Source organism: Streptomyces sp. NPDC002730, assembly GCF_042888805.1.
Classification (GTDB): Bacteria; Actinomycetota; Actinomycetes; order Streptomycetales; family Streptomycetaceae; genus Streptomyces.
In genome coordinates, this window is the sequence record NZ_JBIAQG010000010.1 from 1 (window position 1) to 227,745 (window position 227,745).

The window sequence follows — 227,745 nt, forward strand, 5'->3', positions numbered from 1 at the left end:
CCGGCTTCCTGTTCGGCGGATCCACCGGCACGGTGGTCAGCGGCGCCATGGGCTGGCTGGCCCGGCACGACGCGCGCGAACTCACCGCCGTAGCCATCGCCCCGGACCTCGGCGAGCGCTACCTCGACACCATCTACCAGACCAACTGGCTGCAGGACCTGTACGGCGAGGACGTGCTCAACCCCGACAAGGTGGCCACCGGTCCCTGGGCAGCCTCCCCCACGCCACCGACGCGGTCGGGCGACCGGCCGGACCTCCAGAACGGCGACCACAGTGGCAAGCGGCGCCATCAGCTCCAGGATCGTAAGACCTAGAAGCTCTGTCCAAGGAGGTCGATGACGCAGGTCCCGCGTGAGGGATCTTGAAAGGGGTGAGGTCCTTCCGGCTACCGCCACCGCCGTCGGTCCAGCCGACCTCACCGCCGGGAAAGTCGGTTGCGCTCGGGTGGTGCGTGAGCAGAATCAGCGCGTGCAGATCCTGTCGTTCCCCGAAGAAGCCACTCCGTCCGAGCTCCGCGTGCAGGTGCGGGAGATCCAGGAGCAGGCGTGGCCGTCCACGCGTGTATCGGTCACCCCTGCCGATGCGCCAACCCACGATCCTCTACTGCGGCCGTGGTCGATGCTGCTGATGGACGAGGGCACGGTGCTGGGCGCGCTGGACATCCTGTCCAAGGAGATCGCCCATACGGGTCGGCGCTATGCCGCTGGTGGGCTGAGCACTGTGGTGACGCGCCGGGAGGCTCGTGGTCGCGGACATGGCCGCCGCCTGGTTGCAGCGGCCCGGGAGACGATGCTCACCCAGGGTCTGGACCTGGGGTTTTTCACCTGCGACCGCCCGCTCCAGGCGTTCTATGAGAGCGCGGGCTGGAACCTTCTTCCTGGGACGGTGCTCGTCGGGGGAACACCGCAGGTTCCCTTCCCGAGCGACCAGCCCGGCTTCGACAAGGTCACGATGGCCGACTTCTTCTCGGCCGGGGGCAGGCAGGCCCGGGCGTCGTTCCGCCACTGCCGCATCGAGCTGCATCCAGGAGAGATCGACAAGCTCTGGTGACGCCCCGGACAGGTCGACATGACTCTCATCGGTGCCGCACGCAGAATTTCGCAGCTCTGCCAGGGGCCCCTCCGGCATTGAGTTCGGCAGACGCATCGTGATCCATCGAAGGCAAATTGACATTTCCTGCTTTGCATGGTGAGCGCCTGTACGGGTGGTGCATCTCTGGGCACGGTCGTAGCGTCGATTCAGGAACAACCGTTGGAAGAAAGGGGCGCCATCACCACCGACGACTGCTCCTGACGGGCAGATCGCAGCGCGCGGGGGAGCCAGGTGTACACGGAAGGCCGCGTAGGCTCGAAAAGAGGCAGCTGGGAGCCGACATGCAGAGACACAAGCTCAAGACAACGGTCATGCTGTGTGCTGCTACAGCGCTCGCAGCAGCAGTAGTACCGGCATCCGCTTCCGCAGGGTCACCCTCGCCCGCTCAGGTTGTGGCCGTCGACTGTTTCTCGAATTCACAGATACGCCCCGGCGACTTCTTGCTCGCCTGCGGGGATGGCAACAACCGCCTCATCAAACTCCGATGGTCCCATTGGGGACCGACGTCCGCTGTGGGCAGCGGACTCGACGTGGTGAATGACTGTCAGCCCTACTGCGCGGCAGGCAAGTTCCACTCCTACCCTGTCACCGTGAGGTTCGACCGCCCAGAGACCTGGCAGAAGCATCCTGAGCTACAGCATTTCACCCGGCTGCGACTCATCTACACCGACAGCAAGCCACCGCCGGCGCAGCGGGAAATGACTTACAAACTCTGGGACTGACGATTCCCCAGTCCCTCGGTCACCTCTGCACAACAAGCGGTTCCGCGCCGGGTGAGGCCTGCGCCGGCTCACGTTCGTGCGGGGCAGCGCGCCGCCTCGTGCCGGGCGGCGGCAGCGAGGGGGCGCTCGTAGGGTGACGTGCGTGATGGTTCGCGAGGGCGCAGTGAACACAGACGGTGGTTGGCGACCGGGCTATCCGGCTGCGGCAGCGGTGTTCGCCATCGGGATGGCCGGGACCACCCTGCCGACACCGTTGTACGGGCTCTACCAGGAACAAATCGGCTTCTCCGAGCTGATGGTGACCGTTGTCTTCGCCGTGTATGCCGTCGCGGTCATCACCGTGCTGCTGGTGGCGGGAAACTACTCCGACGAGGTCGGCCGCAGACCTGTGATCCTGTGCGCCATGGCTTTGTCGGCCGCTAGTGCTGGATGCTTCCTCCTGCAGAGCGGTCTGCCTCTGCTCTTCGCGGGGCGGCTGCTGTCCGGCTGCGCGGCCGGCCTGCTGAGCGGCGCGGCGACAGCGGCCGTCATCGAGCTGGCCGGTCCTGGACAGAAGGCGCGGGCCGGGTTCGCCGCCACCGCGGCGAACATGGGTGGTCTGGGCTGCGGGCCACTGTTCTCCGGCCTCCTCGCTCAGTACACGCCCTGGCCGCTGATGTTGCCGTTCTGGGTCCACCTGGGGCTGGTGGCTGTGGCCAGTGGGATCACTTGGTTCCTGCCGGAGACCGTGGCGGAGCCGAAGCGATGGCCGCCGCTGAAGCCGCAGGGAGTCACCGTGCCGCCCGAGGTGAAGGGTGTCTTCGCGCCCGCCGCGCTGGCGGCCTTCGCCGGCTTCGCGCTTCTCGGGCTGTTCACGGCGGTCGCGCCGAGCTTTGTCTCGCAGACGCTGGGTGTGCACAACCTGGCTGTTTCGGGCGCGATGGTGTTCTCCGTGTTCCTCGGTTCGACCGTCGGGCAGTCCCTGACACAATGGATCGGCGCGCGCCTCGCGCTCCCCGTGGGGTGCGGCATCCTCGTTGTGGGCCTGCTGTTCGTGGCGTCATCACTGATCGCCGAATCCATGCTCCTGCTCGTTCTGGGCGCGCTGTGCGGCGGCACCGGCCAGGGACTGGCCTTTCGCGCGGCACTCACCCTGGTCAGCGGCGCGGCCCCGGCACAGCAACGCGGCGGCACCATTTCGGCGTTCTTCGTCGTCGCCTACACCGGGATCTCGGTGCCGGTGGTCGGTGTCGGCGCCATGGCCACATGGCTCGGGCTGCGCCAAGCCGGGCTGATTTTCACGGGCTGCGTGATGCTGCTGGCGGCGGGCGCGGGAACATACGCTGCGCGCAGGCCGCCGACGGGGGCGTAGCCGGGGCCCGTGAGGGCCGCGCTTCTTGCCGGTCTCGGAGCAGCACTGTGCATCGGTCCACGGGACCGATCGGCGACGGCCATCCCTGAGACGTGTTGCGGGAGAGAGGCCGTCGCCCACGGTTGCGGTTGGTCCTGAAGGCCTGTTCGACCGCCATCACCCCTGCCCACCCGACGAGTTCGGCGGATCGGCCGAGCCATCAGGTCGGCCGTCCCGGACTATTGACTCCGAGTGTGATAGTCGCGATTCTCGTCGCACCGCTTACGCGGGCCATGACAACCCACCCCAGGGACGGACGTGACCCCGGACGGCATCGGCTCCTCACCCCCCACCATCCGCTTACCGAAGGCATGAGTGATGCCCATGACTCGACACTCGCACCGCAAACGCAGGCCCATCGCGGTTCTGTCGCTGCTCCTCACCGTGGTGGCCATGGTCCTCGGCACAGCGCCCAGCTCCTCGGCCGAGTCCGGCTGGTGGACCCCGGCCGCGCGGCCCGCGCCCGACTCCCAGATCAATGTCACGGGCGAGCCCTTCAAAGGGACCGACTCCCAGGGACAGGTACGGGGCTTCGTCGACGCACACAACCACCTGATGTCCAACGAGGCCTTCGGCGGCCGGCTCATCTGCGGCAAACCGTTCTCCGAACTCGGGATCGCGGACGCGCTCAAGGACTGTCCCGAGCACTACCCCGACGGCTCGCTCGCGATCTTCGACTTCATCACCAAAGGTGGCGACGGCAAGCACGACCCCAACGGATGGCCGACGTTCAAGGACTGGCCGGCCCATGACTCGTTGACCCACCAGCAGAACTACTACGCCTGGATCGAGCGGGCCTGGCGCGGCGGTCAGCGAGTGCTCGTCAACGACCTCGTCACCAACGGCGTGATCTGCTCGGTCTACTTCTTCAAGGACCGCAGCTGCGACGAGATGACCTCCATCCGCCTGCAGGCACAGAAGACGTACGACATGCAGGCCTACATCGACAAGATGTACGGCGGCCCGGGCAAGGGCTGGTTCAGGATCGTCACCGACACCGCGCAGGCCCGCCAGGTCATCCAGCAGGGCAAGCTGGCCGTCGTTCTGGGGGTCGAGACCTCAGAGCCGTTCGGATGCAAGCAGATACTGGACATCGCGCAGTGCGGCAAGGACGACATCGACCGTGGTCTGGACGAGCTGCACAAGCTGGGCGTACGCAGCATGTTCCTGTGTCACAAATTCGACAACGCCCTGTGCGGGGTCCGTTTCGACGAGGGCACCCTCGGCACGGCGATCAACGTCGGCCAGTTCCTGTCGACCGGCACCTTCTGGAAGACGGAGAAGTGCAAAGGTCCGCAGCACGACAACCCCATCGGCATCGCGTCGGCGCCCCAGGCGGAGAAGGAACTCCCGCAGGGTGTGAAGGTCCCGTCGTACGCCGCGGACGCGCAGTGCAACACCCGTGGCCTCACCGAGCTCGGTGAGTATGCCGTGCGCGGCATGATGAAACGCAAGATGATGCTGGAGATCGACCATATGAGCGTCAAGGCCGCGGGCCGGGCCTTGGACATCTTCGAGTCCGAGTCGTACCCCGGTGTGATCTCCTCGCACAGCTGGATGGACCTCAACTGGACCGAGCGGGTCTACGGTCTCGGCGGATTCATCGCCCAGTACATGCACGGCGCCGAGGGGTTCAGCGCAGAGGCGAACCGGACGAAGGCGCTGCGCGACAAGTACCACGTCGGCTACGGCTACGGCACCGACATGAACGGCGTCGGCGGCTGGCCGGGGCCCCGCGGTGCGGACACCCCGAACCCAGTGCGGTACCCCTTCCGCAGCGCCGACGGAAGCGCCGTCATCGACAAGCAGACCACCGGCCAGCGCACCTGGGACATCAACACCGACGGCGCCGCGCACTACGGCCTGGTCCCGGACTGGCTGGAGGACATACGGATCGTCGGCGGCAAGGGTGTCGTGGACGACCTCTTCCGGGGCGCCGAGTCCTACCTCGACACCTGGAAGGCGTCCGAGAACCACAAGGCCGGGGTGAACCTTGCCGCAGGCTCGTCCGCCTCGGCCAGCTCGTCGGAGTGGAGCCTGTTCACGAGTTACGCCCCCGACAGGGCCGTGGACGGCAACGCGGACACCCGCTGGGCGAGCGACTGGAGCGACGACCAGTGGCTCCGGTTCGACCTCGGGGCACCGAGCCTGATCAAGCGCGTCACCCTCAACTGGGAGCGCGCCTACGGGAAGGCGTACCGCATCGAGGTCTCCACCGACGGCACGAACTGGCAGTCCGTATGGTCCACGACCGCCGGCGACGGCGGCCTGGACACGGCACAGTTCACCGGAACAACAGCCCGCTACGTACGCATCCACGGGCTGGAGCGCGGCACCAACTGGGGCTACTCCCTCCACGAAGTCGGCGTCTACAGCAGCTGACGACACCGATGGAGTACCCGGGGCCGGGGTCGGCCGGATCAGCTCTCCTGATCCGGCCGGCCCCGGCCGCGTGCCTCGCCGCGTCACAAGAACGAAGGGAACCACATGGCACGGATGCCGTCGGCCGAGCGGCGCCGACAGCTGATCGAGGCAGCGATCCGCGCGATGACGCGCGACGGTGTCTCCAGGACGACGACCCGGTCCATCGCCGCCGAGGCGGGCGTCTCGCTGAGCGTCTTCCACTACTGCTTCGACTCCAAGCAGGCCCTGCTCGAGTCAGTCATCGCGGCGATCACCGATCACTACGTCACAGTGGTGAAGGAGGCGATCCGGCCGAAGGCCACCCTTCGGGAGACCATCCGGGCGGGATTCCATGCCTACTGGGAGCATGTGTCCGCCAACCCCGAGGAGCACATGCTCACTTACGAACTCACGCAGTACGCCCTGCGTCAGCCGGGATTCGAACATCTGGCACGGCGGCAGTACGAGCTGTACTCCGACACCTACACCGAACTCATCGAACAGCTCCGCCACAGCATGAAGTTCGAACTCCGCGTACCCGTCCCCGTGTTGGCCCGCTATCTGGCCGTCATGACCGACGGACTCACCCTGAACTTCCTCGTTCTCGGCGATGACACAGCCGCGGCGGGCATCCTCGACATGATCGCCGATCAGGTCGTCGACCTCGTCCGCGAGGAAGTCCGACCGGCCGCCCCCGGGGCCGTTCCACCACCGCGCCCCACCTGAATCGACTCATACGTCTCGCGCTCTGAGCCCCACCACTCTGCCCAGGACCAGCTGTCCGTCAACTCGATCGCGCAGCGGGGCCGCTCGTGCCCACCTGGTCACGATGTGCCTTCGGCCGGAAGCTCCAGGCGGAGTTCGTAGCCGCCGTCGGCCGTCGGGCCGAAGGCGACAGTGCCACCGAGGAGCGCGGCGCGCTGCCCCAGGCCGACCAGGCCGTAGTGCGCACTGGGCAGAGGGAGAGCGGGCCTGGTCGGTGCGGTATTGGTGACCGTGACACGGACGGCGCCGCCCTCGTGGCCCATGCGAACACTCGCGGTGGCGCCGGGGGCGTGCTTACGTACGTTGGTCAGCGCTTCCTGGACGGTGCGGTAGATGGCGCGCTGGACGGTCGGCGGAAGGCCGTCGGGCAGATCCGTCTGCAGCTCGGCCTCGATGCCGCTGCTGTCGATCAGTTGCTGGAGGTCGGCCAGGGACGGCTGCGGGGTGAGCTCAGTGGGGCGGCCCCCGGAGGCGCGCAGGACGCTGACCATGTGCCGCAGTTCGTCCAGGGTCTGTACGCTCAGCCGCCGGATCGTGGCTGCGGCCTCTTTGACTTCGGCGTCCCGGGTGCCGACCTGGAGCGCTCCGGCCCGCACCGCAATCAGGCTGACCTGGTGAGAGACCACGTCATGCATCTCCCGGGCGAGCTGCGCGCGCTCCTTGGCCAGCGCGGTCTGGGCGGTCAGCAGCCGCTCGTGGTCACGCGCCTCGGAGATTTCGGCGAGCCGCAGCGACAGATCACGCCGGGTCTGGACGAGCTGGCCGAGGAAGACGGGAGCGGCCGCCGTCGCCGCGGTGTAGCCCAGCGTGATCCACGTCGAGGTGTTCGACAGGTCGAAGTTCGGTGACGGCCACGAGGAAATGTCGCCGATCGTGAACGCCATGGCACAGATGACCAGCAGCGTGCGGCTTCGGGTGAGCGAGGCGAGTGTGTACAGCGCGGCCAGCGCGGCGAAGGTCGCGTCGGAGAGCAGGACGGCGGGCAGGGTGAGCAGGAAGGTGAGCAGCGGCAGGCGATGGCGCAACAGAAGCGAGAAGGCGGCGGCCAGGGCGCAGGCCAGGCGTAGCGGCTCGTCGATGTGGACATTGACCCAGACATCGAGCAGCGCGGCCGCGACGAGGGCGGCGTCCAGCAGCGGGGCGGTCACGCGGCGGGGGATCATCCCCCCTCCTGCTCCCGCGGCGGCTTGAGAAGGCCGGCCCGTTCGGCGAGCAGGGCAGCCTGGACGCGGCCGCCCACCTCCAGCTTGGTGAGGATGGCGCTCACATGGTCCTTGACCGTGCCGGTGCTCAGGTGCATCCGCGTGGCGATGTCGGTGTTGGACAGTCCCTCGGCGATGAGGACGAGTACGGCGCGCTCGCGGTCGGTCAGCCGGTCAAGGCTGTGGGCGGCGGGTTCCTGGGAGCCGGCCTCGAGGTAGCCGTCCACGACCGTCCGGGTGACCTTGGACGACAGTACGGTGCCGCCGTCGGCCAGGGTCCGCACCAGGAACGGCAGTTCCTCGGGGTCGGTGTCCTTGAGCAGAAAGCCGGCGGCGCCCGAGCGAAGTGCCGTTGCCACGTACTCGTCCATGTCGAACGTCGTGAGCATGGCCACCACCGGAGGGCGCGGCAGCCGACGGAGGGCGGCCAGGACGGTGAGTCCGTCCACGTCCGGCATCCGGACGTCCAGCAGCACGAGGTCGGGACGTATCCGCTGCGCCGTCCGGACCGCCTGGCCGCCAGGAACCGTCGCCACGACCTCGATGCCGTCCGCCGCGTCGAGGATGTGCTGAAAGCCCGTACGGATCAGGGCCTCGTCGTCGACCACCATTACCCGGATCACGCGTGCTCCACTCGCCATCGGACCACTGTCCGATTCGTACCATGCCGAGGGACGCCCTGCGGGTGCTCGACACCGAATCCGGCCAGGAGGCAGGGGTGCGCCAGCCAGTCGGCGGGGGCGGTCCGGACACCTGCCGGATGGTTATGACTGGGAGCTTCTCCGACTCTTGGGCCTATGACGCACGATGTAGCGGCGTCCGAGACGGCACCCGCGGCCGAGGCAGGCCGCTCCCCCTTCCGTATGCCGTCAACAGGGCGGCTGATCGGCCTCGACCTGGCGCGCGGTCTGGCGATCCTCGGCATGTACGCGGCCCACGTCGGTCCCGAGCCGTCAGTGGGCGGCCCGCTGGGCTGGGTGATGGAGGTGGCCCGTGGCAGGTCCGCTGCCCTGTTCGCTCTGCTCGCCGGGTTCTCCCTGGTCCTTCTCACCGGCCGGCCGCAGCCGCGGACCGGGCGCGCGGGACGGCAGGCCGTGGGCAGGGTACTGATCCGCTCCGCCGTCCTGATCGTCCTGGGATACGCCTTGACCGCCCTGGACACCCCGGTCGACGTGATCCTTGCCTGCTACGGACTGCTCTTCGTCCTCGCCCTTCCGCTGTACCGGCTGCGGGCGGTCCCCCTGGCCGTCATCGCCGTGTCGACCGCGCTCGTCATGCCCCAGGTCCTGTACCCGCTTCGGGCTGCGGCCGAAGGCGGAAGCTGGACCGATACCGTCATCGCCCAGGATCCGCTGGCCCGCAGCACCGGCTCGGACGGGATCGTCGAGCTGTTCATCACCGGCGAGTACCCGGTATTGACCTGGCTGCCCTTCATCATCGCCGGAATGGCGGTGGCCCGGCTCGACCTCAACCGGCCCGACGTACGCGCCAATGTCGCCCTGTCCGGCGGCGCGCTGGCCGTGCTCGGCTACGGAGGCTCATGGCTGGCTCTGCACCTGGTCCCGGGCGCGCAGGCCGCCGTGAGCGCGACCACGGACGGCGGGTCGGCCGCATCGGCCTGGTGGTCCGACACCGTCGGCGACCCCACCACCAGCACTCCTGACTGGCTGCTCGTGGCCGCGCCGCACAGCCAGACGACATGGTCCATCCTGGGCAACACCGGCGTCGCCCTCGTGCTCCTGGCTGCCTGCCTCATCGCTACGGACCGGTCGACGCGCCTGTGGTGGACGGCCCCGCCCGTCATCGCGGTCGGCTCGATGTCCCTGACCGCTTACGTCGGCCACATCCTCGCCATCAAGGCCCTGGGCACCGACGACCTGCCGGACTCCGCTGCCCTACCAGTCCTCCTCGGCTTTGCCGCAGCCGCCATGCTGCTGGCCCTCATCTGGACCCGGTTCTTCCGGCGCGGACCGCTCGAATACATGCTGCACGCCGCGACCACACCCGCCCGCCTCATCAACAAACCGGCGGCCGACAACGAAACCTCCAAGAGCCTCTACTGGACACAACCTCCACCGACTCCCCTCGGTCCCTGGTTTTCGAAGGTCTCACACCCATCCGGCGTCATGCCGGGCCATGAAGGAGGTCAGCCGCATGACAGTCCGACTGACATTTCTGTGTGCAACAACCGGGGACACCGGCAGGGACGCACTCTTCGGTGACGGCCCCTTGAGTCAGCAGGGTCTGCGCGAGGCAGCCGCCGCCGGAGCAGCGCTCCCTCCGTACCCGCTGGCCATCCGTGCGCCTTCCTTCCGCTGCGCGCAGATCGCCGACGCCCTCGGACTGGAGTCAACACTCGAGCCCGCGCTGCGCGACTTCGACTACGGCACGTGGCGCGGCTGCACAGTCGACGAGGTCGCCACCACCGACCCCCACGGGTTTACCGCCTGGCTCACCGACCCGGATGCCGCGCCGCATGGCGGCGAGTCCGTACGCCACCTCTGCCACCGAATCGCGAACTGGCTGAGCAGTGTGCCGCCTGACACGGGCCGCGCATTGGCCATCGCCGAACCAGCCGTTGTCCGGGCCTTGCTCGTCCATGCTTTGTCCGCGCCGGCAAGAGCCTTCTGGCATCTCGATGTGCCGCCTCTGTCCGCGTTCTCCTTTACGTCGCGCGGTGGCCGCTGGAACGTCCGGTACATCGCGCGGTGGCCACTGGAACAGCGGGCTCGGCCTCGTCACTCTCTGAAAGAGCCGGCAGTAGTTTGCGCTGCTCCTGTGCCTTGAGACGAAGGAAGTCCGGTCAGCGACACCATCCCCCGCCGAGACCCCGCCGGCATCGCCGCCGCCTGCGCCCCCGCCGCCTCCAACGCCCCCTCCGGCCATATGTGAACCATCTGATGGCTGTTGCGCGCGGGGTCCCGGGTAAGTGTGCCCTTCCTGGAAGTCGGACTTGTCTGGTGAAACGATGTCCGTATGCAGGCGGCCGCCGGTGCGGCGTCTCTTCGTGCCCACCCGGCCAGGAGCAGGGAGGCGAGCCATGCAGGGTGACCCCGAGATCATGGAGTTCCTCAACGAGCAGCTGACCGCCGAGCTGACCGCGATCAATCAGTACTTCCTGCACGCCAAGATGCAGGAGAACTTCGGCTGGACCAAGCTTGCCGCACATACCCGGCGCGAGTCGTTCGAAGAGATGAACCACGCGGAGGTCCTGACCGACCGGATCCTCCTGTTGGACGGCCTGCCGAACTACCAGCGGCTCTTTCATGTGCGAGTGGGACAGACGGTCACCGAGATGTTCCAGGCGGACCGCGAAGTCGAGGTCGAAGCGATCGACCGCCTCAAGCGCGGCACCGAGGTCATGCGGGCCAAGGGCGACATCACCTCGGCGAACCTCTTCGAGTCGATTCTCGCCGACGAGGAACACCACATCGACTACCTCGACACTCAGCTGGAGCTGATCGAGAAGCTGGGTGAGCCGCTCTACCTCGCCCAGTTGATCGAGCAGCCGGAGAGCTGAGCCGCCGGGGTTCACACGCCGGCGGCGGTGACCACGGCGTCGGTGGCGAAGCCGAGCAGCAGGCCCAGCAGGATCATCCAGGTGGTCAGCTCCTTCATAGCGGCTCGACGAACCACGGCGAGCAGCTCGATGACCACGTAGAGGATGGATCCGGCGGCCAGGCCCATGAAGGCGATGCCGAGGGTTTCATTGACCACCTGCTGGCCGACCAGGGTGCCCACGAAGGTGGGACCGCCGCCAATCAGACCGAGCAGTGCAAGGGTGCCCCACGAGGGTCGCTCTCCCTCGGCGGCCAGCGGGGCGACAATGCCGAAGCCCTCGGTCGCGTTGTGCAGGCCGAAACCGATGACCAGCAGGACGGCCAGTGAGATCTCGCCCCGCGCGGCGGAGTTGCCGATGGCCAGGCCTTCCGCGAAGTTGTGCAGGCCGATGCCAGTGGCGATCATGAAGGCGAGGCTTGCGGCTCGCGAGCGGGCCGTGGGGACCAGTTCGGTTGCGGTTGCCGCCCCCGGGCTCTGGGACGAAGCCGCGGCCGAAGCCCGGCGGCGCGCACTCCAGCGGTCGTAGTACACAAGGCCGCACAGGCCGACGGCGAGGCCGACGGCGAGCACCAAGCCGCCGGTGGCCGCTGTTGCCCAGTGGTTGTCGCTCAGCGCGGCGTCGGTGGGCTCCCAGGCTGCGCTGAGGACGTCCCAGAGCAGGAAGAGCAGGATGCCGATGGCAACCGCGTTGAGCCCCGCCCTCAGTCGGGGTGCGGGACTGCGCAGGCGGCCGATGGGCAAGCCGAGATAAATGGTGAACCCGGCGATAGCACCGAGCAGAGCGATCTGCGAATCGGACATGGCCGTTCCAGGTAGGGCTGCGCAGGGACTGGCCGCGCGACTGTAGCGAGGTAAGCCTTACCTAAATAAGCTACGCGCTGCCGGGGATCCGTCGCATCTCGACCGGCCGTCCCTCAGCGGTATGGGCACGGCTGCCGGCCTGGAGCGCCGTCGGGCGTCGGGCCGGAGCTACGGCAGGACCGACCGTACCGACTCCGGTGTCCGTGCCATCACCGCCGTTCCATCATCGGCGGTGATGATCGGCCGTTGGATCAAGATCGGACGGGCCGCCAGTGCCTCGATCCACCGGGAGCGGTGCCCTGCCTCGCGGGGCCAGGAGGCCAGGCCCAAGTCGGTGGCTGCCGGTTCGCCGGTTCGGGCGATGTCCCATGGCTCCAAGCCCAACCGTTGCAGGACCTCCTCGAGCTCCGCCACGGTCGGCGGGTCCTCCAGGTAGTGCCGGACCGTATAGCGGGCATCTTCCGCGTCCAGCAACGACAGCGCCGACTGGCACTTGGAGCAGGCGGGGTTGATCCAGATTTCCATGAACTCGGTCTCTCGTGGTCGTTCCGACAAGCCGGCGGTCAGGTCGACGCCGTCGGTCTCGTGGGCCACCCGCAGCGCGGACGTCGCGCGTATCGATCTCTCCGGGTCGCCGGGGGGCTATGTGCAACATGGCGTGTGGATGCTGGGTCATGTCAGCTGCTACCGATACCGAGAGCGGTGAGCAGGACCAGGACGACGGTGACGACGGCGAACAGGCCGTGCCCGGCGACCACCGGCACGGGGAAGTACCGCTCAGCAGGCTCGGACTGCTCCCCCTCAGCGGCCGGGCGGCGGTACGGGCCCGGCGCACGGGGATCCAGCGGGCCAGCATCGTGAAGCCGAGCAGGGCGACGGGCACGAGCAGGCCGAAGGCGGTCCAGGCAAGCGCGTCCTTGTCGGCAATCACGTAGATGATCCACACGACCAGGCCGATGGCGGCCAGCGCGAAGTGGCCGAAGACGATCGGGACGGGCAGGCGGCTGGTGCCGCCTCGGACGCCACCGCGTGAGATCCAGGTGCCGAGCATGTAGAAGCCGCCGAGAGCGGTGATCACCCAGGTGATCAGTGCGGCGATGTCCATGGGGAACTCCTAGCCGTGGGTGGTGCGAGGGCCGGTGCGGATGCGCCGCGGCCGGTGATGGTTGTGGTCAGCCGGTGCGCCGGTTTGGCCGCCGGTGGGCGGGGACGAAACCCTCGGCCTGGGTCGCCTCGTCCGCGACCCGGACGCCGTAGTGGTAGGCGAGCTTGCCGCCCAGATATCCCGAAACGCCAAGCACGGCCAGGCTCACTGCGCCCAGCACGAGCTGTCCGGTGCCGACGCTGTCGGACGGTCCGTCTCCGGCGTGCCGCCACAGGAAGTTGCCCGCGTAGGCGGCCGTCACCAGCAGGTTCAGCGTCATGTGGATGAGACCGATGCGGAAAGCCCGTGTATCGGTGGGGATGGCGAGCAGGTCCAGGAAGCCGACCATCGCCGCCAGCAGGGCGCCGACTACCCCCACGGCGATCAGCCACATGGATCCCCGGGCGAGGAAGTCTGGGTCGCCCACGATGTGGGAGGCGATGTCGAAGACGAGGCTGCCCACCCACGCTCCGATCGGCACGGTGACCAGGATCGGATGGAACGGGTGCCCGTAGGGGCCGGCGAGTGTGGCACTGACCGGCCGCTTCGCCTGCTGCTGCAGTTCGCTGGGCATGGCGCCCCCTCTCCTTGATTTCACCAATCAGTATTGGACTTATTCGCGGGAGAGGTCAATAGCGTCCTCAAGCAAGGCGGGTCTGTCGAGTTAAACCTGACCGAGTTGGCGTTACTGTTGAGGCATGACCTCTGACCTGACTCCGGCTTCGCCTCAGCCCTCCGCCGCTGCGAGCGTCGAAGCGGTCTCGGTCCTCGCGGACGACCTGCGCCGGAGGATGTACGACTTCATCCGGCGTGCCCGTCGGCCTGTGACCCGGGAAGAGGCGGCCGGCGACGCCGGGATCTCGGTCAAACTGGCGGCCTTCCATCTGGACAAGCTCGTTGCGGCCGGGCTGCTGCGCTCCCGCTATGACAGCCCCGGCGGCATCCGCAGGGTCGGCCGTAAGCCCAAGGTCTACGAGCCGGCCGACATGGACATCCGCATCAACATCCCCGAGCGCCGCGCCGACGTACTCGCGGAGATCCTCATCGATGCTGTCCTTTCCGAAGAGCCGGGTGAGGACGCGCGGTCTGCCGCGCTCCGTACGGCCCGCCACCGGGGCGAGGAACTAGGAGCCGCCGAACGCGCCCGCAGCCGTCCGGGCCGGCTGGGACCCGAACGCTCCCTCACCCTCAGCGAGGCCATGCTGGAGCAGCACGGTTTCGAGCCCCACCGCGAAGCCCCCACCGAGCTGCGGCTGCTCAACTGCCCCTTCCACCCCCTCGCCGCCCGCTCCCCCGAGCTGGTGTGCGGGATCAACCACGCCTTCCTCGACGGCTTCCTCACCGGACTGGAAGCCACCGGGATCGACGCGGTTCTGGCCCCCCGCCCGGGCCGGTGCTGCGTGGAGCTGCGCGCCGCGTCCGGCGGCCACAACGCGCCGGATCCCGCCGCCGACGGCCCCGGCATCTGTGCGAAGGAGCACGACACTTCACCCGCGGACGACCTCGGCACCACGCCATAGGCGAGCCTTCGGTCTGCGGGCCAAGGCCGAAAGATGCGGGTCGTGATCGCTCTGCCACCGCGCGGGGCCTGCCGCATCGTCCAGCCGTCACTGTTTCAGGTTTTCTCATACATTGGGGGTTATGTCGGTTCGGCTCCAGACGGTGCACAACCTCATGAGACGTCGTGCTGTCGTCGCCGTGACAGCGGCGTGCACGCTCTCCGGTCTCGCCGCCTGCGGGGCGGCAGGCGAGGACGCGGGCGGGAGGACCTCTGGCAAGGGCGGCTTCACGGTCGGGCTGCTGCTCCCGGACACTCACACCGCTCGCTGGGCGACCGCCGACAAGCCCCTGATCGTGGAGAAGGTCAAGGCGCTGTGCCCCGACTGCAGGGTGACCCACGCCTACGCCTCGGCGGACGTGGCCACTCAGCAGCAGCAGATCGAATCCATGATCGCGGACGGTGCCAAGGTCCTGATCCTGGATCCCGTCGACGACAAGGCGCTCCGCTCCTCGATCACCAGGGCCCGCGACGCAAACGTCCCGGTGGTCTCCTACGACCGCCTCGCCGAGGGCCCCATCTCGGCCTACTCCGGCTACGACTCGGAGGAGATCGGCAGGATCCAGGCCGAGGAGCTCCTCAAAGCGATGGGTCCCAAGGCGCGCGGCGGCCAGATCGTGATGATGAACGGTGACCCCACCGACCCGAACACGAGAGACCTGATGAGGGGCGCGCTCTCCGCGCTCAAGGGCAAGGTGAAGATCGGCAGGTCGTACTACACCGCCGAGTGGATTCCGGAGAACGCGTTCAGGAACATGTCGGCCGCCATCGCCGAGCTGGGCGCGGACAGGATCGACGGCGTCCTGTCGGCCAACGACGGGCTCGCGGGTGGCGCGGTCACCGCGCTCAAGGCCGCCGGTATCAGGCCGCTGCCGCCCGTCACCGGTCAGGACGCCGACCTCTCGGCCGTGCGGCGGATCGTCAAGGGCGAGCAGTACGTCACCGTCTACAAGTCCTTCGAAGCGGAGGCCAACGCCGCCGCCGAGATGGCCGTCGCCCTGGGCCGTGGCGAGAAGCTCGACACCATCGCGACGGACCGTGTCAGCAATGACACGAGCAAGGAGATTCCGGCCTTCCTGGGCCCCCTCGTCCCCGTAACCGTCGGCACGATCAAGGACACGGTCGTCAAAAGCGGCCTTTACACGGTCAGACAGATCTGCACTCCGACGGTCGAAGCCGCCTGCCGGAAAGCCGGACTCACCGAATAGGCCGCCCGACGCCGCACCTCCCGCACGGCGTGCGGCATCAACCGGCAGTGAGAGACCGGACGGACAAAGGAGGTGGTTCACGTGCGGAGCACACCCCTGCTGGCGCTGCGCGGAGTCAGCAAACGGTTCGGCGCTGTCTGGGCACTCACGGACGTCGAGCTGGAGATCCATGCCGGAGAAGTCGTCGCCCTGGTGGGCGACAACGGCGCGGGCAAGTCCACCCTCATCAAGGTGATCACCGGCGTCGCCCCCGCCGACGAGGGTGTCATCGAGTGGAACGGCCGTCCCGTCCGGATCACTCGCCCCCGCGATGCCCAAAGCCTGGGCATCGCCGGCGTCTACCAGGACCTCGCGTTGTGCGAAACCCTCGATGTCGTCGGCAACCTCTTCCTCGGCCACGAGATCGGCAGGACCGGAATCCTCGACGAGGTGTCCATGGAGCGCCGGGCCGGGGAACTGGACCTGCTGGACACCCTCTCCATACGTATCCCCAGCGTCCGCGTCCCCGTCGCCTCCCTCTCCGCGGGCCAACGCCAGACGGTCGCGATCGCGCGCGCTCTTCTCAGCGAACCCAGGATGCTCATCCTCGATGAACCAACAGCTGCGCTGGGCGTCAGGCAGACCATCCATTTCCTCGACCTGATCGACCGGCTGCGGGAACGCGGGGTCGGCGTTCTCCTCGTCAGCCACAACCTGGGTGACGTCAAGGCCGTCGCGGACCGGGTCGCGGTGCTGCACCTCGGTCGCAACAATGGTTTCTTCAGCGTGCCGACCACGTCCCAGGAGCAGATCGTCTCCTCCATCACCGGCGCCACCGACAACGCCGTAACCCATCGCGACCGGGCGTGGGAGGGAGCCATGTGAACAGGACACGGGCATCCGAGAATCTCGGTCCCACCGGGGCGGGTGGCGATTCGGCCGGTACCGTGCCCACAGCCGTCGACGAGCGCCGGGCAGCGGGCGGCGAGGGCGGTTTCAGGAGCTACGTCGGCGATTTCACCCGCAAGCTGCGCAGCGGCGAACTCGGATCGCTGCCCGGCATCATCTGCGTCGTCGTGCTCTGGACCGTTTTCCAGAGCCTTCACCAGCAGTTCCTGTCGCCCCGCAACCTGTCCAACCTCAGCGTGGACATCGTCGGCACGGGCATGATCGCCCTCGGTATCGCCTTCGTGCTGCTGCTCGGCGAGGTGGACCTGTCGGTCGCCTCCGTCAGCGGGCTCACGGCGGCGGTGTTCGCCGTGCTGAACGTGCGCAACGGCCTGCCGGAGTGGCTGGCGATCGTCGCCGCCATGCTCGTCGGGGCGGCGATCGGAGCCGTTCAGGGGTTCTTCTCGGCCAGGATCGGCATACCGGCGTTCGTCGTCACCCTGGCGGGGCTGCTGGCCTGGAACGGCCTCATGCTCTATGTCCTGGGCGCGAGCGGCACCATCAACCTCCACGAGCAGGGCCTGATCCACGCGCTGACCAGTTACTACTTCCACGACGCGGCAGTCGCGTACGGGCTGGCGGCGCTCAGCGTGGCCGCGTTCTTCCTCGCCTCCTACCGGGACGCACGCCGCCGCAGGGCCGCCGGCGTGCGGTCCCGGCCGCTCAGTGTCATCGCCGTGCGCACGGGCGCGGTGGCACTGGTCGCGTTCGCCGCCGCCTACATCCTGAACCGCTTCCAGGGCCTGCCGCTCGCTCTTCTGATCTTCCTGGCCTTCGTCGTCGGCCTCGACTTCGCCCTTCGCCGCACGTTCTACGGGCGGAAGATCTTCTCCATCGGCGGGGGTGCCGAGGCGGCCCGCCGCGCCGGCATCAGCGTGGTGTGGTTGCGGATCTCGGCGTTCATGGTGTCCGGGACGCTGGCCGCTGTCGGCGGGCTCTTCCTGGCCTCACGCGTCGCCGCGGTGGGTCAGACCTCGGGCTCCAGCATCCTGCTGATCAACGCCGTCGCCGCAGCCATCATCGGCGGCGTCAGCCTGTTCGGCGGCCGCGGTACAACCTGGTCTGTCCTGCTCGGCATACTCGTCATCCAGTCCATCGCGTCGGGAATGGTTCTCCTGGGCATCCCGACGCCGATGCAATCCGTGATCACCGGTGGTGTGCTTCTCGCCGCCGTGGCCCTCGACTCGCTGTCGCACCTCTCGCAGAAGGCACACGGCAGGGCCTGACCACGTAGGCACCGGCACCAGCAGCGCTCCACGCGAGCCATCGGAGCGGGGTCGCTGCACGACTGAGCCTCGGTCACAATGCGTAATGCTTTGCGCATCAAGGGCGGCTCGACGGTTGGATCCACCCCAGCGATCGCTCGACGGCCCGCTGCCAGTTGTCGTATTCCGATTCGCGCCGCGCGGAGTCCATGTCGGGCAACCATTGGCCCGCCCGGTGCCAGTTGCGTCGCAGGACTTCCAGGTCCGACCAGTAGCCGACGGCCAGCCCGGCGGCGTAGGCGGCGCCCAGCGAGACGGTCTCGGCGACCATGGGCCGCACCACGGGCACGTCGAGGACGTCGGCCAGGATCTGCATGAGCAGGTTGTCGGATGTCATGCCGCCGTCGACCTTGAGCTCATTCAGGGTCAGCGAGGAGTCGGCGTTCATGGCGTCGACGACCTCACGCGTCTGCCAGCCGGTGGCTTCCAGCGCAGCTCGGGCCAGGTGCCCCTTGGTGATGTACGAGGTGAGGCCGACGATGACACCGCGTGCGTCGCTGCGCCAGTGGGGCGCGAAGAGACCGGAGAACGCCGGGACGATGTAGCAGCCGCCGTTGTCCTCGACGGTGCGCGCGAGGGTCTCGATCTCCGGCGCGCTGCTGATCAGTCCCAGACGGTCACGGAACCACTGGACCAGCGAGCCTGTGACGGCGATCGGGCCTTCCAGCGCATAGACCGCGGGCTGGTCGGCGATCTTGTACGCGACGGTGGTGAGGAGCCCGTTCCGGGACCGTACGACGTCAGTGCCGGTGTTCTGCAGCAGGAAGCTGCCGGTCCCGTACGTGCACTTCGCCTCGCCCGGGGAGAAGCACGTCTGCCCGAAGAGTGCAGCCTGCTGATCGCCGAGCGCGCTCGCGATGCGGATGCCCGGTAGGACCGAGCGGTCCTCACCGTAGCTTTCCGCCGAGGACCGGATCTCGGGCAGCATGGCGCGGGGGACCCCGAAGAACCCCAGCAGTTCCTCGTCCCAGGTGAGCGTGCGCATGTTCATGAGCATCGTGCGACTGGCGTTGGTGGCGTCGGTGATGTGCTGACCGCCGGCCGTCCCGCCGGTGAGGTTCCAGATCAGCCAGGTCTCCATCGTGCCGAACAGCACCTCGCCGTCCTGGGCTCGCTGTTCCAGCCCCGCGACGTGGTCGAACAGCCAGCGGATCCGTGGCGCGGAGAAATAGGTCGAGGGCGGCAGGCAGCAGCGGTCCAGGAAGAAGTCGTCGCCGGGGTGGTTTCTCAGGTCCTCGACGAGCGGGGCGGTGCGGGTGTCCTGCCAGACGATCGCTCTTCCCAGCGGGGTGCCTGTCCGCCGGTCCCAGAGCACCGTGGTCTCGCGCTGGTTCGCGATGCCCAGGGCGGCGACCTCTCCACCGGCGGCGCCGACGCCGGACAGGGCCTCGGGCACGACGCGCCGCAGATTGCGCCAGATCTCGACGGCGTCGTGCTCGACCCAGCCGGGCCTCGGGAAATACTGCTCGTGCTCGCGCTGGGCCACCGACACCAACCGCCCACGGTGGTCGAACAGGATGCAACGGGTGGAGGTGGTGCCCTGGTCAATGGACATCACATACCGTTCAACCATGATCCGGACCGCCTTCCGATGCGTCGAGGATTCGGTGGTGGGACCTACCAGCGGGCCGCCCCCAGGTCTCTGGAGATCGCCCGTGCTGCCTCACGGAGCAGGGTGATCAGGGCCAGCTGAGGCCGGCCCTTGGCATCACAGACCCGCTCGATCGGGCCGGACACACCGATGGAGCCCACCACGAGACCCCCGTGCCCCCGGATGGGCGCGGCGACGCCGGCCTCGCCCATGCTCATCTCCTGAACCTCGGCCGCCCATCCGATCTCCCGGATCTCGGCGAGTGCTCGGGTGAGCTCCTCCGGGACAACCAGGGTGTGCCGGGTGTACGCATCCAGCCCGGCGTCGAGCGCCGAATCCACGGTCGCGGTGCCGAAGGCCAGCAGGACCTTGCCGAGCGAGGAGGCGTGCAGCGGCAGCAGCGCGCCCACGTCCAGGGTCTGGAGCGTGTCGTCCGGCCGGAAGACGTGGTGGACGATGAGCACCCTGCCCTCCAGGGGGGTGCCCAGGCGGACTGCCTCCCCGCTGCGGGCGGCCAGGGCGTCGGCCCAGTTGATGGAGCGCGACCGCAGTTCGTTGACGTCGAGGTAACTGGTGCCGAGGTGGAGCAGCGCCGCCCCGAGCTGGTACTTTCCCGTGGCCGCGTCCTGCTCCACAAAATCTACGTGCTGCAAGGTGCGCAGAATGCCGTGGGCGGTGCCCTTCGCCAGCCCCAGCGACGCGGACACCTCGCCCAGTCCGAGCCGACGCGGGCCGCCCGCGAGCAGGCGCAGAATTGCCGCCGCCCGTTCGATGGACTGGACCGGACCGGCCATAAAGCGATTCTATGCCCGCCTTTGCCGGTCTCTCGTGGCGCATGATGGGGTGATTTTTCATGATTCAGGTAGACCGTTCGGTAATGCCGACCGCCGTTTATTGACCGGCCTCGCATCGCTCCCTAGCGTGCGTTGAGGTCGGCGTCCCGCCGGCAGCGCTACGCCGAGGAGGGCACATGGCGGCTCAGCTCAGCACAGTGGCCCGCGAGGCAGTCGATCATTTCTGTCCCGTGCCGCATTCCCCGGGGGCCGTCTCGGTCGTACGTGGACGTGTCCGCACGGTGCTCGCGGAGTGGGGCCTTTCCCCGGACGTCATCATGGATGCGCTCGTGGTGGTCTCGGAGTTGCTGACCAATGCGCTCGTCCACGCCCTGCCACCGGCGACGCTGCGGTTGTCGTGGGTCCGCGTCGACGAACGGAGAGCCGTGCGCGTCGAAGTCACCGACGCTGGACTCGCGCTCCCAGCCAGGGAGTGGGCTGTCCCCGACGAGCACGGCCGGGGAATCGCCATAGTCACCGCCCTGTCGGCCCGCCATGGCATACGCGCCCATACCGGCGGGGTCACCTACTGGGCGGATCTCCTCGCAGCGTAGGAGGACAGCCCGGACTTCCAGTAACCGGACGCCGGGAACGAGACCCGGAAACACCAGGCGGGTACGCAGACCCGCCGGCCGGCCGACGTCGCGGCGCCTCACCGCGTTGGCGGCCAAGAGGACCAGCCGGCATGTGATCTGACTCTTCGTCAGTTGCTGACGATCGCGTCAACGCACGCTGTCGCACAGCTCCGACACCAGCCCGGCGACCGTCTCCGGCTCGCGCAGCGTCGGCAGCTGCTCGACGCGCGGCCCACATATCAAGAACGGTCACGGAGCATGACCGGCGCGGGGCGATGACAATGGCCACGTCCTGCGGACAAGCCGAGCCGCGCCCCCCGGCGAGGCGTGCAGCACCCTGAACACGCTGACCTCGCCGCTCCGCCGGCAGCCCTAAATGATCACTGTCGCCACAGGCCGCGGGTGATCCGCTCCCAGGGGGAGCGGGTGGCGCCGAAGTGGGTCTCGTGTGTCCAGATGTGGGTGCACGACCGGCACTGCAGGTGGAGCAGGCTGCCGGTGTTGGAGAGCAGGTAGCGCCAGTGCTCGGAGCATGTACGCCCCTGCTCGCATGTGGCGCACCCGCGGCGGTCGTCGCAGTTCGGACAGGCCACCCAGGCGCGGCGCCCGATGTCGGCCTGCGGGTCAAGCGGCAGCATGACCGCCCCCTCTCCGCGGGAGCACACCGGCCGAGACCAGCTCGTCGTACAGTCGCTGCTGCTCCGCGCTGAGGCCGGAGTACAGCAGCTCATACGCCTCTTCCTCGCCGCGAAGTGCCGCGACGGGGTCCCAGTCGGGGCCGAGAGCGGCCAGGACATGAGTCCGCCGGAGCATTTCGTGTGAGCCCAGGTCGACGGCGAAGTCGACCGGCGCGGCGGTGCCAGGTCGGTCCGCCGCGGGCCTGCTCGCTGCGGCGGGTTCGTCCGGTTCGCCGGGAAGGGTGGGGCCATGGGAGGACATGCGACCGAACGTAGGTAAGCCATCCTCGCTCCGGCAAGAGCAGGTGGGAGAAGTCACAGCAGGTCGGCGACCGCGGCGGCACCCGAAGGTGGACCCAGGACGAGTGTCACCCAGGCGCTCGTCGTTGTGGTTGCGTGCACGCGACGCCTGGGCGGTCATCAGGGCGCTGGTGCGTCTCGTAGGACTGACACAGGGCCCCTTGTGTCGGTCAGCCGCACCTGCCGCTCGGCCGCTTCCGCGTCACCAGGTCTGATGCCGGTGGTCGCGTCGCGCCACACCACCTGGGTGCCGGGTGCCGCGGCGGCCGAGAGCTGCCCTGCTTCGGCGCTTATCCGGATCGCGTGCTGCTGGACGCCCCTTTCGCCCGCCACGGAAGCCGCCCCCCAGCGACCTGGCCCGCTGCGCTCTCCGACTCGCAGCGCGGATGCGCTGCACACGGTTGCAGGTCAGTGCCGGATTCCCACCTGCGTGCACCGCTTCTCACTGCCATGGTCTGCAGCGTGGAGCCTCTGAGACGAGGAGTTCGTCAGGTGTGCCGATGTAGGCACCCCCCCTGTCCGGGTGCCGGAGCGGGGTACATCGGTACCCCGCTCCGGCACCCGCCTTAAGTCAGGAAGCCTCGGTCCGAAGCTCAGCCCTGACCTCGTGAGCCGCCGCTACCAGGTGCTCGAGGGACGCCTTGGTCTCCGCCCAGCCGCGGGTCTTCAGGCCGCAGTCCGGGTTGACCCACAGACGTTCGGCCGGAATCGCTTCGAGTCCCTTGCGGAGCAGGGCTGCTGCTTCGTCAGTGCTGGGCACACGCGGCGAGTGGATGTCGTAGACGCCGGGGCCGGCCTCGCGCGGGTAGCCGTGAGCTGCCAGTTCGCGTGCGACCTGCATGTGGGAGCGGGCTGCCTCCAAGCTGATGACGTCGGCGTCGAGGTCGTCGATGGCCTGGACGATGTCGCCGAACTCGGCGTAGCACATATGGGTGTGGATCTGGGTGTCCGGGCGCACGCCACTTGTGGCGAGGCGGAACGCCTCCGTCGCCCAGGCCAGGTACACGCCGTGGTCGGCGGCCCGAAGCGGGAGGGTTTCGCGCAGCGCGGGCTCGTCGACCTGGATCACCGAACTGCCCGCTGCCTCCAGGTCGTTGACCTCGTCGCGCAGGGCGAGGGCGACCTGGCGTGCGGTGTCGCCGAGCGGCTGATCATCGCGGACGAAGGACCACGCGAGCATGGTGACCGGGCCGGTGAGCATGCCCTTGACGGGGCGGTCGGTGAGCGATTGGGCGTACGACGTCCAGCGGATCGACATCGGTTCGGGGCGTGAGATGTCGCCGGCCAGGATCGGCGGGCGGACGTAGCGGGTGCCGTACGACTGGACCCAGCCGTGCTCAGTGGCGAGATACCCCGTCAGCTGCTCGGCGAAATACTGCACCATGTCGTTGCGTTCGGGCTCGCCGTGCACCAGGACGTCGATACCGGTCTTCTCCTGGAAGGAGATGACCTCGCGGATCTCCGCCTCGATGCGCCCCTCGTAGCCGGCGGTGTCGATCCTTCCCGCACGCAGATCGGACCGGGCGGTGCGCAGTTCGGTCGTCTGGGGGAAGGAGCCGATGGTCGTCGTGGGCAGCAGCGGCAGGCCGAGGTGGGCACGCTGGGCGGCGGCCCGCTCGGCGTACGGCTGGGAGCGGCGGCCGTCCGCGTCAGTGACCGCGGCTGCCCGGGCGCGCACCGCCGGGTCACGTGTGATCGCGGAGCCCGCCCTGGAGGTGAGATCGGCGCGGTTGGCGGCGAGTTCGGCCGCGATGGTGTCGGTGCCCTGGGCGAGACCGCGGGCGAGGGCGACGATCTCGGCGGTCTTCTGCCGGGCGAAGGCGAGCCAGCGGGCGATCTGCGGGTCGATGTCCCGCTCGGCGGAGCTGTCGAGCGGGACATGCAGCAGCGAGCAGGAGGCGGCAACGTCGACCTGGCCGGCCAGGCCGAGCAGGGTGCCCAGCGTGGACAGGGACTTCTCGAAGTCGTTGATCCAGATGTTGCGGCCGTTGACGACTCCGGCGACCAGGCGCTTGCCGGGCAGCCCGCCGACCGCGGCCAGGTCGTCCAGATTGGCCGCGGCGGCTTCGGTGAAGTCGAGCGCGAGACCGTCGACGGGGGCCTTGGCGAGGACGGGCAGGGCCTCGCCGAGCCGGTCGAAGTAGGAGGCGACGAGCAGCTTGGGCCGGTCGTCGAGACCACCGAGGTCGCGGTAGGCGCGGGCCGCGGCGTTCAGGTCCGCGCGGGTGCGGTCCTGCACAAGGGCGGGCTCGTCCAACTGCACCCACTCGGCGCCGGCGGCCCGCAGGTCGGACAGCACCTCGGCGTACACCGGCAGCAGTCGGTCCAGCAGAGTGATCGGCTCGAAGTCGGCGGCAACGCCGGGGGCAGGCTTGGCCAGCAGCAGATAGGTGACCGGTCCGACGAGCACCGGGCGGGCGGTGTGGCCGAGCGCAATTGCTTCCTTGAGCTCGGCGACCTGCTTGCTGGAGTCGGCGGTGAAGACGGTGTCGGGGCCGAGTTCGGGGACCAGGTAGTGGTAGTTGGTGTCGAACCACTTGGTCATCTCCAGCGGCGCGACGTCCTGGGTGCCGCGTGCCATCGCGAAGTAGCCGTCCAGGGAGTCTGCCTCGACGGCGGCACGGTGGCGGGCGGGGATCGCGCCGACCATGACGCTGGTGTCCAGGACGTGGTCGTAGTACGAGAAGTCGCCGGTCGGGACCTCGTGGATGCCGGCTTCGGTGAGCTGCTGCCAGTTGGCACGGCGCAGCTCGGCGGCGGTCTCCCGGAGGGCTGCAGCGGTGACGCGGCCCTTCCAGTAGCCCTCGATAGCCTTCTTCAGTTCACGGTTCTGGCCCTGACGGGGGTAGCCGTACACGGTGGCCCGTGCTGCCGCGGCTGTGGACAAGCTGGTCACGGAAGTCTCCTTCGCGAGTATGTCTCCTGTGGAACCCGGCGACGGGCAGAGAACGCGAAGGGGTGACGAACCGGACGGCACGGTCTCGCGCCGTGCGCGCGGCCGTCCGTCTGGTACGTACGCCGACCCGCCCTCGAGGTCACCGGGATCTCCGCACGCGATCGAGTCGCGTACGGGCAACGGGCAGGTCTTCGGACTCGCGGGCACGTCTGCCGGTCTCCCGGCGGACTCCTACTGGCCGTCGCTTCCCAGACCCGGCCGGGCCCAGTGCGTATGACGGCGGTCGTTCCCGCTCACCGCTGCGGGGCAGTCCCGGATTTTCACCGGGTTCCCTCTTACGACGCTCCTGCCTGGCTGACAGGACGAACCAGCTGCGACGGCCAGCCTAGAGGGCAGCCCTTGAGCACGAATACAGCTGTTCACATTCCGGACGGTGATCTGAGCCATGTGGCTCAGGCACGAGCAACACAGCAGGGCGCGGGGCAGCTCAGTCAAACCGCTCCGCGCCCCGCTCCACAGCAGCCGCGGGGCCCCTCAGCCCCGGCGGCGAACCCGGGCTCCTCAGCCCCGGTCGTAGGTGTGGAACCCCCGGCCCGACTTGCGGCCGAGCAGCCCCGCCTCGACCATCCGCTGGAGCAGCGGTGGCGGGGCGTAGAGAGGTTCCTTGAACTCGTCGTACAGCGACTCCGCGATGGCCGCAACAGTGTCCAGGCCGATCAGGTCCGCCAGCTTGAGCGGCCCCATGGGATGGGCGCAGCCGAGCTCCATCCCCGCGTCGACGTCGGCGGCGGTGGCGAAGCCGGACTCGGCCATGCGGACCGCCGAGAGGAGATACGGGATGAGAAGGGCGTTGACGACGAAGCCGGCCCGGTCCTGGGAGCGGACCACCGTCTTGCCCAGCGTGCCGGTCGCGAACTCCTCGACTGCCGTCACCGCCTCGGGCGCGGTGTGCAGAGATGCCACGACCTCCACCAGCGGCAGGACAGGCACCGGGTTGAAGAAGTGCAGTCCCAGGACGCGGTCGGCGCGGTGCGTGGCCATGCCCAGGCGCATGACGGGGATGGACGAGGTATTGGTGGCCAGAATCGCCTCCGGATCCTCGACGACCTTGTCCAGGGCCGCGAAAATCTCGGTCTTCGCGTCGGCGTTCTCGACGACGGCCTCGACGACGAGCTGCCGGTCGGCCAGGTCGTCGAGGCTGCCGGTGAACACGAGGCGTGCCAGAGCGTCTTCGGCGGAGATACGGTCCAGCTTGCCGCGCTGGACGGCACGTTCGAGGGACATAGCCACACGTTCCCGGGCCCCGCGGGCCGCTGTGGCATCCGCCTCGCAGACCACCGTGTCGAGCCCGGCGCGAGCGCAGACCTCGGCTATGCCGGCCCCCATCTGTCCGCCGCCGACCACGCCGACCCTTGTGAGGGATCCGTTCATGACTGCACTTCCGATCGTCGAACGAGGTGGCGGGCGTATGCGTCGGCGGTGAAGAATGCCGGCAAGTCCTTGGCCAGGGCGGTGCGTTCGAAGATCGCGCGGACTTCGTCCACTCGGGCCCAGGGGTACTCCGCCCCGAGAGCGGCGATCTCGTCGTCCAGCAGCGCGACCACCGTGTCGCGTTCGACGAGGCCGTGGCGTATCCATTGCCAGATCTGGCAGCGGGCGATCTCTGCCGTGGCCGCGTCCTCCATCAGCCCGTACAGCGCGACGGCGCCGCTGCCGCGCAGCCAGGCGTCGAAGTAGCGCAGGGCGACGACGACATTGGCGCGTACGCCCTCGGGGGAAGGCGGGCCGGCGGTGCGCCGGACGGCAACGAGGTCCGCAGCCGTCACCTCGACGTCGTCGCGGGTGCGCTCGATCTGGTGCGGCCGGTCGCCCAGGACGCTGTCGAAGACGTCACGACAGACGGGCACGAGTCCGGGGTGGGCGACCCAGGAGCCGTCGAAGCCGTCCTCCGCCTCGCGTTCCTTGTCGAGCCGGACCTTGGCGAGCGCCGCCTCGTTGGCCTGGGCGTCGCGGCTGGGGACGTGGGCTGCCATGCCGCCGATGGCGTGGGCGCCGCGCTTGTGGCAGGTGCGTACGAGCAGTTCGGTGTAGGCGCGCATGAATGGCGCGGTCATGGTGACCTTGGCCCGGTCCGGGAGGACGAAGTCGGGGCGGTGGCCAAGGTTCTTGATCAGGCTGAAGAGGTAGTCCCAGCGGCCCGCGTTGAGCCCGGCGCTGTGTTCGCGCAGCTCGTGGAGGATCTCTTCCATCTCGAACGCGGCGGTGATTGTCTCGATGAGGACGGTGGCGCGGACGGTGCCGCGGGGGATGTCGAGCAGGTCCTGCGCGAGGACGAAGACGTCGTTCCACAGGCGGGCTTCGTAGTGGTTCTCCAGCTTGGGCAGGTAGAAGTACGGGCCGTGGCCGGCCCCGATCTGCCGCTGCGCGCAGTGGAAGAAATACAGCCCGAAGTCGACGAGCGACGCGCCGACGGGGCGGCCGTCGACCACGAGGTGCTTCTCCGTGAGGTGCCAGCCCCGTGGGCGGACCATGATCGTCGCCAGGTCGTCGCCGAGCCGGTACTCCTTGCCCTCCGGTGTGGTGAAGTCGATCCGGCGCTCGATGGCGTCGAGCAGGTTCAGCTGACCGCCGATGATGTTGTCCCAGGTGGGCGAGGTGGCGTCCTCGAAGTCCGCCATCCACACCTTCGCGCCGGAGTTGAGGGCGTTGACGGTCATTCGCCGCTCGGGCGGGCCGGTGATCTCCACCCGGCGATCGGTCAGGCCCGGCGCGGGCGGGGCGACCCGCCAGTCGGGGGCGGTGCGGATGGCCGGGGTGGCGCGCGAGAAGTCGAGCGGCGTACCGGAGGCGATCCGCTCGGTGCGGCGGCGGCGCTCGGCGAGCAGTTCGAAACGCCGGCCCGCAAAGGCAGCGTCGAGGCGGCCGATGAACTCGAGCGCGGCGGGAGTGAGGATCTCGTCGTGACGGTCACCCGGTGCACCGAGGACCTGGACTGTGCTGGTCAGAGCAGTTGTTGACATGCAGGTCTCCTCAGCGGAGCGGTGAGGGCCGGATGGAAGGGCCGTGCGGCGCTCACCTGGACACGGGCTGACTGGACGGGGAGGGCCGAGCCGGGAGCTGAGGTCCGGCTCGGCCCTCCCTGTGATGCTTAGTGGAACTGCTCTTCCTCGGTGGAGCCGCTCAGCGCCGTCGTCGAGGAGGCGGGGTTGACGGCGGTGGAGACCAGGTCGAAGTAGCCGGTGCCGACCTCGCGCTGGTGCTTGACCGCGGTGAAGCCCTGCTGCTGCGCGGCGAACTCGCGCTCCTGCAGGTCGACATAGGCGGTCATGCCGTGCTCGGCGTAGCCGCGGGCCAGGTCGAACATTCCGTGGTTGAGCGAGTGGAAGCCGGCCAGGGTGATGAACTGGAAGCGGTAGCCCATCGCGCCCAGCTCCCGCTGGAACTTGGCGATCTGGTCGTCGTCCAGAGCCGCCTTCCAGTTGAAGGACGGCGAGCAGTTGTACGCCAGCATCTGGTCCGGGTGCTCGGCGTGGATGGCCTCGGCGAACTCTCGCGCCTGCGCCAGGTCCGGGGTGCCGGTCTCCACCCAGATGAGGTCCGCGTACGGGGCGTAGGCAAGACCGCGGGCGATGACGGGGGCCATGCCGTTCTGCACCCGGTAGAAGCCCTCGGCGGTGCGCTCCCCCGTCACGAACTGCGCGTCGCGCTCGTCGACATCGCTGGTCAGCAGATTGGCGGCGAGCGCGTCCGTGCGAGCCACGATCAGCGTCGGCACATCGGCGATGTCCGCAGCCAGCCGGGCGGCGTTGAGCGTGCGGATGTGCTGGGCCGTCGGCACGAGGACCTTGCCGCCGAGGTGGCCGCACTTCTTCTCGGAGGCCAGCTGGTCCTCATAGTGGATGCCGGCCGCACCGGCGGCGATCATCGCTTTGGTCAGCTCGAAGGCATTGAGCGGGCCGCCGAAGCCGGCCTCGGCGTCGGCGACGATCGGCGCAAGCCAGTCCGTGGTGTCCGCGCCGCCCTCGGCGGTCGCGATCTGGTCGGCGCGCAGCAGCGCGTTGTTGATCCGGCGCACCACCTGGGGCACCGAGTTGACCGGGTACAGGCTCTGGTCGGGGTAGGTGTGACCGGCCTGGTTGGCGTCGGCCGCGACCTGCCAGCCCGACAGATAGATGGCCTGCAGACCGGCCTTCACCTGCTGCACCGCCTGGCCGCCGGTCAGGGCGCCGAGCGCGTGGATGTAGTCCTGCTCGTGCAGCTGCCGCCAGAGCCGCTCGGCGCCGCGCCGGGCCAGGGTGTGCTCCTCACGGACGCTGCCGCTGAGCCGGACGACCTCCTCCGCGGTGTAGGTGCGCTCGATGCCCTTCCACCGCGGGTCTGTCGCCCATCGCTGTGCCAGCTGCTCGGCCGTCGCCGTCGTCGTCCCTGCCTGCGCCATGACCGTCTCCCGGGGTCGCGTGAAATCAGATCGTTCTTGTGAAGCATGTAAGGCATGTCACTGAGTGACGTTCCCTTAGTGCGGCCCGCCGCCCCTTCCGGTGTGTGAAGCGGTGAGCAATGCGTCCGGGCGAGCGAGCCGGGAGCCGAGATGTACGACGTCAGGGCGTGAAATCGTGCTCGGAGTTCCGACTTGGTCGCGGGTTCGGCGGGCCGCACTCAGACTCTGGCAGTGGCACTCAGTGCCATCAAGCGTGGCCGTCTGCTAACTTCTGCGAATCTTTACTGGCCGTTTTGCCAAGGTTGCAAAGATCCGCTGGGTGCCTCATGCACTTACGCTGTGGGCGGCGGAAGGGGCCGGGATGAGCAAGACGTACGCGGGAGCGCGGCTGCGGCGGCTGCGCGAGGAGCGGCGCATGAGCCAGGCAGAACTGGCCCGTGTCCTGGCAATCTCGCCCAGCTATCTCAACCAGATGGAGCACGACTCCCGGCCCCTCACCGTGCCGGTGCTGCTGAGGCTGACCGAGGCGTTCGGCGTCGACCCGGGGTTCTTCTCGGAACGTGACACCAGCAGACTCGTGGCCGACCTGCGAGAAGTGCTCGCGAACGAGGTCACCGCTGCCCGGGTGTCGCCGTCCGACCTCGCCGAACTGGCATCCCGGATGCCGGCCGTGGCCTCGGTCCTGCTCGATCTCGGTCGGCGCAGCCACGCCCTGGCCGAGCGGCTGGCCGAGGCGGCCGACGGCCGCGGCAATGAGGACCCGGCCCTGCCGCGCTCCCCGCACGAGGAGATTCGTGAGTTCTTCTACCGGCGGCAGAACTACCTCCATGACACCGACCTCGCAGCCGAAGAACTGGCCCGTGGTGTCGGCGTCCGCCCCGGCGAGGTGGTGCAAGCGCTCTCGGCACGTCTCGTCGAGCGGCACGGAGTGCGTTTGGCCACGGACTCCGACCGGCTGCACCACTTCGACCCCGCCGCCCGGGTGCTACATCTGTCCAACCGACTGCGCCCCGGCCAGCAGGCGTTCCGCATGGCCACCCAGCTCGCCCTGCTGGAGTTCGGAGACCAGCTGTCCGCGCTCGCATCGGAGGACTACGCGGAGGGCTCCGCCACCTGGTCGCTCGCCCGGATCGGTGTCGCGAACTACTTCGCCGCCGCACTGATCCTGCCGTACAGCGCCTTCCACAGTGCCGCTGAGGAGGTCCGTTACGACGTCGAACGGCTCACCGACCGCTTCGGCCTCGGCTACGAGACCGTCTGCCATCGCCTCAGTACCCTTCAGCGGCCACGCCTGCGCGGTGTGCCGTTCTCCTTCGTCCGGGTCGACCGGGCAGGCAACATGTCCAAGCGCCAGTCCGCCACCGGCTTCCACTTCTCCCGTGCCGGCGGCACCTGCCCTCTGTGGAATGTGTACGAGGCGTTCGCCGCACCCGGCCGGATCCACGTCCAGATCGCTGCCATGCCGGACGGACAGCGCTACCTGTGGACCGCCCGCGCCGTCACCCGCCACCGCGGCGGATGGGGCGAGCCCGGCAAGACGTTCGCCATCGGTCTCGGCTGCGAGGTCCGCCATGCCTCCCGGCTCGTCTACTCCGACGGACTCGACCTCGACAACACCTCCGCGGCCACCCCCATCGGCATGGGCTGCCGGATCTGCGAACGCCTCGACTGCCCGCAACGCGCCGTGCCACCTCTTGGCCGACCGCTCACCATCGACGAGAACAGCAGCACCTTCGTGCCGTATCCCGTCGCAGACGGGCCGGACCGATAAGCCTGGTAGTCCGCCCCGTCATTCCCCGGAAGCACACAGTCGTCGGGCTTCCAACGGCGTCACGGGCTCTCCCGCCCGGACGGAGTGCAGGACATGGGCCAGGACTTCCGCACCGCGGACCACCCTGGGCCCCGGCCGGTTGAAGTACGCCGGGCCATCGAGGACCCACACCTCGCCGTTGCGTACGGCGGGCAGCTCGTCCCAGCCCGGCAACGCGGTGAGCAGATCGCGTTCCCGCAGGGTGCGCTCGGGCGCGAAGCCGCAGGGCAGGACGAGGACGACGTCCGGTCGTGCGGCGCGTACAGCGTCCCACTCCATCGGCTTGGTGTGCTCGCCCGGCGACGCCAGCAGCGGCTCCCCTCCGGCGCAGGCAATCTGCTCGGGAACCCAGTGCCCGGCAGGCCAGAGCGGATCGAGCCATTCGATGGCCACCACACGGGGCCGCGGCAGTTGGGCGGTCAGCCGTTCCACCGCAGCCAGCCGCTCGCGCAGCTCCGATCGCCGCCGCTCGGCACGCTCGCGTACGCCCAGCAACTCCCCCACCCGGACCAGACAGTCGAGCACATCGTCCAGGGTCCCGGGCTCCAGACTCAGCACCCTGGGCCCGCCGTCCAGCACCCGCACCGCCCGGGACACCCCGCTGTACGACACCGCGCACACGTCACACAGGTCCTGAGTGAGGACCACCTCGGGGGCGAGGGCGGCAAGTGCTTCGGTGTCCAGGGTGTAGAGCGAGGATCCCGAATGCGCCGCTCCGCCTACCGCGTCGGAGATTTCGCGGCTGCTGAGCGCATCAGCGGAGAACTCCGCGGCAGTGACAACCGGTACGGACTCCACCGCCGCGGGCGGCCAGTCGCACTCGTGCGTCCGGCCCACCAGGTCATCGATGAGGCCCAGCTCGGCCACGATGTCGGTGGCGGCGGGAAGCAGCGAGACAATGCGCATTCTCCGACCCTAGGGCTTCTCCTTCGGATCAGCGTGCCGACCACAGGAAGAACGGCGAGTACTGGTACTCGTACGTGCACGACGACCGCGACCTGCTGTGCACCGTCGAAGTTCCCGGTTGGTGACGCCCGGCGCCCGCCGGTGACGCCGACTCACTCCCTGTCCACCTCCGCCAGCGCAGCCCGCAACTCCTCCTGCAGCTCCGGGTGTTCCGCCGCTCGCTCCACGGCCAGTGCCGCCCGGAACTCCCGTCGGGCCCGTGCCCGCGCTCCTGCCGCCGCATACGACTGACCCAGGCGGCGCCGGATCTCCATCTCGAGTCGCGTGCGGTGCGGCTCCGAACGCCGCGAGATGCCTGCGTGCAGCGCCAATGCCTGGCGATGGCGGCGTTCCGCCTCCGCGAGGTCCTCCGCGACCGACCCCAGCCGTGTCAACGTCAACGCCAGCAGCAGCGGGTCGCCGGCCTCCCGCAGTAATACCTCACCGCGCAGCAGCACCGACCGCGCCTCTGCCCGTTCGCCGATTGCCGCATGCCCGTCCGCAAGGGAGACCAGGCGCTGGCTGACCGGTATCGGGCGGCCGTTGCGCTCTGCCGCGGCGAGCGCCTCACGCGCGTCGGCGAACGATGTGTCCACCTCACCCTGCATGAACCGGCTCATCGACCGCAGCGCCAACGCCAGCGACACGCCCCACTGGTCGTCGGCCCGTTCCAGGACCGGCAGCACCTCGTCCATGGTGGCCGCCACCGTGTCGTACCGCCCCTGCAAGTAGTCCTGGATGGCCAGACCGGTCAGAGGCAGCGCCGCCAATGTCTCGTCGCCGCTCTCGCGGGCGGACTTCAGCGCCTGCCGGAACCAGTCGCCACCCTGCGCGTTCCGGCCCTGCTGGTAGTCCAGCAGCCCGAGCGACCCCGCCACCAGGGCCCGCAGCGCAGGGTCCCCGATGCGCTCTGTGGCTTGCAGCGCCGTCGTCAGCGCCGTGCGGCCCTCGTCGTAGCGATCGTGGTGGAGGAAGTAGTCCCGCAGCGCCACACCCAGCCGCGTCGCCAGGACGTCCTCGCCGTGCGCCGCCGCATACCCTGCCACGTCCGCCAGGTCCGCCCCCGCCTCGTCCAGCCACCGCGCCGCGTCCCGCGCGGAGTCGAACCACTGCGGATCCCCGTCCGGTGCCCGGCCGTCGTCACCGGTGAGCCGGCCCGCCTGCACGTACAGCTCCAGTACCTGCCGGCGGGCCTGCACCGTCTCCTCGGGCCGGGCGTCGGCCAGCTTCCGGGCGTGGACCCGCACGAGGTCGTGGAGGCGATACCGCCCCGGGCCCGGCTGCAGCACCAGGCTTGCGTCGTACAGCTCCTCCAGCACGATCTCCGCCTCGTCGACGCCCACACCGAGCATCACCGCCGGCGTCCACACGTCGAACTCAGGCGTCGGCGCATGTCCGAGCAGCCGGAACGCCCGCTGCCGCTCCTCACTCAACTGCTCGTAGGACATGCGGAAGGCGGCCTCCACGCTGCGGTCCCCGGCGCTCAGCTCGCCCAGCCGCCGCTCCTCCCGCGCCATCCGCGCCGCCAGGTGGGCCGGCGACCACGACGGCCGGTGCTGCAGCCGCGCGCCCGCGATCCGCAGGGCCAGCGGCAGGCCCCCGCACAGCCGCGCCAGGTCGGTGACCGCCTCGGGGTCGGCGTCGGTGCGCGCCTCGCCGATCAGCCGACGCAGCAGACCGATCGAGTCGGTGGTCGGCAGTGGCTCCAGAGTCACGCACCGGTCCGCGTCCAGTCCGGTCAGCCTGCGCCGTCCCGCCACCAGCACGCGGCTGCCCGGACCGGCAGGCAGCAGTGGCCGCACCTGCGCGGCGCTTCCCACGTCGTCGAGCACGAGCAGCAGCCGCAGCCCGCTGGTGGCGTCGCGCCATGCGGCGATCAGGTCGTCGCGATCCTGGGGAACGTCCGCGTCGGCCATGCCGAGCGTGCGCAGCAGCCGCTGGAGCAGCCGCTTCGTCAAGGGCCGGTCGCCCTCCGGTGAGTGGTGCGTGAGCAGATCGAGGAAGAGGACGGCGTCCGGGTGCTGGGGGCGAAGCGTCCACGCCGCGTGCACCAGCAGCGATGTCTTCCCGACCCCGGCAGGCCCGTCCACCGTCGCGACGGTGACAGCATCGTGGGGGGCGCTCGCGGTCAGTGCGGCGACCTCCGCGACACGGCCGATCAACTTACCCGCGTTTCCGGGGAGTTCGTTCACCGTGCGAAGCGGCCGGGCCCACGCAGACACCGGCGGCAGCGATGCCCGGGGACGCCGCGAGGCAGCCGCCGCGGGGGCCTTCGAGGCGGGCGCTGCGTCCGGGACGACAGAGCCGCCGGCGGTGGCCGAGTCGCCGAGGACGGCCGTGTCGTCGTGACGGAGCACTGCCGCGTGCAGGTCCCGCAGGGCCGCGGACGGTGCCGCCCCCAACTCCTCTCGCAGCCGCCGCCGCAGCCCCTCGTATGCGGCGAGCGCCTCGCCCTGCCGGCCCGTGCCGTACAGCGCACGGATCCTCAGCGCCAGCACCGGCTCGTCCAGCGGATGGGCGGCGTCCGGGGAGGCCAGGTCCGCGAGGACCTCGCTGCCGCGGCCGAGCTGCAGCAGACACTCCAGCCGGTGGTGCTGCAAGGACCGGCGCTCGATCAGCAGCCGCTGCCGTTCTCCGAGGGCATACGGGCCGGGCAGTCCCGCCAGCGGTTCCCCGCGGAACAGGCGCAGGCCCTGCTCAGCGGCGGCCAGCGCCCCCGAGGGGTCACCGGAATCCAGCAGCCGGCTTGTCCCCACGGAGAGTTCGGTGAGGCGTGCTGTGTCGAGGCGGACCGGTGCGGCGAAGCGGTAGCCGCCCGACCCACCGCGGATCACCGATCTGTCCTTCCCCGCATCCGGCACGTCCAGGGCCCGACGCAGCGCGTACACGTAGCTGGGCAGGACGCGCCGGCCCGTCCGCGGCGGCCGGTCGCCCCACACTCCGTCGATCAACTGCTCGTGGCTGACCAGCCGGCCGCCGCGCAGCGCCAGCGCCGCCAGCACCGCCTGCCGGCGGGCCGGGCCGATGGCCGCCTCCCGGCCGCCGCGCCGTGCCTGCACCGGGCCGAGTAACGCGATGTGCAGCTCCTCCGGCAGCGCCCCCATTGCCATCCGGCCCCCCTGGGTCATCACGGATCATCAGAATTTCATCGCTATTGCAGCGGCGTGCACCACCGTTGGCAAGTCAGAGCAGGAACCGCGGGCGTCGCGGTGCCGTACGGGGGACGGCACCGGCGCCGCGGCCTGCAACCCTGCGCCGCGCGCCCGACCCACGGAGGCGTCGTGACCCCTGAGGTTGCACTGCTCCTGGGCCGCTGCGGCCTCGTTCTGTACGGCCTGGACGACGGCGGCTGCCGCATCTGCGTTGCCGGCGGCCCGGTTGTCGGCCGGGTTGAAGGCAGCGCGGGCGCCTGGAGCGCCTGGGCGCGGCGGCACGACGGCCGTCAAGTCCTGGTCGCCACCGACCTGCCCAGCCGGAACGCGGCGGTGTGCGCGGTCGCCGATCACGCCGAGTGGGAGGACCTGGCACGGGTCCGGCCCGCCGAGACGACACGGAGGTATCACATGACGAGCATCAAGCGGCGCCACCTGTGGAGCCTGGCCCGAGAGGCCCGCAGGGCGCGGGAAGCGGGGATGACGACGCACACGGTGCAGCTCTTCCTCAATCGGCCGGTGTACGGAAAACGGGCCGTCAAGCGGGTGGACCGCGGAGTCGATGAAGTGATCCGGGCCATTGAGGGCACAGGCTGGGAGTGCTGCGGGGTCGAGCCGTGGCTCGGCACCGGTGTGCTGCTCAGCTTCGTACGGGCCGACTGATGGCGTCGCGCCGGGCCGGCTCCGGCTGTCCGGCGCCGACGAGGGCCGCAGGGTGCGGTGTAGCGGTCCGCGGCCCGGCGGGACTCGGCGACGCAGGCCCATGAGCCGAACTGTTCGGGCAGGTCCATCGAGGGCGAGCCGGTGCGGCGTCAGTCAGAGGGTCAGGCTTCCGAGCGGTACGACTACATCCTCACCGTCAGTCAGCGACACACCTAGACCAACGATCAGATGATCCGAGAGAAACGGCCTAACTTGCTCCCCTATCGTTGGGCCGCTCCGCACGCAGCGCCCGGGATTGGTCGCCGAAGAACTTCCTGTGGGCTGCACTTGGCCATGCGGCGCGGGTCAGACCGGGCCCGGACATCCGACCGGCTCCCCAGAGCGCGATCGTGATGAAGACGATCTGCTCTGGGATCCTGAACCACAAAGGCGTGGCCGGGTCGCCCTTGAACGGCACATCAGCGACAGCGGCGTACACGTTGGCCGGGAACATCAGCACGAAGAGCGCGGCAAGGGCCGTCCCGGCCGCAGAGCGGGTCGCGGCCAGGACGAGTCCCAGGGCGCCGAGGAGTTCCAGCGCTCCGGTCGCGTAGACCATCAGACCAGGGAACGGCACGAACGGCGGGACCATGGCCACCATGTCGGCGTGACTGGGCATCACCGTGACACTCTCAGGGGCGAAGTGCGCGGCGCTGGTGAACACAAGCATGACCGCCAGCCCGTGTGCGGCACTATCCCGCCAGGTGGCGAATCGGCCGACTCCCAGAGCGCCCAGCAGGCGAAAACCCAGACAGGGGCCCGCGAGAAGCATGAGGGTTCCGAACATGATCGTCCTTTCGGGGTGGTGAAGGCGTTCGCACGGATGGTGAAGTGGTGCGTCGTGCCGCTTTCCCAGCCGATCGCCCTGCCCGACGAATCCGGTTCAGGAACGGCGTACCTGGCAACGAGGCCGGGCTGCGGGGGCCCGTCGGCAGCGGCGCATCGCGCCGCGCGGCCGCGATTGCGCGCATGAACGGCGGTTCTATGCAGTCGCATGCGCCGTGCGAGCTGCCGTCGGGGTGCTGTCCGGCACGCGAGCCCGCGGCAGGCGCAGGAAGCCGAGCACGCTGAGCCGATGGTTGACAGTCACCACGACGACTTCGCCATGCGCCGCGAACTCGACGCCGTCGTACCAGCCGAGGCCGCCCGCCCACTGGAGGAGCCGCCGCCGTGCAGGAACACCATGACCGGATGGCCCGCTCCTGCGGGTGCTCACCCGTTCAGTGACAGGCGATCCTGCGCCTGGGGTATCTGGAAGCCGCCCATCACGCGTTCCGGCGGGGAGACGGGCTGCGGCGATCGGGCCCGGTACGGCCGCGTCCCGCACGTTGGGTCACGGTTCGGCGGGGCGTGGCTCCCAGAACCTTGTCGGCGTGTGCGCAGGAGATGCCGCGGAAAACGGTGACCTTGCCGACGGCGGTGTCGCGGACCGTGCCCGCGGCGTCTCGATGATCATCGGGTGGTGAAGAACAGGCCGGCGCCGTAGGCATCGCGCGGGGACACGAAGAACCCATCACCGGTCGTCCGGGTCGCGGTGCCGCCCCGCTCGACGGTCGCGCGGGCGGTATCGATGTCGTCGACCAGCACGGTCATGGCGGCCAAATACGACTCGGAGGGCGCGGGTTCGCCGGGCAACACCTCCCCGGCGTCCGAGGCCCGGACGATCTCCAGCTGCCCGTTTCCCATGTCCAAAGCGGTGCGGGGGCCATCCCGCTCGGGCCGCGCCTGAAGGACGCGCGCGCACCGGTCGGCGATCGCGTCGAACCCGTCCTCCGCGGCCACTATGAACACAGGTTGGCCGTACAGCCCGGCACCGGCGCCGAGCCCGGCCGCTCGCTCAAAAGGTGCCGCGAACGGGGGCTGAGCGTGAAGCCGAACCCCGTGAACCTCTGCTCCAGCCCGTCGAGATCGCGGGTCAGGATGCCCATGTGGTGGAAACCGCGGATGCTGCGTGTCATGCGCCCGAGTCTGCCCGGACGCCCGCATCCCGGCCCGCCAACGCCGCCACGGCGCCGGTCTGCGACACGCAAGTACCCTGACGAGGTGGATACGGTCACTCTGGACTCGCTGGACCTGAGACTGCTGCACGCACTCCAGCTCGACGGACGCGCCCCGTTCAGCAGAATCGCCGAAGTCCTCAACGTCCGTGACCGCACGGTGGCCCGTCGTTACGAGCGGCTGCGCGCCGCGGGCGCGGCCCGGGTCGCGGCAGTGACCGACAGGCGCCGCACCGGCCATGCCGAATGGTTGATCCGCCTCCGCGTCCTGCCCGGCGGCGCCGCCGCCATCGCCCACGCGCTGGCCCGGCGGCCCGACACCGCATGGGTGACAGTCGCGTCGAGCGGCACCGAGATCGTGTGCATCTTCCGTACCACCGACCAAGGCCCGGCTCCCCTGGAGGCCCTGGCCCGCCATCCGCAGATCCTCAAAGTGGACGCGCACTGGCTGCTGCGCCACCTGATGGACAGCCGCTGGCTCGCGCGCACCTCGGCGCTCACAGCCGAAGAGATCTCCGCGCTGCGCTCACCAGGTCCCGGCGACGCCGCCCCAATTCGGCTCACCGACCTCGACCGCCGTCTGCTCCCCGCCCTCGCGACAGACGGCCGCGCCGCCTACCCGGCCCTCGCCAAGCAGACCGGCTGGTCGGAATCCGCCATCCGTCGCCGTCTGGAAGAACTGCGCCATTCCGGCTTGCTCCGGTTCGACGTCGAGACCGACCCGGAACTTTTCGGTTTCTCCGTGCAATGCCTGCTCTGGCTGACCATCACCCCGTCCCAGCTCGCCACCATCGCCCAGATCCTGGCCGCGGACCCCGAAGCGGCCTTCGTCGGCGCGACGACCGGCACGCACAACCTGCTGGCCATCGCCATCTGCCGGGACGCAGACGCCCTCTACGCCTACGTCACCGACCGCGTCGGCTCCCTGAACGGCGTCGAACGCGTCGAAACGACCCCGGTCACCTCCTACATCAAACGCGCCGCCCCAACGCTCTAACGAGCTCGTCCATGGTTGGCGGTCTTCTCGTATCGGGGGTGGCGATGCCGCGCCATCACCGATCTTCCTGATGAGCCGGATCACCGGCAGGGCGGCTCACATCGCCCAACAACTCGCGCCGGCCCGGCCCGGCGGATGAAAGTCAGCCCGGACCCACCGGGCTCGACCACCATGAATCACTCCTCTCCGACCGGCTCGACACCGGAAAGCAGGGTGACTTGCGGGACTCCGGTCAGGGGGTGCTCGGCCACCGCGGCATCGACGCGGTAGACCTCGGCCAGCAGCGCGGGCGTGAGGACGTGCGCGGGTGTACCGGTGGCGACAACACGGCCACCGTCCATCACGCAGATCCGGTCGCAGAAGGAGGCAGCGAGGTTGAGGTCGTGGAGGGCGACGACGGCGGTGACGCCGAGCCTGCGGACGAGGCGGAGAGCGTCGAGCTGGTGGCGCAGATCCAGATGGTTGGTCGGCTCGTCCAGCACCATCGTCCCCGTGCACTGCGCAAGTGCGCGGGCGATCAGCACGCGCTGTTTCTCCCCGCCCGAGAGCCGGTCGAACGGTGCCTTCGCCAGGGCGGCGACGTCGAGTTCCTCCAGCGCGCCCATGATGATGTCGCGGTCGTCGGCGTCGTCGTCGGCGAAAGCCCGCTTGTGCGGGGTGCGTCCCATGGCCACCACGTCGTACACGGTGAGTTCGAACTCCCCTGCGGTCTCCTGCAGTACGGCGGCCAGCCGCTGCGCCAGGCGCTTGCCGGGCATCCGCCAGACGTCCTCGCCGTCCAGCAATATCCGCCCCGACGTGGGTCGCAGCGCCCGGTAGAACGTGCGCAGCAGGGTGGACTTGCCGGCGCCGTTGGGGCCGGTGAGCCCCACGACCTCGCCGGGGGCCACCTGCAAGGACACATGGTCCACCAGAGGCCGGCCGTTCACGACGACCGATACGTCCTGTGCGTCCAGCGCTCCGGGTTTTGTCGTCGGCCTGTACGTCATTGGCCTGTACGTCATTGCGCCCTCCGCCGCATCAGCCAGAGGAAGAAGGGGCCGCCGACCAGGGCAGTGAGGATGCCGACGGGTATCTCCTCCGGACTCATGAACGTGCGCGCGGCCAGGTCGGCGGCGATCAGGAAGGCCGCGCCGAGGAGGGCGGCCGCCGGCAGCGCACGACGGTGATCAGCGCCCACCAGCAGCCGTACGACGTGCGGCAAGATCAGGCCGACGAAGCCGATCTGGCCGCTCACGGCAACGATGGTGCCGATCATCAATGCGACCAGCGTGAACAGTGCGGCACGGAAGCGGTGTACGTCGAGGCCGAGGGCCGCTGCAGCCTCCTCCCCGGCCAGCAGCAGGTTGAGGGGACGGCAGACGCCCAGCAGGATCGCCGTCCCGAGCAGGACCGCGCCGACCGGTATCCACACCACGGTCCAGGTGGTGCCGGCCAGCCCGCCGAGCATCCACCGCAGCGCCGCCTGTGTCTTGTGCGGGTCGTTGGAGGTGACGACCAGGAAACTGGCCACTGCCGAGAGGACTTCGGCCATGGCCACGCCCGCCAGCACCAGCCGCACGGTCGTCATCCTGCCGCCCGAACGGGCCAGGAAGTAGACCGCGACCAGGGCGACCAGGGCGCCCGCGAACGCTGCCACGGGCAGGGAGAACATGCCGAACAGCGTGAGGTGGAAAACCAGGACCAGCACCGCGCCGACCGTCGCGCCCGACGACACCCCGAGCAGCATCGGGTCGGCCAGCGGGTTTCGGACCAATGCCTGCAGTGCCATCCCGGATACCGACAGACCCGCGCCGACCACCGCGCACAGCAGCACGCGCGGCAGTCGGACATCGATGACGATCGTCTCGCGTACCGGCGTCCACGTCGGTTCGGCCAGCGCCGGATGCACTCGGTGCAGCAGAATGCCCCAGACCTGGCCTGCCGGGACGCTGATCGAACCGGCCGCGATCCCGGCTGTTGCAGCAACGGCCAGCAGGGCGCCGAGCAGTGCGAGCACCACTCCGTAGGGAATCACGGGGCGGCGGGCGGCGGCTGCCTCGGTCACCGTCCGCCTGCCGACCGCCTCCGTCACATCGGTCGTGCCGGTCACCGGAATCGTTCCGGGTGGAGCTGGCGGGCCAGCGACTCCACGCCGGACGGCACCCGGACGCCGAGGACCGTGGACGACAGCGGCAGTACGGCGAATCGCTTGTTCTTGATCGCGGGCACATCCTTCAGAGCCGGGTTCGCGAGCAGGAACTTCTTCTTGTCCTCGACGGGCTGGTCGCCGTAGTCGTAGATGACGATGGCTTCGGGGGCGCGCTCGGCCACTTGCTCGAACGAGACGTCGCCGAACGCCTTGTCCAGGTCCTCGAAGAGGTTCACTCCGCCGGCCTGCTTGATCATTTCGTTGCCTATGCCCGCCCCGCCTGCGGTGAACGCGGTCTTGTCGCCGCTGTCATAGACGAAGATCTTGGTCGGCTTGACGCCGGCGAGCTTGCCCTCGACCGTCTCCAGCGTCCCGTGCAGCTGCTTCACCTGCCGCTCGGCCCGGTCCGGTACGCCGAAGATCTTGGCCACGTTCCGGATTTCCTGGTCCATCACGGCCATCGTCACCGCACCGGACGGGCACTCCTCGATGTTCAGATAGGAGTTGACCCCGGCCTTGGAGAGCGCGGCGCGACTGCGCCCTTCCTTCTCGTCGAAGGTGCTGGCGAACCCGCCGTAGGCGAAGTCCGGTTCTGCTGCCAGCAGCGTCTCGAAGGAGGGGTACTCCTTCGCCAGTACCTTGATCCCGCCGTAGGTGTCCTGGTACTCCGGCAGGATCTTGTCGTCGAGATAGGCGGTGCCCACCATCGACTTCTCCAGCCCGAGGGCCAGCATGACCTCGGTCGCGTGCTGGTTCAGCGCTACCGCCCTCTGCGGCGGGCGCTGATAGGTGGTCTTCACGCCGCAGTTGGAGACCGTGACGGGAAAGCCCTTGGCGGCGGAGCGCGCCGATGCGGCATCGTCCCGGGCGCCGGTGTCGCCACAGCCGGGTATCAGCAGGGTTGCGGCCACGGCGAGCAGCAGGGACATCGGGCGTTTGCCCATCATGTGGTGGGTCCTCTCACCGCAGGTGGATCGGATGGTCATCGCGAGTCGCGGGACGGCCCGGACCGGGCGCGCCGTGGCGGGGTGAAGGCATACAGGTCGACGACGTCGGGCCGTACGGCGACGCCGGGGCCGCCCGCTCGGACCCAGGCAGCGATGTCCTCGGTCGCAGCTGGATCGTTGACCAGGCCGAGCCAGACGGGCCGGGCACCGGCGGCGCGCCCTGCCGCCGAGGGCTGAACCACGATCACGTTCGCCCGCTCGCACACGTCGAGGCACTCGGAGATCCGGACCGGCGCGTCTCTGCCAAGATGTGCCGTCTGCTCCGCGTGATCAACACCGACCACTTTGGGACTGCCGCAGCAGCAGTCCCGGCACACGACGACCCGACACGGAACCGGATCGACCGGCAATGGCCGCATGGGCATACAGACTCGTTCTCCCCTCTGGGGAGATCCGCCCCAGCTCGATCGAGGAGGCGACCGCGTGAGTCTCCTGGCTCTCGGGTCGTCGCTCGTCCCGGCCTTCCCACCCGCATCCGGGCAGTGGTCTGTTCGGGATCCGCTCGCCGATCACAGTGGCGGGACCGCGCCGGATTCACACCGGCTTCCTCGTTCCGCCGTCGCCTTTTCGCGTGACATCATCGCAGAAAGGAGCACCGGTTCATACGCCCAATGCACGGCCGACCATGGCGAACTGCCACCTACAGCAGGAACGGGCGTTCGGGCCGTGAGGTGGTCGCCGAGACCGCCACGGCCCGTTCGATGCACCACCAGCACCCCGGGTCCCATGGTCCGCTCGCCGGTCCACCAACTGGTGCAGCAGCATGTCTTCGAAGCACTGCTCGCGATGCGCACCACGGCCCACTTGTCCACGAAGCCGCAGTGGCCCCCGCACTCCCATCATGGTGGTCGCGCGCACACTGACGCTCCGAACTGTGGTGTCCCACCACATGTGCCCCTGACCTGCGTCTTCCTACGGTGTGGCGACACGGAAACGTCCCCGCCAACTGTCCGGAAGTGGTGTCCATGGCCGCCCCCGCAACCGCTCCACCAGCTCCCAGTTCACTCAAGCGCATCGTCGCCGCGAGCCTCATCGGCACCACCATCGAGTGGTACGACTTCTTCCTCTACGGATCGGCCGCCGCGCTGGTCTTCAACAAGCTGTTCTTTCCTGGCTCCGACCCGCTCGTCGGAACCCTGCTGTCGTTCCTGACGTACGCCGTCGGGTTCGCCGCCCGCCCGCTCGGTGCGCTCGTCTTCGGGCACTACGGCGACCGGCTCGGCCGCAAGAAGCTGCTGGTGCTGAGTCTGCTGCTGATGGGCGGGGCGACCTTCGCCATCGGGCTGCTGCCGACGCACGCAACTGTCGGTACCGCCGCGCCCGTACTGCTCACCGTGCTGCGACTGGTGCAGGGATTCGCACTGGGTGGTGAGTGGGGTGGGGCCGTGCTGCTGGTGTCGGAGCACGGTGACGCCAAGCGACGCGGGTTCTGGGCCTCGTGGCCGCAGACGGGCGCGCCTGCCGGGCAGTTGCTCGCCACTGGGGTGCTCTCCGCGCTCACCGCACTGCTGTCGGACGCCGCGTTCACCTCGTGGGGCTGGCGCATACCGTTCCTGCTCTCCGGTGTTCTGGTGGTCGTCGGTTTGTGGATTCGTCTCTCTGTCGATGAATCACCGGTCTTCAAGGCGGCGTTGGCGCAGGCCGAGGAGCGCAAGGCGGCAGCGGGCCAGGTCGAGCAGATGCCGATCATCTCTGTACTGCGGCATCACTGGCGCGATGTGCTGGTGGCCATGGGGGCGCGGATGGCGGAGAACATCAGTTACTACGTGATCACCGCGTTCATCCTGGTGTACGCGACGACCGCTGTGGAGCTGAGCAAGCAGACCGCACTGAATGCCGTACTCATCGCCTCTGCCGTGCACTTCGTGGTGATCCCGGCGTGGGGCGCTCTGTCGGACCGCATCGGGCGAAGGCCCGTGTATCTCATCGGTGCGATCGGGGTCGGTGCCTGGATGTTCCCCTTCTTCGCGCTCATCGACCGGGGCAGCTTCGGCAGTCTGCTGCTCGCCGTCACGGTGGGACTCGTCCTGCACGGGGCGATGTACGCGCCGCAGGCGGCCTTCTTCGCCGAGATGTTCGCGACGCGGATGCGCTACTCCGGGGCCTCCATCGGTGCGCAGTTCTCCTCCGTCGCGGCCGGTGCACCCGCGCCGTTGATCGCGACCGCGCTGCTCGCCGACTACGACTCGTCGACGCCCATCGCCTTGTACGTCATCGCCGCGGCACTGCTCACCGTGGTGGCCATCGGCTGCGCGCGGGAGACTCGGCACCGCGATCTGGCCGCTGTCGAGGCTGAGCCGGTGGATCTCACCCCGGCGAACCGGCCGGCGGATGCGCAGACTGCCTGACCGGCGAAGGCTGCACGGATCGAACACACCGCGCGGGCCCCGAGGAGGGTCCGCGCGGTGGCGCGTTCAGTGGGCGACGGCCGCGGACATCGCATGCAGGCGCAGCGCGAGCTGGATCTCCAGCGACCTGGCCGGAGACTGCCAGTCGGGGCCGAGCAGCCGGCCTATGCGTTCCAGGCGCTGAGCGACGGTGTTCACATGAACATGCAGATCGTCCTTGGTACGGGCCGGGCTCATACCGCTCGCGAAGTACGCGTCGAGCGTACGAACCAGGTCGGTGCCGCGCCGCCGGTCGTAGTCGACGACCTCGCCCATCGTGCGCCGTACGAAACCGTCGATATCGCCGGGGTCGGCCAGCAGCAGGCCGAGGAATCCCAGGTCCTGCGCGGCCGCGCCCTGCCCTGAGCGGCCGAGCAGCCGCAGGGCGTCGAGGCAGCGCCGCGCCTGTGCGTACGCCCCGGCTATCGGGCTCGGATCGCCGGCGGGCGCCGGAACGGGCGCGGACGCGCCGACGGTGACCGACTCCCGTACCGTTCCGCTCAGTTGTCTGGAGGTCTGGCGGGCGAGGTCGGCCGCGCTGTCGTCGGGGCCGAGCGGAAGCAGCAGTACGGTGCCGCCGTCACGGGCTGCGGCCAGGCCCGAGCGGGTCGCGGCCAGGTGAGAGGCGGCGGACCACAGTCGCTGCCGGTCCGCGCTCCGGCGGTCTGCGGTCTCCCGGTCGGAGGTGCCCGAGGTGCCCGAGTCGGGTCCGTCGATCCGGGCGGCCAGCACCACATGCGGTGCGTCGAGGTCGGCCTGCAGTCGCGCCGCCCGTTCCCGCAGCAGTCGGGGGTCCCGGTCCGGTGCGTCGAGGAGATCGTCGAGCAGTTCACCCCGTACTCGCTGCTCGGCGTCGTGGGCGGAGCGCCGGGCGAGCAGCAGCAGAGAGGTGACCATGGCCGCACGCTCCATGGTGCGCCGGTCGACGGGGTCGAGCTCGGGATGGTTGCGGAGCACCAGGGCACCCAGCAGCTCGCCGCCCGCCGATACCGCGGCCACCCAGTCCTGCCCGTGCCGCACTGCCCGGCCGTCGGTGCCGGTGGCTTCGAGGTCGGTGTCCGTGAACTCGACTGTTCCGTCCAGGACTTCGGAGAGCGCGGCGGCCACGTCATGGACGCCTCCGCCTCGCAGCACCACTTCGGTCAGCCGGTCGTGGACCTCCGAGGCACGCTCGATGACGCCGCTGTGGTCGCGGATGATCTCGTTGGCCCGCTCCAGCTCGGCGAGCGCCGAGCGGGTCTCCGCCAGCAGGTTCGCGGTGTCGATGGCGACGGCGGCATGAGCGGCGAAGGAGCCGAGCAGCGCGACCTGTTCCCGTTCGAAGACTCTGGCGCGGCGGTCGGCGGCGAAGAGCACGCCGATGACCTGGCTACCGAGCATCAGGGGCACTCCAAGGATGGCGACCAGGCCCTCGTCGCTCACGGCCGTGTCGATCGTCCTTGTGTGCTCGAACCGCGCGTCGTCGAAATAGCTGTCGGTGACATACGGACGGGCCGTCTGGGCGACGAGACCGCCGAGGCCCTCCCCCATGCCCAGCCGCAGCTGCTGGAAGCGCGCCGACACCGACCCCTCGGTGACCCGCATATAGGTGTCGCCCGCTGCCGGGTCATTGAGGCTCAGATAGGCGACTTCCGTGCCCAGCAGCGAGCGGGCGCGCTGCACGATTGCTCTCAGCACGGCGTCGAGGTCACGCAGACCTGCCAGGTCGTGCGCGGTCTCGAAGAGCGCGGAGAGCTCGGCCTCGCGGCGGCGCCGCCCCTCCAGCTCGGCACGCACCCGCAGCGCGAGCTGTTTGGCGTGCTCGAGGGAGGCGAGCGACTCGGCCCCGGCGCCGCTCGCGCGGGCGAGCAGCGCAGGCCGGTCGTATGCCTCCGCGTCGGCACCGCGTGCGAGGAGCTCCAGGTAGGAGGCTTGATCGTGGGACATGAACACAGGATTCCTGCCGTACGGGCGTTCGCACCAGCCCTGTGGACAACGAAGCCGTTGTGGACAAGTGGAGGGCCCCAGGGCGTGTTGCCCTAGTGGGCGGTCCAGCCGCCGTCGAGGGTGAGCGAAGTGCCGGTGATGAAGGATGCCTGCGGTGTGCACAGATACAGCACCGCTTCGGCGACCTCCTCCGGCTCGATCAGCCTCTTGATCGCGGAGTCCTTGAGCAGTACGTCGGTGAGGACCCGGTCCTCGGCCACCGAGTGGGCCGCCGCCTGGTCCGCTATCTGCTTCTCGACCAGTGGCGTACGCACATAGCCGGGATTGACGCAGACGGAGGTCACCCCGTGCGGTGCGCCCTCGAGGGCCGCGGTCTTTGAGAGTCCCTCGAGACCGTGTTTGGCGGCCACATACGCGGACTTGAAGGCAGAGGCGCGCAGCCCATGTACGGAGGAGATATTGACGATACGGCCCCAGCCCTGCGCGTACATATGCGGCAACGCGCCCCGTATCAGCCGGAACGGCGCTTCCAGCATCACCGTGAGCACGGTGTGGAAGACGTCCGGCGGGAATTCCTCGATGGGCCGGACCAATTGCAGCCCGGCGTTGTTGACGAGGATGTCCGCCCCGGCGGCCGCTGCCTCCGCCGCGTCCAGATCGGTGAGGTCCAGGAGCTCTGGTTCGACGACCCCGGCCAGCCCCGGCGAGTGTGCGGCGAGTGCGTCGAGGCCCTCGGCGTCGCGGTCGACGGCCCTGACCTTCGCGCCGGCGGCCGCGAGCCGCAGCGCACACGCACGGCCGAGGCCGCCCGCCGCGCCGGTGACGAGTGCGGTTCGGCCGCCGAGGTCGAGGGTGACGGGACGAGCGTCGGGGTGAGGTGCGGGACCTGGTGTGGTGGGCGCGGTCATGCTTCGCACCCTAGGCAGTGATCATCCCCCGACCGATGTGGTCAGCGCCCACACTTCACTGCTCGATGGTGGGTTGGAACCATGCCGGTCCCTCGGTGAGAGCCTGCTTGATCCGGAAGAGCGAGAACTCCTTGAGCTCCGGCAGCGCGTCCACGGAGAACCACCCCACCTCGAGCGACTCATCGTCATTGACGCGTGCCCGGCCGCCCACCGCGCGACAGCGGAAACTGATGTCCATGAACTGGCACTGGTCGCCGTTGGGGTAGGTGACCGGCTTCCGCAGCGCCTGGACCAACACGACCCGCTCCGCAACACAGCGCACCGCGGTCTCCTCGTACACCTCACGCACGGCCGTCACCGCAGGCTGCTCCCCCGGCTCCGGAATCCCACCGATGAGCGACCATTTGCCGGTGTCGGCACGCCTCCCCAGCAGCACCCGCCCCTGGTCGTCGAAGACGACCGCGCTGACGCCCGGCAGGAGGAGGAGCTGGTGGCCTGCGGTGGCCCGGAGCTCACGGATGAAGTCGGGGGTTGCCATGGCCTCGACCCTAACCGGCGTCGACCGTGCCCCGCTCGACGGCGCCCTGCACGGCCGTGGCCTGTACGGCCTTCCGCTGCCGCCCGGCCTGCACCGCCCGTGCCACGACCCAGCCCACACCGCCCGCCGCGACCAGCACCAGGATGCCTTCCGGCCAGGTCCCGAGCCGAGTCGCCGGCGTGAGCGAGGAGCGCAGCGGCACCTCGGCGACCAGCGCGCCCGCCGTGAACATCTTCGTCTTCTGGACGATCTTCCCGTCCGGCATGATCACGGCGCTGACACCGCTGGTCACAGGGACGACGACGGAGCGGCCGTGCTCGACGGCCCGCACCCGCGACATCGCCAGTTGCTGATACGTCATCTCGCTGCGGCCGAAGGTGGCGTTGTTGCTCGGCACGGAGATGAGCTGGGCCCCGCTGGTGACGGTGTCACGCACCGCGTCGTCGAACGCCGCCTCGAAGCAGGTGACCATGCCGACCTTGGTGCCCGCCAGGTCGAAGACACCCACCTTGTGCCCAGGTCCGAAGTCGCGCCGCACCCGGTCGACGTCGGAGCTGAAGAGGCGTACGAAGGACCGCATCGGGATGTACTCACCGAACGGCTGGACATGCCGCTTGTCGTAGGTGTCGACGGGGCCGCGCGTGGGGTCCCATTCGATCAGGGTGTTGCGCAGATTGCCCGTGTCGGGAGTGACGACCGCGCCGACGACGGTCGGCACGCCGATCGCCTTCACCGCTTCGTCGATGACCAGCTTGGCGTCGGCGTTGCGGTACGGGTCGAGGTCCGAGGAGTTCTCCGGCCACAGGACGAAGTCCGGCTTGGCCACCTTGCCCGCCTTCACATCGGCGGCGAGCTCCTCGGTGCGGCGGGCGTGGTTGTCGAGGACCGCGCGGCGCTGGGAGTTGAAGTCGAGCCCCAGCCGCGGCACATTGCCCTGGATCGCGGCAACGTTCGCGGTGCCGTCCTCGGCGGAGTCGTCGACGAGCGGCAGGGCGGCGAGGGCCGCCGTGACCGGGACGAGAACGGTGAGCAGCGCTGCGGCCGCGGCGCCGCGCGGCAGCTCGCCGGTACGCCGGTAGGCACGGACCCGGCGGACGGTCTCGTACAGCCCGAAGCCGCACAGTACGACCGCGAAACTCAGCACTGGTGTCCCGCCCAGCGCCGCGAGCGGCAGGAAGACGCCGTCCGCCTGTCCGAAGGCGATCTTGCCCCAGGGAAAGCCGCCGAACGGCACACGCGCGCGTGCAGCCTCGCTCACGATCCAGACGGCCGCCCCCCACACCGGCCACACCGGGAGCCGGGAGACCGCGGCGATCCCCATGCACGCGAGAGCGACGAACACCGCCTCCACCGCCGCCAGCGCCACCCACGGCACGGGGCCGACCTCCTCGCCCGTCCAGATGAGCAGCGGCAGCAGAAAGCCGAGGCCGGTGAGGTAGCCCAGGCCGAACGCGGGCCGCAGCCGGCGTCCGTACAGGGTCCAGCCGAGCAGCGCGAGGCCGGGTAGCGCCAGCCACCACAGGGGACGTGGCGGGAAGCTCGCGAAGAGCATCACTCCGGACAGCGCGGCGGCACCCGGCCGCAGAAGGCGCCGCAGCAGCGGTCGGCCCCCGGCGGCGGGGGCGGGCTGTCGGGTGTCGACGGTGGTGATGGTGGCGCTCACCCGGCGGAGTCTACGGCGCTGGGCTGTGCCCCGGCAGTCCGGTCCTCGTCGGCCGACGCACCGACACCGGTGTGCCGGCTCTCGCACCGACCGGCGGACCGACTGCCGCAGCGGCTCGCCACGGGCCCCCGGGCACCGGCTGCCGCACGGGCTCCCCGCAGGCCCCCGACACCGACTGCCGCAACGTTCCTGCGCAACCCATCCACAAACCCCTGCCTCTGCCGTTACCGTGTGCGCCAGCCCTGCCACCCGACGCGATTCGACTGCTGCGGCAGGGCCCGTCACAGGTCGGGGGGTCGACGGGATGGCTGCACCGGACGGCCGGTCCGCCACGCGGGAGCGCGGCAGCGCGACCGATATCGCCGGCGTCGTCGTCCTCAGCGGCTGCGCCGTGTGGTCGCTGATCAGCGCGGCCGGACGCGAGGCACGGCCCGAGGGCGTGCTGCTCGCCGTGTTCGCCGTCGCCGCCGGATATGCCTGCGGCCGTATCTGCGGCACGCTCCTGCCGGTCGCGGCCGCCTCGGCCGCCGCACTCGCCGCACTCGGCCTGGCGATCGCCTCACGCCAGGGTGTGCCCGGTGCGATCGCCGGGACGCCCATCCAGCCGGGGCACACAGGTGCGGCTGCGGCGCTGCTGGTCCTCGGTGCGGGTGCAGCCTGCTGCGCCGCCTCTGCGGCCCGTCCGGCCGCGTTGCGCCTCGCGCTGCGGATGCTCGCTCTCGCCGTCGCCTGCACCGCACTGGCGCTCGGTTCCGTCGCCGGGTGCGCGGCGGCCCTCGGCATACTGCTCTGCTCGCTCGCGGCGGTCCGGATGCGTCATCGGACGGTGGCGCTCGTCGGCCTCGCCGTCGCCACCGGTCTGGTGGTGGCCACGTCGTGGGGTGTGGCCGAGGACACCCTGCCGGACGGGCTGACGGTCTCGCTGCAGGGCCAGCTCACCCAGAACCGGGTGGCTCTGTGGCGGGATGCGATCACGCTCGCCAAGGACGATCCGGTACGGGGTGTGGGCCCCGACCGCTTCGGCAAGCTCAGCACCACCGCACAGCAGTCGCTGGGCTCCGACGGCAAGCCGCACTCGGCCTCGCTGCAGCAGGCGGCCGAGCAGGGTGTGGTGGGCGTGGCGCTGCTGGGTGCGGCGTTCGGCTGGATGCTGTACGGCTTGTGGCGCTCGCCGCGCTCCACCCCGGTCGTGCTGAGCGCGGGAGCCGCGCTCACGGCGCTGGCGGTCCTGGCGAGCGTCGGCAACGCGCTGAGCTTCACGCCGGTGACGGCAGGCGCCGGGCTGCTCGCGGGGCTGGCGACGGCGCACACGGCGGGCGAGGGCTCGGCGGAGCGCGGTACGCACACCGCCCGGTGGGCGGACTCGGTGGCGGACAGCCGGACGCTCTAGCCGTCCCGCGGAGGGAGCGCGGGGAGCGGTGGCTCAGATCTCGACGGTCTTGTTGGTCCCCGCAAGCAGGAGCCGGTCGCGGATGGCTCGTACGGCGGCCTCCGCGTCGTCGACGGTCACCGTGAAGGTCCTGCCGTCGCCCAGCGTGACGACGACGCCCTCACCACGGCGTACGACAACGGCGGTGCCCTGCTCCGGACGCCAGCGGTAGCCCCAGCCGCCCCACTGCCTCGGGGTCACCTTCGGAGCGAACTCCGCGCCCACCACATGGTCGAGCGGGATGCGCCGACGCGGCAGACCGATATGACCGCAGCGCACCTCGACCGCGTCGCTGTCGACCTTGACCGCCACATGGACAAAGGCGAGGGTCCCGAAGAGGATCAGCAGACCCGCTGCCACACAGCCGATCACGGACATCAGCAGCGGGGCGATGCCGGAGGTCCAGGCGGAGTCGACGGCGAGTTCGATGCCGAGCGCCATGCAGGCGGCGCCTACCGCGGCAAACAGCCACTGAGCACGGTTGGTCGCACGGCCGGTCCAGACCGTGGGAAGGGGCTCTGCGGCGTGCCCCTCGTCGCGGAAGTGGTCCCTCATGGCTAGCAGCGTACTCAGGTTCCGTCTGCCGGGCATGGTCTCGGCCACAAGGATCAACCGCACGGATCGGGCCTGCGGCCGGGCCTCTGCACCGGGCGTGCGCAGGGCCCGGGATCGTCGGAACGGCCGGGCCCGGGGATCGTCAGAGGACCACCCGGAGAGCGTCAGAGCGCCGGGCTGACGGCCTGGAGCAGGCGGCCCTCGGCATAGCTGAGGGCCTGGTCGGGCAGGGCGGAATCACGGCCGCTGAGCAGCACCGTGAGCCGGGAGCTCGGCTCGGCGTCGGGGGCGGGCAGCTCGCCGATACGGCGCAGCGCCTGGGCGGCGACCGCCCCGGCCGAGCCGTGCAGCACCACCGGTGGCAGACCGGGCGGCTGCACTGCGGCGCGGATACGTTCGGCGACCAGCTCGTAATGGGTGCAGCCCAGGACGACGGCCCTTACATCGCGTGGTGTGAGAGCGGCCGCGGCGGCCACGGCATGGTCGATGGCAGCCTCGTCAGCCTGCTGAACGGCGTCCGCGAGACCGGGGCAGGGCACCTCGGTGACGGCGACCGAGTCGGCGAAGTCCCGGATGAGGCCGCGCTGGTAGGGGCTGCCGGTGGTGGCGGGGGTGGCCCAGATGGCGACGGGGCCGCCGCCGGCCGAGGCCGGTTTGATCGCGGGGACCGTGCCGATGACGGCTATACCGGGCTCCAGCTCCGCGCGCAGCGTGGGCAGGGCGTGCACCGATGCGGTGTTGCAGGCGACGATCAGCGCGTCGGGGCGGTGTGCGGCGGCCGCGCGGGCGGCGGCGAGCGCGCGGGCGGCGACATCGTCCGGCGTACGCGGGCCCCACGGCATGCCGTCGGGGTCGGAGGAGAGAACGAGATCCGCGTCGGGTCGCAGCCGACGTACCGCGGCGGCGGCCGCCAGCAGGCCGATTCCGGAGTCCATGAGCGCGATCTTCACCCGGTCACCATAGTCGACTGCCCTTGCGGTACTGGCGCGGTGGGGCAGACTGCGACAAATGAGCGCCCTTGCCTGGATCGCCTTCGGATCGCTGGCCGCATGGGGATGGCTGCTGCTGGGCCAGGGCTTCTTCTGGCGTACGGACCAGCGGCTGCCCCGGCGCGCGGCCCCGTCACTCTGGCCGGATGTGGCCATTGTCGTGCCCGCCAGGGACGAGGCCGAGGTGCTGCCGGTCAGCCTGCCGTCGCTGCTTGCACAGGACTATCCCGGCCGGGCGGAGATCCTGCTCGTCGACGACGGCAGTACGGACGGCACGCCGGAACTGGCGCGTGCACTGGCCGAACGGCACGGCGGGCTGCCGCTGCGGGTCGTCTCCCCCGGCGAGCCGGAGCCCGGCTGGACCGGGAAGCTGTGGGCTCTGCGGCACGGCATCGCGGTCGCCCGGGCGCGCGAGCCCGAATATCTGCTGCTGACCGACGCCGACATCGCACACGAGCCGGACAGCCTGCGTGAGTTGGTGGCCGCGGCCCGTACCAACGAGCTGGACCTTGTCTCGCAGATGGCGCGGCTGCGGGTCGCCGGCGGCTGGGAGCGGCTGGTCGTGCCGGCGTTCGTCTACTTCTTCGCGCAGCTCTATCCCTTCCGGTGGGTCAACCGGCAGGCGGCACGCACGGCCGCCGCGGCGGGCGGCTGTGTACTGCTGCGCGCGGAGGCCGCCGAGCGGGCGGGCGTACCGGAGTCGATCCGGCAGGCGGTGATCGACGATGTGTCGCTGGCGCGGGCGGTGCAGCGGACCGGCGGCAGGATCTGGCTGGGGCTGGCGGAGCGGGTGGACAGTGTGCGTCCGTATCCGCGGCTGGCGGACCTGTGGCGGATGGTGTCGCGCAGCGCGTACGCACAGCTGCTGCACAGTCCGCTGCTGCTTGCCGGCACGGTGGTGGGGCTCGCGCTGGTGTATCTCGCGCCGCCCGCCGCGCTGTGCGCCGGTGTGTTGACCCATGACGCGGCCGCCGGCTGGGCCGGAGGTCTGGCATGGGCGGTGATGACCGGGACGTATCTGCCGATGCTGCGCTACTACCGGCAGCCGCTGCTCCTCGCTCCCCTGCTGCCGTTCACCGCTCTGCTCTATCTGCTGATGACGGTTGATTCGGCGGTGCAGCACTACCGCGGTCGCGGCGCGGCCTGGAAGGGGCGTACGTACGCCCGTCCGGAAGCCGCGCCGGACCGCTGACATAGATCACCGGGGACCTTCACCAGCGACCTCCACCGGGGACGTCCACCACGGGGTGCCGGCCAGGGATGTCGCCCGGAGACGTCACTTCCTGCCGGGTGTCCAGTTCATGCCCCAGCCGTAGGCGTAGTCGACGGTGCGCTGCGGGCTCACGCCGCGCTCGGGCACGAGGAAACGGGCCTCGCGCTGGACGACGAGATCGGAGCCGGTATTGGTGATCAGCGCCAGCGCGCAGACGGTCGACGGCACAGTGCACTCACCGAGCGAGAAGTCGATGGCGGCGCCGTTCTGCGGCTGGAGAGTGACGGTCGCGTCCAGGTCGGCGAAACTGCGCGCACCTTCATAGATGGTGACAAAGATGACGACGCGGCGAAGCCGGTCCTTGTGGTCCAGGTTGATGGTGAGGTTCTCGCCGGACGTGCCACCGGTGCGGTCGTCGCCGTCGAGGTGGATGTACGGGGGCTGCTGGAGCGCGCCGAAGGCGTTGCCGAGTGCCTGGACGACCCCCTTGCGGCCGTCGGTGAGTTCGTAGAGCGCGCACAGGTCCAGGTCGAGGTCTCCGTGCATGGCGACGGCGCGGCCCAGTTTGGCGCCCCAGCCCTGGAACTGTTTGCGCACCTGCCAACTGAGGTTGACCCGCATGGCACCGGAGGTGCCGCCCTGCTTGCTGAGGGAGACGGACGGGGTGTCCTTCGTCAGCGTCACCTTGGTGAGGCGTACGGGAGCGGACGGCGCGGCAGCGGGACGGGGCGGCAGCGAGGGCGCAGCGGGCGTCACGGGCGCGGCGGGTGCCGGAGCGGCAACGGGGGCCGGTGGGGCGGCCGGTACCGGGGCCGACTGCTGCGGTTCGTCGACCGTGATACCGAAGTCCGTCGCGAGGCCCTCGAGTCCGGTGCTGTAGCCCTGCCCCACCGCCCGGAACTTCCAGGCGCCCTGCCGCCGGTAGAGCTCGCCGAGCACGAAGGCCGTCTCGACCGTCGCATCCTCGCTCTCGTACCGGGCGATCTCCGCGCCGGACGCCGCGTCGAGCACCCTGACGTACAGCCCCGGCACCTGCCCGAAGCTGCCTCCGTCGGCCGACGCGGCCAGCACGATCCGCTCGATCGCGGGCTCCACGCGCGCGAGGTCGACCGACACCTCGTCCGTCACGCCGCCCGCCGCGGTCCGCTTCCCTTCATGGCGTACCGCGCCGGAGGCGTGCGCCGGCTGGTTGTAGAAGACGAAGTCCGCGTCGGAGCGGACCTTTCCCGATGCCAGGAGGAGCGCCGAGGCATCGACATCCGGCACCCCGGGGTCTGTACGCCATCCCAATTCGACGCGGACCTGCCGCGCCGGCACCGGAGTATTGGCTCCTTTAAGCATGGACATGCTCGCCCCCATCGCGAGTCGGGGTGCCCGAAGAGTTCACCGTGCGGCCAACTTAATCCTCCGGGAGCCTTCGGCGCCCCTGCCGACCCGTCGGTAACCCGCTCTCAGCTCGCCCTTTACCGGATCTGAACGTTTCCCGGCGACCGTTTTTCCCAGATTCGCTCGCATTGGGGAACCCTGGTCACTCGCATCTACCGAAACAACCCTCTTATCGGGCTCCCCAACCAGCACATCGTGGGCTTAACTTATGTGCCATGACCTCCCCCCGCGCCACCTACGGCGGCGGTTACTACTCCGCTCCGTCGTTCCCCGACACCCCCATCTACGACTCCCTGGTCGCGGAGCGGGGCACGCCTCAGATCGCCCCGATCCGAGTGCCTTCCGCGTATGACACCGGCAGCAGCTACACCGCCAACAGCTACCTGCCGGCGCTCCCCGCGGCGCTGCCCGCACTGCCGGCAGCTCCCTCGCAGTCCGGCCCTTCCTACGGCACTCCCTCCTACGGCTATCCGCAGCAGATGCAGCAGCCCGTACCGCTGCAGCACGCGCCCGCGCCGTACTTCCCTCAGCAGACCGCCGTGCCGCGCGGCTACCCGGGCCCTCAGCCCCAGGCCCAGCCGCAGCAGCGTCCGGTGGCCACCGGCTACGAAGCGATGCGCCCCGCGGCTGCACGTCCCGCGCCGGCACCCGCTGCGTACGAGGACCCGTACAACCGCCCGTACCAGGGCCGGGGCTACTGACCGGCCGGAGGTCAGTGGTGGCTGGCACTATGGCTTCATGCCGAACCCAGTTCTCCGTTCCATCCATGTCCACCCGGTCAAATCGGTGGCGGGGTATGCACCCGGCGAGGCGGCTGTGGAGCCGTGGGGGCTTGCCGGGGACCGTCGGTGGACACTGATCGACTCCTCGGCCAAGGTGGTCACGCAACGCCAGCAGCCACGGCTGGCGTTGGCCCACGCCGAGACACTGCCGGACCGCGGGATCCGGCTGACCGCGCCCGGGCGTGAACCGCTGAGTGTCGCCGTCCCGGAGCCGGTGGGCACCACGACGGTGGAGATCTTCCAGGACAAGGTCGAGATGGTGCCCGTCGACGGGCAGGTGGACGCCTGGTTCAGCGACTACCTCGGCACCGAGGTGCGGCTCGTCCATCTCGACGACCCGGCCCACCGGCGCCCCATCGACCCTGAGTACGCCCGCCCCGGAGAGACGGTCAATCTCGGCGACGGCTATCCGTTGCTCGTCACCACCCTCGCCTCGCTCGACGCGCTCAACTCCCTCATCGCACAGGGTGATCATGCCGACGAGGGCCCGCTGCCCATGAACCGGTTCCGGCCGAATGTCGTCGTGGACGGCGCGGCGCCCTGGGCCGAGGACGACTGGAAGCGGATCGCGATCGGCGACGCCACCTTCCGGGTGGCCAGGCCCTGCGGCCGGTGTGTCATCACCACCACCGACCAGCACACCGCCGAGCGAGGCAAGGAGCCGCTGCGCACTCTCGCCCGCCATCGCCGCTTCGGCGACCGGCTGGTGTTCGGACAGTGCCTCGTGCCGGAGCGGACCGGCTTCATCCGGGTCGGCGACGCCGTGACCGTCGTCGAGTAGCCCGGACCGGACTGGATCCGCCGGTTCGGCCCTCCCCGCGGGAACCCGGCGTGCCCGCGGGTGCGTTGGACGGACGACGGGGGTGAAGGGCGAGGCGAAGGGCGGGAGCGATGGCAGGGGTGAGGTTCCTCTCGCTTTGTGCCACCCGCGCTTATGCCGTGCCGTACAGGGCTATGACGGACGCGGAAGGGGGTGCGGGAAAGTGCGAGCAGCCAATGGAGTCTGGCGCTGGCGGCACAATCCCCTGCGCCGTGCCACCGATCTCTTCGAGGCCTGGGTGGCGCTGATCGCCGCGCTCCTCCTCTTCACCGCCGCGCCGGCCGCGGGCTGGGCCACCGGCAGCCTGACCGACGAGTCGTTGCGGCAGGCGGTGCGCAACCAGCGCCAGCAGCGTCATCCGGTGACCGCGACGGTGCTGAAACCGGCTCCGGCGCCGAAACCCGCCGCATACGATCCCGAGTCCTCGGCCGCCCATGAAAAACGGCGGCCGATCATCGCGAAATGGACGGCGGTGGACGGCAGTCGGCACACCGGCACGGTCTCCACCGTGCTGCGGACCGCGCGCGCCGGCGACACCTTCACCATCTGGACCGACCGTGCCGGCCGGGTCGTCAGCCGCCCCATGGACGCGGCGACCGCCCGGGTGCACGCCGTCCTCGCGGGCATCGGCGCCACACTCACCGCTGCGGGCCTCATCACGTGCGCCAGACGTCTGATCGTCCGGCGGCTCGTCCGATGCAGATACGCGCGTCTGGACCAGGCCTGGGCCGCGGCCGGTCCCGACTGGGGACGTACGGGCGCGGGCAGCTGACCGTTCTCGTCCCGTCAACTCCCGAGCCTCGCGCGCGCTACGGTGGTGCGACCCCCTCGGGGGGCAGGGGGCGCCCCCCTCAGAGGCGCGGCGGAGCAGGATCACGAGGTGGGGGCAGAGCAGCACGATGGCACAGGGCACGGTCCAGGTGACGCACACCGGCACATCGCGGTGGCGGCGCCGCACAGGCGAGTACCCCTCCCTCGCCGCAGCCCTGGAGGCCGCAGGCGACGGCGACATCCTCACGGTCGCTCCGGGGACGTACCGCGAGAACCTCATCGTCCAGCGGGCGGTCACCCTGCGCGGCACGGAGGGCGCGGTCGGCTCGGTGCGCATCGCGCCCGCCGACGGTGTGCCGCTCACCGTGCGCGCCTCCGCCACCGTCCAGGACCTCCATGTGGAGGGGCAGGACACGGCCGCCCCCGCTCTCCTGGTCGAGGACGGCACTCCTGAGCTGATCGATCTGCGGATCGTCACCCGCTCCGCGGCCGGTCTGGAGGTGCGCGGCGCGGCCCGTCCCACCGTCCGCCGCTGCACCGTCGACAATCCAGCGGGCGTCGGAATCGCCGTACTGGACGGCGCGGGCGGCGTGTTCGAGGAGTGTGAGGTGGTGGCGGCCGGCCAGTCGGGCGTTTCCGTGCGCGGCGGCGCCCATCCGCGGCTGGAGCGCTGCCGGGTGCACCACGCCTCGGGCGCGGGCCTGTCCGTCACCGGCGAGGGCAGTGGCCTCGAGGCCGTCGGCTGCGAGGTGTACGAGGTGAAGGGCACCGGCGTGCAGATCGCCTCGCGCGCCTCGGCGCATCTCACCGACTCCACCGTGCACCGCACCTCGGCCGACGGCATCACCCTCGACACCGACGCCGTGCTGACCCTTTCCGATTGCGACATCTACGAGATCCCCGAGAACGCGGTCGATCTGCGCTCGCGGTCCGTACTCACGCTCACCCGGTCCACGGTGCGCCGATTCGGGCGCAACGGCCTGTCCGTCTGGGACCCGGGCACGCGCGTGGACGCCAACCAGTGCGAGATCCACGACAGTACGGGCGACTATCCGGCCGTATGGGTCAGTGACGGAGCGACCGCCGTCCTCGACTCGTGCCGCGTCCACGACGTCCCGGACGCGCTCTTCGTCCTCGACCGCGGCTCGCGCGTCGATGTCGTCGACAGCGATCTCTCCCAGGTCCGCAACACCGCGGTGTCGGTGAGCGACGGCGCTACGGCGCAGCTCGACGACTGCCGGATCCGGGAAGCGTCCACCGGCGCCTGGTTCCGCGACCACGGCAGTGGCGGCACGTTGAACGGCTGCACGATCGACACCGCGCAGACCGGCGTGATCGTCACCAAGGGCGCCGATCCGGTGATCGAGCGCTGCACGGTCACATCGCCCGCCGAGGCCGGTTTCTATGTCTCGGCGGAGGGCCGGGGCACCTTCCGCGGCTGCCGGGTCACGGGCAGCGGAGGCTATGGCTTCCATGTGATGGACGGCTGCCGTACGACACTGAGCCGCTGCCGGACCGAGCGCTGTGCGCGTGGCGGTTACGAGTTGGGCGAGGACGACGGTCCGGTCGTCGAGGACTGCACCAGTGACGAGAGCGCAGTGCGGTCCAAGGGCGAGCAGACCACGGCCGTGCTGACGGCGACCCAGTCCCCCGGGCTGCTCTCCGCGGTCCCCGGACAGCGCCCCGACGAGGCCGAGCCGGTCTCGACCGCGGAGCCCGTACGCACCTCCGGCGCCGTCCTTGGTGAACTGGACGCGCTGGTCGGCCTGGACAGCGTCAAGCGCGAGGTCCGCACGCTCACCAACATGATCGAGGTCGGCAGACGCCGCCAGGAGGCGGGCCTGAAGGCCGCCTCCGTCCGCCGCCATCTGGTCTTCACCGGCTCACCCGGCACCGGGAAGACGACCGTGGCCCGGCTGTACGGCGAGATCCTGGCCTCGCTCGGAGTGCTGGAGCGTGGCCATCTCGTCGAAGTCTCCCGGGTGGACCTGGTCGGCGAGCACATCGGCTCCACCGCGATCCGAACCCAGGAGGCATTCGACCGGGCGCGCGGCGGGGTGCTCTTCATCGACGAGGCCTACGCCCTGTCCCCCGAGGACTCCGGTCGGGACTTCGGCAAGGAGGCCATCGACACGCTGGTGAAGCTGATGGAGGACCACCGGGAGGCGGTGGTGGTGATCGTCGCCGGCTACACCGCGGAGATGGAGCGGTTCCTGTCGGTCAACCCCGGTGTGGCGTCCCGTTTCTCACGGACCATCACCTTCAGCGACTATGTGCCCGAGGAGCTGCTGCGGATCGTGGAGCAGCAGGCCGACGACCACGAGTACCGGTTGGGCACGGGCACGGGTGAGGCGCTGCTGAAGTACTTCACCGCGCTGCCCAAGGGGCCCGCGTTCGGCAACGGCCGTACCGCGCGCCAGACCTTCGAGTCGATGGTCGAGCGGCACGCGGGCCGGGTCGCGGCGCTCACCGAGGCGAACACCGACGACCTGACCCTGCTCTACCCGGACGATCTGCCGGAACTGCCCTGAGCCGCACCGAACTGCTGGGTGCCACCCGAACTGCCCTGAGCCGCACCGAACTGCTGGGTGATGCCCTGCGCTACCCCGAACTGCCCCGCACCTGCCGGGGAACGCCCGGGCTGAGCCGGTCGAGGAGTTCCCTGCGTTCCGCGGCGAAGGCCGGGTCGGCCTGGTACTCGGAGTGTCCGAGGATCGGTTCCGGCAGCGGATGGCGCGCCGAACGTCCGTACACCACAGGGTCTTTGAGCGCATCCCGGTCCACCTCGGGATGGTCGCCCTCGGCAGGGATCATCACCGGCCCGCCGATCGGGTCGGTGCGCCGCCACAGATTGCGCCAGCAGTGCACCTCGCTGCGGAGCTCGCTGAGGGCGACGGATCCGAAGTACGCGGGGAACCAGCGCCCGTACAGCCGCTCCAGCGGGGATCCGTACGTCAGCAGCGCCACGCGGCGGCGGGTGGCCGCCGGCAGCTGCCAGACGGCGGCCGCGGCCAGCACACTGCCTTGTGAGTGACCTGAGATGACGAGGCGCCGTCCGCCGGTCTCCGCGGTCCAGGTGCACATCCGCCAGGTCAGATCGGGGACGGCACGCTCCGCGTAGCAGGGGGGCGCGAAGGGGTGTGCGGCGCGCGGCCAGAAGGTGCCGACGTCCCAGAGGATGCCGATGGTGCGCCGGGCCGAGGCGTCGCGGTAGGCGCGGCGGCCCCAGGTGACGAAGAGTATGAAGCCGAAGCCGATCAGCCAGGAGCCGATCGCCTGCGCCGCCTCCGCCGCGGATTCGACGAAGTCGTGGCTGTCGCCGAACGCCTTGCCCGGCACCTCGCCACTCACCCATGCGCCGGCCACCGCGCCCGCGCCGAGAAGCAGGGTGGCGCCGGAGACGATGCCGACGATCCAGGGGGCGACGTCGGTGAGAGCGGCGCGGGCCCGAGTGCCCGCTATCCGCCGCGTACGGACGGCGTCCGGGCGCCCTTCCGCGTAGTCCGCCTCGACCGGTTGCGCGAGTCGGCGGGCGGCCAGCCAGGTCCGTACGGCAAGGATGACGGCCGGGACCAAGAGGGCGATCAGCAGCACCGGGATGACGGAGGCCTGCCAGCTGAGCAGTACCGGGGGCCCTGGGATGGAGCCTTCGCCGCCCATGCCCGGGGTGCCGGGCCCGTCCAGCCAGTCCGCGACGCGCTGGGCCACACCGCCGGTCATCACCCCGCCCAGGGCGCAGGCGAGCATCGCGACGGCGGGCCCGCCGAGGCCTGCGAGGGCCGCACGCACATGGCGCGCACGGCGGTGGAGTAAGCAGGCGGCAACGGCGAGTGCGATGACCAGGGCGCCCTGGGCGAGTGCGATGACGCGGAAGGTGACATCGCCGGGGAGGGTGGCGGTGGAGACCCAGCCGGGGCGGGACCAGGAGGCGTACAGCACCGAGAGGCCGAGCAGCGCGAGTGCGGCGCCGGGCAGATAGCGGACGGCCGCACGGTCGAGGCGGGCGTCGAGCCGCTTCTCGCTGCGGCCCCTGCGGAAGACCACCCACACCACAGCCAATCCGCCCACGAGGAGAGTTGCCTCGAGGAGCCGGCCGCAGACCTCCAGCAGGGTGCTGGTGGCGCCGCGGTCGTGGCGGGCGGCGGCCCCGGCGACCGCGGCGGCCACGGTCAGAAAACCGGCAGCGGTGTGCGCGGCGCGGAGCCGGGCGACGAGCCGGCGGCCGTACCAGAAGCCCGGCCTGCCGAGGGCGGGCCGCACGGTCTCCTTCTTCGGCCCCTCGGCCTGCTCCTTCGGCCCCTCGGTCTCCTCCTCGTCCTCCTCAGTGGCCTCGTCGCCTTCCAGCGTGTCCTCGCCGGTCGGCGGCCGCTGGGACTCGTACGCGCTCCAGGTGCGGTTGGAGAGGTACCACAGCAGGCCGACGAGTGCGGCCGGCACCACCGCGGCGAGCGAGAGTCGTCGGCCGGGCTGCGACCACCAGCCGTGCTGAGCGGTCGACAGAAAGCCGAGCCAGGACCTGTCCCGGGTACATGCGGACGAGCCCGCGCACTGCCATGCCACCAGGTCGAGTGCGACCTCGCAGGCGGCGGCCGTCAGGAGCACGGTGAGGCTGAGTGCGACGAGCCGCACCAGCACTCCGTACAGCCGTGTGGTCCCTCGGCGGCCCTTGGCCCGGGGACGCATCCAGTGCGCGAGGTTGACGACCATGAAGGGGAGCAGCAGCAGCCACAGGGCCCGTGCGCCGTTGCCCGAGGTGAGGTTGGACCAGCAGTACGCCTCCGGGATGGGCCGGTCCTGGTAGCGCTCGGGGTGGCGTTCCGCCTCCGCGTCTTCGGTGCGCCGGAACACCGCGGCCTTCTCGTCACCGGTGATCCGGACCGTTCTGGGATCGCCGAGCATGTCCTGCGGGGTGGCTCCGCCGACGCCGTGGACGAGCAGCTCGAGCGCGGGTCCTTCGCTCTGCGGGACCGGTGTGCCAGGGGACACTTCTGTGACTCGCTCTCTCGATGGGAGGATCGGTCAGCGCGCGGTCGCGCGGCGGTTCGGTACCAGAGTCCCGGATCGCGGCCGCTCGCCGCACGGCTCTCACGGAATCTCCCCGAGCCCGTTCCGCCGAGCCCGTGCGAGGATGAGAAACCCTTGGCCAGAGGCGGTGTACGACGACGGTGGACGACGAGATGGAAGGACCGGCCCCGGCAGTGAGCGACAACCAGAACCTGCTCGCGGAGCAGCGGCGTGCCCTGATCCTCGACGAGGTGCGCAGGCGCGGCGGAGTGCGGGTCAACGAGCTCACCCGCAAGCTCAATGTCTCCGATATGACGGTGCGCCGGGATCTGGACGCCCTGGCCCGGCAGGGGGTCATCGAGAAGGTCCACGGCGGCGCGGTGCCGGTGGTCGAGGCGAGCACGCACGAGCCGGGGTTCGAGGCCAAGTCGGCGCTGGAGCTGAGCGCCAAGGAGGACATCGCGCGGGCGGCGGCGAAGATGGCGGTGCCCGGCAGCGCGATCGCGCTCTCCGGCGGGACCACGACCTATGCCCTGGCGCACCATCTGCTGGAGGTGCCGGATCTGACGGTGGTCACCAACTCGGTGCGGGTCGCGGATGTGTTCCACGCGGCGCAGCGGGCGGGAGCGGCGGGCGATCAGCGTCCGGGTGCGGCCACCGTGGTCCTCACCGGCGGGGTGCGTACGCCCTCCGACTCGCTGGTCGGGCCGGTGGCCGACCAGGCGATCCGCTCGCTCCACTTCGATGTGCTCTTCCTCGGCGTGCACGGAATCTCGGTGGAGGCCGGGCTCTCCACACCGAATCTGGCGGAGGCCGAGACGAACCGCCGGTTTGTGCAGGCCGCGCGCCGGGTGGTGGTGGTCGCCGACCACACCAAGTGGGGGACGGTGGGCCTCAGTTCCTTCGCGCGGCTGGCCGAGGTCGACACGCTGGTGACGGACGCGGGGCTGTCGGCCGAGGCACGCGAGCAGATCGCGGAGCATCTGCCGGGGCTGGTCGTGGCGGGCGGTCCGGAGAGTGCCGACGGGCAGGACGGCTGACGCCGGGTGACCGTCTTCCGGATCACGCGGGCCGTCCCGCGGCCCGCCGAGGAAGTCTGGGCGCGCGTCACCGACTGGCCCGCGCATACCGCTCAGGTGCCGCTGACGTCGATCACTGTCGTCTCGCCGTATCGCTCGGGCATGGGGACGGTGTTCGTCGCGCGGACCGGGCTGGGCCGCGTCGGCTTCGACGATCCGATGGAGGTGGTCCGCTGGGAGCCGCCCGGGGAGAGCGGGACCGGACGCCTTCGACTGGAGAAGCGCGGCCGGGTGATCACCGGCTGGGCCGAGATCGAGGTGCGCCCGGAGGGTTCGGGCGCCGTGGTGGTCTGGGTGGAGGAGCTGCGGATCCACCTGCTGCCACAGCTGTTCGATCCGCTTGTCCGCCGGGTGGGCCGGCTGGTGTTCGGCCGTGCGCTGGACGGACTTCTCGCGGGCCTCACGAGAAGCCGGTGAAACCGGCGACGGCTACGGACAACTGACGGCCCGCCAGCTATGGTGTGCGGGCCCCCGCTCCACCCCTCCCAGCTGGAGGTACGGTCCCATGGCACGCCGACTGAGCCCCGTGGAGCTCGACTTCGTCGAGTCCGCCCCGCTGCGTCTGGTCTTCTCGGCCGAGGTGAAGGCCTCGCCAGGAGCGGTGTACCGGGCGCTCGCCGAGGATGTGACGGGCTGGCCGTCCTGGTTCACCGCCGTCACCTCGGCCACGCCCACCGACGGGGGCGCGGGCCGCGAGATCAGGCTCAGGGGCGGCACCTTCTTCGCCGAGAAGATCATGGCGACCGAGCCGGACGAGCGCTTCGCGTACCGCGTCGAGGAGACCAACGCCCCAGGTCTGCGGGCTCTGTTGGAGGAGTGGCGGCTGACTCCCACCGCGACCGGCACCCGGGTGCAGTGGACCTTCGCGGCGGACGCCCCCGCACTCATGCGTATCCTGCTGCGGCTGGGCCGGGCAGGCCTGGGCGCCTCGTTCCGGGGCGCGGTGCGCCAACTGGACCGAAGGCTCGCCCGGTCCGCCGCGCAGTAGTCCGGGTGGTCAGCCGCGCAGTGGTCACGCTGGTCAGCCGCGCAGCGGTCACGCTGGTCAGCCGGGCCAGACGCCGGTGGCGAGGAACTCCTCGATCGTCGCGCTGTACGGGGCGATGTCGAGACCCTGTTCGTCCAGCCAGGCATCGGAGTAGTACTTGTCGAGGTAGCGGTCGCCCGGGTCGCATATCAGGGTGACCACGCTGCCCTTCTGCCCGTTGGCCACCATCTCGGCGATGATCTTCAGCGCGCTCCACAGGCCGGTTCCGGTGGAGCCGCCGGCCTTGCGGCCGATGGCCATGTCCAGGGCGCGTACGGCGGCGACGCTCGCCGCGTCGGGCACCTTCATCATCCGGTCGATGGCTCCGGGCACAAAGCTCGGTTCCATACGCGGCCGGCCGATGCCCTCGATACGGGAGCCGCAGTCGCTGCTGGCGAGCGGGTCGCCCTGGGTCCAGCCGTCGAAGAAGCAGGAGTTCTCCGGGTCGGGGACACAGACGCGGGTGTCGTGCTGCATGTAGTGGACGTAGCGGGCGATGGTCGCCGAGGTGCCGCCCGTGCCGGCCGTCGCAACGATCCAGGCGGGCTCCGGGTAGCGCTCCAACTGCAGCTGCTGGTACATCGATTCGGCGATGTTGTTGTTGCCGCGCCAGTCGGTGGCCCGCTCCGCGTAGGTGAACTGGTCCATGTAGTGGCCGCCGGTCCGTTCCGCGAGTGCGGCCGACTCCTGGTACATCTTCCGCGAGTCGTCCACGAAGTGGCACTGCCCACCGTGGAATTCGATCAGCCGGCACTTCTCGGCGCTCGTGGTGCGCGGCATCACGGCGATGAACGGGACGCCGATCAGCTTGGCGAAGTACGCCTCGGAGACTGCGGTCGAGCCGCTGGACGCCTCGATGACCGGTTTGCCCGGCCGGATCCAGCCATTGCACAGTCCGTAGAGGAACAGCGACCTGGCGAGCCGGTGCTTGAGGCTGCCTGTCGGATGGGTGGACTCGTCCTTGAGGTAGAGGTCGATGCCCCACTTCTCGGGCAGCGGGAATCGCAGCAGGTGGGTGTCGGCGGAGCGGTTGGCGTCGGCCTGGACCTTGCGCACTGCCTCCTTCAGCCATGCCCGGTAGTCCGGATCGCTGCGATCCACATCTATGGTGGCGATCGCCTCTCCCGCCACTGGCTTCTCACTCGTGCTCATGCGCGCCGTTCCTCGTCCTGTCGAAATGCGGCCCCCACTGGCAACAGTAAGCCCCCCACCTGCACAAACGTTCACTTTGGGGGTCCATAGGAGTCACTTGTGGGCCGGGACTTGTGCCGGTGCGACCGCACGTACTGGTGCATGCGCCCGTAGTTGTGCAGACTGCCAACAGGAAACGGTGCGAAGGGGGCGGAGGCACGATGGGGATGGCAGAGACCGAATTCAGCGCCACTGGCGTACGGATCGAGCGCTGGCCGCGCTCGCTCACGAGGGCCGGACAAGTGCTGATCAAGGACGGCACGCTGGCGCTCCTGACCAGCTACGGCCGGGTGATCGAGAGCGCTCCCGTCCGCGGGGTCAGGGCCGGTAAGCCCTGGTTCGCCGACGATGCGAGCACGGTGGCGACGCTCAATGGCAAGCGCTACCGGCTGACGATGGGGCAGCGCAGCCGCAGGCCGGAGGGCCGGGCACTGGCCGGGCGCTTCCTGGAAGCGGTGCGCGGGGCCGGCGGCCGTCGGAGCTGAGAGTACTCACCCGGGTGCTGCGAGTTGCGGAGCCGTGGTCAGTGGTTCACGCTTGTCTCACATCACTCAGGGTGCACCGGCGGTAACGCTGTGATCCAGCCCGCCGGACAAATCAGCAGCCAGCCAACTGCTGGATCCGATCCTCGTCTTCTTCCGGACCTCATTCGGGGAGTCGCAGCCGTGATCAGCCAGCCAAGCAGGCACTGCACGGTGGAGCTCCAGGCCCTGCCGTCGCGGATCGGTCAGGTCCGCAGAATTCTCTCGGCGCAATTGCGCTACTGGCATCTCGATCCCTTGATCGACCAGGCAGCGCTGGGCGTCACCGAGTTGCTGACCAATGTTCACCGGCACGCCGAGCCGGACAAGATGTGCACGGTGGAGATCGAGTTGCTGCTCGACCGGCTCACGGTCTCCGTCCATGACAACGATCCACGTCTCCCGACCGTAGGGGACACAGATCTCTTCGCCACTTCCGGGCGCGGGCTCGGGCTGATAGCGGCGGTGAGTGACAGCTGGGGCGTACGACCCGAGGGCGAGACGGGCAAAATCGTCTGGTTCACGCTCTCCACACCTCCGCCCGCAGTGGCTCTGCCGCCGTATCCGGTGGTGTACGGGGCGACGGCCGACGAGCCCTTCCCGAGTACGGCGAGTTCGGCGGGTACGCAGAACGGGACGCGTCAACGTGCCTCCGCCCGGTCGGCTGTTGCGGGCTGACCGGGGGGCGCTTCGGAACGACTACTCGGTGGCGACGGCGCGCAGTACGAACGCGTTGGCGGTGTCGCCCGCACCCTCGGACGCCTTGACGAGCACCCGGTCGAGCAGTCCGCCGAGCGCCAGGCCGACTGCCGTGCCGAACGCCGGCACCAGTACCGGCTCAGAGCGCACCATTGCGCACAGTTGGTTCCTGGCCCGTACGACGGCACACAACAGGGCCAGTTCGTTGGCGCGTTCGTGGATCGCGGCCGACCGGTAAGGCGACACTCACCCCTTCAAGGCCCTCTCCTCGGCGTCACCCCTGCCGTAGACCTCCACAGCGTCGACGACCCGGGCTGCGGTGCGGGTCATGGTCGCCGTGGTGGTGGTCATGCCGCACCGTCCTTGCCGATGCGGCCGAACTGCTCGTCCAGGACGGACAGCCTCCGCCAGTACTCTTCTTCGTCGATCTCGCCGGCGGCGAAGCGACGGCCGAGCATCGCGATCGGCGAGCTCTCGCCGTGCGTCGCGCGGGTCGGATGCCAGGGGCCGCGACGGCCGCGCCATACGGTGCGGCGCAGGACGGTGACGACGCCGATGACGACGGCCGCCCAGATCAGCGGGAAGAACAGAATCCACGGGCCGGGCCCGTCGTAGGCGAGTGTGTTCATCTCGGCTCAGCTCCTCAGTGGCGATGGTGGTGCGTGTTTCCTCGTCGCTTCCGAGGCTCCCGCCGACCGGGTCTCACGTCGTCGTACGGGCAGCGGCAGTGCACGTACCACCCGGGGAGTACGCGGGGCCTTCGCGGCTGCTCCGGGAACCTCTGGTTTCTGTACCTACTAGTATGTACAGTGGGCTCATGAGCACTCCTGAACGGCTGATCGAGGCCACCCGCGAGCTGCTGTGGGAGCGCGGCTATGTGGGCACCAGCCCCAAGGCGATCCAGCAGCAGGCGGGCGCCGGCCAGGGCAGCATGTACCACCACTTCGCGGGCAAGCCCGACCTGGCGCTGGCCGCGATCCGGCGTACCGCACAGGAGATGCGCGCGACCGCCGAAGTGACGCTCGGCGGCGACGGCACGGCGTACGAGCGGATCAGCGCGTATCTGCTGCGCGAGCGCGATGTACTGCGCGGCTGCCCGGTCGGCCGCCTCACGATGGACCCGGATGTCATCGCCAGCGACGAGCTGCGCGCCCCGGTCGAGGAGACGCTCGACTGGCTGCGCGGACGCCTCGCCGGGATCGTCCAGGAGGGCCTGGACGCGGGCGAGTTCACGACCCCGGTCGATCCGGCCGGGACGGCGGCGGCGATCGTCGCGACGGTGCAGGGCGGCTATGTGCTGGCGCGTGCGTCCGGCTCGCCTGCCGCCTTCGACGCAGCGGTCGGCGGACTGCTCGCGCTGCTCACCCCTCGTAACACCACTGACGCCTAAGGGCAGTCCGCGCCGACGAGCGCCCCGCCCGACCCCGCGTACCGAGGAGCCCTTCATGCATGCCATGCAGTACGAGATCACGCTGCCCGCCGACTATGACATGGAGATCATCCGCAAGCGGGTGGCGACGAAGGGCCATCTGCTCGACGACTTTCCCGGCCTCGGTCTGAAGGCCTATCTGATGCGCGAACGCGTCGACGGCTCGCCGGTCAACCAGTACGCACCGCTCTACCTGTGGACCGCGCCGGAAGGCATGAACTCCTTCCTCTGGGGGCCCGGATTCCAGGGCATCGTCAACGACTTCGGACGTCCCGTGGTCCAGCACTGGACAGGGCTGGCGTACGAGGAGGGCCCGGCGGCCGGGGCCGTGCCCCGGTCCGCCACGCGTCGTCGGGTGCGGATACGCGAGGACGAGCGGCCCGCCTTCGCCGTGGAGAAGGCGCTCGCGACGCATCAACAGCTGGCGCGCGCGGACGGCGTGGTCGCGGCCGCCGTCGCCATCGATCCGCGGCACTGGGAGCTGCTGCACTTCGCACTGTGGGCCGAGGACGCGCCCGAGGCGATCGGTGACGTCTTCCAGGTGCTGCATCTCTCCGCCCCGCACCGTACGGAGCTGCCGCGGGGGCAGCAGTGGTGAGCCTCGTCCGTACCGTGCTCGGCGACATCCCGGCCAGCGGGTTGGGGATCTGCGACGCCCACGACCATCTGTTCCTGCGCAGCCCGCGGCTGCCGGGACAGGAGCTGGACGATCCGGCGGACGCGGCCGTGCGACTGCGCGCCTTCCGCGAGCTCGGCGGCCGGTCGGTCGTGCAGTGGACTCCGTACGGCCTGGGGCGCAGGCCCGAGGAGCTGGCAGCGCTCTCCCGCGCGACCGGCGCCCATGTGGTGGCCGCCACCGGTCTCCATCAGGCCGTGCACTACGCCCCTGAGATGCTCGGCCGCCTCCCGGAGGACCTTGCCGAACTGTTCACGGCCGAAGTGACCGAGGGTATCGGTGGTACCGGGATCCGGGCCGGACTGATCAAGGTGGCGGGCGCCTTCCACGGCGTCGACGCGCATGCCCGGCTCACCATGACGGCCGCGGCCCTGGCCCATCACCGTACGGGCGCGCCCATCGCCGTCCATCTGGAACTGGGCACGGCAGCGCTGGACGTACTCGATCTGCTCTGCGGCGCGTTGGAGGTTCTGCCGCAGCACGTGATCCTCGGCCATCTCGGCCGCTCTCCGGATTTGGCCGGCCAGCGGGATGCGGCGGCGACGGGTGCCTATCTCGTCTTCGACGGCCCCTCGCGGGCCAATCACGCCACGGACTGGCGCCTGCCGGACGAGCTGGCGGCGCTCGCGGACGCGGGTTACGCCGGTCAGCTGATGCTGGGCGGCGACATGACGACTCCGGAAACCCCCGGCATGCCGTATCTGCTGCGCAGCCTGCGGCCGCGGCTCGAACCGGCCCTCGGCAAGGACGTCATGGACCGGATCCTCGTACGGAATCCGGCCCGCGCCTTCGCCCTCTACCGGTCCTAGGCCAGGTCTTCCAGCTCGTGTTCCAGCCGTCGGCGTACGCGCGCTTCGTGAATGAGGCGTCCCACGAGCGCGCCCCCGTAGACGACGAAGCCGACACCCACGAGCCAGGACTGGATGACGAGCACGGTCCCGAACGGGCCGTAGGTGACGGCGTTGGAGGCGATCAGCGGCGAGAAGACAAGCTGTGAGAAGACCCGCAGGCCGACCATGCCCACGGCCGTGGCCACCGCCCCGGGCAGCAGGGCGCGCCAGCGGACCCGGCCGCCGAGCAGCACGCGCTGGGACAGCCAGAAGAACAGAATGGTGCCGATCAGGTCTCCCAGGCCGCCGAACACCGTGGCCGGGGCGGAGTCGGCCGGCAGCGGCGCACTGACGAAGGCCAGGCTCGCGGCGACGAGCAGGGCCAGCCAGACGACATGCCGCCACATGGTGTGCCAGCGGGCCGTCGGCAGATCCCACACCTTCTCGTAGCCGGTCTGAACGGCCGACCCGAAGGTCAGACCGAAGACGGTGAGGGCGGCGAGACCGAACGCGGTCGTGCGCTGCAGCGCCTGCCCAGGCACGCCGAACAGCCGCTCGACCTCGTCCAGGGATGACTCCGAGACCCCCAGTGCCTGGCCCAGCCAGCGGGCGAAGCCCTGTCCGCTCGCCGGGTCCGCCGCCGCGACGACGACCAGAAGGGGGACGAGCGTCAGAAAGCCCAGTGCGGCGAAGCCCATGGCGCGGTGCATCAGCTCCAGCTCACGGCCGCGCTCCCAGGCCAGGCCGATGGGAGACGCGTAAAACCTGCGGCGCAGGTCCTGAAGCCGGTGCGCATGGTGATCCGCGCCGGAGGGCTTGTGGGTCATAGGTTGTCGATTACCCGAAATTGCACTGAGAGGTGTCCATTGTGCCCCCGGACGGGTGGTGCCGCCTGCGCCGTCGGCCGGTCGTTCAGCCGGCCCAGCCGACCGGCGAAGGCCGTCCGTGCCGACCGGTCGACGCCCGCCCCCGTCCCCGCCCGCCGTCGTGTGTGAGCCGGGTACGCCGACGCACAGTCCGCCGGGCCATACGCCGGCCGACGTCAGCCGAGTGCGCCCAGCGGGTCGTCGAGTACCGGCTGCCACGCCAACTCGGCCGCCCCCACCAGGCTGTTGTGGTCGAGCGTGCAGGCGAGGATCGGCACACCGCCGCTGCGCCCCCACAGGCTGCGGTCGGCGACCACGGCGCGCAGCCGTTCGGGATCGGCGTCGAGCAGCTCGCGGTGCAGTCCGCCGAGGATGATGCGGTCGGGGTTGAGGATATTGACGAGCCCGGCGAGCCCGAGGCCGAGCCGGTCGATGAGCTCCTCGGCCGCGCTCCGTACGGCCGGGTCGTCGTACTCCGTGCGCAGCAGATCCCGGGACTGCTGCAGCAGCGAGACCTCGGGGCCCGGCCGGCGGCTCGCGGCGGTGAGGAAGGCGAGCGGGTCGGCCTCGACGTCGAGGCAGCCGCGGCTGCCGCAGTGGCAGGGGCGGCCCTCGGGGTTGACCGTGAGGTGCCCGACCTCGAGGGCGAGGCCCGAACTGCCGGTGTGCAGACGGCCGTCGAGGACGAGCGCGCCGCCGACGCCGCGATGGCCGGTGGCGACGCAGAGCAGATGCTGGGCGCCGCGGCCCGCGCCGTGGCGGTGCTCGGCGAGCGCCGCGAGGTTGACATCGTTGCCGGTGAAGGCGGGGCCCTGGATGCCCGCCGCGCGGACACATTCGGCGAAGATGTCGCGGACGGGAGCCCCGGCCGGCCAGGCGAGGTGCAGCGGGTTGAGGGCGGTGCCTTCCGGTTCGGCGACGGCGGAGGGCACGGCGAGACCCGCGCCCACGCACCGCCGACCGCTCTCGCGCAACAGGGCCGCGCCTGCTTCGACGACCTCGCCGAGCACCTGCGCCGGGTCTTCGGAGACGGTGACGCAGCCGGGTGCGGTCGCGACCGTACGGCCGCCGAGCCCGACGAGCGCGGCCCGGAATCCGTCGGCGTGCACCTGCGCGGCGAGAACGACCGGGCCCGCGTCGTCGACAGCGAGGCGGTGCGAGGGCCGGCCCTGAGAGCCGGCGGCGGCGCCCGGGCGCGAGTCGACCCGGATCAGCCCGAGCGCTTCGAGTTCGGCGGCCACCGCGCCGGCGGTGGCGCGGGTGACTCCGAGCTCAGCGGTGAGCACGGCGCGGGTGGGCGCCCGGCCCGTATGAACCAGTTCCAGCGCGGGGCCGAGCGCGCTGCGGCCTCTCTCCAGCCTCGTCCTGGTGGTCATCGCCTTGCCGTTCATGCAGGCGAGTCTCCCATGATCCGGAGGCTGAGCAGCCGCCTTGTACGGATCGGGCCCGACCCCTATCCTGAGTTTGTGCCGCTTCTAAACAAACTACGGACGGCCGTACCGGGGGGACCTGGCGGAAACACCGCCCCACCCTCCCTGTCCCCCCTCCGTACCGCGCTGACCGTGTTCTTCGCCCTCGACGGCTTCATCTTCGCCGGCTGGGTGGTCCGTATCCCCGCCATCAAGCAGCAGACCGGCTCGTCCGCGAGCGATCTGGGCCTCGCCCTGCTCGGAGTGTCGGCGGGCGCGGTGGTGACGATGACGCTCACTGGGCGGCTCTGCCGCCGCTTCGGCAGCCATCCGGTGACAGTCGTCAGTGGCGCACTGCTGGCGCTGAGCATCGCGCTCCCGCCACTGACGCATTCGGCGCTCGCCCTCGGCCTTGTACTGCTGGTCTTCGGTGCGGCGTACGGCGGGATCAATGTCGCGATGAACAGCGCCGCGGTCGATCTGGTCGCGGCGATGCGGCGGCCCGTGATGCCCAGCTTCCATGCCGCGTTCAGTCTCGGCGGGATGATCGGCGCGGGCCTCGGCGGCCTGGTCGCCGGCGGCCTCTCCCCCACCGCGCATCTGCTTGGCCTCACCGGCATCGGCCTGCTGGTCACGGCAGCCGCCGGGCGTGTGCTGCTGCGCCGTCCCGCACCCGTCACCGAGCGCACCACGGCGGTGCCGGGCCCGCGCCGCCTCCAGGGCCGTACGCGCCAACTCGTCGTACTCTTCGGCGTGATCGCGCTCTGCACGGCGTACGGGGAAGGGGCGATGGCCGACTGGGGAGCGCTCCATCTCGAGCAGGATCTGCACGCCCACCCGGGCATCGCCGCCGCCGGATACTCCTTCTTCGCCCTGGCCATGACGGCCGGCCGGCTCTCCGGCACGGCCCTGCTGGAGCGGCTCGGCCAGACCCGCACGCTCGTCGCGGGCGGTACGACGGCGGCAGCCGGCATGGTGCTGGGCGCGCTCGCGCCGACGGTGTGGCTTGCATTGCTCGGTTTCGCCGTGACCGGTCTGGGGCTCGCGAACATCTTCCCGGTGGCGGTGGCCAGGGCGGGCGCTCTCGCCGGTCCCGGCGGGGTCGCGGCCGCGTCGACGCTCGGCTATGGCGGGATGCTGCTGGGGCCGCCGGCGATCGGGTTTCTCGCCGACTGGTTCTCGCTGCCGGTGGCACTGACGACGGTGGCGGCGCTGGCGGCTGGCGCGGCGCTCATCGGGTACTCGGCCCGGAACGCGTCCGTACCCCGAGCCGACTGAGTACTCCTGCTGCCTGCTCAGGCGGATCCGCCGCCCGGGAGCCGATCAGCAAGGCATGACCTCTCGCCGCCTGGGTGGCCTCGCGCGATCGGCCTTGGGCAACGCCGTCTCACTGGTCCACCTCGGCGTTGTCGCCGTGCTGGTCCTGACAGGCGTTCCTGCTGGGGTTCCTGTGGCATTGTGCGCCGCGCTATCCGTACGACGGTTCTGCCGCCGGTCGGGCCGCGCTGGCACAATCTCCCACATGGAGACCGCTGAGCTGATCAAGTCCCTTGTCCGGGAGGGCCAATTGCTGGCCGCGGCCGCTGCCGAGGCAGGCCCCGACGCGAGCGTGCCGACCTGCCCCGGCTGGCAGGTGCGGGATCTGCTCCGGCACATCAGCATGGTCCACCGCTGGGCGACCGCCTTCATCACCGAGGGCTACACAAGCTTCCACCCCGCCGACGACCAGCCCGAGCTCGACGGCGACGAGTTGCTGGAGTGGTTCCGGGAGGGGCACGGTCTCCTGGTGGCCGCGCTGAGCGAGGCGCCCGCGGATGTGGAGTGCTGGAGCTTTCTGCCCGCACCCTCACCGGTGGCGTTCTGGGCCAGGCGGCAGGCGCACGAGACGGCCGTCCACCGCACGGACGCCGAGTCGGCGCTCGGCGGGAAGCCGGGGCCGGTCGCCGCGGACTTCGCGTTGGACGGCATCGACGAGCTGCTCGGCGCCTTTCACGCCCGCTCCCGGAGCCGGGTGCGCACCGAGGAGCCGCGTGTCCTGCGCGTACATGCCAGCGACACGGACGACGTGTGGACGGTACGGCTGTCGACCGAGGCTCCGCGCACGGAACGCACCGCAGAGGGGCCCGCGGACTGCGAGTTGAGGGGGACGGCGGAGCAGCTCTATCTGACGCTGTGGAACCGGCTGCCGCTCACCACCGTGTCCGTCACCGGCGATGCGGAGCTCGCGCGGCTGTGGCGCGAGCTGTCCGCCATCACCTGGTCCTAGCCGGTCCCAGCCCCTCGTACGGAAGCCCACGGAGATTTACGTGGACGGGCCAGGCTTTACGTGGACGGGCCCGGCTTTACGTGGCAGGGCTCGGCCTTACGTGGAAGGGCCCGGCTATACGTGGCAGGGCTCGGCCTTACGTGGAAGGGCCCGGCTTTACGTGGCAGGGCCCGGCTTTACGTGGCAGGGCCCGGCTTTACGTGGCAGGGCCCGGCTTTACGTGGACGGGCCCGACAGCATCCTGGAGAGCACCGCGCGCTGCAGCGGCTGCACCTCGGCATGGCGGGCCCGGCCGGCCTCGGTGAGCGCGACCCGCACTCCCCGCCGGTCCTCGCTGCACATCCCGCGGGTGACAAGCCCGTCCTTCTCCAGCCGCGCCACCAGGCGCGACAGCGCGCTCTGGCTCAGGTGGACCCGGGATGCCAGCTCCTGGACGCGGAAGGAACAGTCGCCGCCGTCCGACGTCTCTTCGGCGAGTACGTCGAGGACCTCGAAGTCACTGGCGCCGAGCCCGTGCTGATGCAGCTCGCGGTCGAGCTCGCAGATCGTACGGGCGTGCAGCGCAAGGACGTCCCGCCACTCCTCGACGAGCACTCGCTCGGACTTCTTCGCCGCCATGACCGCACGTTAGCAGAGAGGACGCACTTTGTTGCATCGGAATTAAATGCGCTTGCACTCAATGCATGTGCATGTACTGTCCTCCTCATGACCTCTCCGCTCAACGTCCCCGTAGCGCAGGAGCGCTGGAGCCCGCGGCTGTGGGGCACTCTCCTCGTGCTCTGCGCCGCGATGTTCCTCGACGCCCTCGACGTCTCGATGGTCGGCGTCGCCCTGCCCTCCATCGCGACCGATCTCCATCTGACCACCTCGTCCCTGCAGTGGATCGTCAGCGGCTACATCCTTGGATACGGCGGCCTGCTGCTGCTCGGCGGCCGTGCGGCCGACCTCCTGGGCCGGCGCCGGGTCTTCCTGATCGCGCTCGCCGTCTTCGCGCTCGCCTCGCTGCTCGGCGGACTGGTCGACTCCGGTCCGCTGCTGATCGCCAGCCGCTTCATCAAGGGTCTGAGCGCCGCGTTCACCGCGCCCGCCGGGCTCTCCATCATCACCACGACCTTCAAGGAAGGCCCTCAGCGCAACCGCGCGCTGGCCATCTACACCACCTGCGCCGCCACCGGCTTCTCGATGGGCCTGGTCCTCTCCGGACTGCTCACCGAGGTGAGCTGGCGCCTGACCATGCTGCTGCCCGCGCCCATCGCCCTGATCGCGCTGCTGGCCGGCATCAAGCTGATCCCGCAGAGCAGCCGTGAGGACTCCGGGAAGGGTTACGACCTGCCGGGCGCCGTCACCGGCACGGCCTCGATGCTGCTGCTCGTCTTCACCGTCGTCCAGGCCCCCGAGGTGGGCTGGGCCTCGGCGCGCACCCTGCTGTCCTTCCTCGCCGTCGCCGTGCTGCTCACCGTGTTCGTCACCATCGAACGGCGCAGCTCGCACCCGCTGATCCGGCTGGGTGTGCTGCGCTCGGGCAGCCAGATCCGCGCCAACCTCGGCGCGGCTTTCTTCTTCGGCTCGTACGTCGGTTTCCAGTTCCTCGTCACGCAGTACATGCAGTCCCTGCTCGGCTGGTCGGCGCTGCAGACGGCGCTGGCCTTCCTTCCGGCGGGCGCTCTGGTGGCGCTCTCCTCGACGAAGATCGGCTCGGTCGTGGACCGCTTCGGCACACCGCGCGTGATAGCCGCCGGCTTCACGCTGCTGGTGATCGCGTACGCGCTCTTCCTCCAGATCGACCTCACACCGAGCTACGCCGCCGTGATCCTGCCGTCGATGCTGCTGCTCGGCGCGGCCTGCGCGCTGGTCTTCCCCTCGCTCAACATCCAGGCCACCAACGGGGTGGAGGACCATGAGCAGGGCATGGTCTCCGGCCTGCTGAACACCTCGATCCAGGTCGGCGGCGCGATCTTCCTGGCCGTCGTGACCGCGGTGATCACGGCGGGCGGTGACACGGGCCGCTCTCCGCAGGAGGTGCTCGACAGCTTCCGGCCCGGCCTGGTGGTGGTGACCGCGATCGCGGCAGCCGGACTGCTGATCACGCTGACCGGGCTGCGGACCCGCCGTGCCGTGCCGAGCGTCCTGGTCGCGAAGTCCTCCGGACAGCCGGTTCAGGAAGAGCCCGAGCGGGTGGCGGTCGGCGACTGACCCATACTCCGCTCTCCCAAGGGGGTGGCGGCGGCCGACGGACTCCTTGCCCGTCGGCCGCCGCCCTGTGACACTTCGAACATGGGGCGGCGTACACAGGCGGAGCGGGACGCCTTGACCATCGAGACCGGATACGCGCTCCTCAGCGCGGTCCTGGTCGCGGCGGTCGTCTTCGGAGTGATCGCGGGACCGAAGCTGATGTTCGCCATGCCGTACACCGCTGAGCGCGGGCTGCTCATCGCGGGCGGCGCGGCGGCCGCGGTCGCCTTCGTGGTGCGCGTCGTGACTGTGCTGTGGCGCTTTCCCCGTACGCCGCCTCAGCCGAGCCAGCCGGGCCGCACCAGCCCCGACTCATAGGCCAACACGACGAGTTGGGCCCGGTCGCGGGCGCCGAGCTTCACCATCGTGCGGCTCACATGAGTCTTGGCGGTGAGCGGGCTGACGACAAGCCGGCGGGCGATCTCCTCATTGGAGAGGCCGATGCCGACCAGGGCCATCACCTCCCGCTCCCGTTCGGTGAGTTCGGCGAGGCCCTCGGCGTCCGTGGGTGCTTTGGAGCGGGCAGCGAACTCCGCGATCAGACGCCGCGTCACTCCCGGCGACAGCAGCGCGTCCCCGTGCACCACCGCCCGTACCGCACGCAGCAGTTCCTCCGGCTCGGTGTCCTTGACCAGGAAGCCCGAAGCACCGGAGCGGATGGCCTCGAAGACGTACTCGTCGAGCTCGAAGGTGGTGAGCATGACCACCTTCACCCCGTTCAGCCGCTCGTCCTCGGTGATCCGGCGGGTGGCGGCGAGACCGTCGAGCAGCGGCATGCGGATGTCCATCAGCACCACGTCGGGGCGCAGTTCACGCACCAGCCGCACCGCTTCCTCGCCGTCACCGGCCTCGCCCGCCACCCCGATGTCCTGCTGGGCGTCGAGCAACGCCCGGAATCCTGCCCTGACCAGCAGCTGGTCGTCGGCGAGCAGTACGCGGATCACATCGTCTCCTTCGGCCGCACAGGGAGCTCGGCCCGTACCCGGAAGCCGCCGCCCGGGCGCGGACCCGCATCGATCGTGCCACCGAGGGTGGCGGCACGCTCCCGCATTCCGACAAGGCCGTTGCCGCTGCCGCCCGCGTCCGAGCCGGTGGCCGGTCCTTCGTCGTCGATCCGGAGGTCGAGGCGGCCGGACGCATAGCCGATCCGTACCCGCGCGGTGCGCGAGCCCGAGTGACGTACGACGTTGGTGAGCGCCTCCTGGACGATCCGGAAGGCAGCCAGATCCGTGCCGGGCGGGAGCGCGGTCCGGTCGCCGTCCGTCTCGACCTCGACGCTCAGTCCGGCGCCCGCGGCCTGTTCGACGAGTTCGGGCAGCCGGTCGAGGCCGGGCGCGGGTGCACGTGGGGCGTCTCCCGGCGTACGCAGTGTGTCGAGGACCTGCCGCACCTCGCCCAGCGCCTCCTTGCTGGCCGCCTTGATGGTGGTGAGCGCGGTGCGGGCCTGCTCGGGGTCGGTGTCGAGCAGCGCGAGGCCCACGCCCGCCTGGACGTTGATGACCGAGATGGAGTGCGCAAGGACGTCGTGCAACTCGCGGGCTATCCGCAGCCGCTCCTCGTCGGCGCGGCGTTTCTCGGCGGCGGCGCGCTCGATGCGCTCACGGGCCCAGACCTCGCGTCGGACACGTACGAGCTCCGAGGCCGCGAGGACGGCGACCACCCAGGCGGCGATGACCAGCTCCTGCGCCCAGGGCGCGGCCTTGTCACCGTGCGGCGGCAGATCGGCGTACAGCCAGTGGGCAATCAGCAGATGACCGACCCAGAGGCCGCCGACGGCCCACCAGGCGGCACGCCGGTGCCCGGAGGTGACGGCGGCGAAAGCGCCGACCGCGACGGTGAGGAAGACCGGGCCGTTCGGATAGCCCGCGGCGAAGTAGGCCAGCGCTGTCGCGGCCGCGCCGAAGACGGCGACAACGGGCCACCGATTGCGCAGCAGCAGGAACGCCGGTCCCGCGAGCAGCAACACCCGCGCGAAGGCGTCGAGCGCCTCACGGTGCTGGCCGGGGGCGGCGAAACTCGACCCCACCAGCACGAACACGGCCAGCACGAGGGTCGACGGCCAGGGCACCCTTGCGTTGCTCCGCCGTGCCTCCCAGTGACGCAACGGCGGTGGTCCGCCCCGCGCCCAGGGGGGACCACCGCAGTTCCGGGTGCGCTGCTCTTCCATACCGGCAACGCTAGACCGGGGCCGGGGCGGCGGGCGTCAGCCAGGCGTGGCGATCACACATACTCCCTGCGCAGTACGGCGACGGGGGCCGACGCCTCCTGGAGCCCGACGGGTCCAAGCCCTAGCGGTGCCGCAGGCCGACCTCGTGCGCGAGGCGGGCCGCGGCCTGGCCGAAGAAGACGTCCCGCTCCTCGACGACCCGGTTGAACTGGCCGAAGAGCTCGAAGGAGATGAGGCCGAAGAGCTGGGACCACGCGGCCACCAGGGCCACCACGACGGCGGGCGGCAGGTCGGGGGCGATATCGGCGGTGAGCCGGTGCGCTTCGGGTCGCAGTTCCTCGGCGAGCGGCGGTAGCGCGATGCCGCCCGAGCGGTAGGCGTCGCGGGCGACGGAGATCAGCGCGAGGCCGACGCGGGAGGCGGGTCCGACGGTGTCCTGGGGCGCGGTGTAGCCGGGGACCGGAGAGCCGTAGATCAGGGCGTACTCATGAGGGTGGGCGAGGGCCCAGACGCGTACGGCCGAGCAGATCGCGGTCCAGCGGGCGGGGTGGTCGTCCGGGGCCGGGGCAGCGGCGAGGGCGGTCTCGGCCGCGGCGCCGACCGCGTCGTAGGCGTCGACGATGAGGGCGGTCAGCAGATCGTCACGGCTCGGGAAGTAGCGGTAGAGAGCGGAGGACACCATGCCCAGCTCGCGGGCGACAGCGCGCAGGGAGAGCTTCGCCGCGCCCTCGGCCGCGAGCTGTTTGCGAGCCTCGTCCTTGATGGCTGCGGTGACTTCGATACGGGCCCGTTCCCTGGCCCCACGGATCGTGGTCATGGGATGCAGTCTTTCACGTTTCGGAGCACTGACCAACAACGAGAGCACCGCTCTTGCTTTGGATCACCGATCAGGTGCACACTGCTCTCAAGCGAGAGCAGTGCTCTCTCAATGATTCTCTCGACACCAGTGGAGATCACCATGTCGCAGGCGCACTACATCAAGCCCGGCCGCTTCGACACCATCGTCAACGGCACCATCGGCTGGCTGGCCCGACGTGGCGTCAGCCTGATGGGCACCGCGGAGCTCTCCGTGCGCGGCCGCACCAGCGGCGAGTGGCGACGCATCCCGGTCAACCCGCTCCCCTACGAGGGCGGCCCGTATCTGATCTCTGCCCGCGGCCACTCCCAGTGGGTCCGCAATCTGCGCGCCGCGGGCGGCGGGCAGCTCCAAGTCGGCCGCAAGACCCAGCAGTTCACCGCGGTGGAGCTGGCCGACGAGGAGAAGCCCGTGCTGCTGCGCACCTACCTCGAGCGCTGGGGCTGGGAGGTCGGCCGGTTCTTCGGCGACGTCAACGCCAAGTCCACGGACGAGGAGCTGCTCGCCGCGGCGCACAAGCACCCCGTCTTCCGGATCACCGTGACCAAGTGACACCGGGCCGGGGGACACCGTGACACAGGGCAACACCCTGTCACCGGGCGACAACGTGACGCAGGGCCGGGCGATACCCGGCCCCGGGCGGCCGGGGCGGAACGGCCCGGACGGCCCGGACGGCCCGGACGGCCCGGACGGCCCGAACGGTTCGGGCAGCCCGCTAGGCGCGCCGGTCCATCATTTCCAGTGCCCGCCGCGCCACACCATGCGTTCGCACCAGACCGGCCAGCGTCGTCGATCCCCGCGCGATGTCCGCGAACGCCTTCCACGCCGGGCGCAAACCGGTGATCGCCGCATGCAGCAGCCCCGGACGCCGCTCGAAGATCGCGAGCATCCGCCGCCCGACCCCCATCTCCACACCCAGCCCGGCCTTGATCGCGAACGCGTAGTTCAGCGCCTGCCGACGGGCGTCCACGGCATCGTGGGCCTCCGAGATCCGTACGGCCCACTCCCCCGCGAGCCGCCCCGACCGCAGCGCGAAGGAGATGCCCTCCCGGGTCCACGGCTCGAGCAGCCCGGCCGCGTCCCCGCACACCAGCACCCGCCCCCGTGACAGTGGCGAGTCGTCGCTGCGGCACCGGGTCAGATGCCCCGAGGAGATCGCCGGCTCGAATCCCGCGAGCCCCAGGCGAGCGATGAAGTCCTCCAGATAGCGCTTGGTCGCCGTGCCCTCGCCGCGGGCCGAGATCACTCCGACCGTCAGCGTCCGCCCCTTGGGGAACACCCAGCCGTAACTCCCGGGCATCGGCCCCCAGTCGATGAGCACCCGGCCCGCCCAGTCCTCGGCCACCGTCGCCGGTACCGGGATCTCCGCCTCCAGGCCGAGATCGACCTGGTCGAGCTTCACCCCGACATGCGCGCCTATCCGGCTGGCGCTGCCGTCCGCGCCCACGACCGCACGCGCCAGCACGGTCTCGCCGTCGGCGAGCACCACGGCGACCGTGCGCCGGTCCGGGACGGCAGGGCCGTGCTGCTCCACGCGGGAGACGGTCGCGCCGGTACGCAGTACGGCGCCGGCCTTCTGCGCCTGCTCCACAAGAGCGGCGTCGAACTCGGGTCGGTTGATGAGCCCGAAGAGCATCCGCTTGGAGCGGCGGGTACGGGCCAGCTTGCCGTTCAGCGAGAAGGTGACGGCGTGCACCCTGTCCTGCAGCGGCAGTTCGAAGCCGGGCGGGAGGCTGTCGCGCGAGGGGCCGATGATCCCTCCGCCACAGGTCTTGTAGCGGGGCAATTCCGACTTCTCCAACAGGAGCACCTGGCGGCCCGCGACCGCCGCCGCATAGGCCGCCGAAGCGCCCGCGGGCCCGCCGCCGACCACGACGACATCCCACACCGGCTCGCCGTACTCACCTACGGCATCTGCGTTCTCGCTGCTCACGATCTGCTTCTGCTCCCGATCCGACGCATGATCCACGCTCTCGACGGCATCCTACGGCGCGGTCGCTTCCCGCCCCTGTGCGAGGATCAACCACACATTCGCCGTACACACACCGCACAACGTCGCACCCACGAGGAGCGTGCCCATGACCGTCAATCCGATCGCCGAGACCATTGCCTCTTTGATGCCCCGCGCCCAGGCGGAGCTCACGGAGCTGGTGGCCTTCCAATCGGTGGCGGACGAGGCCGTGGCGCCGAAGAGCGAGTGCGAGGCCGCCGCGAACTGGGTGGCCGGTGCGCTGCGCGCCGAGGGATTCCAGGATGTCGCGCTCCTGGACACCCCTGACGGTTCGCAGTCGGTGTACGGGCTGCTGCCCGGCCCGGAGGGTGCGCCGACGGTGCTGCTGTACGCGCATTACGACGTGCAGCCGAAGCTGGACGAGTCCGCGTGGGTGACCCCGCCGTTCGAGCTGACCGAGCGGGACGGCCGCTGGTACGGGCGTGGCGCCGCCGACTGCAAGGGCGGCTTCATCATGCACCTGCTCGCCCTGCGCGGCCTCAAGGCGAACGGCGGCGTACCGGTGAACATCAAGGTGATCGTGGAGGGCTCTGAGGAGCAGGGCACGGGTGGTCTTGAGCAGTACGCCGAGGCGCACCCGGAGCTACTGACGGCCGACGCCGTCGTGATCGGCGACACCGGGAACTTCCGGGTGGGTCTGCCGACGGTGACGGCGACGCTGCGCGGTATGACGATGATCCGGGTCCAGGTCGACACTCTCGAAGGCAATCTGCACTCGGGCCAGTTCGGCGGCGCGGCGCCCGACGCGCTGGCCGCGCTCATCCGCGTACTGGATTCGCTGCGCGCCGAGGACGGTTCGACGGTGGTCGACGGGCTCACCGCGGACTCCACCTGGGAGGGGCTGCAGTACCCGGAGGGCGAGTTCCGCAAGGACGCCAAGATCCTCGACGGTGTCGGCCTGATCGGCAGCGGCACGGTCGCCGACCGTATCTGGGCGCGCCCCGCCGTCACCGTGATCGGCATCGACTGCCACCCGGTGGCCGGCGCGACCCCCTCCATCCCGGCGACTGCCCGGGCGCAGATCAGCCTGCGGGTGCCGCCCGGCCAGGACGCGGCCGAGGCGACCAAGCTGCTGTTCACGCACATCGAGAAGCACACTCCGTGGAACGCCCGCGTCACGCTCGAGCAGGTGGGCCAGGGCCAGCCGTTCCGGGCGGACGTCTCCAGCCCGGCGTACACCTCGATGGCCGACGCGATGCGCATCGCGTACCCGGGCGAGGAGATGCAGTCCGCCGGCATGGGCGGCTCGATCCCGCTGTGCAACACGCTCGCCGCGCTCTACCCCGAGGCGGAGATCCTGCTGATCGGCCTGAGCGAGCCCGAGGCACAGATCCATGCGGTGAACGAGTCGGTGTCGCCCGAGGAGCTGGAGCGGCTGTCCGTCGCCGAGGCACTCTTCCTGGTCAACTACGCCGAGTCCAAGAAAGCTTGAGCGCTCGGCGGAGATCGCGGAGAAGGTAGATCCGTGCGGGTCCGGCGCGACGGTGACCAGCTGACTCCGGTCGCGGGGATGTTACGCGTCAGCCCACGGGGACGCCGGCCTCCAGGTTGAGCACGGTCCCGCGCTCGCGCGCGCGCAGCGCCCAGCGCAGGCGTTCGTAACGGGGCGGCGGCAGCAGTTCCGCCGCCTCCTCCTCGCCGACGAACCGCCAGCCGCGCAGCTCCGATCCGGGCAGCAGCACCCGCCGCGCCTCACCACTCGGCAGCCGGCCACCGTCGAAGAGCAGCCGCAGTCCGCCGAATCCCGGCGGCCGCGGCGGCTCCCAGTCGACCACCAACAGCGTGGGCACCTCCCCGAGTTCGATGCCGAGCTCTTCGGTGACCTCGCGCATCCCCGCGCGTGCGGGTGCCTCGCCGCGTTCCACCACCCCGCCGGGGAACTCCCAGCCCGGCTTGTAGGTGGGGTCGACGAGCAGCACCCGGTCCTCCTCGTCGAAGAGCAGCACTCCGGCGGCGAGAGTTTCGGCGCTCGGCTCGGGCGTCTGGACGATCTCGCAGGCCGCGGCGGCCCCGGTCCGTACCGCTTCGGCGATCCGCTGCGCCGTCTCCTGCGGATCGAGCCGGCTGGTGTCGATGACGTGCGCGTCCGCGCTGATCCAGTCGAGGGCCGCGAGATAGGGCTCGATGTGTTCGTACGCCCACTGTCTGACGCGCTGTTCGGCGTCGGGGATGTCCGGCTCCTCGCGGTTGGCTATCCGCTCGCGCAGGATCGTTTCATCCGGGGACAGCAGCACATGGCGCACCGCGATCCTGCGGGAGGCGAGCCCGCCGAAGATCTCGTCGCGGTACTCCTGGCGCAGCAACGTCATCGGCACCACAAGCACCCCGCCCAGCTCGGCGAGCAGCGCCGCGGCGGTGTCCACCACGAGCCGCCGCCAGATCGGCAGATCCTGATAGTCGCTCACCTCGGCGAGCCGCTTCTGGGGCAGCTGGTAGCCGAGAGAGCCGCCGATCAGTTCGGGGTCGTAGAGCGTGCTGTTCGGGATCAGATCGATCAGTTCGCGTGCGGTACTGGTCTTGCCCGCTCCGAACGCACCGTTGATCCAGACGATCACGGTTCCCCCTCTGCCGTAGCCCTCAGTGGATTGCCCGCAACACCCTGCCACGGAAACCCGTTGCAGGAACCGGCCGGTTGATCACGTACACAACTGTGGCCGTGCTGTTGCCGGTTCACCACCACCGTCCCGCGCCCTGACGCGTCTCACCATACGAACGGATGCCCCCGCCGGGCCGTGACACCCGGCCGCGGAGCGTCGTTGGAGCGGGAGAGACAAGGGGGTGCGGGATGCGCCGTACGGTGTTGGAGCAGTTTCCCGCCGGGGGCCCGCGCGGCAGCTGGCCGGCCGAGGAGTTCGCACGGGCACGCCGGGACGAGGGTCTGGCGGCGGAGGTCGTGATGGACCTCGAATCGGACGCCTTCCTGGTGGTCGTTCCACAGCGGACCGCGGAGGCGGTCGTCTAGGACGACACAGCTTCCGCCCCGGGCCGGGACGGAAGCCGGCTGCCGTCCGACTCAGCCCTTGGTGGAGCCGAGGGTGAGCCCGGCGATGAAGTGGCGCTGGAGCAGCAGGAAGACCAGCAGCGTCGGCAGTGCCACGATCACCGAACCCGCCGCCAGCAGGTTGTAGTCGGTGAAGAACTGACCGCGGAGGTTGTTCAGCGCCGAGGTGATGGGCAGCTTGTCGCCGTCGGAGATGAAGACGAGCGCCCAGAGGAAGTCGTTGTACATCCAGGTGAACTGCAGCGTGCCGAGCGCCGCGAGGGCGGGGCGGCAGAGCGGCAGCGTGATGCGCCAGTACTGCGTCCACACACTCGCGCCGTCCACGATCGCCGCCTCCAGGATCTCCTGGGGCAGGGTGCGCATGAAGTTGGCGAGGACGAAGACGCAGAACCCGATCTGGAAGCCGACCTGGACGGAGATGACGGCCCAGTACGAGTCGAACATCGTCATCGAGTCGGACATCCAGTACGGCAACGGGATGCGGTTGAACAGGACGTACAGCGGAGTGACGATCACCTGCTGGGGCAGCAGATTGCCGGCGGTGAAGAGCATCAGCAGCACGATCGAGCCGCGCATCCTCAGCCGTGACACGGCGAAGGCGACGAAGGAGGCGAAGAAAAGCGCGAGCAGCACTCCCGGCACGGCGATGATCAGGGTGTTGATGAAGTACTTCATCATCCCCGAGTCGCTGAAGGCCTGTTGGTAGTAGTCGAAGGAGAGCTTCTTCGGCAGCGAGAAGTAACCGTGCTCGGAGGTCTCGTCGTACGGCCGCAGCGAGGCGTACACCGCGAGCAGCAGGGGCGCCAGGAAGGCCAGCGAGACAGTCATCAGGAACGCGTGCACGCCGAGCCGGCCGGGGCGCAGGGCGCGCTTGCGGGGCGGTGGAGCCGCGGCCGGAGTGGTGGCGGGCGCCGGGGCGGTGTCGATCGTCATCGGTTCTTCTCCCCACGGATCTCCTGGACCAGATACGTCACGACGAATCCCATGGAGACAAGCAGCAGCACCACGGCGATCGCGGAACCGAAGCCGATCCGGCTGGCCTCGCCGATGATGTTGTCGGTGACGAGGACCGAGAGCAGCTCCAGGCCGTTTCTGCCTTTGTTGACGGCGTAGACGATGTCGAAGGCGCGCAGCGCCTCGATGACAGTGATGACGCCGACGATGACGTTGACGGGCCGCAGGGTCGGGAAGACGACACGGAAGAAGGTCTGCCGCTCGCTCGCACCGTCGATGGCGGCGGCTTCCTTCAGCGAGGGATCGACGGCTTTGAGGCCGGCGAGGTAGAGGATCATGACATAGCCGGTGTGCCGCCAGGCCGCGGCCAGCAGGATCATCCAGATGTTCAGGTCGGGATCGCCGAGCCAGTCGGTGGGGTTCTCGGTGTCCGCGAGGATCGCGTTGAGCGCGCCCTGGTCGCGGGAGAAGACCAGCTGGGCGATGAAGCCGACGACGGCGAGCGAGAGCACCACCGGCATGTAGAGCGTCGACTGGTAGAAGCGGCTGAACCGTACGCCCCGGTCGATGAGGACGGCCAGCAGCAGTCCGAACGGGGTCGCGATCAGTCCGAGGAAGGCCAGCCAGAGCAGGTTGTGGCGGGCGGCGGGCCAGAACTGCGGATAGTTGGTGAAGAGGTTCTCGTAGTTCTTCGTGCCGACCCAGTGGATGTCTCCGATGCCGTCCCAGCTGGTGAAGGAGAGCACGATGGAGGCGAGGGTCGGCCCCCACACGATGGCCATGTCGAGCAGGATCGGTATGCCCAGCAGCACGCCGAGTACGGCGAGGTCGCGGCGGGTGAACCGCCGCGGACCTCGTCGAGCGGCGCGCCGCGGGGTGCTCACTCTCGTTCGCCCCGCGGTGTCGTTCGGGGTGCCCCGGTCGGCCTGCGGTTCCGGCCGGGGGTCCGGGGGTTGTCCCCCGGGAGATTGCAGCAGCGGCACGGGTGGTGGCTCCAAGTCGGTTTCGGCCGGTGTCAGTCAGTCCTCGGAGGCGAAGATGGTCTTCTTCTGCCTCTCGATGCTGTTGACCAACCCATCCACGTCCTTCGGCTTGTTGATGAAGGTCTGAATGGCCGGGATCATCACGGTCGAGGAGAAGTCCGGCCTCGTGTCCCGGTCCAGGAACTGCGAGATCTGCTTGGCGCCGGAGACGAGTTCGACGGCCTTCTTCTGCAGCGGGGAGTACTTCGAGATGTCGGCCTGGTCGCTCACGGCGATGTTGTTGGGGTCACTGGCGAGGTAGATGTCCTCCGCCTTGCCCGTGGCCAGCCACTTGAGCAGGTCCTTGGCGCTCTCCAGGCTCTTGTCGTTCTTGAGGTCCTTCGACTTCTTCGCGAGCAGGAACCCGTCGATGGGCGCCTCGACCGCGTCCTGTCCGTGCTCGGGATTGATCACCGGGAACGGGAAGAAGTCGATGTCGGCCTGCTCGCCCTTGGGGAACTGGGCGCCGGGGTGCGGGAGTCCGAAGACCGCCATGCCCGCCTGCTTCTTCTGCAGACTGGTTGCGGCCTCCTGCCAGGTGCGGCCGTTGGCTCCGGGCTGGCAGTACGGGAGGATGCTGCGCCAGGTGTCGAAGACGTCCTTGACGCGCTTGTCGGTCCACGCCTCCTTGCCCGCCATCAGGTTCTTGTGGAACTCGTATCCGTTGCTGCGCATGTTGATGTAGTCGAACGTTCCCATCGCCGGCCAGCCGTCCTTGTCGCAGAACGCGATGGGGATGAGCTTGTCCTTCTGCATCTGCTTGGCGAGCGCTATGTACTCGTCGAGCGTCTTGGGAGCCTGGTAGCCGTGCTGCTCGAAGACGCTCTTCCGGTGGAAGACGGCCCACGGGTAGTAGTAGTACGGCGTGAGGTACTGCTTGCCGTCCTCACCCGTGGACTGGGCCTTCAGCGCCGGCGAGAAGCCCTGGTAGCCCGCCCAGTTGTCGCTGATGTCGTGCAACAGGCCCTTCTTGGCGAAGAACTGCATGCGGTAGCCCGCGAACCACATGAAGACGGAGTCCGGCTTGCCCTGCAGGTAGCGGTTGATGTTCTCCTGGAAGGTGTTGTGGTCAACGGTGTTGACCTTGACCTTCCTTCCGTCCTTCGACTGCTTGCCGTATGCGGAGAACGCGTCGGCGAAAGCCTTCTTCGGCACCGGGTCGGACGAGTTGGACCCCAAAGTGATGGTCTTGCCGTCCCCGCCGGGCCCACTGCCGCATGCGGCGAGCAGCGAGGGCAGCGCGACCGCACCCGCACCCGCCGCTGCGCCACGCAGCAGATTCCGACGGGACATCCGATGTCCTGCCACGCTCCCGGGCGCGGCAGAACCGTTGAACGATGACTGCGCCATGTCCCCTCCTCCGGGGTGCAACTCAACACAACCCAACGCGAGAATTGGATCTCACTCCCAGAAAGGGGTGTCGTCAAGGGTTTTGGCGAGACATCGAACAACCGTTACCGCATCTCTTCCAACAGACTCCAACACGGCCTACCGTAAACGCTCGCGACTGACACGTACATGCCGCCATCCCAAAATGCGCGAGTACGGAGGAACGTTACGATGCGTCACCTTCCCACCCGCAGTACCCGCCTCAGAGTCGTCGGAGCGCTGGCCGCCGTGCTGCTCGGCGCGACGGGGCTGGGCACACCGGCTCTCGCCGCCGGTGCCCCGGCCGCGCCCCCCGGTCCCGCGCCGGCGGCCCCGCAGCTCGACGAAGGGCTCGCCCTGACCCCTCCGATGGGGTTCAACAACTGGAACTCGACCCACTGCAGGGCGGAGTTCAACGAGGCGATGGTCAAGGGAATCGCCGATATCTTCGTCGAGAAGGGCCTCAAGGCCGCCGGCTATCAGTACGTCAATCTCGACGACTGCTGGGCGCTGCCGCAGCGCGACACGAACGGCAAGCTGGTGCCCGACCCGGTGCGCTTCCCCAACGGGATCAAGGCCGTAGCCGACCATGTCCACTCCAAGGGGCTGAAGTTCGGCATCTACACCAGCGCCGGGACCAAGACCTGCAACATCGCGGGCTTTCCCGGCGGACTCGGCCACGAGTACAGCGACGCGCAGCAGTTCGCCGACTGGGGCGTCGACTACCTCAAGTACGACAACTGCAACAACCAGGGTTTGGACGCCAAGCTCCGCTACAACACGATGCGCGACGCACTGAAGGCGGCCTCTGAGACAACAGGACGTCCCATCGTCTACAGCATCTGCGAGTGGGGACAGAACAAGCCCTGGGAGTGGGCCACCGGAGTAGGTCAACTGTGGCGCACCACCGGCGACATCAGTGACAACTGGGGCTCCATGCTGTCGATCATGAAGAAGAATCTGCCGCTGGCTCAGTACGCGGGACCCGGTCACTGGAACGACCCCGACATGCTGGAGGTCGGCAACGGCGGCATGACGGACACCGAGTACCGCTCCCACTTCTCCATGTGGTCGATCATGGCGTCGCCGTTGCTCATCGGCTCCGATCTGCGCAAAGCGCCCGCATCGGCCTTCGAGATCCTCGGCAACCGCGAGGTCATCGCGGTCGACCAGGACCCGCTCGGCAAGCAGGGCACGGTGATCAGCTCCGAGGGTGGCCGCTGGGTGGTGGCCAAGGAGATGGCGGACGGCAGCCGCGCGGTCGCGCTCTTCAACGAGACCAGCAGCCCGCAGCGGATCGCCACCACGGCCGAGGCCGTCGGCCTGCCCGACGCCGCCGGCTACCGGTTGCGCGATCTGTGGCAGCACACCGACGCCAACACCGCGGGCACGATCTCGGCGACGGTGCCCGCGCACGGCACGGTGCTGGTGCGCGTCTCGACGGACCGGAAGTGGGCGCTGCTGCCGCCTGCCCTCGAAGCGAACGCCGACGAGGGCCTGATGGCCGAGGCCGGCGAGACCGCGGAGCTCACCTCGACCGTCACCGATCTGGGCCGTACGCCCGCGCTCGCCGTCTCCGTATCCCTGACCGGACCCGAGGGCTGGCGGATCAAGGCCACCTCCAGGTCCGCCACTCCGGCGCTCACCAGCGGCAGCGAACTCACGACCGGCTGGGAGGTCGTCGTGCCGCGAACCACCCCGACCGGCTCGTACGGACTGACGCTGACGACCAAGTACCGCTCGCTGGCCGGACAGCGGCTCACCACCTCCGCACCGGCGAGCGTGCATGTGGTCGTGGCACCGCCCGCGGGCCGGACGTATCTCAGTGATCTCGGCGCGCTGAGCGCGGAGAACGGCTGGGGTCCCGTGGAGAAGGACACCAGCAACGGCGAGAGCAAGGCCGGAGACGGCAAGCCGATCACCATCGGCGGCCAGGTCTTCGCCAAGGGCCTCGGTGTGCACGCCGCGAGCGCCGTGGCGTACTACGCGGGCGGTAGGTGCACCACCGTCACCGCGCAGGTCGGCCTGGACGACGAGAAGGGGGCGAAGGGCACGGTCGCCTTCGAGATCTGGGCGGACGGGAAGAAGGCCGCCTCGACGGAGGTACTGACCAACGCCATGCCCGCACAGCCGATTTCGGCGGATGTCAGTGGTGCGAAGGTCGTACGTCTGGTGGTCACCGACGGCGGTGACGGGGTCGACTCCGACCACGCCGACTGGGCCGACCTCAGGATCGGCTGCTGACAACCGCTGCCGCCTCGCCGTCACGGCCGAGCGAGGCGGCAGCGGCCGCACCCACCAGACCGGCGTCCGTGCCCGTCAGGGCCGGAGCCACGGTCAGCCGCTGTACGAAGGAGAGCGTGGCGTAGTCGTGCAGGGCACGGCGCAGCGGCGCGAAGAGCACATCGCCCGCGCCCGCCACTCCTCCGCCGATGACGGCAATCTCGATCTCGACGAGAGTCGCTGTGGCGGCGATCCCGGCGGCGAGGGCCTGGGCCGCCCGCTCGAAGGAGGCGACCGCGACCGGGTGTCCGGCCCGGGCGGCGACGGCCACCGCGGCGGCCGAGGTGTCGCCGTCGGGGCCGGGTTGCCAGCCGTTCTCCAGCGCCCGGCGTGCGATGTTCGGGCCGCTGGCGATCCGCTCCACGCAGCCGCGCGCGCCGCACGGGCAGAGATCGCCGTCCAGGTCGACGCTGATGTGGCCGATGTGCCCGGCGTTGCCTGTGGGTCCCGGATGGAGCTTCCCGCCAAGGACGAGTCCACCGCCGACACCGGTCGAGACGACCATGCACAGGGCGTTGTCGTAGCCGCGGGCCGCGCCCTGCCAGTGCTCGGCCGCGGTCATTGCGACGCCGTCGCCGACCAGCGCGACGGGCAGCCCGTCGGCGGCCCGGCGCACCCGCGCGACCAGCGGAAAGTCTCGCCAGCCTGGGACATTGACCGGGCTGACCGTACCGGCGGAGGCGTCCACCGGACCAGCGCTGCCGATGCCGACGGCCGAGGCTCGCACCCAGAGCGGGGAGGCGGCAAGCTCGGCCAGGACCGCCTCGACGGCGCGCATCACGGTGTCGCCGTCCTCACGGGCGGGTGTCGGGCGCTGCGCCCGCAGCACAATCCCGCCGCTGCCGTCCACCAACGCGCCGGCGATCTTGGTGCCGCCGATATCGAGCGCGGCGACGAGGTCGGTATGCATCGGTGTGGGATCCCCCGGGGAGCTGTCGGACCTGCGGATTCAGTAACAGTCTCCATTCCCCTGACAACGTTGTCCAGGGCCTATGCTCGACGCCACACCCTCGCACACCGGACAACGACAGGACAGCGCACTGTGGCCGAGACCGACCGTCACCCGCCGACGGCGGGCCGCACCCGAGGCCCCGAGCCCCGCTACGGCAATCGGCCCACCATGAAAGATGTCGCCGCGCGGGCCGGTGTCGGCCTGAAAACCGTCTCCCGGGTGGTCAACGGCGAAGCCGGTGTCACGCCCGACACCGAACGCCGGGTGCACGAGGCCATCGAGTCCCTCGGCTTCCGCCGCAACGACAGCGCACGGGTGCTGCGCAAGGGCCGCACCGCCTCGATCGGGCTGGTGCTCGAAGATCTCGCCGACCCCTTCTACGGGCCGCTGAACCGCGCGGTCGAAGAGGTCGCCCGCGCCCACGGCGCCCTGCTCATCAACGGTTCGAGCGCCGAGGACCCGGAGCGCGAGCAGGAGTTGGTGCTCGCGCTCTGCGCCCGCCGGGTGGACGGGCTGATCGTGATCCCGGCCGGCCACGACCACCGCTATCTGGAGCCGGAGATAAAGGCGGGCGTCGCCACGGTGTTCGTGGACCGCCCGGCCGGTCAGATCGACGCGGACGTGGTGCTCTCCGACAGCTTCGGCGGCGCCCGCAAGGGCGTGGCGCATCTGATCGCGCACGGCCACCGCCGTATCGGATTCATCGGCGACCAGCCGCGTATCCACACCGCTGCCGAGCGTGTGCGTGGCTACCGCGCCGCCATGGAGGACGCCGGGCTCGCGGTGGACGACAGCTGGGTGTCGCTGGGCTCCACTGCTCCGGAACCGGTGCGGGCGGCGGTCGAGGCGATGCTGGCGGGCCCCGAGCCGGTCACCGCGCTGTTCGCGGGCAACAACCGGGTGACGGTGACGGCCGTACGGGTCCTGGCTGAGCGCGACCGCCCGGTCGCACTGGTCGGGTTCGACGACATCGAACTCGCCGACCTGCTCGGCATCACGGTCATCGCCCAGGACGCCGCGACTCTCGGGCGTACGGCCGCCGAGCGGCTGTTCCGCCGCCTCGACGGTGTGGACGACGAGCCCGCGCAGGTGGCGCTGGAGACGGTGCTGATCCCGCGCGGCTCGGGCGAGCTCCCGCCGCCGGCAGACGGGTAGGCCGGGCACCGGCGTGTCGCTGAACCCGCCCTGGACCTGGACGGGCCCAGACCTGGCAGATGTACCTGCCGCCGCCGATGGAGTGGACGGGCGCCGGGGCCGGGTCCGAACCGCCGCCGGTCGTCGAACCGCGGTTGGTGAACGTGCTGCCCGCCGCCCGAGGTGCTCGACCCACCGGTCGACCCGCCGCCGGTCGTACCGGTGGAGCCGCCGACGGTCGAACTTCCGCCCGGTCCTCGCGGCCGAGCACCTCGTCGACGGCGCGCCGGACCACGCCCATGAGGTCCGCGCGGCTACTTGGCTGTGGCCGTGAGGTCCCCGCGGCGCGGCGAGGCGAACCCGTCGAGATCGGCGCGGGTGAGACCGGTGAGCCGGGCGACCTCGGCGGTGTCCAGGGCGCCGCAGTCGATGCCGCGCAGCAGATAGCCGCTGAGCGCCTTGGCGGTGGCGGGCTCGTCCATGACGTCGCCACCCGCGTGGTTGGCGTACGCGGACAGCCGTGCGGCGGCCTGCTCGAAGCCCTCGCGGTAGAAGGCGAACACGGCGGCGTAACGGGTCGGGAGGTGGCCCGGGTGCATGTCCCAGCCCTGGTAGTAGGCGCGGGCCAGCGCGCGGCGGGTGAGTCCGTAGTGCAGCCGCCAGGCGTCGTGCACCTTCTCGGTCGTGCCGACCGGCAGGACGTTGGTGGAGCCGTCGGAGACGCGTACGCCGGTGCCCGCGGCCGCGACCTGCATGACGGCCTTGGCGTGGTCGGCGGCCGGGTGGTCGCTCGCCTGGTAGGCGGCGCTGACGCCGAGGCAGGCGCTGTAGTCGAAGGTGCCGTAGTGGAGTCCGGTGGCCCGCCCCTCGGCAGCGTCGATCATCCGGGCCACGGTGGCGGTGCCGTCGGCGGCGAGGATGGACTGGCTGGTCTCGATCTGGATCTCGAAGCCGATCCGGCCGGCCGCCAGGCCACGAGCCTTCTCGAAGGCTTCGAGCAGCCGAACGAAGGCGGTGACCTGCTCGGGGTACGTGACCTTGGGCAGCGTGAGCACGAGTCCGCCGGGCAGACCGCCGGCCTCCATGAGCCCGGTGAGGAAGATGTCGAGGGTACGGATGCCGCGGTCGCGTACGGCTGCTTCCATGCACTTCATGCGGATGCCCATGTACGGGGCGGCGGTGCCCTTGGCGTACGCCTCGGTGATCAGACGGGCGGCCCGGGCCGCGTGGGCGTCCTCGTCGGCGTCACCGCGGCCGGCGTAGCCGTCCTCGAAGTCGATGCGCAGGTCCTCGACGGGCTCGCGCTCCAGCTTGGCCCGTACACGGTCGTACACCGGTCCCGCGAGCTTGTCGGAGAGGCCGAGGACGGCGGCGAAGGATGCGGCGTCCGGTGCGTGCTCGTCGAGCGCCGCCAGCGCCTGGTCGCCCCAGGAGCGGATGGTGTCGGCGGCGAAGACGTCACCGGGTACGTAGACGGTGTGGACGGGCTGGCGGGTGCCGGGGTCTCCCGGGTAGCGGCGGGCGAGTTCCGCGTCCACCGGCGCGAGGGAGGCGCTGATGCCCTCGCTGACCGCTCCGGCGAGGCTCGTTGCCACCTTCTCCTGCTGGCCCATCCTGCACCCTCCTGTTTTCCGCTCCACGGAATCAACAATCCGTATAGCGAAGTTAATAGGCGGTCGCGACCTGCGTCAATGGTCACCCGAAAGCGTGCGGGGCCGCGCGGTGAAGATCACCGCGCGGCCCCGGGCCGTAGAGGACTTCCGCAGATCAGCCCTTGCGGGTCTGAACCTCTGCGGTCAGCTGCGGGACGACCTCGAAGAGGTCGCCGACGACGCCGTAGTCGACCAGGTCGAAGATCGGGGCCTCGGCGTCCTTGTTGATGGCCACGATGGTCTTCGAGGTCTGCATGCCGGCCCGGTGCTGGATCGCGCCGGAGATTCCGGAGGCGATGTACAGCTGCGGGGAGACCGACTTGCCGGTCTGGCCGACCTGGTTGGAGTGCGGGTACCAGCCGGCGTCCACGGCGGCACGCGAGGCACCGACAGCGGCACCGAGCGAGTCGGCCAGCGCCTCGATGATGTGGAAGTTCTCGGCGCCGTTGACGCCACGGCCGCCGGAGACCACGATCGCGGCCTCGGTCAGCTCGGGACGGCCGGTCGACTCACGCGGGGTGCGCGCGACGACCTTGGTGCCAGTGGCCTTCTCGGAGAAGGTGACGGTCAGGGCCTCGACGGCGCCCGCGGCCGGAGCGGCCTCCACGGCGGCCGAGTTCGGCTTCACGGTGATGACCGGAGTGCCCTTGGAGACACGGGACTTGGTGGTGAAGGAGGCGGCGAACGCGGACTGCGTGGCCACCGGACCCTCGTCGCCGGCCTCGAGGTCGACGGCGTCGGTGATGATGCCGGAGCCGATACGGACCGCCAGGCGGGCCGCGATCTCCTTGCCCTCGGCGGAGGACGGGACGAGCACGGCGGCCGGGGAGACGGCCTCGTACGCCGCCTGCAGCGCGTCCACCTTCGGTACGACGAGGTAGTCGGCGAACTCGGGCGCGTCGGCGGTGAGGACCTTGACCGCACCGTGCTCGGCGAGCGCGGGCGCGGTGGCCTCGGCGCCGGAGCCGAGGGCGACGGCGACGGGCTCGCCGATGCGGCGGGCCAGCGTCAGCAGCTCAAGGGTGGGCTTGCGGACGGCGCCGTCCACGTGGTCGACATAGACGAGAACTTCAGCCATGGGATTGCTCTCCTGCGAATGCGAAGTATCTGGGGGCAGTTGGGGGCTCAGCGAGCCTCAGATGCTGTGTTGACCCGGGGGGCAACCCCCGGACCCCCGGCAGCTAAATGAACTTCTGGCTCGCAAGGAACTCGGCCAGCTGCTTGCCGCCCTCGCCCTCGTCCTTGACGATCGTGCCGGCGGTACGGGCCGGACGCTCGGCGGCCGAGTCGACCGCGGTCCAGGCGCCCTCGAGGCCGACCTCGTCGGCGTCGATCTCGAGGTCCTCCAGGTCCAGGGACTCCACCGGCTTCTTCTTGGCGGCCATGATGCCCTTGAAGGACGGGTAGCGGGCCTCGCCCGACTGGTCCGTCACGGAGACGACGGCCGGCAGGGACGCCTCGAGCTGCTCGCTCGCGGTGTCGCCGTCACGGCGGCCCTTGACGACGCCGTCCTCGACCGAGACCTCGGAGAGCAGCGTGACCTGCGGAACGCCCAGGCGCTCGGCGAGGATCGCCGGGAGCACGCCCATGGTGCCGTCCGTCGAGGCCATACCAGCGATGACCAGGTCGTAGCCGGTCTTCTCGATGGCCTTGGCAAGCACCAGCGAGGTGCCCATGACGTCGGTGCCGTGCAGATCGTCGTCCTCGACATGGACGGCCTTGTCGGCGCCCATGGAGAGCGCCTTGCGCAGCGCGTCCTTGGCGTCCTCGGGGCCGACGGTCAGCACGGTGATCTCCGCGTCGTCCGCCTCGTCGGCGATCTGCAGCGCCTGCTCGACCGCGTACTCGTCGAGCTCCGACAGCAGGCCGTCGACGTCTTCGCGGTCCACGGTCAGGTCATCGGCGAAGTGCCGGTCGCCGGTGGCGTCGGGCACGTACTTCACACAGACAACGATCCTCAAGCTCACGCCGGCTCTCCTACTGCATCGTCTCTACTGAGCTGCCTTCTGATGGCAGCATAGGCGCCTTACTGGGCGGATCCCGGTCGGGGCGGCCCGCGCTCCGACCGAAATATTACTCGTCAGTACACCCAGCTCCTTCCTCATATGCAAGCGCTTAGAACTGTGACCTTGCCAACGCTCCGTAACCGGCAGGCTCCGGGAACTCTCAGTCCCGCAGAGCGTTGAAGCGTCCCTGGTGGTAGAGCAGCGGACGGCCGGCCCCCGCGGGGTCGCCGACGACGGCCTCGGCGATCACGATGCGATGGTCCCCGGCCTGGACGCGGCCGACGACACGGCACACCAGCCAGGCCAGTACGCCGTCGAGGACCGGGACGCCCTCCGGACCGTTACTCCATCGGGTGGGCTGCCCGAAACGGTCGGCGCCGCTGCGCGCAAAGGTCGCGGCCAGCTCCTGCTGGTGCTCGCCGAGTATGTGTACGCCGATGTGCTCGGCCCTGGCGATGACCGGCCAGCTGGACGAGGACGTACCCACGCCGAACGAGATCAACGGAGGTTCGGCGGCCACGGAGTTGAGGGAGGTGGCGGTGAATCCGACGGGGTGGTCGCCCTGGGCGGTGATCACCGCGACGCCCGCGGCGTGCTGCCGGAAGACGGAGCGGAGCAGGTCGGGAGAGGCCAGCTGAGCGGTGCCGAGATCGGGCGAAGCCGTCATGGAGTTGTCCTTCTGCAGGGGATGCGAACGGGGCGGCCGTGGCTGCTCAGACAGCCGGACAGCGCGCACTCGCGTTTCGGACGAGGTCCACATGGGGCCGCCCGTAGAGAAGGAGTTCTTGGGGCACAGCGTCAGCGTGACGATGGATGGCGGGTGCAGTCAAGCGTGTTCGAGGATGTGCGACACGAGTCACGGGGCGTCACACCGCCTGTCCGAGCGCGGCGATCACATCCGCCTTGCGGGGCTGGCCGGAGGCCCTGGTGACGATGCGGCCGCTCGCGTCGAGCACCAGCACGGTGGGTGTCTTGAGGATGTTGAGGTCACGGACCAGAGCGAGCCGCTCCTCCGCGTCGATCTCCACATGCGACACGCCGTCGATCATGTCCGAGACTTCGGCGAGGGTGCGCCGGGTCGCCCGGCAGGGCTGGCAGAACGCGCTCGAGAACTGGACGAGCGTCGCCCGCCGGCCCAGCTCCACGCCCAACTCGGCCGCACCGAGCCGTCTCTCCGCGTCTCGACCGCGCACCTTCAGCCTCCCACCGCTCCGCCGCTGCCAGAGCCCAAAGACGCTCGCCGCCGCGAGCACCACCGCACACACCACGAGTCCTGTCATCCACCGGTCCAGCGTTCACAGGACCGCAAAGATTCCCGGCCCCGCACGGCGGATCTTCTGCGCGATGCTGTCGGGCATGGACATCGACGTCAGGGGCCCGCGCTTCGGAGCCGCCGTCACCACGCTCGTACTCGCCGCGGTTCTCGTCACGGGCAGCGGCATCCTGCTCGCCTGGCAGGCTCTCTGCTTCGCCGCGGGAGCGGTGTTCGGCGTGCCGCGTTCTCCGTACGGATGGCTGTTCCGCACCGCGGTACGGCCGCGCATCGGGCCGCCGGCCGAGTTCGAGTCGCCGGCTCCGCCGCGCTTCGCGCAGGCCGTTGGCCTGGCCTTCGCCCTGCTCGGCCTGGTCGGCTATTTCTGGGGTCCGTCGTGGCTCGCCCTCACCGCCACCGGATGCGCTCTGGCCGCAGCGTTCCTCAACGCCGCATTCGGGTACTGCTTGGGATGCGAGCTGTACCTGCTCTTCCGCCGCGCCACCACGGCACGGTCATGATGGGCCAAGCAAGCACGTGACAAGAATCTCGCCCGCCCAACGCGCCAGGACTGGTCAGTAGGCTGCGTATGGGGCACGATCTGCCCAATGCCGAAAACCTACGGCTGCGTAACTTCCGCCGGGAGAACCCTCCCCGGGCACAACAGAAGGGCCCTCTCCAGATGGCAGAGCTCGTCTATCGGCCGGTCGTCGGCGCCGCTCGAACCTTGTTCAAGGCGTGGGACCTGAAGATCGACACTCAGGGTTCGGAGAACATCCCGCGCTCGGGCGGCGCTGTGCTCGTCAGCAACCACATCAGCTACCTGGACTTCATCTTCACCGGACTCGCGGCGCTCCCCCAGAAGCGCCTGGTGCGCTTCATGGCGAAGGAATCCGTCTTCCGGCACAAGGTCTCCGGCCCGCTGATGCGCGGAATGAAGCACATCCCGGTGGACCGCAAGCAGGGTGAGACGGCGTACGCGCATGCGCTCGAGTCGCTGCGCTCGGGCGAGATCATCGGGGTCTTCCCGGAGGCGACGATCTCGCAGTCGTTCACGCTCAAGAGCTTCAAGTCGGGTGCGGCCCGGCTGGCTCAGGAGGCCGGCGTGCCGCTGATCCCGATGGCCCTGTGGGGCACCCAGCGGATCTGGACCAAGGGCCGGCCGCGCAACTTCAAGCGCAGCCACATCCCCGTCACCATCCGCGTCGGCGAGCCGGTCGAGGCCCCCGCCGACCAGTACGCGGGCGCGATCACCCGGCGGCTGCGCGAGCGTTGCCAGGAGCTCCTGGAAGCGGCCCAGCGCGCCTATCCCGTACGCCCCAAGGACGCGGGCGACACCTGGTGGGTGCCCGCCCACCTCGGGGGTACGGCGCCGACTCCGGCCGAGGTCCGCGAGGCGGGCTGAGACCACACGAGCCGCTACCGGGGCGGGCGGACGGTGATCCGCGCTCCGGGGCTCAGCTTCTCCAGCGACTCGGCGAGTTCGGCGGCTGCGGCCTCGAGCTCGCCGTTCGTCATGGGGGCCATGCCCTCCAGCAGGAAGAGCGCGTTCACCGACTCCTCGGTGAGCCGGGTGCGTACGCCCTGGCGCCAGTTCCAGCGCCGGCAGGTGACGCCTTCGTCGTCGCACCAGACGACCTCGCCGGCGTCCGGATGCTCGACCGTCTCCTCGCCCCCGGCGACGGTGACGAACGGCTCCTCGCCCGTGGCCCGTACGAGCCGCATCCCGCCCTGGATGTGGTCGGTGTCCTCACCGCCGACCGGGATCAGATGGGCGACGCTGATCGCGTTGTAGAGATCGACCAGCCGGTTGATGCGCGGCAGCCCGCCGTCGGCGAGCGCCCGCTTGGCCAGCGCCTCGGCGGAATTGCGCGTACGGGACGGCTTGGCACCGAAGCCGGAGTACGCCGCGCGCCAGGCCACCATGTGCGGGTCCTCGTGCGGGGCACGCCCGTCCAGGCGATCGGCGAGCCTCCGCGCGGCATCGTCCAGCAGGGCCGAACTGTCGGCATTGCTCTCGCCGTTGACCAGTCCGCGGGCCTCGACGGCCACATGGATGAAGCCGGGCGCGAGGTCCAGGACCTCGTCGGAGACGGTGAGCGTGAGCGTCATGGTTCGTCGTGCCTCACAGTTCGGCCGGGTACAGGGTCCAGAGAGTCTCCAGGTCGGGCGCCGCCCGGAGAGCGTCGAGCACGGCTGGATGAGGTACATCATAGAGCACTGGATAGTCCATCTCATTGGACTCCGGCCGCACCTCGTAAGCGAGGCGCTCCGTCGCGAGCGAGAACTGTGCGTCGATTCCGGACTTGTTGCCGCGCGGATCCAGCCGCGCCCACTCCCCGCTGCCGCCGGGAAGCTTCAGCGCCGCCAGTCCATGGACGACATTCAGTCGCTGGTAACAGAAGGCGGCAGGGATGGACCCGGCGCGCAGCAGGGCGACGAGCGCGTGGGACTTGGCGCAGCAGATGCCGGTGCGCTGCGCGAGGACGTCGGAAGCACGCCAGGGGACCCGCACATCCCCCGTGTCACTGGAGTGCGGGATGGTGTCGCGGACGAATTCAAAGGCCGCCTTGGCGTATGAGTATGCATCGACACCATCGCTACCGAGACGAGCGGCCGTCTGCCGCACCAGCGGGTGTTCATGGTCGATGACCTCGTCAGCGGCGAGATACGCAGACAGTTCAGGGTTCTGCTGGATCAGCTCCATGCCTGCCGACCCTAAGCAAGCGACCGACCGGACGTCAATCAATTTCCGGTCGGCCACATACTTATACAGCGATGTCTACTTCGCCATCTCTTCCTTCAGCGCCTGGACGAAGGCGTCGACGTCCTCTTCGGTGGTGTCGAAGGAGCACATCCAGCGGACGTCTCCCGCCGCCTCGTCCCAGAAGTAGAAGCGGAAACGCTTCTGCAGACGCGCGCTCACATCGTGCGGCAGACGCGCGAAGACCGCGTTGGCCTGTACGGGGTGGAGGATCTCCACACCGTCGACCCCACCCACGCCCTGCGCCAGCCGCTGGGCCATGCTGTTGGCGTGCCTGGCGTTGCGCAGCCACAGATCGCGCGCCAGTAGCGCCTCCAACTGCACCGAAACGAAGCGCATCTTGGAGGCGAGCTGCATCGACAGCTTGCGCAGGTGCTTCATATGGCTGACGGCGTCCGGATTGAGGACGACGACGGCCTCGCCGAAGAGCATGCCGTTCTTGGTGCCACCGAAGGAGATGACATCGACGCCGACGGCGTTGGTGAACGTCCGCATCGGGACGTTCAGCGACGCGGCGGCGTTGGCTATCCGGGCCCCGTCGAGATAGACCTTCATCCCGCGCTCGTGCGAGTGCTCGCAGATGGCCCGGATCTCGTCGGGCGTGTAGACCGTGCCCAGCTCGGTGTTCTGAGTGATCGCGACGACCTGCGGCATCGCCCGGTGCTCGTCGTCCCAGCCGAACGCCTGGCGGTCGATGAGCTCGGGCGTCAGCTTGCCGTCCGGAGTCGGTACGGTCAGCAGCTTCAGCCCACCCATCCGCTCCGGCGCGCCGCCCTCGTCGACGTTGATATGCGCGGACTCGGCGCAGATCACCGCGCCCCAGCGGTCGGTGAGCGCCTGAAGAGCCGTCACATTGGCGCCGGTGCCGTTGAATACCGGAAAGGCTTCCGCCGTCGGGCCGAAGTGACTGTGCATGACCCGCTGGAGGTGCTCGGTGTACTCGTCCTCGCCGTAGGCGATCTGGTGACCGCCGTTGGCGAGCGAGAGCGCCGCGAGGACCTCGGGGTGAGCGCCCGCGTAGTTGTCGCTCGCAAAGCCTCTTACGGACGGATCATGGTGGCGCCGAGCGTCGGTCTTCGTCGGTGTCACGGCTTGGGGGTCAGCCACAGGCGCTGTCCATTCGCTTCCCGGGCGGGCCGGTCCCAGACTCCGGCGATGGCTTCGGCCAGTTCCGTCACGTCCGTGAAGCCCGCGAATTTTGCATTCGGGCGCTCGGCACGCATGGCGTCGTGCACGAGTGCCTTGACCACCAGGATGGCAGCCGCGGCCTTCGGCCCCTCCTCGCCCCCTGCCTTGCGGAAGGCGTCGGCGAGCGCGAGCGTCCAGGCCTCGGCCGCGGCCTTGGAGGCGGCGTACGCGGCATTGCCCGCGGTCGGCTGGCTGGCGCCGGCCGCGCTGATCAGCACGTAGCGGCCGCGGTCGCTACGCAGCAAGCCGTCGTGGAAGGCGAGCGAGGTGTGCTGGACGGTACGGATCAGCAGCTTCTCGAGAAGCTCCCAGTCGGCGAGGTTGGTCTCGGCGAAGGAGGCGCTGCCGCGCCAGCCGCCGACGAGATGGACCAGTCCGTCGATCCGGCCGAACTCCTTCTCGGTCTTGTCCGCCCACTCCCGCGTGGCGTTCAAATCGAGGAGGTCGACGGTGTCCCCGGTGACGGTCGCACCGCCGTGCGCGTACCGGGCGGCATCGACCGCCTCGGCGAGACGCCCGGGGTCAGCGTCGGAGGCGACGACTGTCGCACCGGCCTCGGCCAGGCGCAGCAGGCAGGCCCGGCCGGCCGGGCCTGCCGCTCCGGCCACCGCGACCACGGCGCCTTCCAGCGGACCTCTGCCGTTTTCGATCATGGTCGTCGCCTCCTCCGTACGAGCGTTCACGCGGCCACCCGCTCGGCGCTCGCGGCGGTGATCCCCTTGGTGGAGGCGATCACGGCCTTCAGCTTCTTCGACAGCGCCTCATAGAACATGCTGAGCGGAAACTCGTCCGGGAGCACGTCGTCGACAAGTTTACGGGGCGGCTGTGACAGATCGAGGGCATCGGGGCCCTTGGCCCAGCGGGAACCGGGGTGCGGTGCGAGATAAGTCGAGACCAGGTCGTACGCGGCAAACCAGTGGACCAGCTTGGGCCGGTCGATACCGTCGCGGTAGAGCTTCTCGATCTCGGCGCAGAGATCATTGGTGACCTGCGGGGCCCGGTCCCAGTCGATCTTCAGGGTGTTGTCGGTCCAGCGCACCACATCGTGCTTGTGGAGGTACGAGAAGAGCAGCTGGCCGCCGAGCCCGTCGTAGTTGCGCACGCGGTCACCGCTGACCGGGAAGCGGAACATCCGGTCGAAGAGCACGGCGTACTGCACATCTCGGCCGTGGGCGTTGCCCTCGGCCTCGAGCTTCACGGCCTCCTTGAAGGCGGTGAGGTCGCAGCGCAGCTCCTCCAGGCCGTACATCCAGAACGGCTGGCGCTGCTTGATCATGAAGGGGTCGAAGGGCAGGTCGCCATGACTGTGGGTGCGGTCGTGGACCATGTCCCAGAGCACGAAGGCCTGCTCGCAGCGGGCCTGGTCGCCGACCATCTCCTGGATGTCCTCGGGGAGTTCGAGGCCGAGGACGCGTACGGCCTCGTCGGTGACGCGACGGAAGCGCGCGGCCTCGCGGTCGCAGAAGATGCCGCCCCAGGTGAAGCGCTCGGGAGCTTCACGCACGGCGATGGTCTCCGGGAAGAGCACCGCGGAGTTGGTGTCGTATCCGGCGGTGAAGTCCTCGAAGGTGATGCCGCAGAAGAGGGGGTTGTCGTAGCGGGTGCGCTCCAGCTCGGAGAGCCAGTCGGGCCAGACCATGCGCAGCACGACCGCTTCGAGATTGCGGTCCGGGTTGCCGTTCTGCGTGTACATCGGGAAGACGACCAGGTGCTGCAGTCCGTCCACGCGGCCCGCGGCGGGCTGGAAGGCGAGCAGCGAGTCCAGGAAGTCGGGGACGTCGAAGGCGCTGTCGGCCCACTTGTGCAGATCGGAGACGAGCGCGCGGTGGTACGCGGCGTCGTGCGGGAGGAGCGGTGAGAGCTCCTCCACGGCGTCGATCACCCGGTCGAGCGCGGCATCGACGACAACACGGGTCGGGGCGCCCTCGGCGTCGAAATCGATCGAGCCGTCCTTGGACTGCCAGGGCCGGATCTGCTCGACGGCACTCTTGAGCGTCGGCCAGGCCGCGTGCTCGATCACCCGGGCAGCGGGGGATATGCCCCCTGCGGCAATGTCCTGCACAAGAATTTCCGTCATGTCACTTCCTCTACGGGAGAACCTCGCGTCAAGACACCGTATCCGTGCGAGGTTCCCCCGTACAAGTAGAGACTTGGGAAATTATCCTGCCCGACCCCATGGTCACCGAAAGTTTTGCGGTCGACCCGGGACTGATGCGATGGCTTCTATCAATCCCCTCCGAGCCTGCCGCGCCCCCGCCGACTGGTCGCGCGCACTACCGCGTCAAGCCACGGAGAGACGCGCCCACGCGCGGGTGAAGCGGCTCGCGGCACACAGCCGGCTGCCGGGTAGACGGACGCGTCCGCCCGACCCGCCTCGCCCCGGAGCCGTACCGCGTGAGCACCCGAGCCGTCCTTGTCGCAGCCCTCATCACCGGTTTCGTCCTGGGGATCGCGGAGGCCAGAGCGGCCCCCTCCACTCCGCCGCGCGAGACCGGTTCCATCGCGCAGGCGGCCCGTTAGGCTGCGAACTTGCCGCGCCGGTGCCGGGATGCGTCGCGCGCGGGAGCCGCCGTCGACGGAAGCGAGAGAATCTTGACTTTCCTCACCATCGGTCATCGCGGGGTCATGGGCGTCGAGCCGGAGAACACCCTGCGCTCCTTCATCCGTGCCGAGCAGGCCGGTATGGACGCCATCGAACTGGATCTGCATCTCAGCAAGGACGGCGCCCTCGTCGTCATGCACGACGCCGACGTGGACCGTACGACCGGCGGAAACGGCCCGATTGCCGACAAGACCCTCGCCGAGTTGCGGGAGCTCGACGCGGGCGACGGCGAACGGGTACCGGTCTTCGAGGAGGTGCTCGACGCCGTACGGGCACCGCTCCAGGCGGAGATCAAGGACGTGGCCGCGGCCCGGGCACTCGCCGAGGTGATGCGCCGCCGCGATCTCGTCCAACGCGTCGAGGTGTCGTCCTTCCACGACGACGCGATCGCCGAGATCGCCGCCCTGGTGCCGGGTGTACGGACCGTGCTCATCGCCAGCCGCTGGGGCGCCGACGTCGTGGACCGCGCGAAGGCGGTGGGCGCCGCCTCCCTCGCGCTGAACATCCGCAGGCTGACCCTGGAGACCGTCGAGCACGCCCACGGCGAAGGGCTGCAGGTGATCGGCTGGGTGGTGAACACCCAGGACCATCTGCGGCTGGTGCGCGCCCTCGAGCTGGACGGCGCGACCACCGACTTCCCCGAGATCCGGCGCACCGGCCGGTTCACGGCCTAGCCTTCCTGCGCCGGTCCCTCTGGGGCTGCCTAGGACAGGTCCTTCACCAGCAGCTCGAACGCGAGATCGTCGCGCTGCGGGACGCCGACGCGCTCGTCGCCGTACGGGAAAGGGGTCAGCTTTCCCGTACGGCGGTAACCCCGGCGCACGTACCAGGCGATCAGCTCGTGCCGGACCGAGATCACGGTCATCTGCATCTCGCGCACGCTCCAGCGCTCGCGGGCGATGCGCTCCGCCTCGGCGATGATCTGGCGGCCGAGGCCCGCGCCCTGCAGCCCGGGACGGACCGCGAACATGCCGAAGTACGCGGCCTCACCGCGGTGTTCGAGCTGGCAGCAGGCGATCAGCTCGCCGTCGCGCTCCACAGCGAGGAGGGTGCTGCCAGGAGTGGTGACTATCTCGCGCACGGATTCCGGGTCGGTCCGCTGCCCGTCCAGGATGTCCGCCTCGGTGGTCCAGCCGCTCCGGCTCGAGTCGCCGCGGTAGGCGGACTCGATCAGTGGAACGAGTACCGACACATCGGCCTCGACCGCGTCACGGTAGGTGAGTTCGCCCGAGTTCCGGGGTGGTGCGGTGTCCATGGGCCGACTGTCCGTTCTCCGCTGCGTGCAGGTGTCCGACGAGACTAACCCGGCCGTTCGGCCTAGGGTCCGGGGCATGGTGCATGTGCTGAGCAGCCGGATCCTGCTTCGTCCGGCCGATCCCGAGCAGTCGCGCCGCTTCTACGGCGAGACGCTGGCCCTGCCGGTCTACCGGGAGTTCGGCACCGGCCCCGAGCGGGGCACGGTGTACTTCCTGGGCGGCGGCTATCTGGAGGTCTCGGGGCGTGCTGCGGCGGCGCCTTCGCCCTCCGTACAGCTGTGGCTCCAGGTCGCGGACGTCACGGCGGCGCACGAAGAGCTGTCGGGGCGCGGTGTCGAGGTGCTGCGGCCGCCGCGGCGCGAGCCGTGGGGGTTGATCGAGATGTGGATCGCCGACCCGGACGGCCACCGCATCGCGCTGGTCGAGGTGCCGGCCGACCATCCGCTGCGGTACCGCCCATGAGCACCGCGGCCGGCAGTAGAGGCGTGTAGGGGCGCCGGAGGGGCGAGCGCGCTTTCCGGGTGTGCTCCCCGCGTACCCCCGTGCGCTCGCGTAGGTCACGCAGGGCCGGGCATCGACCACTCGACACCGTCGAAGGGGGAGGTGCGCGGTGCACGGACCTGCGATGTCCGACTGGTTGCTCGTCGCGCTGTGCGGGGCGACCGGCGCGTACTGCCTTGCGCGGATGCGCAGCTGCTCCGGCGAGGCACGCAAGGCGGCCGGCGGCGAGGCCCTGATGGGCTTCGGGATGGCCGCGATGGCCATGTCCGCCGCCGTGCTCACGGTGCCGGAGTGGGCCTGGACGGTGTACGCCGCGGTCTTCGGCGCGGCCGCGCTGCACGCCCTGTGGCCGGCCCGGCGCGGCACGCACCATCTGCACCATCTCGTCGGCTCGCTCGCGATGGTCTACATGGCGGTGGCGATGGCGCCGGGCGGCGGGCACACCGGTCATTCCTCCCCCGGTGTGCCGTTGCTGACCGGCGCGCTGCTCGTGTACTACACCGTGTACGTACTGCGCTCGGGCGTCCGGCTGATGCCCGTGCCGTCTCCTGCGGGCGGCGCGGCGACGGCGACCATCGCCTCGGGTGCCCGCCCCGAGCTGGCGCTCGCCTGCAGGCTCACCATGGGTATCGCCATGCTGGCGATGCTGCTCGCCCTCTGAACCGCCGGCGCGGTCCGCCGAACCGCGGGCGCCGAACCGTGTCGTACATCACTTGGCTTGCGCGGCCATACCCGCAAGTAGCAGCACCCTCATAGGGTGTCGCCCATGTTGGTCTCCCTCGTGCTGCTGCTGCTCGGCGCACTGGCCGCCGTCGTGGCCCCGCGACTTGTGTCGCGTGCCGACTGGCCGGAGCGCGAGCCCGTGGTGGCGCTGTGGGTGTGGCAGTGCGTGGTGGCGGCCGTGCTGCTGTGCTTCGCGCTCTCCATGACTTTCAGCGCGGCCGGGGCCTGGCAGTTCGTACGGGGTCAAGTCTTCGCGGCCGCACCGCACGGCGTGGTCGAGGCGTACGCCCTCGGCGCGAACGAACCGTGGCCCGCGCTGCTCGCCGTGGCCCTCGCCTGCGGTGGCCTCTGGACGGGCGCGATGCTCACCCGGGAGATCCACCGGACCCAGGTGCGGCGCAAGCGGCGGCGCATGGAACTTCTGGTGCGCTCCCCGCTGCTGCCGGGCGAGGAGCCGGGCAGTGAACCGCTGGTCGTCCTGGAGGGCGAGCGGCCCGACGCCTGGTGGCTGCCCGGCGCCGCACCCCAACTGGTCATCACCACAGCCGCGTTGCGCCGACTGAAGGGCCGTCAGCTCGACGCCGTACTGGCGCACGAGCAGGGGCACGCGCAGGCGCGGCACGACTGGCTGCTGCACTGTTCGGCCGCGCTGGCCAACGGCTTTCCGCAGATCCCGGTGTTCGCGGCGTTCCGCGACGAGATGCACCGGCTGGTCGAACTGGCTGCCGACGATGTCGCGTCGAAGCGCTTCGGCCGACTCACCATCGCGCTGGCCCTGGTCGAACTCAACGAGGATCGCGGGGTGTTCGGGCCCTGCCCCACGCCGGACGCCCAGCTGCCGCACCGCGTCAACCGGCTGCTGACGCCGGCGCCGCGGCTCACCGCCGGCCGCAAACTGCGGCTGACCGCGGCCGCCGCACTGGTGCCGCTGGTTCCGCTGCTGGTGGCATTCGTGCCGGCTCTGCGCGCGCTGGGTTAGCCCGACGGGCCGGTCAGCCGCGAGGATCACCCCCATGTACTCCCGTCGCCCGGCGCCCTCGACTCCCCCGGCCCACGACCCGGTCGCCGTACCGGCCCGCACAGGTGCAGTGCTCGCCGTCGTGTCCGTGGTGCTGGTGGTTCTGGTCGCTGTCTCCTGGGCGCCTCTCGTCTCCTTCGACCGCACCGTCGCCGACAGGCTGCACCACTGGGCGGTGACAGAGCCGGGGCTCACCAGGGTGAACCGGGTACTCACCGACTGGGTGTGGGACCCGTGGGCGATGCGCGGCCTGATCGCCGCGGCCGCTGCGTGGCTGTGGTGGCGGGGAGAGCGGCTGCCGGCACTGTGGGTAGCGGTAACGAGCGCGGTGGGCACGTTCGTACAGCAGGGTCTGAAGTCCGCCGTCGGACGGGAGCGGCCACAGTGGCCGGATCCGGTCGACTCGGCCCACTACGCGGCCTTCCCCTCCGGTCATGCGATGACGGCCATGGTCACCTGCGGTCTGCTGCTGTGGCTGCTCAGGCGGCACGGCGTGGACGGACGGCTGTGGCACTGGAGCGTCACGGCCGCGGTCGTATCGGTCGCCGGAGTGGGCCTGACCCGGCTCTATCTCGGCGTGCACTGGCCCTCGGACGTGCTGGGCGGCTGGCTGATGGGGGCCTGCCTGGTGGCCCTGTCAGCCGCCGCGTACGAGCGTGTGGTCTTGTCCCGGAAGCGGTGAGGCGGAAAGGATCGCGGTCATGGCGATCAAAGGTGTGCTCTTCGACTTCTCCGGAACGCTCTTCCGTATCGAGTCCGCGCGGGACTGGCTGAGCGCGGCCCTCGACGCGCGGGGCAGTACGGTCCCCGAGGCCGAACTCTCCCGGTACGCGGATGAGTTGGAGGCGGCCGGAGCACTCCCCGGCGGATCCTTCCCACAACGGCTGCCGCCGCATCTCACCGAGTTGTGGGCGACCCGCGACGAAAGCATGGAGCGGCACCGGGCCGCGTACACCGGTCTCGCCCGGCAGGTGGAGCTGCCGGACGCGGGGTTGTACGACGCGCTCTACGACCGCCATATGAAGCCCGCGGCCTGGCGCCCGTATCCGGACGCCGCCGAGGTGCTGCGCGCGCTGCGGGAGCGGGGCATGGGCGTCGCGGTGGTCAGCAATATCGGCTGGGACCTGCGGCCGGTCTTCCGCGCCCACGGCCTGGACGCCTGGGTGGACGCCTACGTCCTGTCGTACGAGCACGGGGTGCAGAAGCCCGATGTGCGCCTGTTCCGCACCGCCTGCGAGGCGCTGGCCCAGGACCCGCGCGATGTTTTGATGGTGGGCGACCACCCGACCGCGGACGGCGGGGCCGCGGATCTGGGCTGCGCGGTCCACTTCGTGGACCACCTTCCGGTGGCGGAACGGCCGACGGGACTGCGGCCGGTGATCGGGCTCATCGACTGAGCCCTCGACTGAGCTTCACAGCGACGGAGGCACACTGAAGGCATGACAAAACCACCCGAACCGGACGATCCCCCGCGTCGCCCGGTTCGGGCAGCACCCTGCTGACCAGGCCCTCAAGGCCTCGCAGTGGGACGCCCTGAGTATATTGGCTCGGAGCCAGTCAACGCAGGAGTCAAGCATGTCCCCGCGGAGCGCATCGGTCAATGAAGAGCTTCGTCGGCGTTCCCGGGAGCGGCTTCTGCAGGCGACGGTGGAGCTCGTCGGCGAGCGCGGATACGAGGCGACCACGCTGGCCGACATCGCCGACCGGGCGGGCTCGGCGCGCGGACTGGTCTCGTACTACTTCCCCGGAAAGCGCCAGCTCCTGCAGGCGGCCGTGCACCGCTTGATGCACCTGACGCTCGAGGCGGCGCTCGAGCGCGAGCCGCGCACCGATGACGGGCGGGAACGGCTGGCACGGGCGATCGACGCGATTCTGGGGCTGGCGGTCGACCATCCCCTTCTGATGCGGACCCATATGTCGGGGGTACTGCAGGCCGATGGTTTTGTGCAGGGCCCGGAGCAGCAACGCCTCGCGTTCCTGCTGCGGGACACGATGGAGCGGTACGGATCACCCGATGTCGACGCCGACTACCCGCTGCTGCGTGCCCTGCTGATGGGCGCGGTCTTCGCGGTGCTGCTGCCCGGCGCACCGATGCCGCGGGCACGGCTGCGCGCGGAGCTGTTCCAGCGGTACGGGCTGGACTGGGAACTCGGCTTTCCGCCGGGCGGCAGGCCGCCCGGCGGAAAGCGTCAGGAGACCCGGGATCAGTGGTCGAAGTCGTCGAAGTAGTCGGGCTGGGTCTGCACATTGAGCTCGTGCATCCGCACTCGCTTCGCCGGGTTCGTCCGACGGTCGTCGAGCTTCAGCACATCGAAGCCCTTGGCGATGTCATTGGCGTAGATGTAGCCGTTGTAGTAGTACGCCGACCAGGCACCGCCGGTCGATATCGTGTCCGCGCTGAGCGGGCCGCGCTCGAAGTAGGCGATCTCCTTGGGCTTCGAGGAGTTGGTGAAGTCCCAGACCGAGACCCCGCCCTGGTACCAGGCCTGGACCATGATGTCGCGGCCCTTGACCGGGATGAGTGAGCCGTTGTGGGCCACGCAGTTCTCGGTGTCCGCCTGGTAGCGGCCGATCTTGTAGTAGCTGCGGAAGACCAGCTTGCGATGGTCGCCCCTGCCGACGATGTCGTAGATGCCGTCGGCGCCGCGGTTCGGCCCGATCTGGGCGTTGCAGGTGGCCGCGCCGCCGCCACCGAGCTCGTCGGTGAAGACGACCTTGTTGGCCCGCTGGTTGAAGGTCGCCGAGTGCCAGAACGCGAAGTTCACGTTGTCCTGGACGCGGTCGATGACCTTCGGGTGCTCCGGGTCCTCGATGTCGAACAGGATGCCGTCACCCATGCAGGCGCCGGCGGCCAGGTCCTTGGACGGCAGCACTGTGATGTCGTGGCAGCCGGTGGTCTTGGAGACGCCCGGGTTGGTGGGCGAGCCCGGGTTGCCGCCGCCGTCGGGGCCCTCGCCCGGGAAGAGCACCGGGAAGTTCACGATCGCCGACTTCTCGGGGGCCTTGCGCGGCACCTTGATGACGGAGATTCCGTCGTGCGGCGGCTGGCAGTCCGGGAAGGTCACGCTCGGCGAGTACGAGGAGACGTAAATGTAGACGTTGCGACGCTCCGGCACGATGGTGTGCGTGTGCGATCCGCACGCGGTCTCGACTGCGGCGACGTACTTGGGGTTGGCCTTGTCGCTGATGTCGAAGATCTTCATGCCCTCCCAGGACGACTTCTCCGTCGCGGGCTGCGAAACGCTGTTGCAGGAGTTGTCGTTGCGCGAGGAGTCGGTGGAGAGGAAGAGCAGGTCACCGGAGACCGAGATGTCGTTCTGCGATCCGGGACACAGGACCTGCGAAACGGTCTTCGGGGCCCTCGGGTTGCTGATGTCGAAGATCCGGAAGCCGTCGTAGTTGCCCGCGAAGGCGTACTTGCCCTGGAAGGCCAGGTCTGAATTGGTGCCCTTGAGGGCGTCCTTGGGGATGTTGGTGAGGTGCTCGACATTGTCGCTGTGGACGACTGCGTCGACAGGGGGTATCTCGCCGCTTGCGATGGCCGATCTGGCTTCGGCGGCCTGCTCCGAGGAGACCTTCTCCTGGGCGGGCGTGTCCCCGGGGTCTGGTATGGCGACCGCGGGTCCGGCCGCCAGCAGCGTGGCAAGGAGCCCGGCCGCGGCTGCCGCCACGCCCAGACGTCTGCGCCGCACTCGGGTGGTGTGCAACAGGGTCACTGCGTCCTCCCTTGTATCCGTTCGCAGTTGAACGGTTCACGGACCCTCGGCAGTATCTTCCTTTCCATGTACATCTCAATAGATGGCAACAGAGACGTAATGAAAGTTCCTGATCAACGGTGTGCGGAAGCGTGCTAGGACGGTCCCCAAAAACCCCAAGTGCCTCAGGAGGCCACCGTGTTGAACCGTCGTAGGACCGCGCGTGTCCACAGGTCCGTCGTCGCGGCAGCGGTCACTGCCGCCGTACTCGCCCTGGGCGCCTGCGAGTCGGGCTCCGACGCTCCCGCCAAGGCCAAGGGGGCAGCGGGGCCGTCCGTGGTGGCACCCGGGAAGCCGGGCGAGCCGGCCAAGACACTCTCGGCGGAGGAGGCCGCGAAGGCCGCCCCGGACGACACTCCCAACGCGGCGGACTTCTCCTACGCACAGATGATGATCACGCACCACGGCCAGGCACTGCAGATGACCGCACTGGCACCGGATCGCGCTGGATCGACCCAGGTCAAGCGACTGGCGGAGCGCATAGCCGCCGCGCAGAAGCCGGAACTGGCCGCGATGCAGGGGTGGCTCAAAAGCAACGGCGGGGCGAAGGGGAAGGGCGGTCATGACCACGGTCCGGGCGCAATGCCCGGAATGGCCACCCCGGCCCAACTGGCCCAGCTGCGCGCGGCGAAGGGCAAGGCGTTCGACGAACTCTTCCTGACGCTGATGATCACCCACCATCAGGGTGCGCTCACGATGGCCACCGATGTCCTCTCGGGCGGGAACAACGTCCTCGTCGAGGAGATGGCGAACGATGTGATCGCTCAGCAGACGAGCGAGATCAACCGGATGCGTTCGATGTGAGGGGCGCCTCGACCGCGTCGGGCCCGTCCACCGCGTCGGGCCCGCCCTCCGGGGCGGACACACCCACCGGGTCGGACACACGCACCGGGTCGGGCATAGGCGCCGGGTCGGCCCTGCGGCGGTTGTGGCGCGGCGCGAGATACCCCTCGTCCCGGGCGCCCGCGATGAGCCGGAGCGACCTACGGCGGCTCCGCCCGGTGGCGCCCATCACCGCGAGCACGGGGTCACGCCCGTCCTGCTGCGCGGCCCGGTAGACGTCGGCCGCGATCCGTCGGAGGGCGCTGCCGCGCGGCACGGCGGGGCGGGCCCGACGGCGGTCGGGCGATGGCGCGTCCGCCCGCCCGGTGTCGCCGGGCGCGACCGGAGCCGCCTCCTCTGCCCCGGGTTGCTCCATGGCCACCCGGCAGGCGTCCACGAGTGGATCCCTGAGCCGGTCGGCGAGCACCGCGAAGCCCTCCAGCGGCAGGGGCGGGTCGGCCCGCAGGTCTTCGATGGCGATCCGCCCGTCGGTGACGACGGCGAGTACATCGAGCCGGGCACCGTCGGCAAAGGTCAGCCGGACATCGAACCAGGGCGGGGCGACCTCGCACGTCCCCTGGAGCGAGTCCGTGCCACAGGTGACCGTGCCGCGCCCCTGCAGCTCCCACACCGGCGGGTACGGCAACGCCTCAATCGGTTCGTACCGATCACTAACGTTAAGAAACGTAGTTTCTTGCACAATTAGCACGCAACCAGGCAAATCATCACTCTTTGTGGCGGCACGCGCGCCACGACGCCACAACACACCCCGTTAGCGCATCTCCCCCATCTCCGCCCACCGGTGCCATGCTGGAATCCCCCTGCGGGAAGGAGCGCAGCTGTGCTTCGCGTCGCCGTCATCGGATCGGGACCCAGTGGGGTCTACGCCGCGCAGTCCCTTGTCCAGCAGAGTCGGGTGCCGGATGTGCGTGTGCACGTCCTGGACCGGCTCCCCTGCCCGTACGGACTCGTGCGCTACGGGGTCGCGCCCGACCACGAGAAGATCAAGTCCCTCCAGAACAATCTGCGCACTGTGCTCGAACACGAGCGGATCGACTTCATCGGCAATGTGGAGGTGGGCACGCACGGGCTGGACCCCGGGCGGCTGCTGGAGCTCTACCACGCGGTTGTGTACTGCGTCGGCGCCGCCAAGGACCGCCGGCTCGGCGTGCCGGGCGAGGATCTGCCCGGCAGCCACTCGGCCACCGAATTCGTCTCCTGGTACAGCGCACACCCCGATGCGTCGGGCAACGGCTTTGTGCTCGGTGCCCGCTCGGCCGTGGTGATCGGCGTCGGCAATGTGGCCGTCGACGTGGCCCGTATCCTCGCCCGGGGCGCGGAGGAGCTCCGCGCCACCGATGTGCCCCAGGCGGCGCTCGGCGCGCTCGCGGTCAGCCAGGTGCGCGAGGTGCACATGGTGGGCAGGCGCGGCCCCTCGCAGGCGAAGTTCACCACCAAGGAGCTGCGCGAGCTCGGCTCACTGCCCGCGGCGGAAGTGGTGGTCGAGCCCGAGGACCTCGCGCTCGACCCGGCGTACGCCGATCCGTCGGGCAGCGCACCCGCCGCCCTGCCGGCGGTCAACCGCCGCAATCTCGACGTCGTACGCGGCTGGGCCGGGCAGCCGCCGCAAGGGCAGGACCGCCGGATCCATCTGCGGTTCTTCCTGCGTCCGGTGGAGCTGCTGGAGCACGGCGGGCGGGTGGCGGGCGTACGGTTCGAGCGCACCGTTCCGGACGGCGACGGAGGCGTTCGGGGCACCGGCAGGTACGAGGAGATCGAGGCGCAGCTGGTGCTGCGGGCGGTCGGCTACCGCGGAGTGCCGCCGGCGGGTCTGCCGTTCGACACCGAACACGGCACGGTGCCGCACACCGGCGGACGGGTACTGCGGGACGGTGTGCCGTCGCCCGGGGAGTATGTGGCTGGGTGGATCAAACGCGGTCCGACCGGAGTGATCGGCACCAACCGGCCGTGCGCCAAGGAGACGGTGGCGTCACTGCTCGACGACGCGGCGATGCTTACGCTGCGCCCCGTCGCCGCCGACCCGCTGGCCGCACTGCGGGAGTCGGGGCACCAGCCGGTCCCGTGGCCGGGCTGGATGGCGATCGAGGCGGCGGAATCGGCGCTGGGACTGACGCTCGGCCGACGGTCCGTGAAAATCGCCGACTGGCCAGGTCTGTTGAGTGCGGCGGGTGGCGCCACGCACGTCTGAAGCCTGCTGCAGAAGGCTGTGTGCGGGGCCCGCCCGGTCACACGGGCTGCCCGATCGGCCTGACGACGACGGTATTGACGTCGACTCCGCTCGGCTGCCCGATGGCCCACACAAGGGACTCGGCGAGTTGGTCGGCGGTCAGCAGAATCCCGGGAGGAAGGCTCCCCATGCCGTCCCAGAAAGGAGTCTCCACCCGTCCCGGAGCGATCAGGGTCACGCCGATGCCGTGCTCGGTGACCATGCGGCGGGTGTTCTCGGCGAGGCCGGTCACCGCCCACTTGGTCGCTCCGTAGATATTGCCCGGGGTGTTGACGAAGCCTGCCACGCTGCCGACGAGAACGATCCGCCCGCGCGTCTCCTTCAGGGCGGGCAGAGCGGCCCTGATGAGCAGAGCGGGGCCGAGCACATTGGTCAGAACCATCTCGCGCCATCCGGCGGGGTCGCCGTCGGCGAGGGTGTCATGGGTGGCGAAACCGGCGTTGGCGACGACGGTGTCCAGCCGCCCGAACTCCTTGACGGTGGCCTCGACGGCCGACCGGACCGAGTCGTAGTCGGCCGCGTCTCCGACGATCGTCAACAGGCCGGCCGGCTTGCCCAGTTCCTCGGCGAAGCGGCGGAGTCGGTCCTGGCCGCGTCCGGTGACGGTCACCCGGTGCCCTTGGTCCAGCAGCTGCCGGGCTGTTGCCGCTCCGATACCGCTGCCACCCCCCGTGATCAGAGTGACAGGAGAGTCGGAAGTGTCAGTCATGCCTACCCCCAGAGATCCGCGACCAGGGCCACTGCCCTTGCCGTGGCGGGGATTTCATCATTTGGAGTGCGCTCGATGTCAACCCGCTCCGGACACGGCCTACTTGTCGCCGTCGCCGAGACGGTCCGCCTGGCGTGCCGCCGCGCCGAGGATGCAGTCGAGCAGTCCGGGGAAGAGCGCGTCCAGATCGTCGCGGCGCAGACCGTTCATCTTTGAGGTGCCCTGGTAGGTCTGCTGGATCACGCCGTTCTCGCGCAGCACGCGGAAGTGGTGGGTGGTCGTGGACTTGGTGACGGGCAGATCGAAGTGCGAACACGACAGGCTCACCTCTGCCGTCGCAAGGTCACGTACCACGCGCATCCGCATCGGGTCGGAGAGCGCGTGGAGCACGTTCTCCAGGCGGATCTCGTCGCGCGTGGGGTGGGCGAGCACGCGGGGGCTTGTCGCGGTGGTCACGGCGGCTCCACTTCATCGAAGGAACTCCATTGTACGAGATCTCTCGTAGTTTGATACGCATCGTAATACGATGAATCTCGTACGAGTCGGGCACAGGGCGCCGCCCGACGCCACGTCGAGCCGCTCTCGCGCCCTGAGCTGCACCGACGGGTTACTGTGCGCTCTGCCGTGACGTGACGCGCGGTGCACCCCGAAGGAGGAGATGACTCCATGTCCCGGCGCGGAGCTGAGCTGGACGAACTCGACCGCAAGATCATCGCGGCGCTGATGGCGGATGCGAGGGCGAGCCTGAGGGAGATCGGCGTGTCGATCGGCCTGTCGGCGCCCGCCGTGAAGCGCCGGGTGGACCGGCTGCGGGAGCAAGAGGTGATCACGGGCTTCACCACGGTGGTGAAGCCCTCAGCGCTGGGCTGGCACACCGAGGCGTATGTCGAGGTGTTCTGCGACGACGCCGCCCCGCCGAGGAGGCTGGCGGAGGTCGTTCGCAACCATCCCGAGATCCAGTCGGCCGTGACCGTCACCGGGCGCGCCGACGCGATCCTGCACATCAGAGCACTCGATGTCGCGCACTTCGAAGACATCCTGGAGCGGATCCGCTCGGAGCCCTTCGTGAAAGCCACGAACAGCTTCATCGTGCTCAACCACCTCCTGCCGGGCAGCCCGGAGGCCGGATCGGGACGCCTCGCACCCGACACCGCTTAACAAGTGGTGGCTCAAAGCCTCGTACGCGCAACATAGTTGCGGATGTACGCAACTCATTCATCTTGTCACTGTCCGTAACAAATCAATAGCGTGGTGGGTGTCCCCGCAGCACGGTGAAAGGAAATCGAGGATGCCGCCCATCCGCACAGCGAAGAAGCGCCGATATCTCGTCTGCCCGCCGGAGTACTTCGACGTCCGGTACGCCATCAACCCATGGATGACATCGGAGGAGCCTGTCGATGTCGGCATGGCCCGAAAGCAGTGGAACGCGCTGACATCCCTGTACCGCGAACTGGGCCACACCGTGGAGACGGTGGAACCGGTCGCCGACCTCCCCGACATGGTGTTCGCGGCCAATTCGGCACTCGTACTCGACGGCAAGGTGTTCGGCGCGCAGTTCCACGCACCCGAGCGGCAGCCGGAGGCCGCCCACTACCGGAAATGGTTTGAAAACGCCGGATTCGAGACGCGTGTCCCGTCCTACACCTGCGAAGGAGAAGGCGACTTCACCCCGGTCGGCGGATACATCCTCGCCGGCACCGGATTCCGTACCCTTCCCGCGGCCCATCACGAGGTACAGGAATTCTTCGGCGCGCCGACGGTGAGTCTTCACCTTGTCGACCCGCATTTCTATCACCTGGACACAGCACTGTTCGCGCTTGACGCCGAGAATATCGCCTACTATCCGGCGGCTTTCTCGGAGGGAAGTCAGAAGGTACTCAAGGCTCTGTTCCCGCACGCGGTCATCTCCACGCGGGAGGACGCACTCGCCTTTGGGCTCAACTCCCTCTCCGACGGACGCAATGTGGTGATCGCCCAGGACGCGACGGGCCTCATGGAGAGCATCGCGGCGCGCGGCTACGTCCCCGTCCCGGTGGACCTCTCGGAGTTCCGCAAGGCGGGCGGTGGAGCGAAGTGCTGCACCCAGGAGATCCGCGCATAGCCCCCCGTGCACGGCGGAACCGCATCTTGTACGACACCTCTCGTAGTTTGACACCCTCCGTACTACGATGGGTATCGTACGAGTCGTACACCGGTCCCGCCCCGAATGGAGTCCGCCGTGAGCGCGCTGTTCCAGCCCTACACCCTGCGATCGCTGACCATCCCCAACCGCGCCTGGATGGCGCCGATGTGCCAGTACTCGGCCGAGGTGTTCGGGCCGAACGCCGGCGTGGCGAACGACTGGCACTTTGCCCACTACGCCGCCCGCGCGACCGGTGGCACGGGACTGATCCTGACCGAGGCGACCGCCGTCAGCCCCGAGGGCCGGATCAGCCCCGCCGACCTCGGCATCTGGAACGAGACCCAGGTCCAGGCGTTCCGCCGGATCACCGCTTTCCTCAAGAGCCAGGGCACCGTTCCCGGAATCCAGTTGGCGCACGCCGGCCGCAAGGCGTCGACGGACCGCCCCTGGAAGGGCGGCGCACCAGTGGGGGCCGAAGAGCACGGCTGGCAGCCACTCGGACCCAGTCCGCTCCCGTTCGACGAGGGGCACCCCGTCCCCGACGAGCTGACGACTGATCAGATACTGGAGATCACCGGGCAGTTCGCTGACGCGGCCCGCCGCGCCCTGGACGCCGGGTTCGAGATCGCCGAGATCCATGGCGCACACGGCTATCTGATCGGCGAGTTCCTCTCCCCGCACAGTAATCACCGTGACGACGAGTACGGCGGCTCCTTCGAGAACCGAGTCCGCTTCGCGCTCGAGGTCGTCGACGCGGTGCGCGCCGTATGGCCCGAGGAGTTGCCACTGTTCTTCCGTATCTCCGCCACCGACTGGCTGGAGGAGGCCGGCTGGACGGCCGACGACACGGTGCGCCTCGCCTCGCTGCTGAAAGAACACGGCGTCGATCTGCTCGATGTCTCGACCGGCGGCAACGCCGCGCGGGTCCGCATCCCGACCGGCCCCGGTTACCAGGTGCCGTTCGCCGCGCGGGTCAAGAGGGAGGCCGGTCTCCCGGTCGCCGCGGTGGGCATGATCACCGAGGCCGAGCAGGCCGAGAAGATCCTGGCGAACGGCGAGGCGGATGCGGTCCTGCTCGGCCGCGAGCTGCTGCGCAACCCGTCCTGGGCCAGGCACGCCGCCCGGGAGCTCGGCGGCGACATCCGCGTCCCCGAGCAGTACCACCGGTCCGTCTGACGTGTGCACCCGAGTGCCGACGGCCGCATCCCGCCGGCTCTCGCAACCCTGTCGCCGCGTGCACTCACATGGCACCTGTCACCTGGGGGGCGCCCCCGGGTGATGCACGGAAAGCAACGGGTCCGCATGCGTTGCGAGTTGCGCACGAAGAGTTGGCATCGCGTCATGATCACGGCCCGGTCACCCTTCTGTCGGCGGGACGCCGGCCGCAACCGGACCGCTGGCGGGGCTGGGCTGACGGCGCGCGAAAAAAACCGCTCCTGGAACGCTCTCGTCGAGGTCGAGCAGCATTTGAGCCTCGACCGTGAACCCGGCGTCGCGTAGCCAGGCCGCCACCTGGTCAGGTTGGCGGCGGTGGACGTAGACGTTCATCGGGTGACCGCCGTAGCCCTGCGTCTTCAGCCTCGACTCGTCGCCGACGTGAAAGCCGAGCAGCAGTGGTCCGCCGGGACGCAACACCCGCCGGAAGTGGTCGAAGACCGTGGGGACGGCATCGTCGGGAAGGTGAATCAACGACCAAAAAGCGAGCAGGCCGACGGCCGAATCGTCGGCGAGGTCGAGGTCCGTCATCGAGCCCACCTCGAACCGCAGGCCGGGGTGGTCACGCCGAGCCACGTCGATCATCACAGGTGAAAGGTCGATACCGAAAGCGTCCACACCCAGCTCGTGCAGGTGAGCGGTGACGTGTCCAGGTCCGCAGCCCACGTCCGCCACCGGCCCGCCGCCAGCGGCGTGCACCAAGTCGGCGAACAACGCGAGAGCCGCTCGAAGGTACGGTTCCCCGGCCAGAGCCTCGCGTATTTGGCCGGCATAGCTGACCGCGACCGTGTCGTAGGAGGTCCGGGTGTCTGCCAACCAGCGGTCCGCGTTCATGCCTCGGCACGGTAGTCCAGTGATCAGGATGTCGTGCACAGTCGGCGCACCGCATGATCATCGCTTGATGCGACAAGGCCGCCGGGATCACCGGCACGGGGTCTTCCTGCCGCTGCTCGCGGTGGTGCCGCTGTCCGTGCCGGAGGGCGGGCCGGTGGTTCCCTGACGAGCGCGCCGCCGATGCTCTCGGCCCTGCTGGTGGCCATCGGCACGATGATCGCGTACCCGTTCGAGATGGAGACCATCGTCCGTCTCTCCGGAGACCGTCTCATCGCCACCCACTACGGGCTCCACAACACCCTTTGCGGCGTCGGCATCACCCTCGGGAACCTGCTGACGGGCGCCGCGCTCAATGCCTCGCGGAAGGCGGGTCTGTCCGCGTTGCCCTGGCTGACACTCCTCGCGCTGGGCCTCGCCTGCGGCGCCGCTCTGCGCGGACTGCACGGCTCCGGCAGATTCGCCCCGGCGGCACCGATGAGTTCCGGGGCCCCGGCCGGTCTGCACTGAGGACGTGAGTCGGTTCTGTCGTCGACCGAGCCGTCCCGAGCTTTCCCTCCGGGCCGACCTGCGCGAGAGCCGCCCACGGGCCACTGTCAGTGGGCGGGTGCAGACTGGCCCCTATCCGAGACAACGGCGTCCTGGAGGTATCGGCCATGACCGATGTACTTCTGACTGTAGGCACTCGAAAAGGGCTCTTCATCGGCCGCAGACGCGGTGGCACGTGGGAGTTCGACGGCCCGCACTTCAATGCGCAGGCCGTGTACTCGATCGGGATCGATACGCGCCGATCCGTGCCCCGGCTGCTGGTCGGCGGCGACAGCGCGCACTGGGGTCCTTCGGTGTTCCACTCCGACGACCTCGGCAAGACGTGGATCGAGCCGACGAAGCCGGCGGTGAAGTTCCCCAAGGACACCGGAGCGTCCCTGGAACGGGTCTGGCAGCTGCATCCGGCCGGTCCCGCCACGCCTGACGTGGTGTTCGCGGGCACGGAGCCGGCCGCGCTGTTCCGCTCGGACGACGCCGGCGAGACCTTCGAGCTCGTACGGCCCCTGTGGGAGCACCCGACCCGCTCGCAATGGGTGCCGGGCGGCGGCGGTGAGGCGGTGCACACCGTGGTCACCGACCGCCGTGACCCGGAGGCCGTGACGGTCGCCGTGTCGACGGCCGGGGTGTTCCGCTCCAAGGACGGCGGGGCCAGCTGGGAGCCGTCCAACCAGGGAGTGTCGGCGGTCTTCCTGCCCGACCCCAATCCGGAGTTCGGGCAGTGCGTCCACAAGATCGCGCAGGACGCCGGCGATCTGGACCGCCTGTATCTGCAGAATCACTGGGGCGTGTACCGCAGCGACGACGCGGGTGCCAAGTGGACGGACATCGGCGCGGGTCTGCCGTCCGACTTCGGTTTCGCGGTCGCCGCGCATCCGCACCGTCCCGACACGGCCTATGTCTTCCCGATCACGGCGGACGCGGACCGGGTGCCTGCCGGGCGTCGCTGCCGCGTCTACCGCACGAACGACGCGGGCGGCAGCTGGGAGGCGCTGTCTGCCGGGCTGCCCGAAGGGGATCACTTCGGGACGGTGCTGCGGGACGCGCTGTGCACGGACGACGCGGATCCGGCGGGTGTCTACTTCGGCAATCGCAACGGCGAGGTGTACGCGAGCGCGGACGACGGCGACAGCTGGCAGCTGCTCGCCTCCCATCTGCCGGATGTGCTCTGTGTGCGGGCGGCGGCCATGGGGTGAAACGCACCGTCGCCGCACCAGTAGAGTGGCGCCCCGTGGCAGCACGACCGTTGAAAGAAATCGTCGAGCCCGGGTGGGCCGATGCGCTCGCTCCAGTGGCTGAACGCGTCGCCGCGATGGGCGACTTCCTGCGCGCGGAGATCGCCGCGGGGCGCACCTACTTGCCGGCCGGACCGAATGTGCTGCGCGCCTTCCAGCAGCCCTTCGACGAGGTGCGTGTCCTGATCGTGGGTCAGGATCCGTACCCCACGCCCGGGCATGCCGTGGGCCTGAGCTTCTCGGTGGCGCCCGAGGTGCGGCCGGTGCCCGGCAGCCTGGACAACATCTTCCGGGAAATGCACGGGGACCTGGGGCACCCCCGTCCCTCCAACGGGGATCTCACACCGTGGACCCGGCAGGGGGTGCTGCTGCTGAACCGGGCGCTCACCACCGCGCCCCGCAAGCCCGCCGCACACCGCGGCAAGGGCTGGGAGGAAGTGACCGAGCAGGCCATCCGGGCCCTTGCTGCGCGCGGCAAGCCCCTGGTGTCCGTGCTGTGGGGGCGTGACGCCCGCAATCTGCGTCCGCTGCTCGGCGACCTTCCCGCGATCGAGTCCTCGCATCCCTCCCCGATGTCCGCGGACCGCGGCTTCTTCGGCTCGCGTCCGTTCAGCCGGACCAATGAGCTCCTTCAACGCCAGGGGGCGCAGCCGGTGGACTGGCAGCTTCCGTGAGTGTGAGCCGGGTACTCGGAGTCGACTCCGGGGGTTCCGGGCTGCGTGTCGCGCTGGCCGAAGCCGGGAACCCGGGGAAGGCCGAGACCGAGGTGTCGCGCGAGCCGGTGCGCACCGGTGCCGCGGGCATCGACGCGGAGCATCTGCTGGAGCAGCTGCTGCCGATGGCGCGCACCCTGCTCGACCGGGCGGGGGGCGGCACCGTGTCCGCGGTCGCGATCGGCGCCGCCGGGATGGCGACGCTCGGCGACCGGCTGCGCGCCGAACTCCCCGCGGCACTGGCCGAGTCGCTGGGTGCACGGCGCCTGGCGCTCGCGGCCGACGCGGTCACGGCCTACGCCGGTGCGCTCGGCCAGCGGGCCGGGGCGGTCGTCGCGGCGGGCACGGGCCTGATCGCGCTGGGCACCGACCTGTCCGACTGGCACCGGGCCGACGGCTGGGGTCATCTGCTGGGCGACTGCGGCGGCGGCGCGTGGATCGGCCGGGCCGGGCTGGAGGCCGCGCTGCGCGCCCACGACGGACGGCGTGGCGGTTCCGCAGCCCTGCTGGCCAGGATGGAGTCGGTGTTCGGTCCGGCGCAGGAGCTGCCGGGATTGCTGTACCCGCGCTCCGACCGTCCCGCGGTGCTCGCATCCTTCGCGCCCGAGGTCGGCCGGTGCGCTGTGGACGGCGACGAGGTGTCGGCGGACATCCTCGCGGCGGCCGCCCGGCAGATCGCCGAGTCGGCCGCGGCCGTCTGCCCGTCGGCCACCGATGTGCCCGAGGGATGCGAAGTCGCCCTCACCGGTGGGCTGTTCAGGATGGGTGCCCCTCTTCTCGTACCGCTGAGGGCGGAGCTTGCCGGACAACTGCCGTATGCACAGCCGGTGTCCGCGGCCGGCGATCCGCTCACCGGCTCGTTGCTCATCGCGTCCGCGCTCGCCACCGATTCGCTGCGGCTGCCGCGCCATCCGACTCTGCTGCACGTACCGACAGAGCAGGACAGCTGAGGCGTACACCATTCATCGGATAAATGCGGACAGATGACGCTTGACCGCCCCCTCCCCGAACAGTCGCGCCCCCAAAACCAGTAGCATGCGGCGCCATGAGCTCCCCCACTGGGCCTGCATCCGGCCTGCCTGTACGAATGCCGCGACCCCGACAGACCGGGCGGCACCGCCGCCCGGAGCCCGTAGCGGCTCCTGAGGGCGCGCCCGCGCTCGTGCTCGCCGTGCCCGGCGCTCCCGCGCCCGCCACGCGCAGCCTGGCCGAAGAGGTCATAAGCATCGCTCGCTCCGAGCTGCCGGGCCTTGAGGTCGGCATCGGTTATCTCGACGGGGACAACGCCGAGTACCCCACGCTCGAAGGCGTCCTCGCGCACACCGCCGCCCGGCGCACCGAGCGGTACGAGATCGCGCAGGCCGCCGGCCGTGAAGTGGCCGCGCCCGAGGGCCCCGCCGCCGTTGTGGTGCCCCTTCTCGCCGGCCCGGACAACGTCCTGATGCGCCGGATCCGCCAGGCCGTCATGGACAGCCGCGCGAGCGCCGAGCTGACCGATGTCCTCGGCCCGCACCCGCTGCTCGCCGAAGCCCTGCACGTCCGGCTCTCGGAGGCCGGTCTGGCGCGTGCCGACCGCGCCCGGCTGTTCACCGTGGCCACGGCGGCCGACGGCATCATCCTGGCTACGGTCGGCGGCGAGGAGGCCGTCCAGGCCGCCGGGATCACGGGCATGCTGCTGGCCGCGCGTCTCGCGGTGCCGGTGATGGCCGCCGCGCTCGACCACGAGGGCGCGGTCGGCGCGATCGCCGAGCAACTGCGCGGCTCCGGCTCGGTGCAGCTCGCCCTGGCGCCGTACCTCGTGGGCCCGGAGCTGCCCGAGGGCCTGCTCGACTCGGCCGTGAAGGAGGCGGGCTGCGCCGCCTCCGAGGCGCTCGGGGCCTACCCGGCGATCGGAAAGCTGGTGCTGTCGCAGTACGCGACCGCGTTGGGCATCGCGCCGCAGCCTCAGGGCTCGCCGAGTCTCTGACGGCTCCGCCGTATGTACGCAGAAGGGCCCGCACCACGCGAACGGTGCGGGCCCTTGCGCAACGCCCCGGCGACGGTCAGGCGAAGATCACGCAGGAGGCGGCGGGGACGTCGAGGGAGCCCGACCTGCGCGGAACGCCCGTCTCCGGGTCGATGTCGAACCAGGTGACGTCTCCGGTGCGCTCATTGGCGGTGTACAGCCTGTGTCCTGTGGGGTCCAGGGCCAGGTCGCGCGGCCAGTGCCCGCCGCACGGCACCGTCGTGATCAGATCCGCCTTCTCGTGCGTCTCGTCGAGCGCGAGGACGGCGATGCTGTCATGGCCGCGGTTGGCCGCCCAGACATGGCGGCCGTCGTGCGAGACAACCACCGCGGACGGGTAGCTGGGCCCGGCCGCGCCGTCCGGCAGCACCGGCGTCTCGCCGAGCGGTTCGAGGACGCCCGAGTCCGCGTCCCAGCGGCAGACGGTGAGGGTCGGCTCGAGCTCGTTCAGCACATAGGCGTGGCCGCCGGCGGGGTGGAAGGCGAGATGGCGCGGTCCTGTGCCGGGGCGCAGCGCGGTCTCGCCGTGCTTCGTCAGCTCGCCCGACTCGGTGTCCAGCACGCAAATCCGTACGGAGTCGGTGCCGAGGTCGACGCTGAGCACCCAGCGCCCGGTCGGATCGGGCAGTACCTGGTGCGCGTGCGGGCCGCGTTGCCGGTCGGGGTGCGGCCCTGAGCCTTCGTGCTGCAGTACGCCGCTGGCGGCGACCGGTTCGCCGTCGGTCCCGACCGGGAGCACGCTGACGCTGCCGGAACCGTAGTTGGCGGTCACCAGATGGCCCGAGGCGATCGCGAGATGCGTGGGTCCCGCGCCGCACACCGGCACGCGCGCGCCGATCGGCCGCGGCGACGGCCCGTCCGCCTCGAAAGCCCCTACCGCGCCCTCTGCAGTCTCGGAGACGGCGTAGAGGACCGTGCCGCCGGACGCGATCGCGAGCGCGAGATACGACGGGTCCGCGACGGCGTCGCTCGCCCCCGTCTCCGTCAGGGCCCCGGTCTCCCCGTCCACGGCGGCCGTGATGATCCCGCGGCCTCCGGCCGAGGTGAACGACCCGATGAAAGCCCGTCCGGCGCTCTTGTCCCCCACAGCATTCCTCTCTCCGCCACTGATTCGCCTGCTGCCCGGCCGACGGTAGCAGGCGGTCTAGACCAACTCCGGCTACGAGTTCCCTTCGCCGCGGGCGCGCGCGGTCGCCTCCGGGTGGTGGACATAGGCGGGACGCCATTGGGTCGTGTCATACGTCCGGTGGAAGACGGGTGTCGCGGAGCCCGAGATCGGCGGCACGATCCACGACCAGTCCGCGCCCACCACACGGCCCCGGCTCTGCTCCCGGTCCAGGTGTGTGAGGAAGCGGCGCGACTCGGTGTGGTGGTCGGTGACCGTGACTCCCGCGAGGTCGAAGGAGTGCAGGACCGCGCGGTTCAGCTCGACCAGTGCGCGGTCCTTCCAGAGCGAGCGGTCGTTCGTCGTGTCCAGGCCCAACTGCTCGGCGATACGCGGCAGCAGGTCGTAGCGGTCGGTGTCCGCGAGGTTGCGGGCACCGATCTCGGTGCCCATGTACCAGCCGTTGAAGGGAGCTGCGGGGTAGCAGATCCCGCCGATCTCCAGGCACATGTTCGCGATCGCGGGTACGGCGTGCCAGCGCAGGCCGAGGCCCGCGTACCAGCTCTGCTCCGGGTGGTGCAGCTCCACTTCGAGTACGGCGTCGCGCGGCAGCTCGAACCAGCGCGGTTTGCCGTCCCCGTCCTCGATCACCAGTGGCAGCAGATCGAAGTGTGTGCCCGGGCCGCCCGGCCAGCCGAGCCTGAGGGCGAGCTCGGTGATCCCGGCGTTGCGCGGGTCGCCGACGGCGGGCCCGTAGTCGCCGGCGTAGCCCGCGTACCGTACGAGCTGCTCGTTCCAGATCCGCGGTCCTGGACGGTCCGGCGCGTCCGGGGCGAAGACGGTGATGAGCGGGCGGATCCGGCCGCCGTTGTTGGCTTCGCGCAGATGGTCGGCCGCCTCGCGCGCCACGGAGTCGGCGTCGTCGATGTCCCGGCGGTCGCGTATGCGCAGGGAGCGCCAGTAGAGCCGGCCGATGCAGCGGTTGCTGTTGCGCCAGGCGACGCGTGCGCCGTAGACGAGTTCGGCCGGGGTGTGGCGGTAGGTGCCGGTCGCCTCGATCTCTGCGCGTACGGCGGCGATCCGGCCCGCCGGGTCACCGGCCGACGGCTCCTCGCGGTGATGGAGCCGGATGAACTCCTCGGCCTCTTCGACCAGCTCACCGCGGGTGGCGGGCGGGCCGCCCGTCGGCTGCTCGGAGTGGCCCATCGGGCAGCGGACTTCCGGCGCCGGAGCGTCCGCCGATTCGTGCGCTGACACCCGTGCACCGGTCCGGCGCAGGGCTCTGAGCAGAGACTTCCGCATGGCGCGTACCCCCGGTCCTGGAGGGGACGTACGTGGATGCCGCTCTGGTTACCCCTTGAACAGACTGATCCACCCTGTGTGTGCCAGGTGAATTTGCCTCATTCCGCGGCTTGTGTCGTTGTGGCAGGTCAGGCAGGTACGAGGGGGGCGCGGGGAGAGGTGCGCAGGGGCGCATCGAGCTCCGCGAGCGCCCGCTCCAGCCCGTGCAGATGGGTGAGGGCGGCCTCGGCCCCGGGGTGGTGCTGCGGCGCCCGCACGGAGTCGACGGAGGCCTTCGTCTGCCGGGTGGCAGGCGGCACCAGCGCGTGTACGGCGGCCTCGACGCGCCGGCAGGCGGCGGCCAGCCGGGCGTCGTGGGAGGCGTCCGGGTCGGCGGCGACGGTGGCGAGGCCGCGCACTTCGCGGGCGCAGTCGTCGAGCAGCGCGATCACCTGGCGGGCGCGCGCTTTGCGGGCACGCAGCGGGCTGAGCGGATGAACGAGCGGGGCGAGCGAGAGCCGTACCCGGCCGAGCAGCAGCTCCAGTTCGGCGGCGAGCGGCGCCGGATCGGCCTCCTCCGCCCCGGCCAGTCGGCGCGCGGCCGCGGTGGTGCAGCCGTGGACGCAGTGCAGTGCGCGCCGGATCCACGCGTCGGTCGCGGCATGGGTGGTGACGGGCAGGATCAACGCGACACCGAGGGCCGCACCGAGCGCGCCGACCGCCGTCTCCTCGAAGCGCAGGAGCAGCAGCCCGGGGTGCAGGACGCCCAGCAGCCCGTACAGCAGACCGGCCATGACGGTGACGAAGAACATCATCCAGCTGTACGAGGGCGTGGCCGTGTAGAAGATGCCGAAGACGCAGACCGCGACCAGGACGGCCGTCGGTGCCGGCGCGCCGCCGACCGGGACCGCGATCAGCAGTCCCGCGGCGATACCGGTGACGGTGCCGACGACGCGGCGGAAGCCACGGACCAGGGTCTCGCCGCGCGACGCGGTGTTGACGAAGATCCACCAGGCGGTGCCGACGGCCCAGTACCAGCGGTCCGGGGAGATCAGCAGCCCTGCGGCGAGCGCGACGCCGCAGGCGAAGGTCGCCTGGAAAGCCTGCCGGGTGGTGGGGCGGGCGACCCCGCGGCCGGGGAGCGGCGCGGGCGCGGCGGGCGGCGGCGTACGCCGCTCGATGCACCACAGGCCGAAGCGGACGGCCGAGGAGGCGGTCAGGGCCAGCGCCACCGCCCCGTACAGCTCCGGCAGCTGCGCCGGTACCGCGTGCAGGAACTGGGTGACGAAGAACATCATGAACGCGAAGATGCCCAGCGCCTGCCCGCGCGGGCCCCAGCGCCTGGCGTACACGCCGCAGAAGACCACGCTGAGCCAGGCGGTGGCGCGCAGCAGCGGCAGCTCGTGCAGGGCGGTCGCGAGCGCGAGGATGGGGAAGCCGGCGGCGGGCAGCAGGGCGGTGGTGACGGCCTGGCGGCGCACGGTCGGGTCGCCGACGGTGAAGAGCGCGAGGAGCGCGGCGAGTCCGCCGGTGATGGAGGCGATCAGGGAGAGCCCGGCCAGCTCGGCTGCGGCGACGGCGAGGGCGACGCCGAGCACGGCGCGCGTCGAGACGCGCAGTCGCACGCGCCCCGGATCGGGGGCCACAAACATCCGCCGCAGGCCGGTCATGCTCTTCATCACGGTCGTCCCGCCCCCCTTGCTGTTCACACACCCTCTTCAGACATGGCAATGGCGCCGCGGGTCCGGTCCGGCTCCGTCGCCGTTCCGGCGCTGCGCAGCGCCATCTCTCCGCAGAGGAAAGCATCACCGCATGCAGTGGCTCAACTCGATCGCGATGGACTGGGCCATTGGCACAGTCCAGGCCAGGAGGCGCGGGCCAGAGGGAGGCCAACGGACCGTGACGGTGAACACACTCGACACCCGCATTCAGTGGCTGCTGATCGAGCAGCCGCGCTCAGCCTCCGCGGGCAGAAGGCAGAAGGCAGTCGGCCGCTCGGGGCGAGCAATCGTGAGGCCCAGGGGTGCAAGGCTGCGACGGAACTCGTCTCCCGGACCCCTGGGCCCATTTCGATGACTATCGGGCTGTTTGCTTCTCTCTGTGTCGTCGACAGGTTCCTCCTTCCTGCCGTAGGGGCGCGGCCCTCTATCCGGAGCCGACGCGGGTATGCAGCTCGAACCACACCACCTTCCCGGCGCTTGTCCGGTCGCTGCCCCAGCAGCGGGACAGCAGGGTCAGCATGTACAGCCCGCGCCCCTCCTCCTCGTGCTCGCGGGCCTGGCGCCTCGTGGGTCCGGAAGGGTTCGCGTCCTCGATCTCGCAACGTATCCCGCGGTGCCGGGAAGGCCGGCAGAAGGTGAGCCGGACCGGCCCCCACGCATGGCACAGGGCGTTGGTGACCAGTTCGCTGACGAGCAGCTCCGTGTCGTCGATCTGCTCGTGGAGCGCCCATTGAGCCAGCTGGGTGCGGACGATTCGCCGTGCTTCTCGCACCGAGGACGGTTCGGGTGGCAGCAGCCAGGACCTTCTACGGGGGCTCTCGTCCGGAGGAACGCCGAGCCCGGCCTGCCGTGTCGGGCCGGCCGCAAACTCAGGCATGGGCGCCGTGAACGGTTTCATGCCGCCCCGACCTCCATGGCCTGAGCGGTGGGAGCTGACCTGACGTCGGGCAGGAGCTCACCCATGTCCTCGAACACCGTCACACCGTTGCAGAGGAGGCCCCAACCCTGCTCAGGGTGGTAGGCCACGAGGCGGGCGGCGTCATGGTCGGGCGCGGTCGAGGATGGACAGGGTGGCTGGTGCTGGCACATTGCTCGGACCTTCGATTCTCCGCCCGACTGGGGCGGATCTCGGATGACGCGACCATCATGTGCCGACGACCAGCGTGTCGGGAGGGGATAAATCCCCGTATCGGTACCTGAGCTGCCCGAAGCGGGCCTGGTGGGCATCGTAGGGTGACGGCGCAATCGCTCCGCGTGCGGCGCTACTGCGGATCCCCGCGTTTCACCCGCGCCCTTCACTGACCGGCCGACGCCTCTTCACTGGCCGGCCGCCACCTCCCGAGGGGGCCACGTAGCCGGAGCAGAGGAGCCGTACAGGGCCCATTCCGCCGCCCTGTCGCGTCCCATCCTCGCTCCGCGCCGTACTGCCGCGGTGTATCTGCGCTCGCCGAGCTCGGTGCGTAGACGGATTTCGGTCCTCTCGTGTCCCGCGGCCAGGTGCTGGAACCCCGATTGCGAGATCCCTACGGAACGCCCCACGACCTCCGCCGCGCCCAGCAGCCGGGCACCGTCTTCCGCCTCGCCGGCTGAGGCGGCGGCCCAGGCCAGCGCCTCCAGGCAGAGGGCGATTCCCCATCCGTCCCCGACGACCCGGCGGGTCTTGAGGGCGTCGCGCAGGAGTTCTGCCGCATGGCGTGGCTCACCCTGGCGCCAGCGGTAGAGGCCGAGCGCCCACAGGGCGTAGGAGCGGGACCAGGGCGCGTGTGCCTCATCGCACAGGTCCAGGCACTCCTTCCCGACATCCGCGGCACGAGGATCGTCGGACATGGCACATGCCACGGTGAGCTGATACAGGGCGGTCATCAAGCCGTTGCGATCACCGGCCGCGCGGTGGCCTTCCACGGCTTTCTCCAGAAGGCCGATCGCCTGGCGGAAGTCGCCTTCGTAGAGCGCGCAGCCGCCCAGGAACTGCTCGGCGTGGACCAGGGTGGTTGTATCGCGAAGCCGGAGCGCGAGGGCCCGGCACTCCTCCAGCTGCGGCAGCGCGGAGGACGTGTCGCCCCGGAGCACCGACAGCCAGCCGTCCACCCACAGCGCCTTGCCGCGGGCCACCGTGTCCTGGGGTGCGAGCGCCAGCGCCCTGCCGAGCCAGTGGCGGCCCTCGCTGAGGAACCCGCTGCACAGCCAGTGGAACCACAGCGAGGCGGCGATATCCAGCCCCTCCTGCACCTGGCCGGGTTCGCTGAGGCAGAACTCCAGGGCGGTGCGGAGGTTGGCGTGCTCACTCTGCAACCGGGCGAGCCAGGTCTCCTGGCGCGGGCTCAGCCACTCCGCCTCCGCGCGGTCCACCAGCTGGTGGTACCAGTCCCGGTGACGTTGCTGCAGGACCGGCTTCTCCCCGGCCTCGGCCAGGCGCTCCGCGCCGTACTGCCGGATCGTTTCCAGCAGGCGGTAGCGCACCTGGGCACCCTGCTCCTCCCTGATCAGAACCGACTTGTCGACCAGCCCGGCCACCAGGTCGAGGATGCTCTCCTCGGGTATGCCGTCACCGGAGCAGACCGCTTCGACCGCGTCCAGCCCGCAGCTCCCGGCGAAGACCGATGTGCGCGCCCACACCCGCTGCTCACCGGGGGAACACAGAGCGAAGCTCCAGTCGATCGAGGCGCGCAGGGTCTCGTGGCGGGGCAGGTCCGCCGTGGTGTTGTCCGGGGACAGTTCGAGGCGGTCGTCCAGCCGCCGGAGGATCTCTTGGGGCGTGAACGTCCTGAGTTGCGCCGCGGCCAGTTCGATGGCGAGCGGGATGCCGTCCAGACGCCGGCAGAGCCGGACGACCGTCTCCAGGTTTTCGGGGCCGAGGGTGAACTCCGGCGACGCCTCCGCCGCCCGCCGCTGGAACAGCCTGACCGCTGCATAGTGAGCGGCTGCCTCGGGGCGGAGCGTTCGATGGGGTTCCGGCACGGCCAGTGCGGGCACCGAGAGGACGGACTCGCCGTACACCCCCAGGGGCTGGCGGCTGGTGGCCAGCACGCGCAGCCGGGGAGCCGCGCGCAGCAGGCGGTCGGTGAGCGCCGCGCAGCCGTCCAGGATGTGCTCGCAGTTGTCCAGGACCAACAGGGAACGGGTGTCACGAAGGCGGTCGCAGAGCAGGTCCAACGGGTGCCGGGCCGACTGGTCCCGCAGGCCGATCCCGGTCGCGACAGTCTGCGCGAGCAGCCCTTCGTCCTCCAGCGCGCCGAGCTCGACCAGCCAATCGCCGTCCGGGAACGCCCTTCGCACCTCGTCCGCAACTCCCGTTGCCAGCTTGGTCTTGCCCACGCCACCCACACCCGTGAGGGTCACCAGGCGGGAATGCCGCAGCATCTTTTTGGCCTCGGCGAGCTGCTGCCGGCGGCCGATCAAGGAGGACTCGTCGCCGAAGGAAGCGCCCCGCCGTAGGTGGGGACCGGTGCCATTGGCGCCGTGGGCGGACATAACACCATGGTTGCACCTGCGGCGGGAGGACCGGATTTCCTCTCCGGCCCCTCCGCCGGGCGGGGGCGTCCGGAGCCGCCGGGCGGGGACGGCCGGAGCCGCAGAGGAATAGGCTGGACGGGTCGGCCCGGTTCACGAACGGCCTGTGGCTCCGTGGATCGGACCGATCCGAGGAATCGATGGCTGTCGTGGCATCAAGCGTCTCGACACGTCGGCAGGAGGGCAGGCTGCCTGCCGAGGTGACGAGCTTCGTGGGACGTCGGCACGAGGTGGCCGAGGTCCGCAACAGGCTGTCCGGATCGCGTCTGGTGACGCTCACGGGTGTGGGGGGAGTCGGCAAGACGCGGCTGGCGTCACATGTCGCAGCCGAGGTCCGGTCGGCGTTTCCGGACGGTGTGTGGCTCGTCGAACTCGCGGGCCTGGAGAATTCCGAGCTGTTCGCCCAGACCGTGGCTGAAGCGCTGGAGATCCGTGACCATTCCTCCCGCGGACCACTGGACATCCTCACCGAACATCTCCGGGACAAGCGCACACTGGTGATCCTGGACAACTGCGAGCATCTGCTGCCGCAGTGCGCGGTGCTGGCCGATTCTCTGCTTCGCTCCGCCCCCGATCTGAAGATCCTGGCCACCAGTCGGCAGGTGTTGGGCCTCCCTTACGAGCACACCCTGGCCGTGCCGACGCTGGGCCTGCCGAGCACCGGGAAACCCCGGCTGTCCCTCAAGTCACTGGCCCGGTGCGACGCCGTACGGCTGTTCACCGAGAGAGCGGGCGCCGTCCTGCCCGGGTTCTCTGTCACCGAGGCCAACCGTGAAGCAGTCGAACGGATCTGCCGACAGCTGGACGGCATCCCTCTGGGAATCGAGCTTGCCGTCGTCCGGCTGCGGGCCCTGTCCGTACAGCAGTTGCTGGAGCGGCTGGACGACCGGTTCCAGCTGCTGACCGCCGGTTCGCGGGCGGTGCTCCCGCGCCACCAGACACTGCGCGCGCTGATCGACTGGAGTTACGTTCTGTGCACCGGTCAAGAGCGGCTGCTCTGGGCTCGCGCCTCGGTATTCACCGGCGGCTTCGATCTGGAGGCGGCCGAGGAGGTCTGCTCCGGCGACGGCATCAGCCGTGAAGAGATACTCGATGTGGTGACTGGACTCGTCGACAAATCGGTCCTTCTCAGGGAGGAGCCCCACTCGACGGTGCGCTACCGACTGCTGGACACACTGCGGCAGTACGGCCGGGAGCAGCTCGTCGCAGCTGGGCAGACGGCGCCTCTGCAACGGCGCCACCGTGACTACTACCGGCGGCTGGCGGCCGAAGCGCGTGCCGAGTTGTTCGGCCCGTCCCAAGTGGCCTGGTTCGCACGGCTCCACCTGGAGCACACCAATCTGCGCACTGCCCTGGAGTACAGCTTCGCCGAACCCGGGGAGGCCGAGAACGGCCTGAGCATGGCCTCGGACCTGCTCTACCACTGGATCACCAGCTACTACCTCGGCGAGGGACGGCGCTGGCTGGACGAGGGGCTCGCTGTCTGCACCGAACCGAACCAGGTCCGCGCCCGAGCGCTGTGGACCAACAGCTGGCTGGCCGTCATCCAGTCGGAGACCGCCGCCGCGGCGGCCATGCTCGAGGAGAGCGGGAAGCTCGGGAAACGGCTCGCGGACGACTCCGTAGTCGCCTACACCGCGCTGTACTCCGGCATGATCGCCATGTATCGGGGGGACGCCGAATCCGCGATCGGGCTCTACGAGGACGCGGTGGCCCGGCACCAGGCCGTCAACGACCCCGTGGGACTCGCGCTGGCGCTGATCCGGCTCTCCCTCGTCCACTCGTTCCTCGGTGACTCGCCGCGCGCCATCGCCTTCGGAGAGGAGTCCCTGAGGGTGTGCGACACGTACGGAGAGGGCTGGCACAGGGCCTATACGACGATGGCGCTCGGAATCGAGGTCTGGCGCCAGGGCGACGCCCGTCGCGCCGCCGAGCTCGAGAAGGCGAGCCTGGTCTTCAACCGTTCGCTCGACGATCCGCTGGGGGTCGGCGTCAACCTTGAGGTGCTGGCCTGGATCGCCGCCACGGAGGAGCAGTACGAGCGCGCCGCCCGGCTCCTGGGCGTCCTGCAGACCGTCTGGCAGGCGATCGGCGCACCGCTGTCCGGGTACGGACACCTCGTCAAATACCACGACGAATGCGAGTCGCGCACCAGCCGGGCCCTCGGTGCCACGGCCTTCCGTGCTGCCGTCAGGAAGGGTTCCCAGCTCTCCTACGGCGAAGCGGTCGGCTACGCGCTCGAGGAGCACCTGACGGCGGCGGAACCGAGCGGAGAGGATGAGCGGCCGTCACCGCTCACCCGTCGGGAGACCGAGATCGCCCAGCTGGTCGCGCAGGGGCTGAGCAACAAGGAGATCGCGGCCACGCTGGTGATCGCCCAGCGCACGGCGGAGGGTCATATCGAGCACATACTGAGCAAACTCGGCTTCACCTCCCGTGCCCAGGTGGCTGTCTGGGTGTTCGAGCACGACCGCGCAGCCGACGGGGACGAGCGCTCTCCCCAGGGCGAGCCCTGACCCGCGGAGGCACCGTGCACCGGCTTCGCGGCCAACTGCCCTTTGAGCGCACCCGAGGTGAGCCCCTGGAGATATGGCGACCGGCGAAGGCGAAGAGCCGAGCAGGGGGCTCAGCCGCTCCCGCTCCCGCCGCCGTCCCCGCGTTGTGCTTCGCGAAGCCGAGTTGATGCGCTGTCCAGCAGCATCTCCAGCGCGGTGGGATACGCACTGTGGTTCATCCGGGCGACCAGCAGATGCGCGGTCGCTGCGATGTGCGGATGAGTCGCGGCGGGCAGCCGGGCGTACGTGGCCTGCCAGACCTCCTCGTCCGCCGCGCGTGCCGCCGTCGGCAGCGCCAGCGAGGCCGCGTCCAGCGCGGCGAACGCCAGGCTCTGGTCGATGAACGCGTGATAGATCCGGACCGCCTCGGCGTCCGGGAAGCCGGCCGTGCGCAGCAGCCCCAGGATCGTCTCGTCAGCCGCCACTTCGTAACCCTTGCCGGTCACGCGGCTGGCGGTCAGCACGGCCGCCTGCGGATGCTCGAGATACGCGGCATGGATGCGCAGCCCCAGCTCCCGCAGGTCGGCGCGCCAGTCGCCGGTACCCTCCCAGCACGCCAGGGCACGTCCGACGAGCATGTTCCCGATGGCCAGCGTCAGGTCGTCGATGCCGCTGAAATACCGGTACAGCGTGCTGGGGTCCGCCCCCAGAGCGGTGCCGAGGCGGCGGACGGTCAGGCCCGCGCTCCCGTGCTCCCGCAGCATGCGCAGCGCCGTCTCCACGATCAGCTGCTCCGACAGCACCGCGCCGTTCTTCGTGGGACGTCGCCGCCTCCGGGCCTCCTCCGGCACCACAGGCTTGGGCACAGCACGCTCCCTCCACCACCATCACCATGACCCGGCACCTTATGCCAACACGGTTGACGTTAACAGCGGCGGGCGCGTTGGATCGGATCCGACAAGCGGCGCGCCCCACAATCGGCGCCTGCACACCGTGTCTGGGAAACGGAGTTTGGCCATGCGTGTTCTTCTCGTGGGAGCCGGCGGCGTCGGCACCGCCATTACCCGGATCGCCGCCCGCCGATCCTTCTTCGACCACATGGTCGTTGCCGACTACGACCTCTCCCGCGCCCAGGCCGCGGTCGCGGCCCTGGAACCGGACGGCCGCTTCAGCGCCGAACGGATCGACGCGAGCGACGAGGCGGCCGTCACCTCCTTGCTGCACCGGCAGCGCTGCGACGTCCTGCTCAATGCCACCGACCCCCGCTTCGTCATGCCGCTGTTCCAGGCGGCCCTGGCCGCCGGGGCGCACTACCTGGACATGGCGATGTCGCTGTCCCGCCCGCACCCGGAGCGCCCTTACGAACTGACTGGCGTCAAGCTCGGCGACACCCAGTTCGAACGGGCCGCGGACTGGGAGAAGGCCGGACTGCTCGCCCTGGTCGGCATCGGTGTCGAGCCGGGCCTGTCCGATGTCTTCGCCCGCCACGCCGCCGAGGAACTCTTCGACGAGATCGAGGAGATCGGCATCCGTGACGGAGCGAACCTCACGGTCGACGGCTATGACTTCGCACCCTCGTTCAGCATCTGGACCACCATCGAGGAATGCCTCAATGCACCCGTCGTCTACGAGGCCGACCGCGGCTGGTTCACCACCGCCCCCTTCAGCGAGCCCGAGGTCTTCGACTTCCCCGAGGGGATCGGCCCCGTCGAGTGCGTCAACGTCGAGCACGAGGAGGTCCTGCTGGTCCCACGCTGGGTGGACGCGGGACGCGTCACCTTCAAGTACGGCCTCGGCGAGGACTTCATCCGTACGCTGCAGACGCTGCATCTGCTGGGCCTCGACCGCACCGATCCGGTGCCGGTGCCCGCGGCGGACGGATCGGGCACGGTCCACGTCTCCCCGCGGGACATGGTCGCCGCCTGTCTGCCGGACCCGGCGGCCCTCGGGGAGCGCATGCACGGCAAGACCTGCGCGGGCACCTGGGTCAAGGGAACCAAAGACGGCCGCCCGCGCGAGGTCTACCTGTACCACGTGGTCGACAATCAGTGGTCCATGCGTGAGTACGGCTGCCAGGCCGTCGTATGGCAGACCGCCATCAACCCCGTCGTGGCCCTGGAACTGATCGCCGCCGACACCTGGTCCGGAAGTGGCGTCCTCGGCCCCGAAGCCCTCCCCGCCCGGCCTTTCCTGGACCTGCTGACCGCGTACGGCTCACCGTGGGGCATGCGCGAGCAGTGACTTGCCCTCTCCGCAGAGGAACGCCTCACCGCACCCAGTGGCTCAACTCGATCGCGATAGACTGGGCCATTGGCGCTGTCCAGGGCGGAGCTCGGGCCGGAGGGAGGCCGACGGGCGCATGACGGTGGACACACTCGACACCCGCATCCTGCGGCTGCTGATCGAACAGCCGCGCACCAGCGTGCGTGAGTACGCCCGGATCCTCGGCATCGCGCGCGGCACCCTGCAGGCCAGGATCGACAGGCTGGAACGGGACGGCGTGATCACCGGCACGGGTCCGTACCTCTCCCCCGCCGCCCTTGGGCATCCGGTGCTCGCCTTCGTCCATATCGAGGTCACGCAGGGGCATCTGGACGAGGTCGGCGACGCGCTCGCGGCCGTGCCCGAGATCATCGAGGCGTTCTCGATCACCGGCGGCGGTGATCTGCTCACGCGCGTCGCCGCGCGGGACAACGGGCATCTCGAGGACGTCATCCAGCGGCTGATCCAGCTGCCGGGCGTGGTGCGTACGCGCACCGAGATGGCACTGCGCGAGCGCGTGCCGCACCGGCTGCTGCCGCTGGTCGAGTCGGTGGGCCGGGCCGCCGGCACGTCGCGCTGAGCATCGGCTCGGCAAGGACGAGCACCGGCTTGGCACGGTCGAACCGAGTCTTGGCATGCTGGTGCGCATGAGCACTTCGCGCACCACTTCGGTCATCTTCGATCTCGACGGCACACTGGTGGACAGCGAACCGAACTACTACGAGGCGGGGCGCCGACTGCTCGCCCAGCACGGCGTGGCGGACTTCAGCTGGGAGCACCACACCCGGTTCATCGGGATCGGGACGCGGGAGACGCTGGAGATCCTGCGTGGGGAGTACGGGATCGAGGTGCCGGTCGAGGAGCTGCTCGCCGCGAAGAACCGCCACTATCTGGAGCTGGCGCGCGCTTCGACGGACGTCTTCCCGGAGATGTGGAAGTTCGTGGAGCGGCTCCACACGGAGGGGGTGCCGATGGCGGTGGCATCCGGCTCGTCCCGCGCCGCCATCGAGGCGGTGCTCGCCGGCACCGGTCTCGACGCATTCATCCCCACGGTCGTCTCCGCCGAGGAGGTCGCACAGGGCAAGCCCGAGCCCGATGTCTTCCTGGAGGCCGCGCGCCGTCTCGGCGCCGGTCCTGCCGACTGTGTGGTGCTGGAGGACGCCGCGCCGGGTGCGGCTGCGGCGCACGCCGCAGGTATGCGCTGCATCGCCGTCCCCTATGTCCCGGCGACGGCCGACGACCCGGCGTTCCAGTCCGCGGGGCTGCTCTTCGCGGGCGGACAGAGCGAGTTCACGGCGCAGGCCGCCTACGACTGGCTCGTTCCGCAGGCTCCCTCTGTCTGATCTTGGACGTCGGGGACCTTGCGCCGGTGGAATCGGCCGATGAGCATGGCGGCGCCGCCTTCTCTGGAGGAACTCATGGGTTCTGCCGCCGTACTCGTCGCCAATCGCGGGGAGATCGCCGTACGGGTGCTGCGCGCCGCCGCCGAGGCCGGAATGCGGACCGCGGCCGTGTACGCCGAGGACGACGCGGGATCACCGCATGTCCAACTGGCCGACGAGGCAGTGCCGTTGCCCGGATCGGGACCTGCCGCATATCTGGACGGCGGAGCGGTGCTGGCTGCGGCGCGGCGTGCACAGTGCGGCCTGCTGCACCCCGGATACGGATTCCTCAGCGAGGACGCCGGTTTCGCCGCGCGCTGCGCGGCGGCGGGGATCGGCTTTGTCGGGCCATCGCCCGAGGTGCTGGCACTCTTCGGCGACAAGGCGCGGGCACGGGTCCTCGCCGAGCGGGTCGGTGTGCCGGTGCTCGCGGGAACGCAGGGGGCGACCGGTCTGGAGGAGGCGCGGGAGTTCCTCGCGGAGCTGGGTCCCGGCGCGGCGGTGATGGTGAAGGCCGTAGGCGGGGGCGGCGGGCGCGGAATGCGGGCCGTGCACGCCGTCGACGATCTTGCGGATGCCTGGGAGCGCTGCCGGTCGGAAGCACTGCAGTCCTTCGGGCGGGGCGAGTTGTACGCCGAGCGGCTGCTGGAGGGCGCCCGCCATATCGAGGTGCAGGTCCTCGGTGACACCACCGGGGCGGTGACCCATCTGTGGGAGCGGGACTGCAGCGCCCAGCGCCGCCACCAGAAGCTGATCGAGATCGCTCCGGCGCCCGCGCTGCCCCCGCAGCTGCGGGACCGGCTGCTGGATGCCGCTCTGCGGATGGCGCGCGAGGCGGGTGTCACCGGGCTCGCGACCTTCGAATTCCTCCTCGCCGGTGAGGAGTTCCACTTCATCGAGGCCAATCCGCGGCTCCAGGTGGAGCACACCGTCACCGAGGAGGTGACGGGCGTGGATCTGGTCTCCGTACAACTGCGGCTCGCCCAGGGCGAGACGCTGAAGTCGCTCGGTCTCGCCGAGTCTCCACCGCCCCGCTGTTTTGCCGTGCAGGCCCGGGTGTACGCGGAAGAGCCCGGGACTGTGGGCCGGTTCGAGGTACCGACGGGGCCCGGCGTACGGGTGGACACGGCGACCCGCGCCGGGCTGACGACGGGCACCCGGTACGACCCTCTCCTTGCGAAAGTGATCGCTCGGGTGCCGGCGGGCGCCGGTTTCGCGGCGGCGTGCGAGCGGACCGGGCGGGCGCTCGGCGAGTTCGGGATCGAGGGCGTGCGGACCGGGATTCCGCTGCTCCGGGCGGTACTTGCGGATCCGGAGTTCGCCGCGGGCGGCACGGACACCGGCTTCCTCGAAGGGCTCGCAGACCTCCCGGGTACGGCGGCCCCCGATGCGGGCACTGCCGGGGCACCGATGAGCGGCACCGTCGTGGCGGTCGATGTCGCCCCCGGAGACACGGTGCGGAGCGGGCAGCAGTTGCTCGTCCTCGAGGCGATGAAGATGGAGCACGTGGTCAGGGCGGGCGCGGCCGGGACCGTACGGTCCGTGCCGACGGCGGTGGGCGACACGGTGGCGGAGGGACAGGCGCTGGTGCTGCTCGACCCGGCCGGTGGCGAGCCTGCCAATGACGGGCCGGCCGAGGAGGGCGTCGACCTCGACTCCGTACGCCCGGATCTCGCCGAGTCGCTGCGCCGCCATGCGATCGGCCTGGACGAGAACCGTCCCGACGCGGTGGCCAAACGGCATCGGATCGGCCGCCGCACAGCCCGCGAGAACATCGACGCGCTCTGCGACCCGGGCAGCTTCACGGAGTTCGGGGCACTCGCCATCGCCGCCCAGCGCCGCCGCCGCTCGCTGGAGGACCTGATCGTCGCCACACCCGCCGACGGCATGGTCACCGGCACCGGGAGGATCGACGGGACGCCGTGCGTGGCGATGTCGTACGACTACACGGTGCTCGCGGGCACTCAGGGGCACCAGAACCACCGCAAGACCGACCGGATGCTGCAGCTCGCCGAGCGACGGCGGCTTCCTGTGGTGCTGTTCGCGGAGGGCGGCGGAGGGCGGCCAGGCGATACGGACACCACGGCCGTCGCAGGGCTCGATCTCATGACGTTTCACCAGATGGGACGGCTCAGCGGTCTGGTGCCGCTGGTCGGGGTCGTGTCCGGGCGCTGTTTCGCGGGCAACGCCGCGCTGCTCGGCTGCTGCGATGTGGTGATCGCGACGCCCGAGGCGACGATCGGCATGGGTGGCCCGGCGATGATCGAGGGCGGCGGGCTCGGACTGCACCGGCCCGAGGATGTCGGTCCGCTCTCCGTCCAGGTACCGAACGGCGTGGTGGACATCGCGGTCGCCGACGAGGCGGAGGCGGTGGGAGTGGCGCGCCAGTACCTCTCGTACTTCCGGGGCCCGCAGAGCAGTTGGGACTCCCCCGACCCGCGGGCGCTGCGTCACGCCGTGCCCGAGAACCGGCGCCGGGCGTACGACATTCGGGTGGCGGTCCAGGGGCTCGCGGACACCGGCTCGGTGCTGGAGCTGCGCCGAGGTTTCGGGACCGGCGTGATCACCGCGCTGGTACGGATCGAGGGCCGTCCGATGGGCCTGATCGCCAACAACCCCGGGCAGCTGGGCGGCGCGATCGACAGCGACGCCGCCGACAAAGCCGCCCGCTTTCTGCAGCTGTGCGACGCCCACGGCCTACCGGTCGTCTCACTCTGCGATACGCCCGGTTTCATGGTCGGTCCTGACGCGGAACGGACCGCGACCGTACGCCACTTCTCCCGGCTCTTTGTGACGGGCGCCCATCTCGGCGTACCGCTGGTCTGCCTGATCCTGCGGAAGGCGTACGGACTCGGCGCGATGGCCATGATGGGCGGCTCGACACGGGCTCCCCTGGCCACCGCCGCCTGGCCGAGCGGCGAGCTCGGCGGCATGGGCCTGGAGGGTGCGGTACGCCTCGGCTACCGCAATGAGCTGGCCGCGATCGAGGATCCCGAGGAACGGCAGCGGGCCTTCGATGCGCGCGTCGCCGAGCTGTACGAGCACGGCAAGGCGGTCAACGCGGCGGCCGCGCTGGAGATCGACGCGGTGATCGACCCGGCGGACTCGCGGCGCTGGATCCTGGCAGCGCTGGACGCCTGGTCGCCGGAGCCGGACGGGGCGGCGCGGCGGCCGTACGTCGACACCTGGTAGCCACGCCGTCATGCGGTCGGCGTCCGTCGCGCAGGGTCAGCCGACCCAGCCGCCGGTGAGGCCGAGCACCGCCGAACCGTCCAGGTCGCTGAGCTTGGTGCCGGTGAAGGACCGGGCCCAGTCGGACGTCTGGATACGGAACGCGGGCCGGTCCGCGGTCAGCGCCTGCAGTACCGACTCGGCAGCCTCGGCCGGGGTCTGTGCGCCGCTGAGGAACTGCGAGACGGTGCGTTCCACGTAGGACCGCAGCGCATCGGCGTACGGACCGGCCGTGGCAATCGCGGCCTCCGGGTCGACACCGATATTGCTGACGAACTCGGTCGCCACAGCGCCGGGTTCGACGACGGAGACGGTCACACCGAGCTTGGCAGCCACCGGCGCCAGGCTCTCCATGTAGCCCTCGACGGCGAACTTCGCAGCGCAGTAAGCCTCATTGAACGGCTGCCCGATGACCCCACCGACGCTGGTGACGGTGATCAGACGGCCACCGGAGGCTCGAAGGTGGGGCAGGGCCGCCTTGGAGACATGAAGCACTCCGAAGAAGTTGACCTCCATGACCTTGCGCACATCGTCAACCGTCTCGTTCTCGAGCGTGCCGAGGTGCCCGGCACCCGCATTGTTGATCACGGCGTCGAGGCGGCCGTGGTCACTGATGACGCCCTCGATCGCGGCGGCGACAGAGGCCTCGTCGGTGACGTCGAGCTGCCGGATGTCGAGCTCGACCCCGGCGTCCGCGGCCGCCTTGCGCAGCGCGTCGGCGCGGCTGGTGTCGCGCAGGGTGGCCACGGTCTGCCAGCCGGCCCGCGCGGCGGCGACGGCGGCGGCCAGGCCGATGCCCGAGGAGGTGCCGGTGATGAGAACAACCTTGGAAGACATGGTGTGCCTTTCATGCATGGACACTGAGCAATTCAGTGCGTGTACACACACCATAACCATTCTGTGCGTGCACACGCAACAGGTAGGATCGGCCCCATGGCAAAAAGGAAGCTCACCCAGGCAGAGATGCCCGTGGCCGACCACGCCTTCTACGGACTGGTCTGGGCCGGAACCGTCCTGACCGAACGCGTGGACCGCGCCCTGAGCAAGGCCCACGACCTGCCGGTCTCCTGGTTCGAGGTAATGCTCTGGCTCGCCTCGAACCCGGATCCTGTTCCGGCCTCCGTACTCGGCAACAGCACCATGCTCAGCCGCAGCCAGGTGTCCCGCGTCATCGACGCCCTCCAGAGCCGTGGTCTTGTCACCCGCACCCCGTCCCCGCGTGACGCGCGCTCTGTCGAAGTGGCCCTGACGCCGGAGGGCCACCAGCTTTTCGAAGAGGCCGACGCCACGCGACGCTCCTGCCTGACTCCGGTCTTCACCGACCTCCTCGACACGGAGGATCTCGAAGCGCTCAGCACGGTGTGGCACAAGCTCAAGGCCGGCAAGGACGACTGACGCCTGCTCTGCGAGTGCCCAGCGGCTCCCCGTACCGGTCAAGCCCCCCGAGGGACAGCCATGTCGGTGAGCAGAGCCGCGCCGGGGGCGAGCTCGGACCAGTCGCCGTGCCAGGTGAGAACGGCGATGGCGCTGGTGGGGAACTTCTCGCGGGTACGCTTCAGGGCGTCGCCGAGCGCCTCGGCAGCCAGTGCCAGCACCAGCTCCTGGACTCCAGGATTGTGACCGACCAGCAGCAACGTGCCTACGGATGCGGGTGCTTCACGTACGACAGCGAGCAGCGTGTGGAGCTCCGCATCGTAGACGCGGGCCTCGTGCTGCACTGGTGGCTGGGTTTCAAGGTGTTCGGCCGCCAGTTCCCAGGTCTCTCGGGCACGGACAGCGGTGGAGCAGAACACAAGGTCCGGGGTGTAACGGGCGTCCCGCAGCCAGCGACCGGCAGCGGAGGCGTCCCTACGGCCCCGCCCGGCGAGCGGACGGTCGAAGTCCGCCATATCCGGTGGCCGGGCGGACTTGGCATGCCGCAGGACGATCAGCCGACGCAGTGCTGTCACAAGAACTCCCGCCGTCGATGGCCCATGCCCGACCGCCAGTATCCTGCCGCTGCGCGTGCTGTGCGGCTGAGGTCTCGGTTTTCCTGACAGCGGTTCACGCGCGTTTGCTGGAGTCGAGGTGGGCGAATACGACCACGTTGTCCGTGTAGTCCTTCACCTTCTTGTCGTACTCGCCTCCGCAGGTGATCAGACGCAGCTGCGCGGAGGGGGTGTCGGCGTACACCCGCTTATTGGGGAAGTGCGCCTTGCTGAAGGTTTCGACGGAGTCGACCTTGAACGTGGCGACGGTGTCGTCTGCGCGGGTGATGTCGACCGTGCTTCCCGGCTTGAGGGAGCTGAGCTCCACAAATACGGCCGGGCCGGTCTTGGTGTCGACGTGGCCTGCGACGATTGAGGTGCCGCGCTCGCCAGGTGTGGGGCCCTCCTGGAACCAGCCGACCAGATTGTCGTCGTCTCCGGGTGGCGCGTTCAGCTGTCCCGAAGGGCCGACGGACAGCGGCGTGAAGGGCGCGTCGACTGCGATCTCCGTGATCGAGAGCCGCTTCGGGGCGGAACGGGGCAGCGCCAGACCAGCACCAGGGGCCGCAGGGGCGGCAGGGGCGGGCCTGGAGGGAGCCGAAGCCACAGCGCGGGCCGGCGGAGCGACTTCTGCCGGGTTGGTGAAGGAGTTGTACACAAGGAGGAAGCCCAGCCCAACCGCCGCAGCGGGCCACATCAGGGCGCGGCCGAAGGGACGGGAGGCGGGGGCAGTGCCGGGCGGCTGCAGGGCGGCCATGCGAGCGGGCCTTTCGCGTACGGGGCCGGTAAGGCGCGGGCGGGCGACGGAAGAGTCCGAGTCCGGGGAGCGGAAGGGGCAATCGCCGCGGCCACCGCCCGGGAGGGACGGCGGCCGCGGCAGCCAGCGAACTACTAGTGGTTCGACCCCATCAGGCCGCAGCACCCGACGCACTCCGGCGCAGCCGGTACGCCCCTGCGCCGAGACCAACGAGCATCAGCACCGAGCCGGCAGCCAGGCTGTTGCCGGACATGGCCAGAGCGCCACCACCGGCGTGGACACCACCGTTCGGCTTCTCCTTCTTCCAGGACCCGTGGTCGCCCTTGTCGTAGTCGCCCTTGTCGGAGTCGCCCTTGTCGGAGTCGTCCTTGTCGGACTTGTCCTGCCCCCAGTCCTCGGCCACGACCATGGCCAGAGCGCCACCACCGGTGTGGACACCACCGTTCGGCTTGTCACCCTTCCCGTGGTCACCCTTGTCGTAGTCGCCCTTGTCGTGGTCGCCCTTGTCGCCCTTGTCGTAGTCGCCCTTCTCGCCCTTGTCGCCCTTGTCGGAGTCACCCTTGTCGCCCTTGTCGGAGTCACCCTTCTCGGACTTGTCGGAGTCACCCTTCTCGGACTTGTCGGAGTCGTCCTTGTCGGACTTGTCCTGCCCCCAGTCCTCGGCCACGACCATGGCCAGAGCGCCACCACCGGTGTGGACACCACCGTTCGGCTTGTCACCCTTCCCGTGGTCACCCTTGTCGTAGTCACCCTTGTCGTGGTCGCCCTTGTCGTGGTCGCCCTTGTCGTAGTCGCCCTTGTCGTAGTCGCCCTTGTCGGACTTCTCGTGGTCGCCCTTCTCGGACTTGTCGTAATCACCCTTCTCAGACTTCTCCGAGTCGCCCTTCTCGGACTTCTCGGAGTCACCCTTCTCGGACTTCTCCGAGTCGCCCTTCTCGGACTTCTCGGAGTCACCCTTCTCGGACTTCTCCGAGTCGCCCTTCTCAGACTTCTCCGAGTCGCCCTTCTCAGACTTCTCGGAGTCACCCTTCTCAGACTTCTCGGAGTCACCCTTCTCGGACTTCTCCTGGCTGTCGCTGCTGGAAGACGAGCCGCTGTCCTTGTCCCAGTCGTCGGCCGAGGTCACGGCAAACGCGGCAGGAACGGAGATCATGAGGACCGCAGTGGTAGCGGCTGACGCGAATAGAGTGCGGGCAGAGCGCATGGGGCACATTCCTTTCGCCGCGTCTGCGAAGACCGACACTTCATCGGTCACCGGATCGCAGGGGCGACTTGATTCACCGTCAGCCTCTTTTCCCCTCCGCACCAGCGGAGAGCGCCGCATTCGAGCTACACCATGGGCTCTTCGAGTGAGTGCAGGCCGATAATCACCCATTGGACGGCACGCCACGCCGAGGTGAGGTTTCGCCCATCGCAGGCCCGCTCATCCGCTGCCGGCGCCTCATTTCAGCTTGGTTCTCGGCCTCGACAGAGCCGCGGGCCGATCCACCGATTCCGACGGGGAGCCGCGCTGACTCAATGTCTCAGCTACCGCGCGTCGACGGCTGCGCACCTGGTCGGGCGTCGGCCCCCACCCTTACCCGTGGGTAATTTGGCTGATCATCGTCTCCCCGCGGCTGTTCCGCACCTCTACGCTCCGATCACCGCGCCGGTGGGCAGTGCCTCCGTGGCACAACGGTCCGAGCCAGATGGAGCACGAGTGAGACGAACGCAAGACCACGGCGGACACCGCGCCAGGGTCCGGACGACCGGTGCCGCCGTCGCCGCGGCACTCGCCCTCCTCGGCACAGTCGCCGCGGCACCCGCAGCACAGGCGGTATCCACCTCAGCGGCCCCGGGGCCGGCGCGCGCGGCAGCCCAAGCCACGGCGGGACCTTCCTTCCGCCTCGCCGACATCCCGATGAAGGACGGTGTCGTCCTCAAGGCGAACGTGTTCACCCCCGCCCCCAGCACACCCGGCGCCGACGCGCACGGCCGATACCCGGTGATCGTGCAGCCGGCCAGTTGGGGGCAGAACGACCTCGAGTACGTCCTCCAGGGCAGGAAACTCGCCGCAAGCGGCTATGTCGTGGTCACCTACACCGTCCGCGGCTTCTGGCTCTCCGGAGGCGAGGTCGACGTTGCGGGGCCCAAGGACGTGGCGGACATCTCGTCGGTCATCGACTGGGTCATCGCCCGGACTCCGGCCGATCCGCAGCGGATCGGGATGACCGGTCTCTCCCTGGGCGGCGGCCTGACCTTGATGGGAGCCGCCGCCGACCCGCGGATCAAAGCGGTGGCTGCGATGAGCGGTTGGGGGGACCTGGTCGACTCGCTCTACAGCGGCGAGACCCGGCACCTGCAGGCCGCCGCCGTGCTCGCCGCCGTTGGGGCGCCCGCCGGTCGCGAAAGCGCCGAGTTCCAGCGGATGCTGGCCAACCTTTTCGGCGACCGCAATACCCCCGAAGTCATCAGATGGGCGCGAACCAGGTCCCCGGGCGCTTATGTGGACCGCATCAATGCCAACGGCACAGCCGTCTTCCTCGCCAGTGCATGGGGGGAGAGCATCTTCAACTCCAGCCAGATCACCGCCTTCTATCAGAAGCTGACCGGCCCCAAGCGGATCGAGCTGCGCCCCGGCGACCATGCCACGCAGGAGGTCACCGGCCTGCTCGGGCTGGACAATGCCACCTGGGCGAGCGCGCTCAGCTGGTTCGACGAGCACCTCAAGGGCAGCGGCGGCACACCTCGGCCGCCGGTGGAGCTGGAAGTACGGCCCGGCGGCGCACACGAGACCTATCCGTCCTGGCAGGCCGTCAGTTCGCGGACCGAGCGGCTGCAACTCGGCAGAGCGAACGTCTTCGGCACCGGCTCGCTCGACGGCGGCACGCCCGGGAGCAGCGGCACGGCTGGGACGGGATGGCGGACGACGGTCGTCGGCGGTACGAACTCGGGCGCCGACGGCGGCATCACCGAACTGTCCGGGCTGCTCGACCAGGTCCTCGAACTGCCTCCCGTCGTCGTGGTCCCGTTGCTGCCCCGCTGGGCCGGAGCCGTATGGCAGTCGGCGCCGTACACGGCCGCGCAGCACATCCGCGGAGCCGTCAAGCTGCACACGACCGTCACCGCCTCCGCGCCGGAGGGCACGGTGATCGGCTATCTCTACGACGTGAACACCCTCGGCGTGGGGAAACTGATCTCCCACGCCCCGCAGAGCTGGTCCGGCAGGATGCCGGGGCAGGCCTTCCCCCTCGACATCGCGCTCTTCGCCACCGCCTACGACCTGCCCGCAGGACACCGGCTGGCTCTGGTCCTCGATACCAAGGACCCGCTGTACGGCGGTCGCACACCGCTGAACAGCAAGGTGTCGTTCGGCTCGCCGGAGGACGACCCGTCCGAACTGGTGCTGCCCCTGCGCTGAGCGCCGGCCCGTCCGACCGCGCCAGGTCGTGGAATCAACTTCCGTCAGGCGCCCTTGGCTGACAGGATCTTCGAATGCCCAAGATTCCCAGGGATGTTCGAGCCTCGATCCGTCACTTCGCCTTCACTCTCGCCAACGGCACGGTGGACATCCCGCTATTGGGAGACATCGACTACCGCCCGGACCTGGTCACCGTGGGCTCGGAGCTGGAGATGGTCTTCACGATCTTCACCAACGTCCTCGAGGTGGACCAGGAGGGCAAGGTGACCAACTACGACCAGGCTGAGCATCGCGCCGCCGAGTGGATCCGGGGGTACTGCGACCCCAGCTACGAGGAGCAGCCCCCCTTCGCCGAATGGGAGACCGAACTCGCCTGACTGCGTGAAGTATGATCACCCTCTGACACACAGACGGGTGTGCGGACCGTCGATGACCATCAGTCAGGGACGCGCCTGCTGACGAAGGCCTGCACCCGGCAAACCAGCGCCCCGGGGTGGGGCCGCCCACGGGGTGGCCACCACTCGGCCGGGCGGAGTGGCACAGGCGTTATGTGGCCTCTGCTGCTGAACTCCCGGGAGACCCGTGCGACTTCCGGGCTGCGGGGCTCAACACATCTGACATGGCCGGTCCTTGGCGGGTTCGGCGTCGCCGCGCGGGGGTGCGCGGCCGGGGGAGGGCAAGGGCGATGGGCGTGGGGGAAAGCGGGCAGGCGTACGCGGGGGCGCCGATCCGTGCGGTGGGGCAGGGACGCTACGTTCTGCAGGCTCCGCTCGGCGAGGGCGGCATGGCATCCGTGCACCGCGCCCACGACTCTGTGCTGGGACGCACCGTCGCGGTGAAGACCCTGCATTCCGAACTGGCCCGTGATCCGTCCTTCCGCGAGCGGTTCCGCCGCGAGGCCCAGGCGGTCGCCGGGCTCAGTCACGCCAATATCGTGGCGGTCCACGACAGTGGTGAGGACGCGGGTGAAGCAGGCGTCGTGCAGTACATCGTCATGGAGTACGTTTCGGGCCGCTCGCTGCGCGAGCTGATCCGGGACAGTGCTGCCGCGGACGGTGCGATTCCGCTGAACATGGCACTGACGATGACCGCTGCCGTCCTGGACGCGCTGGCCTGCAGCCACGGGCGCGGGCTGATTCACCGGGACATCAAGCCCGCCAATGTGATGGTGACCGACGACGGCACCGTCAAAGTGATGGACTTCGGTATTGCCCGCGCCCTGCAGTCGGATGCCACCTCGATGACCCGGACGGGCACCGTGCTGGGCACACCGCAGTATCTCTCCCCCGAGCAGGCGCTGGGCAAGCCCGCCGACGCCCGGTCGGACCTCTACTCGGTCGGCTGCATGCTGTTCGAACTGGCCACCGGCACGCTGCCGTTCGACGGCGAGTCCACGATGAGCGTGCTCTACCAGCATGTGCAGCACCCCGCGCCGGTCCCGTCCTCGATCAATCCGTCACTGCCCCCGGCAGTGGACACGGTCGTCGCCCGCGCCCTGAGCAAGGACCCCGAGCGGCGGTACCCGAGCGCCCAGGCCATGGCGGACGACATACGCAAGATCACTGCCGGCGGGACACCCACTCGGCAGCTGCCCTCGCAGGTGCCCCCCACCCTCACTGCCGACACCATCTCCGTGACCTTCCGGCAGGCCACGCACCTCCCCCGCATGTCACTGCGGACGAATGGCATGCGGAGGCTCATCTGGGTGACGGTAGCCATGGTCGTGGGTATGGGGCTCGCGGCCGCGTACGTCGCGCAGTACCTGATTTCAAGTATCTCACACACCCGGGATCCGGATCCCCGGGCCACCGGAGCATTCATTCTGTGCGACAACGAGTTCACGCCCCCTGACTTCACCGGTATGTCACCGGCGGAGGCGAAGACGTGTGCCGAGATCGCCGGGGTGAAGCTTGAACAGAAAACCACCACGGGGAAGAAATACGACAAGGGCACCGTGGTGAAGCAGGAGCCGGCAACCAGGAAGGTGGAGTCCGGCAACACCGTCACCATCTGGGTATCGACGGGCGGTGATCCCCGAGCCAAGGGCGACCTCGCCGACTGCGAGGTGGAGGAGACCCATGGCAAGATCTCCAACCCGTGGTTCAAGGGCAAGAGCCGGGCCAAGGCACGCGTCTGTGCGGACATCGCCCATCTGAAGCTGCAGGAAGCCGGGACCATCCAGGACAAGCTCACGCCCGCCGGACAGGTCGCGAAGCAGGAGCCCGGATCGGAACAGATAGCGACGGGCAGCACGGTCAAAATATGGATCTCGACCGGGGGAGATCCCCGCGCCACGGGAAAGCTGTCCAACTGCGACACGTACGCGACCAGCGACCAGCCCTACCCCCCGTCCCTCGAGCACATGACCACCGCCAACGCACGCGCTTGCGCGGCCATCGCCCATGTGAAGCTGGAAGAACACACCGTCCCCGACGAACTGTGGCCCGCAGGAGAAGTCGTCGAACAGGAACCGGGGAGCGGTACCCACATCGACCCGGGCAGCACCATCAAGATCTGGATCTCATCGGGCAAGCCGTGAACCGCATCGCAGACAACCCTGCGATGCGGCCGCCTACCGACTGCCCATCCCGCGCGGTCGTGCCTCGGCGAGCGTGCGGATCAGCTCGCCGTCGTTGATCCGCGCTTCCTTCCCTGCGTAGTCACAGTGGACGTCGAAGCGCGCTGTCCCACCGCATCGCTCCGCAAGACCAGTTGGAGAGCGATCATCACCACGCAGGTCACGATCGCACTGTGCCACAGCAGCGCGTCCAGCCGGCCCGCCGACAGATAGGCTCCCGCGGCCACGGCTGCCAGCGCGCACACGCCTCGGTCCACAATGCTCTCGACCGAGAGGAGCGTGGCACGAGGGGCGTGCGCCGGGATGGCATCGTTGACCAACTTCCGCTGGATCGGGTAGGCGAAGCCGGTGACCGCGGCGAACAGGCACAGCAGTGCGACCACGGTCCAGGGCCCGCCGACGGTGATGCTCGCCAGCGTGCCCGCCAGCGCCAGGCTGAGCAGGGACACCATGGCCACCGGTGACAGGCGGCGGCCGAGCCATTGGGGACGCGCCGAGGCCACGGCCTCCGCCACAGTCATGGCCGCCAGCACCCCGCCGTGCGAGGTCTCGCCGATGCCGTGGGCCAACAGCATGGGCTGGAAAAGGTTGACCTGGCAGATGCGGGAGAGGGTGAACACGGCCACGCCCTGCACCATGACCAGGGCGAGCCAGGGTGTGGCTCGTACGCAGCGCAGCGCGGCGCCCGCGTCGTGCAGGAACGCTCCACGGCTCCGGTTCGTCCCGCCTCTCCCGGGCGCCCGACCCGACCGGCCGTCCCCGCGGGGCGGGGCAAGTCTGGGCAGCGCGAGGGCACATGCCAGGGAGCCCGCCGCACTCGCGGCGCTCAGCACGTACGGCGCCGCGTGAGCGACGGCCATCAGGGGGCCGACCAGTGGCCAGCACATCACCTTCGCGGCCAGGCCGAGGGCGCGAGCCGTGCCCTCGGCCTTCAGATAGTGCTCGCCGCCTCCCTCGGCCCGCAGGCCGTCGTACAGGTAGGCGCTGGCTGCGCCCGATGTCAGGGAACGGCCGGCGGCGATGGCCAGGAAGTGGACGAGGAAGCCCGCGTACGAAGGTGTGAGGACCGGGGCCAGGTTCGCGGCAGTCATCACGACTGCCCCGGCCCGCAGGCAGTTGCGTGCGCCGATGCGGTCGGCCACGATCCCGGTCGGGATCTCGAACAGACAGAACGCGACATAGTAGATGCTCTGGATCCCGAAGATCTGCCCGTCCGACAGTCCCGCCTCCCGCTGGTAGGCGTAGAACACCGGCATCCACCACAGCAGGTTGAACAGCAGTTGGAAGCCGTTGTTGAGTCGGATGATCCGGCGAGCCGCGGGTGTCGGGGGCGGGCCCGCCGGACGGGCCCGGGAGGTCGGCCGCGGCCGGTCAGGACGGCGGATCACAGGGCGTAGGGGCGGATCTGAACCAGTCGGAAGTCCCCCTGGTCGGTCATCAGCCACTCGATGTCGAGTGGATGGTCCGCGTCGCCTTCGCTGAAGTGGGACTGCAGCAGCCGACCGGTGAGGGCCAGGTCCATCAGCCGGCTCCTGGTGGCGGTGGGCAGGTCCTCGCCGGACGAGCCGAGAGCCACCGTACGGCCGCCGCCCTCAACGGTGTTGTAGAGGTACTGCTGCGGCAGGGTCGTCCCGTCGACCACCGTCTCGGGGGATCCCGGCGAGCAGTTGAGGTAGACGTTGCGGAAGTCCTCGCGCTTCGTCGGATTGCAGGTCACCAGTACGCCCCCGAGATCCGCGGGGACGTACTGCTGGATGATCACTCCCATGTATGTGTCGTCCAGGGAGATGCCGACCTGATGGCGCAGGCGCACGCTGCGCGGCGACAGCAGGGAGGCCCACACCCGGCGCACCGCGTCGAGGAGTTCGCCGGCCCCGCGGACGGTGGTGACCGAGTCGTAGACCCCGGCCGCAGAGAACCCGGGAAGGTCTTCGGCATTGGAGGAGGAGCGGACCACCAGGCGGCTTCCTGCGGCGAGTGGGGCGGGGAACGCCTGGGTGATCTGCCGGGTCACCTCTTCCGGCATCGGGGTGTTCCGGACGACGTGTTGCAGATGCAGACAGAGCGAGTCCAGCACCTCGACCGCGTCGAGTTCGAGCGCCATCTTGAGCTTTCCGATGCCCTGTTGCAGGGCTGGTGAGGAGGTGAGGAAGCGTTGCTGCAGGGCGAACGGGAGGGCGACTCCATCGGGGGCCGCGACGGTACGTGCGGCGAATTCGGCTGCCGCCTGCCGCAGCCCGCCGGCGGTGGCATCCGTGACACCGAGTCGGGCCGCGAGATGGCCGTACAGATCCGTGCGGGGCGGCCGCGACTGCCCGTAGAACGCGGTGAGATCGGCCGTGCGGCTGTCGAGGACGTGGTGAAGCTCTCCGAGGTTGGCCGCCTTGGTGCCGTAGCGGTCCCGGTCCGCGCGGCGCAGCCGGTGCAGAGCCAGGGCCGGGGCGTCCTCGAGCAGCGGCGGTTCCATCCGGATCCGCTGCTGGTGCCACGTCGGCGCTTCCAGGGCCGGGGCGGTCGCCAGCGGCACGAGGGTGATCTCGTCGTCCCGCACCAGGTAGCGGACCCACGCACCGTTCAGGTCGTCCTTCTCGACGATCTGTTCCAGGTCGCGGACGATCGCATTGGGGATGCCCCAGCCGGAGGCGAGGACGTTGGTGTGCGAGAGCGGCGTGGTGGGCGCGGTGTTGAGGAATCCGGCGACGCGCGGCACGTCGTCCGGCAGGCAGGCCATGGCCACGATGTCCGACCAGCCGAGCCCGTCGGCGGCTGCCTCGTACTCCTCGGCCGTCCGGAAGTAGCGCAGCCGGCCGATGGCCTCGGCGGCGTTGAGCGGTGTCCGCGTCCGGTTGCCGAAGAGTTCGTGGCTGGGTATCCGCGGCACCCGGACCTCGCTGATCGCGGTCAGCTCCTGTTCCTGTCCATGGTTCGCCGGCTTCAGCAGCAGCGGCAGCCGGCCGTCGACCCGGCCGCGGACGAACGCGTAGAACGCGTCGAGCAAGGCGCCGTGCATGGTGTCGGATTCGGTCGTCTCCAGGACCAGGAACGGTCGCTCGCGGCCGTCTGAGTCCTCGTCGGTGTGCAGGGAGAGCACACCCAGGAGGAAGCGACGCCCGGGATCCCGGTACACCGAGGCGTTGAAGGCATCCAGGCACGCGTCCAGGGCCTCCAGCTCCATGTCGAGGATGCGGGTGGCGACGTAGTTGACGTGGAAGGGGTGGACGGCCGTGTCGAGCAGATGCCAGGTGTCCTCGGCACGGTCGACGACGACCTTCAGGTAGGGGTGACCGGCCAGCACGCCGGAGAGGGTGCGGAACAACGGCAGGGACAGATTCTCGCCGACGACCGTGCGGTCCACGGCAGGGTCCGGCGCGCCCGGGGGAAGGAGGTGGGTGGTCATGAGCGGGCCTCCTCGGGCGAAGCCATCGGTAGGACGTGCGGCAGGACGTCCACCAGGGTCCGGAAGTCACGGATGACGGTCTGCGGGTCGACGGCGGAGAGCAGGCAGAGTGCCGCCATGGTGTTCGCGCCGGCGGCCGGGTCGTAGACCGGCACCAAAGCACCGTCGGGAAGTGAATTCTCGGCCACCACCGACAGCCGGCTGCCGTCGCTGACCGGGACGGCTTCCGTCACCGTCGGGAAGTCCCAGACGCGCCGGTCCGGCCAGGCGTCACCGGCACCGTCGACAGCCAGTACGACGAGCGAACCCGCCGCGCCTCGCGCCTCCCCCGGCGTACGGGCGCGCGTCGGCCAGGTGACCGGGCGTCCCAGAAGGTGGTCGACGAGCATCCCGATGAGGTCCAGGCCGAAGACCTCCTCGATCTGCGGGACGGTCATCGCGCCGCCGAACCGGGCCGCGGTCTCGATCACCCACATCTGGCCTTCGGCACCGAGCTTGATCTCGGTGTGCGTTCCGCAGTTCGCGAGACCCAGCGCGTCGACGGCATCCCGCGCGAGGGCCACGACGCGCTCCTGGGCGTCGTGCGACAGCGAGGCGGGGGTGATGCCGGCGCGCTCGGTGAACGGTTCCACCGTCGGCATGCGTCCGCTGAGACAGACGGGTCGGAAGTCGCCGTCGATGACGACACCTTCGACGCTTACGTAGTCGCCCCACCCCGGCTCGTCGAACCAGTCCTCGGCCGATCCCGCCACGATCTGCTCGACCAGGAAGTCCGCGTCGGCGTCGGCCACGTGGAGTTCGGCGTATCCCAGTTGCGCGGATTCGGCCATCACTTCCCGCGACCGCTCCCAGGCCTCCGCTACCTCCCGCGAAGAGCGGATGACCTGGTGTGCGGTGGAACCGGCGCTCCAGGCCGCCTTCAGCAGCAGGGGTAAGGGAAGGGCCGCAGCCGCGTCATGCAGCTCCTGCTCCGAGGCGACCGGGCGGAACCGGGGCTGGGATATGCCGTGTTCCTGCCAGGTACGCCGCATCATCCGCTTGTCGCGGGCGAGGCCGCAGGAGCTGCCCGCCCCGGCGAGGCCGAGCTTCTCGCAGGCTTCGGCGACAGCCACGACCGCGTACTCGGAGAATGTGACGACCGCGTCCGCACCGATGGCCTGGGCCCGGGCAACGATCAGGGACACGAGGTCGCGCCGCTCCGACTCGGTGGGGACCAGGACCGAGGCGCACAGGCGCTCGGCGGTCGCGGCCACGCTGGGAGGAAGTGCGCTGAGCGCCAGCAGGTGCACTGCCGACTTCGCGGCGACCCGTGTCAGGGCATGGCCGAGGGGCGGGCCGCCCTTGGCATGCACGAACAGCACCTTGCTCACAGAAATCCAACTCCTCTGGATGATGATGGTCCGTCAGAACGGTGGAGGGCGAGCGACATGACGTGTGCCCACCACCGCTCCAGCAAATCAACCGACAGGCACCCGAATCGCCGCATCGGGCGCCGGCCGATCAGGCAAATGCCTGAGTTGCAGGCGCCGTTGAACCGGCGGGGAGGCCCCGTGATGACGTATGGCGGAAGTGACGGCCGGCATCGCGGCCCGACGCCGTCCAGGTCGGCCGAGAACCGAGCATGCGCGGAAACAGAGCGGGATACACATCGCGATGTCACACCGCGCAATCCGGTTGAAACTTGATGGAAAGGTCGTCGTGGACGAGACCACTCTCAAAGCGCTGCTCGAGCACCTGCCCGTGTACTGGTGGGAGGCCGACGGGCAGCTGCGCGTCATCGACAGCGGCGGCGGTGCCTTCGGTGACTCGCGGACGCCACAGCGGTTCCTCGAGGCCATGCGGCAGGATTTCGCGGCGTCCTGGCACTCCCCCGAAGTCAGTCATTGGCAGGCGCGGTTCGACGGGCGGGTCTTCGATGTGAGCTGGCCCCTCGACGAAGTGGGGTGCGGGGGCCGGGCCCGCGGACTGGCCTTGGAGGTCAGCGCCGGGACCGCCGCCGGGCGCCGCTTCGACGCATTCGCGGACTTCGCCCCCGCCGCAGCCTTCATCCGGGACGAGGACGGGCGCTACCTCTGGACGAACCACGCCTACGCGCACCTCTACGGCACCACGCCGGGGAACGTCATCGGGAAGCATGTACAGGACTTCGACTCCCTCGCCGACGCCGCGCAGTTCCTCGCGCTCGACCGGGAGATCCTCTCCCACGGCAGATCGGTGCGGCACACCCTCACCTACCACCGGTCCGACGGCACCAGCGCGTACGCGGCGGGCCACCGGTTCCCCGTCCTGGAGGGCTCACAGACCTGCGTGGCAGGGATCTACGTGGACATCACCGACTACACGCGCGCGCTGGACCAACGCCGGGAGGCGGAGGAAAGCCTGCACGCGCTGCGCGACCACAGCGGGCTGCCCTGCGCCCTGATCTCGGCGGGCGGACGGATCCAGCAGGCGAGCGCCGCGGCCGCCGAACTCCTGCAGACCCGGCTATCGGATCTCGTCGGCCGCCGTGCCCACACGGTGCTGGCTCCGGCGCCGGAACTCGACCTGCTGCACCGCAGATGGAATGACTTGATAGCCCGCCGTCGCAGGCGGTTCGAGACGTCCGCCGTGTTGGTCGACGCCCGCGGCCGTCAGCGCCGGGCCCGGCTGCATCTGACGACAGTGGGCCGTTCCTCGACCCGCGCCGCGGAGGTCTGGGCCGTCGTCACCCACCAGGGGCTCGCCCACGAGGCACATCCTCCGCTCACCGCCAGCCAGATCCGCATCCTGTCCCTGCTGGCCGTGGGCAGCAGCAACGGGGAGATCGCCACCTCGCTGCACCTGTCCCGGCAGACCGTCGACTACCACCTCAGCCGACTGCGGGATCTACTGGGCGCCGCGACCAGACCCGCACTGGTCGCCCGGGCGTACGTCCTGGGCATCCTCTCTCCCCAGACCTGGCCACCGCGTTCCGCCACGGCCACCCATCCGCTCAGCTCCGCCTGAGGTCGGCGCAGCGGCGCAATCAGCCCGGAACAGGGACCGCTGGGTGCGGCCGGACTTCGAACCCGCGGTCTGGCGAGATGCGCCTCCTCGACCGAGGAAGCTCAGGCGGACCTGCCGGTCCGGGTTGTCGCGGTTGGTGTCCGCCAAACTCCGTCAGGGCAACCCCAATTCAGCCGTCAGTGGCGGAGGGCCGCCAGATCCGTACCGGGCAGGTGGATCCAGCCCTCCTGCCCAGCGGCCGCGTGCTCGTCCGGAGAACGCGGCCACAGAGTGTCCCCGACCAGGACGGCGCGAGCAACCAGGGCACAGACCAACGCGTCGAGATGGTCGTGGCTGTCGACACACTGCCCGCGCACCGCCGCGGGGAGGGCCAACCCCAAGCCCGCCTCGACCGAGCCGACGATGTGCTCTCGGACGGCACGCGCTTCGGGCGTGGCGCTCTTGTAGCTACCAGGAAGGCGGATCCCCCACCGCCGCAGTGCGGCAGCGGGGTAGACCTCTGCAATTGGTCCCGACCCGTCCCGGGGCACAGGGACACCGATCGCCGCGAGGGCATCCAGCAGACGAGCCGCTCGCAACGCAACGACACCCAGAAGATCGGTGGACACCGACAGCGGAGGCCGCATCGAGGTCGCCTTCCATGTGAGGTCGTCGGTGAACCTGAATCGCAGCGCATCCAGTCCGGGCCTCCCGTCCGCACGCTCCTCGAACCTGACGGGAGGCGGCAGCCGCAGGCCCCGGTGGTGGGCCAGGACCGTTGCCACGAAGCTCGACGGCCAGCCAAGAGGGCAGTCGAGGCCGGTCTTGTCGGCCGCCCGGACAACCGCCAGCAGATCCTCATCCCCCTCGGGCACGACGAACTCCGCCGCCAAGCCGTCCACGCCGCCCCAGACCACCCGGCACACAGCCGTACGCCGTGCACTCGCAGCAAGGTCGACCCCGACCGTCACCGCCTGTCGTTGCGTCATGCCGCGATCCTTCCGCAGACGCCCGTGGGCCACCGCACCCCCGCGCCACAAACAGGTGCCACGCCCAGAACCCTCGGGCTCACCCGATCCTGAGATTGACCGCGCCGGCCCACGCCGGACCGGCGAGCGATCGACGGCGACAACCCAGCACCGCCGAGCTCTGGGCGGACGAGCCCATTACTACTCCTGCTCAGATCCCCGCTTCGTCAGCGATTCGACATGCGTTGTACACGAGCGCGTCGATGCGTTCCACGGTGGGCGTGCCTGTCACGCTCTTGTTCTTCGGTTCATCGATCGCTCGCCTCATCACCCCCTCACCAATCACAGCCACCTTCCACAGACCCAGCACATGCCAGAATTTCAGTGCCGCCGGGTCCCGGCCTGTTTCGGTCAGGTACACCTGAGCAATTTCGGCACGGTCCGGGAAGCCGTCGAGGACGGAGGCGGCGAAATCGCCCCCGGTCTCCTCCTCTCCCGGTTCCGGCCAGTACGCCAGCAGGCTGCCCATGTCCGCCAACGGATCCCCCAGCGTCGACAACTCCCAGTCGAGCGCGGCGGTCACCTCCCCGCTGTCGTAAGAGGTGATGACGTTGCGCAGATGGAAATCGCCGTGTACGAGCGTCAGTTCGCATTGCTCGGGGACGGCGGCGACAAGGCGTCGGGTGAGATCCTCGAGGGCGGGAAGCTCGCGGGTCCTGGACTTCTCCCACTGGCCCGTCCACCGCTTGAGCTGACGCTGCGCATACGGCTTGTGGCTGGCCAGTCCGCTCAGCCCGGTCGCCTCGAGATCGACCGCGTGGATCTTCGCCAGCGTCCGCGGCAAGGACATCCCGATCGCCCGGCGGCGCTCCGGCGTCAACGACTGCGCGATCGGCATCGTGTCGACGACCTGGCCGTCCACGAACTCCATGAGCAGCAGCGGGACGTCGGTCACGGCGGGATCAGCGGTCAGCCCGAGCACCCGCGGGGTCGGGACGGCGGTGCCCTCCAGCGCGGTCAGAATCCGCGCCTCGCGAGCCACGTCGTGCGCCGACGCCAACAGGCGACCCAGCGGTGGGCGCCGCAGCACCCACCTGCGGCCGTCCTGGTCCTGTACCAAGTAGGTCAGATTCGACTGACCGAGCCCGATCCGGTCGAAGGTCAGTGGCCCGGCGAAGTCGACGCCGAGGGTCTCGAGCCAGCGGCTCACCGCCCCGGCGTCGACTCCGACGATGTCCGCGCTAGACACCGATGCCGGCTCCCTGCCTGAACGGGAGCGCATCACCGAGGAGTTGCCCGCCGTCGATCACCATGGTCTCGCCGGTGATCCAACTCGCGGCGTCCGAGACGAGAAAGGCGACCGCGGAGGCGATGTCGGCAGGCTCCCCTATGCGCCCGAGCGCCGTCGAGGCAGACAGCGCCTGCTCGTGCTCCTTCCACAGCGCCTCGGCCAGCTTCGTGCGCACCACACCCGGTGCCACCGCGTTGACGCGAACCTTCGGTGAGAGTTCCAGGGCCAGTTGCTTGGTGAGATGGATCAGTGCGGCCTTCGAGGCGTTGTACAAGCCGATGTTCGCCTCGAAGGCCATGCCGCCGACCGACGCGGTGTTGACGACCGCCCCGCCGTGCTCGCCCATCCAGGCCCGCGTGGCCAGCCCCGTCCACAGGACGGGAGCCCACACGTTCACGTCGAAGGTCTTGGCGAACCGACCGTGGTCCTGGTCGATGACCGGCCCGAAGGCCGGGTTGGTCCCCGCGTTGTTGACGAGGATGTCCAGGCTTCCGAAGCGCTCAAGCGTCAGATCCACACAGCGCTGAGCCGCCTCTTCGTCGACGGCGTGCGCACCGACGCCGACCGCTGTGCCCTTGACCTGGGCCGCGGCGGTGTCCGCCGCCTCCTGGGACCGGGCGGTGAGGACGACGTTTGCGCCGGCCTCGGCGATGGCCTGGGCGATCGCCAGCCCGATACCGCGCGAGGCGCCGGTGACGACGGCGGTGCGACCGGTGAGATCGAGTCCTGTCATGTCAACTCACCGCTGCCGTGGCCGCGTCGCGGTACTGCCGCAGTTCCTGTCTGGCGATGGCCCTCTTGTGGACCTCGTCGGGACCGTCCGCCAGCCGCAACGTCCGCAGACTCGCGTACATCATCGCCAACGGGAAGTCGTCGGTCACTCCTGCTCCCCCGTGCACCTGGATCGCGCGGTCGACGATCTTCAACGCGATGTTCGGGGCGGCCACCTTGATGGCCGCGATCTCGGTGCGCGCTTCCTTGTTCCCGACCGTGTCCATCAGATACGCGGCCTTGAGCGTGAGGAGGCGGATCATCTCGATGTCGATACGTGCTTCCGCTATCCAGTCCTGGACATTGGACCGTTCGGCAACCGGACTCCCGAATGTCACCCGTGACTGCGCGCGCCGGCACATCAGCTCAAGCGCCCGCTCGGCCGCGCCGATCGCCCGCATGCAGTGGTGGATACGACCGGGCCCGAGCCGGGCCTGGCTGATCGCGAACCCCTCACCCTCGCCCTTGAGTACGTCCTTGGCCGGCACCCGCACGTCGGTGAAATCGATTTCGGCGTGTCCCTCACGGTCCTGGTAGCCGAACACCGGCAGCCCGCGCATCACCGTGATCCCGGGGGCGTCGATCGGGACGACCATCATCGACTGCTGCCGGTGCGGGGCAGCGGTGGGATCCGTCTTCCCCATGACGATGAGCACCTTGCAGTTGCGGTGCAGGGCATTGGACGCGAACCACTTGCGGCCGTTGAGCACGTACTCGTCACCGTCGCGCTCCATCCGCAGCTCGATGTTGGTGGCGTCCGAACTGGCGACACGCGGCTCGGTCATCGCGAAGGCCGAGGCCATCGTCCCGTCGAGCAGGGGCTTGAGGTACTTCTCCTTGTGCTCGTCGCTGCCGAAGAGTGTGAATACCTCCATGTTGCCGGTGTCGGGAGCGTTGCAGTTGCACGCCTCGGAGGCGATGTGACTGCGCCCCATGATCTCCGCCAGCGGCGCGTACTCGAGATTCGTCAGCCCGGGGCCCCACTCGGGGTGCGGGTGGAAGAGGTTCCACAGCCCGCGCACCCGCGCCTCCGCCTTGAGTTCCTCGAGGATCGGCGGATGGAAGTGCGGGTCACCCGACGCGCGCATCTGCTCGTGGTACACCGCCTCTGCGGGGTAGATGTGCGAGTCCATGAACTCGAGCAGATCCGCCTGGTACTTCTTGGCGCGGTCGGACGTCTCAAACAGGGACATCTGTACTCCTGACGGGTAGGGAGGGAAAGCTCGGCGGGCGCTTGTCGAGGTGACTGGCCACGCCTTCGACGAAATCGGCCCCGCGGAAGGCCTGGAGCATGACGCCTTCCGCGCGGGTCACGGAATCGGCGTAGGTGCCGTCCGCGTCGTTGCGCAGTTGGCTCTTGATGGTGGCCATGGAGGTCGGGGAACAGCGGGTCGCCAGATCGGTGGCGTACGCGACAGCGGCATCGACGACACTGCCGGTGGGGACCAGGTGGTCGAGGAGTCCGATACGGAGTGCCTCCTCGGCGTCCACCGTGCGACTCGACAGCAGCAGGTCCGTTGCCCGGCTGTGCCCCACCAGCCGGGGCAACAGCCAGGAGATTCCGTACTCGGCGATCAGTCCGCGCTGCGCGAATGCCGTGATGAACCGGGCCGAGGGCGAGCCGAAGCGAATGTCGCAGTAGAGCGCCTCCACCATGCCCAGGCCGGCGGCCACCCCGTTGACCGCACCGATCAGCGGTTTGCGCAAGGAAAGCGGCACGTCGCGCGGCCGACGTAGCGCCCTGTCCGCCTCGGAGACCTCGCCGGCCGCCTGCAGCCGCTGGAGGTCGGCGCCGGCGCAGAATCCGCGTCCCGCGCCGGTGACCACGACGGCGCGTACGTCCGGGTCGCCCTCGGCGGCGTCGAGCAGCGTGAAGTAGCGGTTCTCGAGTTCGTCGGTCCAGGCGTTCAGCTTGGCGGGCCGGTTGAACGTGAGCACCAGTACCGGCCCGCGGTGTTCGGCGAGGACGAGCTCCCCCGGCGTGCCGCTCATGCCTGCGCCAGCAGGGAGCTCTGGTAGCGGCGCATCCCGCGCAGCCACCGGTCGTAGTCCGAGCCCTTGTGCCGGTACATGTCCAGAACCTCTTCGTGCGGCAGGATCAGGAAGCGCTCGTCCTCGATCGCGGCCAGGACGGCGTCGGCAACCTCGGCCGGCTCGAGGACGTCACCCGCGGACGTGACGGCCCGCGTGGCCGCTTGCCCCAGGGCGTCCCCGGAGTCCTTCCCCAAGGACAGCATGCTGGTGTTCACCCCCATCGGGCACAGACAGCTGACATGGATCCCGCGATCGCCATAGGTGACACTCAGCCATTCGGCGAAGCCCACGGCCGCGTGCTTGGTGACGGCGTACGTGGCGGAGCCGATCTGGGTGAGCAGCCCGGCCGCCGAGGCGGTGCTGACGAAGTAGCCCTCGCCGCGCTCGACCCACCGCGGCACCAGCAGCGTTGCCGCACGGATGTGGGCGCGCAGGTTCACGTCGATCGAGAGGTCCCAGTCCTGCTCGCTCGCATCCAGGCCGGGTGCCCCGGCGATGCCCGCGTTCGCGAAGTAGAGGTCGACCGGACCGAACGCGCTTTCCGCCAGAGCGATCAACTGCTCGATCTGGGAGGTGTCCGACACGTCCGCGCCCGCGCTCACGGTGCTTCCCGGATGGTCGGCGTTGACTGACGCCGATACCGCCCGCGCGGTGTCCGCGTCGAGGTCGGCGACGACGACCCGGGCACCCTCGCGAGCGAGCCGTGCGACCAGCGCGCCGCCGATGCCGCCTCCGCCACCGGTGACGATGGCAACTCTTTGTGCAACGTTCACAGCGAACCTCTCCGTGGCGGGCGTGCGGTGCCGGGCCACGACCCCCGAGATGAGGTGGCTGTGGTCTCCGCCCCCTGTATAATTGAATCCGACGTCAAGTTCAACTATCTGGCGCGCATCACCACGCGGAGCAGGCCGCCTCGCCCCACTGAACTGCGGACGGAGAATTCACGGTGGACGACGCCGCACTTTCGTCCGCCCCAGGGGTAGGAGCGGCCCACCGAACAAGGCACGGCCCGGCGCCGCGTCGTTTCAACTGCTGATGTCCGACGGCTGCGCCCTGAGCCATCGACGACGGCTACGGCCAGGTACCGTTCCCCGGCCCCTGACCGGTCGGCCCACCCATCCGCCTCCGCGCGACGTCACATCCGTGGGAGAGAGGAGAAAGAGAGTGGAACCCGGCGGCACCAGGGTGTGGTGAGTGAGGTGGCCAAGCGTGAAGGCTCACGCAAGATGATCCGTCGCCGCTGCGGGCGCCGGAGTCCAGGATCGTCGAATGGTCGTAGACAGCGGGCTCCGCCCCGGCCGGCGCTACTGCCGGATCAGGATCAGCGGTGGCCGGGGAACCGCAGGGCGTTCGCCCAGAGCCGGGTGACCGTGGAGACGAGCTCCTCGAAGTCCGCCGGCGCACCTTCCTCTTGCCCTTCGCCCCGCACGAAGGCGCTGTAGGCCATGACGCTGACCATGCCCGACAGCGCACGGGAGGCCATCATCGGATCGACCTCACGGTCTGCGACACCCCGCGCCTGCAGGTCGGCGATGCCGCGGGCGTTGCGGTGGATGAACGCATCCGCGCGCCGGCTTCGGAACCTACGGAACTCCGGCTCCACTTGTGCGACCTGCTCAAGCAGTGCCATCAGCTTCGCGTTCCGTTTATATGCCTCGAGATACGCGCGATTGCTCGCCTCGAGTACCGCATACGGATCGTCGGTATCCTGCACCCGGCCCATGCCGGGGTGCATCATGTCCTCCTGCGCCTCCAGCAGGACGGCGGCAAGCACCTCTTCCTTGTTGGCGAAGTAGGTGTAGAAGGATCCCGCCGCGCATTGGGCCTCTTTGGCGATGTCGGCCAGGCGGGTGTCGAGGTAGCCGTCCCGCTCGAACACCTTCCGCGCGGCCTTCACCAAAGCGGCGCGTGTCCGCGCTCCGCGCTTTGTCGTCGGCAGCTCGCGAAGTGACGAGAGGGGCGCCATCGGCGGTGCCTTCTCGCTGTAATTCTCTTCGGGCGCAGTGGTATCCATCGCCGAAAGGGTACTTGAATCCGACGCCAGAGTCATGAATTGGCCAGGCTGAAACCGCCCCTTCGCCTCCTTGATGAGCTGGTTGCCGAAGTCCATGGCGGACGGATCGGATCCGGGCGGTGCGGCCGGATCGAGCCCCGCGGCGTGTTCGCCTCGTCGGTGGCGATGAACGCCGAACCCAGGTAGGCGAGGTCCGCGCCGGCGGCTGCGCCGCGAGGATCGAGCGGCCGTGGGCGATGGAGCCCGACAGCAGAAGGGGACCGTCGAACCAGTCGCGAATCTCCTGGCTGAGCGCGAAGGGTGACTGCGTGCCGGCGTGCCCCCCGCGCCCGCGGCGACGGCGATCAGGCGGTCCGCGCACTTTGCCATCGCCTTGCGCGCGAACCGGTTGCTGATGCATCGCGCAGCGAGATACCGCCCCAGGAGTGGACCGCCACGTTGAGATCGGCCCGGGCACCGAGAGAAGTGATGATGATCGGCACCTTGAACTCCACGACGGTCGCGAGGTCCTCCTCCGTGAGTTGGTCTTGTGCACGATGAGATTGACCGCGAACGGCGTTCAGTTCCGGCGGGCGGGTACGTCGCCGAGCGCGGGGTTGCGGATCAGCTCCGTACGGTCGATGGAACGCTTGAGGATCTTCCCGCTCGGGCCCTTGGGCAGCGCGTCGACGAACCGGATGATGCGGGGGACCTTGTAGGCGGACAGTCGCTCCCGTGTCCAGCTCGACACCTCGACGGCACCGAGCTCCGAACCGGGCCGGGCGGCGACGAGCGCGGCGACCTCCTCGCCGTAGTGGTCGTCGGGAACGCCGATCACTGCTGCCTCGACGATGTCCGGGTGCTCGTAGAGGACTTCCTCGACCTCACTCGGGTAGACGTTGTATCCGCCGCGGATGATCAAGTCCTTGATCCGGTCGACGATGCGCAGGTCGCCGTCCGTGTCGGTGTCGCCCAGGTCGCCGGTCCGGAACCAGCCGTCGGGCGAGATGACCGCGGCGGTGTCCGCGGGGCGGTTGAAGTAGCCGCGCATCACCGTGGGTCCCTTGATGTGGACCTCGCCGACGGTACCCGGCGGGCACTCGTTGCCGTCGATGTCACGCACCTGGACCTGCAGCCGTGGTACCGCCCGGCCGGTGTACCCGGTCTTGCCGCCGCGGTCGATGTCGTTGAAGGTGCCGAACGCGGTGGTCTCGGTGAGCCCATAGCCTTCGAGGATGGTGCAGCCGAACCGGGCCTCGAAGGCCCGCGCGATCTCCCCGGGGAGCGACGCGCCGCCGGAGACGGCGATACGGAGTTGGGCGAAGTCCGCCGGGTTCGCATCGCCCGCCGCGTGCAGCATCGCGTTCCACATGGTCGGTACGCCGGCCATGATGGTGAGCCGGTCGCGGCGCAGCATCTCCAGCATCGACGCCGGGTCGAATCGGGCCAGCAACGACATCGAGCCGCCCGCGGTCAAGGTCGCCATCATGACCGACGCCTGGCCGAACACATGGAACAGCGGGAGTCCGGTGCCGGTACGGTCGGCGCTCGATCCGCGGCTGCACTCGGCGCCGATCTCCCCGGCGGACAACAGGTTCCCGACCGTGAGCTGGGCACCCTTCGGCCGCCCTGTCGTACCCGAGGTGTACAGGATGGCCGCGGTCTCGTCGCGGTCCCGGTCGACGACGGGGGCGGGGGCGGCATCGGTGACCTTCGCGCCGGGGGACAGCGTCCAGGAGGGCACCTTGAGCGTCGCGGCCGCCTCCGCGACGGCGGGGCCGAGGGCGTGCCATGCGATCGCCAGCGCGCACCCGGCGTCGCCGAGGACGTACTCGGCTTCGGCGCGGGTGGACATCGTGTTGACCGGCACCACGACACAGCCCGCGGCCTGAATCCCGAGGTAGGCCACCACGAACTCGGGCACCGACGGCGCCGCCAGCAGCACCCGGTCCCCCGGGGACAGGCCCGCGGCGGCCAGGGCGCCCGCGTACCGAACGCTCGTGTCGCGCAGTTGCCGGTAAGTCCATTGTTCCGCGCCGCCGCGCAGCGCGATGTTGTCGGGAGTTGCAGCCGCGTGGCGGCAGACCGGGTCGAGAACACTGGCCATGGGCGGTGCCTTCCGGGGATGTGAGCAGGTGATGCAGTGCGGGTCTCCCCCTCGCCCCTCAGTAGAATTGAATCCGACCTCGACTTCAAGTCATTCGACGTCGGATGTACCGGGAGGTGCGTATCGCCCAGGCATCTCGGCGTGTTCGTGACGGCGGCGCCACCGTCACGAACCGCATAAGGCGCCCATCCGGGAAGGATCCGGGCCGGCGGCGGGACTTGAAGGAGGGTGCAGGCGTCCGGCCGCCTGGTGGGGCAGAGGTGGTACCGAAGTACATGAGCACCGCACTGGGCGGGCGCGAGCACCGCCGCTCGGCCCGCGGGCGGTGTCGATCCCGGGTATGAGCGGTGTCGATCCCAGGTATGACCGGCCCCCGCGACCGGTCTCCCGTCGATCGACCTCGCGTCGTTCGGTCGATCGGTCAGGCGGTGATCCTGAAGCGTTCGGCGAGTTGGCGGCGGGTGTCGGCGGCACCGGTGTGAAGCACACCCCCGATTCCGATCCGCGCCGCTCCGTCGAGGTTCTGCCGCAGATCGTCGATCATGACTGCCTCCTCGGGGGAGACGCCGAGTCGTTCACATGCGATCGCGTAAATCCGCCGGGAAGGCTTGCGAATACCGACCTCGGCGGAGATGACGACCGCGTCGGCCACAGCGGCGAGGTCGACGCCATCGTAGGTTCCGATCCCGAAAGAATTGGATACCAGCGCAACGGGATACCCGGCGGCGCGAAGATCACCGAGCAGGACGAGCATGTCCTGGTCGATCGACATTCCGGCTTGCATCCGGGCCGTGAGCCCCTTGGCGGGTACGTCGGCGCCGTGGGCACGGAGACGTTCGGCGAATCCTCGCTCGAAGGCTTCGGCGTCGATACGGCCGCACTCATGGTCTGCCAGGAGGGTGCGTGAAGGCTGGTCCCGGCTGAGGAGGTCCAGCGGCAGGCGCGGGTCGCCACCGAGTGAGGCGCCAAAGTCGGTGAACGCCTGCAACACACTGGAGGTGATGACCCCGCCGAAGTCCACAAGGACGGCGGTTCGGGCCTTTTCCACCACGCTCGACACAGTATCCACACCCTCTCTCGCGGCCGGCTTCCCACCGGCCGATGCGACCGCGACCGGCTTCCCACCGGCCGTGGCTACGGCAGCCATGGTCCGCCGATTCTCATGAGGACTAAGCGACCTCGAACAGCCCGGCTGCGCCCATTCCGCCGCCGACACACATCGAGATCACTACATATCGGACGCCACGGCGCTTGCCCTCGATCAGGGCGTGCCCCACCAGGCGGGCACCGGTCATTCCGTACGGATGGCCGACCGAGATTCCGCCGCCATTGACGTTGAACCGCTCCGGGTCGATGTTCAGTTCGTCACGGCAGTACAGCGCTTGGGAAGCGAACGCCTCGTTGAGTTCCCACAGACCGATGTCGTCGATGGTGAGGTCGTGCTGCTTCAGCAGTTTCGGAATGGCGAACACCGGACCGATCCCCATCTCGTCCGGCCCGCAACCGGCAACGGCCATACCCCGGTATACGCCCAGCGGCTCCAGTCCGCGGCGCTCGGCTTCCTTCGACTCCATCAACACCGACGCCGAAGCCCCGTCGGACAATTGCGAGGAGTTGCCCGCCGTCACGCTGGAATGCGCGGTCACCTGACCGTCCGGCAGCACCGGCGCCAACCCGGCCAGGCCCTCGAGTGTGGTCGACGCGCGGTTGCCCTCGTCCCGGGTCAGGGTCACGGCCTCGTCCCGCACCTCCCCGGACTGCTTGTCCAGGACCTTCTTGACGCTGTCGAGTGCGACGATCTCCTGGTCGAACCGCCCAGCCTCTTGCGCCGCCGCAGTGCGCTGCTGTGACACCAGCGCGAACTCGTCCTGCCGTTCCCGGCTCACGCCGTAGCGTTCGGCGACGATCTCCGCCGTCTGCAACATCGGCATGTAGATACTCGGCTTGTGCTCGACCAGCCAGGGATCCGTCATGCGGTGGGTGTTCATGTGCTCGTTCTGCACCAGGGAGATCGACTCGACACCGCCGCCGACAGCGACCTGCATGCCGTCGCCGACGATCTGCTTGGCGGCCGTCGCAATCGCCATCAGGCCCGACGAGCACTGCCGGTCGATCGTCATCCCCGACACGGAGTCCGGAAGTCCGGCACGGAGAGCGGCCTGGCGGGCGACGTTGCCACCGGATGACCCCTGCTGCACGGCGCAGCCGAAGATCGCATCTTCGACCTCGCCTCCCTCGAGCCCGGCGCGCTGCACCGCGTGCGAGAGGGCATGGGCGGCAAGTTCCTGCGCCTGGGTGTCATTGAACGCACCGCGGTACGCCTTACCGATCGGCGTCCGTGCCGTCGAAACGATGACTGCTTCCCTCATGTCGCCTCACTGCTTCCTGTCGGTCCGGTTCGTCTGGGCGGCCACAGGGTGACGGGAGCCGGCCTCGCGACTGTTTATAGTTGAATTCGACGTCAAGTTCAACAGCTCCGAGGGAGGGCGGCACGCGGCTGCCGTTGCGGAAACTGCGCGTGTTCTCGACCTTGACAATCCCCTTCCATGGCTTAAGGCTGACCGACCAGTCGGTATGAAGGGGCGGATCGTGACCGAGTTGAGCATCTCCACCGCTGCGGGCGTGTTCGACGCGACCGTGGCGGGTCCGCCCGAGGGCCGCCCGGTGCTGCTGCTCCACGGCTTCCCGCAGACGCGGCTGGTGTGGCAACGGCAGATCGCGGAGTTGGCCGCGCACGGCTACCGGGTGGTGGCACCCGACCAGCGTGGGTACTCTCCCGGGGCCCGCCCCGAGCGGCCCGCGGACTACCGCATGAACGTCCTGGTCGACGATGTGGTCGCGATCACGGAGGAACTGGGCTGGGGATCGTTCGACCTGGTCGGCCACGATTGGGGAGGCGCGGTGGCCTGGTGGACCGCCGATGCCCACCCCGGTCGCGTACGTACCCTGACAGTTGTCTCGACCCCGCACCCCGGCGCTCTGGCCACCACCCTGCGTACCGACAAGGACCAGCGCGAACGATCGCAGTACATGATCGACTGGCGTGAAACGCCCGCGACCGAAGAGCGCATGCTGGCAGGCGATGCCGAGGCGCTTCGCACCACTTACGCCGGAAAGGTCCCGCAGGCCAGTGCTGAGGCCTACGTGCGTCACCTCTCCCAGCCGGGTGCTCTCACCGCGGTGCTGAACTGGTACCGGGCCGGCCGCCCCGACGGCGCGATCGGCGCCATCGAGGTGCCCACGCTGTACGTCTGGAGCACGCAGGACAGCGCGTTCGGCCCGGCGGCCGCGCGGGAGACCGGGCAGTGGGTCAACGGGCCGTACCGGTTCGAGACCCTCCAGGGCGTCAGCCACTGGGTCCCCGAGGAGGCGCCCGAAACGCTGAGCCGCCTGCTGCTCGAACATCTGCGGGCGCACGGCGAGTCCGGAACCACAGCGAATACCCCCTCTGTCGACTCTCAGAAGAGGTAACCCCATGAAGACAGCGCGAACAGCCTGGCGCCGACTCGAGCCAGTACACGGCATGATCTACTTCGCCCCCGAGGGAAGGCGACGGTACGCGGACCTCGGACTGAGCGGACGCGCCGGGTACTTCGCCTCCCGGAGCGCCGCCTTCGGCCGAGCATCCGCTGAGCTGGTCATCTCGACCTTCTACAACTTCAACCCCGGTCTCGTACGGAAAGCGGTCGACGGGGTCTGGGACGCGGTGACGCCGCAGCAGGTGCTGGACGCGCGGCACGCCGCCGCGAGCGAGGCCCTGCGACGGGCCGGCATCCACGAACTCCCCGCTTTCGACGAGGTCCTGGCGCTGACCCGCAGGGCCGCCGACGCGGCCTGCGAACACGCGCAGGGCCGCCCGCTGTTCGCCGCGCATGCTGCGCTGCCCTGGCCGGAGGAACCGGTACTGCAGCTGTGGCACGCTCAGACGCTGCTCCGGGAGTTCCGTGGAGACGGCCATGTCGCGTGCTTGCTGAGCGAGGGCGTGGGGGGCTTGGAGGCCCTGGTTCTGCACGCTGCCACCGGTGAGGTTCCCGTCGACTTCCTCAAGGGAAGCCGCGCATGGCCCGAGGAGGAGTGGGCCGACACCGAGGAGCGCCTGCGCACGCGAGGTCTCCTCGACGGCGACTCCCTGAGCCCGGAAGGCGTACGCCTGCGCCAGCACATCGAGGACCGTACCGATCGCCTGGCCCTTCCCGCCTACGCTGCCCTGGGTGACGCCGACTGCGAACGTCTCGCCGAACTCGCGAGCCCCTTCGGCCGCGCCGTCGTCGAAGCCGGCCTCCTCAAACTCGGCTGACCTCCGCCCTTCACACCCCCTCCGCATCGCGCTTGATCTGCTCGAACCGGCGGCCGTGGCCTCGGAGATGGCCTTGGCCGCTCCCGCGGTTCGTCCATGGCCCGCCGGCGCGCTACCCGAGGAAGCTGAGCCGCACCCGACGGTCCGGGTTGTCGCGGTTGGTGTCCACCAATCTCCGCCAAGACAACCCGCCCCTACTCCCCCGCACGGGCATACCGAACAGCTACGACCGCGGGCCCGCGAGGGACGCCATCCTCCTGATGCGACGCGGACGCGCAGACCGCCCGGGCGTAGGCTTCGCTCAGCATGGACACGGCGGGGGGCGGAGCACATGACGGCTGAGTCAACACAGAGGTGGGGGTCGACCCTCGATTCGGTCGTGGTGTACGCCCAGGGCGCGGTCTGCAGCCGCCTGGCCCGGGGCAGCGTGTCGCCCGACGGCCGGGTGCGGGTGACGGGACTGCCTCGCTCGCTGGACCCGGGCTCGCTGCGGGCCCGTGTCCTGGGCGCCCCCGGGGTACGCGTCACCGAGGCCCGGGTGGAAGTCGAGGCCGAGCCGCTCGGCACGGGCACGCCCGACGAGTTGCGGCGCGAGGTCGAGCGGCTGAGGGACGAGTACGCGGCGGCGCAGGGGCGCCGGGACCGACAGCTGAGCCTGATCGAGGAGGTCAGGGCTCTCCACCCGGTCCCACCTGCCCGCAGGCGCGAGGACCCGCACCGTCGCACCCCGGTCGACGCGTGGCTGGAGCTCGCCGACTTCGTCGACGAGCGGCTGACGGGACTGCACAACCGCCTCGTCGAGCTGGAGGAGGCACTGCGCAACGTCGAGCACGAGCTCACCGTCGCCGCCGACAGGTTCGCCCGCGCCTCCACCGACGCGCCGTCAGCGCACGTGGAGACCACGGTGTGCGCGGTCCTGACCCTCGACGGCACCGGTGACGCGGAGGTGGAGCTGGAGCTGGAATACGGGGTGCCGGGCGCCGTCTGGGTGCCGGCCTACCGTCTCACTCACCGTCAGGGCGACGGCAGCGGCCGTCTGGTGCTGCGCGCCTCGGTCGCCCAGCGGACCGGCGAGGACTGGACCGGCGTGCGCATCGCCCTGGCCACCGCCGATCTTCGGCGCCGCACCGACCTGCCGAGGCTCCGCTCGATCCGGATCGGACGCAGTCAGCCCGCCCCCGCGCCTTCTGGCTGGCGTGAGCCCCCGGCCGGGCTCGTCGACCTGTTCTCCGGGTACGACGCGGCAGGCCCCGGCCCAGCCACGACCGCCGCACCCGCGGCTGTCGGGGCCGGCTCCGCGCCCGTGGGTGCCGCGGGCGGCTCCGCGTCCGGTCCCGTTCCGCCACCGCCGCCGGCACCGCAGGGCTACGGCGGTCCGCCGGCCGCGGTCCCGGTGCCCGGCGGCACAGACGGCGCTCCCCCGGAAGTCTTCGGCAGCGGGATGCCCGCCCTCGCGCAGCCGGCCGGGTCGCGACCGGGCGGGCGTACCGGCGGCGGGTCCTTCGCGGGTGCCCCCGCCGCCATGGCGCCCGCGGCTCCTGGCCGGGCTGCGCCGCCACCCCCTCCGGCACCGGTAGCCGGTCCGCCGCAGCCGAGCGGCGCCGAGCTCGACTATGCCGCCCTTGTCCTGTGCGGCCCCGACGAGCAGGGCGGTCGCAGAGGCCGGCTGTTTCCCGACTCTCCCTTCGACCCGGTGGCGGCCGAGTACCGCCACCGCGCCGAAGCGGTGGCCGCGCTGCCGTTGCCCGGACAGGCCGTGCGGCCTCGCGAGTCGGCGGGTTCCTTCTACCACCGCTTCGATGCCACCGCCCGCGCCGACATTCCGTCGGACGGCACCTGGCACACCGTCACCGTCGGCGAGATCCCGGTCGGCCTGCGTACCGAGTACCTCTGCGTGCCGTCCGTGGAGCAGACCGTGTACGCGACGTTGGTGCTCTCCAACGCCACCGACCAGGCACTGCTGGCCGGCCCGGTGGAGGTCACCGTCGACGACGACTTCCTGCTGACCGCCGCACTGCCCACGCTCGCCCCCGGCGGTGTCCGCCGGGTGGGGCTCGGGCCGGCCGAGGGCATCCGGGTCACCCGCCGTACGAACCTGCACGAGTCGACCTCGGGCCTGCGCAACAACACCACCGTGCTCGACCACCGCGTCCACGTGGAGCTGGCCAACCGGCTCGCGAGGCCCGTCACCGTGGAAGTCCGCGAGCGGGTGCCGGTCACCTCCGAACCGGACGTCCGGATCGAGGAACGGGCCGACTGGACGGCATCCGAGGAAGGCACGGGGCCCGATCGGCATGCGCCGGGCACCCGGGTCTGGCGGCTGGACCTGCCCGCAGGCGCCACTGCCGCCTTCGACGGCGGCTACGAGATCCGCATCCCGACCGGCAAGGCCCTGGTCGGCGGCAACCGCAGGAGCTGACACACGCCATGTCCACGGCCCCGAAGCCGATCGCCCTCCCCGTCACCGCCGTCACGTGCCTTGAGGATCGCGCCCACATCGAGCGCGCCGTCGTGCTCGACCTGGAGGCCGGGGTCCAGCGGCTGCGTCTCGGGCCGGTCAGTGCGCTGGCCGTCGACCGGACCCTCCATGCCGAACTGACCGCCGATCACCCCGCGACCGTGCTCGACGTGCGGATCGTGCGCAGCTGGACGCCGCGCGGGCCGCTGCCGTCCACCGACGACGACTCCGCCCTGCGCCACCGCGTACACACCCTCGAAGAGGAGCGGCTGGCCCTGGGGCAGCGACGCGACCGGCTGTATGCCCGCCTTGACCTGCTCGGCCGCCTCGCCGCCGATCTGCTGCGGGAGATCGGCGAAGGCGCCGGCTCCGGGGAGACCGAACGGCCCCGCTGGGCCCGCGAACTGGACCGGGTGGACGACGAGCGCGACGCGCACGGCGAGCAACTCCGCACCGTGGAGGCCCGGCTGGCCGCCCTCGCTGCCGAACTCGGGGAAGCCCAGCGGGCCATGCACCTCTCCGAGGAGGAGCCCGCCGAGCTGGTCGGCCATATCGAGTTGACCGTGGAGGCCGCGGTCGCCGGGCCGGTCGGGCTGCGCCTGAGCCACCTCACCCCGTGTGCGCTGTGGCGGCCCGCCTACCGGGCCGTGCTCGACGGGGACTCCCTGACGCTGGAGACCGACGCGATGGTCTGGCAGCGCACCGGTGAGGACTGGTCGGACGTACGGCTGACATTGTCGACGGCCCGCTCGACGCTGGCCACCGATCCGCCACGGCTGGGCGAGGACCGGCTGACGCTCAAGGACCGCTCCGCAGCGGAGCGCCGCACGGTCGACGTCGAACTGCGCGAGGAGGAGATCGGGGCCCTCGGCCCGGCCCCGGTGCTCGGCCTGCCGGGGGTGGACGACGGCGGCGAGGCGCGGGTGTTGAGATCCCCCGCGCCGGTCTCGGTGCCCGGTGACGGCCGCGCCCACCGAGTGCTGCTCTCCGCATTCACCACGTCCGCGCCCAGTGAGTACGCCTGCTCACCGGAGTTGTCCCCCCTGGTCACCCAGGTGGTGCGGTTCGACAACCTGTCCGGCCACGCGCTGCTCGCCGGGCCCGTGGACCTGGTCCGCGGCAGCGGATTCAGCGGCCGCGGCACGCTGGACTTCACCGCCCCCGGCGCCCCCGTTGAGCTGGCCGTCGGCAGCTGCGACGACTACAGGGTGGTCCGGCATGCCGAGGAGTCCCGCGACTCCGCCGGACTCACCCAGCGGACCGTGGTCACCCGCACGGTCCGGCTGCACCTGTCCCGGTTCTCCGCCCCCGGGGAGCACGGCGAGCGGGTGGTCGTCCTTCGGGAGCGGATCCCGGTCTCCGAGGTCTCGGCGGTGGAGATACGCCTGCACAAGGATTCATGCTCCCCGGCGCCCGACGTGGTCGACGCCGAAGGCATCGCCCGCTGGGACGTCACCCTCCCGCCCGGCAGCCGCCGCACGGTCACCCTGGTCTACGAGTTGTCGGCGAGCGCCAAAGTCACCGGGCTCTGAGCTCGGTGGGCCGCTGCACGCCTGCTGGTGCAGGCCTGATCTTGGCTCCCGCCCCCAGCCGGGGGCCGTCTCGCACACCCGAAGGACTTGAGGGCCGGTCACCGCTGGGGCCGCCGGTACGCGGCCTGTCGCCCGGTCGCGACCGGCCGCTGCGAGGGCGGGCCTCCCCTCGGCGGCCCCGATGTTCTGCTGGTCGAGACGATCCGAAGTCCGGTCTGGACGGCGCGATATCGGCAGCGTCGGCGCCGTAGCGCAAGCCGTCCCTTTGCACGATCGTCGACCACGGCCAGGCCGGGTCCGGGGAGCCAGTGGCCGCCGTGCTGCGAGAGGCCGTCCAGTCGGCCGCACATCGTCCGTGATCCGAGTGGTCTGGTGCCTGTGGCTGTTTGGGTGCGGGCAGCGGCGGGGACTGCGTGGAGCATGATCCGAACCATCGTGCGCGGCTGCGCAGCGGGGGCCGCGGGGACATCCGCATTGAACGCCGTGTCCTATGCCGACATGGCTTTGCGCGGCAGGCCCGCCAGCACTGTGCCGGAAACTTTGGTGGACACGATCGCTACCCGGATGGGGCTTCCGCTCCGGGACTCGGCCGAAAAGGGCAACCGGCTCATCGGTCTCGCAGCGGTGACGGGTATCGCCGTGGGAAGCGGGACGGGCGCCGCTGTATCGCTGGTCCACCGGACAGGCGCTCGGATGCCCCTGTGGTTGGGAGGGGCTCTTACCGGAGCATTGGTGATGGTCGTCGCCGACGTGCCGATTGCCCGCCTCGGGATCAGCGATCCTCGCACCTGGTCAGCCGGCGACTGGGCCTCGGAAGTGGTACCGCACCTTGTTTTCGGCCTGGTCACCTACGGCCTGGTGACCGCATGGGATCAGTAGCCGTGACCTTCGCCGCCACCATCTGACCTGCTTGGTGGGTCGGCGCAGCCTCGGGCCTGCGCGACATCCCTGGGAGCGCCCCGATCTCGGGCCGGCCCGACCTGATCATCCCCACCGGCAAGCGCAAGGGGCAGAGCCCGTCCGTCGCCAGCGTCTACCGGGCCCTCACTGAACACGAGAAGGCCCAGGCGTACCCAGCCATCGAAGCGGCTCGCGCGGAGTTCGCCGCGCTCCAGAACGCCGATGCCCCCGGCCTCGCCCGGACACCGAGATCCCCAGCGCACGACCACCTCTTCGCCTACCAGCTGGTGCACGAGGTGATACCCCGACTCGGATGGTCAGGCGGCCGAGACCCCGCCCTCTGTCACCAATGCGACTCACATGCGTGCACGACCCCGGCACACCTACGCCTGGACACCACCGCCGAAAACCGGGCAAAGTGGGCGCCGCGGCACCGCGATCCCGGTGGCCCACTCGCAGACCTCCGCGGCCCTTCAGGACGAGCCCGCGCCATCGCCGCAGCAATCCGCGCCGGCCTGGCGGCTGAGAGCGTCGGCCTGTCGCGCCCGATGGCCGTGTGTCCGCGCCGAGCGCGACCAGTGTTGCGGCCTGCCTGGAGCGCTCTCGATCGTGGCTCCTCAGGGATACTGCAACGGTGGGAGGGCGAGAGGCCGTTGGCTATTTCCCCGACAGCCGCACGGCGTGCGGATGCCCTCGATCGGCCGCGTTTCAGTCCTCTTCAGTCTTCCCGCCGCGCCGCCGCCTCCTGCAGATACGCGGAGATCATGGCGAGGTCGTTGGCAATGTCCAGCACGCCGTTGACGCCGGTCGTCGGGGTGGAGGCGCCGTTGACGCCGGCGTAGAAGACGTCGAAGCGGCCGTTGCCCTTGTCCAGGTAGCCGGCGAGCGTGATGGCGCCGACGCCCAGACGGTTGTTGAGCGCGTCCAGCCCAACGGCGGCGCCGGTCTTGGCAAACACCTTTCCACGCGCGGGGCAGTCGCGGCAGTTGTTGGCCAGCAGGCCGTCGACGCCGAGGATGGGAAGCGAATTCCGGAACCGCTCCGCCTCGGGGGTGCGCAGCCAGTACGTCAGCATCTGCACCAGGGCCTTCGGCGTGGCCCGGTCGACGGGATTGCCGCCCCGGCCGTCCGCGAGCTGGACCTGCTTGCGGTCGACGCCCGCGCGGTCCAAGAAGTCGGCCAGGACCGGGAAGCCGTCCATGCAGTCCTGGCTGCCTGTCGTGACGGCCATCAGGCACAGGCCGAGGTTGGCGCCAAGGTTGTGGCTGACCTTGAAGATGAGCTTGGCGTACTGGGCGTACGGCGGGGATGTGTACGTGGCCACGCGCGGCCGGCCCTCGTACGAGCTGGGGAGCCGGCCGGCCGGGTTGGGTCCCGTCGGGTTGGCGGTGACCTCCACCCCGGCTCGTTCGAGCGCCTCGATCAGCGCGGTGCGTCCGAAGGCCGCCGGATCGGCGATGTCGGACACCTTCAGCGCCGGGTCGGCGTCGGCTGCGATGGTGCCGGACAGCTGGATCCGGGTGCCGTTGTCGGAGGTTGTCACCTCGATGCCGGTCGGCTCCCCCGCTGCGACGGTCTTCACTGTCGACGTGACGCGGTACGGGGCGACTTTCGGCCGCCAGTCCAGCTGCGCGGGCGCGCCGGGGCGGTCGCCGGGTGTGGTGAGCAGGTCGATGAGATTGTCGTTGATGATCAGCGGGGTCGGGGTGGGGTCGAAGACGGGCTCGGGCAGGAAGAGCCGGTCGTCGACGATCACATTCCCGTCCACCCGGGTGATGCCGGAGCGCCGTACCTGTTGCGCGATCAGGTCGATCCCGGCGAGTGGGTTCTCCGGTGTGAGCGTGGCGCCGGGGAAGCTGTTGGCGTACGTGTGGTCGAGGTCGGTATAGGCGACCGTGCCGTCGGGGCGGGTTCTGCCGCCCATGGTGAGGTCGCCCTGGGCGACCAGGTCGAGATTGCCCTCCAGGGTGCTCCCGCGCCGCTCGCCTACCGCGTAGACCGGCGTCCTGAAGCGGTGGTCGCCGCCGAGGGTCTTCCATGTCCCGGACACGCTGAACAGCTTGGCCGTCGACCCGGGGATGAAGAACTGCTCGGCGAACCGGCTGTGGACCACGCGCCCGCTGTCCGGGTCGCGCTGGAGCAGGCCCCACTGGGCGTTGGGGTAGTCCGGCTTCCGCATGATCTCCGTAATCCGCGGGTCGAGCCGGTCGGAACCGCTGTCGTCGGGCGGCGACGCCGCCTGGACTGGCGTGCTCGAAGCCAGGGCTCCGAGCAGCAGGGCGCAGCATCCGGCGACAATGCGACGCCGAAAGGACCCTGGATTCTCTCCTCGCACCACAGCACGCCCCCGTTTGTCTCGGCGGTCTCCACCCCCATGGGGTCAGGTATGCACCCCATGGGGCGCCGGATGTGCGCGGCGCGGACGGCCATCGCCCGGTCGGCGCGGCACATTCGTCCGAAGCCCTGTGCCGCCCAGTCGTGACAGCCGTCCCGGGTTTTGGACCAGTCCTTCGTACAGACCTGCAGCCCCGGCGATGTCGTTGCGGTAGCCCCTGAGTCAACATTCTCCCCCGAAGGTCCACGCGGTGCCATATGACAGGTTGATGCCGTAGTAGAGCTGTTCCTTCTCGTCGGGATACTCAAAGGACTTGAATTGAGCCCAGAGGATCAGTTCGCCGATGGGGCCGATGGACACGCTTTCCCCGAGCACGGGCTTATCGCTCCTGATGAACGCGTCCTTGAAGCGATATCGCTCGTCGTTGCAGCCGTTACAACCGCAGTTGGGATCGGCGCATAGGCGCAGACAGTCGATGTCCTCGAGATCAGAACGAGCGTCACGAACGTCATTCCAGCGTCAAGATACCGCCCGTAACGCCCACAACACGCATACCGCACAACCGAAAAACCGCAGGCCAGGAGCCCTTCGCGGCAGGCTCAAGGACGGCGACGCACTCCACTTAGTGCGTCATCGAGATCACGTCAACGCTCTCCACCATGAAGGTACCTGGGCATGGCGCTCACCTCCTCCCGACGGGCGACAGTCGGAAGCAGGTGGAGTCAACGGCCAGAGCTCGGCGCTGAGTTCAGCGCTGTCCGGTAAGCGTGAAAGCGTCGCTGCGGACCGCGTAGGACCAGCCTTGAAGGGCGATCAGGTCGATGACCAAAGAGAGAGCGGCGCTTTCGCTCCCCCGGCCGCCGACCTGTCGGTGAAAGCCCGCTCCCCCAAGGGCAGGCAAATCACCCCAGGAAGCTCAACCGCACTTGACGGTTGGCATTGTCTTTATTGGTATCCGCCAAACTCCGTTAGGGCAACCCGTAGGGTAGCCAAGGCTCCGGCGGGTCCCTGCCCTCCACCGCCCCTCATCTCAGGGCAGTGTTGCCCGGGAGCGGAAAGAGAAAGCCCGCAGGCCTTTACCCGGGCGACATGAGTGAGTCGGCGGTGCTGAGGCGCGCGGCGATTGCTTCGCTGACGGTTTGAGCGCAAGCCGAACCGTTTCATGCACTGATCGATCAGGGTGACATGGGCCCGGTCGCAGTAGTCGTCGGCGTGGCCGCTGTTGTCACCAACAGTGGCAGCGCGCACGAGGTCACCGGCTGAAACTACCTCACAGACCAACGCGAGCCCGCCCGCGCGGAGACGGCGAACGCGCGGAGGAACGACTCACCCAAGGCGACCATCCTGTGGACCCGGACGGCGGTCATCGGAGCAGGCTGCACCTGTTCGGTCACCGATCCCCCCGGTAGGCCGCCGCCGCAAGCACAGATCCCTGACCGGCGAGCACCACCGGTATTCCTGCCACCGGACCCTCAGCAGACAATTCACCCAGGGTGGCCACCCATGAGTATCTCGAAGAAGATCGCGCACAAAGCCGAAGCGGTGAAAGGCCGCACCAAGAAGGCTGTCGGCCGCGTCACCGGCAGTCGGCGTCTGCAGGCCGAAGGCCGCGCCGACCAAGTGAAGGGCAACACGAAGCAGGCCGCGGCAAAGATCAGGGACGCCTTCGAGCACTGACTCCGCCCCACCGACCCGACCAGGCCACCACCGAAGCGCGTGTCGGCGGTTCAAGTTGGGCCGTTCCGCCACGTGTGGACGCTCGTGGGCCCTTGCCCCCTTGACGGTGGCCTTCAGCGGGGCAGCGTGGCGTCGGGGTCACCGACGTCCGGCCGGCCCGCCCGTCTGGAAGACCGCCGCTATGAACGGCCACACCGCCTGGTTCAGACGCCAAGGCACCCCGGGCCACAGACCGGCTCCTGATCGGCCGGCGATCCCGGGCGCGTCCGTCTGCCTCCGCCGATGTGCGCCGCGCAGGCCACCGCCCCCGGCCGCTCACCGGCCGTCCGGGTGAGCGCCGCACCCGGACGGTAGCGCCCGGCGGCCCAGACGCACCGCTGGGCGCCAGGATCGGTCCCGGCGCGAAGACGCCACCGAGGTCACCTTCGTCCTGCCTGCCGACCATCCACCCGGTGAGGTCAGCGTGGTCGGGGAGTTCAACGACTGGCAGCCCGGCGCCCACCCGCTGAGCGCGCGCAACGACGGCACCCGGGCCGTCACCGTCACCATTCCCGCCGAGCAGCGCGTCCACTTCCGCTACCTCGCCCACGGTGACTACTGGTTCGACGATGACAGCGCCGACGGACACGACGGCCGCAACAGCTACCTGCACACCTGACCCGCCCTCTGCGCTTGCCTTCGGCGCCCGGTCGGCCCCACTCCCCACACGAACGGAAAGAGAAACAGCAAGTCGACATCTGGGGCTACACCGCCGAGTCGCGGTACACGCCCGGTACGAGCCTGACCGGCGGCAGGGCACAAGGCGACCACGGGTCGGTCCGAGCGTGCCGTGGTGCCGTCCTGCAGGGCCATCCCATCGCTCACCTGTAGTGATCGCGGTCCTGACGGTCCCGGCGATCCTCACGGTTCCAGCGCCCACGACGCTGTCGGCTGTACCGGCGGTCCCAGCGGTCCTGTTGATCGCGGTAGTCCCGATACTCGCCGTAGTCGGAATCGCCGCCGTGCCCCCGGCGTCCGTACCCACCGCGACCGTAGCGAACGGCCCCGAAGATCAACACGGCCGCTGCCACCCACCAGATCGGGTTGAAAAAGCCGAGGCCGATCACGGCCACGAAGAGAATGAGAAGCAAGGCGGACACTGTGGCCTCCCGGAGCGGAACAGGTCGTCGCTGCCGGGGACCGGGGCCTCGCCGACAGCGTAGTCCTGCCCAAAGGTTGCGGATAGGCCCCACGCCAGCCCGTACCGCTGTGACCAGATGGCCACTTGACACCTGTTCAGGGAGTGCGTAGACGACTAACGTGCGTGGTGCAGCCCGGGCCCCCGGCAGCGTCGAGAAGTTACCGCGCTCCCTCGGGGCGCACTTTGCGCATCGGTGCCGGACCTGCCTCGTCACGAGCGTGGCCGTCCCGCAGTCGCCGTCGCTACGCGATTCCGGCGCAGCCTCGATGCGCCCCCATGCGGGCACCGTCTCTGCTGCTCGCCACGTCGCACGTTTCCGACATCTGGCGGTACACATGTACGCGCTGATCGTTCCGGTCGCAGTCCCCTTCGTCCTGCTCGGCACTGTGATGGGCCTGTCCTGGTGGGAGGACCACGTACTGCCACCGGCCAAGGAGCCGACGGAAGCCCCCGCCGAAGCTCCGTTGACACCAGCGGCCCCAGCCGCCATAGCACAACTCCTCGGCACTCCCGTCCCGTTGACAGGCGTCTCCACCCGGCGTTGACTGACAACGACGGCGTGGGGCTGTGGTGCTCCGGAACCCCCGGGCAAAGCCTTCACCTTCGCTTCGCCCAGCCCCCGCGGAACGCAGGACATTTGTCCCTGTGACCGCGTGGAGGCACAGCCATGCTGCTCAGGACACTTCCCCTGCTGCTGATCCTGGTTCTGTTCGGGTTCGGCTTCCCGATGCTGATCCTGTGGTACGTCGCGGTCGCACTCCTGGCCGTCTGGATCCTCAGCTTCGCCGTCCGCGGCGGTAACCGATCCACCCACAGCCATCGGTGAAAGCCGGCTCATGGCTTTCGAAGAGACCGAGGCAGTCTTCAGCCCGACGAGTCTGATGCTTGTCGGGCTTGCCCTCGTCGCCGTGCACTCGGGCGGCGTGGGGTCCGGATGGTCCCCCAGAGGTCGCGGGCGCAGGAGCTGAGCGAGGCGACGACTTGGGCCCTTCGTCGGCGGCTCCGGCCCCACAGGGCCGCCGGGGTTTCCGACCGTGCGCGCCCCCATCGGACGTGACGCCGGTGCACCCCGGCTCTCGGCCCCGGTGATGATGTCGTGCGGCCCCGCGTAAGCACCTGAAATAGAAGGCCTGTCACGGCCGTCGCCATAGAGAAAGACGCGAGGCCGGTCGGCTCCCTTCGGGGCCTTCGCCTGCGCTTCGGTCACCTGCTTCTGGAACTTCGCGATGAGAACTTCGGCGCGGTCCTCGACGTCGAAGAGTTTCCCCAGATTCCGCAGATCGGTGTAGAGCGCCTCGAGCGGCGGCATCACGCTGCAGACCATCGGCCTACCGATGGAGGCCACTACTCGCTGAGCCGACGCCGTTCCGGAGACCGACCTACCTCGCATGGACGAACCGCCTATAGCGGCTGGAGTCGGCCTCTCGGACACTGAGGGTGAGCGGACGACTATTTTCGGTCAGAGGTGCGATTCGTGGCGCCATGTACGAGATCGGCCGAGGCCTGCCGGGCGAACGCTGCGCGGATCTTCTTGCCGCGAAGCCTTCGCGTGTGTCATTCATCCGGAAGTTGTCCCGTTCTAGCGGAAGATTTGCCGATCTGGCGGTGATACTGCAAGAGAAACGACCGAAAGTGCTCTTTGTGTTTTGACTGTTGATCGGCCTGGCGGTGAAGGTCTGGTTCATGTCCCCCTCACCCCCCGTCGCATCCAGCGGTCTGCTGCGCATGCGCGACTTCCGTCTCCTGCTCGCCGGCGCCGCGGCCGGTCAAGTCGGCGCCCAGGTCACCCTGGTCGCTCTCCCACTGGTGGCGGTACTCGTGCTGAAGGCACCCGCGTTTCAGGTGGGACTGCTCACGGCTGCCGAGACCGCCGCGTTCCTCCTGATAGGGCTGCCTGCGGGTGCCTGGGTCGACCGGATGAGAAAGCTCCCGCTGATGATCCGGGCCGATGCGGTGCGCGCCCTGACCATGGCGAGCGTCCCGCTGGCCGCAGTCGCCGGCGTACTGACGATGGCCCAGCTGTACGTCGTCGCTCTGGTCACCGGAGCCGCAACCGTCTTCTTCGATGTGGCCCACCAGAGCTACCTCCCCGAACTGCTGCCCAAGGAGCGGCTGATGGCGGGCAACGGCGCATTGGAGACGGTCCGCTCATCGGCCCACATCGCCGGACCGGGGCTCGGTGGCGGACTCGTACAGGTCCTCGGGGCACATCTGGCGATCGTGGCCGACGCGATCGGCTACGCCGTGTCCGCGCTGTTCCTGCTGGCCATGAAGCGGCCGCCCGAGAGCCGGCCCGAGCCGGTTCCGGGCGCGTCCCTGCGCAAGGACATCGGGGAAGGCCTCCGGTTCGTGCTCGGCCACCCCTTGCTACGGGTCATCGCCGCAACGACCGGCCTCGGCAACTTCTTCACCGCGATGCTGATGGCCACTCAGACCATCTTCCTGGTACGGGTGATCGGCCTGCAGCCGGTCGCCGTCGGTCTGATGCTCTCCGCGTCCGCCGTGGGCGGACTCGTCGGTGCACTGAGCGCCGGCACGCTCGCCGGCCGCCTCGGACAGGCCCGCATCATCTGGCTCTCCGCCCTGGCAACCGGGCCGTTCGCGCTGTTGTGGCCGCTGTCCGGACGGGGAGCCACCGCCGCCCTGTTCGCCATCGGCTCCGGCGTGGTCTCCTTCGGCGCGGTGGTCTACAACGTCGCCCAGGTCAGCTTCCGTCAGACGCTCTGCCCGCCCCGACTGCTCGGCCGGATGAACGCCACGCTGCGCTTCCTTGTGTGGGGCACCCTGCCGCTCGGCGCCGTCGTGGGCGGCGCCGTCGCGGGCGCCTTCGATCCACGCGCCGCACTCTGGGTCTGCGCGATCGGCTTCCTCGTCGTACCGCTGCCGTTGCTGCTCTCCCCCCTGCGCCGCATGCGCGATCTGCCGGCCGCTCCGGACGGCACACAGGACCCGGAAGGTCCGGCCACGTGCGACTCCGGCGCCCGGCCCGAGTCCATCGCCCTCGGCTGACTCGAAGCCCCCCGTTCCAGCTCCGGCCTGCGTGCCGGTCCTTTATTGCTGCCGTCCCGCCCGAGCGTCATGGCGCGGCGTCCGACGAGCGGCCACGGCAGTCACGACAGAGAGGACAGAGAGGACAACGTGCGCCTCAGCATCACGGGCCAGTACGTGGCTCGCTACCAACGCATCGCCGCCGACAACAGGGAAATTGATCTGCTGCCCGTCACCGGAGCTCAGCGGCGTTTCGTCCTGGTGCGCTCCCTGGACCCCGCCGGACGGCCGGACATCGTCCCGATGTTCTTCGCCTTCCCCCGCGGCACCGTGGATTTGGTACGGCTGCGAGCGGCCGCGAACCATCTGGCCGCCCGGCACCCGGTGCTGCGCGCCCACCCGGAGGTGCTCCGCGGCACCCCCGTGCTTCGCCTGGCGGAGCCGGACGTACCGGTGGAACGCGTCGTTCGCGCGCCCGGCGAGGACGCGGCCACCACCGTGCGCCGAGCCTTGAGCGCCTGGACTGCGCAGGGCTCGCCGCTGCGGCTCTACCTGGCCGAGGACGGACCGGATGCCGAGGAAGAGGTACTCGCCGTCGTCCTGGACCACACCGCCTGCGACGGCCAGTCGCTGGCACGCATCGTCGAGGAGCTGAGCAGCGCCTACCGCGACAGGGGCGGCCACGGAAAACTCGCGCCCGCCGAAGCGGCCGCGGAACTGTCCGCCTACCGGGACGCCGTCCTGATGCAGCTCGACGCCGAGCAGCAGGCAGGGTCGTCCGCCGCGCTGGAGTACTGGGGCGGGCGGCTGCGCGAGGTGCGCGAACGCGCTCCGCTCCCCGGGCCGCGGGCTCCCGCCTCCGGCACGCTGCCCACCGGCGCGGCCGAACTGCGGCTGCCCGCTCCAGCCTCCGGCGCACCGTTCCCCGCGCTGCTCGACGCCTGCCGGGCAGCGGCCCGCGTCCTGTACGGAGCCGGTCATGTGTCACCGATCGGGTACCCATGGGGCGGCCGCCCGGCCGCCGCTGCGCCGGTGGTCGGCTGCTTCCTCAACACCGTCGTTTTCCCCGCCCGGACCGATGACGCCCCCGACGGCCCGAACGGCGGCGACCCCTTCGGCGCGGAGGCGACGGCCACCGACTGGTGGGCCGACCTCGACCGGGCGGACACTCCCTTCGACGAAGTCGTGCACGCCGCCCGGTCGGCCGGGTCCCTGTGGTCGGGCCGACTGGACGGCCTGCTGACCGTCGACGACGCCCGTCGCCGTCCACCGCTGAGCCTGGGCGGAGTGGCAGGCCGCGAGATCCACATCGACGGCCGGCCGGTGCGCGCCCCGTTCGCCGTATCCGTCACCCACGGGCCCGAACTCCACATCCGCATGGTGTGGGACCGCCACGTGCTCGACGACCACACGGCCGAAGACGGGTTCGGCGCCTTCTGCGCGGCCCTGCCCGCCCCTGAGCGAGCCGACGTCACCGTCGGCTGAACGCCGCGGTCGTACAGGGAAACGGCACACCGCCGAGCCGCACACGGCCGACGCACCGCACACCCCTCGAGGCACAGAGCCACAGAGCCACCCGAAGCCACCGAGCACAGCACGGCAGGACCGCGCGATCCGCGGACCGGCCTGCGAACCCCGGGTGGGGAGCACAACCGTGCCCCGACCCGCATCCGAAGAACCCGACCCGACAACCTCAGGGATCGCCCATGCTTCCCCTCTCCTCGTCGCAGGAGATCGTCTGGCTGCACGAACAAGTGCAGCCCGGCAGCCGCGCCTACAACTTCACCGCCTCACTCGACCTGTGGGGGACGCTGGACACCGAGGCCCTGCGCCGCGGACTCGCCGCCGCCCTCGACCGTCACCCCGGACTCCGCCTGGAACTCGTGGCCGTCCCCGGCGCGATGCCCGCCCAGCGGGCCGCCGGCGCCTGTGCGCCCCGCCTGCGCAGCGTGGATCTGACCGGGGATGCCGACCCGGAGGCCGCGTTCGCCGAGCTGCTGCGCACCGAGGCCGAGACCCCTCTCGACACTTATGAGGCGCCGCTGCTGCGCTGGACCCTGGCGCGGCTCGCCGACGACCAGCACCGGCTCATCCACGTCGAGCACCACCTGATCCACGACGGGCACTCCTTCGCGATCCTGCTGGGCGATGTCTTCACCGCCTACCGCGCCCATGTCCTCGGTGAGCCGGTCGCTCTGCCTCCCGCGACCTCGTACGCGGACCATGTGCGTGCCCAGGCCGACGCCCAGGCGGACGACGTACGAACCATCGAGCGGCAGGCGAGCCTTGAGTACTGGGCCGACGAACTGCGCGACGCCTCCCACGACATGCCGTTGCCGGGCCTGACCCGGCCCGGCGCCCGGCGCAGGCACCACGGCGGACAGCTGCGGCAATCAATCGGCGCGGATCTGACACAGCGGCTGCGCGCCCACACCCGCGAGCGCGGTCTGACCCCGTTCTCCACGCTTCTCGGGCTTTTCGCGGAACTCCTGCGGCGGCACAGCGGCCGCTCCCAGATGGTCGTCGGCACCGCCGTCGGCAACCGCCCTCGGGGATTCGAGGACGCCGTGGGCATGTTCGTCAACACGATCCCGCTGCGGCTTCGCCTGGACCCGAAAGCTCCGGCCGAGGACACCATGGACGAGGTGACCGACACCCTCATCCGGGCTCTGCCGCATCAGGAGGTGCCGGTCCAGGAGTTGACCCGGGCACTGGCCCTGCACACCTCCGGCGCGGACAACCCCCTGTTCAGCGTCATGTTCAGCGCGCACGACGCGGCACTGCCCGAGATCGAGGTGCCAGGCCTGGACATCACCCTGTTCGAAGGGTTCAACACCGGCACCACCCGATTCGACCTCGATGTCGTCCTGCTGCCCGACGACCGGCGTGGAGTGGGCCCCCGGCACGGGGCGCCCGGCATGACGCTGGTCTGGGACTACGACGCCGATCTCTTCGGCGAGGACGTGGCGAAGCTGCTCGCCGAACGCTTCCTGGATCTGCTGCGCGCCTACCTGGACGCTCCCGCCACCGTGCTCGCCGACCTCGCCCTTCCGGCGGCCGGCGATCCCGCACCCGAACCGCACGCAGTCGCGCAGGGCCGGGACGCGCTCGACCCGGCCGCCGCCCACGACGCCTCGCTGCCCGCGCTGCTGATCGGGGCCCGCCGAATCACCTACGGCAACCTCAACGAGCAGGTCACCTCCCTCGCACAGCGGATGCGGGACGCCGGTGTGACGGCCGGTCAGCCGGTCGCCGCCATACTGCCGCGCGGCGCCGACTCGGTGGTGACGCTGCTGGCCTGTCTGCGGTCCGGAGCCGTGTACTGCCCGCTCTCACCGTCCGACCCGGTCTCCCGTCTGGAGCTGCTGCTCGAGCGGCTCGGCCCGGCGCTCGTGCTCACCTCCGCCGCCGCGGGGGCGAAGCTGCCCGCACACCTTCCGACGGCGCAGATCGATGCCGCCTCCTTCCCCGCCGCGCGACCGGCCCCTGTGGTGGCCGGTGCGGCGTACATCATCCACACCTCGGGTTCGACCGGCATACCCAAGCCGGTCGCGGTGGGTCGGGCGGCCCTGGAGAACCATCTGACCGGCGCGGCCGACCGGTTCGGCCTGGCCGCCGGTGACCGGGTGCTGCTGTTCGCCCAGCCCTCGTTCGACGTGGCGCTGGAAGAGGTCCTGCCCGCGCTGTATGCCGGTGCCTGCCTCGTCGTACCGGAGCGGGAAGTGCCCACCGGAGCAGAACTCGCCGAGCTGCTGGCCGCCGCCCGGGTCACCGTCGCCAACCTCCCGACCAGTTACTTCCTCGCCACCCGCGAGGAGTTGCGGCCGGTGCTGCGCGAGCGCCGCTGGGCGCCGAGGCTGCTGGTGCTCGGCGGCGAGCGCATCCCGGCGGATGCGATGCGCGGGTTCCTCGCCGACACCGACGCCGCCGTGTTCAACGCCTACGGAGTGACCGAAGCGGCGATCAGCTCGACCGTGTACGAGATCACCCGCGAGAACCTCGTGAACGGGGCGGAAATCCCCCTGGGCACCGAACTGCCCGGCGAGCGGATCCATGTCCTGGACGCGGCGCTGCGTCCACTGCCGGCCGGTGCGGTCGGTGAACTGGCCATCTCCGGCGCCGGTCTGGCCGAGGGGTACGTCGGCAACCCGGAGGCCACCGCGGCACGATTCGTACGGATCGAAGCACTGAACGGCGAGCGGGTCTACCTCACCGGCGACCTCGGCTACCGGGATCGCGACGGGCTGCTGCACTTCCTGGGGCGCCGCGACAACCAGATCAAACTGCGGGGCTACCGCATCGAACTGGAGGAGGTGGAGGCCGCCGCATCGGCCGTGCTCGGCGGACGTTCCTGCGCCGTCGTACTGGACAGGGAAGCGGCCGGCGGACCGCGCCTGGTCGGCTTCCTGGAGAACTCCGACGAACAGCGGCCGTGGGACGAACAGGCGATGCACATCGAACTGAGCAGCCGTCTGCCGGGTGCCCTCGTACCCGGCCGATGGGCGCGGCTGGATGCCATGCCGACCCTGGCCGGCGGCAAGCCGAACCGAGTCGCGCTGGCCCGTCTGGCCGCTCAACTCGAGCCCACCGCACCGGTCGAGGAGAACGCCACGGCCGAAACCGACCCCGCGGCATTCGCCGATCCGTCTCTGGCGCTGCTCGCCGAAGGCTGGCGCGAGGTGCTGGGTCACAGTCGGTTCACCGCTGCCTCCCACTTCTTCCGGACCGGCGGGCACTCGCTGCTCGCCGCGCAACTGGCGGCCTGGCTGGAACCCCGTATCGGCGCACGGCCGCCGCTGCGGCTGCTCTTCCAGAACCCGGTCCTGTCCGACCAGGCGCGCGCCCTTGGCGCGCTCGCCACGCCGACCGTTGCTGCCCACACCGCTACGACCACGCCGACGGAGTCGTGATGACCGAGATGCTGAATGACATGCCGACGGGGGCCGCGCCGACGACCGGGCGGTCTGCCGAGCCGATGGCCGAGCAGACCTCCGCGCTGATGAACGGCCGTCAGGGCGCCCTGCCGAGCGTCGTACACGGCGCGCCCCTTCCCGAAGCCACCGCCGCCGGAGTGCTCCCCCGCTTCGAGGAATGGGTACGCCGCAGCCCCGAGGCCCCCGCCGTGGTCGACGGGACCCGTACCTGGAGCTACCGGCAGCTGGACGAGGCGGCCGACGACGTCCTTCGCGCCCTGCGCGACCGGGTCCGCCCGGGCGACCTGGTCGGCGTCTGCCTGGACCGCTCGGCGGCGCTGGTCGTGACCGCGATCGCCCTCGCCCGGATCGGCGCGGTCTATCTCCCGCTGGGCCCCCGGCCCGGTGAGCGCCGCATCGACGCGGTCACCGAGGACGTCGCCGTGGTCTGTCTGATCGGCGACCCCACTGTGCTGCCCGCCCGCCATCAGGCCGCCGAGCAGGTCGCGCTGCCGCTGCCGGGAGAGGGGACGAACGCCGCGCCGAAGGCCGTCGCGGCCTTCGCCCCTCCCGCAGCGAGCGCGCGCCCGGCTCCGCAGGAAGCCTTCTACGCCGTGCTGACCTCCGGCTCCACCGGGCGGCCGAAGGCCGTCGCCGTCGCGGAACCCGCTCTGTCCGCACTGCTGGACTGGTACCGCACCGAGACCGGCCTGGCGCCCGGAGACCGGCAGTCCCTGCTGATCGGCGTCGCGTTCGACCCGCATGTGATGGAGCTGTGGGCCGGTCTGACGTCCGGCGCGGCCCTGGTTCCCGCGCCGGACGCCGTTCGCTGGGACCCCGCCGAACTCACCGTGTGGTGGCGCGACGCCGCCGTGACGGTGTGCGTCGTGGCCACTCCGATGGCCGAACCGGTGCTGGACCGGCCCTGGCCGCAGGACCTGAAGCTGCGTCACCTTGTTGTCGGCGGCGACCGGATGCGCCGACGCCCCGGTGCGGATGTGACCGCCACGGTGCACAACGCGTACGGGCCGGCCGAGGCCACCGTCGTCACCACCACGCACGCCATGCGCGCCACGGACCACGACGCGTGCGACGACACCGCGCCGTCGATCGGAACTCCGATCCCGGGCGCCACGGTCGTCGTCACCGCAGCGGACGGCCGTGTCGTCGCCCGCGGTGAGGCCGGTGAACTGTGCATCGGCGGCACTTGCCTGGCGCTCGGCTATCTGGACCCGGAGCTGACGGCACGCCGGTTCACCGCTCCGCCCCCGGGAATCGACGCGGGGCAGACAGACCGCGTGTACCGGACCGGGGACCGGGTGCGGATGCTGGACGACGGCAGGCTGGAGTTCCTCGGCCGTCTCGACGATCAGGTGAAGATCAGCGGAGTACGGATCGAACCGGCCGAGGTGGAGGCCGCGCTCGAGCAGAACCCTTCGGTGCGCAGCGCGGTTGTCACGGCGCCCCGTTCCGCCGACGGCAGCGCCCGCCTGGTGGCGTACGTCCTGGCATCCGACGGAGCGAGTGCTGACGCGCTGCTGTCCGCGGTACGGGCCTGGCTGCCGGAGCAGGCCGTGCCCTCGGCCGTGCGGATCCTGGACGCGTTCCCACTCGACGCCAACGGCAAGGTCGACCGTGCCCAACTGCTGAAGCAGGCCGCGGCCCCGGCACGGCCGATCGCCGCCGACAGCGCCACTGACGACAACGGCGATTCGCACGACGGCGCGACGGAGGGCGAGCGACTGGTCCTGCGGGTCGTGCGCGACCTGCTGGACAGCCCCCGTACCGAACTGAGGGACAACTTCACCGAGGCCGGTGGAACATCGCTCGTCGCCTCGCGCCTGCTGACCGTGATCGAGCAGGAGACCGGAGTGCGGCTGCGCGCACCGGAGTTGCTCCGTCAGCCCGACCTTCGGGCTGTCGCGGCCGTACTCGACAAGCGCCGCGCCGCCGTCGGACCGGCGGTGGCCTGAGATGGCGACCCTCCTGGCGAACACCCCCGACCACAGGAAGGAAAGCCCCGTGCCGGCTGACCGCACACCGTCCGCGTACTCCTCCGGCCTGCCCGCCCTGGTGGCGCGGCACGCCGAGCAGACCCCGCAGGCCCTGGCCGTGATGGACGGCGATACCACGCTGACGTACGCGCAGCTGGTCACCTCCGCCCGCGCTCTGGCTGCACACCTGCACGACCATGGCGTCCGCCCCGGCGACCGGGTGGCGCTGCTGGTGCCGCGATCGGCTCGCACGCTCGTCGCGCAGCTCGCGCTGTGGTGGGCAGGCGCGGCGTGCGTGCCGCTCGATCCGGCACACCCGCGTCCGCGTACCGAAGCCATGCTCGCCACCGCCGGGGCAACACTGACCGTCGGAGACGGCAAGCTGCTCGAATCCGCGGCCCCCACGGGCGCCACCCTGGCGCTGCCCGACGATCCACTGCTGACCGGCGCCAAGCTGCCCGCGGTTGAGCCCGGCCCGAACGCGACGGCGCTCGTCCTGTTCACCTCGGGGTCCACCGGCCTCCCCAAGGGCGTGACGGTCACCCACGGCGGCATCGCCCGACTGGTCACCGCTCCGCAGTACGCCACCGTCACCGCCCGCGACCGGGTGCTGTTCCACTCGCCGACCACCTTCGACGCCTCGACCTTCGAGGTGTGGTCGGCCCTCGCCAACGGAGCCGCCGTGGTGGTGTGCACCGTCGAACGGCCCTCCTTCGAGGATCTGGCCCAGCAGGTGGAGCGGCACGGCGTGACCGTGGCGTTCTTCACCACGGCGCTGTTCCACCAGCTGGCTGCCCGCCGCTCCCGGGTGTTCTCGGTGCTCCGCACAGTGGTGGTGGGAGGCGAGGCGATGGCCGCCCAGCATGCCCGAGCGGTGCTGCGCGCGTTCCCCTGGCTGGAGTTGGTCAATGGATACGGGCCGACGGAGACGACGACGTTCGCGACGACGCACAGGGTCACCGATGCGGACTGCGACGGCCCGGTGCCGATCGGCCGCCCGGTCGCCGGTGCCGTCACACACGTCCTGGACGGGACCGGGCAGCCGGTCGCGCCGGGCGAACACGGTGAACTGTGGATCGGCGGCAGCCGTCTGGCAAGCGGATACGCGGGACAGCCGGAGCTGACCGCCGAACGCTTCGTGGACCATGCGTCGCTGGGCCGCCTGTACCGCTCCGGCGACCTGGTCTCGGTGCGCCCGGACGGAGTTCTGGACTTTCACGGCCGCGTCGACGACCAGGTCAAGGTCCGCGGATTCCGCATCGAGCCGGGCGAAGTCGAGCACATCCTGCGCGAGCAGGCGGAGGTGGACGACGCCGTCGTGACCGCGCGCCGGCCCGCAGCGGACGACGCCCGCCTGGCCGCCTTCGTCGTAGCCGCACCCGGCCCGGTACCCCGTGCCGAGACGCTGAGAGCGCGGCTCGCCGAACAGCTGCCCGCCCATCTGGTCCCCGACGAGCTGACCCTCGTGGAGCGGCTGCCCCTGACGGTCTCCGGCAAGGTGGACCGGCGCGCGCTCACCGCTCTTCACGGCAGCGCCGACGCCGAAGGCGCGACCCAGGCGCTGACCCCGATCCAGCAGGCCGTCGCCGAGGTGTGGAGCCGCAGCCTGGGCTGCGAAGTGAACCGGCCGGACGCCGACTTCCTCGCCTACGGCGGCCACTCCCTGCTCGCTCTGGTCGTCACGGACGACCTGCGCGAGGAGCTCGGAGTGGAGCTGTCCCTGCCCGACTTCTTCGCCGCCCCCACGGTGGCCGGACAGGCCGCCCTCGTCGAGCGCGCCCTGCTGGCCAACCACAGCGATCTCCACCTCGACGCGCCGGAGGACACAGATGCCCACTGACAGCACCCCCAGCTCCGTCACGCTGCAGGAGGAACTGCTGCGCAGGGCCCGGGCCCGCGCCGGCACCCGCCCGGCCGCCCCCGTCCCCACAGCTGTCCACGCCCAGGGGCCCGCCCCGCTCTCCCACGCCCAGCGCCGGATGTGGCTGATGGACCACCTCGGCCAGGGAGGCTCCCTCTACAGCGTGCCCTTCGCCACCCGGCTGCACGGGCCGCTCGACGTGGACGCCCTCACCGTCGCTCTCACCACGCTCGTACGACGCCACGCCATCCTGCGCACCCGTTACGGTCAGCGCGGCGACGAGCCGTACCAGGAGACGCTCCCCGCGCCCGACACGATCGCCGTGCCGGTGGTGGAGGCCGACGGCGACGGCGTGCAGACGCTCGCCGAGGAGGCGCGCCGTCCGTTCGACCTGGCTGCGGGTCCCCTGCCGCGCGCCCTGGTGCTGCGGCACGGCCCCCAGGACCACACCGTGCTGCTGACCTTCCACCACATCACCATCGACGGCGGGTCGCTGGAGACCGTCGCCGACGAACTGACCCAGCTGTACGCAGCCACCGTGGACGGACGCCCTCACGAACAGCCGGAGCCGCCGCAGTACACGGACTACGCGCGCCGCGAGCACGCGGCGGCCGGCCGCCTCGATGAAGGACTGGCTCACTGGACTCGCCGGCTCGCCGGGGCCGTACCACTGCGGCTGCCCCGGCCCGCGCACCCTTCCGCCGACCTGGGCACGCGGCCGGCCGTCGCCCGCACCACGAAGCTGGACGCCTCGGTGCTGCCTGCACTGCGCGAGCTGGGCGGGCAGCACCGGGCCACCCTCTTCACGGTGTCCCTCGCCGCCGCCTTCGCCGCGCTACAGCGCTTCACCGGCGAGGACGACCTGGTCATCGGCTGCGCCGCCACCCACCGCGAGGGGGCCGCCATGCGCGGTCTCGTCGGACTGTGCGTCAATACCCTTCCGGTACGTGTGAACCTGTCCGGCGACCCGGAGTTCGGGATCCTTGTGGACCGGGTGCGGGACGCGCTGCTGGAGGCCCAGGAGCACCGGGACGTTCCCTTCGACCTGATCCTGGAGCGGCTCGGCGCCGCCGTGCGGGACGCCGACGGCACGCCGCTGGTGCGGGTCACCGCGGACGTCCTGCGGGAGCCCACGGCGCTCCCGCTGCCCGGCATGGTCGCCGAGCCCGTCGAAGTCGGCCTCGGCGAAGCCAAGTTCGACCTGTCGTTCGGCCTCATGGACACCGACGAGCCCGCCTGCCTGGTCCAGTACGGGCCGGCAGCCCTGGCGACGGAGGCGGGAGACCAGCTGGCAGACGCCTTCGCCGACCTGCTGGCCGCGGTCGCCGTCGACCCGGAACTGACGCTGTCGCGGCTGCCCGGCCGGCCGTGGGCGGTCCAGGCCGACGCCAACTGCCATCCGGCCGAGACCCGGCTGCGGACGCATCCGCAGGTGAGCGATGCGGCAGTGCCGCAGTCGGCGACCGGACCGCTGATCGCCTATGCCGTCCTGCGGGAGACCGGGGGCCCCTCACCCGCCGAGTTGCGGACCCATCTCCGGTCCGCCCTCGCCCGGGAACTCGTCCCGGCCGCGGTGACACTGCTGGACGCGATGCCGCGGAACGCCGACGGCGCACTGGACGCCGACCGGCTGCCCAGCGCGGCATCAGCCTGCGCCCTGCACGGGGACCGTGCGCACGCGGTGACGGCGGCGTTCACCGCTTTGCTGGGCCGGACCTCCGCGCCGGACGACGACTTCTTCGTCCTCGGTGGCCATTCCCTGATAGCCGTGCAACTTGCGGAGCGCTTGCGCACCGGGCTCAGGCTGCCACTGACCGGTCTCGATGTGATGCAGAACCGGACACCGCGCGCACTCACCGCGCTGCTCGACGCGCGTGAGACGGAACGCGCGACCGCGGCGGCCTCGACGGCCCCGCCGGTGTCACGTACCCGGCGGGCACGCGAGGGCACCGTGCTGGTGACCGGCGGCACGGGCGGCGTGGGAGCGTTCCTCCTGCGCGAACTCGCCGCCCAGGGGAGGCCGGTGCTCGCGCTGGCCCGTCCCGAGTCGGCACATCTGGTAGCCGGGGACGGTGTGGATGTCGTCGAGGGTGATCTGACCGACCTGGACGGCCTGCGCGCCGCCGTGGAGAGTGCGGACGCGGTGATCCACGCCGCCTGCACCTTCACCCGTCCCGAGGTGGACGTGGCGGCGATGGAAGCGATGGTCGACGCCTGGCACAGCGGCCCGTTCGTCTTCGTCAGCAGCGTGGACGCCTACGGACGCCCCACGGAACAGTGGGTGGCCGAGGAGTCGGCCTCCCAACAGCCGTTGAGCGCGTATGGACAGGCGAAGCTCGACTGCGAACAGATGCTGATGCGGGCGGCGGGCACCGGGGGCCGGGGCGGGGCCAGCGTCGTACGCTCGCCCATCGTGTGGGGTCCGCACGACCGGCTGCGCGATCAGTTGCGCTGGGGCGCGACCAGGTTGCTCTATCAGGCTGCCCTCGCCGGAGAGCCGATCACCCTCCCACGCCCCGGCACAGCCGGGCGCGACTGGTACGGCGCCCCGTGGGTCCACGCGGCTGCCCTGGCCCGTGCTGTGACCGCCTGCCTGGACACGCCCGTCCACGGGGTGGCCAACGCCCTGAGCGGTCACGTCGCGTGGCAGGACCTCGCCGCCGAGCTGCGTACGCTCCTCGCCGGCGACAGTGAGATCCAGCTCGCCGAGCGGGTACATCCGGACCTCGACCACCCCTGGCGCTACCGCGCGGACCGGCTGGCCACCGCACTGCGCGAACAGCCCGGGGAGGACTGGCAGTCCGTAGTCGCTGCGATGGTCCACGCCTCCCGGGCCTGAGCGCCCGGGAGAGCGGGCCACGCGATCAGCCCTCGGCGCGGGCCGGGGGCTGATCGCGTCCGTGCCAGGCGCACAGGGCACGGACCGGCAGGTATGCCTCCGCACACTGCACGATTGCACGGCGGCACAGATCAACGGCGCTCCGCGGATCAGTTGGCGCGGCCGGACTTCGCTAACCGCGAGCACCGCACGCCTGACGCCTGGTCAGGGGTTCCGTCGAAGCCGTGCCGAAAGGTGGTGCTGCAGGGGTTGACCGACCGCCGCGAGGTCATGGACGAAGGCGAGCGTGTCTTCGTCCGTCACGGTGTAGCGGCGGCGGGTGGCGTTCACCTCCTTGGCCGTGGGAGTGAGAGCCACCTCGTGGGTGGTGAGGTCGACCGTACCGGCGTCGGCGCTGCCGACCAGGATCTCCGCGATGCCGGTGGGCTGGGTGATCAATGCCTCCACACGTCCATCGGGTTGGAGCCGCCACCAGCCGCTCTCCCGGGCCGACGGCCGCAGCGGGGTACCGTCCGCGCCGAGCAGCCAGGCGCGCGCCGCGTAGTGGAGAAAGGGCCGCCCGTCGTGGCTGAACGTGACCTCCTGCGCGTACGTGAACTCCTCGTCGAGCGTCGGATATCCGCCCCGGCCCCGGCCGGCCCAGGTACCCAGCAGCCCGATCACCGGCGCGAGCAGTGCGTGCGGTGCGGGTGCCTCGTCCGATCGCAGGGCGTCGGGGTACGGGGGCTTCTGGGCGGGGTCGTACATGATGCGCGCTCCTGGGTCGAGGCCGGTGCCGGACGGCAGCTTAGGCGGACGCGCGGACCGCCCGGGCGAAGGCTTCGCTCAGCATGAACACGGCGCGGGGGGGGCGGAGTACATGACGGCTGAGCCGGCACGGAGATGGGGGTCGACTCTCCAAAGCCGTCTCGGAACGGCAACCGCGGACTCTGCGCCCAGCCGCACCGGCCACGGGTCCGCGCGACTACGTGTGCGAGTACGCAGTTTCCCGGATGCCGGGGAGGCTCGCCGCTGTGAAAATCGCTCCACGAGCCGTGCGTCGGGGCAGGCTGGATGCTCTCTGGCGTTCTTCTCCCTTAGGTCGGAGCTGTTTCGGTCGGCCGACGCGTCACCGGCGTCGAGCAATATGGGAGCGGTACAAGGAAGGCAACGCATGAACCAGCGTCAGCAAGTGGAATTCCACGCCTCGTGCGGGCACCTGATCTTGGCTCCGGCCGACCGCGCCGAGCAGGACGTCCGTTGCCCCCACTGCCACCAGGTGGTCCGGGCCCCGTCGGCCGATGTTCCATACGCCTCGCCCGTGCTCGCGCCCGATCCCGCGCCGGCCGGTGCGGCGGAGCCGACCGCCCTGACCGCCCTCTACGTGACCGCGCTGATGGCCGGTGTGCTGGGCGCCGCCCTCGTCTACCTGGTCATGTTCAACGAGTTCTCCGAGTCCGAACTGGTCACGATCACCCCGCTGTGGCTCTTCCCGATCGTCTTCGGCCTGTACGGTTTCGTCTCCCAGCGGCTGCTGCGCCGTATCGCCGCGGGGCGCGCGGGAACCCTTGGCCAGGCCGCCCGCATGTCGATCGACGTGGCCGGTCTTTGGGCGGCCCTGGTGCTCTTCCCATTCCTGGTGCTGAGGTGGCGCAGCTCCCTGCTCGTGTCGCTGGCGGCGGCGGTCTTCTGGGCCGTACTGCTGTGGCTCTTCTTCGCAGTGCTCTTCCCGACCCTCTGAGCGCCGCCACGGCATCACGCAACGCGACGAAGGGAAACAGCGATGTCGCCATCGGTCTGCTTGATGTTTGAGGCAGCTCGCACTGGCGTCTGAGAACGGTGAGAAGCAGGTAACGAACTGTGCCGCTGACCTTTCCGTCTCATGCCGCCGTGACGCCGTTGAAGATACGGCGGCCTGACTGGTTCGGCGGCGTCGCGCTAGTGGTCGAGTCCACCGCGCCGGATCTTCCCTACGCGGTGGGCGCGCCCTTGTTGACGTACGGACACACCTGGGCCGGACTCGCCCTGTGGGGAGTCCCCTTGAGCGTTGTCGCCACCCTGCTCATCTGGCAGTCGGCACCTACCGTCGCCGCGCTCCTGCCGGGATGGTGGCGTGAGTACGGCAGGTGCGCCATCGCTGGTACGTCACGGTGATCTCGGCGTGGGCCGGAGCGGTCACACACCGGCTCTGGGACGACGTCACCCACGACGGGCCGGCCGGGACGTCACTGGGCTTCGCCGTGCTCGGCAGACCCGTGGTGCCCGGCATACCGTGGTGGGTCGCACTGCACACGGCCTCCACGCTGATCGGATTCGTCGGCTGGGTCTGGGCCACCGTCCACATCGGGCGTCGCGCGGCCCGTACTGTTCTGGGCGTCGGTTGCGGTGACGACGACGCTGGGCGCCGTCGCCTCCGCGCTGCTCCCGGACGGACGTATCCCGATCGTCTTCTTCGAACGGTTGCTGTGCATGTCCGCGGGCGCGTTGGCGCTGACCGCGGCTGTCGTGAGCGCCGTGAAGGTCGTCGTCGTATGGGTGCTTGGGCACGGCTGGGCGCGGACCCGTTGTCAGCCGTTGACCTCGAACGCCAGCGCGGCCAGTAGTACCACCCAACTGAGCGTTCCGACCACGCAGATGTCGTAGATGCGGCGCCGCAGCCACCGCGGGCGCCGTTCGGGGTCCGGCCACACCATCTGCTGGAGGGTCAGCAGCAGCCCCAGCCCGAAGCCGCACAGGCCGAGGAGCGACACGGGACCCGGCACGAGCAGGCCGTTGCCGAACATCCACGCCTCGCCGCCGAGATAGCGCACCGCAACCGAGGTCGGCTGGTCACCCTTGCACCACCAGGGACGGTCCGGCGAGTTGCCGTAGCACCAGCTTCCCGGCCGCGGCGGCACGTACGCGTCGCCGCGGCCGCCCTTGAGCGTGACGTGCTCGATCTCCGGTCCGCCGTCGTCCGGGCGGAAGGTGCCGGAGCACCAGTACGTCCGGACGACGTCACCGTCGGACGAGGTCGACTCGTGGTCCACGCACCGCTCGACCGCGAGCCGGCCCGGGGTGCCGACCCACCCGGCACCGGCGAGGACCGTCGCGCCGAACAGCCACGCCACGTACAGCCCAGCGATGGCCAGCGACAGGGCGAAATAGGCGGAGATGCCGCGAAACGCCAGAGAGGTTCGGTCGGTCGTGGTGGCGGACTCCCCGTCCTGCGTCGCCATCAGACCCGACCCCGGCGGGCGCGCAGGGTGCGCGTCACGCGCGTGATGCCGTAGCCGAGCAGCCACGGCAGCGCCGTTGTGCCCAGGACCAAAACGTAGAGCACGCCCAGAAAGTCGTCCCTCTGGATCGGATCGTCCAAGGCATCCACGGGGAGCATCGTGTGGGTGACCGGAAACCCCACCGGCTCCAGCGGCACCAGCACCGACCACAACCGTGGCCGCCAGCCGGGTCTACGGGCGCACCACACCCCCAGGGTGCCCATGATGAAGGGCCCGAACGGCACCCACAGCACCACCGGGAAGAGCAGCAGCACCCACCAGTCGTCCGAAAACCCGCCCGTCATCGAAGCCCCCGTCGTCGTCCGTCGCGTGAGTCTCCTCCGCGGCATCTCCTGGAGGCTTCAGGGGAACTACGTAATCGAGTACGTAGGTTCAGCGCCCGGACCGGGTCGTCCAAGCCGCCGAAGCCTCACGGCAGCGCGTGTACGTGCGGTCCCACCGCGCCCCGACCACGCATTGCCCGCCGCCGCGTCCCAGTTCGTCGACCAGGTCGTCGCGCCCGCAGGCTGGGATACGTCTTCAACGGCTTGAAGGAGCCGCAGCCCGTGCCCGGGCTGCTGGGCCCGGTCGGCCGTAAGAAGGCCAGCGGCTGGTCAAATACACCGGACACCAAACCCCGACCACCTCCACCCGGCCTGGTGGCCCGCGTTGGGCTGGGCGTCGCCCGGGCCCGCCCCGGGCGGCACACCTGCGGAATACGTAGCCGGATACGTGGTTCTACTGAGGTCCCTTCCCTCCCAGCCGTCTACGTTCGACGAGTCGGATGGCGCGAACGGTGTTGAGGGGACTGAGTGACAGACAACGCCCATGGAATGCGGGGCAGTTGGGTGACCTTGCTGGTGGCGGGGAGTCTGCTGGCCGGGTGTTCGGCCCAGACGGATGACGGGGCTTCCCGGCAGAGCGGTTCGCCCTCGGCCAGGACGTCGCCGAGCGCCGAGGCAACCCCGTCGGGCGGCTCGTCCGCCGCCACTTCCGTCTTCACGCCCGATGCCTCCCTCGTCCCCCTGACCTCGAAGGACGGGCGCCGCCTGGCCGAGTCCGTCGTGCTCGCCCCGCGCGACTGGGGCCAGGGTTTCGTCGCCCAGGATCCGGGCGAGAGCACCCCGGGCACCTGGGCCGTGCTGAACGAGAGCTGTCGCTGGCAGCGTGAGAAGCTCCCGCACGGGGTGCTGGCCAGCGCGTCCCGCTACAGCAGGCTGCCTGTCGGCGGCGGCAAGGGCGCGGTCAATGTGACGGCCGTGGCCACCGTGCACGCCTCCGTCCTCGGCGCCGACGAACAGCTGAGCACCACCCTCGAAGAGGTGCTGCGCTGCCCGGAACAGCGACCCCGGTCCGACGAGCGGATCACGGGTCTGATGTCGCTCGGCACCCCCTTCGGCACCCGCGAGCAGGAGTACGCCGACGACTCCGTCCTCGAGGCCGGCGAGTATGTCGGGAACGGCGGTGCCGCACAGCCGTACCGGTGGATGGTCGCCCGGCTGGGCACGGTCGTCGTGGCCGTCTCCGTGACGGGCGCGAAGGGGAACACCGCGCAGGAACTCGAACAACTGGGCAGCAAGGCCCTGGCTCAGATGCTGACGCGCACAGAGCAGCGGCTGAAGGGGAAGTGATGGAGCCTCTGCGTACTTCCGACCCCACCAAGCTGGCGGGCCACCGGCTGCTCGGACGGCTCGGCGCGGGTGGCATGGGTGTGGTGTACCTGGCCCGCTCGGCCGGCGGAACCCTGGTCGCCCTGAAGGTGATCCAGGCCGAGTACGCCGAGGACACCGATTTCCGGGAGCGGTTCCGGCGCGAGGCGGACACGGCCCGCCGGATGACCAGCCCGTGGGTGGCGTCCCTCGTGGACGCGGACCCCGAGGCGGCGCAGCCCTGGCTGGCGACCGCGTTCATCCCCGGCCCCTCGCTCGGCGAGGCCGTCGCCGCGCACGGGCCGCTGCCGGTGCGGAGCCTGCGGGTGCTGGGGGCGCGGCTCGCCGAGGCGCTGCGGGAGCTCCACGCGGCAGGTCTCGTGCATCGGGACGTCAAGCCCGGCAATGTGCTCCTGGCACTCGACGGACCACGGCTGATCGACTTCGGTGTGGCCCGTGATCCCGAGGACACCGCGCTCACCTCGACCGGTGTCGTAGTCGGCACGCCGGGGTTCCTGCCACCGGAACAGGCGCGGGGCGGGCGGGATCCGGGACCGGCCGGAGACGTCTTCTCGTTGGGCTGCGTGCTGGCCTTCGCGGCGACCGGCCGCCCTCCGTTCGGTACCGGGTCGCTCGACGCGCTGCTGTACCGCACCGTGCACGACGCGCCGGACGTGGAGGGTGTTCCGGCGGAGCTCGCCGAGGTGGTGGGCGGCTGTCTGGACAAGGACCCGGAGCTGCGGCCCACGGCCGAGGCGCTGTCCGAGGCCCTCACGAACGCCACGCCCTCGTCGCCCGCCTCGCTCCCCGACCCGCGGGAGGCCCTGCGGGCGGTACGTCCTCAAGCGCCCGAGGATGAAATTCCCGGCGAGGAGGAGCGGCCCCCCGGCGACGAGGCCTGGCTCCCCGAGCCGTTGGTCCGGCTGATCGCGGCACGGTCGGCCGCCGGGCTCGCGCTGCCCGCCGTCGACGACACCGAGGTCGACCCCGCGTCCGCCGGCACCGCGCCGACGGACACCACAGCCACTCAGCCTCCGACCCGTGCCGTCGGCAGGCGCCGTTTCCTGCTCCTGACCGGGGGCGCGACGGCTGTCACGGCCGGGGGCGGACTGGCCGCGTGGTGGGCGCTCTCCCGTGACGGCAAGAACGACGGCCCCGCCCCGACGGCCACCGGTCCCGTGCACACCCTCGGTCTGCACGCTGACCTGACCGGCGATCAGAAAGCGGTCGGCCGGGCTCAGGAGCGGGGGCTGCGGCTCGCGGTCGACGCGTTCAACTCCCGTGCGGACAGACCCTTCACACTCGCCGTGAAGACGGTGGACGACGGCGGCGATCCGGCCCGGGCACCCGAAGCGGCCAAGAAGCTCGTCGCCGACCGTTCCGTGCTGGCCGTGATCGGTCCCACCACCGACGCCACCGCCCTGACCTCGCTGGCGACGTACGACGCCGCCTCGCTGCCCCTGATCGCGGTGTCGCCCGGCGCCACCGTGCTGGGCGTGACGGGCAGCCGGTCCTTCCTGCACGCCCGGGTGACGGACACGATCCTGCCGCTCTACCTCGACGCGTACCTGCGCGGCACCGCGAAGTCGCGCACGGTCGGGATCGTCGACGACCGGGCGGCGGACGCCTACGCCTGGGAGATCAGCAGCATCCTCGCCAAGATCCTTCGGGACGAACGGCATCCGGCCGTGCCGAAGGTGGTCAGCGCGTTGCGCACCGATTTCGGGCCGACCCTCGACGCCCTGCTGGACGGGGGCGCCGACTCGGTGGTCTTCGCCGGCCATCACGACCGCGCCGCGCTGCTGGCCCGGGAACTGAGCAGCCGTGACTTTCCGGGGGCCAGGGCCGCCGCGCAGGGGGTGCTCGACGACCGGTTCCTGTCCGCCGCGGGGGACGCGGCCGACGGCTGGGTGATCGTCGCCCCCGTCATGGACGCCGCCGTGGCGCCCGAGGCGAAGGCGTTCACGGCCGCTTACCGCAAGCGTTTCGACGCGGAGCCGGAGCGGTACGCCGTGGAAACGTACGACGTGGCGCAGCTCGCCGTGAAGAGTCTGGGCTCGCTGACTGCCGGACGCCGCACCCGGCAGAACCTGACGACGGCGCTGCGCTCGGCCACGTACAAGGGGATCTCCAGGAACCTCGCGTTCAACAAGGCGACCGGGGCCCTGGTCGCCGACGGCAGCGGGGTCTACCTGTGGAAGGTCGACGGCGGCCGGTTCGCGTACCAGGGCGCGGCGCCCTTCCAGGTATCCACCTGATGGGACGCTGATGGAGCCGTTGCGCGGCGCCGACCCGGCCAGGATCGCGGGATACCGGTTGCTGCGTCGGCTGGGCGCGGGCGGCATGGGCGTGGTGTACCTGGCCCGCTCCCCCGGAGGTGCGCTCGCCGCGGTGAAGGTGATCCGCGCGGCGCACGCGTACGACGCGGGATTCCGGGCGCGTTTCCGCCGGGAGGTGGAGACGGCGGGCAGGGTCACCAACCCCTGGGTGGTGCCGCTGCTCGACGCGGACCCGGACGCCGAGTCTCCGTGGCTCGCGACGGCGTTCGTGCCGGGGCCCTCACTGGCGGAGGCGGTGGAGGAGTGCGGCCCGTTGCCGTACGGGACCGTCCGCGTCCTGGGGGCGCGGCTGGCCGAGGCGCTGGACGCGGTGCACGGGGCGGGTCTTGTGCACCGGGACGTCAAGCCCGGCAATGTGCTGCTCGCGGTCGACGGACCACGGCTGATCGACTTCGGTATCGCCCGGATGCCGGAGGACACCGCGCTCACCGCCAGCGGGATGGTGGTCGGCTCCCCCGGATTCCTCTCCCCCGAACAGGCCCAGGGCAGGGGCCGGGAGATCGGGCCGGCCAGTGACATCTTCTCACTCGGCTGTCTGCTGGCGTACGCCGTGACGGGCGAGCGCCCTTTCGGGCGGGGCTCCGCGGCCGAGATGTTGATGCGCACGGTCCACGACGAGCCGGACCTGGACGGCGTACCGGAGCCGTTGCTGCCGCTGCTGCGGGAGTGCCTGGTGAAGGAGCCCGGCTCCCGGCCGGCCGTGGCCGAGGTACGGCGGGCCCTGGACGGTGCGGGCGAGGGCGGGGGCTGGTTGCCGGAGTCCCTGATCCAGCTGATCGCGCGCCGTTCGGCCGCCGTGCTCGCCCTGCCCGCCGTCGAGGCGACCGAGGTGTCCGGGGCGACGGCGGCCGACGCACCGCCCGGCGACGAGACGGCCGTCGGCCCGGGAGGCGCCACGCGCCGCCGCTTCCTGGTCCTGGGCTCGGCCGCCGGAGTCCTGGCGGCCGGCGGAACGGCGGCCTGGTGGACGGCGAACCGCCCCGTCCGCGCCTCGGCAACGGACGGCGCCGAGGCGCGGCTGCCGCGGCTGGTGGTCGCCCTGCACGCCGACCTGAGCGGCAGCGGCCGTACGACGGGCCGCGCCCACGAGAACGGCGTACGGCTCGCCGTCGACCACCTCAACTCCCGCGCCGGCCGCGGCTTCGACCTGACACTCCAGGTGCACGACGACGAAGGCAGCGCGACCCGGGCACGGCAGGTCGCCCGGCGGCTGGCGGCCGACGACCGGGTCCGCGTCCTGATCGGGCCGACCACCGACGCCTGCGCGAAGGCCACCCTCGACCTCTACCAGCAGGCACGGCTCCCGATGGTCTCCGTGTCGGTCGGACTCGACGACCTGTCCTCCACCAAGTACCGGGTGTACGCGGCCACCCGCCCCGGCGACGCGACCCTGACGGTGCCGATCACCGCGTACCTCGTTCGCACCGCCGACGCCCGCAGGACGGTGCTGATCGACGATGCGGCCGAAGGCGACTTCAGCTGGAAGATCTGCGCGGGCATCGATGACGCCGTGCCAGCCGGGCAGCGCACCACGGTCCGGCGCACCCTCGCCGCAGCGGACGATTCGGACGGCGTCTTCCGTGCCCTCGCGGAGTCGGTGACGGACGCGGGAGCGGACGCGGTGGTGTTCACCGGCGGGTACACGCGGGCCGCGCGACTGGCCCGCGCGCTGCGCTCCGCCGGCTACTCCGGTGCGCGGCTGGCCACCCAGCGCGCCCTCGACTCCCGCTTCCTCGCCTCGGCGGGCGACGCCGCCGAGGGCTGGGTCTTCGCCACGGCCTTCCTCGATCCGACCCGGGCCACGGCCGCGAAGTCGTTCGTCGCCGCCTACCGCGCACGATTCGGCACCGCCCCGCCCTGGTACTCCGCCGAGGCCTACGACGCGACGCTCTTCGTGGCCCGAGCCATGACGGCCCTGGGCGCGTCCCGCGAGGAACGGGGCGCGATCGTGGGCCGGTTGCGCGAGACCGACTACCAGGGAATCACCAAACGGCTGCGCTACGACTCGTCCACCTACCGCTACACGGACGCGATGTACCTGTTCCGGGCGACCGAGGGCGCCTTCCGCTGCCTCGGCGACTACCGGGACGCCACGGCCTGAACCATGCGTCGTGCCTCGACTGTGGTGTGCCGTGTGGTGGGTTGTTCACGCGCGACGGTCCAGGGCCGCACGCGTCATGAGGCCTGCCAGTGCCGAGCGGGACGGCACGGAGGTCTTCCGGTAGATGGCCGACAGGTGGGTCTCGACCGTGCGGCGGCTGAGGTACAGCTTCGTCGCGATGGCTTGGTTGCTCAGCCCTTCGGCGACGAGTTCGGCGATCTCCCGTTCACGTGTGGTCAGTTGGTCGAGTTCCGTGGGTGCGCGCATGGATTCCTCGGCCTGGGGACGCACCATCGAGGCCAGGTCGGACAGCAGGCGCGCGCCGCCGTCGTCGGCGAGACGGCGGGCCCGCTCCCACATCGCGACGGCGCGCGAACCGTCGCCGGCGGCCTGCGCCTGGACGGTCGCCAGCAGCAGGGAGTACGCCTCCCAGAGCGTCGCACCGGACGGCGCGTACTCCTGCGCGGCGCGCTCGAAGAGGTGTGCGGCCGCGCGGCTGTCACCGTGGTGCTGGGCGAGCGCCGCCTCGGCACGCAGTGCCGCCCCGCGCTGACCGTGAAGACCCATCCGGTCGGCTTCCTCGACGGCTCGTGCGGCCCAGCGTGCGGCCTGCTCGGCGTCGCCGATGGCGATGGCGGTGCTGACGAGGGTGTCCAGCTGGCCGGGGCGTATGGAGGGCTGCAGCCCCAGGAGTTCGGGACCGCCGGCGTTCAGGATGGACTCCTGCGCACGGTGCGGGTCTCCGCTCACGAGCGCCGTGTGACCGAGCATGCACCTGGCCAACGACGCCCACCAGTGTCTGCTGCCACCGGCCGCTGCCACTGCCTCCTCGGCGGTCGTCAAGGCCCTGGTGTCACCCAGGGGACACCGCACGAGAAGGATCAGCGCCTTGAAGCACAGGGTGAAGGCCAGGAGATCGCTGCTGCCGATGGCTCGTGCGACGGCTTCCGCCTCCTCGGCCGACTCCAGGGCGGACGGCAGCCGACAGGTGCTGAGGTGCACGAAGGCCTTGCTGCTCAGCAGGTGTGGCAGGACGTGGACCTGACCGCTGCGGCGGGCGATGTCCAGACCCCGGTCGGCGTGGCGTTCCGCGTCGGCGTAGCGCTCGAGCAGGCCTTCCGCCCAGGCCAGCCACACCAGCGACTCGCACAGTTCCGTGAGGTTGGGGTCGGTGAGAGAGTCTGCGAGCCCGGCGGCGACATCGGCGAACCGGCGGGCCGCCGCCGTCTCCCCTTCGTATGCCTCTCCCAACGCCCCCAGCGCCAAAGCCCCCATCTCTCCCATGAGGTCGCCGTGGGAGCGGGCCACCGCGAGCGTCCGCTCGATCTCGTTACGGACGTCGGGGTAGGAGACGGTGTTCAGGGCGGCCATGCCCAGCGCGAGTCCCATGGAGACCGCCTGGCGGGGCTCGGGGCCGGGGCTGCGGGTCAGTTCTCGCTGCAGCAGGGCTGTCGCTTCCGGAGAGTGTCCGAGATGCCGTTCCATCATGGCGCACAGCGCTATCGCATCCCCGCGCAGCGATGCGTCGTCCTGGCCGGACTTACTGATCAGCGTGTGGAGCAGGTCACGGCTTTCGCGCAGGCTGCCGCCCACACCGAGTGCTCTGGCGCGCGCCAGCGTCAACTCTCCACGCTGCTGTGCGCAGGCGGGCGTGTCCGGCATGATCCGGAGGACGACGTCCAGAAGATGGGCGGCCGTCGCCGGCGCCGTGTGGGCGAACTGGGCGGCCGCCTCACTCAACACGGCCGCCGAGACGGGATCCCAGCGGACCAGCGACCGTTCGACGTGATGAGCACGCTCGGCGGCGGAGGCACCTGCCCGGGCCAGTTCGTCCGCCGCGTCGCGGTGGATCTCGGCACGGCGTGGTGCGGCGGTGTTCTCGTAGACCAGTGCCCGCAGCAGCGGGTGGCGCAGTGTCCAGCGGCCGTCGGACCCCATGCGCAGCAGATCGCGCCGCGCCAGTGCACCGATGCAGTCGTCGAGTTCCTCCGGCGTGGTGTGTCCGGTCGTCAGGTTCAGCATTGTGTGCGTGGCATGGTCGCCGAGGACCGCCACTGCTTCGGCGGTACGGCGCTGCGTCGCGGTCAGCGCAGTCAGTTCGTCCAGGAGCAGGGATCCCAGTCCGCTCGGCACTGCGGACGCGGTGTCGTCGTGGGCCCGGACGGTGGTGCCGCGCGACGACGCGCCATGCCGGTAGGCGTGCAGAAGGCAGTGGAGGTACAGCGGGTTGCCCTCGCTGGATTCATAGATCTGCTTCGCGTCGCCCGGTGGCAGGTCGGAGGCGAGCGCCTCGATCGACGCCTGCTCGGGCAGCGGTCGCAGCGCCATGCGCAGTACGGCCCGACTGTCGACGCCGCGTGTCAGAGCAGCGGCAAGGGAGTGCGGCGTCTGCCGTTCTCGTCGGGCCACGACCAGAAGCACCCGGCCGCCCACCGGGTGCCGGATCACATGGTCCAACAACTCCAAAGACGCGGGATCCGCCCAGTGCAGGTCGTCCAGGGCCATCACCAACCCGCTGCGCTCCCCGAGCCTGGTCAGCACTTCCGCGACGGCGCGATAGAGGCCGAACCGGTCACGGTTGCCCGAACTCGAATCCGAGCCCTGCACACTGTCGGCTCCGCGCAGCACCGTTGCCGCCACCTCGGGCACGGCATCCGAGTCGAGAAAGGCACGATCGACGTCGGCGAACGCGTCCGTGAACGTCTGGAACGGAGTGTGCTGCTCGTACTCCGTGGCCCTGCCGCGCAGCACGGTCAGCCCATCCTGCCGCGCCCGCGCACAGAGCTCGCTCAGCAGCCGACTCTTCCCCATGCCGGCGTCTCCGGCGATGTCTACGACAGCGGGAACGCCGTCCTGCCCCAGACTGCCGATCACCGAGATGAGCCGCTTCAGTTCGTCAGCTCTGCCGACCAGCATCGTCGCCGTCTCGTCCCACGCCGGTTCCACCGCGTCTCCATTCCCCACCACGTCCGCGTGTTCATTCCCGAGTGGTCGCTCCTCCGCAACCCTGCCTGCACAACCAGCCGATACCTTCATAGAAACGTCATCATCCCCGGCGGGAGCCGACTGCACAGTCCCTGGAAGCGTCATTCGACCAGGTAGATTCCGGTCTGGCCTCCGTGTCCCACCGTAATGCCCGGCTGACGGTTCGCGGCAGGCGGCTGCTGGTCGGACGTGTCTGCGCCGGCCGCCCCATCGCACATGATCCACGCCCATGCCTCAGCCAGGTGCTCGGGCTGGAGGCCGGCGGCACGCGGTCGTACGGTGGCCGTATGACCGACCGTCCCCAAGACGCCGTCGAGGCCGCGTTCCGGCGCTACAGGTCGCAGGACCTTGCCGCGGCACGTCCCCCTCTACGCCGACGACTTCACCTTCACCAGCCCGCAGGACGACCAGTTTGACAAGGCGGCGTTCTTCGACCGGCGCTTCCCGACCGCCGACCGGATGACGGAGCAGCGGCTGCTGCCCGTCGTCCCGGCCGACGACGAACTCGTCTTCGTGCACTATGCGTACAAGCTCACGACGGGCGCCCGGCACCACAACGTCGAGGCGATCACCGTCCGGGACGGCCTCATCCGGGAGGTTCAGGTCCTCTTCGGCGGCAGTGCGTGAACACGCGGTCTCCGTAGCCCTTTACGTAGTTTCACCGATGTTTTGCGGCGACCCGGTGCGTGAAGATGGGGGCGAACGGACTTCCCGGGGTGGAGCGAAAGGACGTACGTGGTGGGCTGGATCATTGGTTTCGCCGTCATCTTGGCCCCGTCCCTGATCGGACTCACCTTCGCGGTCCGTACCGCTCGTCGGGTCGGCAAGGCGGAGCGGGCGATGCGCGTCCTGGCCGCCCGTCCCGGCTGGCAGCGAATCGAGCGCGGCAAGGACGGAGAGGAGTGGGCCGGGTACGCGGGCCACTTCCCCTGGCTGTTGCGAACGCGGCACGGAATCACCCTTACCGGCCAACTCGGCGACCACCAGGTCACCGTCGCCAGGCGTTACGAGCAGATTTCGCGCAGGGACGACCAGCACTGGCTGATCGTGTGCTTCGACCTTCGGGGCAGCGGACCGAACCTACGTCTGGAGCGCCACTGGAGTGCGGCGGAGCTCAATCTCACCTTCTCCAAGGATCTGCCGTACCTGACGATGAGCGACGACTCCGCGGGGACGGCCGAGCGGTTCTACGCCTCGGATCTGCCGAAGCGCCTGGTGAGGTTCGCCGGACCGGCGGTCTCGTTCAGGGAGGACGGGGCGTGCTTCGTGTATCCGCTGCCCGAGGTCGTGGACATGCACAAGCTGCTCGAGGAACTGGCCGGGCTGCTTCCGGACCTCGCCGCGCTCGCCCGGGACGCCGCCCGGGAGGACGAGGCGGACAACACATGACCGGTCGGCCCCGCGACAGACCCTGGGGGTGTCAGGGGAGGGCGTGCCAGACCCCGCGACCGCGAATCGGCCCAGCCCTTGCCCCAGCTGATCGATATCAAGACGCGGTTTGAGGAAGTCGTCTGGCGTGAGGGCAGCAAGGGCGCGATGACCTCCCGCTTCGCTGTGCTTGAGGTGCGGCCGTCAGGCAAGGAAGCTTGTCGCACCGCCCAGGAACAGGCCGGCGGACGCAACCGGTGGGACGGGGTGCTGCCGCTGCGGACCCTGCTGGTCGAACAGCCCGAAACAGCGGCCGCGCGACCGGCTACTGGATGACCAACCTGCCTGTCACTACCCCGATCGCCGATCTGGTGCGGTGGGCGAAGATGCGCTGGCGCATCGAGCACGACTACCGCGAACTCAAACACGGCCTGGGCCTGGACCACTTTGAGGGCCGGACCTGGCGCGGCTAGCACCACCACGTCACCCTCGTCACCGCCGCCCGGGCCTTCCTCACCCTGCGACGGCTCGACCCAAAAGCCCACACGCCGGTCTGACCCTCTACCAGGTCCTGGACATCCTCCAGGACCTGCTGAGGTGCTGGACCGGCACCTGCACCACCTGCGGCCGCCCCGTCCCTAGAAGCAGAACGAGAACCTCTCGAAACACTACTAGCTAGGCCCTCTCTTCCGGATCTTGCCTGACCCACGCCTCCCGCACCACCCAGCGGAGCCGTGGAACCCGCCGCCCACCGCGCGATACCCGGCTCCCAAACCTGCCCATATTCTGCCTGAACAGCCGAAACGGCCCGCCGAACACCCGACGGACCGTCATGAAATACCGAGGTTAACGCGCACTTACGTAGTCGAACTAAGTGGTTTCACCGATACGCTCGGCCGTTACTCTGCGAGAGGGTGAGGGCGTTCTGGGAGGCGGGACAATTCCGAGGCTCTCGTCGTGTGACGGCGGAGCCGGAGGCTTCGCGTTTCCCACGGAAGTCAATCTCACAAGGTGAGTCTTCCTCAACTAGCTTCGTGGAGACGGATCATGCGCTTACCTGTCCTGTCTGTCACCGTCGCGGTCGTCGCCGCGACGATTGCGGGAGGAGCGGCTCCGGCCGCTGCCGACACCGCGGCCAGCAAGGTCAACCTGGAGGCCGGTGCCGGCCTCCACCACAATTCCGCGACTGTGACCTATGAGCGCGTCGACGGCGCGGTGAACTCGGTCAAGATCATCTCGCTGCAGGCCTTCTCCGGCGAGCCCGACTGCGTCTGGGTGGAGTGGAACGACCCGAAGGACGTGGGGGACGGTTGGACCGCCCTCAACTCCGAGCCTCCGTGTTACGGCGGCAGCATGGGGGAGACGCTCAACCAGATCATCAAGGCACCCAAGGGCCATCAGCTCAAGGTGCGCTTGGCTGCATACCACGGCTCCGAACTGGTCCACAAGGACATCGCAAAGCTCTAGGCCGTTTTTTCGGATCACCTCGCTGACCAGATGAAGATGGCTGCGATGTGGAGTCCGGCGAGGTAGATGGTGGCGGTCTCGTCGTAGCGGGTGGCCAGGCCGCACCACTGTTTGAGCTTGTTGATGCAGCGTTCGACGGTGTTGCGTCGCTTGTATGCCTCGCGGTCGAAGGCTGGCGGACGGCCGCCGTGGCTGCCCAGACGTTTGCGGTTCACAGCTTGGTCGGCGGGCTGCCCTCAGCCGTACAGCCGCAGGCCCTCCAGCTGATCCCGGGCGATCTGCTGGAGGGCTTCCTCGGCCTTGTGCCGCACGCTGGTACGGGTGCGTTTGTACCGGAACCCGTCCCATTTGAGCAGGACGGAAAGCCGCGCTGAGTGGACGTTCACGCCGCGTTCTGCAGCCAGCCATGCTGCGAGCCGGGGCAGCGTCCAGGATGGGCCACCCGCCTCCACGCTGTCGTCCAGCATGTGCTCCAGCGCGTCCAGGTCTGCCCGGTTGACCTTCGGTGGCCGTCCGCTACGGGGCGCATCCGCCATCGCAGCCCTGCCGCCGACCCGGAAGCGGTGCACCGCCCTGCGGACAGTCACCGGGTGAACCTCCAGGATCGCGGCAACCTCAGGAACGGTCCGCCCCTGACCCGCCAGTCGCACACACTCCAGACGCATCCGCGTGTTCCACGCCAGATCGCGTCGACGCAACAGCCCCTCAACATCACTCCTCTGATCCAGCGTAAGCTCCAGCATCAGCAGTCTCGACACGGCGGCCCCCCTCCCACCAGCCGGTATGCCCACCCACACCCGACTTACGCAAGACCGCTCAGCGCCGATCGCGTCGCGTCACGAGTCCTCGTCCGCTGTCACCCAGGCCCACCTGTGCTGGACGCTTCCGCGATCCGGGCTGTCGACGCGGGTGACATGAGGCCCTCCCAGGCCAGGCAATGCGTCCCACGACCAAGATCCGGACCATTCCCGGACCACTCCGCTGGCCAAAAGTCTCAGGACAGTCGATTCAACTGGTCAGCCGCGGTGTGGTTCCTGTACCACCAGCAGACGAAGAAGCTGCTGAAACGGCAGACAAGAACGCCACTTCGTGGGGCCGGGGATGCCGGGTACGGTCGCGCTCGCGACCGCTACCCAAGGAAAGTCAACCGCACTTGACGGTTGGCATTGTCTTTGTTGGTATCCGCGAAACTCCGTTAGGGCAACCCGACCCTAGCCGACCGGCGTCGGCGGTGAGGCGCTCCTGGTCCATCACCAACGTTGTGGTTGGAGTGACCTACCAGCGCATCATCCTGCAGGCGCTGGTAGAAGAGCACAACAGCCCGACACATTCAGAACCGCCGGGCCTCGGAGACAGAGGCAGCGGCGCTGCGGATCGTGTCGGCAGCCGAATCAAGCTGTGCGGGCATGTCAGCCAACCGTGCGAGATTACGCGCCGCCGACGCCAGCAGCGGCGCATTGTCCTGAAGGTGCTGGAGATCCTCGCTGGCTCCCTAAGCCAGAAAGCGTTGTCCTGTAGGTGGCTAAGCCCTCGGCTGGCCTCGTACAGCGTCCAGGCCGTGTCCTGCGATACCGTCGGGCGCATACCGCGCAGTTCCTCCAGGTCCGACCGGAGCACGTTCACCAACGACGCCGACTCCGGCATCCGTTCCGCGATCGCTGCCAGGAGCGGGCCGAGCCGCTTGACGTAGGCGACCTGCGCTTCGTGGATCATCTCGGCCAGTCGCGTCTCAGTGAGCCCGGTCAGGCCTGCGAGGGCCTCCTGCCCGCCCGCTTCTCGCTGAGCCCTCCAACTTTCCAGGATCGGGACGGCGGTGTACTTCTCGCCTTCCGCATCGTCGACCCGCTTGTGGTGCACGTTGCATAGCAAGAATCAGATTGGCGAAGCTGTTTCGGTCCTCCACGCTCCACGTCGGGTCGAATCGCTTGCCGTCCTATTTCAACGCGCGAATATGTGCGATGTTCACGCCCCCCGTCGTACTTGTCGGCGTACGAAGTCCCTCGCGAAGCGGCGCCGAGGTTGAAGCGCCAGGAGCGGGCCGAGGTGGTCGATGGTGCGGTCGGCAGCCTTGGAGATACCGAACAGAGGGGCGAGCTGGCGCATCGTCAAGTTCGTGCGTCAGTACGCCGTGGCCAGGAGCGTCCGGTCTTCCCAGCGGCGGCTCCACGGCCGGCCCCGGCGAATCGCAATGCGCCCGCAGCCACGGCGACCGCACCCAAGTTCTCGTCCGTCGCCACCATCCCACCGGGCAACCGGTCCAGCAGCAAAGGGACGGTGCTGCCGGGGTGCGCGCCGGTAGTCCGCAACGCGCCGGCCCAGGGACGCTCGTGGCTGTAACCCGGCACGTATTCGGCGGCCGGACGGCCGGCCTCATCCAGCAGCACTTCGCGCTCGGGTGATACCGCCGACGTCACTGCGGATCACTATCCGCAGGGAGCGGACTGTGCCCGAAGCTGATCCCGCCGTTCACGGTGTCCGCCTGAATCACCGTGGCCACGCGGGCGTTGCCCGCCACCTCGTTGTGCACGCCGCTCACCCGCGAAGCGAGTCCCAGCCGGGCACTGGCGACACGGGTCCAACTCTCCAAGGCCGCCGCGAAGTCGTCGTTCCGCGCTGCTTCCTCGAGGACGAGCCCGGCGAGCACCCGGACCTGAGCCGGATCCTGCGGGTCGACGGGCAGCAGGTCCCCTTCGGATGTTCTGGGTGAACGTCGAACGGCCCGCCGTGCGAGCTCGAGCAGTGACGTCCACGCCTCGCGCCCGGCCTCGGTCGCGGCACCGGTTGCGGCCGCGGTCACCACCGCTGCCACCGCCTGTGCCGTTGACGCGTCGAACATGGGCTCCCCTTCCCTCTCCGACCCCTTCAAAATAGCGCCTTTTGACTGCCTCGGACAGAAGTCGAAGCTGGTGCCCCGGCCGGCCTGCGGCGAGGAGTGACGAAGGAGCCCTGCGGGTAGTCCCATGGCGGTCGACTGGCAAGGTTCCGCATCATCCGCTGCCGACCGCGAGGACATGGTATGGGTATGAGTACGGGTTCTGTGGACGCCGCGCTGGCCTCTCTGCATGTCGACGACAGGTCGATCAGGCTCGACTGCCCGGGCGGGTGGTTGCGGATGCACCGACACCGACTGTCGGTGTGCGGCATCCATGTGGCGACGCCGAAAGAGGTGGCGCACGGGGGATTCGCGGAGCATGCAATCGTGCCGGATGCGCCTGTGCCGCTGACCGCCGGGCGGCTCGAGTGCATCACGCCGTTCCTGGCGGATCCCGGGACGCCCGCAGGCCTGTGTGTCGGCTTCGGGAGACTGAACCGCTCCCACCACCGGGTGGTGGCCGCCGCCTCGGAGGAGGCCACCAGGCCGGACTTCGTACCCCACTACGGTTCCCGCTACGCGCTCAGCCCGCATTCGGGACGGCTGGTGGATGTGCTCACAGCGCGGGGCGGCACGCGGACTACCACCGTGATGGACCCGCGCATCGCACGGTATTCTGAGCCCACTGTGGCCCGCTGGGTGGGCATGCACTACGACAACGCCTGGACCAGTCAGGGCGAAGGTGAACGCTATCCCCGCGGCGTTCGTGTTGCGTGCGCGGATCGGCGCGTCATTCACAACCTGGGGCCAGCCTCCCGGTCACTGGTCTTCGCACTGAACATGTCTGCCCTACATCTGTCGGACAAGGTCAGTCCCGGTGACAGCCGGAATGTACCGAGTACCCAGCAGCTCCGTGAATTCCTCATCGAACATCCGGCTGAGGTGTTGAAAATCGTTTGTGTCGTCTGGACAACCGAGGTGGGAGATCTAGTCGTCCTGCCTGCCGGACTCGCACTGCACGACGGGTCGATGGAGGGTCGCCGGCATTCGTCCAGCGCCTTGGTCTTCGCCGGAACATTTCCGCGGGGTGCGTTCTCCCGGACTTGATCAGGTGCCGGGGCGGCTCCACGTTTGGCTCATCGACTGGAACTTGTGGAAGACGAGGCCACCGTCGCGATCGGGCGGAGTGCTGCCCCGGGGTATCGGCCGCAGCAGCCATTCGAGGTGCTCCACATTAGCGAGCAGAACGTCCTCGAGATTTAATTCCGGGGTATGTTGGCAGCTCAGGGATGACACGGCAACGCTCCTTCGGTCTTCGCTTGATGGAGGTTTCGGCAGAAATTCGTCTCGGTACCATCGAGCCGCCCAAGCTCGAAGTACTTGTTCGCCGGCCAGCTTCCGCCACAGGCGACGGCATAGCGGCAGGTGCGGCGACACGCGTCCACACCGGCGAGGGCCTCGCGGACCCACGGAACCGAGCCCGCCCTGCTCAGAAGATCCTCAAGGGGGTGCCGCAACACGTTGCCTACCGTGAAAGCCCCGTGCCTTGGATGCCGGAAGCCCGCCAGATCTGGGGACATGACCGTCACCTCCCCGTTGTACGACACGGTGGGAATGGGCTCCACGGGCATACTCAGGACCTCCGCTTCAGTGATCCCCGATCGCACTGCGTCGTAGCAGTTCGCCACCGACTCGATTTCCCGCAGCCGCACCACGGGGTTCGCCCGCCACTGCGTAAAGAGTTCAGCGAAGAAGCCCACCCATTCGCTTTTGCCTGCCGGTGAGCCTTCGCCATGGGAGCCCTTCGTTTCCTCGGGCAGGATTCCCAGTACTTCCGCTCCGATGTCGCAGGCGTGGGCGTAGACCAACCGAGCGACCTCGGGCGCGGGATCGCGCACCACGGAAAGCACGTGGAAGGGGATCCCCCGGCGTCTCAGCACCGCAATCCCGGCCGCGATCCTTCGCCAGGCGGGGCCACCCCCGCGTGTGACCCTGCCCGAGTTCATGCCCCGCGGCCCGTCGATGCTCACGGACACCCGAACGTGGTACCGGTCGAACAGGTCGCACCAGGCCTCATCGATCAAGGTCGCATTCGTCTGGATGTGATGAGCGGTGCCGGGAGGCCAGTCGGAGAGCAGGTCCTCGAACTTCCGGACACCGACTGCGAGCGGCTCTCCCGCGTGCCAGAGGACCTCTATCTGGTGCCCGGAGTCCCTCCAGCGGGCCACGGACTCCGCGGCGGCACGATTGACGGTGGCCGGCATGTCGAGGCGCTTCCCCCGGTCGGGCAGGTAGCAATATCTGCAATTAAGATTGCAGAAGGTTGTCGGCTGCATCACCAAGACGGACGGTCGCAGCCCGAGAGCCGCCCCGCTGTCACCGCCGGACGCGGAATACACGCACACCCTCCTACCTACGGTCGTCGTACCGGGAGCGTTGTCATGGAACGGTGGCGCAGCCGAGCGTGTCAATGGCACCGGCAGCAGGACCGCGCGGAATGTGGTGGTCCGCTTCTTCACGGCCGTGGACAGCGTTCTGCGTGCCCCCGTACACTGAATCCCCCACATTCAGACGATTGATGCGGCCTCATGACAGATCGTGTTGATCCACGTCCATCCAACGACTCGCACAATGGCTTTCCCGGTACCGCCGACAATGTCGTCCAGGCGCGGCAAATTCTTGGTGGTGTGCACTTCCACACCGGACGCCCCACTCCTGTGACGGCGCCTCGTCAACTTCCCCCAAGGCCAACCCATTTCACTGGTAGAACGGCCGAACTGGCTCGGCTCGAGGCGCTCCTCGCAGCCTCTGATGCCGGTGAACCGGCAACCCTGTTGATCACGGCGCTCGTCGGCGCCGCGGGAGTCGGCAAGTCGGCGCTGGCCGTCCACTGGGCCCACGCCGTGCGCGACCGCTTTCCGGACGGTCACCTATACCTCAACCTTCAGGGCTACGACGCCAGCCCTCCGCTCTCTCCCCACCAGGCCCTGGAAAATTTCCTCGTGAGTCTGGGTGTGCCTCCAGGCAGCATCCCGCCGGACTTGGACGCCAGGACGGCCCTGTACCGCCACGTTGTCAGCGGGCGACACCTCATCATCTTCCTGGACAATGTGCGCAGCGCCGCTCAGTTACGTCCCCTCCTTCCCGGCACCTCAGGGTCCTTGATGCTCGTGACCAGCCGAAGCCAGCTGTCCGGTCTTGTCGTCCGCGAGGGGGCCCAACGTATCGTCATCGGCCCACTCGCCCCCCAGGAGGCGACTGATCTGATGCGGTCCATCCTGGGCAGGGAACGCGTCGATGCGGAACCCGTGGCGTCCGCCAAGCTGGCGAGCCATTGTGTCCACCTTCCCCTGGCCCTGCGCATCGCGGCCGAGCGGGCGGCAATCCATCCGCTTTTGCCCATCGAAGCCCTGGCTTCCGAACTCGAGTCCGGAAGCCGACGGTTGGACGTCCTGACCACGTACGACGACGACGAGACAACGGCGGTCCGTGAAGTGTTCTCCTGGTCGTACCGCGATCTTTCCCCAGCGGCTGCGCGGACATTTCGCCTTCTCGGACTGGTTTCAGGACCCGAGATCAGCGTGCTGGCAGCCGCGGCTCTCACCGGACTCCCGCCCGATCAGGCCGTCCGTGTCCTCGGCGGGCTCGCCAGTTTGCATCTCCTCGAGGTGGCGGGCCCGGATCGCTACCGGTTCCACGACCTGCTGCGTGACTACGCCCGCGAGTGTGTGTCCGAAGACTCCGAGCAGGACCGCTCGGCCGCTCTTCGAAGGCTGCTGACCTGGTATCTGTTCACAGCCGAGGAGGCCGCTGCGGAGCTCGACGTCCGCAGGGGGCCGACACCTTTCGACCGGACGCCAGGCGACCCTCCCCCACCTGCGCTGACCATCGGTTTCCCTTCCCGCACCGCGGCGATGGACTGGTACGAGACGGAGTTCCTGAATCTCCTCGCGGCCTGCCGCCAGGCCGCCGAGGTGGGCGAGCACGTCGTGGCGTGGCAGTTGCCGATCGCCCTCAGGTCCTTCTTCCAGCTGCGACGGCCGACCACCGACTGGGTCACGGTCTCTGAGACGGCTGTTGCTGCCGCCCGTCACCTGGGTGACGCACATGCTGAGGCGATCACCTTGCGGTCTCTCGGGGCTGCGCTCTCCTACCGCGGGGCGTACGAGGAGAGCCTGCAGCGCAACCGTGAGGCCCTCGCAGTCAGCCGAGAGATCGGCGAGGACGAAGGGTGGTGCCTCAACAGCATCGGAGACTGCTTGGTGTCGCTCGGTCGTTTCGACGAGGCGATCGAGCAGCTGGGCCAAGCTCTGATCGCCGCCGAACGCAACGGCGATGCTTCTCTGGCTGCCCACTCTCTGGAGAACATCGCCCCCGCTTACAGTGCCTTGGAGCGCTATGACAGAGCGATCGAGTCCCTGCAGCGGTCTTTGACGATTTTCCGTGACCTCGGTCGTGCTTACGGGGAAGCGTTGGTACTGGACAAGCTCGCCGACACTTATCTCTCCCTGCGCCGCTTCGACGAAGCGGTCCACTTGGCCTCACAGGCGCTTCCGCTACACGAGAAGCTCGGCAATCGCCTCAGCGAGGCTGCCACCTTGCGTATTCTCGCGCGCGCTTTCAAGAGCAACGGCCGAATCGCCGAAGCCCGGGACCACTGGCTCCGCGCGCTCGTGACCCTCGAAGACCTCGGTCACCCCGATGCGGTCGACGTGAGGGGCGACCTGCTCGGCTGCTGATCGGGATCCGGCCGGCCTGCCTGGATGAATCAGTCCGATGTCTGAGTCGGCCGCGCCTACGGCGAACGCGTCCGTCCGCTCGTCTGTGACGACAGACCTGGACGCGCTTCTGGCGGCACTGCATGTGGGCGGTTTCTAGGGATCTTCGCAACACGTTGAACGGCCCGGGAGCTGGCCGGGCACGCTGAACTGACCGCCGTCAGCCGAGATTCCCCGGTTCGTCATCGACGACATCACCGCCCAGCTCCGCTTGGCCCAGGACCAGGACGGCCTTGGCTGGAAGATTGGTCAAGACGGGGTGTGCGGACCAGTTTTCGCCAGCAGTTCGGACGTTGGCGGAGCGGACGCGGACTTTATCTTTGGCGGCGAGCTCGTCGGCTGCAAGGCAACGGTCCATCCTCGGCGCCTGGGAGCAAGCGAACGGTACCAACTCGCCGGGTACCTGCTACTGGACTACGACGATCGGTACCGGATCCGCTTCCTTGGTCTATACCTGTCCCGGCAGGAAGCCTCGATCGGCTGGTGCGTCGAGGAGTTCTTAACCACTCTTGGGGCAAAGAGCAACGATGGCCGAACTTCGCGAGGGCCTCTCCAAAGCCCTCGATCCACATGGCCGGAGCCACCACACGGCTGAAGCCACCGGGACACTTCGGCGCTTCAGACGACCCGCGTCTTGGCCACACTATGCCCCAAGTGCCGTGCAGCAACGGGGTCCCCATGCACAACTTCTGGGGGCGAGCTCGCTCGCAAGCCGCACAGCCTCAGGAAGATGGCCGCGATCCGTTGATCGGTTGTGCCCGAATCGACAACCTGCGTGCAGCCGCCGCGCAGGCGAGCTGCATTCGCGGCCTCCGGCGTCTCAACGCCCGGAAAATACCGGGGTGGAACCTCATGTCCGTGTCCGCAGGCCAGCACATCTATGAAAGACATAGCCAGAAGCCGCCGCTCAGCTCCTACCCGAGCCAGATCAAGGGCCAGCTACGCAGTACGTCCTTACAGGATCCGCCTCAGCAACCTCCGTGATGCATATCCTGTTTTTGTCGGCTCTGGTGGCCCGCTTCCCACTGATGTCGTATGCGCACCATCTGGACGGGCGGGGCCTTGAGGGGGCAAACGATCGTGACGGCAAGTCATAGAGCTGTGGACTCTCTGCGGACGGTCACGCCCAGTGAGTTGGTCCGCATTCGGGAAGGCCACTGGTCCGGCAGGCTGCGCGGGTGCTCACTCGTCGCCGAGTTGCAGGTTAAGGAGGAATACAGCCGTCAGGTCGCCCAGGCGCTCGGTCGGCTCTACTCCAGGCGGGCTGGTACCCCAGAGGCCAGGGGCGTTGCAAAGTCTCTTGATCTTGTGAGCGTGCTGGTCAGGCGATGCCCAGGAGGTCGAGTGGGCGGGTGAAGGGTTCGTAGGAGGTGTGGCGGAGGGCGGCGGCGATGTTGTGGTGCCCGGCGTCGCGGAGTGTGTTGATCGCCAGGTTCCGCAGGGTGGCCATGTTGTCGGGTCCGTGGCCGGTGCGGATCTTGGAGGCGTCTTCGTGGAAGGCGGTGTCGCGGATGAAGTGCAGGCGGTTCTCGATGGTCCACTGCGACCTGGCGAGTTGGCCCAGGTGCTGGGGCGAGGCCTGTTGCGAGGTCAGGTCGGTGATTGCGTAGACGGTTTGGCGGGTGCACGCGCCGGTCCTGAGGTCGGTGCGGTGGCGCTGGATTCGAACGGCCTGGACGGCGTGGGGGAAGTCGAGTCCGAGATCGGTGACCGTGAAAACTCTGGTGACACGGGTCTCCTTGCGGCCGTGGCCGCTCTCGCGGTCGTAGCGGCGCGCGGTGACGTCCTTCCACGGCAGTAACCTCACCTGCTGGTGCAGGCCGGGCTGGTTGGCCTTGACCGCCAGCAGGTAGTGGGCGTTCTTCTCCTCGACCAGGAAGCGTGCATGGGCGCGCTGGGTGTGCAGGGCGTCGGCGGTGACGGTGACCCCGGTCAGGTCGTAGGGCTCCAGCAGGGCGGCGAAGCACGTGATCTCGTTGGTCTTGTCAGGCACCCGCAGCTGGGTGACGGTCCGGCCCTGGTCGGTCATCGCTGCCAGGAGGTGGGTGGCCGGGGTCTGGCCGTGACGCGAGCCGCGGGCTGCCTTGCCGTCAACGGCCACCGACTGCGCGCCTGCGGGATCGGCGCCGGTCAGGTCGGCCAGGCCGCCGGGGCAGACACGGCCGAGAACCCGTCGGATCGTGGCGACGCTCGGCGGGACTCGTACGCTCAGCGCGCCCACCGTCCGCGCGCCCAGCCGGGCCAGGGTGTGCTGCGGCGCATTCGCGGAACCGTGACAGGTCACCCGCGGGCGCCCGCAGCACTACGACCTGCAGACCTACATGATCACCGGGACTTTGAAACGCCCCTGGGCTTGGACCTCTGAGGGGGTCCTGTAGCCGAGCCCGGAGTGGAGGCGTTGGCGGTTGTAGAACACTTCGATGTAGCGGACGATCGCGCGTTGGGCGTGCGCGCGCGTCGGGAACGTGTGATCACAGTTGCTGTACTTCGCTGGACAACCGGAGACCGGAGGCGTTCATGAGATCCGGAGCCTACAGCCGCAGTCGGGCAAGACGGCGGGAGGAGGCTGGCCTTGGGACGCATATTGGGGCCCCTTGGACGTGCAAGGTGGCCAGCTGCGGTTGCTGTCGTTGGAGAGCCAGTGTCCGCCCGCCGCTGACCGGAATCCCGCGGGAGAATCCGGTGCGGGCAGCATTCCTCCGCATCGCCCGCTCCCGATCATGTTGCAGTCAGCCGCTTAAGGCAGTGGGACGGGTCGGGGCTGGTCCTCTATCGAAGTGCCTGCTCGTATAGCAGGGTCATGGCTTCGTGGTCATGGCGCGTCGGCGCGGCGCGGCCGTCCGCCTCGATCACCGAGTGGGCGGTTTCGAGCCAGTGCGGGTCCAGCGGCCGACCCGCCCTGCGCCATTGCTGTCCGACCACGTCGAGATAGCGGTGGCGGGTGCCCGGCGCGCGTGGGCTGAGGCTGTGCAGGCAGATCCACAGTGCCTCGCTGTGGCAGGCGGAGAACGACTCGCCCGTCTCCCACAGCTCCACCAGTACCTGTGCGGCGGAGCGAGCCCGGCCGCTCCCGACCCCGGCAAAACTGGTGAGGAGGACTCCGTCACCGGCGTCCAGCAGGCCCCGGGCGAAGTCCAGCAGGGCGTCGGTGTCCTCGTCGCAGAGCAGATCGGCGTCGTGGACCAGACGGCTGTGGTCGCGGAGTCGCCATCCGCAGAAGTCGCGGTAACGGTGGGAGGGCCCCCAGCCGTGGCTCCAGTAGACGTCCGGGGCGGAAGGGGAGGTGCGGACGACCGGATCCGCGCAGTCGGTCAGGGGCCGCTCGTCGTCAGCGGGGGCGAGGCGCCGCACCTGGATCTCACGGTGCTCGCCCTGCCACACCCGCTGCACGTCTACCAGGCCGGCGAACGCGGTCCACTCGGACGGCAGCATCTGGGACTTGAATAGCAGAGCGGTGCCGCGCCACGCGGCCACCGGGTCGTGGGTGTCCGGGAAGAGATCGCGCCCCGTTACATGCCTGTCCAAGGCGTGCACCAGCAGGAGGAGGTTAGCGGCGTACAGCGCGTGCCGTGCGGGAATGGTGCGTGTGGCGGGACGGTAGTCGGTGTAGGCATCCGCTACGCGTTCCTGCATCGCCTCCCTGAACATGGACAGGAGCAGCGACCGCGTCTCGTCCGCCACGTGGCCGGCAGAGTCGCGCAGTCCCTGCTCGAGGAAGCCGAGGAGGTAACGGCCGGTGCATAGCGCGGAGAACGACAGCAACGCATGCAGGAAGGTGTCGTCGAGTGCCGGTCTGCGGACTCGGCCAGCCTGCGCCCGCTCCGATTCCGCCAACGCGGTCAGCTCGCTGACGATGAGCCGGGCCGCAAGGTACTCGCCGAAGGTGGCGTGCAGGAACTCGTAGGAGTGCAGTGTTTCGGCATCGCGGAAGGCCTCGGCCCGGTGGACGAAGAAGAAGCGTCCGACGGTCACTTGGCCGCGGCTGAGGGCGGCTCGCAGTCCCGCGTCCGCCGCGGGGAGCGACTCCCGTGGCAGCAACGCCTGCAGGTCGGTGTCGAGTTCGTCGCCCGTGACCCATTGGCGCCCGCGGTTGGCCATGGCCAGCGCGGCCACCGACAGCCGCAGCAGTTCGCGCTCGACCGCCTTCGCTATCGCGTGCTCCGAAAGCGATGGCCCGTGCTTGATGACCTCGCGCCGGGCGAAGCGCGCGAGGAGCCTTTCGTAGAGTTCGTAGCTGGCCAGGTGGTGGGTCTGTCCCTGGAAGGCGTTGTCCTCGGCGTCGTAGAGGGCGAGGAGCAGCAGCAGTAGCGGTTGACAGGCCAGGTCGGGCTGGACGAGGGCGTGGTGTGGTGCCAGCGGCAGCAGACCGCGATCGGCGAAGTAGGCGGCGTTGCGGCCGTTCCAGATCTGCAGCCATTGGGTGGTCTGGCGGGGAGTGAAGGGTTCGATTCTGATGGCGACGCCGTCGGGAGTCAGCCGGGCCCGGTCCGCGACCGCTGTCCGACTGGTGACCATGACGGCGAGCGGCCGGCCGCAGCCGACCTCCCGGCGCTGGAAGTCGGCGACTCGCTCCATGTAGTCGGACTGGTTCAGGCCGGTCGCCAGTAGGAGTTCGTCGAAGCCGTCGAGCAGCACCACGGGCAGCGCGTTCCCTGCGGCACGCACCAGGTCCGGCCAGTCGAGGCTCTCGCCGGTCAACTGTCGCACGGCCGTCTCGATCTGCCGCTGGATGTCGGCGTCCGCGGGTACCGCGCGCAGGGCGACCCGGACCACCAGGAAGTCGTCAGCGGGCAAACTGGCGGCCAGGACCTTCGTCAGGAGGGACTTGCCCGCGCCGGGCTGTCCCAGCAGGAGCACGGGTGCGGTGACGGCTTGGGGTGCGGTGAGGAAATCGGCCAGGAAGGCGTCGAGCCCCGGTCGGACGTCCCGGTCCACCCACTGCTCCTCGACTGTCAGGTCGTCGCCTGTGGTGAACTCGCGGATCCGGAAGTCGGGACTCAGGTAGGCCTCGCGCAGGGTGGGGATGGCCATCCCATCGGCGGCCTCCTCGACGCCAAGCACCGGAGCATCCAGCGCAGCGGCGCCGGCATGGCCCAGTCCCGCGAACCGGGCGGGCGGCACGCCGCCCTCGGCGAGGCGGGCGACGATGTCGGTCAGGCTCCGCACGCTCTCGCGGGTCGCCCGGTGGTCCGTGCGGTCCGTCCAGAACGCCAGCTCGGCGAATTGTGCAGCCAGTTGGCGGTACAGCTCTTCGTAGCGGACCAGCGCTCTGTCCAGCACCTCGCCGTCGAACAGTTCCTGGGTCCGCTGCCGGTCCGCTGTGTTCAGGGTGTCCCAGACCGCACAGCCGGCCACGAAGGCGCTCATCCGCCGGGATGCCGCCTGGTAAAAGTCACGGAGGGCAATGAGCGTCGACTCGTAAGGCTGGTGGGGGGCAGGTAACGGCACCCCGGTGCGCAACAAGTGGTCGGCCACGTCTACCAGCCGCCTGTCCCGTGGTGCGTCACCTGTAGCCAGCCGCGCCGCGTCCAACCGGCTGAGGGTGAGCTGGCCGGCGTCGAAGGGGAAGGAGATTTCCGCAAGTGCCTCGCCGTACGCCGCCACGACGATCACCGCGTGCGCGGCGGCGAGGCGCTCGGTGCGGCCGAACCGGCCCAGACCGCTCAAGCGCTCGCCAAGCCCGCTGACCAGCGATCTGCTGAGTGAGATGATCTGCGATTCAGCCCCGAACAAGCCGAGGACCAGACCCGGTATGGGTCCTGCGGTGATGGTCAGCGCCTCGCCGACCGCCCCTTCCAGAGCGGCCGCCACCGGCCCGCTACCCCCGAGCAGTCGGACGGCGTCGGCGTAACGCAGCGGTCTGGACATCCCATCATCCCCCAATTCACGCGCATCCCGCCTCATCCATACCCCTCGCATACCGGCACACACGCCACACATGCGTGGAGCCGGTTCTCGATGGTCCACTGCGAGCGGGCGAGCCGGCCGAGCCGCTGCGGCGATGCCTGATGTGAGGTCAGGTCCGTGACCGCGTAAACGGTCTCGCGGCTGACCTTGCCGGTCGTCAGGTCGGTGCGGTGGCGCAGGATGCGCACGGCCTGGGCGGCGTAGGGGGAGTCCAGGCCGAGGTCGGTGACGGTGAGTGCCCTGGTCGCCCGGGTCTCCCGGCGGCCGTGGCCGGTCGCGCGGTCATAGCGGCGCGCGGTGACGGCCTTCCACGGCAACGACCGCAGCCGACGGTGCAGTTCGGGCTGGTTGGCCTTGACCACGAGCACGTAGTGGGCCTTCTTCTCCTCGACGAGGAAGCGGACGTGGCCGCGCTGGGTGTGGAGCGCGTCCGCTGTGATGGTGACCCCGGTCAGGTCGAAGGGCTCCAGCAGCGCCGCGAAGCAGGTGATCTCCTCGTCTTGTCGGGGACGCGTAGTTGGGTGACGGTCCGGCTGTCGCCGGTCATCGCGGCCAGGAGGTGGGCGGCGGGCGAGGTGCCGTGCCGGGAGCCGCGGGCGGCCTTGCCGTCGATGGCCAGTGATTGCGAGCCGGCGGGATCAGCGCCGGTCAGATCGGCCAGGCCGCCGGGGCAGGCCATGCCGACGACCCGGCGGATTGTCGCGGCACTCGGCGCGACCCGTACGCCGAGTGCCCCGACGCCGCGGGCGCCCAGCCGGGCCAGGGCGTGCTGCGGGGCGTTCGCGGCCCACTGGCCGATGGCCGCGAACGACAGCGCGCCGCCGACGACCGCGGAGGCAGCAACTAGCTGTATTGACCCGCAGCGTTGTTGACACGGCTGATGGGTGGCTGGCCTGCGAGTGCGGTGTGGCAGCGGTGGTGGTTGTAGGTGTGGAGGAAGTCTGCCAGGGCTGTGGTCCGCTCGGTGTTGCTGGTGTAGGGCCGCAGGAAGGCCCATTCGTCGAGCAGGGTGCGGTTGAAGCGTTCGACTGTGCCGTTGGTCTGGGGGCGGTAGGGCCGGATGCGTTTGTGGGCGATGCCGGCCGCGGTGAGGGTCTGGGTGAACAGCTTGGACTTGTAGCAGGCGCCGTTGTCGGTCAGCACCCGTTCGACGGTGATGCCGGGGCCGGTGAAGAAGGCGTGGGCCCGCTGCCAGAAGCCGATCGCTGTGTGCTGGCGTTCGTCGGTCAGGACTTCGCTGTAGGCCAGGCGGGAGTGGTCGTCGACGGCGGAGTGGATGTAGCTGTAGCCGATCACCGGCTTGCAGCTCTTGCGCCGGTCGGTGGTGGCCTGGCGGTTGCGGTCACCGGCCGTCCTGCCGACCGTGCGCCAGCCGCCGCCGTCAGGGATCTCTTTGCGGGCCTGGAAGTCCAGGGCCTTGGCCCAACGGTCCGCGACAGTCTCACCCGTTGGCCGTCGGACCATCCCGGGCGAGCGCTGCGGCTCGACCTCCAGCGCCGCCAACTCTCGTCCCATCGCGGCGTACTGCTCCCGAAACCAATCAGCGTCGTCGGGAGCGTCGTACAGCCCAGCCTGGCGATCGACTCGAAGCCGCTCCCGATTGGCCCGGACTTCAGCGATGCGCTCCGGCACCCCGTTCCCAGGGTCATAGACCGTCTCGAAGATCGCGCCGTCACCGAACGTCTGCAGAAACCACTCCTCCACGTGCCCATCCAGCAGGTGCGCGCGGATGAGCGGCGCGGGACGGCAATCCTTCGCACTCAGCCACCCCTTGTTCCGCACGGTGCACACGTACCGCGGCGGCTCGGTGGCTGAGGTCTGCGTGTACAGCCGTTTATGGCACTGCCCGCACAACGCCACTTCCGTAAGCATGTAGTCGCGGTTCGACCGACGCCCCGCCCAGGGCGTCTCGCTGGGTGCAAGAGCTCGCCTCAGGGCCTCGTGGGTTGCTCGGTTCCACAAGCCTTCGCAGAGGCGTACGGGGTTCCCCTCTTGGTCGATGACGGGTTTGCCCCCGTGCATCAAGTAGCCGAGAGCAGCCTCGGAAAGAAGGATGTTCCGCAAGCTGGTCGGATACCACGGGCGGCCCCCCGCCGACCTGCCGTACATGACAGCCAGATGGTCGGCTGGGCACAACTCCCCCTCACGGTTCAGTCGGGCAGCCTCGCTGCTGGGCGTGACACGCTCTGGGTCGGCAAGGATGCGGCGAGCCACGAGCCGCAGCACGGTGGACGCGTGCGGGTGAAGCTCTACATGGTCGATCTTTCCGCCACTCACGCGTCGCACGTACTGGAACCCATACGACGGCTTCCCCTTGGGCCGCCCAGCGGCCCGCATCTTGATGGTGGCGTTACGGTTCCGGCGTTGGATCGCTCGCAGCTCCATCTGGGCGCCCCACGCCTCCATGGTGAAGCGGTTCTCGTCCGTCTGGTCGTCCAAGTCCCACGAGCCATCGTGGCCGTACGTGACGAGCAGTTTTTTCTCGTCGCGCATCTTGTAGCCAGTGTTCAGGCAGTCGACGACGTTGCGGCCGAGGCGGTCCACAGCAGCAGCCACCAGGCCGTCGTACGGTCCCCGCTCATCACGGAGCCACGGGCCCAGCTTGGGCCGTGTCACGGGGTCCGTTGCGCCCGAGACCTCCCAGTCATCGGCCCAGCCGATAATGTGACCCCCGATGGATGCGGCGGCTGAGAGAACGTCCTCCCTCTGACGCTCCGGTGACGACGTGGCCGCCTTCATGCGGGATAGCCGCCGCACGCCGAGCAGGCACTTTCCGCATCCGTCATTAGGGTCGTTCGATCATGTCCAGGTCCGTACCGCGCAAGGCTTCTCCGTTTCGAGCACGCAGGTTACGGAGAAATCGCGGCCACCCCCTGGACGATCTTGATCAGCTCAGGAAGCTCAGTCGAACCTGACGGTTGACGTTAGAGATGTTGGTATCCACCAGGCAGACCGACTGCCAGGTGCCGAGCTCCAGCCGGCCGCCGATCACCGGCAGCGTGGCGTGCGGCGGCACCAAGGCGGGCAGTACGTGGTCCCTGCCGTGGCCCGGGCTGCCGTGCCGGTGCTGCCAGCGGTCGTCTGCCGGCAGCAGGGTGTGCAGCGCGGCGAGCAGATCGTCGTCGCTGCCCGCGCCGGTCTCGATGACCGCGACGCCCGCCGTCGCATGCGGGACGAAGATGTTGAGCAGGCCGTCCCGGCCGCTCGCGGTCTCCTGGAGGAATTGTTCGCAGGCGTGGGTCAGATCGGTCACCGTCTCGACGGAGCCGGTGGTGATGGTCAGGATCCTGGTGGTGAACTGTCCGGGCATGGGTCCATCTTCTCGTCCATTCGGCAAGATCGCCGATGCCCGGACCGAGGACGCACTCGCGCGGGACCTCGTTCGACAGCGCACATACGAAGGCGCGGTGACCGGGTGCAGGCGCGCACGGTCAGGGCTCAGCCGTCGCCGCCCGCCGCAGTGCCTCGATGAGCACCTCCACCGACGGCCGCCCCCGCGAGGCGGCACGTACGGCCACCACAACATGCCGCTCGACCAGGTCGTCGAGGGGCACCGAGGCGATGCCCTCCGAGCGCAGCCTCAGCATCAGCCCGGTCAGCGGCGCCACGCCGAGACCCGCCCCGACCATGGCCAGGGAGGTCGCGGTGTCGGTGACCTCATGGGCGACGCGCGGTTCGAATCCCGACCGGCGGCAGGCCGTACGCACGGCACGTCCGTAGTGCGTATGGGGCGCGGGCAGGATCCAGTCCCGGTCGGCCAGCCGGGTCAGCCGCCAGGACGTCGCGTCGGGCGGCGCCTGATCGGCCGGCACAGCCACTGTGAAGCGCTCCGAGTGGAGTCGTACCAGCTCAGAGGCCTCGTCCCGGGCGAGCGGAGCGTCCGGATAGTCGAGTCCGAGCGCCAGGTCCACCCGACCGGCGGAGACCTCCGCGTGGGCCTGGTCGACGTCCACCTCCTGGCTCACCACCTCGACCGCCGGGTGGTGTTCGCCGAGCCAGCGCAGGGCGGGCGGAAGGAAGGCCGCTGCCGCTGTGCCGAACACGCCGAGCCGCAGCCGCGCCGAGATCTCCGTGCGGGTGCGCTCGATGGCGGCCGCCGCCTCGGCCTGGGCTCGCAGGATGCGGCCGGCGTGGACGACCAGGGTGTGCCCGGCGTCCGTGAGCTCGACCCGCCGCCCGACTCTCCGTATCAGCTGCGCGCCCGCGGTCCGCTCCAGCTGGGCGATCTGCTGGGAGATCGCGCCAGGGGTGTAGCCGAGGGCCGCAGCGGCCGCCGTCATGGTGCCGCAGCGGTCGAGTTCGGCCAGTGCGCGCAGATGTACTCCACCCAGTTCCATGGAGAGGATCTAAAAGATCGACTGCTGAAACTGTCAATGGACGCGAAGAGTCGGTGGCGTCCACCATGGCTGTCACCGCATGGACTCCGCCTCATGCCGCGATCCACCGCGATGTGTCGAGCAGACGGGACGGCTCTATTCATGGTTCACAGCGCTGAGGTCGTCATCGTCGGCGGTGGCGTCGTCGGGGCGAGCATCGCCTTCCATCTGGCAGAGGCCGGGGTGCGGGACGTTCTGGTTCTGGAGCGCGACGAACCGGCGTCGGGCTCGTCGGGCAAGCCGATCGGCGGGATTCGCGCCCAGTTCTCGGATCCGCTCAACATCAGGCTGGGGCAGCGCAGCCTGGAGGCCTGGCGGGCCTTCACCACCCGCCCCGGGGCCGACATCGGCATCGAGAGCGTCGGCTATCTCTTCCTCCTCGGCAACGAGGCCGAGGTGGCGACGTTCCAGCAGGCCGTCGACGTACAGAACGAGCTCGGTGTCCGCAGCAGGATCATCACGCCCCGCGAGACGCACGAGCTGTGCCCCTACGTGGATCCGCATTCCGTCGTCGCCGCCGCGTACTCCCCCGACGACGGCTACGCGCTGCCGAAGGCGGCCGTGCACGGCTATCTGCGCGCCGCCCGGCGCCTCGGCGCGACCCTCCGTACGCACTGCACCGTCACCGGCATCGATGTCGGCGGCGGGCGGGTGCGGGCGGTGCGTACGACGTCGGGCACAGTGCGCACCTCGACGGTGGTCTGCGCCGCGGGTCCCTGGTCCGCGGCCGTCGGCGCGATGGCCGGTGTGGAGCTGCCCGTCACCCCGCTGCGCCGGCAGATCGCGCTGACCGGGCCGCTGAGTCCCGCGCCGCCGAGGGTCCCCTTCACCCTCGACTTCGACTCCACGCTCTACTTCCACAACGACGGAGCGGGCGGGCTGGTCCTCGGCCTGTCCGACCCGCGCCAGGAGCCGGGTTTCGGGCGCGAGTTCAGCCAGGAGT

At 69.8% G+C, this 227,745-nt stretch carries 200 protein-coding genes, 11 pseudogenes and 2 riboswitches (1 of these 213 only partly in view); of the genes and pseudogenes, 100 read left to right on the top strand and 111 right to left on the bottom strand.

Features of this window, described 5'->3' with window-relative positions; genetic code table 11:
• The 5 genes and pseudogenes from ACFYXH_RS24730 to ACFYXH_RS24750 all read left to right on the top strand — a co-directional run.
• Positions 1-314: pseudogene (locus tag ACFYXH_RS24730) on the top strand (2,3-diaminopropionate biosynthesis protein SbnA); the annotation flags it as partial.
• 130 nt (positions 315-444) lie between these two features.
• Positions 445-1,050 (top strand): GNAT family N-acetyltransferase, encoded by a 606-nt coding sequence (locus ACFYXH_RS24735; RefSeq protein WP_389566834.1) that lies wholly within the window; start codon positions 445-447, stop codon positions 1,048-1,050.
• A 909-nt stretch (positions 1,051-1,959) separates the two neighbouring features.
• Positions 1,960-3,165 (top strand): MFS transporter, encoded by a 1,206-nt coding sequence (locus ACFYXH_RS24740; protein ID WP_389567699.1) that lies wholly within the window; start codon positions 1,960-1,962, stop codon positions 3,163-3,165.
• 363 nt (positions 3,166-3,528) lie between these two features.
• Complete coding sequence (locus ACFYXH_RS24745) at positions 3,529-5,586, top strand: discoidin domain-containing protein (RefSeq protein ID WP_389566837.1); 2,058 nt, start codon at positions 3,529-3,531, stop codon at positions 5,584-5,586.
• A 105-nt stretch (positions 5,587-5,691) separates the two neighbouring features.
• Entirely contained in the window at positions 5,692-6,333 is a 642-nt protein-coding gene (locus ACFYXH_RS24750; protein ID WP_389566839.1) for a TetR/AcrR family transcriptional regulator, read from the top strand.
• 98 nt (positions 6,334-6,431) lie between these two features.
• Here the strand turns inward: ACFYXH_RS24750 and ACFYXH_RS24755 are convergent, their stop codons facing one another.
• Positions 6,432-7,535, bottom strand: coding sequence for a sensor histidine kinase (locus tag ACFYXH_RS24755; RefSeq protein WP_389566841.1), 1,104 nt, complete (start codon positions 7,533-7,535; stop codon positions 6,432-6,434).
• A complete protein-coding gene (locus ACFYXH_RS24760) occupies positions 7,532-8,197 on the bottom strand; it encodes a response regulator (protein ID WP_389567702.1) in 666 nt (221 codons plus the stop codon). The genes ACFYXH_RS24755 and ACFYXH_RS24760 overlap by 4 nt, the downstream gene beginning before the upstream one ends.
• Before the next feature lie 174 nt (positions 8,198-8,371).
• Between ACFYXH_RS24760 and ACFYXH_RS24765 the strand changes: the two are divergent.
• The 3 genes and pseudogenes from ACFYXH_RS24765 to bfr form a co-directional block, all read left to right on the top strand.
• Positions 8,372-9,592 (top strand): annotated as a pseudogene (locus tag ACFYXH_RS24765) (DUF418 domain-containing protein); the annotation flags it as partial.
• 211 nt (positions 9,593-9,803) lie between these two features.
• Positions 9,804-10,361, top strand: coding sequence for a histidine phosphatase family protein (locus ACFYXH_RS24770; protein WP_389566844.1), 558 nt, complete (start codon positions 9,804-9,806; stop codon positions 10,359-10,361).
• Positions 10,362-10,614: 253 nt separating this feature from the next.
• The gene (gene bfr / locus ACFYXH_RS24775) at positions 10,615-11,094 is read left to right on the top strand and encodes a bacterioferritin (RefSeq protein ID WP_389566847.1); all 480 of its coding nucleotides are present in this window, start codon (positions 10,615-10,617) and stop codon (positions 11,092-11,094) included.
• An 11-nt stretch (positions 11,095-11,105) separates the two neighbouring features.
• On the opposite strand, the gene ACFYXH_RS24780 is transcribed toward bfr, so the two are convergent.
• Both ACFYXH_RS24780 and ACFYXH_RS24785 read right to left on the bottom strand, forming a co-directional pair.
• Positions 11,106-11,936 (bottom strand): ZIP family metal transporter, encoded by an 831-nt coding sequence (locus ACFYXH_RS24780; RefSeq protein WP_389566850.1) that lies wholly within the window; start codon positions 11,934-11,936, stop codon positions 11,106-11,108.
• Positions 11,937-12,104: 168 nt separating this feature from the next.
• A complete protein-coding gene (locus tag ACFYXH_RS24785) occupies positions 12,105-12,461 on the bottom strand; it encodes an ArsC/Spx/MgsR family protein (RefSeq protein ID WP_389566853.1) in 357 nt (118 codons plus the stop codon).
• 149 nt (positions 12,462-12,610) lie between these two features.
• Here ACFYXH_RS24785 and ACFYXH_RS24790 point away from each other — a divergent pair, with 149 nt between their 5' ends.
• The gene (locus ACFYXH_RS24790; protein ID WP_389566856.1) at positions 12,611-12,871 is read left to right on the top strand and encodes a hypothetical protein; all 261 of its coding nucleotides are present in this window, start codon (positions 12,611-12,613) and stop codon (positions 12,869-12,871) included.
• 237 nt (positions 12,872-13,108) lie between these two features.
• Here the strand turns inward: ACFYXH_RS24790 and ACFYXH_RS24795 are convergent, their stop codons facing one another.
• Positions 13,109-13,654 carry a DUF2231 domain-containing protein gene (locus tag ACFYXH_RS24795; protein ID WP_389566859.1) on the bottom strand — a complete coding sequence of 182 codons (546 nt, stop codon included), beginning with the start codon at positions 13,652-13,654 and terminating at the stop codon, positions 13,109-13,111.
• 124 nt (positions 13,655-13,778) lie between these two features.
• On the opposite strand from ACFYXH_RS24795, the gene ACFYXH_RS24800 reads away from it, so the two are divergent.
• From ACFYXH_RS24800 to ACFYXH_RS24815, 4 genes are all read left to right on the top strand, one after another.
• Positions 13,779-14,600 carry a helix-turn-helix transcriptional regulator gene (locus ACFYXH_RS24800; protein ID WP_389566862.1) on the top strand — a complete coding sequence of 274 codons (822 nt, stop codon included), beginning with the start codon at positions 13,779-13,781 and terminating at the stop codon, positions 14,598-14,600.
• Between the two features lie 154 nt (positions 14,601-14,754).
• Entirely contained in the window at positions 14,755-15,846 is a 1,092-nt protein-coding gene (locus tag ACFYXH_RS24805) for a sugar ABC transporter substrate-binding protein (RefSeq protein WP_389566865.1), read from the top strand.
• A gap of 72 nt (positions 15,847-15,918) precedes the next feature.
• Positions 15,919-16,710 carry an ATP-binding cassette domain-containing protein gene (locus ACFYXH_RS24810; protein ID WP_389566868.1) on the top strand — a complete coding sequence of 264 codons (792 nt, stop codon included), beginning with the start codon at positions 15,919-15,921 and terminating at the stop codon, positions 16,708-16,710.
• A complete protein-coding gene (locus tag ACFYXH_RS24815) occupies positions 16,707-17,999 on the top strand; it encodes a sugar ABC transporter permease (RefSeq protein ID WP_389566871.1) in 1,293 nt (430 codons plus the stop codon). The genes ACFYXH_RS24810 and ACFYXH_RS24815 overlap by 4 nt, the downstream gene beginning before the upstream one ends.
• Positions 18,000-18,096: 97 nt before the next feature.
• Here the strand turns inward: ACFYXH_RS24815 and glpK are convergent, their stop codons facing one another.
• Together glpK and ACFYXH_RS24825 are read right to left on the bottom strand one after the other, a co-directional pair.
• Positions 18,097-19,611 carry a glycerol kinase GlpK gene (gene glpK / locus ACFYXH_RS24820; protein ID WP_389566873.1) on the bottom strand — a complete coding sequence of 505 codons (1,515 nt, stop codon included), beginning with the start codon at positions 19,609-19,611 and terminating at the stop codon, positions 18,097-18,099.
• A 44-nt stretch (positions 19,612-19,655) separates the two neighbouring features.
• Complete coding sequence (locus tag ACFYXH_RS24825; RefSeq protein WP_389566876.1) at positions 19,656-20,423, bottom strand: IclR family transcriptional regulator; 768 nt, start codon at positions 20,421-20,423, stop codon at positions 19,656-19,658.
• A gap of 176 nt (positions 20,424-20,599) precedes the next feature.
• Between ACFYXH_RS24825 and ACFYXH_RS24830 the strand changes: the two genes are divergently transcribed.
• Positions 20,600-21,016 carry an ATP-binding protein gene (locus ACFYXH_RS24830; protein ID WP_389566879.1) on the top strand — a complete coding sequence of 139 codons (417 nt, stop codon included), beginning with the start codon at positions 20,600-20,602 and terminating at the stop codon, positions 21,014-21,016.
• A 401-nt stretch (positions 21,017-21,417) separates the two neighbouring features.
• On the opposite strand, the gene ACFYXH_RS24835 is transcribed toward ACFYXH_RS24830, so the two are convergent.
• The 6 genes from ACFYXH_RS24835 to aceA form a co-directional block, all read right to left on the bottom strand.
• The gene (locus tag ACFYXH_RS24835; RefSeq protein WP_389566881.1) at positions 21,418-21,675 is read right to left on the bottom strand and encodes a hypothetical protein; all 258 of its coding nucleotides are present in this window, start codon (positions 21,673-21,675) and stop codon (positions 21,418-21,420) included.
• Complete coding sequence (locus tag ACFYXH_RS24840) at positions 21,662-21,976, bottom strand: DUF6400 family protein (protein WP_389566883.1); 315 nt, start codon at positions 21,974-21,976, stop codon at positions 21,662-21,664. The genes ACFYXH_RS24835 and ACFYXH_RS24840 overlap by 14 nt, the downstream gene beginning before the upstream one ends.
• A 609-nt stretch (positions 21,977-22,585) precedes the next feature.
• A complete protein-coding gene (gene metE, locus ACFYXH_RS24845) occupies positions 22,586-24,910 on the bottom strand; it encodes a 5-methyltetrahydropteroyltriglutamate--homocysteine S-methyltransferase (protein ID WP_389566886.1) in 2,325 nt (774 codons plus the stop codon).
• Positions 24,911-25,074: 164 nt separating this feature from the next.
• Positions 25,075-25,297, bottom strand: a riboswitch (cobalamin riboswitch).
• Between the two features lie 174 nt (positions 25,298-25,471).
• Positions 25,472-26,341, bottom strand: a complete 870-nt coding sequence (locus tag ACFYXH_RS24850; RefSeq protein WP_389566889.1) for a 3-hydroxybutyryl-CoA dehydrogenase — start codon at positions 26,339-26,341, stop codon at positions 25,472-25,474.
• Positions 26,338-27,930 carry a malate synthase A gene (gene aceB, locus ACFYXH_RS24855; protein ID WP_389566891.1) on the bottom strand — a complete coding sequence of 531 codons (1,593 nt, stop codon included), beginning with the start codon at positions 27,928-27,930 and terminating at the stop codon, positions 26,338-26,340. Before aceB ends, ACFYXH_RS24850 begins: the two co-directional genes overlap by 4 nt.
• Before the next feature lie 128 nt (positions 27,931-28,058).
• Positions 28,059-29,348, bottom strand: coding sequence for an isocitrate lyase (gene aceA / locus ACFYXH_RS24860; RefSeq protein ID WP_389566894.1), 1,290 nt, complete (start codon positions 29,346-29,348; stop codon positions 28,059-28,061).
• A gap of 361 nt (positions 29,349-29,709) precedes the next feature.
• Between aceA and ACFYXH_RS24865 the strand changes: the two genes are divergently transcribed.
• Complete coding sequence (locus ACFYXH_RS24865) at positions 29,710-31,119, top strand: short-chain fatty acyl-CoA regulator family protein (RefSeq protein ID WP_389566897.1); 1,410 nt, start codon at positions 29,710-29,712, stop codon at positions 31,117-31,119.
• A gap of 18 nt (positions 31,120-31,137) precedes the next feature.
• On the opposite strand, the gene ACFYXH_RS24870 is transcribed toward ACFYXH_RS24865, so the two are convergent.
• Together ACFYXH_RS24870 and ACFYXH_RS24875 are read right to left on the bottom strand one after the other, a co-directional pair.
• The gene (locus ACFYXH_RS24870) at positions 31,138-32,064 is read right to left on the bottom strand and encodes a cobalamin-binding protein (protein ID WP_389566900.1); all 927 of its coding nucleotides are present in this window, start codon (positions 32,062-32,064) and stop codon (positions 31,138-31,140) included.
• Positions 32,065-32,216: 152 nt separating this feature from the next.
• A complete protein-coding gene (locus ACFYXH_RS24875) occupies positions 32,217-35,213 on the bottom strand; it encodes a BTAD domain-containing putative transcriptional regulator (protein WP_389566903.1) in 2,997 nt (998 codons plus the stop codon).
• A gap of 171 nt (positions 35,214-35,384) precedes the next feature.
• Here ACFYXH_RS24875 and ACFYXH_RS24880 point away from each other — a divergent pair, with 171 nt between their 5' ends.
• Positions 35,385-35,918 carry a hypothetical protein gene (locus ACFYXH_RS24880; protein ID WP_389566905.1) on the top strand — a complete coding sequence of 178 codons (534 nt, stop codon included), beginning with the start codon at positions 35,385-35,387 and terminating at the stop codon, positions 35,916-35,918.
• A 247-nt stretch (positions 35,919-36,165) separates the two neighbouring features.
• Here ACFYXH_RS24880 and ACFYXH_RS24885 read toward each other — a convergent pair whose 3' ends face one another.
• From ACFYXH_RS24885 to ACFYXH_RS24895, 3 genes are all read right to left on the bottom strand, one after another.
• Positions 36,166-36,744, bottom strand: coding sequence for a hypothetical protein (locus ACFYXH_RS24885; RefSeq protein ID WP_389566908.1), 579 nt, complete (start codon positions 36,742-36,744; stop codon positions 36,166-36,168).
• A gap of 665 nt (positions 36,745-37,409) precedes the next feature.
• The gene (locus ACFYXH_RS24890; protein WP_389566911.1) at positions 37,410-37,739 is read right to left on the bottom strand and encodes a hypothetical protein; all 330 of its coding nucleotides are present in this window, start codon (positions 37,737-37,739) and stop codon (positions 37,410-37,412) included.
• Positions 37,739-37,915: a hypothetical protein gene (locus tag ACFYXH_RS24895; RefSeq protein ID WP_389566914.1), complete on the bottom strand. Its 177-nt coding sequence runs from the start codon at positions 37,913-37,915 to the stop codon at positions 37,739-37,741. The genes ACFYXH_RS24890 and ACFYXH_RS24895 overlap by 1 nt, the downstream gene beginning before the upstream one ends.
• Positions 37,916-38,000: 85 nt before the next feature.
• Here ACFYXH_RS24895 and ACFYXH_RS24900 point away from each other — a divergent pair, with 85 nt between their 5' ends.
• Positions 38,001-38,951: an AsnC family transcriptional regulator gene (locus tag ACFYXH_RS24900; RefSeq protein ID WP_389566916.1), complete on the top strand. Its 951-nt coding sequence runs from the start codon at positions 38,001-38,003 to the stop codon at positions 38,949-38,951.
• Positions 38,952-39,127: 176 nt separating this feature from the next.
• Here the strand turns inward: ACFYXH_RS24900 and ACFYXH_RS24905 are convergent, their stop codons facing one another.
• Genes ACFYXH_RS24905 through ACFYXH_RS24920 form a run of 4 tightly spaced genes read right to left on the bottom strand, consistent with a single transcriptional unit; the run spans position 39,128 to position 42,454 of the window.
• A complete protein-coding gene (locus tag ACFYXH_RS24905; protein ID WP_389566919.1) occupies positions 39,128-39,955 on the bottom strand; it encodes an ABC transporter ATP-binding protein in 828 nt (275 codons plus the stop codon).
• Positions 39,952-41,025 (bottom strand): FecCD family ABC transporter permease, encoded by a 1,074-nt coding sequence (locus tag ACFYXH_RS24910; protein ID WP_389567705.1) that lies wholly within the window; start codon positions 41,023-41,025, stop codon positions 39,952-39,954. Before ACFYXH_RS24910 ends, ACFYXH_RS24905 begins: the two co-directional genes overlap by 4 nt.
• 14 nt (positions 41,026-41,039) lie before the next feature.
• Complete coding sequence (locus ACFYXH_RS24915; protein ID WP_389566922.1) at positions 41,040-42,029, bottom strand: ABC transporter substrate-binding protein; 990 nt, start codon at positions 42,027-42,029, stop codon at positions 41,040-41,042.
• Positions 42,030-42,064: 35 nt separating this feature from the next.
• Positions 42,065-42,454 carry a (2Fe-2S) ferredoxin domain-containing protein gene (locus tag ACFYXH_RS24920; protein WP_389566924.1) on the bottom strand — a complete coding sequence of 130 codons (390 nt, stop codon included), beginning with the start codon at positions 42,452-42,454 and terminating at the stop codon, positions 42,065-42,067.
• A 39-nt stretch (positions 42,455-42,493) separates the two neighbouring features.
• A riboswitch (cobalamin riboswitch) is annotated at positions 42,494-42,684 on the bottom strand.
• A 370-nt stretch (positions 42,685-43,054) separates the two neighbouring features.
• On the opposite strand from ACFYXH_RS24920, the gene ACFYXH_RS24925 reads away from it, so the two are divergent.
• Positions 43,055-44,437 (top strand): MFS transporter, encoded by a 1,383-nt coding sequence (locus ACFYXH_RS24925; RefSeq protein ID WP_389566927.1) that lies wholly within the window; start codon positions 43,055-43,057, stop codon positions 44,435-44,437.
• Positions 44,438-44,503: 66 nt separating this feature from the next.
• Here ACFYXH_RS24925 and ACFYXH_RS24930 read toward each other — a convergent pair whose 3' ends face one another.
• The 4 genes from ACFYXH_RS24930 to lnt all read right to left on the bottom strand — a co-directional run bounded on the left by ACFYXH_RS24930 (position 44,504) and on the right by lnt (position 49,511).
• Complete coding sequence (locus ACFYXH_RS24930; protein ID WP_389566930.1) at positions 44,504-46,402, bottom strand: helix-turn-helix domain-containing protein; 1,899 nt, start codon at positions 46,400-46,402, stop codon at positions 44,504-44,506.
• Positions 46,403-46,494: 92 nt separating this feature from the next.
• Positions 46,495-47,310, bottom strand: a complete 816-nt coding sequence (locus tag ACFYXH_RS24935) for a 3-hydroxybutyrate dehydrogenase (RefSeq protein ID WP_327321848.1) — start codon at positions 47,308-47,310, stop codon at positions 46,495-46,497.
• Between the two features lie 55 nt (positions 47,311-47,365).
• On the bottom strand, positions 47,366-47,848 hold the full coding sequence (locus ACFYXH_RS24940) for an NUDIX domain-containing protein (protein WP_389566933.1): 483 nt from the start codon (positions 47,846-47,848) through the stop codon (positions 47,366-47,368).
• A gap of 10 nt (positions 47,849-47,858) precedes the next feature.
• Positions 47,859-49,511 carry an apolipoprotein N-acyltransferase gene (gene lnt, locus ACFYXH_RS24945; protein WP_389566936.1) on the bottom strand — a complete coding sequence of 551 codons (1,653 nt, stop codon included), beginning with the start codon at positions 49,509-49,511 and terminating at the stop codon, positions 47,859-47,861.
• Between the two features lie 304 nt (positions 49,512-49,815).
• Here lnt and ACFYXH_RS24950 point away from each other — a divergent pair, with 304 nt between their 5' ends.
• Positions 49,816-50,901: an O-antigen ligase family protein gene (locus tag ACFYXH_RS24950; RefSeq protein ID WP_389566938.1), complete on the top strand. Its 1,086-nt coding sequence runs from the start codon at positions 49,816-49,818 to the stop codon at positions 50,899-50,901.
• A 33-nt stretch (positions 50,902-50,934) separates the two neighbouring features.
• Here ACFYXH_RS24950 and ACFYXH_RS24955 read toward each other — a convergent pair whose 3' ends face one another.
• Positions 50,935-51,495 (bottom strand): hypothetical protein, encoded by a 561-nt coding sequence (locus tag ACFYXH_RS24955; protein ID WP_389566941.1) that lies wholly within the window; start codon positions 51,493-51,495, stop codon positions 50,935-50,937.
• 164 nt (positions 51,496-51,659) lie between these two features.
• Entirely contained in the window at positions 51,660-52,445 is a 786-nt protein-coding gene (locus tag ACFYXH_RS24960) for a glutamate racemase (protein WP_389566944.1), read from the bottom strand.
• 58 nt (positions 52,446-52,503) lie between these two features.
• Here ACFYXH_RS24960 and ACFYXH_RS24965 point away from each other — a divergent pair, with 58 nt between their 5' ends.
• Positions 52,504-53,676, top strand: a complete 1,173-nt coding sequence (locus ACFYXH_RS24965; RefSeq protein ID WP_389566947.1) for a glycosyltransferase — start codon at positions 52,504-52,506, stop codon at positions 53,674-53,676.
• Positions 53,677-53,760: 84 nt separating this feature from the next.
• On the opposite strand, the gene ACFYXH_RS24970 is transcribed toward ACFYXH_RS24965, so the two are convergent.
• Positions 53,761-55,056 (bottom strand): TerD family protein, encoded by a 1,296-nt coding sequence (locus ACFYXH_RS24970; RefSeq protein WP_389566950.1) that lies wholly within the window; start codon positions 55,054-55,056, stop codon positions 53,761-53,763.
• Between the two features lie 242 nt (positions 55,057-55,298).
• Here ACFYXH_RS24970 and ACFYXH_RS24975 point away from each other — a divergent pair, with 242 nt between their 5' ends.
• The 4 genes from ACFYXH_RS24975 (at position 55,299) to ACFYXH_RS24990 (ending at position 59,987) form a co-directional block, all read left to right on the top strand.
• Positions 55,299-55,784 (top strand): DUF6643 family protein, encoded by a 486-nt coding sequence (locus tag ACFYXH_RS24975; protein ID WP_389566953.1) that lies wholly within the window; start codon positions 55,299-55,301, stop codon positions 55,782-55,784.
• Between the two features lie 37 nt (positions 55,785-55,821).
• Positions 55,822-56,646 carry an MOSC domain-containing protein gene (locus tag ACFYXH_RS24980; RefSeq protein WP_389566955.1) on the top strand — a complete coding sequence of 275 codons (825 nt, stop codon included), beginning with the start codon at positions 55,822-55,824 and terminating at the stop codon, positions 56,644-56,646.
• A gap of 202 nt (positions 56,647-56,848) precedes the next feature.
• Positions 56,849-57,457, top strand: a complete 609-nt coding sequence (locus ACFYXH_RS24985) for a hypothetical protein (RefSeq protein ID WP_389566958.1) — start codon at positions 56,849-56,851, stop codon at positions 57,455-57,457.
• Positions 57,458-57,584: 127 nt separating this feature from the next.
• On the top strand, positions 57,585-59,987 hold the full coding sequence (locus tag ACFYXH_RS24990; protein WP_389566961.1) for a right-handed parallel beta-helix repeat-containing protein: 2,403 nt from the start codon (positions 57,585-57,587) through the stop codon (positions 59,985-59,987).
• 70 nt (positions 59,988-60,057) lie between these two features.
• Here ACFYXH_RS24990 and ACFYXH_RS24995 read toward each other — a convergent pair whose 3' ends face one another.
• On the bottom strand, positions 60,058-62,442 hold the full coding sequence (locus tag ACFYXH_RS24995) for a hypothetical protein (RefSeq protein ID WP_389566963.1): 2,385 nt from the start codon (positions 62,440-62,442) through the stop codon (positions 60,058-60,060).
• A gap of 212 nt (positions 62,443-62,654) precedes the next feature.
• Between ACFYXH_RS24995 and ACFYXH_RS25000 the strand changes: the two genes are divergently transcribed.
• The 3 genes from ACFYXH_RS25000 to ACFYXH_RS25010 all read left to right on the top strand — a co-directional run bounded on the left by ACFYXH_RS25000 (position 62,655) and on the right by ACFYXH_RS25010 (position 64,527).
• Positions 62,655-63,500: a DeoR/GlpR family DNA-binding transcription regulator gene (locus ACFYXH_RS25000; protein WP_389566966.1), complete on the top strand. Its 846-nt coding sequence runs from the start codon at positions 62,655-62,657 to the stop codon at positions 63,498-63,500.
• Positions 63,501-63,506: 6 nt separating this feature from the next.
• Positions 63,507-63,956 carry an SRPBCC family protein gene (locus ACFYXH_RS25005; RefSeq protein WP_389566968.1) on the top strand — a complete coding sequence of 150 codons (450 nt, stop codon included), beginning with the start codon at positions 63,507-63,509 and terminating at the stop codon, positions 63,954-63,956.
• Between the two features lie 88 nt (positions 63,957-64,044).
• A complete protein-coding gene (locus ACFYXH_RS25010; protein WP_389566971.1) occupies positions 64,045-64,527 on the top strand; it encodes an SRPBCC family protein in 483 nt (160 codons plus the stop codon).
• A gap of 57 nt (positions 64,528-64,584) precedes the next feature.
• Here the strand turns inward: ACFYXH_RS25010 and ACFYXH_RS25015 are convergent, their stop codons facing one another.
• A complete protein-coding gene (locus ACFYXH_RS25015) occupies positions 64,585-65,718 on the bottom strand; it encodes a PLP-dependent cysteine synthase family protein (protein ID WP_389566974.1) in 1,134 nt (377 codons plus the stop codon).
• Between the two features lie 200 nt (positions 65,719-65,918).
• On the opposite strand from ACFYXH_RS25015, the gene ACFYXH_RS25020 reads away from it, so the two are divergent.
• Both ACFYXH_RS25020 and ACFYXH_RS25025 read left to right on the top strand, forming a co-directional pair.
• Entirely contained in the window at positions 65,919-66,242 is a 324-nt protein-coding gene (locus ACFYXH_RS25020) for a hypothetical protein (protein ID WP_389566977.1), read from the top strand.
• A gap of 180 nt (positions 66,243-66,422) precedes the next feature.
• Positions 66,423-66,956 carry an ATP-binding protein gene (locus ACFYXH_RS25025; RefSeq protein WP_389566980.1) on the top strand — a complete coding sequence of 178 codons (534 nt, stop codon included), beginning with the start codon at positions 66,423-66,425 and terminating at the stop codon, positions 66,954-66,956.
• A gap of 21 nt (positions 66,957-66,977) precedes the next feature.
• Here the strand turns inward: ACFYXH_RS25025 and ACFYXH_RS25030 are convergent, their stop codons facing one another.
• Positions 66,978-67,223, bottom strand: coding sequence for a hypothetical protein (locus ACFYXH_RS25030; protein ID WP_389566983.1), 246 nt, complete (start codon positions 67,221-67,223; stop codon positions 66,978-66,980).
• A 101-nt stretch (positions 67,224-67,324) separates the two neighbouring features.
• Positions 67,325-67,606, bottom strand: coding sequence for an SHOCT domain-containing protein (locus tag ACFYXH_RS25035; RefSeq protein ID WP_389566986.1), 282 nt, complete (start codon positions 67,604-67,606; stop codon positions 67,325-67,327).
• Positions 67,607-67,794: 188 nt separating this feature from the next.
• On the opposite strand from ACFYXH_RS25035, the gene ACFYXH_RS25040 reads away from it, so the two are divergent.
• Genes ACFYXH_RS25040 through ACFYXH_RS25050 form a run of 3 tightly spaced genes read left to right on the top strand, consistent with a single transcriptional unit; the run spans position 67,795 to position 69,891 of the window.
• On the top strand, positions 67,795-68,367 hold the full coding sequence (locus ACFYXH_RS25040; protein ID WP_389566990.1) for a TetR/AcrR family transcriptional regulator: 573 nt from the start codon (positions 67,795-67,797) through the stop codon (positions 68,365-68,367).
• 55 nt (positions 68,368-68,422) lie between these two features.
• Positions 68,423-69,004, top strand: a complete 582-nt coding sequence (locus ACFYXH_RS25045; protein WP_389566993.1) for a DUF4865 family protein — start codon at positions 68,423-68,425, stop codon at positions 69,002-69,004.
• Entirely contained in the window at positions 68,998-69,891 is an 894-nt protein-coding gene (locus ACFYXH_RS25050; RefSeq protein ID WP_389566996.1) for a phosphotriesterase, read from the top strand. The genes ACFYXH_RS25045 and ACFYXH_RS25050 overlap by 7 nt, the downstream gene beginning before the upstream one ends.
• On the opposite strand, the gene ACFYXH_RS25055 is transcribed toward ACFYXH_RS25050, so the two are convergent.
• Both ACFYXH_RS25055 and ACFYXH_RS25060 read right to left on the bottom strand, forming a co-directional pair.
• The gene (locus tag ACFYXH_RS25055; protein ID WP_389567000.1) at positions 69,888-70,739 is read right to left on the bottom strand and encodes a YhjD/YihY/BrkB family envelope integrity protein; all 852 of its coding nucleotides are present in this window, start codon (positions 70,737-70,739) and stop codon (positions 69,888-69,890) included. The genes ACFYXH_RS25050 and ACFYXH_RS25055 overlap by 4 nt on opposite strands.
• A 215-nt stretch (positions 70,740-70,954) precedes the next feature.
• A complete protein-coding gene (locus ACFYXH_RS25060; protein ID WP_389567003.1) occupies positions 70,955-72,169 on the bottom strand; it encodes an ROK family protein in 1,215 nt (404 codons plus the stop codon).
• A gap of 75 nt (positions 72,170-72,244) precedes the next feature.
• Between ACFYXH_RS25060 and ACFYXH_RS25065 the strand changes: the two genes are divergently transcribed.
• Together ACFYXH_RS25065 and ACFYXH_RS25070 are read left to right on the top strand one after the other, a co-directional pair.
• Positions 72,245-73,465 carry an MFS transporter gene (locus ACFYXH_RS25065; protein WP_389567006.1) on the top strand — a complete coding sequence of 407 codons (1,221 nt, stop codon included), beginning with the start codon at positions 72,245-72,247 and terminating at the stop codon, positions 73,463-73,465.
• Between the two features lie 244 nt (positions 73,466-73,709).
• Complete coding sequence (locus tag ACFYXH_RS25070; RefSeq protein ID WP_389567009.1) at positions 73,710-74,453, top strand: maleylpyruvate isomerase family mycothiol-dependent enzyme; 744 nt, start codon at positions 73,710-73,712, stop codon at positions 74,451-74,453.
• Positions 74,454-74,669: 216 nt separating this feature from the next.
• On the opposite strand, the gene ACFYXH_RS25075 is transcribed toward ACFYXH_RS25070, so the two are convergent.
• Entirely contained in the window at positions 74,670-75,071 is a 402-nt protein-coding gene (locus ACFYXH_RS25075; RefSeq protein WP_389567012.1) for a MarR family winged helix-turn-helix transcriptional regulator, read from the bottom strand.
• Positions 75,072-75,158: 87 nt separating this feature from the next.
• Here ACFYXH_RS25075 and ACFYXH_RS25080 point away from each other — a divergent pair, with 87 nt between their 5' ends.
• Both ACFYXH_RS25080 and ACFYXH_RS25085 read left to right on the top strand, forming a co-directional pair.
• Positions 75,159-76,646 carry an MFS transporter gene (locus tag ACFYXH_RS25080; protein ID WP_389567015.1) on the top strand — a complete coding sequence of 496 codons (1,488 nt, stop codon included), beginning with the start codon at positions 75,159-75,161 and terminating at the stop codon, positions 76,644-76,646.
• 81 nt (positions 76,647-76,727) lie between these two features.
• On the top strand, positions 76,728-77,003 hold the full coding sequence (locus ACFYXH_RS25085) for a DUF6332 family protein (RefSeq protein WP_327321876.1): 276 nt from the start codon (positions 76,728-76,730) through the stop codon (positions 77,001-77,003).
• Here ACFYXH_RS25085 and ACFYXH_RS25090 read toward each other — a convergent pair.
• The 3 genes from ACFYXH_RS25090 to ACFYXH_RS25100 all read right to left on the bottom strand — a co-directional run bounded on the left by ACFYXH_RS25090 (position 76,964) and on the right by ACFYXH_RS25100 (position 79,669).
• Positions 76,964-77,629 (bottom strand): response regulator transcription factor, encoded by a 666-nt coding sequence (locus ACFYXH_RS25090; RefSeq protein WP_327321877.1) that lies wholly within the window; start codon positions 77,627-77,629, stop codon positions 76,964-76,966. The two genes, ACFYXH_RS25085 and ACFYXH_RS25090, sit on opposite strands and share 40 nt — an antisense overlap.
• The gene (locus ACFYXH_RS25095) at positions 77,626-78,852 is read right to left on the bottom strand and encodes a sensor histidine kinase (protein ID WP_389567019.1); all 1,227 of its coding nucleotides are present in this window, start codon (positions 78,850-78,852) and stop codon (positions 77,626-77,628) included. Before ACFYXH_RS25095 ends, ACFYXH_RS25090 begins: the two co-directional genes overlap by 4 nt.
• A gap of 121 nt (positions 78,853-78,973) precedes the next feature.
• Positions 78,974-79,669, bottom strand: coding sequence for a TetR/AcrR family transcriptional regulator (locus ACFYXH_RS25100; protein ID WP_389567021.1), 696 nt, complete (start codon positions 79,667-79,669; stop codon positions 78,974-78,976).
• A gap of 141 nt (positions 79,670-79,810) precedes the next feature.
• Between ACFYXH_RS25100 and ACFYXH_RS25105 the strand changes: the two genes are divergently transcribed.
• A complete protein-coding gene (locus ACFYXH_RS25105; protein ID WP_389567024.1) occupies positions 79,811-80,260 on the top strand; it encodes a nitroreductase family deazaflavin-dependent oxidoreductase in 450 nt (149 codons plus the stop codon).
• 163 nt (positions 80,261-80,423) lie between these two features.
• Here ACFYXH_RS25105 and ACFYXH_RS25110 read toward each other — a convergent pair whose 3' ends face one another.
• A complete protein-coding gene (locus ACFYXH_RS25110) occupies positions 80,424-81,641 on the bottom strand; it encodes a geranylgeranyl reductase family protein (RefSeq protein WP_389567026.1) in 1,218 nt (405 codons plus the stop codon).
• Positions 81,642-81,786: 145 nt separating this feature from the next.
• Between ACFYXH_RS25110 and ACFYXH_RS25115 the strand changes: the two genes are divergently transcribed.
• Positions 81,787-83,151, top strand: a complete 1,365-nt coding sequence (locus ACFYXH_RS25115; protein WP_389567028.1) for a dipeptidase — start codon at positions 81,787-81,789, stop codon at positions 83,149-83,151.
• Positions 83,152-83,239: 88 nt separating this feature from the next.
• On the opposite strand, the gene ACFYXH_RS25120 is transcribed toward ACFYXH_RS25115, so the two are convergent.
• The gene (locus ACFYXH_RS25120; RefSeq protein ID WP_389567031.1) at positions 83,240-84,274 is read right to left on the bottom strand and encodes an NUDIX domain-containing protein; all 1,035 of its coding nucleotides are present in this window, start codon (positions 84,272-84,274) and stop codon (positions 83,240-83,242) included.
• A 230-nt stretch (positions 84,275-84,504) separates the two neighbouring features.
• On the opposite strand from ACFYXH_RS25120, the gene ACFYXH_RS25125 reads away from it, so the two are divergent.
• Positions 84,505-84,681, top strand: a complete 177-nt coding sequence (locus tag ACFYXH_RS25125) for a hypothetical protein (protein ID WP_389567034.1) — start codon at positions 84,505-84,507, stop codon at positions 84,679-84,681.
• A 51-nt stretch (positions 84,682-84,732) separates the two neighbouring features.
• On the opposite strand, the gene ACFYXH_RS25130 is transcribed toward ACFYXH_RS25125, so the two are convergent.
• From ACFYXH_RS25130 to ACFYXH_RS25140, 3 genes are all read right to left on the bottom strand, one after another.
• Entirely contained in the window at positions 84,733-85,653 is a 921-nt protein-coding gene (locus ACFYXH_RS25130) for a carbohydrate ABC transporter permease (protein ID WP_385304751.1), read from the bottom strand.
• Positions 85,650-86,558, bottom strand: a complete 909-nt coding sequence (locus tag ACFYXH_RS25135; RefSeq protein ID WP_389567038.1) for a carbohydrate ABC transporter permease — start codon at positions 86,556-86,558, stop codon at positions 85,650-85,652. Before ACFYXH_RS25135 ends, ACFYXH_RS25130 begins: the two co-directional genes overlap by 4 nt.
• Before the next feature lie 135 nt (positions 86,559-86,693).
• Positions 86,694-87,989, bottom strand: a complete 1,296-nt coding sequence (locus ACFYXH_RS25140) for an ABC transporter substrate-binding protein (RefSeq protein WP_389567041.1) — start codon at positions 87,987-87,989, stop codon at positions 86,694-86,696.
• Between the two features lie 267 nt (positions 87,990-88,256).
• Between ACFYXH_RS25140 and ACFYXH_RS25145 the strand changes: the two genes are divergently transcribed.
• Positions 88,257-90,308 carry an NPCBM/NEW2 domain-containing protein gene (locus ACFYXH_RS25145; protein WP_389567045.1) on the top strand — a complete coding sequence of 684 codons (2,052 nt, stop codon included), beginning with the start codon at positions 88,257-88,259 and terminating at the stop codon, positions 90,306-90,308.
• Here ACFYXH_RS25145 and ACFYXH_RS25150 read toward each other — a convergent pair.
• Positions 90,292-91,257, bottom strand: a complete 966-nt coding sequence (locus tag ACFYXH_RS25150) for an ROK family protein (protein WP_362692957.1) — start codon at positions 91,255-91,257, stop codon at positions 90,292-90,294. The two genes, ACFYXH_RS25145 and ACFYXH_RS25150, sit on opposite strands and share 17 nt — an antisense overlap.
• Before the next feature lie 210 nt (positions 91,258-91,467).
• On the opposite strand from ACFYXH_RS25150, the gene ACFYXH_RS25155 reads away from it, so the two are divergent.
• Positions 91,468-92,454, top strand: a complete 987-nt coding sequence (locus ACFYXH_RS25155) for a LacI family DNA-binding transcriptional regulator (protein WP_389567708.1) — start codon at positions 91,468-91,470, stop codon at positions 92,452-92,454.
• 293 nt (positions 92,455-92,747) lie between these two features.
• On the opposite strand, the gene ACFYXH_RS25160 is transcribed toward ACFYXH_RS25155, so the two are convergent.
• The 6 genes from ACFYXH_RS25160 to ACFYXH_RS25185 all read right to left on the bottom strand — a co-directional run bounded on the left by ACFYXH_RS25160 (position 92,748) and on the right by ACFYXH_RS25185 (position 97,371).
• Complete coding sequence (locus ACFYXH_RS25160; protein ID WP_389567050.1) at positions 92,748-94,046, bottom strand: DUF6986 family protein; 1,299 nt, start codon at positions 94,044-94,046, stop codon at positions 92,748-92,750.
• Positions 94,047-94,200: 154 nt separating this feature from the next.
• Positions 94,201-95,163, bottom strand: a complete 963-nt coding sequence (locus ACFYXH_RS25165) for an electron transfer flavoprotein subunit alpha/FixB family protein (protein ID WP_327321898.1) — start codon at positions 95,161-95,163, stop codon at positions 94,201-94,203.
• Positions 95,164-95,266: 103 nt separating this feature from the next.
• Positions 95,267-96,052 carry an electron transfer flavoprotein subunit beta/FixA family protein gene (locus ACFYXH_RS25170; RefSeq protein WP_385304758.1) on the bottom strand — a complete coding sequence of 262 codons (786 nt, stop codon included), beginning with the start codon at positions 96,050-96,052 and terminating at the stop codon, positions 95,267-95,269.
• A gap of 199 nt (positions 96,053-96,251) precedes the next feature.
• Positions 96,252-96,758, bottom strand: a complete 507-nt coding sequence (locus ACFYXH_RS25175) for a flavin reductase family protein (RefSeq protein ID WP_389567055.1) — start codon at positions 96,756-96,758, stop codon at positions 96,252-96,254.
• 46 nt (positions 96,759-96,804) lie between these two features.
• Positions 96,805-96,951, bottom strand: coding sequence for a putative leader peptide (locus ACFYXH_RS25180; protein WP_389567058.1), 147 nt, complete (start codon positions 96,949-96,951; stop codon positions 96,805-96,807).
• A 6-nt stretch (positions 96,952-96,957) separates the two neighbouring features.
• Entirely contained in the window at positions 96,958-97,371 is a 414-nt protein-coding gene (locus ACFYXH_RS25185) for a TlpA family protein disulfide reductase (protein WP_389567061.1), read from the bottom strand.
• 76 nt (positions 97,372-97,447) lie between these two features.
• On the opposite strand from ACFYXH_RS25185, the gene ACFYXH_RS25190 reads away from it, so the two are divergent.
• Both ACFYXH_RS25190 and ACFYXH_RS25195 read left to right on the top strand, forming a co-directional pair.
• Complete coding sequence (locus ACFYXH_RS25190) at positions 97,448-97,864, top strand: DUF4395 domain-containing protein (RefSeq protein WP_389567064.1); 417 nt, start codon at positions 97,448-97,450, stop codon at positions 97,862-97,864.
• Between the two features lie 161 nt (positions 97,865-98,025).
• Positions 98,026-98,748 (top strand): lysophospholipid acyltransferase family protein, encoded by a 723-nt coding sequence (locus ACFYXH_RS25195; RefSeq protein ID WP_389567067.1) that lies wholly within the window; start codon positions 98,026-98,028, stop codon positions 98,746-98,748.
• A 14-nt stretch (positions 98,749-98,762) separates the two neighbouring features.
• On the opposite strand, the gene ACFYXH_RS25200 is transcribed toward ACFYXH_RS25195, so the two are convergent.
• From ACFYXH_RS25200 to ACFYXH_RS25220, 5 genes are all read right to left on the bottom strand, one after another.
• Positions 98,763-99,455, bottom strand: a complete 693-nt coding sequence (locus ACFYXH_RS25200) for a B3/4 domain-containing protein (protein WP_389567070.1) — start codon at positions 99,453-99,455, stop codon at positions 98,763-98,765.
• Positions 99,456-99,468: 13 nt separating this feature from the next.
• A complete protein-coding gene (locus ACFYXH_RS25205; protein ID WP_389567073.1) occupies positions 99,469-100,050 on the bottom strand; it encodes a transglutaminase family protein in 582 nt (193 codons plus the stop codon).
• Positions 100,051-100,125: 75 nt separating this feature from the next.
• Complete coding sequence (locus ACFYXH_RS25210) at positions 100,126-101,214, bottom strand: threonine aldolase family protein (RefSeq protein WP_389567075.1); 1,089 nt, start codon at positions 101,212-101,214, stop codon at positions 100,126-100,128.
• The gene (locus ACFYXH_RS25215; RefSeq protein WP_389567711.1) at positions 101,193-101,948 is read right to left on the bottom strand and encodes an SDR family NAD(P)-dependent oxidoreductase; all 756 of its coding nucleotides are present in this window, start codon (positions 101,946-101,948) and stop codon (positions 101,193-101,195) included. Before ACFYXH_RS25215 ends, ACFYXH_RS25210 begins: the two co-directional genes overlap by 22 nt.
• A gap of 26 nt (positions 101,949-101,974) precedes the next feature.
• Entirely contained in the window at positions 101,975-103,372 is a 1,398-nt protein-coding gene (locus ACFYXH_RS25220) for a DUF6421 family protein (RefSeq protein WP_389567078.1), read from the bottom strand.
• 317 nt (positions 103,373-103,689) lie between these two features.
• Between ACFYXH_RS25220 and ACFYXH_RS25225 the strand changes: the two genes are divergently transcribed.
• Together ACFYXH_RS25225 and ACFYXH_RS25230 are read left to right on the top strand one after the other, a co-directional pair.
• Complete coding sequence (locus tag ACFYXH_RS25225) at positions 103,690-103,815, top strand: hypothetical protein (RefSeq protein ID WP_389567081.1); 126 nt, start codon at positions 103,690-103,692, stop codon at positions 103,813-103,815.
• A gap of 72 nt (positions 103,816-103,887) precedes the next feature.
• The gene (locus ACFYXH_RS25230) at positions 103,888-104,571 is read left to right on the top strand and encodes a glycerophosphodiester phosphodiesterase (RefSeq protein ID WP_389567083.1); all 684 of its coding nucleotides are present in this window, start codon (positions 103,888-103,890) and stop codon (positions 104,569-104,571) included.
• Between the two features lie 29 nt (positions 104,572-104,600).
• On the opposite strand, the gene ACFYXH_RS25235 is transcribed toward ACFYXH_RS25230, so the two are convergent.
• Positions 104,601-105,152, bottom strand: a complete 552-nt coding sequence (locus ACFYXH_RS25235; protein ID WP_389567087.1) for a GNAT family N-acetyltransferase — start codon at positions 105,150-105,152, stop codon at positions 104,601-104,603.
• 76 nt (positions 105,153-105,228) lie between these two features.
• Between ACFYXH_RS25235 and ACFYXH_RS25240 the strand changes: the two genes are divergently transcribed.
• The 6 genes from ACFYXH_RS25240 to ACFYXH_RS25265 all read left to right on the top strand — a co-directional run bounded on the left by ACFYXH_RS25240 (position 105,229) and on the right by ACFYXH_RS25265 (position 109,624).
• Positions 105,229-105,615 (top strand): VOC family protein, encoded by a 387-nt coding sequence (locus ACFYXH_RS25240; protein WP_389567089.1) that lies wholly within the window; start codon positions 105,229-105,231, stop codon positions 105,613-105,615.
• Between the two features lie 148 nt (positions 105,616-105,763).
• Positions 105,764-106,315, top strand: coding sequence for a DUF5134 domain-containing protein (locus ACFYXH_RS25245; protein ID WP_389567092.1), 552 nt, complete (start codon positions 105,764-105,766; stop codon positions 106,313-106,315).
• 105 nt (positions 106,316-106,420) lie between these two features.
• A complete protein-coding gene (locus tag ACFYXH_RS25250) occupies positions 106,421-107,356 on the top strand; it encodes a M56 family metallopeptidase (RefSeq protein ID WP_389567095.1) in 936 nt (311 codons plus the stop codon).
• A 34-nt stretch (positions 107,357-107,390) separates the two neighbouring features.
• On the top strand, positions 107,391-108,077 hold the full coding sequence (locus ACFYXH_RS25255) for a phosphatase PAP2 family protein (protein WP_389567098.1): 687 nt from the start codon (positions 107,391-107,393) through the stop codon (positions 108,075-108,077).
• A gap of 19 nt (positions 108,078-108,096) precedes the next feature.
• Positions 108,097-108,792 carry an HAD family hydrolase gene (locus ACFYXH_RS25260; RefSeq protein ID WP_389567101.1) on the top strand — a complete coding sequence of 232 codons (696 nt, stop codon included), beginning with the start codon at positions 108,097-108,099 and terminating at the stop codon, positions 108,790-108,792.
• A gap of 178 nt (positions 108,793-108,970) precedes the next feature.
• Positions 108,971-109,624 carry a TetR/AcrR family transcriptional regulator gene (locus tag ACFYXH_RS25265; RefSeq protein ID WP_389567105.1) on the top strand — a complete coding sequence of 218 codons (654 nt, stop codon included), beginning with the start codon at positions 108,971-108,973 and terminating at the stop codon, positions 109,622-109,624.
• Here ACFYXH_RS25265 and ACFYXH_RS25270 read toward each other — a convergent pair.
• The gene (locus ACFYXH_RS25270) at positions 109,600-111,111 is read right to left on the bottom strand and encodes an LVIVD repeat-containing protein (protein WP_389567108.1); all 1,512 of its coding nucleotides are present in this window, start codon (positions 111,109-111,111) and stop codon (positions 109,600-109,602) included. The genes ACFYXH_RS25265 and ACFYXH_RS25270 overlap by 25 nt on opposite strands.
• A 180-nt stretch (positions 111,112-111,291) precedes the next feature.
• Here ACFYXH_RS25270 and ACFYXH_RS25275 point away from each other — a divergent pair, with 180 nt between their 5' ends.
• A complete protein-coding gene (locus ACFYXH_RS25275; RefSeq protein WP_389567713.1) occupies positions 111,292-111,954 on the top strand; it encodes a DUF305 domain-containing protein in 663 nt (220 codons plus the stop codon).
• Here the strand turns inward: ACFYXH_RS25275 and ACFYXH_RS25280 are convergent.
• Positions 111,932-112,618 carry a DUF6214 family protein gene (locus ACFYXH_RS25280; protein ID WP_389567111.1) on the bottom strand — a complete coding sequence of 229 codons (687 nt, stop codon included), beginning with the start codon at positions 112,616-112,618 and terminating at the stop codon, positions 111,932-111,934. The genes ACFYXH_RS25275 and ACFYXH_RS25280 overlap by 23 nt on opposite strands.
• A gap of 195 nt (positions 112,619-112,813) precedes the next feature.
• On the opposite strand from ACFYXH_RS25280, the gene ACFYXH_RS25285 reads away from it, so the two are divergent.
• The gene (locus ACFYXH_RS25285; protein ID WP_389567114.1) at positions 112,814-114,181 is read left to right on the top strand and encodes an FAD-dependent oxidoreductase; all 1,368 of its coding nucleotides are present in this window, start codon (positions 112,814-112,816) and stop codon (positions 114,179-114,181) included.
• 37 nt (positions 114,182-114,218) lie between these two features.
• Here ACFYXH_RS25285 and ACFYXH_RS25290 read toward each other — a convergent pair whose 3' ends face one another.
• Together ACFYXH_RS25290 and ACFYXH_RS25295 are read right to left on the bottom strand one after the other, a co-directional pair.
• Positions 114,219-114,929: an SDR family oxidoreductase gene (locus tag ACFYXH_RS25290; RefSeq protein WP_362685256.1), complete on the bottom strand. Its 711-nt coding sequence runs from the start codon at positions 114,927-114,929 to the stop codon at positions 114,219-114,221.
• Positions 114,930-115,028: 99 nt separating this feature from the next.
• Positions 115,029-115,385, bottom strand: a complete 357-nt coding sequence (locus tag ACFYXH_RS25295) for an ArsR/SmtB family transcription factor (RefSeq protein ID WP_389567118.1) — start codon at positions 115,383-115,385, stop codon at positions 115,029-115,031.
• Between the two features lie 210 nt (positions 115,386-115,595).
• Here ACFYXH_RS25295 and ACFYXH_RS25300 point away from each other — a divergent pair, with 210 nt between their 5' ends.
• From ACFYXH_RS25300 to ACFYXH_RS25310, 3 genes are all read left to right on the top strand, one after another.
• On the top strand, positions 115,596-116,087 hold the full coding sequence (locus tag ACFYXH_RS25300; protein WP_389567121.1) for an Lrp/AsnC family transcriptional regulator: 492 nt from the start codon (positions 115,596-115,598) through the stop codon (positions 116,085-116,087).
• 130 nt (positions 116,088-116,217) lie between these two features.
• On the top strand, positions 116,218-117,030 hold the full coding sequence (gene ddaH / locus ACFYXH_RS25305; protein WP_389567124.1) for a dimethylargininase: 813 nt from the start codon (positions 116,218-116,220) through the stop codon (positions 117,028-117,030).
• A gap of 117 nt (positions 117,031-117,147) precedes the next feature.
• Positions 117,148-118,227 (top strand): NADH:flavin oxidoreductase/NADH oxidase, encoded by a 1,080-nt coding sequence (locus ACFYXH_RS25310; protein ID WP_389567127.1) that lies wholly within the window; start codon positions 117,148-117,150, stop codon positions 118,225-118,227.
• Positions 118,228-118,407: 180 nt separating this feature from the next.
• On the opposite strand, the gene ACFYXH_RS25315 is transcribed toward ACFYXH_RS25310, so the two are convergent.
• Positions 118,408-119,100, bottom strand: coding sequence for a class I SAM-dependent DNA methyltransferase (locus ACFYXH_RS25315; protein WP_389567130.1), 693 nt, complete (start codon positions 119,098-119,100; stop codon positions 118,408-118,410).
• Positions 119,101-119,203: 103 nt separating this feature from the next.
• Here ACFYXH_RS25315 and ACFYXH_RS25320 point away from each other — a divergent pair.
• The 5 genes and pseudogenes from ACFYXH_RS25320 to ACFYXH_RS25340 all read left to right on the top strand — a co-directional run.
• Positions 119,204-119,607: pseudogene (locus ACFYXH_RS25320) on the top strand (MFS transporter); the annotation flags it as partial.
• Between the two features lie 146 nt (positions 119,608-119,753).
• Positions 119,754-120,839 (top strand): WD40/YVTN/BNR-like repeat-containing protein, encoded by a 1,086-nt coding sequence (locus ACFYXH_RS25325; RefSeq protein ID WP_389567133.1) that lies wholly within the window; start codon positions 119,754-119,756, stop codon positions 120,837-120,839.
• Positions 120,840-120,874: 35 nt separating this feature from the next.
• Positions 120,875-121,552 carry a uracil-DNA glycosylase gene (locus ACFYXH_RS25330; protein ID WP_389567136.1) on the top strand — a complete coding sequence of 226 codons (678 nt, stop codon included), beginning with the start codon at positions 120,875-120,877 and terminating at the stop codon, positions 121,550-121,552.
• A complete protein-coding gene (locus ACFYXH_RS25335; protein ID WP_389567139.1) occupies positions 121,549-122,541 on the top strand; it encodes an N-acetylglucosamine kinase in 993 nt (330 codons plus the stop codon). The genes ACFYXH_RS25330 and ACFYXH_RS25335 overlap by 4 nt, the downstream gene beginning before the upstream one ends.
• A gap of 95 nt (positions 122,542-122,636) precedes the next feature.
• Positions 122,637-123,557, top strand: coding sequence for a sirohydrochlorin chelatase (locus tag ACFYXH_RS25340; RefSeq protein ID WP_385304807.1), 921 nt, complete (start codon positions 122,637-122,639; stop codon positions 123,555-123,557).
• Positions 123,558-123,633: 76 nt separating this feature from the next.
• On the opposite strand, the gene ACFYXH_RS25345 is transcribed toward ACFYXH_RS25340, so the two are convergent.
• The 6 genes from ACFYXH_RS25345 to ACFYXH_RS25370 all read right to left on the bottom strand — a co-directional run bounded on the left by ACFYXH_RS25345 (position 123,634) and on the right by ACFYXH_RS25370 (position 131,174).
• Entirely contained in the window at positions 123,634-124,683 is a 1,050-nt protein-coding gene (locus ACFYXH_RS25345; protein ID WP_389567142.1) for a lactonase family protein, read from the bottom strand.
• A gap of 72 nt (positions 124,684-124,755) precedes the next feature.
• Positions 124,756-125,907, bottom strand: coding sequence for a nitric oxide synthase oxygenase (locus ACFYXH_RS25350; protein WP_389567716.1), 1,152 nt, complete (start codon positions 125,905-125,907; stop codon positions 124,756-124,758).
• A gap of 224 nt (positions 125,908-126,131) precedes the next feature.
• Positions 126,132-127,634 (bottom strand): FUSC family protein, encoded by a 1,503-nt coding sequence (locus tag ACFYXH_RS25355; protein ID WP_389567719.1) that lies wholly within the window; start codon positions 127,632-127,634, stop codon positions 126,132-126,134.
• Between the two features lie 493 nt (positions 127,635-128,127).
• Positions 128,128-128,601: an ATP-binding protein gene (locus ACFYXH_RS25360; protein WP_389567144.1), complete on the bottom strand. Its 474-nt coding sequence runs from the start codon at positions 128,599-128,601 to the stop codon at positions 128,128-128,130.
• Complete coding sequence (locus ACFYXH_RS25365; RefSeq protein ID WP_327321963.1) at positions 128,598-128,792, bottom strand: DUF5999 family protein; 195 nt, start codon at positions 128,790-128,792, stop codon at positions 128,598-128,600. The genes ACFYXH_RS25360 and ACFYXH_RS25365 overlap by 4 nt, the downstream gene beginning before the upstream one ends.
• A gap of 228 nt (positions 128,793-129,020) precedes the next feature.
• Positions 129,021-131,174: an ATP-binding protein gene (locus tag ACFYXH_RS25370; protein ID WP_389567147.1), complete on the bottom strand. Its 2,154-nt coding sequence runs from the start codon at positions 131,172-131,174 to the stop codon at positions 129,021-129,023.
• A gap of 179 nt (positions 131,175-131,353) precedes the next feature.
• Here ACFYXH_RS25370 and ACFYXH_RS25375 point away from each other — a divergent pair, with 179 nt between their 5' ends.
• On the top strand, positions 131,354-133,729 hold the full coding sequence (locus ACFYXH_RS25375; RefSeq protein ID WP_389567150.1) for an ATP-binding protein: 2,376 nt from the start codon (positions 131,354-131,356) through the stop codon (positions 133,727-133,729).
• Between the two features lie 110 nt (positions 133,730-133,839).
• On the opposite strand, the gene ACFYXH_RS25380 is transcribed toward ACFYXH_RS25375, so the two are convergent.
• Complete coding sequence (locus ACFYXH_RS25380; RefSeq protein WP_389567153.1) at positions 133,840-134,574, bottom strand: TetR/AcrR family transcriptional regulator; 735 nt, start codon at positions 134,572-134,574, stop codon at positions 133,840-133,842.
• Positions 134,575-134,725: 151 nt separating this feature from the next.
• Between ACFYXH_RS25380 and ACFYXH_RS25385 the strand changes: the two genes are divergently transcribed.
• From ACFYXH_RS25385 to ACFYXH_RS25400, 4 genes are all read left to right on the top strand, one after another.
• Entirely contained in the window at positions 134,726-135,949 is a 1,224-nt protein-coding gene (locus ACFYXH_RS25385) for a saccharopine dehydrogenase family protein (RefSeq protein ID WP_389567156.1), read from the top strand.
• A gap of 118 nt (positions 135,950-136,067) precedes the next feature.
• Positions 136,068-136,550: an Lrp/AsnC family transcriptional regulator gene (locus ACFYXH_RS25390; RefSeq protein WP_327321968.1), complete on the top strand. Its 483-nt coding sequence runs from the start codon at positions 136,068-136,070 to the stop codon at positions 136,548-136,550.
• A 67-nt stretch (positions 136,551-136,617) separates the two neighbouring features.
• Positions 136,618-137,313, top strand: a complete 696-nt coding sequence (locus ACFYXH_RS25395) for an HAD family hydrolase (protein ID WP_389567160.1) — start codon at positions 136,618-136,620, stop codon at positions 137,311-137,313.
• A 75-nt stretch (positions 137,314-137,388) separates the two neighbouring features.
• Positions 137,389-140,544 (top strand): carboxyl transferase domain-containing protein, encoded by a 3,156-nt coding sequence (locus tag ACFYXH_RS25400; protein WP_389567162.1) that lies wholly within the window; start codon positions 137,389-137,391, stop codon positions 140,542-140,544.
• A gap of 36 nt (positions 140,545-140,580) precedes the next feature.
• Here the strand turns inward: ACFYXH_RS25400 and ACFYXH_RS25405 are convergent, their stop codons facing one another.
• On the bottom strand, positions 140,581-141,420 hold the full coding sequence (locus ACFYXH_RS25405; protein WP_389567165.1) for an SDR family oxidoreductase: 840 nt from the start codon (positions 141,418-141,420) through the stop codon (positions 140,581-140,583).
• 96 nt (positions 141,421-141,516) lie between these two features.
• On the opposite strand from ACFYXH_RS25405, the gene ACFYXH_RS25410 reads away from it, so the two are divergent.
• Complete coding sequence (locus ACFYXH_RS25410; protein ID WP_389567167.1) at positions 141,517-141,978, top strand: MarR family winged helix-turn-helix transcriptional regulator; 462 nt, start codon at positions 141,517-141,519, stop codon at positions 141,976-141,978.
• Between the two features lie 38 nt (positions 141,979-142,016).
• On the opposite strand, the gene ACFYXH_RS25415 is transcribed toward ACFYXH_RS25410, so the two are convergent.
• The 3 genes from ACFYXH_RS25415 to ACFYXH_RS25425 all read right to left on the bottom strand — a co-directional run bounded on the left by ACFYXH_RS25415 (position 142,017) and on the right by ACFYXH_RS25425 (position 144,460).
• Positions 142,017-142,523, bottom strand: a complete 507-nt coding sequence (locus tag ACFYXH_RS25415) for a SixA phosphatase family protein (RefSeq protein WP_389567722.1) — start codon at positions 142,521-142,523, stop codon at positions 142,017-142,019.
• 103 nt (positions 142,524-142,626) lie between these two features.
• A complete protein-coding gene (locus ACFYXH_RS25420; RefSeq protein ID WP_389567170.1) occupies positions 142,627-143,307 on the bottom strand; it encodes a class F sortase in 681 nt (226 codons plus the stop codon).
• A gap of 151 nt (positions 143,308-143,458) precedes the next feature.
• Complete coding sequence (locus tag ACFYXH_RS25425; RefSeq protein ID WP_389567173.1) at positions 143,459-144,460, bottom strand: hypothetical protein; 1,002 nt, start codon at positions 144,458-144,460, stop codon at positions 143,459-143,461.
• A gap of 546 nt (positions 144,461-145,006) precedes the next feature.
• Between ACFYXH_RS25425 and ACFYXH_RS25430 the strand changes: the two genes are divergently transcribed.
• The 3 genes from ACFYXH_RS25430 to ACFYXH_RS25440 all read left to right on the top strand — a co-directional run bounded on the left by ACFYXH_RS25430 (position 145,007) and on the right by ACFYXH_RS25440 (position 149,246).
• Positions 145,007-146,707, top strand: a complete 1,701-nt coding sequence (locus ACFYXH_RS25430) for a CocE/NonD family hydrolase (protein ID WP_389567176.1) — start codon at positions 145,007-145,009, stop codon at positions 146,705-146,707.
• 74 nt (positions 146,708-146,781) lie between these two features.
• Positions 146,782-147,084, top strand: a complete 303-nt coding sequence (locus ACFYXH_RS25435) for a hypothetical protein (protein WP_389567179.1) — start codon at positions 146,782-146,784, stop codon at positions 147,082-147,084.
• A gap of 308 nt (positions 147,085-147,392) precedes the next feature.
• Entirely contained in the window at positions 147,393-149,246 is a 1,854-nt protein-coding gene (locus ACFYXH_RS25440) for a protein kinase (RefSeq protein ID WP_389567182.1), read from the top strand.
• Positions 149,247-149,326: 80 nt separating this feature from the next.
• Here the strand turns inward: ACFYXH_RS25440 and ACFYXH_RS25445 are convergent, their stop codons facing one another.
• The 3 genes from ACFYXH_RS25445 to ACFYXH_RS25455 are packed head-to-tail and all read right to left on the bottom strand — an operon-like array spanning position 149,327 to position 154,052.
• A complete protein-coding gene (locus ACFYXH_RS25445; RefSeq protein ID WP_389567185.1) occupies positions 149,327-150,673 on the bottom strand; it encodes an MFS transporter in 1,347 nt (448 codons plus the stop codon).
• Positions 150,670-152,682 carry a PEP/pyruvate-binding domain-containing protein gene (locus ACFYXH_RS25450; RefSeq protein WP_389567188.1) on the bottom strand — a complete coding sequence of 671 codons (2,013 nt, stop codon included), beginning with the start codon at positions 152,680-152,682 and terminating at the stop codon, positions 150,670-150,672. Before ACFYXH_RS25450 ends, ACFYXH_RS25445 begins: the two co-directional genes overlap by 4 nt.
• Positions 152,679-154,052, bottom strand: coding sequence for an acetyl-CoA carboxylase biotin carboxylase subunit family protein (locus ACFYXH_RS25455; RefSeq protein ID WP_389567191.1), 1,374 nt, complete (start codon positions 154,050-154,052; stop codon positions 152,679-152,681). Before ACFYXH_RS25455 ends, ACFYXH_RS25450 begins: the two co-directional genes overlap by 4 nt.
• 328 nt (positions 154,053-154,380) lie before the next feature.
• Between ACFYXH_RS25455 and ACFYXH_RS25460 the strand changes: the two genes are divergently transcribed.
• Complete coding sequence (locus ACFYXH_RS25460) at positions 154,381-155,667, top strand: PAS domain-containing protein (RefSeq protein ID WP_389567194.1); 1,287 nt, start codon at positions 154,381-154,383, stop codon at positions 155,665-155,667.
• Positions 155,668-155,843: 176 nt separating this feature from the next.
• On the opposite strand, the gene ACFYXH_RS25465 is transcribed toward ACFYXH_RS25460, so the two are convergent.
• The 11 genes from ACFYXH_RS25465 to ACFYXH_RS25515 form a co-directional block, all read right to left on the bottom strand.
• Positions 155,844-156,635 (bottom strand): DUF429 domain-containing protein, encoded by a 792-nt coding sequence (locus tag ACFYXH_RS25465; protein ID WP_389567197.1) that lies wholly within the window; start codon positions 156,633-156,635, stop codon positions 155,844-155,846.
• A gap of 190 nt (positions 156,636-156,825) precedes the next feature.
• The gene (locus ACFYXH_RS25470) at positions 156,826-157,863 is read right to left on the bottom strand and encodes a phosphotransferase family protein (RefSeq protein ID WP_389567200.1); all 1,038 of its coding nucleotides are present in this window, start codon (positions 157,861-157,863) and stop codon (positions 156,826-156,828) included.
• Positions 157,856-158,638 carry an SDR family oxidoreductase gene (locus tag ACFYXH_RS25475; RefSeq protein ID WP_389567202.1) on the bottom strand — a complete coding sequence of 261 codons (783 nt, stop codon included), beginning with the start codon at positions 158,636-158,638 and terminating at the stop codon, positions 157,856-157,858. The genes ACFYXH_RS25470 and ACFYXH_RS25475 overlap by 8 nt, the downstream gene beginning before the upstream one ends.
• Before the next feature lies 1 nt (position 158,639).
• A complete protein-coding gene (locus ACFYXH_RS25480; RefSeq protein WP_389567205.1) occupies positions 158,640-159,869 on the bottom strand; it encodes an acyl-CoA dehydrogenase family protein in 1,230 nt (409 codons plus the stop codon).
• A complete protein-coding gene (locus ACFYXH_RS25485; protein ID WP_389567208.1) occupies positions 159,856-160,668 on the bottom strand; it encodes an enoyl-CoA hydratase-related protein in 813 nt (270 codons plus the stop codon). Before ACFYXH_RS25485 ends, ACFYXH_RS25480 begins: the two co-directional genes overlap by 14 nt.
• Positions 160,665-161,483 carry an SDR family oxidoreductase gene (locus ACFYXH_RS25490; RefSeq protein ID WP_389567210.1) on the bottom strand — a complete coding sequence of 273 codons (819 nt, stop codon included), beginning with the start codon at positions 161,481-161,483 and terminating at the stop codon, positions 160,665-160,667. Before ACFYXH_RS25490 ends, ACFYXH_RS25485 begins: the two co-directional genes overlap by 4 nt.
• Before the next feature lie 548 nt (positions 161,484-162,031).
• Positions 162,032-162,820 carry a TetR/AcrR family transcriptional regulator gene (locus tag ACFYXH_RS25495; RefSeq protein ID WP_389567212.1) on the bottom strand — a complete coding sequence of 263 codons (789 nt, stop codon included), beginning with the start codon at positions 162,818-162,820 and terminating at the stop codon, positions 162,032-162,034.
• 248 nt (positions 162,821-163,068) lie between these two features.
• Positions 163,069-163,218 carry a hypothetical protein gene (locus ACFYXH_RS25500; protein WP_389567215.1) on the bottom strand — a complete coding sequence of 50 codons (150 nt, stop codon included), beginning with the start codon at positions 163,216-163,218 and terminating at the stop codon, positions 163,069-163,071.
• Positions 163,219-163,283: 65 nt separating this feature from the next.
• Entirely contained in the window at positions 163,284-164,810 is a 1,527-nt protein-coding gene (locus ACFYXH_RS25505; RefSeq protein ID WP_389567218.1) for an AMP-binding protein, read from the bottom strand.
• Positions 164,811-165,231: 421 nt separating this feature from the next.
• The gene (locus ACFYXH_RS25510; protein ID WP_389567221.1) at positions 165,232-165,861 is read right to left on the bottom strand and encodes an HAD family hydrolase; all 630 of its coding nucleotides are present in this window, start codon (positions 165,859-165,861) and stop codon (positions 165,232-165,234) included.
• A gap of 118 nt (positions 165,862-165,979) precedes the next feature.
• Positions 165,980-167,179, bottom strand: a complete 1,200-nt coding sequence (locus tag ACFYXH_RS25515) for an acetyl-CoA C-acyltransferase (RefSeq protein WP_389567224.1) — start codon at positions 167,177-167,179, stop codon at positions 165,980-165,982.
• A gap of 220 nt (positions 167,180-167,399) precedes the next feature.
• Here ACFYXH_RS25515 and ACFYXH_RS25520 point away from each other — a divergent pair, with 220 nt between their 5' ends.
• Together ACFYXH_RS25520 and ACFYXH_RS25525 are read left to right on the top strand one after the other, a co-directional pair.
• On the top strand, positions 167,400-168,281 hold the full coding sequence (locus ACFYXH_RS25520; RefSeq protein ID WP_389567226.1) for an alpha/beta fold hydrolase: 882 nt from the start codon (positions 167,400-167,402) through the stop codon (positions 168,279-168,281).
• A 4-nt stretch (positions 168,282-168,285) separates the two neighbouring features.
• Complete coding sequence (locus ACFYXH_RS25525) at positions 168,286-169,107, top strand: hypothetical protein (protein ID WP_389567229.1); 822 nt, start codon at positions 168,286-168,288, stop codon at positions 169,105-169,107.
• A gap of 112 nt (positions 169,108-169,219) precedes the next feature.
• Here the strand turns inward: ACFYXH_RS25525 and ACFYXH_RS25530 are convergent.
• Positions 169,220-169,321: pseudogene (locus ACFYXH_RS25530) on the bottom strand (YjbQ family protein); the annotation flags it as partial.
• Between the two features lie 117 nt (positions 169,322-169,438).
• Between ACFYXH_RS25530 and ACFYXH_RS25535 the strand changes: the two are divergent.
• The 3 genes from ACFYXH_RS25535 to ACFYXH_RS25545 all read left to right on the top strand — a co-directional run bounded on the left by ACFYXH_RS25535 (position 169,439) and on the right by ACFYXH_RS25545 (position 173,976).
• A complete protein-coding gene (locus ACFYXH_RS25535; RefSeq protein WP_389567231.1) occupies positions 169,439-171,526 on the top strand; it encodes a DUF4139 domain-containing protein in 2,088 nt (695 codons plus the stop codon).
• An 8-nt stretch (positions 171,527-171,534) separates the two neighbouring features.
• A complete protein-coding gene (locus ACFYXH_RS25540; protein ID WP_389567234.1) occupies positions 171,535-173,097 on the top strand; it encodes a DUF4139 domain-containing protein in 1,563 nt (520 codons plus the stop codon).
• Between the two features lie 420 nt (positions 173,098-173,517).
• Positions 173,518-173,976: a hypothetical protein gene (locus ACFYXH_RS25545; RefSeq protein WP_389567237.1), complete on the top strand. Its 459-nt coding sequence runs from the start codon at positions 173,518-173,520 to the stop codon at positions 173,974-173,976.
• A gap of 739 nt (positions 173,977-174,715) precedes the next feature.
• On the opposite strand, the gene dacB is transcribed toward ACFYXH_RS25545, so the two are convergent.
• Positions 174,716-176,335 carry a D-alanyl-D-alanine carboxypeptidase/D-alanyl-D-alanine-endopeptidase gene (gene dacB / locus ACFYXH_RS25550; protein WP_389567240.1) on the bottom strand — a complete coding sequence of 540 codons (1,620 nt, stop codon included), beginning with the start codon at positions 176,333-176,335 and terminating at the stop codon, positions 174,716-174,718.
• Between the two features lie 219 nt (positions 176,336-176,554).
• The gene (locus tag ACFYXH_RS25555; protein ID WP_389567243.1) at positions 176,555-176,707 is read right to left on the bottom strand and encodes a hypothetical protein; all 153 of its coding nucleotides are present in this window, start codon (positions 176,705-176,707) and stop codon (positions 176,555-176,557) included.
• 1,128 nt (positions 176,708-177,835) lie between these two features.
• On the opposite strand from ACFYXH_RS25555, the gene ACFYXH_RS25560 reads away from it, so the two are divergent.
• Both ACFYXH_RS25560 and ACFYXH_RS25565 read left to right on the top strand, forming a co-directional pair.
• A complete protein-coding gene (locus ACFYXH_RS25560; protein WP_389567245.1) occupies positions 177,836-178,009 on the top strand; it encodes a CsbD family protein in 174 nt (57 codons plus the stop codon).
• A gap of 463 nt (positions 178,010-178,472) precedes the next feature.
• Positions 178,473-178,667 carry a hypothetical protein gene (locus ACFYXH_RS25565; protein ID WP_389567248.1) on the top strand — a complete coding sequence of 65 codons (195 nt, stop codon included), beginning with the start codon at positions 178,473-178,475 and terminating at the stop codon, positions 178,665-178,667.
• 202 nt (positions 178,668-178,869) lie between these two features.
• Here ACFYXH_RS25565 and ACFYXH_RS25570 read toward each other — a convergent pair whose 3' ends face one another.
• Complete coding sequence (locus ACFYXH_RS25570; RefSeq protein ID WP_389567725.1) at positions 178,870-179,148, bottom strand: hypothetical protein; 279 nt, start codon at positions 179,146-179,148, stop codon at positions 178,870-178,872.
• 376 nt (positions 179,149-179,524) lie between these two features.
• Here ACFYXH_RS25570 and ACFYXH_RS25575 point away from each other — a divergent pair, with 376 nt between their 5' ends.
• Both ACFYXH_RS25575 and ACFYXH_RS25580 read left to right on the top strand, forming a co-directional pair.
• Positions 179,525-179,734, top strand: a complete 210-nt coding sequence (locus tag ACFYXH_RS25575) for a hypothetical protein (protein WP_389567250.1) — start codon at positions 179,525-179,527, stop codon at positions 179,732-179,734.
• A gap of 122 nt (positions 179,735-179,856) precedes the next feature.
• Positions 179,857-180,015 (top strand): hydrophobic protein, encoded by a 159-nt coding sequence (locus ACFYXH_RS25580; protein WP_389567253.1) that lies wholly within the window; start codon positions 179,857-179,859, stop codon positions 180,013-180,015.
• Between the two features lie 252 nt (positions 180,016-180,267).
• On the opposite strand, the pseudogene ACFYXH_RS25585 reads toward ACFYXH_RS25580, so the two are convergent.
• Positions 180,268-180,504, bottom strand: a pseudogene (locus ACFYXH_RS25585) (ABC transporter substrate-binding protein); the annotation flags it as partial.
• Between the two features lie 368 nt (positions 180,505-180,872).
• Between ACFYXH_RS25585 and ACFYXH_RS25590 the strand changes: the two are divergent.
• The 6 genes from ACFYXH_RS25590 (at position 180,873) to ACFYXH_RS25615 (ending at position 193,784) form a co-directional block, all read left to right on the top strand.
• Complete coding sequence (locus ACFYXH_RS25590) at positions 180,873-182,198, top strand: MFS transporter (protein ID WP_389567256.1); 1,326 nt, start codon at positions 180,873-180,875, stop codon at positions 182,196-182,198.
• Between the two features lie 129 nt (positions 182,199-182,327).
• Complete coding sequence (locus tag ACFYXH_RS25595; RefSeq protein ID WP_389567259.1) at positions 182,328-183,662, top strand: condensation domain-containing protein; 1,335 nt, start codon at positions 182,328-182,330, stop codon at positions 183,660-183,662.
• A 221-nt stretch (positions 183,663-183,883) separates the two neighbouring features.
• Complete coding sequence (locus ACFYXH_RS25600) at positions 183,884-187,087, top strand: amino acid adenylation domain-containing protein (RefSeq protein ID WP_389567262.1); 3,204 nt, start codon at positions 183,884-183,886, stop codon at positions 187,085-187,087.
• Positions 187,087-189,063: a non-ribosomal peptide synthetase gene (locus ACFYXH_RS25605; RefSeq protein WP_389567265.1), complete on the top strand. Its 1,977-nt coding sequence runs from the start codon at positions 187,087-187,089 to the stop codon at positions 189,061-189,063. The genes ACFYXH_RS25600 and ACFYXH_RS25605 overlap by 1 nt, the downstream gene beginning before the upstream one ends.
• Before the next feature lie 49 nt (positions 189,064-189,112).
• Positions 189,113-190,924 (top strand): amino acid adenylation domain-containing protein, encoded by a 1,812-nt coding sequence (locus tag ACFYXH_RS25610; protein WP_389567268.1) that lies wholly within the window; start codon positions 189,113-189,115, stop codon positions 190,922-190,924.
• A complete protein-coding gene (locus tag ACFYXH_RS25615; RefSeq protein ID WP_389567271.1) occupies positions 190,914-193,784 on the top strand; it encodes a condensation domain-containing protein in 2,871 nt (956 codons plus the stop codon). Before ACFYXH_RS25610 ends, ACFYXH_RS25615 begins: the two co-directional genes overlap by 11 nt.
• Before the next feature lie 204 nt (positions 193,785-193,988).
• Here ACFYXH_RS25615 and ACFYXH_RS25620 read toward each other — a convergent pair whose 3' ends face one another.
• On the bottom strand, positions 193,989-194,531 hold the full coding sequence (locus tag ACFYXH_RS25620) for an FABP family protein (RefSeq protein ID WP_389567274.1): 543 nt from the start codon (positions 194,529-194,531) through the stop codon (positions 193,989-193,991).
• Positions 194,532-194,937: 406 nt separating this feature from the next.
• On the opposite strand from ACFYXH_RS25620, the gene ACFYXH_RS25625 reads away from it, so the two are divergent.
• The 3 genes from ACFYXH_RS25625 (at position 194,938) to ACFYXH_RS25635 (ending at position 196,366) form a co-directional block, all read left to right on the top strand.
• The gene (locus ACFYXH_RS25625) at positions 194,938-195,504 is read left to right on the top strand and encodes a hypothetical protein (protein WP_389567276.1); all 567 of its coding nucleotides are present in this window, start codon (positions 194,938-194,940) and stop codon (positions 195,502-195,504) included.
• 119 nt (positions 195,505-195,623) lie between these two features.
• On the top strand, positions 195,624-195,917 hold the full coding sequence (locus ACFYXH_RS25630) for a DUF4184 family protein (protein ID WP_389567278.1): 294 nt from the start codon (positions 195,624-195,626) through the stop codon (positions 195,915-195,917).
• A complete protein-coding gene (locus tag ACFYXH_RS25635; RefSeq protein WP_389567728.1) occupies positions 195,914-196,366 on the top strand; it encodes a DUF4184 family protein in 453 nt (150 codons plus the stop codon). Before ACFYXH_RS25630 ends, ACFYXH_RS25635 begins: the two co-directional genes overlap by 4 nt.
• Here the strand turns inward: ACFYXH_RS25635 and ACFYXH_RS25640 are convergent.
• From ACFYXH_RS25640 to ACFYXH_RS25650, 3 genes and pseudogenes are all read right to left on the bottom strand, one after another.
• Positions 196,331-196,981, bottom strand: coding sequence for a hypothetical protein (locus tag ACFYXH_RS25640; RefSeq protein ID WP_389567282.1), 651 nt, complete (start codon positions 196,979-196,981; stop codon positions 196,331-196,333). The genes ACFYXH_RS25635 and ACFYXH_RS25640 overlap by 36 nt on opposite strands.
• Positions 196,981-197,325, bottom strand: a complete 345-nt coding sequence (locus tag ACFYXH_RS25645; protein ID WP_389567285.1) for a hypothetical protein — start codon at positions 197,323-197,325, stop codon at positions 196,981-196,983. Before ACFYXH_RS25645 ends, ACFYXH_RS25640 begins: the two co-directional genes overlap by 1 nt.
• A 125-nt stretch (positions 197,326-197,450) precedes the next feature.
• Positions 197,451-197,675: pseudogene (locus ACFYXH_RS25650) on the bottom strand (chitinase); the annotation flags it as partial.
• Between the two features lie 157 nt (positions 197,676-197,832).
• Between ACFYXH_RS25650 and ACFYXH_RS25655 the strand changes: the two are divergent.
• The 3 genes from ACFYXH_RS25655 to ACFYXH_RS25665 are packed head-to-tail and all read left to right on the top strand — an operon-like array spanning position 197,833 to position 203,109.
• A complete protein-coding gene (locus ACFYXH_RS25655; protein WP_389567288.1) occupies positions 197,833-198,651 on the top strand; it encodes a hypothetical protein in 819 nt (272 codons plus the stop codon).
• On the top strand, positions 198,651-200,927 hold the full coding sequence (locus ACFYXH_RS25660) for an ABC transporter substrate-binding protein (protein WP_389567290.1): 2,277 nt from the start codon (positions 198,651-198,653) through the stop codon (positions 200,925-200,927). Before ACFYXH_RS25655 ends, ACFYXH_RS25660 begins: the two co-directional genes overlap by 1 nt.
• Before the next feature lie 10 nt (positions 200,928-200,937).
• Positions 200,938-203,109 carry a bifunctional serine/threonine-protein kinase/ABC transporter substrate-binding protein gene (locus ACFYXH_RS25665; protein WP_389567292.1) on the top strand — a complete coding sequence of 724 codons (2,172 nt, stop codon included), beginning with the start codon at positions 200,938-200,940 and terminating at the stop codon, positions 203,107-203,109.
• A gap of 45 nt (positions 203,110-203,154) precedes the next feature.
• Here the strand turns inward: ACFYXH_RS25665 and ACFYXH_RS25670 are convergent, their stop codons facing one another.
• Entirely contained in the window at positions 203,155-206,055 is a 2,901-nt protein-coding gene (locus ACFYXH_RS25670) for an ATP-binding protein (protein ID WP_389567295.1), read from the bottom strand.
• A gap of 387 nt (positions 206,056-206,442) precedes the next feature.
• On the opposite strand from ACFYXH_RS25670, the gene ACFYXH_RS25675 reads away from it, so the two are divergent.
• The 5 genes from ACFYXH_RS25675 to ACFYXH_RS25695 all read left to right on the top strand — a co-directional run bounded on the left by ACFYXH_RS25675 (position 206,443) and on the right by ACFYXH_RS25695 (position 208,929).
• Complete coding sequence (locus ACFYXH_RS25675; protein ID WP_389567762.1) at positions 206,443-206,721, top strand: hypothetical protein; 279 nt, start codon at positions 206,443-206,445, stop codon at positions 206,719-206,721.
• A gap of 111 nt (positions 206,722-206,832) precedes the next feature.
• Positions 206,833-207,483 (top strand): hypothetical protein, encoded by a 651-nt coding sequence (locus ACFYXH_RS25680; RefSeq protein WP_389567298.1) that lies wholly within the window; start codon positions 206,833-206,835, stop codon positions 207,481-207,483.
• 78 nt (positions 207,484-207,561) lie between these two features.
• Positions 207,562-207,798: a hypothetical protein gene (locus tag ACFYXH_RS25685; RefSeq protein WP_389567302.1), complete on the top strand. Its 237-nt coding sequence runs from the start codon at positions 207,562-207,564 to the stop codon at positions 207,796-207,798.
• The gene (locus tag ACFYXH_RS25690) at positions 207,795-207,935 is read left to right on the top strand and encodes a hypothetical protein (protein ID WP_389567305.1); all 141 of its coding nucleotides are present in this window, start codon (positions 207,795-207,797) and stop codon (positions 207,933-207,935) included. The genes ACFYXH_RS25685 and ACFYXH_RS25690 overlap by 4 nt, the downstream gene beginning before the upstream one ends.
• 574 nt (positions 207,936-208,509) lie before the next feature.
• Positions 208,510-208,929, top strand: a complete 420-nt coding sequence (locus tag ACFYXH_RS25695) for a hypothetical protein (protein WP_389567308.1) — start codon at positions 208,510-208,512, stop codon at positions 208,927-208,929.
• Between the two features lie 14 nt (positions 208,930-208,943).
• Here ACFYXH_RS25695 and ACFYXH_RS25700 read toward each other — a convergent pair.
• The 4 genes and pseudogenes from ACFYXH_RS25700 to ACFYXH_RS25715 all read right to left on the bottom strand — a co-directional run.
• Positions 208,944-209,153: pseudogene (locus ACFYXH_RS25700) on the bottom strand (IS5/IS1182 family transposase); the annotation flags it as partial.
• Between the two features lie 12 nt (positions 209,154-209,165).
• Entirely contained in the window at positions 209,166-209,672 is a 507-nt protein-coding gene (locus ACFYXH_RS25705) for a helix-turn-helix domain-containing protein (RefSeq protein ID WP_389567730.1), read from the bottom strand.
• A gap of 1,246 nt (positions 209,673-210,918) precedes the next feature.
• Positions 210,919-211,125, bottom strand: a pseudogene (locus tag ACFYXH_RS25710) (transposase family protein); the annotation flags it as partial.
• 214 nt (positions 211,126-211,339) lie between these two features.
• Positions 211,340-211,765: a hypothetical protein gene (locus ACFYXH_RS25715; RefSeq protein ID WP_389567311.1), complete on the bottom strand. Its 426-nt coding sequence runs from the start codon at positions 211,763-211,765 to the stop codon at positions 211,340-211,342.
• 201 nt (positions 211,766-211,966) lie between these two features.
• On the opposite strand from ACFYXH_RS25715, the gene ACFYXH_RS25720 reads away from it, so the two are divergent.
• Positions 211,967-212,848, top strand: coding sequence for a hypothetical protein (locus ACFYXH_RS25720; protein ID WP_389567314.1), 882 nt, complete (start codon positions 211,967-211,969; stop codon positions 212,846-212,848).
• 176 nt (positions 212,849-213,024) lie between these two features.
• On the opposite strand, the gene ACFYXH_RS25725 is transcribed toward ACFYXH_RS25720, so the two are convergent.
• Complete coding sequence (locus ACFYXH_RS25725) at positions 213,025-214,308, bottom strand: radical SAM protein (RefSeq protein ID WP_389567317.1); 1,284 nt, start codon at positions 214,306-214,308, stop codon at positions 213,025-213,027.
• A 21-nt stretch (positions 214,309-214,329) separates the two neighbouring features.
• Here ACFYXH_RS25725 and ACFYXH_RS25730 point away from each other — a divergent pair, with 21 nt between their 5' ends.
• Positions 214,330-216,480: an ATP-binding protein gene (locus ACFYXH_RS25730; protein ID WP_389567320.1), complete on the top strand. Its 2,151-nt coding sequence runs from the start codon at positions 214,330-214,332 to the stop codon at positions 216,478-216,480.
• 1,360 nt (positions 216,481-217,840) lie between these two features.
• On the opposite strand, the gene ACFYXH_RS25735 is transcribed toward ACFYXH_RS25730, so the two are convergent.
• The 9 genes and pseudogenes from ACFYXH_RS25735 to ACFYXH_RS25775 all read right to left on the bottom strand — a co-directional run bounded on the left by ACFYXH_RS25735 (position 217,841) and on the right by ACFYXH_RS25775 (position 226,763).
• Positions 217,841-218,803 (bottom strand): ISAs1 family transposase, encoded by a 963-nt coding sequence (locus tag ACFYXH_RS25735; protein WP_389567322.1) that lies wholly within the window; start codon positions 218,801-218,803, stop codon positions 217,841-217,843.
• A gap of 33 nt (positions 218,804-218,836) precedes the next feature.
• Positions 218,837-218,983, bottom strand: a pseudogene (locus ACFYXH_RS25740) (IS3 family transposase); the annotation flags it as partial.
• Positions 218,984-219,288: 305 nt separating this feature from the next.
• Positions 219,289-222,387, bottom strand: coding sequence for an NACHT domain-containing protein (locus ACFYXH_RS25745; RefSeq protein ID WP_389567325.1), 3,099 nt, complete (start codon positions 222,385-222,387; stop codon positions 219,289-219,291).
• A 32-nt stretch (positions 222,388-222,419) separates the two neighbouring features.
• Positions 222,420-222,917: an ISAs1 family transposase gene (locus tag ACFYXH_RS25750; protein ID WP_389567733.1), complete on the bottom strand. Its 498-nt coding sequence runs from the start codon at positions 222,915-222,917 to the stop codon at positions 222,420-222,422.
• The gene (locus tag ACFYXH_RS25755; protein WP_389567328.1) at positions 222,878-223,105 is read right to left on the bottom strand and encodes a hypothetical protein; all 228 of its coding nucleotides are present in this window, start codon (positions 223,103-223,105) and stop codon (positions 222,878-222,880) included. Before ACFYXH_RS25755 ends, ACFYXH_RS25750 begins: the two co-directional genes overlap by 40 nt.
• A 164-nt stretch (positions 223,106-223,269) precedes the next feature.
• A pseudogene (locus tag ACFYXH_RS25760) lies at positions 223,270-223,881 on the bottom strand (integrase core domain-containing protein); the annotation flags it as partial.
• Between the two features lie 924 nt (positions 223,882-224,805).
• Positions 224,806-225,165: pseudogene (locus ACFYXH_RS25765) on the bottom strand (recombinase family protein); the annotation flags it as partial.
• Between the two features lie 148 nt (positions 225,166-225,313).
• Positions 225,314-225,736, bottom strand: a complete 423-nt coding sequence (locus ACFYXH_RS25770; RefSeq protein ID WP_389567331.1) for a YjbQ family protein — start codon at positions 225,734-225,736, stop codon at positions 225,314-225,316.
• A gap of 121 nt (positions 225,737-225,857) precedes the next feature.
• On the bottom strand, positions 225,858-226,763 hold the full coding sequence (locus ACFYXH_RS25775; RefSeq protein ID WP_389567334.1) for a LysR family transcriptional regulator: 906 nt from the start codon (positions 226,761-226,763) through the stop codon (positions 225,858-225,860).
• A 141-nt stretch (positions 226,764-226,904) separates the two neighbouring features.
• On the opposite strand from ACFYXH_RS25775, the gene ACFYXH_RS25780 reads away from it, so the two are divergent.
• Positions 226,905-227,745, top strand: partial view of an NAD(P)/FAD-dependent oxidoreductase gene (locus tag ACFYXH_RS25780; protein ID WP_389567337.1) — the 5' portion only. The gene runs 314 nt beyond the window's last position; 841 of the gene's 1,155 nt are visible here — the first part of the coding sequence; it begins with the start codon at positions 226,905-226,907; the stop codon falls past the right edge of the window.

Coding starts and splice junctions, on each gene's coding strand:
- ACFYXH_RS24740 (WP_389567699.1), top strand. CDS start 1,960: ATGGTTCGCGAGGGCGCAGTGAACACAGACGGTGGTTGGCGACCGGGC.
- ACFYXH_RS24745 (WP_389566837.1), top strand. CDS start 3,529: ATGACTCGACACTCGCACCGCAAACGCAGGCCCATCGCGGTTCTGTCG.
- ACFYXH_RS24750 (WP_389566839.1), top strand. CDS start 5,692: ATGGCACGGATGCCGTCGGCCGAGCGGCGCCGACAGCTGATCGAGGCA.
- ACFYXH_RS24755 (WP_389566841.1), bottom strand. CDS start 7,535: ATGATCCCCCGCCGCGTGACCGCCCCGCTGCTGGACGCCGCCCTCGTC.
- bfr (WP_389566847.1), top strand. CDS start 10,615: ATGCAGGGTGACCCCGAGATCATGGAGTTCCTCAACGAGCAGCTGACC.
- ACFYXH_RS24780 (WP_389566850.1), bottom strand. CDS start 11,936: ATGTCCGATTCGCAGATCGCTCTGCTCGGTGCTATCGCCGGGTTCACC.
- ACFYXH_RS24785 (WP_389566853.1), bottom strand. CDS start 12,461: ATGGAAATCTGGATCAACCCCGCCTGCTCCAAGTGCCAGTCGGCGCTG.
- ACFYXH_RS24790 (WP_389566856.1), top strand. CDS start 12,611: ATGTCAGCTGCTACCGATACCGAGAGCGGTGAGCAGGACCAGGACGAC.
- ACFYXH_RS24795 (WP_389566859.1), bottom strand. CDS start 13,654: ATGCCCAGCGAACTGCAGCAGCAGGCGAAGCGGCCGGTCAGTGCCACA.
- ACFYXH_RS24800 (WP_389566862.1), top strand. CDS start 13,779: ATGACCTCTGACCTGACTCCGGCTTCGCCTCAGCCCTCCGCCGCTGCG.
- ACFYXH_RS24805 (WP_389566865.1), top strand. CDS start 14,755: ATGAGACGTCGTGCTGTCGTCGCCGTGACAGCGGCGTGCACGCTCTCC.
- glpK (WP_389566873.1), bottom strand. CDS start 19,611: ATGGTTGAACGGTATGTGATGTCCATTGACCAGGGCACCACCTCCACC.
- ACFYXH_RS24825 (WP_389566876.1), bottom strand. CDS start 20,423: ATGGCCGGTCCGGTCCAGTCCATCGAACGGGCGGCGGCAATTCTGCGC.
- ACFYXH_RS24830 (WP_389566879.1), top strand. CDS start 20,600: ATGGCGGCTCAGCTCAGCACAGTGGCCCGCGAGGCAGTCGATCATTTC.
- ACFYXH_RS24835 (WP_389566881.1), bottom strand. CDS start 21,675: ATGCTGCCGCTTGACCCGCAGGCCGACATCGGGCGCCGCGCCTGGGTG.
- ACFYXH_RS24840 (WP_389566883.1), bottom strand. CDS start 21,976: ATGTCCTCCCATGGCCCCACCCTTCCCGGCGAACCGGACGAACCCGCC.
- ACFYXH_RS24850 (WP_389566889.1), bottom strand. CDS start 26,341: ATGAACGGATCCCTCACAAGGGTCGGCGTGGTCGGCGGCGGACAGATG.
- aceB (WP_389566891.1), bottom strand. CDS start 27,930: ATGTCAACAACTGCTCTGACCAGCACAGTCCAGGTCCTCGGTGCACCG.
- aceA (WP_389566894.1), bottom strand. CDS start 29,348: ATGGCGCAGGCAGGGACGACGACGGCGACGGCCGAGCAGCTGGCACAG.
- ACFYXH_RS24865 (WP_389566897.1), top strand. CDS start 29,710: ATGAGCAAGACGTACGCGGGAGCGCGGCTGCGGCGGCTGCGCGAGGAG.
- ACFYXH_RS24870 (WP_389566900.1), bottom strand. CDS start 32,064: ATGCGCATTGTCTCGCTGCTTCCCGCCGCCACCGACATCGTGGCCGAG.
- ACFYXH_RS24875 (WP_389566903.1), bottom strand. CDS start 35,213: ATGGCAATGGGGGCGCTGCCGGAGGAGCTGCACATCGCGTTACTCGGC.
- ACFYXH_RS24885 (WP_389566908.1), bottom strand. CDS start 36,744: ATGTTCGGAACCCTCATGCTTCTCGCGGGCCCCTGTCTGGGTTTTCGC.
- ACFYXH_RS24895 (WP_389566914.1), bottom strand. CDS start 37,915: ATGACACGCAGCATCCGCGGTTTCCACCACATGGGCATCCTGACCCGC.
- ACFYXH_RS24905 (WP_389566919.1), bottom strand. CDS start 39,955: ATGACGTACAGGCCAATGACGTACAGGCCGACGACAAAACCCGGAGCG.
- ACFYXH_RS24915 (WP_389566922.1), bottom strand. CDS start 42,029: ATGATGGGCAAACGCCCGATGTCCCTGCTGCTCGCCGTGGCCGCAACC.
- ACFYXH_RS24920 (WP_389566924.1), bottom strand. CDS start 42,454: ATGCCCATGCGGCCATTGCCGGTCGATCCGGTTCCGTGTCGGGTCGTC.
- ACFYXH_RS24925 (WP_389566927.1), top strand. CDS start 43,055: ATGGCCGCCCCCGCAACCGCTCCACCAGCTCCCAGTTCACTCAAGCGC.
- ACFYXH_RS24930 (WP_389566930.1), bottom strand. CDS start 46,402: ATGTCCCACGATCAAGCCTCCTACCTGGAGCTCCTCGCACGCGGTGCC.
- ACFYXH_RS24935 (WP_327321848.1), bottom strand. CDS start 47,310: ATGACCGCGCCCACCACACCAGGTCCCGCACCTCACCCCGACGCTCGT.
- ACFYXH_RS24940 (WP_389566933.1), bottom strand. CDS start 47,848: ATGGCAACCCCCGACTTCATCCGTGAGCTCCGGGCCACCGCAGGCCAC.
- ACFYXH_RS24950 (WP_389566938.1), top strand. CDS start 49,816: ATGGCTGCACCGGACGGCCGGTCCGCCACGCGGGAGCGCGGCAGCGCG.
- ACFYXH_RS24955 (WP_389566941.1), bottom strand. CDS start 51,495: ATGAGGGACCACTTCCGCGACGAGGGGCACGCCGCAGAGCCCCTTCCC.
- ACFYXH_RS24965 (WP_389566947.1), top strand. CDS start 52,504: ATGAGCGCCCTTGCCTGGATCGCCTTCGGATCGCTGGCCGCATGGGGA.
- ACFYXH_RS24970 (WP_389566950.1), bottom strand. CDS start 55,056: ATGGGGGCGAGCATGTCCATGCTTAAAGGAGCCAATACTCCGGTGCCG.
- ACFYXH_RS24975 (WP_389566953.1), top strand. CDS start 55,299: ATGACCTCCCCCCGCGCCACCTACGGCGGCGGTTACTACTCCGCTCCG.
- ACFYXH_RS24980 (WP_389566955.1), top strand. CDS start 55,822: ATGCCGAACCCAGTTCTCCGTTCCATCCATGTCCACCCGGTCAAATCG.
- ACFYXH_RS24990 (WP_389566961.1), top strand. CDS start 57,585: ATGGCACAGGGCACGGTCCAGGTGACGCACACCGGCACATCGCGGTGG.
- ACFYXH_RS25010 (WP_389566971.1), top strand. CDS start 64,045: ATGGCACGCCGACTGAGCCCCGTGGAGCTCGACTTCGTCGAGTCCGCC.
- ACFYXH_RS25015 (WP_389566974.1), bottom strand. CDS start 65,718: ATGAGCACGAGTGAGAAGCCAGTGGCGGGAGAGGCGATCGCCACCATA.
- ACFYXH_RS25020 (WP_389566977.1), top strand. CDS start 65,919: ATGGGGATGGCAGAGACCGAATTCAGCGCCACTGGCGTACGGATCGAG.
- ACFYXH_RS25035 (WP_389566986.1), bottom strand. CDS start 67,606: ATGAACACACTCGCCTACGACGGGCCCGGCCCGTGGATTCTGTTCTTC.
- ACFYXH_RS25040 (WP_389566990.1), top strand. CDS start 67,795: ATGAGCACTCCTGAACGGCTGATCGAGGCCACCCGCGAGCTGCTGTGG.
- ACFYXH_RS25045 (WP_389566993.1), top strand. CDS start 68,423: ATGCATGCCATGCAGTACGAGATCACGCTGCCCGCCGACTATGACATG.
- ACFYXH_RS25055 (WP_389567000.1), bottom strand. CDS start 70,739: ATGACCCACAAGCCCTCCGGCGCGGATCACCATGCGCACCGGCTTCAG.
- ACFYXH_RS25060 (WP_389567003.1), bottom strand. CDS start 72,169: ATGAACGGCAAGGCGATGACCACCAGGACGAGGCTGGAGAGAGGCCGC.
- ACFYXH_RS25070 (WP_389567009.1), top strand. CDS start 73,710: ATGGAGACCGCTGAGCTGATCAAGTCCCTTGTCCGGGAGGGCCAATTG.
- ACFYXH_RS25075 (WP_389567012.1), bottom strand. CDS start 75,071: ATGGCGGCGAAGAAGTCCGAGCGAGTGCTCGTCGAGGAGTGGCGGGAC.
- ACFYXH_RS25080 (WP_389567015.1), top strand. CDS start 75,159: ATGACCTCTCCGCTCAACGTCCCCGTAGCGCAGGAGCGCTGGAGCCCG.
- ACFYXH_RS25085 (WP_327321876.1), top strand. CDS start 76,728: ATGGGGCGGCGTACACAGGCGGAGCGGGACGCCTTGACCATCGAGACC.
- ACFYXH_RS25095 (WP_389567019.1), bottom strand. CDS start 78,852: ATGGAAGAGCAGCGCACCCGGAACTGCGGTGGTCCCCCCTGGGCGCGG.
- ACFYXH_RS25100 (WP_389567021.1), bottom strand. CDS start 79,669: ATGACCACGATCCGTGGGGCCAGGGAACGGGCCCGTATCGAAGTCACC.
- ACFYXH_RS25105 (WP_389567024.1), top strand. CDS start 79,811: ATGTCGCAGGCGCACTACATCAAGCCCGGCCGCTTCGACACCATCGTC.
- ACFYXH_RS25115 (WP_389567028.1), top strand. CDS start 81,787: ATGACCGTCAATCCGATCGCCGAGACCATTGCCTCTTTGATGCCCCGC.
- ACFYXH_RS25125 (WP_389567034.1), top strand. CDS start 84,505: ATGCGCCGTACGGTGTTGGAGCAGTTTCCCGCCGGGGGCCCGCGCGGC.
- ACFYXH_RS25130 (WP_385304751.1), bottom strand. CDS start 85,653: ATGACGATCGACACCGCCCCGGCGCCCGCCACCACTCCGGCCGCGGCT.
- ACFYXH_RS25140 (WP_389567041.1), bottom strand. CDS start 87,989: ATGTCCCGTCGGAATCTGCTGCGTGGCGCAGCGGCGGGTGCGGGTGCG.
- ACFYXH_RS25145 (WP_389567045.1), top strand. CDS start 88,257: ATGCGTCACCTTCCCACCCGCAGTACCCGCCTCAGAGTCGTCGGAGCG.
- ACFYXH_RS25150 (WP_362692957.1), bottom strand. CDS start 91,257: ATGCATACCGACCTCGTCGCCGCGCTCGATATCGGCGGCACCAAGATC.
- ACFYXH_RS25155 (WP_389567708.1), top strand. CDS start 91,468: ATGAAAGATGTCGCCGCGCGGGCCGGTGTCGGCCTGAAAACCGTCTCC.
- ACFYXH_RS25160 (WP_389567050.1), bottom strand. CDS start 94,046: ATGGGCCAGCAGGAGAAGGTGGCAACGAGCCTCGCCGGAGCGGTCAGC.
- ACFYXH_RS25165 (WP_327321898.1), bottom strand. CDS start 95,163: ATGGCTGAAGTTCTCGTCTATGTCGACCACGTGGACGGCGCCGTCCGC.
- ACFYXH_RS25175 (WP_389567055.1), bottom strand. CDS start 96,758: ATGACGGCTTCGCCCGATCTCGGCACCGCTCAGCTGGCCTCTCCCGAC.
- ACFYXH_RS25185 (WP_389567061.1), bottom strand. CDS start 97,371: ATGACAGGACTCGTGGTGTGTGCGGTGGTGCTCGCGGCGGCGAGCGTC.
- ACFYXH_RS25190 (WP_389567064.1), top strand. CDS start 97,448: ATGGACATCGACGTCAGGGGCCCGCGCTTCGGAGCCGCCGTCACCACG.
- ACFYXH_RS25195 (WP_389567067.1), top strand. CDS start 98,026: ATGGCAGAGCTCGTCTATCGGCCGGTCGTCGGCGCCGCTCGAACCTTG.
- ACFYXH_RS25200 (WP_389567070.1), bottom strand. CDS start 99,455: ATGACGCTCACGCTCACCGTCTCCGACGAGGTCCTGGACCTCGCGCCC.
- ACFYXH_RS25205 (WP_389567073.1), bottom strand. CDS start 100,050: ATGGAGCTGATCCAGCAGAACCCTGAACTGTCTGCGTATCTCGCCGCT.
- ACFYXH_RS25215 (WP_389567711.1), bottom strand. CDS start 101,948: ATGATCGAAAACGGCAGAGGTCCGCTGGAAGGCGCCGTGGTCGCGGTG.
- ACFYXH_RS25220 (WP_389567078.1), bottom strand. CDS start 103,372: ATGACGGAAATTCTTGTGCAGGACATTGCCGCAGGGGGCATATCCCCC.
- ACFYXH_RS25235 (WP_389567087.1), bottom strand. CDS start 105,152: ATGGACACCGCACCACCCCGGAACTCGGGCGAACTCACCTACCGTGAC.
- ACFYXH_RS25240 (WP_389567089.1), top strand. CDS start 105,229: ATGGTGCATGTGCTGAGCAGCCGGATCCTGCTTCGTCCGGCCGATCCC.
- ACFYXH_RS25250 (WP_389567095.1), top strand. CDS start 106,421: ATGTTGGTCTCCCTCGTGCTGCTGCTGCTCGGCGCACTGGCCGCCGTC.
- ACFYXH_RS25255 (WP_389567098.1), top strand. CDS start 107,391: ATGTACTCCCGTCGCCCGGCGCCCTCGACTCCCCCGGCCCACGACCCG.
- ACFYXH_RS25260 (WP_389567101.1), top strand. CDS start 108,097: ATGGCGATCAAAGGTGTGCTCTTCGACTTCTCCGGAACGCTCTTCCGT.
- ACFYXH_RS25265 (WP_389567105.1), top strand. CDS start 108,971: ATGTCCCCGCGGAGCGCATCGGTCAATGAAGAGCTTCGTCGGCGTTCC.
- ACFYXH_RS25290 (WP_362685256.1), bottom strand. CDS start 114,929: ATGACTGACACTTCCGACTCTCCTGTCACTCTGATCACGGGGGGTGGC.
- ACFYXH_RS25300 (WP_389567121.1), top strand. CDS start 115,596: ATGTCCCGGCGCGGAGCTGAGCTGGACGAACTCGACCGCAAGATCATC.
- ddaH (WP_389567124.1), top strand. CDS start 116,218: ATGCCGCCCATCCGCACAGCGAAGAAGCGCCGATATCTCGTCTGCCCG.
- ACFYXH_RS25315 (WP_389567130.1), bottom strand. CDS start 119,100: ATGAACGCGGACCGCTGGTTGGCAGACACCCGGACCTCCTACGACACG.
- ACFYXH_RS25325 (WP_389567133.1), top strand. CDS start 119,754: ATGACCGATGTACTTCTGACTGTAGGCACTCGAAAAGGGCTCTTCATC.
- ACFYXH_RS25340 (WP_385304807.1), top strand. CDS start 122,637: ATGAGCTCCCCCACTGGGCCTGCATCCGGCCTGCCTGTACGAATGCCG.
- ACFYXH_RS25350 (WP_389567716.1), bottom strand. CDS start 125,907: ATGGGCCACTCCGAGCAGCCGACGGGCGGCCCGCCCGCCACCCGCGGT.
- ACFYXH_RS25355 (WP_389567719.1), bottom strand. CDS start 127,634: ATGTTTGTGGCCCCCGATCCGGGGCGCGTGCGACTGCGCGTCTCGACG.
- ACFYXH_RS25360 (WP_389567144.1), bottom strand. CDS start 128,601: ATGAAACCGTTCACGGCGCCCATGCCTGAGTTTGCGGCCGGCCCGACA.
- ACFYXH_RS25365 (WP_327321963.1), bottom strand. CDS start 128,792: ATGTGCCAGCACCAGCCACCCTGTCCATCCTCGACCGCGCCCGACCAT.
- ACFYXH_RS25370 (WP_389567147.1), bottom strand. CDS start 131,174: ATGTCCGCCCACGGCGCCAATGGCACCGGTCCCCACCTACGGCGGGGC.
- ACFYXH_RS25375 (WP_389567150.1), top strand. CDS start 131,354: ATGGCTGTCGTGGCATCAAGCGTCTCGACACGTCGGCAGGAGGGCAGG.
- ACFYXH_RS25385 (WP_389567156.1), top strand. CDS start 134,726: ATGCGTGTTCTTCTCGTGGGAGCCGGCGGCGTCGGCACCGCCATTACC.
- ACFYXH_RS25390 (WP_327321968.1), top strand. CDS start 136,068: ATGACGGTGGACACACTCGACACCCGCATCCTGCGGCTGCTGATCGAA.
- ACFYXH_RS25395 (WP_389567160.1), top strand. CDS start 136,618: ATGAGCACTTCGCGCACCACTTCGGTCATCTTCGATCTCGACGGCACA.
- ACFYXH_RS25400 (WP_389567162.1), top strand. CDS start 137,389: ATGGGTTCTGCCGCCGTACTCGTCGCCAATCGCGGGGAGATCGCCGTA.
- ACFYXH_RS25405 (WP_389567165.1), bottom strand. CDS start 141,420: ATGTCTTCCAAGGTTGTTCTCATCACCGGCACCTCCTCGGGCATCGGC.
- ACFYXH_RS25410 (WP_389567167.1), top strand. CDS start 141,517: ATGGCAAAAAGGAAGCTCACCCAGGCAGAGATGCCCGTGGCCGACCAC.
- ACFYXH_RS25420 (WP_389567170.1), bottom strand. CDS start 143,307: ATGGCCGCCCTGCAGCCGCCCGGCACTGCCCCCGCCTCCCGTCCCTTC.
- ACFYXH_RS25425 (WP_389567173.1), bottom strand. CDS start 144,460: ATGATCTCCGTTCCTGCCGCGTTTGCCGTGACCTCGGCCGACGACTGG.
- ACFYXH_RS25435 (WP_389567179.1), top strand. CDS start 146,782: ATGCCCAAGATTCCCAGGGATGTTCGAGCCTCGATCCGTCACTTCGCC.
- ACFYXH_RS25440 (WP_389567182.1), top strand. CDS start 147,393: ATGGGCGTGGGGGAAAGCGGGCAGGCGTACGCGGGGGCGCCGATCCGT.
- ACFYXH_RS25450 (WP_389567188.1), bottom strand. CDS start 152,682: ATGACCACCCACCTCCTTCCCCCGGGCGCGCCGGACCCTGCCGTGGAC.
- ACFYXH_RS25465 (WP_389567197.1), bottom strand. CDS start 156,635: ATGACGCAACGACAGGCGGTGACGGTCGGGGTCGACCTTGCTGCGAGT.
- ACFYXH_RS25475 (WP_389567202.1), bottom strand. CDS start 158,638: ATGACAGGACTCGATCTCACCGGTCGCACCGCCGTCGTCACCGGCGCC.
- ACFYXH_RS25480 (WP_389567205.1), bottom strand. CDS start 159,869: ATGTCCCTGTTTGAGACGTCCGACCGCGCCAAGAAGTACCAGGCGGAT.
- ACFYXH_RS25485 (WP_389567208.1), bottom strand. CDS start 160,668: ATGAGCGGCACGCCGGGGGAGCTCGTCCTCGCCGAACACCGCGGGCCG.
- ACFYXH_RS25495 (WP_389567212.1), bottom strand. CDS start 162,820: ATGGACTTCGGCAACCAGCTCATCAAGGAGGCGAAGGGGCGGTTTCAG.
- ACFYXH_RS25505 (WP_389567218.1), bottom strand. CDS start 164,810: ATGGCCAGTGTTCTCGACCCGGTCTGCCGCCACGCGGCTGCAACTCCC.
- ACFYXH_RS25515 (WP_389567224.1), bottom strand. CDS start 167,179: ATGAGGGAAGCAGTCATCGTTTCGACGGCACGGACGCCGATCGGTAAG.
- ACFYXH_RS25525 (WP_389567229.1), top strand. CDS start 168,286: ATGAAGACAGCGCGAACAGCCTGGCGCCGACTCGAGCCAGTACACGGC.
- ACFYXH_RS25535 (WP_389567231.1), top strand. CDS start 169,439: ATGACGGCTGAGTCAACACAGAGGTGGGGGTCGACCCTCGATTCGGTC.
- ACFYXH_RS25540 (WP_389567234.1), top strand. CDS start 171,535: ATGTCCACGGCCCCGAAGCCGATCGCCCTCCCCGTCACCGCCGTCACG.
- ACFYXH_RS25545 (WP_389567237.1), top strand. CDS start 173,518: ATGATCCGAACCATCGTGCGCGGCTGCGCAGCGGGGGCCGCGGGGACA.
- ACFYXH_RS25560 (WP_389567245.1), top strand. CDS start 177,836: ATGAGTATCTCGAAGAAGATCGCGCACAAAGCCGAAGCGGTGAAAGGC.
- ACFYXH_RS25575 (WP_389567250.1), top strand. CDS start 179,525: ATGTACGCGCTGATCGTTCCGGTCGCAGTCCCCTTCGTCCTGCTCGGC.
- ACFYXH_RS25580 (WP_389567253.1), top strand. CDS start 179,857: ATGCTGCTCAGGACACTTCCCCTGCTGCTGATCCTGGTTCTGTTCGGG.
- ACFYXH_RS25590 (WP_389567256.1), top strand. CDS start 180,873: ATGTCCCCCTCACCCCCCGTCGCATCCAGCGGTCTGCTGCGCATGCGC.
- ACFYXH_RS25600 (WP_389567262.1), top strand. CDS start 183,884: ATGCTTCCCCTCTCCTCGTCGCAGGAGATCGTCTGGCTGCACGAACAA.
- ACFYXH_RS25605 (WP_389567265.1), top strand. CDS start 187,087: ATGACCGAGATGCTGAATGACATGCCGACGGGGGCCGCGCCGACGACC.
- ACFYXH_RS25615 (WP_389567271.1), top strand. CDS start 190,914: ATGCCCACTGACAGCACCCCCAGCTCCGTCACGCTGCAGGAGGAACTG.
- ACFYXH_RS25620 (WP_389567274.1), bottom strand. CDS start 194,531: ATGTACGACCCCGCCCAGAAGCCCCCGTACCCCGACGCCCTGCGATCG.
- ACFYXH_RS25625 (WP_389567276.1), top strand. CDS start 194,938: ATGAACCAGCGTCAGCAAGTGGAATTCCACGCCTCGTGCGGGCACCTG.
- ACFYXH_RS25640 (WP_389567282.1), bottom strand. CDS start 196,981: ATGGCGACGCAGGACGGGGAGTCCGCCACCACGACCGACCGAACCTCT.
- ACFYXH_RS25645 (WP_389567285.1), bottom strand. CDS start 197,325: ATGACGGGCGGGTTTTCGGACGACTGGTGGGTGCTGCTGCTCTTCCCG.
- ACFYXH_RS25660 (WP_389567290.1), top strand. CDS start 198,651: ATGGAGCCTCTGCGTACTTCCGACCCCACCAAGCTGGCGGGCCACCGG.
- ACFYXH_RS25665 (WP_389567292.1), top strand. CDS start 200,938: ATGGAGCCGTTGCGCGGCGCCGACCCGGCCAGGATCGCGGGATACCGG.
- ACFYXH_RS25690 (WP_389567305.1), top strand. CDS start 207,795: ATGACCAACCTGCCTGTCACTACCCCGATCGCCGATCTGGTGCGGTGG.
- ACFYXH_RS25695 (WP_389567308.1), top strand. CDS start 208,510: ATGCGCTTACCTGTCCTGTCTGTCACCGTCGCGGTCGTCGCCGCGACG.
- ACFYXH_RS25705 (WP_389567730.1), bottom strand. CDS start 209,672: ATGCTGGAGCTTACGCTGGATCAGAGGAGTGATGTTGAGGGGCTGTTG.
- ACFYXH_RS25715 (WP_389567311.1), bottom strand. CDS start 211,765: ATGTTCGACGCGTCAACGGCACAGGCGGTGGCAGCGGTGGTGACCGCG.
- ACFYXH_RS25725 (WP_389567317.1), bottom strand. CDS start 214,308: ATGTGGGGGATTCAGTGTACGGGGGCACGCAGAACGCTGTCCACGGCC.
- ACFYXH_RS25730 (WP_389567320.1), top strand. CDS start 214,330: ATGACAGATCGTGTTGATCCACGTCCATCCAACGACTCGCACAATGGC.
- ACFYXH_RS25745 (WP_389567325.1), bottom strand. CDS start 222,387: ATGTCCAGACCGCTGCGTTACGCCGACGCCGTCCGACTGCTCGGGGGT.
- ACFYXH_RS25755 (WP_389567328.1), bottom strand. CDS start 223,105: ATGGCCTGCCCCGGCGGCCTGGCCGATCTGACCGGCGCTGATCCCGCC.
- ACFYXH_RS25770 (WP_389567331.1), bottom strand. CDS start 225,736: ATGCCCGGACAGTTCACCACCAGGATCCTGACCATCACCACCGGCTCC.
- ACFYXH_RS25775 (WP_389567334.1), bottom strand. CDS start 226,763: ATGGAACTGGGTGGAGTACATCTGCGCGCACTGGCCGAACTCGACCGC.